Annotated in this window: 190 protein-coding genes, 5 pseudogenes and 2 riboswitches (1 of these 197 cut by a window edge); of the genes and pseudogenes, 143 read left to right on the top strand and 52 right to left on the bottom strand. The window is 72.6% G+C overall.

Features of this window, described 5'->3' with window-relative positions:
• Positions 1-427: hypothetical protein (locus ACYVOM_RS08135; RefSeq protein ID WP_460302613.1), on the top strand; the 427-nt coding region annotated here is incomplete at its 5' end.
• Here ACYVOM_RS08135 and ACYVOM_RS08130 read toward each other — a convergent pair.
• Complete coding sequence (locus ACYVOM_RS08130) at positions 408-2,831, bottom strand: AAA family ATPase (protein WP_460302612.1); 2,424 nt, start codon at positions 2,829-2,831, stop codon at positions 408-410. The two genes, ACYVOM_RS08135 and ACYVOM_RS08130, sit on opposite strands and share 20 nt — an antisense overlap.
• A 1-nt stretch (position 2,832) precedes the next feature.
• Entirely contained in the window at positions 2,833-3,495 is a 663-nt protein-coding gene (locus ACYVOM_RS08125; protein WP_460302611.1) for a hypothetical protein, read from the bottom strand.
• A gap of 128 nt (positions 3,496-3,623) precedes the next feature.
• On the opposite strand from ACYVOM_RS08125, the gene ACYVOM_RS08120 reads away from it, so the two are divergent.
• From ACYVOM_RS08120 to ACYVOM_RS08085, 8 genes are all read left to right on the top strand, one after another.
• The gene (locus ACYVOM_RS08120; RefSeq protein ID WP_460302629.1) at positions 3,624-4,256 is read left to right on the top strand and encodes a response regulator; all 633 of its coding nucleotides are present in this window, start codon (positions 3,624-3,626) and stop codon (positions 4,254-4,256) included.
• Positions 4,257-4,464: 208 nt separating this feature from the next.
• The gene (locus ACYVOM_RS08115; protein WP_460302610.1) at positions 4,465-5,418 is read left to right on the top strand and encodes a TIGR04222 domain-containing membrane protein; all 954 of its coding nucleotides are present in this window, start codon (positions 4,465-4,467) and stop codon (positions 5,416-5,418) included.
• 125 nt (positions 5,419-5,543) lie between these two features.
• Positions 5,544-6,467 carry a TIGR04222 domain-containing membrane protein gene (locus ACYVOM_RS08110; RefSeq protein ID WP_460302609.1) on the top strand — a complete coding sequence of 308 codons (924 nt, stop codon included), beginning with the start codon at positions 5,544-5,546 and terminating at the stop codon, positions 6,465-6,467.
• Positions 6,464-7,315 carry an MbnB/TglH/ChrH family RiPP precursor modification enzyme gene (locus ACYVOM_RS08105; RefSeq protein WP_460302608.1) on the top strand — a complete coding sequence of 284 codons (852 nt, stop codon included), beginning with the start codon at positions 6,464-6,466 and terminating at the stop codon, positions 7,313-7,315. Before ACYVOM_RS08110 ends, ACYVOM_RS08105 begins: the two co-directional genes overlap by 4 nt.
• Positions 7,316-7,324: 9 nt before the next feature.
• Positions 7,325-7,780 carry a hypothetical protein gene (locus tag ACYVOM_RS08100; protein WP_460302607.1) on the top strand — a complete coding sequence of 152 codons (456 nt, stop codon included), beginning with the start codon at positions 7,325-7,327 and terminating at the stop codon, positions 7,778-7,780.
• Positions 7,781-7,864: 84 nt separating this feature from the next.
• Positions 7,865-8,890 carry a 6-phosphofructokinase gene (locus ACYVOM_RS08095; protein WP_460302606.1) on the top strand — a complete coding sequence of 342 codons (1,026 nt, stop codon included), beginning with the start codon at positions 7,865-7,867 and terminating at the stop codon, positions 8,888-8,890.
• A 107-nt stretch (positions 8,891-8,997) separates the two neighbouring features.
• A complete protein-coding gene (gene thiI, locus ACYVOM_RS08090) occupies positions 8,998-10,209 on the top strand; it encodes a tRNA uracil 4-sulfurtransferase ThiI (RefSeq protein WP_460302605.1) in 1,212 nt (403 codons plus the stop codon).
• 182 nt (positions 10,210-10,391) lie between these two features.
• Complete coding sequence (locus ACYVOM_RS08085; RefSeq protein ID WP_460302604.1) at positions 10,392-11,348, top strand: DUF5954 family protein; 957 nt, start codon at positions 10,392-10,394, stop codon at positions 11,346-11,348.
• 39 nt (positions 11,349-11,387) lie between these two features.
• On the opposite strand, the gene ACYVOM_RS08080 is transcribed toward ACYVOM_RS08085, so the two are convergent.
• Both ACYVOM_RS08080 and aroF read right to left on the bottom strand, forming a co-directional pair.
• Positions 11,388-12,233, bottom strand: coding sequence for a DMT family transporter (locus ACYVOM_RS08080; protein WP_460302603.1), 846 nt, complete (start codon positions 12,231-12,233; stop codon positions 11,388-11,390).
• A 313-nt stretch (positions 12,234-12,546) separates the two neighbouring features.
• Complete coding sequence (gene aroF, locus ACYVOM_RS08075) at positions 12,547-13,590, bottom strand: 3-deoxy-7-phosphoheptulonate synthase (RefSeq protein ID WP_460302602.1); 1,044 nt, start codon at positions 13,588-13,590, stop codon at positions 12,547-12,549.
• Between the two features lie 289 nt (positions 13,591-13,879).
• Here aroF and ACYVOM_RS08070 point away from each other — a divergent pair, with 289 nt between their 5' ends.
• The gene (locus ACYVOM_RS08070; RefSeq protein WP_460302601.1) at positions 13,880-14,464 is read left to right on the top strand and encodes a molybdopterin-dependent oxidoreductase; all 585 of its coding nucleotides are present in this window, start codon (positions 13,880-13,882) and stop codon (positions 14,462-14,464) included.
• Between the two features lie 111 nt (positions 14,465-14,575).
• Positions 14,576-15,388: a LytR/AlgR family response regulator transcription factor gene (locus ACYVOM_RS08065; protein WP_460302600.1), complete on the top strand. Its 813-nt coding sequence runs from the start codon at positions 14,576-14,578 to the stop codon at positions 15,386-15,388.
• A 1,012-nt stretch (positions 15,389-16,400) separates the two neighbouring features.
• On the opposite strand, the gene ACYVOM_RS08060 is transcribed toward ACYVOM_RS08065, so the two are convergent.
• The 5 genes from ACYVOM_RS08060 to thiO form a co-directional block, all read right to left on the bottom strand.
• Positions 16,401-17,258 (bottom strand): deoxyribonuclease IV, encoded by an 858-nt coding sequence (locus tag ACYVOM_RS08060; protein WP_460302599.1) that lies wholly within the window; start codon positions 17,256-17,258, stop codon positions 16,401-16,403.
• Positions 17,259-17,313: 55 nt separating this feature from the next.
• On the bottom strand, positions 17,314-19,374 hold the full coding sequence (pknB, locus tag ACYVOM_RS08055; protein WP_460302598.1) for a Stk1 family PASTA domain-containing Ser/Thr kinase: 2,061 nt from the start codon (positions 19,372-19,374) through the stop codon (positions 17,314-17,316).
• A 253-nt stretch (positions 19,375-19,627) separates the two neighbouring features.
• Positions 19,628-20,356, bottom strand: coding sequence for a thiazole synthase (locus ACYVOM_RS08050; RefSeq protein ID WP_460302628.1), 729 nt, complete (start codon positions 20,354-20,356; stop codon positions 19,628-19,630).
• A gap of 61 nt (positions 20,357-20,417) precedes the next feature.
• Positions 20,418-20,633, bottom strand: coding sequence for a sulfur carrier protein ThiS (thiS, locus tag ACYVOM_RS08045; protein WP_460302597.1), 216 nt, complete (start codon positions 20,631-20,633; stop codon positions 20,418-20,420).
• The gene (gene thiO / locus ACYVOM_RS08040) at positions 20,630-21,724 is read right to left on the bottom strand and encodes a glycine oxidase ThiO (protein WP_460302627.1); all 1,095 of its coding nucleotides are present in this window, start codon (positions 21,722-21,724) and stop codon (positions 20,630-20,632) included. Before thiO ends, thiS begins: the two co-directional genes overlap by 4 nt.
• Positions 21,724-21,832: riboswitch (TPP riboswitch) on the bottom strand. (Overlaps the previous gene by 1 nt.)
• A gap of 127 nt (positions 21,833-21,959) precedes the next feature.
• Between thiO and ACYVOM_RS08035 the strand changes: the two genes are divergently transcribed.
• The 5 genes from ACYVOM_RS08035 to ACYVOM_RS08015 all read left to right on the top strand — a co-directional run bounded on the left by ACYVOM_RS08035 (position 21,960) and on the right by ACYVOM_RS08015 (position 25,400).
• A complete protein-coding gene (locus ACYVOM_RS08035; protein ID WP_460302596.1) occupies positions 21,960-23,153 on the top strand; it encodes an NAD(P)/FAD-dependent oxidoreductase in 1,194 nt (397 codons plus the stop codon).
• A 27-nt stretch (positions 23,154-23,180) separates the two neighbouring features.
• Positions 23,181-23,558: an Rv2175c family DNA-binding protein gene (locus ACYVOM_RS08030; RefSeq protein WP_460302595.1), complete on the top strand. Its 378-nt coding sequence runs from the start codon at positions 23,181-23,183 to the stop codon at positions 23,556-23,558.
• A gap of 28 nt (positions 23,559-23,586) precedes the next feature.
• Positions 23,587-24,216, top strand: coding sequence for a thiamine phosphate synthase (thiE, locus tag ACYVOM_RS08025; RefSeq protein WP_460302626.1), 630 nt, complete (start codon positions 23,587-23,589; stop codon positions 24,214-24,216).
• Positions 24,217-24,247: 31 nt separating this feature from the next.
• The gene (locus ACYVOM_RS08020; RefSeq protein ID WP_460302594.1) at positions 24,248-24,379 is read left to right on the top strand and encodes a hypothetical protein; all 132 of its coding nucleotides are present in this window, start codon (positions 24,248-24,250) and stop codon (positions 24,377-24,379) included.
• A gap of 100 nt (positions 24,380-24,479) precedes the next feature.
• The gene (locus ACYVOM_RS08015) at positions 24,480-25,400 is read left to right on the top strand and encodes a serine/threonine-protein kinase (protein WP_460302593.1); all 921 of its coding nucleotides are present in this window, start codon (positions 24,480-24,482) and stop codon (positions 25,398-25,400) included.
• Positions 25,401-25,436: 36 nt separating this feature from the next.
• Here ACYVOM_RS08015 and ACYVOM_RS08010 read toward each other — a convergent pair whose 3' ends face one another.
• The 3 genes from ACYVOM_RS08010 to ACYVOM_RS08000 all read right to left on the bottom strand — a co-directional run bounded on the left by ACYVOM_RS08010 (position 25,437) and on the right by ACYVOM_RS08000 (position 28,839).
• Positions 25,437-26,372 carry a HEAT repeat domain-containing protein gene (locus tag ACYVOM_RS08010; protein ID WP_460302592.1) on the bottom strand — a complete coding sequence of 312 codons (936 nt, stop codon included), beginning with the start codon at positions 26,370-26,372 and terminating at the stop codon, positions 25,437-25,439.
• Positions 26,373-26,464: 92 nt separating this feature from the next.
• Positions 26,465-27,655 (bottom strand): thiolase C-terminal domain-containing protein, encoded by a 1,191-nt coding sequence (locus ACYVOM_RS08005; RefSeq protein ID WP_460302591.1) that lies wholly within the window; start codon positions 27,653-27,655, stop codon positions 26,465-26,467.
• Between the two features lie 131 nt (positions 27,656-27,786).
• Positions 27,787-28,839, bottom strand: coding sequence for a polyprenyl synthetase family protein (locus ACYVOM_RS08000; protein ID WP_460302590.1), 1,053 nt, complete (start codon positions 28,837-28,839; stop codon positions 27,787-27,789).
• A 118-nt stretch (positions 28,840-28,957) separates the two neighbouring features.
• Between ACYVOM_RS08000 and metF the strand changes: the two genes are divergently transcribed.
• Complete coding sequence (gene metF, locus ACYVOM_RS07995) at positions 28,958-29,863, top strand: methylenetetrahydrofolate reductase [NAD(P)H] (protein WP_460302589.1); 906 nt, start codon at positions 28,958-28,960, stop codon at positions 29,861-29,863.
• 4 nt (positions 29,864-29,867) lie between these two features.
• Here metF and ACYVOM_RS07990 read toward each other — a convergent pair whose 3' ends face one another.
• The 5 genes from ACYVOM_RS07990 to ACYVOM_RS07970 form a co-directional block, all read right to left on the bottom strand.
• Positions 29,868-30,467, bottom strand: coding sequence for a GNAT family N-acetyltransferase (locus tag ACYVOM_RS07990; RefSeq protein ID WP_460302588.1), 600 nt, complete (start codon positions 30,465-30,467; stop codon positions 29,868-29,870).
• Positions 30,468-30,501: 34 nt separating this feature from the next.
• Positions 30,502-30,822, bottom strand: a complete 321-nt coding sequence (locus ACYVOM_RS07985) for a hypothetical protein (RefSeq protein ID WP_460302587.1) — start codon at positions 30,820-30,822, stop codon at positions 30,502-30,504.
• Between the two features lie 39 nt (positions 30,823-30,861).
• Entirely contained in the window at positions 30,862-32,100 is a 1,239-nt protein-coding gene (locus ACYVOM_RS07980; RefSeq protein WP_460302586.1) for a hypothetical protein, read from the bottom strand.
• A gap of 91 nt (positions 32,101-32,191) precedes the next feature.
• The gene (locus tag ACYVOM_RS07975) at positions 32,192-32,548 is read right to left on the bottom strand and encodes an arsenate reductase family protein (protein ID WP_460302585.1); all 357 of its coding nucleotides are present in this window, start codon (positions 32,546-32,548) and stop codon (positions 32,192-32,194) included.
• A 454-nt stretch (positions 32,549-33,002) separates the two neighbouring features.
• Positions 33,003-33,467, bottom strand: coding sequence for a YbaK/EbsC family protein (locus ACYVOM_RS07970; protein ID WP_460302584.1), 465 nt, complete (start codon positions 33,465-33,467; stop codon positions 33,003-33,005).
• Positions 33,468-33,894: 427 nt separating this feature from the next.
• Between ACYVOM_RS07970 and ACYVOM_RS07965 the strand changes: the two genes are divergently transcribed.
• Entirely contained in the window at positions 33,895-34,335 is a 441-nt protein-coding gene (locus tag ACYVOM_RS07965; protein ID WP_460302583.1) for an SAV_6107 family HEPN domain-containing protein, read from the top strand.
• A 760-nt stretch (positions 34,336-35,095) separates the two neighbouring features.
• On the opposite strand, the gene ACYVOM_RS07960 is transcribed toward ACYVOM_RS07965, so the two are convergent.
• The 3 genes and pseudogenes from ACYVOM_RS07960 to ACYVOM_RS07950 form a co-directional block, all read right to left on the bottom strand.
• Positions 35,096-35,788, bottom strand: a complete 693-nt coding sequence (locus ACYVOM_RS07960) for a CE1759 family FMN reductase (RefSeq protein ID WP_460302582.1) — start codon at positions 35,786-35,788, stop codon at positions 35,096-35,098.
• A 205-nt stretch (positions 35,789-35,993) separates the two neighbouring features.
• Positions 35,994-37,073 (bottom strand): annotated as a pseudogene (locus ACYVOM_RS07955) (LLM class flavin-dependent oxidoreductase); the annotation flags it as partial.
• 127 nt (positions 37,074-37,200) lie between these two features.
• Positions 37,201-37,623: a pyridoxamine 5'-phosphate oxidase family protein gene (locus ACYVOM_RS07950; protein WP_460302581.1), complete on the bottom strand. Its 423-nt coding sequence runs from the start codon at positions 37,621-37,623 to the stop codon at positions 37,201-37,203.
• Between the two features lie 138 nt (positions 37,624-37,761).
• Between ACYVOM_RS07950 and ACYVOM_RS07945 the strand changes: the two genes are divergently transcribed.
• Positions 37,762-39,162: an MFS transporter gene (locus ACYVOM_RS07945; RefSeq protein WP_460302580.1), complete on the top strand. Its 1,401-nt coding sequence runs from the start codon at positions 37,762-37,764 to the stop codon at positions 39,160-39,162.
• A gap of 101 nt (positions 39,163-39,263) precedes the next feature.
• Here ACYVOM_RS07945 and bldD read toward each other — a convergent pair whose 3' ends face one another.
• On the bottom strand, positions 39,264-39,758 hold the full coding sequence (gene bldD, locus ACYVOM_RS07940) for a transcriptional regulator BldD (protein WP_123663383.1): 495 nt from the start codon (positions 39,756-39,758) through the stop codon (positions 39,264-39,266).
• Positions 39,759-40,115: 357 nt separating this feature from the next.
• Here bldD and pyrR point away from each other — a divergent pair, with 357 nt between their 5' ends.
• From pyrR to metK, 13 genes are all read left to right on the top strand, one after another.
• The gene (gene pyrR / locus ACYVOM_RS07935; RefSeq protein WP_460302579.1) at positions 40,116-40,685 is read left to right on the top strand and encodes a bifunctional pyr operon transcriptional regulator/uracil phosphoribosyltransferase PyrR; all 570 of its coding nucleotides are present in this window, start codon (positions 40,116-40,118) and stop codon (positions 40,683-40,685) included.
• Positions 40,682-41,617 (top strand): aspartate carbamoyltransferase catalytic subunit, encoded by a 936-nt coding sequence (locus ACYVOM_RS07930; protein ID WP_460302578.1) that lies wholly within the window; start codon positions 40,682-40,684, stop codon positions 41,615-41,617. Before pyrR ends, ACYVOM_RS07930 begins: the two co-directional genes overlap by 4 nt.
• The gene (locus ACYVOM_RS07925; RefSeq protein ID WP_460302577.1) at positions 41,614-42,927 is read left to right on the top strand and encodes a dihydroorotase; all 1,314 of its coding nucleotides are present in this window, start codon (positions 41,614-41,616) and stop codon (positions 42,925-42,927) included. The genes ACYVOM_RS07930 and ACYVOM_RS07925 overlap by 4 nt, the downstream gene beginning before the upstream one ends.
• Positions 42,924-44,048, top strand: a complete 1,125-nt coding sequence (carA, locus tag ACYVOM_RS07920) for a glutamine-hydrolyzing carbamoyl-phosphate synthase small subunit (RefSeq protein WP_460302576.1) — start codon at positions 42,924-42,926, stop codon at positions 44,046-44,048. The genes ACYVOM_RS07925 and carA overlap by 4 nt, the downstream gene beginning before the upstream one ends.
• Complete coding sequence (gene carB, locus ACYVOM_RS07915; RefSeq protein WP_460302575.1) at positions 44,048-47,353, top strand: carbamoyl-phosphate synthase large subunit; 3,306 nt, start codon at positions 44,048-44,050, stop codon at positions 47,351-47,353. The genes carA and carB overlap by 1 nt, the downstream gene beginning before the upstream one ends.
• A gap of 148 nt (positions 47,354-47,501) precedes the next feature.
• Positions 47,502-48,317: an iron-sulfur cluster-binding protein gene (locus ACYVOM_RS07910; RefSeq protein ID WP_460302625.1), complete on the top strand. Its 816-nt coding sequence runs from the start codon at positions 47,502-47,504 to the stop codon at positions 48,315-48,317.
• Positions 48,318-48,357: 40 nt separating this feature from the next.
• Complete coding sequence (locus ACYVOM_RS07905) at positions 48,358-49,341, top strand: dihydroorotate dehydrogenase (protein WP_460302574.1); 984 nt, start codon at positions 48,358-48,360, stop codon at positions 49,339-49,341.
• Positions 49,338-50,021 carry an orotidine-5'-phosphate decarboxylase gene (pyrF, locus tag ACYVOM_RS07900; protein ID WP_460302573.1) on the top strand — a complete coding sequence of 228 codons (684 nt, stop codon included), beginning with the start codon at positions 49,338-49,340 and terminating at the stop codon, positions 50,019-50,021. Before ACYVOM_RS07905 ends, pyrF begins: the two co-directional genes overlap by 4 nt.
• A 194-nt stretch (positions 50,022-50,215) precedes the next feature.
• Positions 50,216-50,533: an integration host factor, actinobacterial type gene (gene mihF, locus ACYVOM_RS07895; protein ID WP_211359585.1), complete on the top strand. Its 318-nt coding sequence runs from the start codon at positions 50,216-50,218 to the stop codon at positions 50,531-50,533.
• 106 nt (positions 50,534-50,639) lie between these two features.
• Positions 50,640-51,218 carry a guanylate kinase gene (gene gmk, locus ACYVOM_RS07890; protein WP_460302572.1) on the top strand — a complete coding sequence of 193 codons (579 nt, stop codon included), beginning with the start codon at positions 50,640-50,642 and terminating at the stop codon, positions 51,216-51,218.
• 182 nt (positions 51,219-51,400) lie between these two features.
• Positions 51,401-51,655, top strand: coding sequence for a DNA-directed RNA polymerase subunit omega (gene rpoZ / locus ACYVOM_RS07885; protein ID WP_460302571.1), 255 nt, complete (start codon positions 51,401-51,403; stop codon positions 51,653-51,655).
• Entirely contained in the window at positions 51,652-52,845 is a 1,194-nt protein-coding gene (coaBC, locus tag ACYVOM_RS07880; RefSeq protein WP_460302570.1) for a bifunctional phosphopantothenoylcysteine decarboxylase/phosphopantothenate--cysteine ligase CoaBC, read from the top strand. The genes rpoZ and coaBC overlap by 4 nt, the downstream gene beginning before the upstream one ends.
• A gap of 151 nt (positions 52,846-52,996) precedes the next feature.
• Positions 52,997-54,190 carry a methionine adenosyltransferase gene (gene metK, locus ACYVOM_RS07875; protein WP_460302569.1) on the top strand — a complete coding sequence of 398 codons (1,194 nt, stop codon included), beginning with the start codon at positions 52,997-52,999 and terminating at the stop codon, positions 54,188-54,190.
• A gap of 243 nt (positions 54,191-54,433) precedes the next feature.
• Here the strand turns inward: metK and ACYVOM_RS07870 are convergent, their stop codons facing one another.
• On the bottom strand, positions 54,434-55,492 hold the full coding sequence (locus tag ACYVOM_RS07870) for a hypothetical protein (RefSeq protein WP_460302568.1): 1,059 nt from the start codon (positions 55,490-55,492) through the stop codon (positions 54,434-54,436).
• A gap of 83 nt (positions 55,493-55,575) precedes the next feature.
• Here ACYVOM_RS07870 and ACYVOM_RS07865 point away from each other — a divergent pair, with 83 nt between their 5' ends.
• The 13 genes from ACYVOM_RS07865 (at position 55,576) to ACYVOM_RS07805 (ending at position 70,700) form a co-directional block, all read left to right on the top strand.
• On the top strand, positions 55,576-58,275 hold the full coding sequence (locus tag ACYVOM_RS07865) for a primosomal protein N' (protein ID WP_460302567.1): 2,700 nt from the start codon (positions 55,576-55,578) through the stop codon (positions 58,273-58,275).
• A gap of 492 nt (positions 58,276-58,767) precedes the next feature.
• Positions 58,768-60,507 (top strand): hypothetical protein, encoded by a 1,740-nt coding sequence (locus ACYVOM_RS07860; protein ID WP_460302566.1) that lies wholly within the window; start codon positions 58,768-58,770, stop codon positions 60,505-60,507.
• Positions 60,508-60,613: 106 nt separating this feature from the next.
• Positions 60,614-61,159: a peptide deformylase gene (gene def / locus ACYVOM_RS07855; protein ID WP_460302565.1), complete on the top strand. Its 546-nt coding sequence runs from the start codon at positions 60,614-60,616 to the stop codon at positions 61,157-61,159.
• A gap of 8 nt (positions 61,160-61,167) precedes the next feature.
• Entirely contained in the window at positions 61,168-62,094 is a 927-nt protein-coding gene (gene fmt, locus ACYVOM_RS07850) for a methionyl-tRNA formyltransferase (protein ID WP_460302564.1), read from the top strand.
• Positions 62,095-62,145: 51 nt separating this feature from the next.
• The gene (locus tag ACYVOM_RS07845; RefSeq protein WP_460302563.1) at positions 62,146-63,561 is read left to right on the top strand and encodes an RsmB/NOP family class I SAM-dependent RNA methyltransferase; all 1,416 of its coding nucleotides are present in this window, start codon (positions 62,146-62,148) and stop codon (positions 63,559-63,561) included.
• A gap of 71 nt (positions 63,562-63,632) precedes the next feature.
• Positions 63,633-64,328, top strand: coding sequence for a ribulose-phosphate 3-epimerase (gene rpe, locus ACYVOM_RS07840; protein WP_460302562.1), 696 nt, complete (start codon positions 63,633-63,635; stop codon positions 64,326-64,328).
• A 193-nt stretch (positions 64,329-64,521) separates the two neighbouring features.
• A riboswitch (FMN riboswitch) is annotated at positions 64,522-64,651 on the top strand.
• Between the two features lie 80 nt (positions 64,652-64,731).
• Positions 64,732-65,331 (top strand): riboflavin synthase, encoded by a 600-nt coding sequence (locus ACYVOM_RS07835; protein ID WP_460302561.1) that lies wholly within the window; start codon positions 64,732-64,734, stop codon positions 65,329-65,331.
• Entirely contained in the window at positions 65,328-66,536 is a 1,209-nt protein-coding gene (locus ACYVOM_RS07830) for a bifunctional 3,4-dihydroxy-2-butanone-4-phosphate synthase/GTP cyclohydrolase II (RefSeq protein ID WP_460302560.1), read from the top strand. Before ACYVOM_RS07835 ends, ACYVOM_RS07830 begins: the two co-directional genes overlap by 4 nt.
• A gap of 1 nt (position 66,537) precedes the next feature.
• Entirely contained in the window at positions 66,538-67,023 is a 486-nt protein-coding gene (gene ribH, locus ACYVOM_RS07825) for a 6,7-dimethyl-8-ribityllumazine synthase (RefSeq protein WP_460302559.1), read from the top strand.
• 229 nt (positions 67,024-67,252) lie between these two features.
• Positions 67,253-68,128 carry an ATP phosphoribosyltransferase gene (gene hisG / locus ACYVOM_RS07820; protein ID WP_460302558.1) on the top strand — a complete coding sequence of 292 codons (876 nt, stop codon included), beginning with the start codon at positions 67,253-67,255 and terminating at the stop codon, positions 68,126-68,128.
• Between the two features lie 4 nt (positions 68,129-68,132).
• A complete protein-coding gene (locus tag ACYVOM_RS07815) occupies positions 68,133-68,567 on the top strand; it encodes a PH domain-containing protein (protein ID WP_460302557.1) in 435 nt (144 codons plus the stop codon).
• Positions 68,568-68,612: 45 nt separating this feature from the next.
• Complete coding sequence (locus ACYVOM_RS07810; RefSeq protein ID WP_460302556.1) at positions 68,613-70,331, top strand: sodium:solute symporter family protein; 1,719 nt, start codon at positions 68,613-68,615, stop codon at positions 70,329-70,331.
• A gap of 9 nt (positions 70,332-70,340) precedes the next feature.
• Positions 70,341-70,700 (top strand): hypothetical protein, encoded by a 360-nt coding sequence (locus ACYVOM_RS07805; RefSeq protein ID WP_460302555.1) that lies wholly within the window; start codon positions 70,341-70,343, stop codon positions 70,698-70,700.
• A gap of 6 nt (positions 70,701-70,706) precedes the next feature.
• On the opposite strand, the gene ACYVOM_RS07800 is transcribed toward ACYVOM_RS07805, so the two are convergent.
• Entirely contained in the window at positions 70,707-71,765 is a 1,059-nt protein-coding gene (locus tag ACYVOM_RS07800) for a sulfite oxidase (RefSeq protein WP_460302554.1), read from the bottom strand.
• A gap of 238 nt (positions 71,766-72,003) precedes the next feature.
• On the opposite strand from ACYVOM_RS07800, the gene ACYVOM_RS07795 reads away from it, so the two are divergent.
• Positions 72,004-72,810: a polysaccharide deacetylase family protein gene (locus ACYVOM_RS07795; RefSeq protein WP_460302553.1), complete on the top strand. Its 807-nt coding sequence runs from the start codon at positions 72,004-72,006 to the stop codon at positions 72,808-72,810.
• On the opposite strand, the gene ACYVOM_RS07790 is transcribed toward ACYVOM_RS07795, so the two are convergent.
• A complete protein-coding gene (locus ACYVOM_RS07790) occupies positions 72,807-74,471 on the bottom strand; it encodes a PucR family transcriptional regulator (protein WP_460302552.1) in 1,665 nt (554 codons plus the stop codon). The two genes, ACYVOM_RS07795 and ACYVOM_RS07790, sit on opposite strands and share 4 nt — an antisense overlap.
• Positions 74,472-74,597: 126 nt before the next feature.
• On the opposite strand from ACYVOM_RS07790, the gene ACYVOM_RS07785 reads away from it, so the two are divergent.
• The 4 genes from ACYVOM_RS07785 (at position 74,598) to ACYVOM_RS07770 (ending at position 78,164) form a co-directional block, all read left to right on the top strand.
• Positions 74,598-75,524, top strand: coding sequence for an oxamate carbamoyltransferase subunit AllH family protein (locus ACYVOM_RS07785; RefSeq protein WP_460302551.1), 927 nt, complete (start codon positions 74,598-74,600; stop codon positions 75,522-75,524).
• Entirely contained in the window at positions 75,521-76,027 is a 507-nt protein-coding gene (locus ACYVOM_RS07780) for a hypothetical protein (protein WP_460302550.1), read from the top strand. Before ACYVOM_RS07785 ends, ACYVOM_RS07780 begins: the two co-directional genes overlap by 4 nt.
• 80 nt (positions 76,028-76,107) lie before the next feature.
• On the top strand, positions 76,108-77,001 hold the full coding sequence (locus ACYVOM_RS07775; protein ID WP_460302549.1) for an aldose 1-epimerase family protein: 894 nt from the start codon (positions 76,108-76,110) through the stop codon (positions 76,999-77,001).
• Positions 76,998-78,164: a DUF6986 family protein gene (locus tag ACYVOM_RS07770; protein ID WP_460302548.1), complete on the top strand. Its 1,167-nt coding sequence runs from the start codon at positions 76,998-77,000 to the stop codon at positions 78,162-78,164. The genes ACYVOM_RS07775 and ACYVOM_RS07770 overlap by 4 nt, the downstream gene beginning before the upstream one ends.
• A gap of 125 nt (positions 78,165-78,289) precedes the next feature.
• Here ACYVOM_RS07770 and ACYVOM_RS07765 read toward each other — a convergent pair whose 3' ends face one another.
• Complete coding sequence (locus ACYVOM_RS07765; RefSeq protein ID WP_460302547.1) at positions 78,290-78,664, bottom strand: FKBP-type peptidyl-prolyl cis-trans isomerase; 375 nt, start codon at positions 78,662-78,664, stop codon at positions 78,290-78,292.
• 94 nt (positions 78,665-78,758) lie between these two features.
• Here ACYVOM_RS07765 and ACYVOM_RS07760 point away from each other — a divergent pair, with 94 nt between their 5' ends.
• The 3 genes from ACYVOM_RS07760 to ACYVOM_RS07750 all read left to right on the top strand — a co-directional run bounded on the left by ACYVOM_RS07760 (position 78,759) and on the right by ACYVOM_RS07750 (position 82,440).
• On the top strand, positions 78,759-79,388 hold the full coding sequence (locus tag ACYVOM_RS07760; protein WP_460302546.1) for a DsbA family oxidoreductase: 630 nt from the start codon (positions 78,759-78,761) through the stop codon (positions 79,386-79,388).
• Positions 79,389-79,508: 120 nt separating this feature from the next.
• Positions 79,509-80,876, top strand: a complete 1,368-nt coding sequence (locus tag ACYVOM_RS07755; protein WP_460302545.1) for an acyl-CoA synthetase — start codon at positions 79,509-79,511, stop codon at positions 80,874-80,876.
• 91 nt (positions 80,877-80,967) lie between these two features.
• Positions 80,968-82,440, top strand: coding sequence for a carboxyl transferase domain-containing protein (locus ACYVOM_RS07750; protein ID WP_460302544.1), 1,473 nt, complete (start codon positions 80,968-80,970; stop codon positions 82,438-82,440).
• A 1-nt stretch (position 82,441) separates the two neighbouring features.
• Here ACYVOM_RS07750 and ACYVOM_RS07745 read toward each other — a convergent pair whose 3' ends face one another.
• Positions 82,442-83,236 (bottom strand): carbon-nitrogen hydrolase family protein, encoded by a 795-nt coding sequence (locus ACYVOM_RS07745; protein WP_460302543.1) that lies wholly within the window; start codon positions 83,234-83,236, stop codon positions 82,442-82,444.
• Positions 83,237-83,283: 47 nt separating this feature from the next.
• On the opposite strand from ACYVOM_RS07745, the gene ACYVOM_RS07740 reads away from it, so the two are divergent.
• The 7 genes and pseudogenes from ACYVOM_RS07740 to aroQ all read left to right on the top strand — a co-directional run bounded on the left by ACYVOM_RS07740 (position 83,284) and on the right by aroQ (position 89,231).
• The gene (locus ACYVOM_RS07740) at positions 83,284-84,429 is read left to right on the top strand and encodes a pyridoxal phosphate-dependent aminotransferase (RefSeq protein ID WP_460302624.1); all 1,146 of its coding nucleotides are present in this window, start codon (positions 83,284-83,286) and stop codon (positions 84,427-84,429) included.
• Positions 84,430-84,495: 66 nt separating this feature from the next.
• Positions 84,496-85,185 carry an SseB family protein gene (locus ACYVOM_RS07735; protein ID WP_460302542.1) on the top strand — a complete coding sequence of 230 codons (690 nt, stop codon included), beginning with the start codon at positions 84,496-84,498 and terminating at the stop codon, positions 85,183-85,185.
• Between the two features lie 206 nt (positions 85,186-85,391).
• A pseudogene (locus ACYVOM_RS07730) lies at positions 85,392-85,832 on the top strand (prepilin peptidase); the annotation flags it as partial.
• A gap of 207 nt (positions 85,833-86,039) precedes the next feature.
• On the top strand, positions 86,040-87,221 hold the full coding sequence (gene aroC, locus ACYVOM_RS07725; RefSeq protein WP_460302623.1) for a chorismate synthase: 1,182 nt from the start codon (positions 86,040-86,042) through the stop codon (positions 87,219-87,221).
• Positions 87,218-87,727, top strand: a complete 510-nt coding sequence (locus tag ACYVOM_RS07720; RefSeq protein ID WP_460302541.1) for a shikimate kinase — start codon at positions 87,218-87,220, stop codon at positions 87,725-87,727. Before aroC ends, ACYVOM_RS07720 begins: the two co-directional genes overlap by 4 nt.
• Positions 87,724-88,803: a 3-dehydroquinate synthase gene (aroB, locus tag ACYVOM_RS07715; protein ID WP_460302540.1), complete on the top strand. Its 1,080-nt coding sequence runs from the start codon at positions 87,724-87,726 to the stop codon at positions 88,801-88,803. The genes ACYVOM_RS07720 and aroB overlap by 4 nt, the downstream gene beginning before the upstream one ends.
• A 2-nt stretch (positions 88,804-88,805) precedes the next feature.
• A complete protein-coding gene (gene aroQ, locus ACYVOM_RS07710; RefSeq protein WP_460302622.1) occupies positions 88,806-89,231 on the top strand; it encodes a type II 3-dehydroquinate dehydratase in 426 nt (141 codons plus the stop codon).
• Between the two features lie 308 nt (positions 89,232-89,539).
• On the opposite strand, the gene ACYVOM_RS07705 is transcribed toward aroQ, so the two are convergent.
• Positions 89,540-90,133, bottom strand: a complete 594-nt coding sequence (locus tag ACYVOM_RS07705) for a TetR/AcrR family transcriptional regulator (protein ID WP_460302539.1) — start codon at positions 90,131-90,133, stop codon at positions 89,540-89,542.
• 65 nt (positions 90,134-90,198) lie between these two features.
• On the opposite strand from ACYVOM_RS07705, the gene ACYVOM_RS07700 reads away from it, so the two are divergent.
• Together ACYVOM_RS07700 and ACYVOM_RS07695 are read left to right on the top strand one after the other, a co-directional pair.
• Positions 90,199-90,873, top strand: a complete 675-nt coding sequence (locus tag ACYVOM_RS07700) for an enoyl-CoA hydratase-related protein (protein WP_460302538.1) — start codon at positions 90,199-90,201, stop codon at positions 90,871-90,873.
• A gap of 86 nt (positions 90,874-90,959) precedes the next feature.
• Complete coding sequence (locus ACYVOM_RS07695) at positions 90,960-92,009, top strand: LLM class F420-dependent oxidoreductase (RefSeq protein ID WP_460302537.1); 1,050 nt, start codon at positions 90,960-90,962, stop codon at positions 92,007-92,009.
• Positions 92,010-92,245: 236 nt separating this feature from the next.
• Here ACYVOM_RS07695 and ACYVOM_RS07690 read toward each other — a convergent pair whose 3' ends face one another.
• Positions 92,246-93,733, bottom strand: a complete 1,488-nt coding sequence (locus ACYVOM_RS07690; RefSeq protein WP_460302536.1) for a flavin monoamine oxidase family protein — start codon at positions 93,731-93,733, stop codon at positions 92,246-92,248.
• 178 nt (positions 93,734-93,911) lie between these two features.
• Between ACYVOM_RS07690 and ACYVOM_RS07685 the strand changes: the two genes are divergently transcribed.
• The 6 genes from ACYVOM_RS07685 to ACYVOM_RS07660 all read left to right on the top strand — a co-directional run bounded on the left by ACYVOM_RS07685 (position 93,912) and on the right by ACYVOM_RS07660 (position 98,777).
• The gene (locus ACYVOM_RS07685) at positions 93,912-94,961 is read left to right on the top strand and encodes a M24 family metallopeptidase (RefSeq protein ID WP_460302535.1); all 1,050 of its coding nucleotides are present in this window, start codon (positions 93,912-93,914) and stop codon (positions 94,959-94,961) included.
• A 37-nt stretch (positions 94,962-94,998) separates the two neighbouring features.
• Positions 94,999-95,559: an elongation factor P gene (efp, locus tag ACYVOM_RS07680; RefSeq protein WP_460302534.1), complete on the top strand. Its 561-nt coding sequence runs from the start codon at positions 94,999-95,001 to the stop codon at positions 95,557-95,559.
• Complete coding sequence (nusB, locus tag ACYVOM_RS07675; RefSeq protein ID WP_460302533.1) at positions 95,559-95,975, top strand: transcription antitermination factor NusB; 417 nt, start codon at positions 95,559-95,561, stop codon at positions 95,973-95,975. Before efp ends, nusB begins: the two co-directional genes overlap by 1 nt.
• A gap of 135 nt (positions 95,976-96,110) precedes the next feature.
• Positions 96,111-96,950, top strand: coding sequence for a class I SAM-dependent methyltransferase (locus ACYVOM_RS07670; RefSeq protein WP_460302532.1), 840 nt, complete (start codon positions 96,111-96,113; stop codon positions 96,948-96,950).
• Positions 96,940-98,235, top strand: coding sequence for a DNA polymerase IV (locus ACYVOM_RS07665; protein ID WP_460302531.1), 1,296 nt, complete (start codon positions 96,940-96,942; stop codon positions 98,233-98,235). The genes ACYVOM_RS07670 and ACYVOM_RS07665 overlap by 11 nt, the downstream gene beginning before the upstream one ends.
• Before the next feature lie 137 nt (positions 98,236-98,372).
• The gene (locus ACYVOM_RS07660; protein WP_460302530.1) at positions 98,373-98,777 is read left to right on the top strand and encodes a DUF3040 domain-containing protein; all 405 of its coding nucleotides are present in this window, start codon (positions 98,373-98,375) and stop codon (positions 98,775-98,777) included.
• 92 nt (positions 98,778-98,869) lie between these two features.
• Here ACYVOM_RS07660 and ACYVOM_RS07655 read toward each other — a convergent pair whose 3' ends face one another.
• The 3 genes from ACYVOM_RS07655 to ACYVOM_RS07645 are packed head-to-tail and all read right to left on the bottom strand — an operon-like array spanning position 98,870 to position 103,375.
• A complete protein-coding gene (locus ACYVOM_RS07655; protein WP_460302529.1) occupies positions 98,870-101,179 on the bottom strand; it encodes a transglutaminase family protein in 2,310 nt (769 codons plus the stop codon).
• A 23-nt stretch (positions 101,180-101,202) separates the two neighbouring features.
• Positions 101,203-102,408: a DUF58 domain-containing protein gene (locus ACYVOM_RS07650; RefSeq protein WP_460302528.1), complete on the bottom strand. Its 1,206-nt coding sequence runs from the start codon at positions 102,406-102,408 to the stop codon at positions 101,203-101,205.
• Position 102,409: 1 nt separating this feature from the next.
• Positions 102,410-103,375 carry an AAA family ATPase gene (locus ACYVOM_RS07645; RefSeq protein ID WP_460302621.1) on the bottom strand — a complete coding sequence of 322 codons (966 nt, stop codon included), beginning with the start codon at positions 103,373-103,375 and terminating at the stop codon, positions 102,410-102,412.
• Positions 103,376-103,828: 453 nt separating this feature from the next.
• On the opposite strand from ACYVOM_RS07645, the gene mraZ reads away from it, so the two are divergent.
• The 18 genes from mraZ (at position 103,829) to ACYVOM_RS07555 (ending at position 124,149) form a co-directional block, all read left to right on the top strand.
• Entirely contained in the window at positions 103,829-104,260 is a 432-nt protein-coding gene (gene mraZ / locus ACYVOM_RS07640; RefSeq protein ID WP_460302527.1) for a division/cell wall cluster transcriptional repressor MraZ, read from the top strand.
• A 189-nt stretch (positions 104,261-104,449) separates the two neighbouring features.
• Positions 104,450-105,403, top strand: coding sequence for a 16S rRNA (cytosine(1402)-N(4))-methyltransferase RsmH (gene rsmH / locus ACYVOM_RS07635; RefSeq protein ID WP_460302526.1), 954 nt, complete (start codon positions 104,450-104,452; stop codon positions 105,401-105,403).
• Positions 105,400-106,347, top strand: coding sequence for a hypothetical protein (locus tag ACYVOM_RS07630; protein WP_460302525.1), 948 nt, complete (start codon positions 105,400-105,402; stop codon positions 106,345-106,347). Before rsmH ends, ACYVOM_RS07630 begins: the two co-directional genes overlap by 4 nt.
• Before the next feature lie 236 nt (positions 106,348-106,583).
• Positions 106,584-108,311 (top strand): peptidoglycan D,D-transpeptidase FtsI family protein, encoded by a 1,728-nt coding sequence (locus tag ACYVOM_RS07625; protein ID WP_460302620.1) that lies wholly within the window; start codon positions 106,584-106,586, stop codon positions 108,309-108,311.
• 63 nt (positions 108,312-108,374) lie between these two features.
• The gene (locus ACYVOM_RS07620) at positions 108,375-109,874 is read left to right on the top strand and encodes a UDP-N-acetylmuramoyl-L-alanyl-D-glutamate--2,6-diaminopimelate ligase (protein WP_460302524.1); all 1,500 of its coding nucleotides are present in this window, start codon (positions 108,375-108,377) and stop codon (positions 109,872-109,874) included.
• Entirely contained in the window at positions 109,871-111,265 is a 1,395-nt protein-coding gene (locus ACYVOM_RS07615) for a UDP-N-acetylmuramoyl-tripeptide--D-alanyl-D-alanine ligase (RefSeq protein WP_460302523.1), read from the top strand. The genes ACYVOM_RS07620 and ACYVOM_RS07615 overlap by 4 nt, the downstream gene beginning before the upstream one ends.
• On the top strand, positions 111,262-112,338 hold the full coding sequence (gene mraY, locus ACYVOM_RS07610; RefSeq protein ID WP_460302522.1) for a phospho-N-acetylmuramoyl-pentapeptide-transferase: 1,077 nt from the start codon (positions 111,262-111,264) through the stop codon (positions 112,336-112,338). Before ACYVOM_RS07615 ends, mraY begins: the two co-directional genes overlap by 4 nt.
• Positions 112,338-113,729 carry a UDP-N-acetylmuramoyl-L-alanine--D-glutamate ligase gene (gene murD, locus ACYVOM_RS07605; protein WP_460302619.1) on the top strand — a complete coding sequence of 464 codons (1,392 nt, stop codon included), beginning with the start codon at positions 112,338-112,340 and terminating at the stop codon, positions 113,727-113,729. The genes mraY and murD overlap by 1 nt, the downstream gene beginning before the upstream one ends.
• Positions 113,726-114,991, top strand: a complete 1,266-nt coding sequence (gene ftsW / locus ACYVOM_RS07600) for a putative lipid II flippase FtsW (RefSeq protein ID WP_460302521.1) — start codon at positions 113,726-113,728, stop codon at positions 114,989-114,991. The genes murD and ftsW overlap by 4 nt, the downstream gene beginning before the upstream one ends.
• A gap of 55 nt (positions 114,992-115,046) precedes the next feature.
• Positions 115,047-116,135 (top strand): undecaprenyldiphospho-muramoylpentapeptide beta-N-acetylglucosaminyltransferase, encoded by a 1,089-nt coding sequence (gene murG / locus ACYVOM_RS07595; protein ID WP_460302520.1) that lies wholly within the window; start codon positions 115,047-115,049, stop codon positions 116,133-116,135.
• 46 nt (positions 116,136-116,181) lie between these two features.
• Entirely contained in the window at positions 116,182-117,570 is a 1,389-nt protein-coding gene (gene murC, locus ACYVOM_RS07590) for a UDP-N-acetylmuramate--L-alanine ligase (protein ID WP_460302519.1), read from the top strand.
• 68 nt (positions 117,571-117,638) lie between these two features.
• The gene (locus ACYVOM_RS07585) at positions 117,639-118,388 is read left to right on the top strand and encodes a cell division protein FtsQ/DivIB (RefSeq protein ID WP_460302518.1); all 750 of its coding nucleotides are present in this window, start codon (positions 117,639-117,641) and stop codon (positions 118,386-118,388) included.
• A 190-nt stretch (positions 118,389-118,578) separates the two neighbouring features.
• Complete coding sequence (gene ftsZ, locus ACYVOM_RS07580) at positions 118,579-119,868, top strand: cell division protein FtsZ (protein WP_460302517.1); 1,290 nt, start codon at positions 118,579-118,581, stop codon at positions 119,866-119,868.
• A gap of 21 nt (positions 119,869-119,889) precedes the next feature.
• Positions 119,890-120,591, top strand: a complete 702-nt coding sequence (locus ACYVOM_RS07575) for a YggS family pyridoxal phosphate-dependent enzyme (RefSeq protein ID WP_460302516.1) — start codon at positions 119,890-119,892, stop codon at positions 120,589-120,591.
• 84 nt (positions 120,592-120,675) lie between these two features.
• Positions 120,676-121,170 (top strand): cell division protein SepF, encoded by a 495-nt coding sequence (locus tag ACYVOM_RS07570; RefSeq protein ID WP_460302515.1) that lies wholly within the window; start codon positions 120,676-120,678, stop codon positions 121,168-121,170.
• Positions 121,171-121,218: 48 nt separating this feature from the next.
• Positions 121,219-121,497 (top strand): YggT family protein, encoded by a 279-nt coding sequence (locus ACYVOM_RS07565; RefSeq protein ID WP_460302514.1) that lies wholly within the window; start codon positions 121,219-121,221, stop codon positions 121,495-121,497.
• Positions 121,498-121,568: 71 nt separating this feature from the next.
• Entirely contained in the window at positions 121,569-122,453 is an 885-nt protein-coding gene (locus ACYVOM_RS07560; RefSeq protein ID WP_460302513.1) for a DivIVA domain-containing protein, read from the top strand.
• A 250-nt stretch (positions 122,454-122,703) separates the two neighbouring features.
• Positions 122,704-124,149 carry a hypothetical protein gene (locus tag ACYVOM_RS07555; protein ID WP_460302512.1) on the top strand — a complete coding sequence of 482 codons (1,446 nt, stop codon included), beginning with the start codon at positions 122,704-122,706 and terminating at the stop codon, positions 124,147-124,149.
• 93 nt (positions 124,150-124,242) lie between these two features.
• Here the strand turns inward: ACYVOM_RS07555 and ACYVOM_RS07550 are convergent, their stop codons facing one another.
• Together ACYVOM_RS07550 and ileS are read right to left on the bottom strand one after the other, a co-directional pair.
• Positions 124,243-124,872 carry a DUF1707 SHOCT-like domain-containing protein gene (locus ACYVOM_RS07550; RefSeq protein ID WP_460302511.1) on the bottom strand — a complete coding sequence of 210 codons (630 nt, stop codon included), beginning with the start codon at positions 124,870-124,872 and terminating at the stop codon, positions 124,243-124,245.
• Positions 124,873-124,968: 96 nt separating this feature from the next.
• On the bottom strand, positions 124,969-128,115 hold the full coding sequence (ileS, locus tag ACYVOM_RS07545; RefSeq protein WP_460302510.1) for an isoleucine--tRNA ligase: 3,147 nt from the start codon (positions 128,113-128,115) through the stop codon (positions 124,969-124,971).
• A 603-nt stretch (positions 128,116-128,718) separates the two neighbouring features.
• On the opposite strand from ileS, the gene ACYVOM_RS07540 reads away from it, so the two are divergent.
• From ACYVOM_RS07540 to ACYVOM_RS07525, 4 genes are read left to right on the top strand one after another with little or no spacing between them, the layout of a single operon-like run.
• A complete protein-coding gene (locus ACYVOM_RS07540) occupies positions 128,719-129,102 on the top strand; it encodes a TraR/DksA family transcriptional regulator (protein WP_460302618.1) in 384 nt (127 codons plus the stop codon).
• A 32-nt stretch (positions 129,103-129,134) separates the two neighbouring features.
• Positions 129,135-129,824, top strand: coding sequence for a signal peptidase II (gene lspA / locus ACYVOM_RS07535; RefSeq protein ID WP_460302617.1), 690 nt, complete (start codon positions 129,135-129,137; stop codon positions 129,822-129,824).
• A complete protein-coding gene (locus tag ACYVOM_RS07530) occupies positions 129,821-130,750 on the top strand; it encodes an RluA family pseudouridine synthase (RefSeq protein WP_460302509.1) in 930 nt (309 codons plus the stop codon). Before lspA ends, ACYVOM_RS07530 begins: the two co-directional genes overlap by 4 nt.
• Complete coding sequence (locus ACYVOM_RS07525) at positions 130,750-131,262, top strand: GNAT family N-acetyltransferase (protein WP_460302508.1); 513 nt, start codon at positions 130,750-130,752, stop codon at positions 131,260-131,262. Before ACYVOM_RS07530 ends, ACYVOM_RS07525 begins: the two co-directional genes overlap by 1 nt.
• Here ACYVOM_RS07525 and ACYVOM_RS07520 read toward each other — a convergent pair.
• Entirely contained in the window at positions 131,259-131,780 is a 522-nt protein-coding gene (locus ACYVOM_RS07520; RefSeq protein WP_460302507.1) for a DUF1269 domain-containing protein, read from the bottom strand. The genes ACYVOM_RS07525 and ACYVOM_RS07520 overlap by 4 nt on opposite strands.
• An 83-nt stretch (positions 131,781-131,863) precedes the next feature.
• Between ACYVOM_RS07520 and ACYVOM_RS07515 the strand changes: the two genes are divergently transcribed.
• Both ACYVOM_RS07515 and ybaK read left to right on the top strand, forming a co-directional pair.
• Positions 131,864-132,112, top strand: a complete 249-nt coding sequence (locus tag ACYVOM_RS07515) for a chorismate mutase (RefSeq protein ID WP_460302506.1) — start codon at positions 131,864-131,866, stop codon at positions 132,110-132,112.
• A gap of 24 nt (positions 132,113-132,136) precedes the next feature.
• Complete coding sequence (ybaK, locus tag ACYVOM_RS07510) at positions 132,137-132,625, top strand: Cys-tRNA(Pro) deacylase (RefSeq protein WP_460302505.1); 489 nt, start codon at positions 132,137-132,139, stop codon at positions 132,623-132,625.
• Here the strand turns inward: ybaK and ACYVOM_RS07505 are convergent.
• On the bottom strand, positions 132,509-133,105 hold the full coding sequence (locus ACYVOM_RS07505; protein ID WP_460302504.1) for a hypothetical protein: 597 nt from the start codon (positions 133,103-133,105) through the stop codon (positions 132,509-132,511). The two genes, ybaK and ACYVOM_RS07505, sit on opposite strands and share 117 nt — an antisense overlap.
• Before the next feature lie 128 nt (positions 133,106-133,233).
• On the opposite strand from ACYVOM_RS07505, the gene ACYVOM_RS07500 reads away from it, so the two are divergent.
• The 8 genes from ACYVOM_RS07500 to ACYVOM_RS07465 all read left to right on the top strand — a co-directional run bounded on the left by ACYVOM_RS07500 (position 133,234) and on the right by ACYVOM_RS07465 (position 139,093).
• Complete coding sequence (locus ACYVOM_RS07500) at positions 133,234-133,917, top strand: DUF6882 domain-containing protein (RefSeq protein ID WP_460302503.1); 684 nt, start codon at positions 133,234-133,236, stop codon at positions 133,915-133,917.
• An 81-nt stretch (positions 133,918-133,998) separates the two neighbouring features.
• The gene (gene hisD / locus ACYVOM_RS07495; protein WP_460302502.1) at positions 133,999-135,306 is read left to right on the top strand and encodes a histidinol dehydrogenase; all 1,308 of its coding nucleotides are present in this window, start codon (positions 133,999-134,001) and stop codon (positions 135,304-135,306) included.
• Complete coding sequence (locus tag ACYVOM_RS07490) at positions 135,303-136,412, top strand: histidinol-phosphate transaminase (protein ID WP_460302501.1); 1,110 nt, start codon at positions 135,303-135,305, stop codon at positions 136,410-136,412. The genes hisD and ACYVOM_RS07490 overlap by 4 nt, the downstream gene beginning before the upstream one ends.
• On the top strand, positions 136,409-137,002 hold the full coding sequence (hisB, locus tag ACYVOM_RS07485; RefSeq protein ID WP_460302500.1) for an imidazoleglycerol-phosphate dehydratase HisB: 594 nt from the start codon (positions 136,409-136,411) through the stop codon (positions 137,000-137,002). The genes ACYVOM_RS07490 and hisB overlap by 4 nt, the downstream gene beginning before the upstream one ends.
• Positions 136,999-137,226, top strand: a complete 228-nt coding sequence (locus tag ACYVOM_RS07480) for a hypothetical protein (protein WP_460302499.1) — start codon at positions 136,999-137,001, stop codon at positions 137,224-137,226. The genes hisB and ACYVOM_RS07480 overlap by 4 nt, the downstream gene beginning before the upstream one ends.
• 13 nt (positions 137,227-137,239) lie before the next feature.
• Complete coding sequence (gene hisH, locus ACYVOM_RS07475) at positions 137,240-137,869, top strand: imidazole glycerol phosphate synthase subunit HisH (RefSeq protein ID WP_460302498.1); 630 nt, start codon at positions 137,240-137,242, stop codon at positions 137,867-137,869.
• Positions 137,870-138,059: 190 nt separating this feature from the next.
• The gene (locus ACYVOM_RS07470; RefSeq protein WP_460302497.1) at positions 138,060-138,263 is read left to right on the top strand and encodes a hypothetical protein; all 204 of its coding nucleotides are present in this window, start codon (positions 138,060-138,062) and stop codon (positions 138,261-138,263) included.
• Between the two features lie 71 nt (positions 138,264-138,334).
• Positions 138,335-139,093 (top strand): pirin family protein, encoded by a 759-nt coding sequence (locus ACYVOM_RS07465; RefSeq protein WP_460302496.1) that lies wholly within the window; start codon positions 138,335-138,337, stop codon positions 139,091-139,093.
• A gap of 54 nt (positions 139,094-139,147) precedes the next feature.
• On the opposite strand, the gene ACYVOM_RS07460 is transcribed toward ACYVOM_RS07465, so the two are convergent.
• Entirely contained in the window at positions 139,148-140,977 is a 1,830-nt protein-coding gene (locus ACYVOM_RS07460; RefSeq protein ID WP_460302495.1) for a glycoside hydrolase family 15 protein, read from the bottom strand.
• A gap of 131 nt (positions 140,978-141,108) precedes the next feature.
• On the bottom strand, positions 141,109-141,984 hold the full coding sequence (locus tag ACYVOM_RS07455) for a dienelactone hydrolase family protein (protein WP_460302494.1): 876 nt from the start codon (positions 141,982-141,984) through the stop codon (positions 141,109-141,111).
• Positions 141,985-142,148: 164 nt separating this feature from the next.
• Here ACYVOM_RS07455 and priA point away from each other — a divergent pair, with 164 nt between their 5' ends.
• The 4 genes from priA to ACYVOM_RS07435 all read left to right on the top strand — a co-directional run bounded on the left by priA (position 142,149) and on the right by ACYVOM_RS07435 (position 144,990).
• Entirely contained in the window at positions 142,149-142,868 is a 720-nt protein-coding gene (gene priA, locus ACYVOM_RS07450) for a bifunctional 1-(5-phosphoribosyl)-5-((5-phosphoribosylamino)methylideneamino)imidazole-4-carboxamide isomerase/phosphoribosylanthranilate isomerase PriA (RefSeq protein WP_460302493.1), read from the top strand.
• Entirely contained in the window at positions 142,865-143,254 is a 390-nt protein-coding gene (locus tag ACYVOM_RS07445; RefSeq protein ID WP_460302492.1) for a RidA family protein, read from the top strand. The genes priA and ACYVOM_RS07445 overlap by 4 nt, the downstream gene beginning before the upstream one ends.
• Positions 143,251-144,012, top strand: coding sequence for an imidazole glycerol phosphate synthase subunit HisF (hisF, locus tag ACYVOM_RS07440; RefSeq protein ID WP_460302491.1), 762 nt, complete (start codon positions 143,251-143,253; stop codon positions 144,010-144,012). The genes ACYVOM_RS07445 and hisF overlap by 4 nt, the downstream gene beginning before the upstream one ends.
• A gap of 123 nt (positions 144,013-144,135) precedes the next feature.
• Positions 144,136-144,990 (top strand): ATP-grasp domain-containing protein, encoded by an 855-nt coding sequence (locus tag ACYVOM_RS07435; RefSeq protein WP_460302490.1) that lies wholly within the window; start codon positions 144,136-144,138, stop codon positions 144,988-144,990.
• A gap of 539 nt (positions 144,991-145,529) precedes the next feature.
• Here the strand turns inward: ACYVOM_RS07435 and ACYVOM_RS07430 are convergent.
• Together ACYVOM_RS07430 and ACYVOM_RS07425 are read right to left on the bottom strand one after the other, a co-directional pair.
• Positions 145,530-145,874 (bottom strand): hypothetical protein, encoded by a 345-nt coding sequence (locus ACYVOM_RS07430; RefSeq protein ID WP_460302489.1) that lies wholly within the window; start codon positions 145,872-145,874, stop codon positions 145,530-145,532.
• Between the two features lie 160 nt (positions 145,875-146,034).
• Positions 146,035-147,282, bottom strand: a complete 1,248-nt coding sequence (locus tag ACYVOM_RS07425; protein WP_460302488.1) for a hypothetical protein — start codon at positions 147,280-147,282, stop codon at positions 146,035-146,037.
• 263 nt (positions 147,283-147,545) lie between these two features.
• Between ACYVOM_RS07425 and ACYVOM_RS07420 the strand changes: the two genes are divergently transcribed.
• The 21 genes and pseudogenes from ACYVOM_RS07420 to ACYVOM_RS07320 all read left to right on the top strand — a co-directional run bounded on the left by ACYVOM_RS07420 (position 147,546) and on the right by ACYVOM_RS07320 (position 170,372).
• Positions 147,546-149,312, top strand: coding sequence for an ABC transporter ATP-binding protein (locus tag ACYVOM_RS07420; protein WP_460302616.1), 1,767 nt, complete (start codon positions 147,546-147,548; stop codon positions 149,310-149,312).
• Positions 149,309-151,090, top strand: a complete 1,782-nt coding sequence (locus ACYVOM_RS07415) for an ABC transporter ATP-binding protein (RefSeq protein WP_460302487.1) — start codon at positions 149,309-149,311, stop codon at positions 151,088-151,090. The genes ACYVOM_RS07420 and ACYVOM_RS07415 overlap by 4 nt, the downstream gene beginning before the upstream one ends.
• Positions 151,091-151,581: 491 nt before the next feature.
• Positions 151,582-151,788 carry a cold-shock protein gene (locus ACYVOM_RS07410; protein ID WP_460302486.1) on the top strand — a complete coding sequence of 69 codons (207 nt, stop codon included), beginning with the start codon at positions 151,582-151,584 and terminating at the stop codon, positions 151,786-151,788.
• Between the two features lie 152 nt (positions 151,789-151,940).
• Entirely contained in the window at positions 151,941-152,333 is a 393-nt protein-coding gene (hisI, locus tag ACYVOM_RS07405; protein ID WP_460302485.1) for a phosphoribosyl-AMP cyclohydrolase, read from the top strand.
• Positions 152,330-152,980: a Trp biosynthesis-associated membrane protein gene (locus tag ACYVOM_RS07400; RefSeq protein WP_460302484.1), complete on the top strand. Its 651-nt coding sequence runs from the start codon at positions 152,330-152,332 to the stop codon at positions 152,978-152,980. The genes hisI and ACYVOM_RS07400 overlap by 4 nt, the downstream gene beginning before the upstream one ends.
• Positions 152,981-153,196: 216 nt before the next feature.
• Complete coding sequence (locus tag ACYVOM_RS07395) at positions 153,197-153,847, top strand: winged helix-turn-helix transcriptional regulator (RefSeq protein ID WP_460302483.1); 651 nt, start codon at positions 153,197-153,199, stop codon at positions 153,845-153,847.
• A gap of 90 nt (positions 153,848-153,937) precedes the next feature.
• Complete coding sequence (locus ACYVOM_RS07390) at positions 153,938-154,351, top strand: DUF2752 domain-containing protein (RefSeq protein WP_460302482.1); 414 nt, start codon at positions 153,938-153,940, stop codon at positions 154,349-154,351.
• A 78-nt stretch (positions 154,352-154,429) separates the two neighbouring features.
• Entirely contained in the window at positions 154,430-155,236 is an 807-nt protein-coding gene (gene trpC / locus ACYVOM_RS07385) for an indole-3-glycerol phosphate synthase TrpC (RefSeq protein ID WP_460302481.1), read from the top strand.
• 46 nt (positions 155,237-155,282) lie between these two features.
• The gene (gene trpB, locus ACYVOM_RS07380; protein WP_460302480.1) at positions 155,283-156,497 is read left to right on the top strand and encodes a tryptophan synthase subunit beta; all 1,215 of its coding nucleotides are present in this window, start codon (positions 155,283-155,285) and stop codon (positions 156,495-156,497) included.
• Entirely contained in the window at positions 156,494-157,291 is a 798-nt protein-coding gene (trpA, locus tag ACYVOM_RS07375; RefSeq protein WP_460302479.1) for a tryptophan synthase subunit alpha, read from the top strand. Before trpB ends, trpA begins: the two co-directional genes overlap by 4 nt.
• Before the next feature lie 181 nt (positions 157,292-157,472).
• On the top strand, positions 157,473-157,979 hold the full coding sequence (locus ACYVOM_RS07370; RefSeq protein ID WP_460302478.1) for a MauE/DoxX family redox-associated membrane protein: 507 nt from the start codon (positions 157,473-157,475) through the stop codon (positions 157,977-157,979).
• 39 nt (positions 157,980-158,018) lie between these two features.
• A complete protein-coding gene (locus tag ACYVOM_RS07365) occupies positions 158,019-158,765 on the top strand; it encodes a DsbA family protein (protein WP_460302477.1) in 747 nt (248 codons plus the stop codon).
• An 82-nt stretch (positions 158,766-158,847) separates the two neighbouring features.
• On the top strand, positions 158,848-160,206 hold the full coding sequence (lgt, locus tag ACYVOM_RS07360) for a prolipoprotein diacylglyceryl transferase (RefSeq protein WP_460302476.1): 1,359 nt from the start codon (positions 158,848-158,850) through the stop codon (positions 160,204-160,206).
• Between the two features lie 96 nt (positions 160,207-160,302).
• Positions 160,303-161,082 carry a hypothetical protein gene (locus tag ACYVOM_RS07355; protein ID WP_460302475.1) on the top strand — a complete coding sequence of 260 codons (780 nt, stop codon included), beginning with the start codon at positions 160,303-160,305 and terminating at the stop codon, positions 161,080-161,082.
• On the top strand, positions 161,079-162,020 hold the full coding sequence (locus ACYVOM_RS07350) for a hypothetical protein (protein ID WP_460302474.1): 942 nt from the start codon (positions 161,079-161,081) through the stop codon (positions 162,018-162,020). Before ACYVOM_RS07355 ends, ACYVOM_RS07350 begins: the two co-directional genes overlap by 4 nt.
• 318 nt (positions 162,021-162,338) lie before the next feature.
• The gene (gene gltB / locus ACYVOM_RS07345) at positions 162,339-166,892 is read left to right on the top strand and encodes a glutamate synthase large subunit (protein ID WP_460302473.1); all 4,554 of its coding nucleotides are present in this window, start codon (positions 162,339-162,341) and stop codon (positions 166,890-166,892) included.
• 9 nt (positions 166,893-166,901) lie between these two features.
• Positions 166,902-168,368, top strand: a complete 1,467-nt coding sequence (locus ACYVOM_RS07340; RefSeq protein WP_460302472.1) for a glutamate synthase subunit beta — start codon at positions 166,902-166,904, stop codon at positions 168,366-168,368.
• Between the two features lie 305 nt (positions 168,369-168,673).
• Entirely contained in the window at positions 168,674-169,396 is a 723-nt protein-coding gene (locus ACYVOM_RS07335; protein WP_460302471.1) for a DUF5753 domain-containing protein, read from the top strand.
• A complete protein-coding gene (locus ACYVOM_RS07330) occupies positions 169,380-169,568 on the top strand; it encodes a DUF397 domain-containing protein (RefSeq protein WP_460302470.1) in 189 nt (62 codons plus the stop codon). The genes ACYVOM_RS07335 and ACYVOM_RS07330 overlap by 17 nt, the downstream gene beginning before the upstream one ends.
• 134 nt (positions 169,569-169,702) lie before the next feature.
• A pseudogene (locus ACYVOM_RS07325) lies at positions 169,703-169,837 on the top strand (zinc finger domain-containing protein); the annotation flags it as partial.
• Between the two features lie 151 nt (positions 169,838-169,988).
• On the top strand, positions 169,989-170,372 hold the full coding sequence (locus ACYVOM_RS07320) for a hypothetical protein (RefSeq protein ID WP_460302469.1): 384 nt from the start codon (positions 169,989-169,991) through the stop codon (positions 170,370-170,372).
• Positions 170,373-170,521: 149 nt separating this feature from the next.
• Here ACYVOM_RS07320 and ACYVOM_RS07315 read toward each other — a convergent pair whose 3' ends face one another.
• Positions 170,522-172,651 (bottom strand): fatty acid desaturase, encoded by a 2,130-nt coding sequence (locus ACYVOM_RS07315; RefSeq protein ID WP_460302468.1) that lies wholly within the window; start codon positions 172,649-172,651, stop codon positions 170,522-170,524.
• Positions 172,652-172,811: 160 nt separating this feature from the next.
• Between ACYVOM_RS07315 and ACYVOM_RS07310 the strand changes: the two genes are divergently transcribed.
• Positions 172,812-173,405 carry a TetR family transcriptional regulator gene (locus tag ACYVOM_RS07310; RefSeq protein WP_460302467.1) on the top strand — a complete coding sequence of 198 codons (594 nt, stop codon included), beginning with the start codon at positions 172,812-172,814 and terminating at the stop codon, positions 173,403-173,405.
• Between the two features lie 105 nt (positions 173,406-173,510).
• Here the strand turns inward: ACYVOM_RS07310 and ACYVOM_RS07305 are convergent, their stop codons facing one another.
• Positions 173,511-174,128, bottom strand: coding sequence for a TetR/AcrR family transcriptional regulator (locus tag ACYVOM_RS07305; RefSeq protein WP_460302466.1), 618 nt, complete (start codon positions 174,126-174,128; stop codon positions 173,511-173,513).
• 112 nt (positions 174,129-174,240) lie between these two features.
• Here ACYVOM_RS07305 and ACYVOM_RS07300 point away from each other — a divergent pair, with 112 nt between their 5' ends.
• On the top strand, positions 174,241-174,729 hold the full coding sequence (locus tag ACYVOM_RS07300; protein WP_460302465.1) for a DUF4188 domain-containing protein: 489 nt from the start codon (positions 174,241-174,243) through the stop codon (positions 174,727-174,729).
• Positions 174,730-175,037: 308 nt separating this feature from the next.
• Here ACYVOM_RS07300 and ACYVOM_RS07295 read toward each other — a convergent pair whose 3' ends face one another.
• The 3 genes and pseudogenes from ACYVOM_RS07295 to ACYVOM_RS07285 all read right to left on the bottom strand — a co-directional run.
• Positions 175,038-175,253, bottom strand: a complete 216-nt coding sequence (locus tag ACYVOM_RS07295; RefSeq protein ID WP_460302464.1) for a hypothetical protein — start codon at positions 175,251-175,253, stop codon at positions 175,038-175,040.
• Positions 175,219-175,657, bottom strand: a pseudogene (locus ACYVOM_RS07290) (Tn3 family transposase). The gene ACYVOM_RS07295 and the pseudogene ACYVOM_RS07290 overlap by 35 nt, the downstream one beginning before the upstream one ends.
• A gap of 955 nt (positions 175,658-176,612) precedes the next feature.
• A pseudogene (locus ACYVOM_RS07285) lies at positions 176,613-176,909 on the bottom strand (DUF4158 domain-containing protein); the annotation flags it as partial.
• Positions 176,910-177,140: 231 nt separating this feature from the next.
• Between ACYVOM_RS07285 and ACYVOM_RS07280 the strand changes: the two are divergent.
• The 3 genes from ACYVOM_RS07280 (at position 177,141) to ACYVOM_RS07270 (ending at position 179,026) form a co-directional block, all read left to right on the top strand.
• Entirely contained in the window at positions 177,141-177,839 is a 699-nt protein-coding gene (locus ACYVOM_RS07280) for a siderophore-interacting protein (protein WP_460302463.1), read from the top strand.
• 41 nt (positions 177,840-177,880) lie between these two features.
• On the top strand, positions 177,881-178,108 hold the full coding sequence (locus ACYVOM_RS07275; protein ID WP_460302462.1) for a hypothetical protein: 228 nt from the start codon (positions 177,881-177,883) through the stop codon (positions 178,106-178,108).
• A 123-nt stretch (positions 178,109-178,231) separates the two neighbouring features.
• Complete coding sequence (locus ACYVOM_RS07270; protein WP_460302461.1) at positions 178,232-179,026, top strand: PhzF family phenazine biosynthesis protein; 795 nt, start codon at positions 178,232-178,234, stop codon at positions 179,024-179,026.
• Between the two features lie 18 nt (positions 179,027-179,044).
• Here the strand turns inward: ACYVOM_RS07270 and ACYVOM_RS07265 are convergent, their stop codons facing one another.
• Together ACYVOM_RS07265 and ACYVOM_RS07260 are read right to left on the bottom strand one after the other, a co-directional pair.
• The gene (locus ACYVOM_RS07265; RefSeq protein WP_460302460.1) at positions 179,045-180,508 is read right to left on the bottom strand and encodes an aminopeptidase P family protein; all 1,464 of its coding nucleotides are present in this window, start codon (positions 180,506-180,508) and stop codon (positions 179,045-179,047) included.
• A 196-nt stretch (positions 180,509-180,704) separates the two neighbouring features.
• Complete coding sequence (locus ACYVOM_RS07260; RefSeq protein WP_460302459.1) at positions 180,705-181,370, bottom strand: TetR/AcrR family transcriptional regulator; 666 nt, start codon at positions 181,368-181,370, stop codon at positions 180,705-180,707.
• A 91-nt stretch (positions 181,371-181,461) separates the two neighbouring features.
• On the opposite strand from ACYVOM_RS07260, the gene ACYVOM_RS07255 reads away from it, so the two are divergent.
• The 11 genes from ACYVOM_RS07255 to coaE all read left to right on the top strand — a co-directional run bounded on the left by ACYVOM_RS07255 (position 181,462) and on the right by coaE (position 194,734).
• Positions 181,462-182,031, top strand: a complete 570-nt coding sequence (locus ACYVOM_RS07255) for a GNAT family N-acetyltransferase (RefSeq protein ID WP_460302458.1) — start codon at positions 181,462-181,464, stop codon at positions 182,029-182,031.
• 104 nt (positions 182,032-182,135) lie between these two features.
• Positions 182,136-182,861 (top strand): response regulator transcription factor, encoded by a 726-nt coding sequence (locus ACYVOM_RS07250; protein WP_460302457.1) that lies wholly within the window; start codon positions 182,136-182,138, stop codon positions 182,859-182,861.
• Complete coding sequence (locus ACYVOM_RS07245; protein WP_460302456.1) at positions 182,858-184,294, top strand: sensor histidine kinase; 1,437 nt, start codon at positions 182,858-182,860, stop codon at positions 184,292-184,294. Before ACYVOM_RS07250 ends, ACYVOM_RS07245 begins: the two co-directional genes overlap by 4 nt.
• Before the next feature lie 46 nt (positions 184,295-184,340).
• On the top strand, positions 184,341-185,579 hold the full coding sequence (locus tag ACYVOM_RS07240; RefSeq protein WP_460302455.1) for a bifunctional glycosyltransferase family 2/GtrA family protein: 1,239 nt from the start codon (positions 184,341-184,343) through the stop codon (positions 185,577-185,579).
• Positions 185,576-187,669, top strand: a complete 2,094-nt coding sequence (locus ACYVOM_RS07235; RefSeq protein ID WP_460302454.1) for an ArnT family glycosyltransferase — start codon at positions 185,576-185,578, stop codon at positions 187,667-187,669. Before ACYVOM_RS07240 ends, ACYVOM_RS07235 begins: the two co-directional genes overlap by 4 nt.
• 64 nt (positions 187,670-187,733) lie before the next feature.
• On the top strand, positions 187,734-188,705 hold the full coding sequence (locus ACYVOM_RS07230; protein ID WP_460302453.1) for a hypothetical protein: 972 nt from the start codon (positions 187,734-187,736) through the stop codon (positions 188,703-188,705).
• Positions 188,706-188,795: 90 nt separating this feature from the next.
• Positions 188,796-189,899 carry a polysaccharide deacetylase family protein gene (locus ACYVOM_RS07225; protein WP_460302452.1) on the top strand — a complete coding sequence of 368 codons (1,104 nt, stop codon included), beginning with the start codon at positions 188,796-188,798 and terminating at the stop codon, positions 189,897-189,899.
• Positions 189,900-190,175: 276 nt separating this feature from the next.
• Positions 190,176-191,645 (top strand): 30S ribosomal protein S1, encoded by a 1,470-nt coding sequence (rpsA, locus tag ACYVOM_RS07220; RefSeq protein ID WP_460302451.1) that lies wholly within the window; start codon positions 190,176-190,178, stop codon positions 191,643-191,645.
• Positions 191,646-191,712: 67 nt separating this feature from the next.
• A complete protein-coding gene (locus ACYVOM_RS07215; protein WP_460302450.1) occupies positions 191,713-193,605 on the top strand; it encodes an endonuclease/exonuclease/phosphatase family protein in 1,893 nt (630 codons plus the stop codon).
• Positions 193,602-194,078 carry a GNAT family N-acetyltransferase gene (locus ACYVOM_RS07210; RefSeq protein WP_460302449.1) on the top strand — a complete coding sequence of 159 codons (477 nt, stop codon included), beginning with the start codon at positions 193,602-193,604 and terminating at the stop codon, positions 194,076-194,078. Before ACYVOM_RS07215 ends, ACYVOM_RS07210 begins: the two co-directional genes overlap by 4 nt.
• A 68-nt stretch (positions 194,079-194,146) precedes the next feature.
• Positions 194,147-194,734, top strand: a complete 588-nt coding sequence (gene coaE / locus ACYVOM_RS07205) for a dephospho-CoA kinase (protein WP_460302448.1) — start codon at positions 194,147-194,149, stop codon at positions 194,732-194,734.
• Positions 194,735-194,742: 8 nt separating this feature from the next.
• Here the strand turns inward: coaE and ACYVOM_RS07200 are convergent, their stop codons facing one another.
• Together ACYVOM_RS07200 and ACYVOM_RS07195 are read right to left on the bottom strand one after the other, a co-directional pair.
• The gene (locus ACYVOM_RS07200) at positions 194,743-195,597 is read right to left on the bottom strand and encodes a glycerophosphodiester phosphodiesterase (protein ID WP_460302447.1); all 855 of its coding nucleotides are present in this window, start codon (positions 195,595-195,597) and stop codon (positions 194,743-194,745) included.
• A gap of 133 nt (positions 195,598-195,730) precedes the next feature.
• A complete protein-coding gene (locus tag ACYVOM_RS07195) occupies positions 195,731-201,367 on the bottom strand; it encodes a WD40 domain-containing protein (RefSeq protein WP_460302446.1) in 5,637 nt (1,878 codons plus the stop codon).
• Positions 201,368-201,561: 194 nt separating this feature from the next.
• Here ACYVOM_RS07195 and ACYVOM_RS07190 point away from each other — a divergent pair, with 194 nt between their 5' ends.
• Positions 201,562-202,746: an ArsB/NhaD family transporter gene (locus tag ACYVOM_RS07190; protein WP_460302445.1), complete on the top strand. Its 1,185-nt coding sequence runs from the start codon at positions 201,562-201,564 to the stop codon at positions 202,744-202,746.
• 63 nt (positions 202,747-202,809) lie between these two features.
• On the opposite strand, the gene ACYVOM_RS07185 is transcribed toward ACYVOM_RS07190, so the two are convergent.
• On the bottom strand, positions 202,810-203,700 hold the full coding sequence (locus ACYVOM_RS07185) for a serine hydrolase (RefSeq protein ID WP_460302444.1): 891 nt from the start codon (positions 203,698-203,700) through the stop codon (positions 202,810-202,812).
• A complete protein-coding gene (locus ACYVOM_RS07180; protein WP_460302443.1) occupies positions 203,697-204,626 on the bottom strand; it encodes a LysR substrate-binding domain-containing protein in 930 nt (309 codons plus the stop codon). The genes ACYVOM_RS07185 and ACYVOM_RS07180 overlap by 4 nt, the downstream gene beginning before the upstream one ends.
• A 120-nt stretch (positions 204,627-204,746) precedes the next feature.
• On the opposite strand from ACYVOM_RS07180, the gene ACYVOM_RS07175 reads away from it, so the two are divergent.
• The gene (locus tag ACYVOM_RS07175; protein ID WP_460302442.1) at positions 204,747-206,399 is read left to right on the top strand and encodes a penicillin-binding transpeptidase domain-containing protein; all 1,653 of its coding nucleotides are present in this window, start codon (positions 204,747-204,749) and stop codon (positions 206,397-206,399) included.
• Between the two features lie 148 nt (positions 206,400-206,547).
• On the opposite strand, the gene ACYVOM_RS07170 is transcribed toward ACYVOM_RS07175, so the two are convergent.
• Together ACYVOM_RS07170 and ACYVOM_RS07165 are read right to left on the bottom strand one after the other, a co-directional pair.
• On the bottom strand, positions 206,548-207,366 hold the full coding sequence (locus ACYVOM_RS07170; protein WP_460302441.1) for an inositol monophosphatase family protein: 819 nt from the start codon (positions 207,364-207,366) through the stop codon (positions 206,548-206,550).
• On the bottom strand, positions 207,363-207,650 hold the 3' end of the coding sequence (locus ACYVOM_RS07165) for a hypothetical protein (protein WP_460302440.1). It continues 351 nt past the right edge of the window; 288 of the gene's 639 nt are visible here — the last part of the coding sequence; its start codon lies beyond the right edge, outside the window; the stop codon is at positions 207,363-207,365. Before ACYVOM_RS07165 ends, ACYVOM_RS07170 begins: the two co-directional genes overlap by 4 nt.

Genomic DNA, 207,650 nt, shown 5'->3' with positions numbered 1-207,650 from the left:
GCCCGCGCAGCCCGGCCAGCCGCCGTACCCGCCCGCGGGCCACCAGGCGCCGCCGCCCCCGCCGCCGTACCGGGCCGACGGGGCCGTGGCGGGCGGCCCGCCGCGGCCGCCGCTGACGGCGCGGGTGCGCGGGTTCCTCACGCCCGGCGTGCTGTCGCTGCTGGGCGCGGGCCTGCTCGGCGGCCTGGTCGGCGGCGGCGTCGTGGCCGTGGCCGTGGGCGGCGACGACGACCACGACGTCATCCGGGTCGAGTTCGACCGCGGCGACCGCGGCTGGAGCGGTCGCGGCGACCGGGGCGAGGGCGGCAGGGGCGACTGGTACGTGCCCGACCAGCGGCCCTTCCCGGTGCTGCCGCAGATGCCCGGCGAAGGCCCGGTGCCCGCGCCGACTCAGACGGCCCCGCAGGTCATCCCGTCCCCGTCCTGAGGTCGGGCACCGGCAGCGTCAGCGTGACCCCGGTGTGGCCCTCGTGGGCCGCCGCCGCGGCCTGGTGGTAGTGCTCCAGGCTGCGCTGGAACTCCGGCCTGGTGTAGACGGTGCCGTCGACCAGGGGCCCCTGCCGTCCGTCGATGACCGCCACGACGTCGTCGCCGGTGAGGGTCTTGTGCGCCTCCAGCGCGTGCGCGACGGCGAGGACCTCAAGGCGGCTCTCGGTCAAGATCTCCTCGGCCTTGGCGAGGAGGTCGGCGAGCATCTTCTCGATCCGCTCGCCGAGCCTTCCGGCCATCGCCTCCGCGCCGGGCTTCGGCGCGGCTCCCGCGACGCCCACGGGGCCACCTTTGGCGTCGGGCCTTCCGGGGCCGATGCCGAGCGCCTGGAGCGCGGTGAGCGAGGAGACCCCCGCGCCCATGCCCCAGTACGCCTCCATCAGCGCCGCGACCGTCGTGGCCGACTCCAGGTCGCCCGACACGCCTGAGGAGTTGTCCTCGCCGAAGAACATCCGCTCGCCCGCGAGCGAGGCCAGCGAGACGAGGATGTCGGCCTCGTACTCGCTGCGCCAGCGGGTGAACTGGTCTTCGGGCTTGATGCTGGCGACCATGCCGAGGTAGTCGCTGCCCTTCTCGATGGTGGCGACGTCGATCTCCAGATGGCGGCGCGCCCGGTAGGCCATGACGGCGTGGCAGGCCTCGTGCACGGCGACGGCGTGCCGCTCCCGCTCGATGTACTCCACGTCCTCGGGCGGGCCGAGCTGCTTGAGTCGTTTGGCCCGCATGACGTCGGACCAGGTGATGACCTCGCGGCCCTCGCGGATCGCGGCGATGAGCGACTCGTTGACCAGGTCCTTGATCGTCGCGCCCGTCGCGTACGGGGTGACGACGGCGAGCTTGTCGAGCTGCTCGTCGGTCAGCTCGTGCGCGACCTTGGCGAAGTAGCCCTTGTAGGTGCGCAGGCGGCCCGCCTTCGACGGGTAGCCGACCTTGTAGATGCGGTCGATGCGGCCGGGGCGCAGGAGCGCCTCGTCGAGGGCGGTCGGCAGGTTCGTGGCCATCATGATGAGGATGCGGTACTTGGGCGGCGGCTTCGGGCGCATGCCCAGCGCGCGGCGCACGTGCCTGTTGACGAACCCGCGCGGCTTCTTCAGGCCGGACATCTCGGTCAGCAGGGCCTGGAGGGTGCCCATGTCGCCGCCCCCTCCGCCCATGCCCATGCCGGTGACGACCCTGTTCTCCGTGGCCGGGGCTGCCGCGGCGGCTCCCGCCGCGCCCGTCAGCAGCACCTGGCGGGTGTGCTCGCTCAGGTAGTGGCCGCCGTGGCAGCCGCTCGCCGCGCCGAACCCGGGCTGGCCGAGCGGCCCGCCGCCGGCCGGCAGGGAGCGGCGGCCGAGCGAGTCGGCCTCGTCGAAGAAGACGATGACGCCGCCGTACCGCAGCGCGAGCTTGCGCAGTTTGCGGAACAGGCCCTTGACCTTCAGGACGCCGATGCCGAAGAACATGTTGATGAACGCGCCCGGGTCGACGAACACGTACGGCCGGCCCGTCTCGCCCGCGACGGCCTCGGCCATGAGGGTCTTGCCGGTGCCGGGCGGACCCCACAGCAGGATGCCGCCGGGCACGTACCCGCCGCGCTCCTCGATCCGGTCGGGGTCCTCCAGGTAGAGGATGTTCTCGCGGACCCGCTCCAGCACGTGGTCCTGGCCCCACACGTCGGTGAAGCGGGTCTTGATGTCGTCGGGGTAGTAGACCTCGACGCCGCCGCGCGACAGGAACCAGAAGATCGCGACGAACTGGCCGACGGCGATGAACATGATGAAGATGATCTGCACGACCATCGGCATCGCGTCCCAGATCAGCGCGGGCACCTCGAACAGGGCGAGGACCGGCGAGGTGTCGCGGAACGCGCCGATGACGACGGCGAGCATCGCGATCCAGAACAGCCAGGTGAGGACGCGGCCGACGCGGAAGCGCGTCCAGGGGCTGAGCCTGCGCTGCGACTGGCGCTCGAACCCGCCGAAGAAGCGGTCGGTCCAGAACCGGTGGTAGCCCGACCAGCGCTCGCTCAGCAGGTAGTGCGTCTGGCGGACGAGTTCGACCACCGCGATCGCGTACAGCCAGGCCGACGAGGCGTGCCGTTCGCGGGCGGCGTCGTCGAACGGCAGCAGCGGGTTGTCCGCCATCGCCGCCCAGACCAGGACGAACCAGATGACGGTGAGCAGGAGCAGGTACTTCACCCTGTCGAACAGCGCCATCCGCTTGCGGACGGGGCCGCGCTCGCGCTCCGGGGGAGCCGAGGCTTCTTGGGCGTCCGAGGCGTCAGAGGCGTCCTGGGCGTCCGGGTCGAGGTCCGGCGTCGCGGGGGCGGACCGGCCGCCCCCTCCGCGCGAGAAGATCATGTCAGTTCCTCACGGTGAAGGAGGTGGCGATGGAGTCGAGTTCGTCGGCGCGCTCGCTGAAGCACCGGGCCGAGCACCGGATGACGAGCCAGAACAGGCGGCCGTCGTCGCTGGTGTAGGCCGTCTGGTCGAAGGTCTGGCGCAGGCCGAGGGTGAAGTCGTAGCTGTAGACGACGCGGACGCCGCGCAGGCCCTCGCCCGGCGTCAGGATCTCGTCGCGCAGCAGCTCGAAGCCGGGCAGCCCGTTGCCGCCCTGCTCGGCGGCGGTCCGGGACGTCTCGGTGACGGGCAGGAAGAGGTCGCGCAGCATGTTGAGCGAGATGACGCCGCGCTGCTCCTCCGACAGCGGCCGGACGTTGGCGTAGACGAAGGGGGCGTCGCTGCCCGAGTCCACGAGGTGGCCCGCGCTGGGGTCGCCGTCGGCGTCGAACCCGACCGACCAGCTCGTCGCGTTGACGCGGGCGGCCGTGGCCGAGTCGGCGTCGGCGCCGCCGACGACGAGGTTGAGCGGCTGCTCCTCGATGCGGTGCCAGGTGGCGGGGACCTTGAAATAGGTCTTATCTTCTGAATTCTTTACATAGTGATACGAAGGGGCTCCGCACGCGGCGAGCAGCGGGGCCAGGCACGACAGGACGACGGGCAGTGCGAAGCGCGCGCGAAGCACCGGGGGGACCTCCGCGAATGGGGGGCTTATGCCTCGCGTTCTCATACCCGGATTCGCTGGCGGGTCACGCTGTTACCTCGGATTTACAACGATTTAAGATATGAGGCGATATGGGCGGCATCAGGGTGATGGTGGTGGACGATCACCCCATGTGGCGGGACGGCGTCGCACGTGACCTGGCCGAAGCCGGATACGACGTGGTGGCCGCGTGCGGCGAGGGCCGCCAGGCCGTGCGCGTCGCGGCGGCGGTGCGGCCGGAGGTGGCCGTCGTGGACCTGAGGCTCCCCGACATCTCCGGGGTCGAGGTGACCCGCGCCCTCACCGGCCTGGACGTCCCCGCCCGCGTCCTCGTCCTGTCGGCGAGCGGCGAGCAGGAGGACGTCCTGGAGGCGGTGAAGGCCGGCGCGACGGGCTACCTCGTGAAGTCCGCGGCCCGCGAGGAGTTCCTCGACGCCGTGGCCCGCACCGCCCAGGGCGACGCGGTCTTCACCCCCGGCCTGGCCGGCCTCGTCCTCGGCGAGTACCGCCGCCTGACGTCGGCCCCGGCCCCCACCCCCGACACCCCCCGCCTCACCGACCGCGAGACCGAGATCCTCCGCCTCGTCGCCAAGGGCCTCACCTACCGGCAGATCGCCGAACGGCTGGTCCTGTCGCACCGGACCGTGCAGAACCACGTCCAGAACACCCTGGGCAAACTCCACCTCCACAACCGCGTGGAACTGGTCCGCTACGCCATCGAGAAGGGCCTCGACACCCCCTGAACCCGGCCCCCTGAATCCGGTGCCCCCAGAGCGGGTCGTCCGACTCCGGTCGGCCCCGCGGTCCTGTTCGTCCTCGTGTTCCGGCTCCTCGTCGTTCCGCGGGAGCCGACCGGGGAACCGGTCGGAGAAACCGGGCGTCAAATCCAGCAGAACACCTGCGTGGCGCGCGATAATCCGCATATCGGGCGCACGGAAGAGGGAGGCCCCCATGCTCCTCGCCTTGACGGACTCCGGCGCGACGTGGGGGATCGAAGGCCCCGTGTTCCTCGCCGTCTTCGCGGTGTGCGGTGTGCTCGCCCTGGCCGTCGCCTTCTTCGCGCGCAGGGTGGGCGCGGCCGGCGCCGAAGCGGTCGGCGGGCTCTCCCACACCGAACTCGCCTACCTCGTCGGCGGGCCGTCCCGGGCCGTCGCGGCGAGCCTCGCGCTGCTGCGGCCGGCCGGGTCCGTCGACGGGGGACCGGGCGCGCGGGTCATCGCGACGGGGGCGGCGCCCGCGGGGGCGTCGGCGCTGGACGTCGCGGTGCTGGACGCGGCGCTGCCGGGGATCCGGGTCGCCGACCTGCCGCGCCGCACCTGGGTCGCGCGTGAACTCGCCGCGGTGCGGGCCTCGCTGGAAGGGCGCGGCCAGCTCCTCGACGACGCCGCGCGGCTCCGGATCCGGCTCGCCGCGGCGCCCGCGGCGCTGCTGTGGGCGGTCGGCGTGGTGCGGGCCTTCGCGGGCTCGGCCAACGGGCGGCCCTTCGGCTTCCTCGTCGCCGCGCTCGTCGTGCTCGGCCTCGGCACCCTCGGGCTCGCGCTCAGCGTCCCGGTGCGGACGAGGGCGGGAGACCGCTCGGTGACGGACGCCGCCGCCAGGCACCGGATGCTGCACCCCTCGCAGAAGCCCTCGTACGCCGACCACGGCACCGACTCGGCGGCGCTGGCCGTCGCGCTGTTCGGCGGCACGGCGCTGATGGTCCTCGACCCGGAGTTCGCGGCCGAGTCCGAGGTGCACCGCCACGCAGGGCAGGACACGGGCTCGTGGGGGGCGGCGTGGATCTCCTCGGGCGGCGGGTCCTCGTCCTCGTCGTCTTCCTCGTCCTCGTCGTGCTCGTCCTCCTCGTGCTCCGGCTCGTCGTCCTCCTCCTGCGGAGGCGGCGGGGGCGGGGGGTGCGGCGGCTGACCGGGAACCCGGGCACCGTCGTGAGCATCGAAGACAGCAGGACCCGCAGAGTCGGACAAAACCGACTCTTAGGGCCTACCTGACAGACCGCGACGCCGCGGGCACCGACACGGGAGGACCCCCCGATGATCCTCGCTGAGATCGCCTCCGAACCCACCTGGGGCATCGAAGGCAAAGCCTTCCTCGCCCTCTACACGGTGCTCGCCACCCTCGTCTTCGTCTTCGTGATCGGGTCCCGCCGCTGGCTCTCGGCGGGCGCCGACATGCCGGGCGAGTTGTCCGCGCCGGAGCTGGCGCACCTGGTCGAGGGCCCGCGCCGCGCCGTCGCGGCGAGCCTCGCCGCGCTGCGGCTGGCCGGGTCCGTGGCGTCCGCGCCCGGAGGCAGGGTCGTCGCGACGGGACCGGCGCCGGCCGGCGCGGCGCCGCTCGACCACGCGGTCCTGTACGCGGCGGGCGCCGGCGCCAAGGTCGGCGACCTGCCCCGGCACCCGGCCGTCGCGCAGGAGCTGTCCGCCGTGCACGCCTCCCTGGTGGCGCGCGGCCAGGTGCCCGGCCCCGCCGAGCGGCGCGCCGCCCGGCTGAGCGCGGTGCCCCTGCTCCTGCTGCTCGGACTCGGCGTCGCCCGGCTCGTGGCCGGCCTCGACGCCGGAAAGCCGGTCGGCTACCTCATGGTCGTCCTCCTCGTCGTCGCGGTGGCGACGTTCACCCTGCTGGTGAGCGTGCCCAAGCGAACCCGGGCGGGGGAGCGGACCGTGGCGTCCTCGGCACGGCGTCTGGACGCCCTGCACCCGTCGAAGTCCCCGTCTTACGCCTCCTACGGGCCTTACGGCGCGGCCCTCGCCGTCGCGGCGTTCGGCGCGGTGGCGCTCGTCGGCATGGATCCGGCGTTCGCGGCCGAGGCCGAACTGAACCGGCAGCTCGGAATGGCCTCGGGCGGCGGTTCGGGCGGTGGCGGGGACTCGTCCTCGTCCTCCTGCAGCAGCGGCTCCTCCTGTAGCAGCGGCTCGTCCTGCGGCGGAGGCGGCTGCGGGGGCGGATGCGGCGGATGAGCGGACCCGGAATCGGGATCGGATGGCGGCCGGAGATCGCGGAGTTCGTCGCGCAGCTCCCGGGCCTCGCCTTCACCGAGGTCATCGCCGAGTCACTGCACCACCCCGACCACCGGCTGCTGGAGCTGCGCGACCGGGGCGTCGCGGTCATCCCGCACGGGGTGCGGCTGTCGCTCGGCGGCGCGGAGCCCGTCGACCCGGCGCGGATCGAGCACCTCGCCCGCAGCGCCGAACTCGTCGGGGCCCCGCTCGTCAGCGAGCACGTCGCGTTCGTGCGGGCGGGCGGGCTGGAGGCCGGGCACCTGCTGCCGGTGCCGCGCAGCCGCGACTCCCTCGACGTGCTCGTCCGCAACACCGCCGCGACCATGGCGGGGCTCGGCGTGCCGTTCGCCGTCGAGCCGATCGCGGCGGTCTTCGACTGGCCCGACGACGACTACACCGAAGGCCGGTTCCTCACCGAACTCCTCGACAGGACGGGCGCGCTGCTGCTCCTGGACGTCGCCAACGTGTACGCCAACGCGCGCAACCGCGGCGAGGACCCGGTGAAGGTGCTGGAGTCGTTCCCGCTGGAAAGGGTCGTCTACTGCCACGTCGCCGGAGGCCGCGAAAGCGAAGGCCTCTACCACGACACGCACACCGACCCCGTCCCCGCCGAGGTGCTGGCCCTCGTCGCCGAGGCCGAGACGCGGTGCCCGCCGGAGAACCGGCTCGGCTACCTCCTGGAACGCGACGGAAGCTACCCGCCGACGCACGTCCTCGCCGCGGAGCTCGACGCGATCGCCGACGCGGCGAACCTGCCCAGGATCACGGGGTCCGCCCAGGCCACGGGCCTGCCCAGGATCACCTGAGGAGCCGCGATGGACGAGTCGTTCTCCGATCTCGCGGCCCGCCAGGAGGCGCTGGTCCGCGCGCTGGTCGCCGGCGCAGACCTGCCCGGCGGCTTCGACAAGGCCCGCGTCGGCGCCGCCGCGCGCGCCCTCCTGCGCAAGCGCTTCGGCGAGGTCCTGCACCCGTGGCCCGACCTCATCCTCCACCGCGACGCCTATCTGGGCTGGGCCGAGGGCCGCCCCACCCGCGGCTCCTGGCTCGACGGCTGGGACTTCGCCCGCGCCCACCGGGCCGACCTCGCCCCGGACGCGCGCGCCGCGCTCGCCGTCCGCGAAGCCCTCTGGCACTACGGCGCGGACGGCACCGCCGCCCGCCCCCGCAAGGCGCCCGCCCTCCGCGGGTTCCCGGGCGGTGTCGTGGTCGCCGTCTTCGGCAAGGCCAAGATCCTCAGGACCGGGGCCCTCGCCTTCCGCCCCGGCGGATAACCACTGATCCAAGACTTCGCCCGTTTTCTCCCGGAAGGGCGTTTCACCTGGTTCCTGCCGTCTCCCCGGGGGCACGGCCTCAGCATGCGCATCGGGGTGCTCACTGGAGGCGGGGACTGCCCCGGACTGAACGCGGTGATCCGGGCCATCGTGCGCAAGGGCGTCGGCGAGTACGGGCACACCGTCACGGGCTTCAAGGACGGGTGGCGGGGGCCGCTGGAAGGCGACGCGGTGGAACTGCCCGTATCGGCCGTGCGGGGAATCCTCGCGCAAGGCGGGACGATCCTCGGGTCGTCGCGGACGAACCCGCTGTCCGACCCGCACGGCGCGCGCAAGATCACCGAGAACCTCGCCGCCCTCGGCGTCGACGCGCTCATCGCGATGGGCGGCGAGGACACCCTCGGCGTCGCCGAAGCGCTCCACAGGCAGGGCGTGCCCGTCGTCGGAGTGCCCAAGACGATCGACAACGACCTCGGCGCGACCGACTACACCTTCGGCTTCGACACCGCGGTCGCCATCGCCACCGAGGCGCTCGACCGGCTCCGCACGACGGCCGAGAGCCACCACCGGGCCGTCGTCTGCGAAGTGATGGGCCGGCACGCCGGATGGATCGCCCTGCACTCCGGGCTCGCCGGCGGCGCCGACGTGATCCTCATCCCCGAACGGCCCTTCGACCCCGCCAGGGTCATCGGCTGGGTGGAGGCGCGGTTCCGGCGCGGACTCGCCGCCGTCGTCTGCGTCTCCGAGGGCGCCCGGCCGATCTCGGGCGACCTGACCCTCCAGGAAGGCGGCGAGGACGCCTTCGGGCACGTCAGGCTCGGCGGAGTGGGCACCTGGCTCGCCGAGCGGATCGAACAGGCCACCGGACGCGAATCCCGCGCCGTGGTCCTCGGGCACCTCCAGCGCGGAGGCGTCCCCACCGCCTTCGACAGGGTCCTCGCCACCCGCTTCGGCCTCCACGCCGTCGACGCCGTCCAGGCCGGAGCCTTCGGCGTCATGACGGCCCTGCGCGGCACCGACGTCATCCGCGTCCCGCTCCGCGACGCCGTCGCCACCCTGAAGACGGTCCCGCCCGACCGCTACAGCGAAGCCGAGGCCCTCTTCGGCTGAGCCCGCCGGCCCTCGTCCCGGGAGGCGGCGGAAAACACGTCGCGAGTGCTCTCCAGGATGGGCGACACTGAAAGGTGTCCCCGTAAGCCCTCCTGGAGGTTCTGATCATGCCCGCGGCGTCCGTCATCGGTGAGCCCTGCGTTCTGCTGAAGCTCGGCGAGATCGTGCTCAAGGGCAAGAACCGCCACCAGTTCGAACAGCGGCTCCAGAACAACATCCGCAAGGCGCTCGCCGCCACCGAGGTGGAGACGACCCTGTGGCAGCGCTCCGGCGTGATCGTCGTCCGCGCCAAGAGCGGAGCGGTCGACGACGTCGAGAAGGTCGCCAAGCGGCTGGAGGACGTCATGGGCATCGTGATCGTGCACCGGTGCTGGCGCGTCGACAAGACCGTCGAGGCGATGACGCAGGCCGCGCTCGACATGGTCGGCGAGCACCCGGCCGCGGCCCTCGGCGGCAGCTTCGCGGTCCGGCCGCGCCGCCGCGACAAGCGCTTCCCGATCACCTCCGCCGAGATCGGGATCTCCGTCGGCTCGGCCATCAACGTCAAGTTCGGGCTGCCGGTCAACCTGAAGCGCCCCGACCTCACCGTCTCCATCGAGGTCGACCGCGACGAGGTGTTCGTCTACACCGACGGCGCGCCCGGCCAGGGCGGCCTGCCCGTCGGATCGAGCGGGCGCGGCCTCGTCCTGATGTCCGGCGGCATCGACTCGCCCGTCGCCGCCTACCGGATGATGCGGCGCGGCCTGCGCGTCGACTACCTGCACTTCTCCGGCATGCCGTTCACCGGCCCGGAGTCGATCTACAAGGCTTACGCGCTCGTCCGCGAACTCGACAAGTTCCAGGGCGGCTCCCGCCTCTTCGTCGTGCCGTTCGGCAAGGCTCAGCAGCAGATCAAGGCCGCGGGCGAGGACCGCCTCGCGATCATCGCGCAGCGCCGCCTCATGCTGAAGACCGCCGAGGTCCTCGCCGAACGCCGCAAGGACGGCGCCCTCATCACCGGCGACTCCCTCGGCCAGGTCGCCAGCCAGACCCTCATCAACATGACCGCCCTCGACGACGCCGTCGACCTGCCGATCCTCCGCCCGCTCGTCGGCATGGACAAATCGGAGATCATGGACTCGGCCCGTCGCATCGGCACCCTCTCGATCTCCGAGCTCCCCGACGAGGACTGCTGCTCCATCCTCGCCCCCCGCCGTCCCGAGACCGCCGCCAAGATCGCCGACCTCCGCCAGATCGAGAAGCGCCTCGACGCCGAGGAGCTCGCCGAACAACTCGCCGACTCCCTCCAGGAGCACCACCCGGTCTACGGCGCCGAATAGCCCCGTGGGCCGCCCGTCCGGACGATCGCCGGGCGGCGGCGAGACGCGCGCACGGCGTGCGCCGTCCGGGCCGGGATGAGCGGGCGGTAGGCGAATCCGGCCGGTGGGGTGGCCGGGCCTGTCCGCCACCCAATTCGGCCAAGAGGCTGCGAAATGCCTTGCCTGGGCGAAACGATGGGGGCATGGCCTTTGAGGATGAGGCGGCTGAGCGCGGGCTGCGCGAGCTGATGTCGGGTGATCCGGTGCGGGCGCTGGCGGCGGCGGACGCCGCCCGCGCCAGAACCGTGTACCCGGTGCTCGTGCCGGCCGGTCCGATGTTCGGCGTAGCCGAGCGGGTGGCCGGAGGCTGGCGGGTGCGCAGCATGGGCGAGGCCACCCCGCAGTGCGCCCGCGACGATCTGGCCACGCAGCTCCGGCAGGAGGCCCAGCGCGCGTCCGACCCCGAGCCCTACCAGGCGGCCGCGCGTCGGCTGGACTGGCAGCGGCACGACCAGCTGACGGTCGCGGGCCGCCCCTTCCGCGTGATCCGGGTCGAGCAACTGCTGCGGATGAACGCGACGGCGCCGGAAGGACCGCGCCCCACCGACCCCGATCCCCGGTTCCGCCGCCCCCGCCCGCGCCCCCTGGAGCTGCTGACGACCGACGGCCCGCACACCCCCGACCGGCTCGCCCTCGCCGCGGAGTTCGCCGATCTGGCGGCCCGCCCCGGCCTGTTCGAGGGCGACGCGCTCGTCGACGCGCAGCGGGCGCTCGGCACCCATCCGGTGCCGGTCCCGATGGCCGCGGCGTTCTCCGTCGCGGAGTTCCTGCACGACGGATGGCGGTCGGCGACCGCGGCCTGCACGACGCCCCACCTGGCGCGCGAGGCCCTCGCGGAGTACCTCCAGCAGGTCATCCCGGCCGTGGAGCGCCCCGACGCGGGGACCCGCCGCGCCTACGAGGAGGCCGCCGCCCTGCTCACCGCGGCCCGCCTCGACGAGATCGCCGTCGCGGGCCGCCGCTTCCGCGTCGTCCGGCTGGAGAAGATCGCCCGCTTCGGCGAAGAGGGCCCGGAGATGCCGCGCCCGTCGGACTTCGACCCCGACCCCCCGATCGAGATCATGGCGATGCGCCTGCGCGCGGACGGCATCATCGAATAGCGGACGGCCCGCCGCCGTCTCCGGCGACGGGCCCGCCGGTCACCGCCGCAGGAGCAGGGCCAGCGAGGCGGCCACGAGGACCAGGCCCGCGCAGCCGGCCGGCGCGAGCGGCTCGTGCAGCACCGCCAGGCCCAGGAGGGCGGCGATGGTCGGCTCCAGCAGGGTGAGGGTGGTCGCGGTCGTCGCGTCGACGGCGCGGAGCGCGCGGAAATAGAGGACGTAGGCGAGCGCGGTGGTGACCGCCCCGAGGTAGCCCGCGACGGCGGCCCCCTGGAGCGAGCCGAGCCAGCCGGGCCCGCTCACGGCGAGGACCGGGAGCAGGACGGCCGCCGCCAGGCCGAACACGGCGCCCGCGACGGGTCGCGCGTCATGCCCCGCCCGGACGATCCGGGCGACCGCCACCGAGTGGATCGCGTAGAACGCCCCGGAGACCAGCGAGAGCACGATCCCGGCACCGTCGGCGGCGCCGCCGCCGATCAGCAGGGCGCTGCCGGCGACCGCCAGAACCCCCGCCCCGAGCTGCCGACGGCTGGGCGCTTCCCCTTCCAGGAGGCCGAGGAGCGCGGCGCACACGGGTGCCGAGCCGATCGTGACGACGGTCGCCACCGCGACGCCGGTGCGGTCGACCGCGACGAAGTAGGCGATCTGGGAGACCGCCGCCCCCGCCGCGCCGAGGAGCAGCGCAGTCCGCGTCCGGCGCGGGCCCGCGGTGAGGAGAGCGGGCAGCGAACGGCCCGCGAACAGCACGAGCAGGGCGCCGCCGAGCACGATCCGCGCGGCGCCGACCGAGACGGCGGAGGCGCCGTCCGGTGCGAGGACGGTCACCGCGCCGGTGGTGCCCCAGAGGGAGGCGGCCGCGGTGACGAGAAGATGACCGGCGCGCACGCCGAAAGAAGACGAAGAGGAGGAAAGCATGAGAAGCGCTCCTGAAGCGGAAGTCGAAGGAAACCGATTCCGTCTCCGGGGCGCGCACCGCCGACGTCCGTCATTCGATGAGGGACGCGGGCGCACGGACCTCGACGAGGCCGTGGTTCAGCGGGTGGGTGCCCCGGTCAGGGGGCGGTGGGCGGGCCCACGATGCGCGTCATGCGCCGAACCCTAACACCGAGGGCCGCACCCGGCGGGACACACCGGGCACGGCCCTCAGGGTCGAAGAGCACGGGAGGCGATCACACGACCGTCCCCGGCGCGGGGCGGATCAGCCCGCGACGACCTGCTCGGGGGCCGGGGTGAGCTGCCGGCCGACGATGGGCGGGAGCGCCTGCACCAGTGCGGCGAGCTCGGCCATGTCGTCGTGGACGAGGGCCTGCGGGCCGTCGCACAGCGCGGTCTCGGGGTGCGGGTGGACATCGATGATCACACCGTCGGCGCCGACCGCGATCGCGGCGCGGGTGAGCGGCAGGACCAGGTCGCGGCGCCCGCCGGAGTGCGACGGGTCGACGATCACCGGCAGGTGCGACAGCCGCTGCGCGACGGGCACGGCCGAGATGTCCAGGGTGTTGCGGGTGGCCTTCTCGTAGGTGCGGATGCCCCGCTCGCACAGGACCACGTCGAGGTTGCCGCGCTGCGCGACGTACTCGGCCGACATCAGCCACTCCTCGATCGTCCCGCTCATGCCGCGCTTGATCATGACGGGCTTGCCCGCGTCGCCGACGGCCTGCAGCAGCGCGAAGTTCTGAGTGTTGCGGGTGCCGATCTGCAGCATGTCGGCGTATTCGGCGACGAGCTCGACATCACGGGCGTCGACGACCTCGGTGACGATCGGCATGCCGGTCTCGGCGCGCACGTCGGCGAGGATCTTCAGGCCAGCCTCGCCGAGGCCCTGGAAGGCGTACGGGGACGTGCGGGGCTTGAACGCGCCGCCGCGCAACAGGGACGCGCCCGCGCGCCTGGCCATGAGCGCGCCCTGGAGGGTCTGCTCGGGGGTCTCGACGGCGCAGGGGCCGGCGATCAGGGTCATGTGGCCGGGGCCGATCGGCACGCCGCCGACGCGCACCGTGGAGCGCTCGGGGTGGTTCTCGCGGCTGACCAGCTTGTAGGGGGCGGAGATCCGCACGACGTCGCTGACGCCCCTCTGGCCGCGCAGGTTGAGGGTGCCGAAGCGCTCGACGTCGCCGACGAGGCCGACGATGGTCCGGTTGACGCCGCGGCTGACGAAGGCCTCGCCGCCCGCCGCGCCGACCAGCGCGACGACGTTGTCGATGTCGGACTCGGTGGCCTCAGGTGACATCACGACGACCATGGGTCTCTCCTCGAAGAAGGTCGGGAAACGAACGTCTGGAAGACGAAGGTGGGGAAAACGGTGTGCGGGCAAAGCAAAGAGCCCCGGGCCTTGTGGCGGCCCGGGGCTCTCGAAGTCTCTTGCGTCAGCGCAGCTTTCGGCTGACGAGGGACCCGGATCCGGGCTCGCCATACCAAAAGTAGAAGCTGCTGCTCTGCATGGGATCAGCGTAGACCATGATCGGGAGTGGTCCGAACTTCGGGGGCTGGGAGACGGGCGTCCGCGGGGGAGTGGCAGACTGGGCCGGAAGATGACCTCCCCAGAGAAATCACTGCCGCCGGGGCAGTACGTGCCCCGGGGATTTCCGGTGCTGCACTACGGTCCGGTGCCGAAATTCCGCCCGGAGCGCTGGGACTTCCGCGTCTACGGGCCCACCGCCGACGGCGCGGAGGCCCGCTGGGACTGGGAAGAGTTCCAGAAGCTTCCGCGCACCTCAGTCGTCGCCGACTTCCACTGCGTCACGAAGTTCACGATCCCCGACAACCTGTGGGAGGGCGTGACGGGCCGGACGCTCCTCGAACTGGTCCCGCCGCATCCCGACGTGACCCATGTGATGCTCTGGGCCGAGTACGGGTACGGCGCGAACATCCGCCTGGAGGACCTGCGGGCCGAGGGCACCGTGTTCGCCACCCACCACAACGGGGAGGAGATCACGCCCGATCACGGCTTCCCCGTCCGGGCGGTGGTGCCGCACCTGTACGCGTGGAAGAGCGTCAAGTGGTCGCGGGGGTTCGAGTACCTCGTCGGGGACCGGCGCGGGTTCTGGGAGGAGCGCGGCTACCACACCGTCGCCGATCCGTGGCGGGAGCAGCGGTACTCCTACCAGGAGGACTGACGCCCGTTTCGTTGGTGATCGTCATGGTTTGCGGGCCATGTCGGGACCCGGTCCGATAGTCACCTGGCGGAAGTGATTGCGCGCGCTCGGTGAGGGCGGCAAGGTCCTGCCATGTCCTCAGAGTCCTCCGCGTCCCCGTCGTCCGGCCCGTCCGCCTTTCCCGCCTCCGAACCCGCCCCGCTGCGCGTCCTCGCCGTCGACGACGAGCTGCCCGCCCTGGAGGAACTCGTCCACCTGCTGCGGGCCGACCCCCGGGTGGAGCGGGTCACCGGCGCGGGCGACCCCGCCGAGGCGCTGCGGGGGCTCGGCCGGATGATGGCCGCGGGGGAGCGGCTCGACGCGGTCTTCCTCGACGTGCGCATGCCCGGCCTCGACGGGCTCGACTTCACCCGGCTGCTCTCCGGCTTCGCCGAACCCCCCGCCGTGGTCTTCGTGACCGCGCACGACGACTGCGCCGTCGCGGCCTTCGAGCTCGGCGCCCTGGACTACCTGCTGAAACCCGTCCGCCAGAGGCGGCTGGCCGAGGCCGTCGGACGGGTCCAGCGCGCGGCGCGGCGGGAGCGGGCCGCCCCGGACGACGAGCTGATCCCCGTCGAACTGGGCGGGCGGACCCGGCTGGTGAGCCGCTCCGCGGTCACCCATGTGGAGGCCCACGGCGACTACGTCCGGCTGCACACCGAGGGCGGCGAACACCTCGTGCGGATCCCGCTGGCCGTCCTCGCCCGGCGCTGGGCCGACGCCGGCTTCGTGCGGATCCACCGCAGCACCCTCGTCGCCGCCGCCCACATCACCGAACTCTGCTTCGACGCGGGCCGGGCCGAGGTCCGGGTCGGCGCGACCACCCTGCCGGTGAGCCGCCGGCACACCCGAGAGGTCCGCGACCTGCTCGTCCGCGGCTTCCGCGGCGGCCCGGACCCCCGCTGACACCCCCGCCCACCGGGCGACGACGCAGGGAAGCGGCACCTGCCGACCGTTCGTCGCCCGAAACCGACCGCTCGACCTACAGCTACGCTACGTATATCGCCGACTACATACCGTTGGTCGCGCGACCCGGCCGCGCGCCCCCACAGCCCCTCCAGTCCCCGTAACGTTCTCTTCAGCAAGACGATTCTGGAGGTCCTTCCCGGGGCCGGTCTGACTCCGGGTAAGGACCATCAGCCGCCGCCTCCCGTACCGGGGGGGTGGGAGACGGCGGTGCAGGCTCAGGCGCTGAGCGGACAGTCGGGGGGTTGTCCGTCTCAGCGCCTGAGCGTATTTCTGGCCCTACCTCCGGCCCTGGGGGCCTCCGGTCCTCCGGTAGGGCTGTGATCGGGCGCTTTCGCGCCTTGGGCGTCCCTCCGGCCCCGGGGCCTACGGGACACCCAGGGGCGCCCGATCACGTGACCGCCCGCGCCTGGCGGCGCTCCTTGGAAACAACCGGCCCCGTGTCCGCCTCGGGAGACGCTCCCTGGAAACACCGTTCGTGCCCGCGCCTGGCGGCGCTCCCCGGAAGAACTGGGCCTGTGTCCGCCTGGCGGAACTCCCTCCCGGCGAACGATTCCTTGGAAGCGCGCGGCCCTGTTCGCGCTTCCTGGAGTCGCCCGGTTGATGGCGGCGCTTCGTGGGATCACTTCGCTGGCACTCGCGCCTGGGCGGCGCTCCCCGGAATCGCCCGGTTGCCGGCTGTGCCTGGCGGTGCCATCTGGAAGATCCGTCGCGGGGTGGGCGCGGCGGCGGGACGGCCGTGTGCGTCGCTTCGGCGTTGTGCGGGCGTTGGGGGCGTGTTCGGCCGTGCCTGGTGGCGTGCCTTGGAACGCCCGTGTGCGACCGTGCGTCTTGGGGCTTCCTGAGGATCTTTGACGTGTTGACGTCATCGGCTGGGCGGACCGTTGGCGCTTCCGGGTGGCTTTCGCGGGTGCGTTCGGGGTGTGCCGGGTTCCCGGGGGCCGGGGGTGGGTCAGGTGGGGGTGGTGGAGCGGAGACGTTTCAGGGTTTCGATGTCGGTTTTGTGGGGGGCGGGGGAGCGGCCGGGGGTTTCGATGATGAAGGGGATGCCGGCGACGGTGGGGTGGTGGAGGAGGGCGGCGAAAGGGGACTCCCCGATGTGGCCCTGGCCGATGTTCTCGTGGCGGTCCTTCTTGGAGCCGCACACGTCCTTGGAGTCGTTGGCGTGGATCAGCTTGAGGCGGTTCGGTCCGACGGTCGCGACGAGTTCGTCGAGGGTCTTGGCGACGCCGTCCGCGGCGGCCAGATCGTGGCCCGCGGCGAAGACATGGCAGGTGTCGAGGCAGATGCCCAGCTTGGGGTGGTGGTCGAGCGCCGCGAAGTACGGGCCGAGCTGGTCGACCGTGGCGCAGAGCATCGCGCCCTGACCCGCCATGGGCTCCAGCAGGAGGTCGGGCGCGTCGTCGGGCAGCGCGTCCAGCAGCGGCAGCACGTGCTCGCGGACCTGGGCGAGGGCCTCCTCGCGGGTCTGCGTGACGGCCGAGCCGGTGTGCACGACCACGCCGCGCGCCCCGATCTGCGCGCCGCGCGCCAGCGAGTGCGCCACCGAGGAGACCGACTTCTCCAGGGTGTCCTCGCTGGGCGTGCCGAAGTTCACCAGGTAGGGCGCGTGGACGAAGACCGGCAGCGGGCTCTCCCGCAGCTTGTCGTCCTCGGCGGGCCTGCCGGCGGCCTGCGCCCACCCGCGCGGGTTGCTCACGAAGACCTGGACGGCTTCCGCGCCGATCTCGGCGGCGTACTTCAGGGATCCGGTGCCGAGGCCCCCGGCCACCGGTACGTGCGCCCCGATGGGGCTCTGCGGTTCGCTCATGGTCGTCCCAGATTAGGGGACCGGTCTGACAGGACCGGCCCCCCGCGCGGGACGGCTAGTGCGTGATCGTGATCGTGGTGCCCTTGGGCACGCGGTTCCCGCCGCCCGGGTTCATGTTGATGACCCGCCCGGTGCCCACCGTCTGGTTGATGACGACGACGAAGCCGCGCCGCTCCAGCTCGGCCTTCGCCTCGTCGATCGACTTGCCCAGCAGGTGCGGGATCAGGATGTTGCCGTTGGCGTCGGGCTGGTCGTCGTCGCAGAACGGGTTGACCTGCTCCAGGAAGCAGTTGTCGCGCTTGTTGACGCCGATCGTGACGGTCGAGCCGGGGGCGAGGACGGTGCCCGCCTTCGGGTCCTGCCAGAGGATCGTGCCGTCGGGCTTGCTCGGGTCGTTCTGCTCGACCTCGTTGATGTGGAAGTCGCCGTTCAGCTTGGCCTTGATCGCGTCGAGCTGGCCGTAGGCGTCGTCCTTGGCCTTGCCGACGATGTCGGGCATCGCCAGGCCGCTGGAGACGTACAGCACGATCGGGTCGTCGGGGGAGTGCTTCGTGCCCGCCTTGGGGTTCGTGCCCGCGGCCATGCCCTCCGGCTGGCTGGAGGCCCGCTCCTCCTCGGTGAAGTCGAACGCCTTCAGCTGCTCGCGCGCCTCGTCCATGCTCTTGCCCGCGACGTCCGGGATCTCGATCGGGGTGAGCCCCTTGGACAGGGTGAGGACGATCCGCGTGCCGGGCTGGATCTTGGCGCCCTCGCCGGGCACGACCCCCGCGACGGTGCCCTTGGTCGCCTTGTCGGAGAAGACCTTCGTGTCGGCGATCTCGTACTGGATGCCGTCGGCGCCGAGCATCCGGACGGCCTCTTCCTGCGAGACGCCGATGAGCTCCGGCACGTGGTCGTACTTGCCGGACACCTGGTACCAGACGGCCCAGCCGAGCACCATCGAGGCGATCAGGCCGAGCGTCAGCAGCACGAACCTGCCGGTGACGAAGTGCATGATCTTGTCGATCAGCAGGACGTCGTCCTGGCGCGCGGGCTCCTCGCCGCGCGGAAGGACGGCGGTGTGGTTGGGGCCGCCGGGCAGGACGGAGGTCCGGTTGTCCGGGCCGGGCTGGCGCAGCACGGAGGTGGCGCCGTCGGGGCTGCCCTGCGGCGCGCTGTGCGGGCCGCTGTTGTACGGGCCGTGGGGGCCGCTGTGGTGGGGGCCCTGGGCCTGCGGCCGGGAGTGCTCGCCGGAGTTGCGCGTCATCGGCACGCCGGGCGCGCCCGGGGCGGGCAGCGGGAGGTTCGGGTCGGCGAGCAGCGCGTAGAAGTGGCCGGCGTCCATGGGCCGCCCGGCGGGGTCCTTGGCGGTGGCCGACGCGACCAGCGCGTCGATGCGCGGCGGGATGTCGGGGACGAGCTGGGACGGCAGCGGGATCGGGTCGTTGACGTGCGCGTAGGCCACCGCGAGGGGGGTGTCGCCCTGGTGCGGCTGGCGGCCGGTGAGCAGTTCGAACAGCAGGACGCCCGCGGCGTAGACGTCGGAGCGGGCGTCCGCGCGGCCGTCGATGACCTGCTCGGGGGCCATGTAGGCGACCGTGCCGATGATCATGCCCGTCTTGGTCTGCTTGCTGTCGGTCTCGGCGCGGGCGAGTCCGAAGTCCGCGACCTTGACCTGGCCGTCGCGGGTCAGCAGGACGTTCTCCGGCTTGACGTCGCGGTGGATCAGCCCGCCCCGGTGGGCCGCGCCGAGCGCGGACAGGACCGGCGCCATGATGCCGAGCGCGTCGCGGACGGGCAGGCGCCCGCGCTCGTCGAGGAGGTCGCGCAGAGTCCTGCCGGGCAGGTACTCCATGGTCAGGTAGGTGTGCGCGCCGTCGCTGCCCTGGTCGTACACGGCGACCACGTTAGGGTGCGAGAGGGCTGCCGCGGCCTTCGCCTCGCCCATGAAGCGCCGGACGAACTGCTCGTCCTGGGCGAGGTGCGGGTGCATCACCTTGACGGCGACGATCCGATCGAGCTTCAGGTCGCGGCCGACGTACACCGTGGCCATGCCACCCTTGGCCACCTTCGACTCGATGCGGTAACGCTCGTCGAGTACCTGCCCGACGAGAGGATCCACAGCTGTCGCGTCCATCCGGGCAGTCTAAGGGCGAACCGGACCCTGACTCATCGGTCTGCGGGACTACGTTTTGTCCGTTCTGGAACCGTGATCATGAGTTGTCCGCATCGACATCGGCGGCCTGCCCGGTTCGCGAGCGCCCACGGCGAAGCCGGGATCTTGAGGCGCTTGCGAACCGGGCCGGGTCAGTGCCGCCCGGTTCGCGGGCGCCCCGGCGGAGCCGGGATCATGAAGCGGCCGTGAACCGGGCCGGGTCGATGCAGCCGGGTCAGGGCTGCCCGCCCGTCGCGAGGCCGTCGAACGCCGACGACGCCTGGGCCAGGTGCCGCCGGGGGATGCGGCCGGCCAGGCGAGCGGCGCGGCCCGCCTCGACCGCGTGGCGCATCGCCGTCGCCATGAGCGCGGGCCTGCGCGCGCGGGTGACGGCCGTGGCCAGCAGGACCGCGTCGCAGCCCAGCTCCATCGCCAGGGCCGCGTCGCTGGCGGTGCCGATCCCGGCGTCCAGGACCACCGGGACGCCCGCGCGCTCCACGATCAGCTCGATGTTGTGCGGGTTGCGGATGCCGAGGCCCGAGCCGATCGGCGCGCCCAGCGGCATGACGGCCACGCAGCCCGCCTGCTCGAGGCGCTGCGCCAGGACGGGATCGTCGTTGGTGTAGGGCAGGACCTTGAACCCGTCGGCGACGAGGCGCTCGGCGGCGTCCAGCAGCTCGATCGGATCAGGGAGCAGGGTGTGCTCGTCGGCGATCACTTCGAGCTTCACCCAGTCGGTGCCGAGCGCCTCGCGGGCCAGGCGCGCGGTGAGCACGGCCTCGCCGGAGGTGAAGCAGCCCGCCGTGTTCGGCAGCACCTTGATGCCGTGCCTGTCGAGCAGCTCCAGCACCGAGCCCTTGGCCGCGGGGTCGACGCGGCGCATCGCCACCGTCGTCAGGGCGGTGCCCGACGCCAGCAGCGCCTCCTCCAGCGCGTGCATGCTCGGGGCGCCGCCCGTGCCCATGATGAGGCGCGAGCCGAGCTTCTCCCCGGCGATCTCCAGTGCGTCCGGCGTGTCCACGTTCTCAGCCTCCCTGGACCGCGGTGATGATCTCCACCCGGTCCCCGTCGTTCAGGGTCGTCGCGGGCCACTGCGCGCGCCGGACCACCTCGTCGTTCAGCGCCACCGCGATACCGCGGCCCCCTTCGGCCGCGATCGGCCCGGCCACGTGGACGACGACGTCGGCGACCGTCGTGCCGACGGCGAGATCGCAGGGGTCTCCGTTGACATGGGCTCTCATCGGGTCTCCACGGGGGCGAAGCGGGCGGCGGTGAAGGGGCGGGCCACCTCGGGCAGGTCCTCGCCCGCGAGCACCCCGGCGACGGCGTCGGCGGTGAGCGGGGCGAGCAGGATGCCGTTGCGGTAATGGCCCGTGGCATAGACCAGGCCGTCGGTCCCCGAAGGTCCGAGGATCGGGGCGTTGTCGGGGGAGCCGGGGCGGAAGGAGGCCGTGACCTCGGCGAACTCCAGCTCGGTGACGCCGGGGAACAGCGCGCGGGCGTCGCGCAGCAGCTCCCACAGACCGCCCGCGGTGACGCGGCCGTCGAACCCCAGCTCCTCCTGGGTGGCGCCGACGACCAGCTCCCCGTCGGGGCGGGGCACGAGGTACAGCGAGAAGCCCTGGACGAGCCCGCGGGTGGCGCGGGTCAAGAACGGCCGGGGCGAGCGCAGTCTGATGATCTGGCCCTTGACGGGCCGTACGGGCAGGTCGCTGAGGCCGCCCGACCAGCTTCCGGCGGCGAGGACCACCTGGTCGGCGGGCAGTACCGTGCCGTCCTCCAGCCGGACGCCCTTGGCCCGCCCGTCTTCGATGACGATCTCGTGCGCGCGCTTGCGGACGAGCGGCACATCGGCGCAGGCCTGGAGAAGGGCCGCGACCACCTTGCGGGGGTTCACGCTGCCGTCCTCGGGGGCGAGGATGCCGCCGCGCACGGAGGGGGCCAGCATCGGCTCCAGCTTGCGGCACTCGCGGCCGGTGAGCAGCTCGGTGCGCAGGCCGAGGGACGCCTGGAACTCGTGCTGCTCGCGCAGGAAGGCGAGGTCGTCGCCGTCGTAGGCGACCGAGAGGTTGCCCTCGCGCTGGTGGCCGACGTCGATCCCGGTCAGCTCGGCGAGCTCGGCGGCGAACGCCGGGTAGCGGTCGCGCGAGTCGATGCCGAGCATCAGGTGGTCTTCCTCGCCGTACTGGAGCTCGCCCACGGGCGTCAGCATCCCGGCCGCGACATGACTGGCGCCCGAGCCCGGCGAGGGGTCCACGAGGGTGACGGCCAGGCCCCGCTGGGCGGCCCGCCAGGCGACGCCGAGGCCGACGACCCCGGCTCCGATGATCACGATCAAGCGCGTCCGCTCCCTTCGCCGGCATGATCCGGATCAGGTTCGTACGGTCGGGAGCCGCGTGCTCCCCTCTCAGCCCCCGCGGGGGCTCCCGTGCTGTCGGAATCCAGCGTATGCCCTGAGCAGGAATCATGGGTTATCCGGCATCCCTGTGCAGAACGCCGTTCTCGCCGACGGTTAAGGTTGGCCTCACCTTGCCGGTCCGGTCTGTGGGTGTCGTGGAGGGCTTTGCATGGAACGGGTCATCGTCGTCGGCGGCGGTCTCGCCGGAGTGCGCGCCGTGGAGGCGCTGCGGGCCAGGGAGTACGCGGGCGCGCTCACCCTCGTGTGCGCCGAAGAGGTGCTGCCCTACGACCGGCCGCCCCTCTCGAAGGCGGTCCTGACCGGCGACAGCGACGACACGACCGTCGACGCCGCCTGGGACGCGCTCGACTGCGACGTCCGGTTCGGCGTCACCGCCACGGGCCTGCGCGCCGACGAACGCGTCCTGGAGACGACGGGCGGCGACCTGCCTTACGACGGTCTGGTGATCGCCACCGGCGCGGACCCGATCCGGCTGCCCGGACCCGGCCGCCAGCACGTCGTGCGGACCATGAAGGACGCTCTGGAACTGCGCCGGCTGCTCGTCTCCGGCGCCCGTGTGGTCGTCGTGGGGGCCGGGTGGATCGGCGCCGAGGTCGCGACCAGCGCGGCCAAACTCGGCTGCCGTGTGACGGTCCTGGAGGCCGCCGAGGCCCCCGTGGCGATCGCGCTCGGGCCGGAGCTGGGCGCGCTGACCGCGCCCTGGTACGCCGAGGCGGGCGTCGAGCTGCGCTGCGGCGTCAAGGTCGCCTCGATCGAGGACGGCGGGGTCGCCCTCGTCGGCGGGGAGTTCCTGGAGGCCGACGCGGTCGTCGTCGGCGTAGGGGTCCGGCCCGCCCTCGGCTGGGTGGGCGACGCGCTGGAGCTCGACCCGCGGCTCGGCGGGATCGTCGTGGACGGCGGGCTGCGCACGGCGCGCCCGGAGATCGTCGCGGTAGGGGACTGCGCCGCCTTCTGGTCGGCCAGGTACGGGCGGCGGATGCGGGTCGAGCACTGGGACGTCGCCCTGAACGCCCCCGAGGTCGCGGTCGCCGCGCTGCTCGGCGATGCCGACGCCGCCTACGACGAGGCGCCCTACTTCTGGTCCGAGCAGTTCGGGCGGATGGTCCAGTTCGCCGGGCACCGCGCGGGCGCCGAGAAGGCGGTCTTCCGCGGCGACCCCTCGGAGCGCAAGTGGGCCGTCTGCTTCGTGTCCGGCGACAGGCTGGAGGCGATCCTCACCGTCGACAAGCCGCGCGACCTCGTCCAGGCCCGGCGGATCATCGGCGATGGGACGCCGATCGACGTAGCAAAGCTCGCGGATCCTTCCGTAGCCATCCGAAACGCCGTCCTGACGGTTTCGTAGCGTCCGGCGGATGGTAGACACGGAACCGTGACGAAGACGCACGTTGACATCGACCCGGAACTCGACTCCCTCGTAGGGGAATGGCACACCCTGACCGGTGCCGCCGCCCTGTTCGGCCTCCCGGCCGGACGGGTGAAGCAGTGGGTCAAGGAGGGCAAGCTCCTCGCCGCCTACCGCTCCGTCGGAGGCGGCCCGCAGGTCCCCGCCGCCTTCTTCGAGGGCGCGGAGATCATCAAGGGCCTGCCCGGCACCCTGACCCTGCTGCGCGACGCCGGCTTCGACGACGTCGAAGCCCTGCGCTGGCTGTTCACCGAGGACGACACCCTGCCCGGCAGCCCCGTGCAGGCGCTCCGCGAGAACCGCGGCACCGAGGTGCGGCGCCGCGCCCAGGCCCTGGCGCTCTGAGGTGGTTCCGAGCGAGAAGGCGGTGGCCCTGCGCGCGCGGCTGGCCACCGCCCGGCTCTACCTGTGCGTGGACTCCCGCTCCCGGCAGGGCGACCTCGCGGAGTTCCTGGACGCGGTCCTGTCCGGCGGCGTGGACATCGTCCAGCTCCGCGAGAAGGGCATCGAGGCGAGGCAGGAGCTCGCCGCGCTGGAGGTCATGCGCGATTCCTGCGCGCGGCACGGCGCGCTCCTCGCGGTGAACGACAGGGCCGACGTGGCGTTCGCCGCGGGGGCCGACATCCTGCACCTCGGCCAGGACGACCTGCCGGTGCCCCTGGCCCGGCGGATCGTCGGCCCGGACATGCTCATCGGGCGCTCCACCCACGCGGTGGAGCAGGTCGCGGCGGCCGAGGCCGAGGAGAGCGTCGACTACTTCGCGGTGGGCCCCGTCTGGCCGACGGCCACCAAGCCGGGCCGCGAGGCCGCCGGATTCGCCCCGGTGCGCGCCGCGGCAGAGACGGCCCGGCGGCCGTGGTTCGCCATCGGCGGCATCGACTCGGGCACCCTGCCGGAGGTCAAGGCCCTCGGCGCGACCCGGATCGTCGTCGTCAGGGCCCTCACCGAGGCCGCCGACCCGCACAAGGCGGCCCTGGACCTCCGCGCCGCCCTGGACGGCTAGGGCTCGGCCGGGGAGGAGCGATAATGGGGGCATGAACCCCGACGACTCCTCCCCGCTCCTGCCCGACCTCACCAGCGACGAGCGCTCCGAGGGCTGGGGCGACTGGCGCGAGGACGAGGGCAACGACGCGCGCCTGCGCGAAGACGTCCCCCCGCACTGGTAGCGGGCCACAGGCGGGCCGGGAAAGGGATTCCACCTTCCCCGGCCCGCCGGTTTTGGTATAACTCGGCATCCCGGCCCCCCTCCCCGTAAGGTCGCCGCCTGTGCCGAGCCAGCATGACGTCCCGCTCCGTTCCGACGACCCCCGCAAGATCGGGCCCTACGTCCTGACGGCGAGGCTCGGCGAGGGAGGGCAGGGCGTCGTCTACCTCGCCGAAGACCGCGAGGGCAACGCAGTCGCCGTCAAGGTGCTCAAGGGCGGGCCCGTGGCTTCGGCGAAGGCGCGCGGCAGGTTCATCAAGGAGGCGGGCGCGGCGAGCCGGGTGGCGGCCCCGCAGGTCGCCCGGGTCCTCGACGCCAAGGTCACCGCGGAGCGGCCCTACATCGTCAGCGAGTACGTGCGCGGCCGGACCCTCCAGGAGGAGGTCGCGGACAGGGGACCGCTCAAGGGGCCGGAACTGCACAAGATCGCGCTGCGGACGGCCGTGGGGCTCGCCGCGATCCACAAGGCCCAGGTCGTGCACCGCGACCTCAAGCCCGGCAACGTGGTGCTCGGGCCGCGCGGCGCGAAGGTGATCGACTTCGGCGTGGCCCGCTTCCTGGACGGGCGGACCCCGCAGACCACCCACCCCGTGGGCACGCCCGCGTACATGTCCCCGGAGCAGGTCGAGGACCTCCACGTCGGCCCGGAGTCGGACGTCTTCTCCTGGGGCGCGACCGTCGTCTTCGCGGCCACCGGCAAGCCGCCGTTCGGCGCGGGCCCCTCGGCGGCCGTCATGCGCCGCATCACCGACCGCGAACCCGAGCTCGGCGCCCTGCGCGGCAACCTGCGCGGCCTCGTCGTCCGCTGCCTCGACAAGGAGCCCACGGCCCGCCCCAGCGCTCCCGAGATCGTCCGCTTCCTGCGCGCGGAGGCCCGTCCGCCGGCGGCCGCCCCCAAGCGCGTCCCCCGCTACCGCTCGCGCATGATCATCGCCCTGGTGATCGTCTCGGCGCTCGGCTTCACCTGCGGCGTGCTGTTCTAGGTCACCGGCTGTTCCGGATCAACCAGCTCTGCCGGGTCACCAGCGGCCCTGGGCGCGCAGAGCGATGCTGAGCCGGTGGGCGCGGCCGTCGCGGTCCGAGGGGTCGAGGGAGGGCCATGCGGCGTCCCTGAGCGCCTTGAGGGCCTTGCGGAGGTCCTTGCGCAGGTGGCGGGGCAGGTCGTCGGCGAGGAGCGCGGCGGACGTCACGAACACCGGGTGGACGCCCGGCGAGGCGAGCTCGTCGCACAGCAGCGCGAAGGCGGCGGGGTCGCCCGCGCGGATCAGCCGCTCGGCCGCGGCGGCGCGCAGCTCGGGGTCGGGGGAGCCGAGCAGGGGCGCGAGCGCCGCTTCGGCGCGCAGGCCGTCGTGGTCCCACCGGACGAGGGTCCGGGCCGCGTGCCTGCGGACGGCAGGGTCGGCGGCCCCCAGGAGCCCCGTGACCGCTTCGGTCAGCCGCGACAGGGGCACGGTGACGGGACCGCCCTCCCAGTCGGCCAGGTCGCCGACCAGGGTCGCGGCGGCCAGGCGGACCTCGGAGTCGGCGTGCCCGACCAGTGGGAGCACCGCATCGAGGGTCGCCGCGGCCAGCGCGTTCGCCCCGACCGCGTCCAGCACGTCCATGGCGAGCTGGACGACGAGCGGCTCCGGATGCCGCAGAAGGGCCAGGACGTCGGGGCCGCACGCGGGGGTCGCGATGTCCTGGTAGACCTCCAGGACGGCGAGCAGGAGCCCGGGATGCAGCCGGTCGCGCGCCGCGATCATGCCCCGCAGCACCGACTCCGCCCACGCCTGCTCATCGGCTCGCCAGGGGTGGACGTCGAGCAGCGCCGCGAGCGCCCGCCGCGCCGCCAGCGGATCGCCCGTCCTGGCCACCTCCAGCAGCCAGCCCGTCGCAGCGCCCTCGAACTCGCCGACGAACTTCTCCCACGCGTCCGTCCCCGCCGCCGGCAACAGCGAGATCTCCCAGACCACGTCCCCCCGCCCTCCTCCGGGAACCTCCCGGTCTCTGGACTAAGGGACGCGTCCCGGCCCCGCAAGGTTCGGGGCCGGGACGCGGGACGCTTCTAGCGCGCGGGGCGGTAGACGGCCACGGCGCAGGCACTGCCGAGGCCGATGTTGTGCTGGAGGGCGACCCGGGCGCCTTCGACCTGGCGGGCGCCGGCCTGGCCGCGGAGCTGCCAGGTGAGCTCGGCGCACTGGGCGAGGCCGGTGGCGCCGAGCGGGTGGCCCTTGGAGATGAGGCCGCCCGACGGGTTGACGACCCACTTGCCGCCGTAGGTGGTGGCCTCGGCCTCGACCAGCTTGTGGCCCTCGCCCACGGCGGCCATGCCGAGCGCCTCGTAGCTGATCAGCTCGTTGGCGCTGAAGCAGTCGTGCAGCTCGATCACGTCGACGTCGTCGATGGTGATCCCGGCCTCGGCCATGGCCTTGTCGGCCGCGCGCTTGGAGCAGCCGAAGCCGACGGCCTGGATGGAGGACTTCTCCGCGAAGCTGTCCACGGTGTCGGTGGCGATGTGCTGGCCGGCGATCTCGATCGCCTGGTCCCACAGCCCGTGCTCCTCGACGAACCGCTCGCCGGCGACGATCGCGGCGGCGGCCCCGTCGGAGGTGGGGGAGCACTGGAGCTTGGTGAGCGGATTGAAGATCATCGGCGCGTCCTTCACCTGGTCCAGGGTGTACTCGTCCTGGAACTGGGCGTAGGGGTTGTTCACCGAGTGCTTGTGGTTCTTCCACCCGATCCAGGCGAAGTGCTCGGGGGCGGAGCCGTACTTCTCCATGTGCTCGCGCCCGGCGTTGCCGAACATCTGCGGCATCGGCGCCGCGGCCTCCCAGCCGCCCCGGCCCTCGACCATCGCCTTGAGGTGGTGGTCGACGATGGTGACCTTGGACGCCGCCATGCCCGCGCCGAGCGAGCCCTTCTCCATCTTCTCCATGCCGAGCGCCAGGACGCAGTCGGCGAGGCCGCCGCGGATGGCGTTGCGGGCGAGGAAGAGCGCGGAGGAGCCCGTCGCGCAGGCGTTGGAGACGGTCATGATCGGGATCCCGGTCAGTCCGACCTCGTAGAGGGCGCGCTGGCCCATGGAGCCGTAGGCGGAGCCCGCATAGGCCTGCTCGACCTGCTCATAAGACAGGCCCGCGTCTTCCAGCGCCTTCCCGACGGCCTCCTTGGCCATGTCGGGGTACTCCCAGTCCTTCGACCCCGGCTTCTCGAACTTGGTCATCCCGACACCGACGACGTACACCCGACCGGCCATGCCGTGCCTCCTCAACGTGCGTATCCGGGGCGAGCATAGCTTGTCGGCTAGCGCTTACTTGGTTTCGGGGCGGCAGGGTCCGCAAACGCCGAAGGCCCCGCCGGAGCGGGGCCTTCGGATCGCGCGACGGGTCAGACGCGGCGCGCGGTGGCCGCGACGGCCAGGTCGGTGAGGGCGGCGCGGGCCTCCACGGTGAGGTCGATCTCGGCGAGCGCGCGGTGCGCGTCGGCCGCGAAGCCGTCGATCATCTTCTCGCAGCCTTCGAGGGCCCCGGTGCCGGTGAGGATCGCGCGCAGTTCCTCGACGCCGTCGAGGTCGAGGTCCGCGTCGCCGAGGCGGCGGTTCAGCGTCTCGCGCTGGGCCTCGGTGCCGTTCTGCATCGCCAGGGCGATCAGGACCGTCCGCTTGCCTTCGCGCAGGTCGTCGCCCGCGGGCTTGCCCGTCTCTGCCGGGTCGCCGAAGACGCCCAGGACGTCGTCGCGGAGCTGGAAGGCGGCGCCGAGGGGCAGGCCGTAGGCCGACAGGCTGTCCAGGTAGGCGGAGTCCGCGCCCGCCATGGCCGCGCCCAGGTGCAGCGGCCGCTCGATCGTGTACTTGGCGGACTTGTAACGCACGACCCTGAGCGCGCTCTCCACGTCGCCCGTACCGCGCGCCTGCTCCAGCATGTCCAGGTACTGGCCGCACATGACCTCGGTGCGCATGATGTCGTAGAACGGGCGGCCGGAGGCCAGCGCCGCCTCGGGCAGGCCGGACGCCTCGTACATCTCGGTGGACCACGCGAGGGTGACGTCGCCGAGGAGGATCGCCGCGCCCGTCCCGAAGGACTCCGGCGAGCCCGGCCATCCCTCGCGGGAGTGCATCGCCTCGAACCTGCGGTGCACCGAAGGCTGGCCGCGCCGCGTGTCGCTGCCGTCCATGACGTCGTCGTGGATCAGCGCGCTGGCCTGCAGGAGCTCCAGGGACGCCGCGGCCGTGAAGATCTCCGGGCGTTCCGCGCCGCCCGCGCCGCGCCAGCCCCAGTAGGCGAACGCCGGACGCAGCCGCTTGCCGCCCGACAGCAGGGTGTCCAAAGCCGAGATCATCGGCTCCAGGTCCTCGGTGATCGCCAGGAGGACGGGGCGCTGCCTGTCGACGAAGGCGTAAAGGGCCTCGTCGACCTCTTTGCGGACACGGCTGGAGGTCATGGCGTCAAGGGTAATGGCGGCAAGTTCGATTTATGTGCTTTTGTGGTATCTGCTGTATCTCTGTTCCCGAGAGGCTCGGGTCTGCCCGTCTCAGCATGTGGATCGGTACCCTGCTCACATGACGTCTGCGCGCCCCACCGTCCGCGAGCTCCTCAGCGCCGGAGAGAAGACCTTCTCCTTCGAGTTCTTCCCCCCGAAGACCGAGCAGGGACTGATCAACCTGTGGCGGGCCATCCGCGAGGTCGAGGCGCTGCACCCGTCGTTCGTGTCCGTCACCTACGGGGCAGGCGGCAGCACCCGCGACACCACCGTCGACATCGTCGAGCGGATCGCCACCGACACCACCCTGACGCCCGTCGCGCACTTCACCGCGGTCGACCACTCCACCGCCGAGCTGCGCCGGCTCGTCGGACGGTTCGCGTCCGTCGGCGTCAACAACATCCTCGCGCTGCGCGGCGACCCGCCCGGCGACCCCAACGGCGAGTGGATCAAGCACCCCGAGGGCGTCGAGTACGCGGGCGAACTCGTCGAGCTGATCCGCAGCCTCGGCGAGTTCAGCGTCGGCGTCGCCGCCTTCCCCTACAAGCACCCCCGGTCGCCCGACATCGAGACCGACACCCGCAGGTTCGTCGACAAGTGCCGCGCCGGCGCCGACTACGCGATCACCCAGATGTTCTTCCGCGCCGAGGACTACTTCCGGCTGCGCGACCGCGTCGCCGCCGAAGGGTGCGACATCCCGATCCTGCCCGGGATCATGCCCGTCACCCAGCTCAGCACGATCGAGCGCTCCGAGCACTTCTCCGGCGCGCCGTTCCCCGCCGACCTCGCCGAGCGCTTCCACGCCCTGGGCGACGACCCGGAGGCCGTCCGGAACCTCGGCGTCGAGCACTGCGCGGAACTGTGCGCCGAACTCCTCGAAGGCGGCGCGCCCGGCATCCACTTCATCACCATGAACCGCTCGACGGCCACCCGCGAGGTCTTCGGCCTCCTCGGCGCCGCAGCCCGGCCCCGCGCCGCCGTCTGACGGCTCAGCGGGGCACCTGCACGGCGGGAGCCTCCACCCGGGCCAGCGGCAGCCTGGCGCCCATCACGGCGTACGGCGGGCCGCCCCCGGGGAACTCGAACGCGCTCAGCAGATCGTGGAAACCGACCGAGCGGTACAGATGCTGGGCCGGGGTCAGCGGCCTGCGGTCCAGCGTCGACAGCACCGCCGTGCGCTCCCTGCGGCCCGCGCACAGCGTCTCCAGAAGGGTCCGTCCCAGCCCCCGGCCCTGGAACTCGGGGCGCACGTGCAGTTCGGCGACCTCCCAGGCGTCGCTCAGCCAACTCGCCGCGTGCGCCTGGCCGCTCCGCTCGCGCAATTCCCGGTCCACCACGTCATGCCACCACTGGCCCGCCGCGCCGTGGAACCCGTAGACGAACGCGACGGGGACCGCGCCGAACACCTTGCGCTGCTCCACCACGAGCGCGCGGAAGCCCGGATACGTGGCATGCCGCAACATGATCGACTCGCGGCCGGGAAGCTGGACGGACGGCGGATCCATCGCCGCCACATAGACCTCCAGCAGCCCGCCGAGCATGCGGCGGAACGTCTTCGCGTCGATCTCACGCAGGGTCGGCTCTTTCACCCGCCCGAGCCTACGACCGGAGCGGGCCCCGCGGTCAACCCGCGGTGATCACCCGGGGCGTCTGGCTCAGCCTCAGATGGAGCGCCCACAGGATCGTGTCCGCCGCCGACGTCAGGCCGCGGCGGTTCGAACCGAGGTCCTCACCCCACGCGCGGGCCTCGGGGCCCAGCCAGGCGTCGGTCGCCTCGAACGTCTTGAACGGGGCGTTCAGCGCCTCGGTCAGGGCGTCGATGCTGCCGAAGACCGCGGAGTACGTCTGGTAAAGCTCGCGGTACGCGGGGTTCGGCTGGACGCCCGGAGGCAGCTCGCCCGGCGCGTACGGAGGCTGGACGAACTTCGGGGAAGGGGGCGGCATGCTGCTTACCTCGCCTTTCGTCGGGCGCGTCCGGCGCGCCTACTCCGTCTGCGCGCCCGTGCCGGCGCCGGTCAGCCTGGTCGTCGCGCCCGCAGCGGCGGTGCCGCCCATGGGGGTCGCGCCGAGCACCTCCGCCGCGTCGTCCCCCGCGCCCAGGTCCGCGGCCTCGGCGCGGACGTCGGCCGTCCACTGGGCGTCGAGGTCGAGCTGGGCGTCGGCGCTGGACAGGGACTCGGCTATCGCTTCGAGCTTGGCCGGGTCGCCGTCCGCGGCGGCGATGAGCTGCGCGGTGCCCTCGGCGCCCAGTCTGTCGTAGAACGCCGCGGTGTAGTCGGCGTCCTGGGCGTGGGTGCCCAGGTTCGTCCAGACCTGGGCGTCCACGCCTTGGCCGTTCGCCAGCGCGTCGGTGGCCGCGTACGCGTCGACGACTCCGCCCGCGACCCCTCCGGCGCCCTCCCCGGCCCCAGGGCCTTCCGTCCCGCCTTGGGGAGTCCCGTCGCCTTGACCGCCGTCCGTGCCGGGATCCGCTGTGCCGGGCGTCTCCGTGCCGGGCGTCCCTGTGTCGGGATCCGCTGTGCCCGGAGTCTCTGTGCCGGTTCCGGAGCCGTGGGTGCCGTCCGTACCGCTGGGCGGGGTGTTCTCGGGGTCCGGGGTGCCGGTACCCGCACCGGTGCCCGCGCCGACACCCGCGCCCGCGCCCGCTCCCGTGCCGGATCCGCCGCCTGTGCCGGTACCCGTACCGGACCCGCTGCCCGTGCCCGTTCCAGCGCCCGTGCCCGTGCCGGTCCCGGATCCATTGCCCGAGCCCGAGCCGGTTCCGCTGCCTGCGCCTGCGCCCGCGCCGATTCCCGCGCCGGATCCGGCGTTCATGTCGTCGTCATCGCCGGAGCCGCTGCCGGAGCCCGCGCCGCCGTCGGTGTCGGGCACGTCGGGGGAGGGCGTCGGGCCGGTGCCCGGGCCCGGGCCCGAGCCGGAGCCCGGTGCGTCGGGGGTGTCCGTGTTCGGCGGGGCGCCCGCGTTGATGTCCGGGTCGTCGAGGGCGGCCTGGGCGGCGGCGAGGCGGATCTTCAGCGCGCCGGCCTGGGCGGTGGCCCACTTCTGGATGACGCGGGCCTCGCGGTAGCCGTCGGCGGCGACGCCAGGCGGCGGGGGATGGGCGGCGAGCCAGCCCTCGATCGCCTCGGCCGCGGTGCTCAACTGCCGGATCAACTGGGCGAGGGCCGCGGGGTCAACGCCCCGGAAGCTCGGATCCCGGCTGGCCACACTCCGCATGCTCATCGGCGCTCCCCACCACAGGACACCTTCCGTGACCTGTGTACCACAGGAAACCCCGCCGCGTCTGCCGGGAACGCCCGTCTTGCCGTCGTGCTCAGCGCCCCAGCGCCGCGTCCACCGACGCCTCGTCCCGCGCGACGAACGCCCGCCCGTCGTCGGTCAGGATGATCGGCCGCTGGATCAGCGACGGATGCGCCACGAGGGTTTCGATCCACCGCGCGCGGTCCCGCTCCGCCGACCTCAGCCCCAGCTCCTTGGCGACCGGCTCGCCCATCCGCGTGATCTCCCACGGCTCCATCCCCAACCGGTGCAGCACGTCCTCCAGTTCGGCCGCGGTGGGCACCTCCTCCAGATACCGCCGCTCCGTGAACTCCACCCCGCTCTCGCCCAGCGCCGCCAACGCGGCCCGGCTCTTGGAGCACCGCGGGTTGTGCCAGATCTCCGTGCTCATTGCTCGCTCCTCCGTCGCTCCCGATCGCGCCCCCGCGGCTTGCGGGCGGCGGGACACCCGATCGCCTTCGATGTGGTCCGCGGGTCCTCGGCGTGCCCGGAACCGGCGGGCTCGCCCACGGGTCCCGGGCCGGTGCAGAGGACCCGTGCTCACTCTAGGGAATCCGGTCCGCGGGACCGCCCGCCCGGTCGGGGGAGCCGAGCGAAGTCAGCCGCGGTCCGCTTACGGGGCGGGGACGGACGGGTCTGCCGGCAGGTCTCAGCGGGCGCGGAGCCCCGCGCAGACGACGCCCATCATCCGGCGGTGGGGTCGCGGGGTCGTCGGCGACCGCTGCCCGACCGCTCGGCCGGACCTCCCGGCCGGACCGCGCCGTCTCATGCCCGAGATCGCCTGACGACCGGGAGCGCTCGACGACGGGAACCCTTCGGGCTCGTCCCGAAGGGTTCCCTGGGCGTCAGACGACTTCGGCGGGGGTGCCGGCGGTGAGGGCGAGGAGTTCGGCGTAGGTGGTGGGGAAGACGGTGTGGGGGTGCCCGGCGGCGGCCCAGACCTTGTCGTGGCGGTCGAGCCAGACGTCGACGAGGGTGCGGATCGGGGCCGGGTGGCCGACGGGGGAGACGCCGCCGATCGGCTGACCGGTGGCCTCGCGCACGAACTCGGGAGTGGCGCGCTTGACCTTCGCGGCGCCGACGAGCTGCGCCACGCGCTCGACGTCCACCCGGTGCGCGCCGCTGGTGAGCACGAGGAGGGGCGCGCCGTCGGCGTCGAAGACGAGGCTGTTGGCGATGGCGCCGACCGGGCATCCGAGCAGGTCGGCGGCGGCCTGGGCGGTGGGGGCCGCCTCGTCCAGCTCGACGACCTGGCCGCTGGCCCCGGACGCGGCGAGAACGGCGACGACATGCGCGGTGTTCGGGTGCATGGGTCGAAGCCTAGCGACGCGGGGGAGGGTCGGCGCAGCGGTTCTCCGGGGCGGCCCGAGGTCGCGCCCTGAAGAGTTATCCACAGGCGTCTGAGCGTTCTGTCAGTGGCTTGTGTTCTCATTCGGGTACCCGGTCGACCTGGGGTTCCGTGGATCACGGGACGCGCCACTCGAACGTATTGACGAACGATGGTGCGTGGGGTTTACTGGGGGCATGTCGAACCGGTGTTCGACATGGTGCGGGACTCGCGGCCCGCATCCGAGGCACAGGCGAGCCGGCGGCAGCGCAAACCGGCCGACTCGCTCCGGTCGGGCTGGAGGAGGGGAAGCCTCCGGTCCGGCCGGGCCGCCGAAAGGAGAGGGGCGCGAGGAGTTCGTCCCGGAAGGGGCCGTCCGGCTCCCTCCGGCCGAGAAGGAGGCGAATGCCATGTCCGTGCATCCGATTCCTCCGGGTCCGCCGATCCGGAAGGCAGCCCCTACCCACGCCCAGCACCTCTTGCGGGACGCCCGCAGGCTCCTCGCGGAAGCCGCCGAGTCCTCGCACCCGAACGTCCGCTACGCCACGGCCCATCTCGCCGCCCTGCGCGCCGCCGCCGCGGTCCTCGCGCTGCGCGGCCCCGTCGCCCCCACCCGAGGCCGTCCCCGCACGGCCTGGGTCCTCCTGGAGCAGGCCGAACCCCTCTTCGCCGAGTGGGCCGCCTTCTTCGCCGCGGGCGCCCCCACCCGCGCCGCCGCCGAGGCCGGCCTCCCAGGCGCCACGACCCCCGCCGAAGCCGAGGACCTCCTCCACACCACCGAGACCTTCCTCGCCCTCGTCGAAGACACCCTGCACATCCCCACCCAGCAGTCCCTCCCTCTGACCGGCTGATCCCCCTGCGGCCAGAGGGAGGGACTCCCCTCCCCCCACCGACCCCTACGCCCCGCAACCCGAAAGAGGCTCCCCACCCAAGACCCCACCCTCGAGCGGTTTCCCGGCATCGAGCCCCCAGCGAACGAGCCCCCCAGCGACGCCGAAACCGCAAAAGTCGGCCCTCACCCCCGCCTCACCGACCGAAGATCCGCCGCCGACCCTGACCCGAGACGCCGATCCTGGTGATCCCGCCGATCCAACGCGACAGGGCCATGACACTGATCCCGCCCGCGGACGAGAGGGTCACCCTGCCCTCGAACGATTCCCGGGATCGAGGCCGTGTCGAACGGTTCTCGCGGCGTCGGCGAGCGGGCGAGGCCACGTCCCGCCCCTGGGCCCTGCCCTCGGAAGATGGTCGGGCGCCCGCCTCGGGGACGCGTCCCTGACGGCCGCGCCGCGAGCGCGCGTCGACGAGGGTGGTTCCCGGGATCGAGGACGTGGCGAACGGGTCCTGCGGCGGTGTCGACGCCGAGCCGTCGGGGCTCGGTCCGCCCGGAGGTCTGCCGCAGGCCCTGACCCGAGGCGCTGATCCGCGAGCCGAGCCCTGGCCGGCCGGCGACACCGATGCGGTCAGCGACTGGGAGGGCGGGCCTTGCCTCGGGGTTTCGGGATCGAGGCGGGGTGAGCGGGGTCGCGGCGGTGGGAGGTCGAAGGCGGTGCTCGGGGCTCCGCGAGTGTGGGGCTAGGCCGGCGGGAGCGCGAGTGATGTGGGAGGGGTTCAGGAGGGGGTGCGGGGGGTGAGGAGGTCGGCCATGGGGGTGAAGTCGGCGAACTCGTCGAGGGGGGTGGGGCGGGCGGTCTGGTTGATGGGGGAGGCGGTGGATGAGGTGGTGGGGGTGGGGGCCGCGGAGCGGAGCATGTGTTGGGAGAGTTCCGTGCCCGCGCGGACGGCTCGGGTGGTGAGGGAGTCGGAGGACCGGGCGGTGGAGGGGGCGCCGAAGTCTTCGGAGGCGGCGAAGACGCTGGTGGGGGTGAGGTCGGCCTTGAGGTAGGTGAAGAGGGGGCGCAGGGCGTAGTCGATCGCCAGGGAGTGGCGGGCGGTGCCGCCGGTCGCGCCCAGCAGGACGGGGACGCCGGTGAAGGTGCCGGGGTCGATGACGTCGATGAAGGACTTGAAGAGGCCCGCGTAGGACAGGTTGAAGGTCGGCGTCACGGCGATGACGCCGTCGGCGCCGCGGATCAGGTCGATGGCCTTCTGGAGGCGTTCGCCCGCGAAGTGGGTGAGGGTGGCGTCGACGATGTCGTGCCCGAGGTCCTTCACCTCGATGACGTCCGTCGTCACGAGGTGCCCGTCGCTCTCCAGGACGTCGCGGGTGGCCGCGGCGAGGCGGTCGGCGAGCATCCGGGTGGAGGAGGGCACGCTCAGCCCCGCGGAGACCACCACGAGGTTGAGCGGGCGGATGTCACTCATCGTCGGTTCCCTTCTCGGTCGGGGCGTCCTCGGCGGCGGCGGCTTCGCGTCCGGCGGCGGAGCCGGCGAGGCGGGTGCTCTCGCGGTTCTCCTTCGCGAGCGCCTCGCGCTGGGCCTGCTGACCGCCTTCGGCGGTGAGGCCGGTCCAGTTGTCGCCGGTGCCGAAGCGGTAGGCGTCGGAGTACGGGGTCTCGCCTTCGGTGGCGAGGGCGGCGTCGCGGGCGGCGACCCGGGCGGCGTGCGTGGGTCCGTCCGGGACGTGCGCGGGCCGCAGCGCGTCGAGTTCCTTGCGCAGCACGGGGACGATCTGGGTGCCGAGGAGCTCGATCTGCTCCAGCACGGTCTTGTGCGGCAGCCCGGCGTGGTCGACGAGGAAGAGCTGGCGCTGGTAGTCGCCGACGTTCTCGCGCATCGACAGGTACCGCTCGACGACCTGCTCGGGCGATCCGACGGTCAGCGGCGTCTCGCGCGTGAAGTCCTCCAGCGACGGCCCGTGCCCGTAGACGGGCGCGTTGTCGAAGTAGGGCCGGAACTCGTTGACGGCGTCCTGGCTGTTGGGGCGGGCGAAGAACTGCCCGCCGAGCCCGACGATCGCCTGGTCGGCCGCGCCGTGCCCGTAGTGCTCGAACCGCTGCCGGTAGAAGTCGACCATCTGCTTGGTGTGCCGCAGCGGCCAGAAGATGTTGTTGTGGAAGAAGCCGTCGCCGTAGAAGGCGGCCTGTTCGGCGATCTGCGGCGAGCGGATCGAGCCGTGCCAGACGAAGGGCGCGACGCCGTCGAGGGGGCGCGGGGTCGAGGTGAACTGCTGGAGCGGCGTGCGGAACTTGCCCTCCCAGTCGACGACGTCCTCGGTCCACAGGCGGCGCAGCAGGTGGTAGTTCTCGACGGCGAGGTTGATGCCCTCGCGGATGTCCTGGCCGAACCACGGGTAGACGGGGCCGGTGTTGCCGCGTCCCATGACGAGGTCGACGCGTCCGCCCGACAGGTGCTGGAGCATCGCGTAGTCCTCGGCGATCTTGACCGGGTCGTTGGTCGTGATCAGCGTGGTCGCGGTCGACAGCAGGATCTTCGAGGTCCGCCCGGCGATGTAGCCGAGCGTCGTCGTGGGGGACGAGGTGACGAACGGCGGGTTGTGGTGCTCGCCGAGGGCGAAGACGTCGAGGCCGACCTCTTCGGAGAGCTTCGCCATCTCCACGATGTTCCGCAGGCGCTCCTGCTCCGTCGGGATCTTCCCGGTGGTGGGGTCCGGCGTGATGTCGGCGATGCTGAAGATGCCGAACTGCATGGTGACGGCTCCCTTCGAGCTCAGAGGGCCGGCTTCCGCCGTCCCGGACTGGTTGAAGGTTTAACTATCCCATGCGCCCGGCTATTCCCCGCCCGGATCCTCCCGACCCAGGCGGGTCGGCGACCCCTCAGAGGCTGCCCAGATCCGAGGAGACCCAGTGCTCAGGCCGCATGCGGATGACGACGGACGGGCCGTGCTCGCGCAGCGCGCTCTCGACGTAGCCGTCGACCTGCTCGGGCGGGAGGTAGCGGGCCGAGATCTCGCGGAGCTGGTCGAGGGTGGCGTCCTCGGTGGACGTGACGGGCCCTTCGACGCCCACGTAGCGGATGGTCGGGTCGAGCCGGTCGATCATGAGTGTGAAGCGGCCGGACTCGGAGATGCGGCGGGCCTTGCGGGAGTCGCGGCCGGTGAGGATCCAGACCTCGCCGCCCGGTTTGTACTGGTACCACACGGGCACCGTGAGGGGCCCGCGGCCGGGCTCGGTCACCGACAGGGCGGCGACGTGGGGTTCGGCGAAGAAGGACTGGCGTTCGTCGAGGGACAGCGGCATCGCGGGCGTCTCCTAGCGTTGAGTGGGAGGACGGGCAGGTCGGAGCCCGCCTCCCTGGCTCCCCTTCCCTGATCGTCGGCGAATCCACTTCCCACCAGGTACGGACATAAGGCGACAAAGGTGAGAATCTGTCGCTTTGTGAAGAGACTGTGGGGCGGGCGGGGGCTGGTCGGGGTGCTGGCGTTCCTGGGGGTGGTGGCCTACGCGATGCCGGTGGCGGTGATCACGCCGGCGCTGCCCGTCATCCAGGACGAACTGGGCGGGAGCGCCGCGGGCGTGGCCTGGAGCGTCACCGGGATCACCCTGAGCGCCGCGGTGGCGACGCCCGTGATCGGCAGGCTCGGCGACCTGTTCGGGGCCCGCCGCGTCCTGCGGTGGGTGCTGCCGCTCGGCCTGCTCGGCCAGGTCGCGACGGCGCTCGCCCCGACCCTGCCCGCGCTGCTCGCCGGACGGGTGCTCGCGGGCGTCGGCAGCGGTGTCTTCCCCCTCGCGTACACGCTCATCCGGGCGCACGCGCGGGACCGGGCGGTGTCCGGCATCGGGGTGATGTCGTCGATGCTGGCGTTCGGCGGCGCGGCGGCCTGGGTCCTGGCCGGTCCGGTGATCGACGGGCCGGGCTGGCGGTGGCTGGTCGCGGTGCCCGCCACGCTGCTGCTGGCCGGAACGTTCCTCGCCGCGCGGCTCCCCGAGACCGACGGCAGCCCTGGGCAGCGGGTCGACTGGTGGGGCGCGGTCCTGTTCGCGGGCTGGATGGGCGCGGGCCTCGCGGGCCTCACCCAGGGCCTGTCGTGGGGCTGGACGTCCCCGGGCGTCCTCGGGCTCGCCGGGGCCGCGGCGGTGCTGTGCGCGGTCTGGGTGCGGGTGGAGGCGCGGGTGCGCCAGCCGCTCATGGACCCGCGGATGCTGCGGCTGCGCGGGGTCTGGACGGCCAACCTCGGCTCGGTCCTCGCGGGCTTCTGCCTGATGGCCGCGGGCATCCTGATGCCGCTGCTCGTGCAGACCCCCGAGCGCGACGGGTTCGGCTTCGGCGGCACCGCCACCGACACCGCGCTGGTGGCGCTCCCGGCGAGCCTCTCGATGACCGTCGCCGGGATGCTCGCGGGCCTGGCGGCGCGGCGGGCGGGCGCCCGCGCGGTGCTGGCGGCGGGCGGCGCCCTCACCGCGGTGTCCTACGCGGCGATGCTCGCGCTGCACGAGGAGATGTGGCATCTCATGGTCACCAACGCGGTGCGCGGCGTTGGCATCGGGCTCGCCTACGCGGCGGTGGCGGCCCTGGTCGTCTCGGCGGTCCCGATGGCGCAGACGGGCGTGGCGACGGGCGTCAACACCCTCCTGCGGACGGTCGGGGCAGGCCTGGGGACGCAGGCGGCGGCCGTCATGGTCGCGGCGTTCGCCGGCGGCAGGGAAGGGTTCCTGCTCGCCTTCGGGACCTGCGCGGTGCTGGCGCTCGGCGTGGTCGCCGCGGCGCTCGCGGCCCCCCGCCCCGGCCGGCCCGCCGAGGTCCCGGCCGCCGACCGGCTCCCGGAGCCCGCCTCATAGCGAAGTTCGCACAGGGAGATCCACGCCGGAGAAGCGCACAGAAAGAAGTGCACAGAAAATGGCCCGGTCCAAGACGAAGGACCGGGCCGACACGGGAGGTGTCAGAAGCCCTCGACGGCGCGGCGCGCCTCGGCGTCGAGCACGCCCCAGCTGATCAGTTCCTCGGTCAGTTCGGCCGGGGACTTGTCGTAGATGACGGCCAGGGAACGGAGGTCCTCCTGCCGGATCGACAGGACCTTTCCGTTGTAGTCGCCGCGCTGGGACTGGATGGTCGCGGCATAACGGGCGAGGGGCCCTGCCTTGTCCTTCGGAAGCTGGCTGAGCCGCTCAAGATCGATCACCAGCTTGGGCGTCGGGCCGAGCGGGCTCGGCGCGGCGCCGCCGGGGAGCAGTTCGTTGACGGGCACGCCGTAGAACTCGGCGAGCTCGTTCAGCTTCTGAACGGTGACGGCGCGGTCGCCCCGCTCGTACGAACCGACGACGACGGCCTTCCAACGGCCGCGCGACTTCTCCTCAACTCCGTGCAGGGACAGGCCCTGCTGGGTCCGGATGGCACGAAGTCGTGCGCCCAGAGCCTTTGCGTATTCAGACGGCATCTTTGCGGCCCCCAGGCTCACTCTCATAGTCGTGGTTCTCCCAGGGCGTCCGGCACGGGGTCGGATGACCACCCTGAGTACGGTTACGGACAGTGACGGTAAAACGGAGACGGCCAAAGGTCAAGCTGTTCGGAAAAATCCGGTCGAATCTGTCACGGCAGTCTGACCCTGCGCGAGTCGTTCCGGCCTGTCGGGCGAAGGGTACCGCCCGACACCCCGTAACCCCGTGTGAGCCCTCTCACCTGGTGTTATGGAGATAGCACCGGGGACGACGCAAGGCGACGGTACTGCTACCGTGAAGAGGACATGGCGTCCTTTAAGCCCCGTCCCGTGAGGCGGGAAAGGAGGTTGGTGCAGATGACCGCTGCCCAAAGCCAGGACGCGCCCTACAAGGCCGTTCTGGAAGCCCCGGAGATCCGCCGGGCGCTCACCCGTATCGCGCACGAGATCCTCGAGCGCACCAAAGGCGGCACGGACGTCGTCCTGCTGGGCATCCAGCGGCGGGGAGTGAACCTCGCCCAGATGCTCGCCGCGCGCCTCAGCGAGGTAGAAGGACTCGATCTCCCCTGTGGATCGCTCGATGTGACGATGTACCGCGACGACCTGCGCATGAAGCCCGCGAGGGCGCTGCACAAGACCGAGCTTCCCGCCGACGGCATCGACGACAAGATCGTCGTCCTCGTCGACGACGTGCTCTACTCCGGCCGCACGATCCGCGCGGCCCTCGACGCCCTGAACGACCTCGGCCGGCCGCGCGCAGTCCAGCTCGCCGTGCTGGTGGACCGCGGCCACCGGGAGCTGCCGATCCGGGCCGACTACGTGGGCAAGAACCTGCCGACGTCCAGCCAGGAGACCGTCCGCGTCCTCCTGCACGACGTCGACGGGCGCGACGCGGTCCTGCTCGGGCCGAAGGGGGACGGCAAGTGAAACGGCATCTCATCTCCGCCAAGGACCTGAGCCGCGACGACGCGCTGCTGGTGCTCGACACGGCCGAGGAGCTGGCCCGGGTCTCCGGCCGCTCGGTGAAGAAGCTGCCGACGCTGCGCGGCCTCACGGTGGTGAACCTGTTCTTCGAGGACTCCACCCGTACCCGCATCTCCTTCGAGGCGGCCGCCAAGCGGCTGTCCGCGGACGTCATCAACTTCTCCGCCAAGGGCTCCAGCGTCTCCAAGGGCGAGTCCCTGAAGGACACCGCGCTGACCCTTGAGGCGATGGGCGCCGACGCCGTCGTCATCCGGCACGGGGCCTCCGGCGCGCCGTACCGCCTCGCCGATTGGATCAACGGCAACGTCATCAACGCCGGCGACGGCACCCACGAGCACCCCACGCAGGCGCTCCTCGACGCCTTCACCATGCGCCGCCACCTCGGCTCGCTGGACGGCCGCAAGATCACGCTGGTGGGCGACGTCCTGCACAGCCGGGTCGCCCGCTCCAACGTGCTGCTGCTGTCCACGCTGGGCGCCGAGGTCACCCTGGTGGCCCCGCCGACCCTCCTGCCGGTCTCGGTCGGCACCTGGCCGTGCAAGGTCTCCTACGACCTCGACGCGGTGCTGCCCAAGAGCGACGCGGTGATGATGCTGCGCGTCCAGCGCGAGCGCATGAACGCCGCCTACTTCCCGACGGTCCGCGAGTACAGCCGCCGATACGGCCTGTCCGCCGAGCGCTTCTCGCACCTCCCCGAGCACGCCATCGTCATGCACCCCGGCCCGATGAACCGCGGTGTGGAGATCGCCGCCGAGGTCGCCGACTCGGCCCGCTCGACCATCGTCGAGCAGGTCGGCAACGGCGTCAGCGTGCGCATGGCCGTCCTGTACCTCCTGCTGGGCGGCGCCCAGCCCGCGATCGGAGCCGAGAAGTGAGCCTGTACCTCATCCGGAACGCCGCAGTCCTCGGCGGTGACATCCGGGACATCCTGATCCGGGACGGCGAGATCGCCGAGATCGGAACGGGACTGGAGGCCCCCGCCGCCGAGATCGTCGACGCCTCCGGCCTCATCGCGCTCCCCGGCCTGGTGGACCTGCACACCCACCTGCGCGAGCCGGGCCGCGAGGACAACGAGACCGTCCAGTCCGGCACCCGCGCCGCCGCCATGGGCGGCTTCACCGCGGTGCACGCGATGGCCAACACCACCCCCGTGGCCGACACCGCGGGCGTCGTCGAGCAGGTCTGGCACCTGGGCCGCGAGTACGGCCACTGCGACGTGCACCCGGTCGGCGCGGTCACCGAGGGACTGGAGGGCAAGAAGCTCGCCGAGCTCGGCGCGATGGCCGAGTCCGCGGCGAACGTCCGGGTGTTCTCCGACGACGGCCACTGCGTCCACGACGCGGTCATCATGCGCCGCGCGCTGGAGTACGTGAAGGCGTTCGACGGCGTCGTCGCCCAGCACGCCCAGGAGCCCCGGCTCACCGAGGGCGCCCAGATGAACGAGGGCGAGGTCTCCGACCGGCTCGGCCTGCGCGGCTGGCCCGCGGTCGCCGAGGAGTCGATCATCGCCCGCGACTGCCTGCTCACCGCGCACGTCGGATCGCGCCTGCACGTGTGCCACGTCTCGACGGCCGGATCGGTCGAGATCGTGCGCTGGGCCAAGTCCAAGGGCTGGAACGTCACCGCCGAGGTGACCCCGCACCACCTGTTCCTCACCGACGCCGCCTGCGAGCACTCGCCGCTCGGCCGCTCCTACGACCCGATCTACAAGGTCAACCCGCCGCTGCGCACGCAGGCCGACGTCGACGCGCTGCGCGCCGGCCTGGCAGACGGCACGATCGACTGCGTCGCGACGGACCACGCCCCCCACGCCGTGGAGGACAAGGAGACCGAGTGGGCCGACGCCGCCATGGGAATGATCGGCCTGGAGACCGCGCTGAGCGTGGTGCAGGCGGCCATGGTGGACACCGGCCTGCTCGACTGGGCGGGCGTCGCCGACCGCATGTCGGTCAAGCCTGCCGAGATCGGGCGCCTGAGCGGGCACGGCCGCCCGTTGGAGCCCGGTTCCCCGGCCAACATCACCTTGTACGACCCGGCTTACCGCGCTCAGGTGGACGCCACGGTGATCAACTCGTTCGCCTCCAAGAGCCGCAACACCCCGTACGCCGGTCTCGAACTGCCCGGACGGGTCGTCGCCACGTTCCTGCGCGGCCGCCCCACGGTGCTGGAAGGAAAATTGGTATGACGCAGGCCATGCTCGTCCTCGAAGACGGACGGGTGTTCTACGGTGAGGCGTTCGGCGCCGAGGGGGAGACCTTCGGCGAGGTCGTCTTCAACACCGGGATGACCGGTTACCAGGAGACCCTGACCGACCCCTCGTACCACCGGCAGATCGTCGCGATGACGGCGCCGCACATCGGCAACACCGGCGTGAACGACCTCGACCCGGAGTCCCGCCGGATCCAGGTCGCCGGGTACGTCGTGCGCGAGCCCGCCCGGGTCGCCTCCAACTGGCGCGCCCAGCGCTCCCTCGACGCGGAGCTGAAGGCCTACGGCGTCGTCGGCATCGCGATGCCCGGCACCCGCGCCCTCACCCGCCACCTGCGCGACCGCGGCGCGATGCGCGCCGGGATCTCCTCGGTGGAGAAGGACCCGCGCGCCCTGCACGCCCGTGTGCTCGCCAGCCCGCAGATGGCCGGCGCCGACCTCGCCGCCGACGTCGCCACCACCGAGCCCTACGTGGTGCCCGCCCGCGGCGAGGCCCGCTTCCGCGTCGCCGCCGTCGACCTCGGCATCAAGGCGATGACGCCGTACCGGATGGCCGAGCGCGGCTGCGAGGTGACGGTCCTGCCCGCGACCGCCACCGCCGAGCAGATCCTGTCGCTGAGCCCCGACGGCGTCTTCTTCTCCAACGGGCCCGGCGACCCGTCCACCGCCGACCGCCAGGTCGAGGCGCTGCGCGGCGTGCTCGCCTCCGGCACCCCGTTCTTCGGCATCTGCTTCGGCAACCAGATCTTCGGCCGCGCGCTCGGCCTCGGCACCTACAAGCTGCGCTTCGGCCACCGCGGGGTGAACCAGCCCGTCCAGGACCGCCGCACCGGCCGGGTCGAGATCTCCGCGCACAACCACGGCTTCGCCGTCGACGCGCCGCTGGACGGCCCGTTCGAGACGCCCTTCGGCCGCGCCGAGGTCTCCCACGTGAACCTCAACGACGGCTGCGTCGAAGGCCTGCGCCTGCTCGACCGCCCCGGCTTCTCGGTGCAGTACCACCCCGAGGCCGCGGCCGGCCCGCACGACTCGACGGTCCTGTTCGACCAGTTCTGCGCCCTGATGCAGCACGCCCGCAACCTCAAGGAAGGTGTCTGATGCCTCGGCGCGAGGATCTGAAGTCCGTCCTCATCATCGGCTCCGGCCCGATCGTCATCGGCCAGGCCTGCGAGTTCGACTACTCGGGCACCCAGGCGTGCCGCGTGCTGAAGGCCGAGGGCCTGCGGGTCATCCTGGTCAACAGCAACCCCGCGACGATCATGACCGACCCGGAGTTCGCCGACGCCACGTACGTCGAGCCGATCACGCCCGAGGTCGTCGAGAAGATCATCGCCAAGGAGCGCCCCGACGCGCTGCTGCCGACCCTCGGCGGCCAGACCGCCCTCAACTGCGCGGTCGCGCTGCACGAGGCGGGCGTCCTGGAGCGCTACGGGGTCGAGCTGATCGGCGCGGACTTCGACGCCATCCAGCGCGGCGAGAACCGCGAGATCTTCAAGGGCATCGTGGAGGAGCTGGGCGCGGAGGTCGCGCGCAGCATCATCTGCCACACCATGGACGACGTCCTGGCCGCCGCCGGCCAACTGGGCTACCCGCTGGTCGTGCGCCCGTCGTTCACCATGGGCGGCCTGGGCTCCGGCTTCGCCTACGACGAGCACGACCTGCGCCAGATCGCCGGCGCGGGCCTCGCGGCGTCCCCGACCAGCGAGGTGCTCCTCGAGGAGTCGATCCTCGGCTGGAAGGAGTACGAGCTGGAGCTGATGCGCGACCGCAACGACAACGTCGTGGTCGTCTGCTCCATCGAGAACCTCGACCCGATGGGCGTCCACACCGGCGACTCCATCACCGTCGCCCCGGCGCTCACCCTCACCGACCGCGAGTACCAGCACATGCGGGACGTCGCGATCGCCGTCATCCGCAAGGTCGGCGTCGACACCGGCGGCTGCAACATCCAGTTCGCGGTGCACCCCTCGACCGGGCGCATGATCGTCATCGAGATGAACCCGCGCGTGTCGCGCTCGTCGGCGCTGGCGTCCAAGGCCACCGGCTTCCCGATCGCCAAGATCGCCGCGCGCCTCGCCGTCGGCTACACGCTCGACGAGATCCCGAACGACATCACCAAGGTCACCCCGGCCTCCTTCGAGCCGGTCCTCGACTACATCGTCGTCAAGGTCCCGCGGTTCGCGTTCGAGAAGTTCCCGGGCGCCGACCCCACGCTGACCACGCACATGAAGTCCGTCGGCGAGGCCATGGCCATCGGCCGCAGCTTCCCCGAGGCCCTGCAGAAGGCGCTGCGCTCCCTGGAGCAGAAGGGCGCCTCCTTCTCCTGGGGCGAGGACGTGCCGCCGCTCGAAGAGCTGCTGGCGTCGATCAAGGTCCCGCACGACGGCCGGATCCGCGAGGTCCAGCAGGCGCTGATGGCGGGCGCGACCATCGAGCAGGTCTACGGCATCACCGGCATCGACCCGTGGTTCCTCGACCAGATCGCCGGGATCAACGAGATCGCCGCCGACATCAAGGACGCCGACGACGCCCTCACCGCGCCGAAGCTGGTCCGCGCCAAGCGCGCGGGCTTCTCCGACGCCCAGATCGCGCAGCTGCGCGGCCTGAACGAGGAGGTCATCCGGGAGGTCCGCTACGCGCTGGGCGTCCGGCCGGTCTACCTGACCGTCGATACCTGCGCCGCGGAGTTCGCCGCCCAGACCCCGTACCTGTACTCCTCCTACGACGAGGAGACCGAGGTCCCGCCGGGCACCAAGCCCAAGGTGCTCATCCTGGGCTCCGGCCCGAACCGGATCGGCCAGGGCGTCGAGTTCGACTACTCCTGCGTCCACGCGTCCTTCACGCTGGCCGAGGCGGGCTACGAGACCGTCATGGTCAACTGCAACCCTGAGACGGTCTCCACCGACTACGACACCTCCGACCGGCTGTACTTCGAGCCGCTCACCCTGGAGGACGTCCTGGAGGTCGTCCACGCCGAGCAGCAGACCGGCACCGTCGCGGGCGTCATCGTCCAGCTCGGCGGGCAGACCCCGCTCGGCCTCGCGCAGCGGCTGAAGGACGCGGGCGTGCCGATCGTCGGCACCAGCCCCGAGTCCATCCACCTCGCCGAGGACCGCGGCGCGTTCGGCCGGGTCCTGGCCGACGCCGACCTCCCCGCGCCCAAACACGGCACCGCCGTCGCCGTCGACGAGGCGGTCGCGATCGCGAACGAGATCGGCTACCCCGTCCTCGTCCGGCCGTCCTACGTGCTCGGCGGGCGCGGCATGGAGATCGTCTACGACGACGCCGCCCTCATCGCCTACATGGCCACCGCCACCGAGGTCAGCGCCGACCGGCCCGTCCTGGTCGACCGCTTCCTCGACGACGCCATCGAGATCGACGTCGACGCCCTGTTCGACGGCGAGGAGCTGTACCTCGGCGGCGTCATGGAGCACATCGAGGAGGCCGGCATCCACTCCGGCGACTCCGCGTGCGCGCTCCCGCCGATCACCCTCGGGCACCAGGACATCGAGCGGATCCGCGAGTCCACGCTGCGCCTCGCGCGCGGCATCGGCGTGCGCGGCCTCATGAACGTCCAGTACGCGCTGTCCGCGGGCGTCCTGTACGTCCTGGAAGCCAACCCGCGCGCCTCCCGGACGGTGCCGTTCGTCTCCAAGGCGACGGCCGTCCAGCTCGCCAAGGCCGCCGCGCGCGTCATGCTCGGCGCCTCGATCGCGCAGCTGCGCGCCGAGGGCGTCCTGCCCGCGAACGGCGACGGGGGAGACCTGCCCCTCGACGCGCCCATCGCGGTCAAGGAAGCGGTGCTGCCGTTCAACCGGTTCCGCAACGCCCAAGGCCAGGGCGTCGACACCGTGCTCGGCCCGGAGATGCGCTCGACCGGCGAGGTCATGGGCATCGACGAGGTCTTCGGCACCGCCTACGCCAAGTCCCAGGCCGCCGCCTACGGCTCGCTGCCGACGAAGGGACGCGCGTTCGTTTCGGTCGCCAACCGGGACAAGCGGCACATGATCTTCCCGGTCAAGCGGCTCGCGGACCTCGGTTTTGAGATTCTTGCCACCGAGGGCACCGCGGAGGTGCTGCGGCGGAACGGCGTCCGTGCCAAGATCGTCCGTAAGCACAGCGAGGGCCCCGGGCCGGACGGCGAACCCACCGTCGTGCGGCGCGTCCTGGACGGCGAAGTCGATCTCATCGTCAATACTCCGTTCGGCGACGGCCAGTCCGGGCCGCGGCTCGACGGCTACGAGATCCGCAGCGCCGCCGTCATCCGCGGCATCCCCTGCGTGACCACCGTGCAGGGGCTCGCCGCCGCGGTCCAGGGCATCGAGGCGGTCACGCGCGGCGACGTGGGCGTCCGCTCCCTCCAGGAGCACGCCGGACGCCTGCGCGGCGCCCGCAACGCCTAGGGGCCACCACAACCGGTGTGGCCGTCGCGAACGACCAGTCGATAGGGAGGCCGCCATCTCCACCGAGGCATCCGGCCAGGCAGGGACCGGACCCGTCCAGTCCCCCGGGACCGTCCTCACGGTCCGGCAGGTGGCGGCCTACCACGCGATGACCGTCGTGGCCCCGGCGGTGGCCGAGCGGTTCCGGCCCGGCCAGTTCGTCGCGGTCGCCGTCGGCGGTGAGCACACCTCGCTGCTGGCGCGGCGCTGCCTGCCCGTCTACGAGGTGAAGTCCGACTACGGCGGCACCGTCGAGTTCGTCTTCCCCGCCGACGACCCGGGCAGCAGGTGGTTGGCCTCCCGCCGCTCCCGCGACGCCCTCGACCTCATCGGGCCGCTCGGCAGGCCCTTCCCGCTGCCGCGCGACCCCGCCTCGTGCCTGCTCGTCGGCGGCGCGCACGGCTCGTCCGGGCTGTTCGCGCTCGCCGACGCGCTGCGCAAGCGCGACTGCAAGGTGCACTTCGTGCTGGCCGCCCCGCACGCCCACCAGGTGTACGGGGCGCTCAGCGCCCAGCGGATCGGCGACAGCTCCACCGTCGTCACCCGCGACGGCTCCCTCGGCACCGCCGGGATGCTCCCCGACCTCCTGCCCGCGATCATCGACCGGACCGAGGCCGACGTCATCTACGCCGCGGGTCCGACGGGCCTGCTCAGCGCGGTCAGCGGCATCGCCGCGGCCCTCGCCATCCCGTGCCAGGTGAGCCTCGGCGAGTTGCTCGGCGAGACCGGCGCGTGCGGCATCGGCGTGTGCGCGTCCTGCGTCCTGCCCGTCATCGGCGACGACGGCCACACCCGCATGGTCCGCGCCTGCGCCGAGGGCCCCGTCATGCGCGGCGAGCGCGTCCGCTGGAACGACCTCGGCACCATCCCCTTGGACGCCCTGGGCGGGCCGAGGGCCCCGCAGAGCCTCGAAGCAGCCCCTTGAGCATGAGGGCGACCCGTCCCTCGACAGCAGGAGGACACCCGTGGACCTGAGCACCCGGATCGGGGCGGTCACGCTCGCCAACCCGCTGGTCACGGCGTCGGGCTGCGGGGGGACGGGGCGGGAGCTGTCCCCCTACACCGATCTCGCGCGGCTCGGCGCGTTCACGACCGCGACGGTCATGGCGCGGCCCCGGGCGGGGCGGCCGACCCCGCGGATCGCCGAGACGCCCAGCGGGCTGCTCAACGCGATGGGGCTGCCCGGCCCCGGGCTCGAGGTGTTCCTCGCCAAGGACCTGCCGTGGCTCACCGGCCAGGACGCGCGGGTGATCGTCTCGGTCGGCGGCGGCAGCGTGCAGGAGTTCGGCGAGGTCGCCGGCCGGCTCGCCGGCTCGCCCGCCGCCCGCTCCATCGCCGGGGTCGAGGTCAACGTCTCGTGCCCCAACGCCGAAGACCGGGGCCGCATGTTCGCGGCCTCGCCCGCCGCCGCCGCGGACGTCGTCCGCGCGGTGCGCGGCGCAATTCATCGGGACGTCCCGGTATTGGCCAAGCTTTCGCCTGATGTGACAGATATCGCGACCATTGCACTGGCCTGTGCCGACGCCGGGGCGACCGGTTTGTCACTCATCAACACGGTTTCCGGCCTCGCCATTGATCCGGCCACATTGCGCCCGGCACTCAGCGGCGTCGCCGGCGGCCTTTCCGGGCCCGCCCTGCGGCCCGTCGCGCTCCGCTGCGTCTACCAGGTCCACGCCGCGATCCCGGAGCTGCCGATCATCGGCGGCGGCGGCGTCGCCACCGGATCCGACGCCCTGGAGTTCCTCGTGGCGGGTGCGACGGCCGTCTCCGTCGGCACCACCCTCCTGCACGACCCGTCGGCCCCCCAGCGCATCCTCAGGGAGCTGGAGGAGGCCCTGGCGGCGCGGGGGATGGCCAGGCCGTCGGACGCCGTCGGGCTGGCCCACCGGCCCGCCTCCGCGGCGCCGCAGATCGCACGCCCGCGCACCCGTATCGAGGAGTTCTCATGAAGCCCGCGCCGATCGCGGTCGCCCTGGACACCGACGACATCGCGACCGCGGTGCGCTGGACCGGGCAGGTCACCCCCTACGTCAGCACCGTGAAGGTCGGCCTGGAGCTGTACCTGCGCTACGGCCGCGAGGTCGTCACCAAGGTGCGGGAGGCCGGCGGGGAGCGCCTGTTCCTCGACCTGAAGCTGCACGACATCCCCGCGACCGTCGAGAAGGCCGTGCGCGCCGTCGCCGACCTCGCGCCCTCCTACCTGACGGTGCACGCCTCGGGCGGCACCGCGATGATCAAGGCGGCGGCCGCGGCCGCGCCCGAGACGAAGATCACAGCCGTCACCGTCCTGACCTCGATGGGGGAGGGCGATCTGGCCGAGATCGGCCTCGCCGGGCCCGCCGATGACGCCGTCCGGCGGCTCGCCGCGCTCGCCGTCGGAGCGGGCGCCCGCGCGCTGGTGTGCTCGCCGCGCGAAGTGGCGCTCGTTCGCGCCGAAGTGGGCGACGGAATCGATCTGATCACGCCCGGAGTGCGTCCCGCGGGGTCCGCCGCCGACGACCAGACGCGTATCGCCACCCCCGAGTCCGCACTCGCCGCGGGAGCCGATTTGCTGGTTATCGGGCGTCCTATTACCCGCGATTCGGACCCCGGAAGAGCCGCCGCCGAGATTGCCGCGACACTGCGTTGAGTCGGGTGGGCGAAAGCCCAGGCAGCCGGGGTGTGCGGCGATTTTCCTGACGCAGGGTGATGCGTTGATTACGGATAGAGAATTTCGTGGATATCTCACCGGAATAACCGCGCATCACGTTGCTTTATGGGGGGGAAAGTCGCTAGTTTCCGGGGCGTCCGACTCCGTCGAGTGGAAAACACGAGGTGACCGGCGTGGCTCTTCCGCCCCTTACCCCCGAACAGCGTGCCGCGGCCCTGGAAAAGGCCGCATTGGCCCGCAGGGAGCGCGCAGAGGTCAAGGTCAAGCTCAAGAACCAGGAGATCTCCCTCTCCGACGTGCTTCAGCAGGGCCTTGCCGACGACATCGTCGGCAAGATGAAGGTCTCGGCTCTCCTGGAGTCGCTGCCCGGCGTCGGCAAGGTCCGCGCCAAGCAGATCATGGAGCGGCACGGCATCGCCGAGTCCCGCCGCGTGCGGGGCCTGGGCGCCAACCAGCGCGCTTCGCTGGAGCGCGAGCTCGGCAACAAGTAGCCTCCGCGCGTCCCGCCGGGTCGGTCGGCCGTCGCCACCCATGACGGCCCTGACCCGGCAGGACACCCCGCGTACCACCGCGGGGTCGTGATAAACCTTGCGTGAGATGGAAACCTCCGATTCACCCAACCGTTCCCTGAAGCGCCTCACGGTCCTGTCCGGGCCGTCCGGTGTGGGCAAGAGCACGGTCGTCGCCCAACTGCGCGCCGACCACCCCGGCGTCTGGCTGTCGGTGTCGGTGACGACCCGCAAGCCGCGCCCCGGCGAGACCGACGGCGTCGAGTACCACTTCACCGACGACGCGGGATTCGACCGGATGGTCGCCGAAGGCACCCTCCTGGAGTGGGCCGAGTTCGCGGGCAACCGCTACGGCACCCCGCGCGCCCCCGTCGAGGAGCGGCTCGCCCAGGGCGTCCCCACACTGCTGGAGATCGACCTCCAGGGCGCGCGCCAGGTGCGCGAGACCATGCCCGACGCGCGGCTGGTCTTCCTCGCCCCGCCCTCCTGGGAAGAGCTCGTCCGGCGGCTGGTCGGCCGCGGCACCGAGTCCGACGAGGTGATCGAACGGCGCCTCGCCGCCGCCCGCGTCGAGCTGGCCGCGGAGAAGGAGTTCGACACCACCCTGGTCAACCACTCGGTCCCGGGTGTATGCGAAGAGCTGCTAGCCTTGATGGCTGGCCACTGATCACTTCTCCGGTGAGGCCGGTCGGCGTCGCCAGGACGCCTCCCGGGATCGCCGATCAGGCCCCCGGATCACTGACTTCTGATCACTGATCTCCGCTCCACCGATCTCCGCTCCACAGGTCTTCCGCTCCACTTGACTTCCTGCTCCATCGCTTCTGATCACTGACTCCCGAAAGGCGCATTGTGGCTGCCAACAACGAGGGCATCACCAACCCGTCGATCGACGACCTGCTCCAGGTCGTCGACACCAAGTACGGACTGGTGTCCATCGCGGCCAAGCGGGCCCGTCAGATCAACGCCTACTACGCGCAGCTCGGCGAGGGCCTGCTGGAGTACGTGGGTCCGCTGGTCGAGACCCAGGTCCAGGAGAAGCCGCTGTCCATCGCCCTGCGCGAGGTCCGCGAGGGCCTGCTGCACACCGAGCCCACCGAGGGGTGACCGGCGCCAGGGTCGTTCTCGGCGTCGGCGCCGGGATCGCCGCGTACAAGGTGTGCGAGCTGCTCCGCCGCCTCAAGGAGTCGGGGCACAGCGTCAAGGTCGTGCCGACCGCCGACGCGCTGCGGTTCGTCGGCGAGCCCACCTGGGCCGCCCTGTCCGGCCAGCCCGTGCAGACGGGCGTGTGGGAGGACATCGCGGACGTGCCGCATGTCCGGATCGGGCAGACGGCCGATCTCGTCTTCGTCGCCCCGGCCACGGCCAACCTCCTGGCCAAGGCCGCGCACGGTATCGCCGACGACCTCCTCACCAACACGCTGCTCACCGCCCGGTGCCCCGTGGTGTTCGCGCCCGCGATGCACACCGAGATGTGGGAGCACCCGGCGACCCGGGCCAACGTCGCGCTGCTGCGCGAGCGCGGCAACATCGTCGTCGAGCCCGCCTCCGGGAGGCTCACGGGCAAGGACACCGGTCCCGGGCGGCTGCCCGATCCGGCCGAGCTGTTCGAGGTGGCCCGGCGCGTCCTGGCCGGCGATCCGCGCGACCTCGCCGGGCGGCACGTCGTCGTCTCCGCCGGCGGCACGCGCGAGCCGATCGACCCCGTGCGCTTCATCGGGAACCGCTCCTCGGGCTTGCAGGGCTACGCCCTCGCCCGGGTCGCCGCGGCCCGCGGCGCGAAGGTCACCCTCGTCGCCGCCAACACCTCGCTGCCGGATCCGGCAGGGGTCTCGGTCGTGCGGACGGGCTCGGCGCTGGAGATGCGCGAGGCGGTCCACGCCGCGGCGGGCGGCGCCGACGTGGTGGTGATGGCCGCGGCCGTCGCCGACTTCCGGCCGTCGTCGTTCCAGGGCTCGAAGATCAAGAAGACCGAGGATTCCAATACTTTGCCTATCGAATTGGTGAAGAATCCGGATATCCTGGCCGAGCTCGTCACCCGGCGGACCCCCGGGCAGGTCATCGTCGGTTTCGCCGCCGAGACCGACGACGTTCTCGACAACGGCAGGGCCAAACTGGCCCGCAAGGGCTGCGACCTGCTCGTGGTCAACCAGGTCGGCGAGCATCTGACGTTCGGCGCACCCGACAACGCCGGGGTGATCCTCGCGGCGACCGGAGCCGAGCGCGAGATCCCGCGTGGAAGCAAGGACCAGCTCGCCTCCGCGGTCTGGGACGAGGTCGCCGCACTGCTGGGCTGAGTCGCGCCGCCGGGCTGAGCTGCTCCTCCCGTGCGAGGACCGGTAGGGCTAGACTTCGCCTGATCCACACTCGGGGCCGGTTCGCAACCGGTCCCGGCCCCGATACCCTGCTACTGGTTCAAGTCAGCAGCCGCTGCAAGGAGTTCACGTAGTGTCCCGTCGCCTCTTCACCTCTGAATCGGTCACCGAGGGCCACCCGGACAAGATCGCCGACCAGATCAGTGACGCGATCCTCGATTCCATGCTCAAGGACGACCCGAAGAGCCGGGTCGCCGTCGAGACGATGATCACCACAGGTCAGGTGCACGTGGCCGGTGAGGTCACCACCGAGACCTACGTGGACATCCCCGGCGTCATCCGGGAGAAGATCCTCGAAATCGGCTACGACTCCTCGGCCAAGGGTTTCGACGGCCACTCCTGCGGCGTCTCGGTCTCCATCGGCGCCCAGTCGCCCGACATCGCCCAGGGCGTCGACGACGCCTACGAGAACCGCGAGGGCGAGGCCGGCGACGACCTCGACCGCCAGGGCGCGGGCGACCAGGGCCTCATGTTCGGCTACGCCACCAACGAGACCGCCACCCTCATGCCGCTGCCGATCACCATCGCGCACCGGCTCGCCCAGCGGCTGTCCGAGGTGCGCAAGAACGGCGATGTCGCCTACCTGCGCCCCGACGGCAAGACCCAGGTCACCATCGAGTACGACGGCCACCGGGCCGTCCGCCTCGACACCGTCGTCGTCTCCTCCCAGCACGCCCCTGACATCTCGCTCAAGGAACTGCTGACCCCGGACATCAAGGACCTCGTCGTCGACCCGGTCCTCGCCGAGTTCGACATCGACACCTCCGGCTACCGCCTGCTGGTGAACCCGACCGGCCGCTTCGAGATCGGCGGCCCGATGGGCGACGCGGGCCTCACCGGCCGCAAGATCATCGTCGACACCTACGGCGGCTACGCCCGCCACGGCGGCGGCGCCTTCTCCGGCAAGGACCCGTCCAAGGTCGACCGCTCCGCCGCCTACGCGATGCGCTGGGTCGCCAAGAACATCGTCGCCGCCGGCCTCGCCGACCGCGCCGAGGTCCAGGTCGCCTACGCGATCGGCAAGGCCCAGCCCGTCGGCGTCTTCGTCGAGGGCTTCGGCACCGAGAAGGTCGACATCACCAAGCTCCAGGCCGCCGTCCTGGAGGTCTTCGACCTGCGTCCGGCCGCGATCGTCCGCGACCTCGACCTGCTCCGCCCGATCTACTCCCAGACCGCCGCCTACGGCCACTTCGGCCGCGAGCTGCCGGACTTCTCCTGGGAGCGCGCCGACCGCGCCGAGGCGCTCCGCGCCGCCGTCGGCCTGTAAGCACCGTCCGCAGAGGCCCGCGCCCTTTCGGGGCGCGGGCCTCTGCGCGTTCAGGCAGGGAGCGCGTCGCCTGGTGGGCTCGCGCCTCCGCTCTGCGGGGGCGCCGCCCGCACGCGTCGCGGATCAGCGCATCCGGGGGCCACCGTGTCCTGGCACGGCGGTGAGCAGCGCGCGGCCGTCACGCTTGGCCGTCACGCCGAGCGGTGCGCCCTCGTCCCTCGCCGTCGGAGAGAACCGACGGCTTCAGGGGAAGCGCGGCAGGCCCCGCTCGGTCAGGTGGGAGGCGAGGGCGGGGAAGGAGTCCGGGAGGTCCAGGGAGAAGAGGGCGTGGGGGATGAGGCCCGGGTAGAGGTGGCTGGAGTGCCTGGGCAGGGAGGCGAGGAGGGCCCGCTCGGCGGCGGACAGATGGTCTCCCGGCGCGGCGGACGCCTCCTCCAGCAGCAGGTGGACCAGCGCGGCGTCGATCGGGAACGAGGGATCGGTGCGGTGGCCGAGCCGGATGAGAGCGCGGGCGGCCTCGCGGCGGCGCGCGTCGGGGACGCACCGCAGGGCGGCGGCGAGCAGCCCCGCGACGTCGCCGTAGAGGTAGGGGAGATCTTCTTCCCAGAAGACGCGCAGGGTGCGGGCGGAGTCGAGGACCGCGTCGACGGCGGAGGCCGGAGGGTCGTCGCGCAGCGCGATCAGCGCGGCGGCGGCGAGGACGGGATCGGCGGGCGGGTCGTCGAAGAGGGTCCGGTCGCCGAGCAGGGCCGCCGCGACGAGGCAGGTGGCGCGGGTGGCCGGGGCCGGGGAGTCCGCCAGCACGGCGTGCAGCGCGGGCAGGACGGCGGGGGCCGCCTCCGGGAACCAGGACAGGGTCCAAGCGGCGGCGCGCACGACGTACGGGTCTGCGCCTGCGAGGAGAGGGACGAGACCGGGGACCTCCGCGCGCACGGCCGCGTAGGCGGCGACGCCGTCGGGGTCGAGGCCGGGGGCGCCGGACAGTTCCGCGGGACGCGGCAACGACCACTGGTCGTCGTCGCCGGTGGCCAGGCGGCCGAGCAGGACGACCACGGGAACCGCGGTCACCGCGAGCGGCCGGGTGAGCAGCCCGGCGAGGAACGGTACGGCGGCGGCGCTCGCCGGGAAGCGGTCGCCCTGGTGGCAGAGGGACGCGAAGAGGACGCCGAAGGCCTCCTCGGTCTCCTCGGCGTCGGATCCGGCGAGCGTCCGGAGCAGGGCGGGCACGTCGGAGGCGTCGCCGTAGGCGTGGTGCAGCGCGGACCAGTCGACCGCGGGGAGCTCTGTCAGCGGGCGGGGCACGCGAGGCACCCTAGCCTGTGCGCCCCGCGGGGTTTTCCACAAGGGCGAACGGGGCGGTGCCGTGGGGGTGATAGGTGTGGGGGGTGGGTGAGGACGGGCTGATTCCGGGGACGGAGGGGCTGGCGGCGGAGGCCGAGGCCGCGGCGGTGACGGAGAAGAAGGCGGGCAGATCGGCAGAGAAGAAGACGGCGGCAGAGAAGAAGCCGGCGGGGGTGCCGGAGGCGGCGGAGGAGTTGCCCGTGGCGCGGGTGGCGGTGGACGTGCCGCTGCCGCACCTGGACCGGGTGTTCGACTACCTCGTGCCCGCCCGGCTCGACGCGCAGGCGGTGCCGGGGTGCCGGGTGCGGGTGCGCTTCCACGGCAAGCTCGTGGACGGCTTCCTGCTGGAGCGGGTGGCCGAGAGCGCGCACGAGGGCAAGTTCGTGTTCCTGGAGCGGGTGGTCTCCGCGGAGCCGGTCCTCGGTCCTGAGATCGCGGCGCTCGCCCGCGAGGTGGCCGACCGCTATGCCGGCACGTTCGCCGACGTGGTCCGGCTGGCCGTCCCGCCCCGCCACGCCCGCGCCGAGAAGCGCGCCCCGGCCGAGCCCGCGCCGCGCCCCGCGCCGCCCGCCGACCCGGGTCCCTGGGCCGCCTACCCGGCGGGCCCCTCCTACCTGTCGGCCCTCGCCGACGGCCGCTCCCCGCGCGCCGTCTGGACCGCCCTGCCCGGCCCCGACTGGCCCGCCGCCCTCGCCCGCGCCGCCCGCGCCACCGCCGCGTCCGGCCGCGGAGTCCTCATCGTCGTCGCCGACGGCCGCCACGCCGCCCGCGTCGCCGCCGCCCTCACCACCGAACTCGCCGACCTCCCCGCCACGCCACACCCCACCTCCGCCACGCCGGAACCGGCCTCCGCGACGGCGGAGCCCGCCTCCGCGACGCCCGAGCCCGCCTCCGCGACGCCGGAGTCCGGCTCTAAGGCGGTGGAGCCCGGCCCTGAGGTGGTGCAGCCCGCGTCTGTGACGGCGGAGTCCGGCTCTGAGGTGGTGGAGCCCGCGTCCGCGAAGGAGGAGTCCGGCTCTGTGATGGCGGAGTCCGGCTCTGAGGCGGGGGAACCCGGGTCCGAGGCGGTGCAGCCCTGGTCCGCCAAGGAGGAGTCCGGCTCGGAGACGGCGGAGCCTGCGTCCGCGACGGTGCGGCCTGCGTCCGCGGCGGTGGAGTCGGGGGCTGCGACGGTGCAGCCGGGGTCCGCCGGGTCGCGGGCCGCGTCCGAGACGGCGCGGCCCGGCTTCAGCGCGGAGGGCGTCCCTGGGTCGGGGGAGGCCGTCTCCGCGTCGGAGGTTGTTCCGGCATCGCGGAACGACATGCCTGGGGTGGGGGACGCGCTTGGGACGGAGATCGTGCTCGGGGGGGCGGGGTCCGGGGTGGCGGAGGGGTTCTCGGTGGGTGAAGGGGAGTTGGGAGGGGGTGGGCGGAAGGCCGCGCGGGGGAGGCGGACCGAGGGGTTCGTGGTGCTGCGGGCCGAGGACGGGCCGGAGAAGCGGTACGGGGAGTGGCTGCGGATCCTGCGGGGGGAGGCGCGGATCGTGGTGGGCACCCGCGCGGCGATGTTCGCGCCGGTGCGCGACCTCGGGCTCGTCGCGCTGTGGGACGACGGCGACGACGTGCACGCCGAGCCGCACGCGCCCTATCCGCACGCGCGGGAGGTGCTCGTCCTGCGGGCGCACAGGGCAGGTGCGGCGGCGCTCTTCGGCGGGGCGACCCGTACGGCGGACGCGACGAGGCTCGTGGAGACCGGGTGGGCTCATCCCCTGACGGCGGCGCGGGAGACGGTCCGCGAGGCGATGCCGCGGGTCCGGCCGATCGGGGAGGACGCCGAACTGGCCCGCGACGAGGCGGCCCGCATAGCCCGGCTGCCCGCGCTGGCCTTCCGGGCCGCCCGCGCCGCGCTCGCCGAAGGGCCGGTGCTCGTGCAGGTGCCCCGGCGCGGCTACCTGCCCGCGATCGCCTGTGCGCAGTGCCGCGAACCCGCGCGCTGCCCCGCCTGCGCGGGCCCGCTGGAACTCGGTTCGGCGGGCGGGGCGCCGGCCTGCCGCTGGTGCGGCGCCATCGCCACCGCCTGGCGCTGCCCGGAGTGCGGCGGCACGCGGATCCGCGCGGTGGTCGTCGGCGCGGGGCGGACCGCCGAAGAGCTCGGCCGGGCCTTTCCCGGGGTGACGGTCCGCACTTCGGGACGTGACGCGATCCTCGCCGAGGTGTCGGGGCGGCCGGAGCTCGTCGTCGCGACGCCCGGCGCCGAACCCGTCGCCGAGGGCGGGTACGCCGCGGCCCTGCTCCTCGACGGCTGGGCCATGCTCGGCAGGCCCGACCTGCGCGTCGCCGAGGAGGCGCTGCGCCGCTGGCTGAACGCCGCCGCACTGGTCCGCCCGCACGGGCCCGTCGTGCTCGCCGCCGACGCGGGGCTGCCCGCCGTCCAGGCCGTGGTCCGCTGGGACCCGGTCACCTTCGCCGAGCGAGAGCTGGCCGAACGCCGCGAACTGCGCTTTCCGCCCGCCGCCCGGATGGCGTCCCTCACCGGCGCGCCCGCCGCCATCCGCGACCTCCTCGACCACGCCCGGCTGCCCGCCGACGCCGAACTCCTCGGCCCCGTCCCGCTCGCCGAAGGCCGCGAACGCGCCCTCCTGCGCGTCCCGCGCACCGGCTCCACCGACCTGGCCCGCGCCCTCAAGGAGGCCCAGGCGATCCGCAGCGCCCGCCGCGCCCCCGACCCCGTCCGCGTGGAACTCGACCCGCTCGAACTCCTCTGACACCACCTGAGCGGACGCGTCCCGGCCCGCCCGCCGGGGCCTCGGGCAAGGGCAGGGCCGCCGCGCGCCCCCTGCCTCGGTCGCGCGCCCGCTGCCACGGTCGGGGGTCGAGACGGCCAGCCCGTGGAGCCTCGGCGCGCGACCCGGGGCTTCCGGGTTCTGGTCCGCCGGAATCCCCCGAATCACCCCGTCGCGCCGGCCGCCTCGATCTCCGCGACCGACGCGCAGGCGCGCGGCGTCGGCCGGGGTGCGGCCGGTGATGACCACGTCGAACGGCCCGTCGGCGCCTCCCGCGTACGGGATCGCGGTCGGGGTCGTGCCGCCGCGCCGCAGAGCCCGCGCCGCCGGGGCCCGCGCCGTTGCCGCGGCTGCCGGGCGGGCCCACGGTCTCCGCCTCATGGGTGCGGCTCGCGATCGATCGGGTCCGTATGCGGGGGAGGCGTGGGGGTGGGTTTGGGAGCGGGGGTGCGGGATCTCCTTTAGGGTTGTCGGGTGGCTGAGAAGTGGGTGGAGAAGACCGTCGCCGGGTTCGAGAAGTGGGCCGGTGAGCGCGGCGGCGTGGATCCGCACGGGGCACGGATCATCGTGTCCCTGCTGGATCTGAACGAGACCGCGGAACTGACCGCGGAACTGCTGGAGGAGACCCTCCTCGAGGACTTCCCCGAGAACGTCGTGGCAGGGCCCGACGACGCCCCCGCCGTGCTCGGCGCGGCCCGGGCCCTCGTGGAGTACCTCGCCGGGGGCGGCCTCGCCGAGTCCGTCGCGGACCAGTGCCGCGCGCTGCTCGACGGCCTCGCCCCGCGCCTGGCCGAAGCGCTCGCCGACGCGGGCGAGGGCGACGGCGAGGCGATGGAGTTCCTCGGCCGGATGATGGCCGCCGAAGGCGTCGACCTGGACGACGAGGACGCCGTCGAGGCGTGGATCGCGGCGTTCGAGGCGCTCCCCGAAGAGGAGCGGATGCAGCTCACCATGCGCCAGTTCGCGGCCGAGAACGTGGTGCCGCCGGTGCGGCTGGCGGCCGTGTCCGAACTCGCCGAGACCGCCCGCGAGTCGGGCCTGCTGCGCGAGGCGCTCGGCCTCGCCGACTGGATCGGCGAGCGCGCCGCCGCCGACGGCCGCCTCACCGCGGCCGACGCCGAGGCCGCCGCGACCGCGCTCGGCCTGGCGGTGCCCCGGGCCGGCGGCGGGGTGTACCCCGAGGTCGAGCGGATGTACGACGCGATCGGCGAGATCGGCCTCATCGAGACCGACGGGACGACGATCCGCCAGGGCACCCGCCCGGACACCGGCTCGGAGGAGGAGATCCTCAGCCTGTGGATCGCCCTCCTGGACGGCCTCGTCGGCCAGGAGTACCCCGAAGGCTCCGCGCTGAGCCCCGTCGAGGTCGTCTGGAGCGAACTGCCCGGCGTCCTGCTGCGGCTGTACGAGAGCGGCGAGCCCGTCGCGATCGGCCGGATCGTCGTCGACCTCCTGGAGCACATCCAGGCCGGCTACGACGTCGCCGACGGGGAGGTCTTCGCCGAAGGCGTCCCGCAGGCGCTGCGGCTCGACCTGGAGGACCTCGCGCGCTGGGGCGCGGTGACCTTCGCCACCGCCGACGAAGCCGCGCTCACCCCCCTCGGCGTTTTCGCCGTGCGGGAACTGCTCCTCGCCGAGGGTTACACCGCGCCCCTCATCGGCGACCTCGCCGAATCGTCGGCCGAAGACCTCGTCAAGGGCCTCGGCTTCCACCGCGAGGACACCGCCGAAGAAGAGATCGGGCTCTGGCTCGCCAAGCGCTCGGCCGAAGAGGCCGCGCAGGGCCTGCTCGACCTCATGCGCGAAGGCCGGCCCGCGCAGCGCAACATCGCCGCGGTCGTCCTCGGCCAGGTCGAGCGGCCCGCGGAACAGCTCATCCGCGGCGCGCTCGCCTTCCCCGAGACCCGCCCGTACGCGCTGATGTGGCTGAGCGGCAACGGCGACGAGACCGCGGTCCCGACCGAGGCCGACATGCAGTGGATGTTCGTCGACACCGTCGCCGGCATGACCGAGGCGCTCGGCCCGCACGAAGCCGTCCAGCTCGCCCTGTCCGACACTCCGGAAGAGGCCGACCTCACCGGCCTGATCTCCGACATCTGGCGCATCCCCCACCCGGACGTCGCCGACGTCCTGGAAGCCATCGGCGACCACCACCACGACCGTGAACTCGCCAAGGCCGCGCGCAAGGCGGTGTTCAAGGCCCGCTCGAAGTAGGCGCCGTCGGGCGCCCGGGTCCCGGGCGCCCGATCGCGGGCGGACCGCATTCCCGGCGGACATAGACTGGCGGTGATCCGTCAGAACCTTCGAGTGAGGAGTCGTCTTGTCCGTCAAGCCGATCCGTCTCTTCGGCGATCCCGTGCTGCGCACTCCCGCCGAGCCCGTCGTGGACTTCGACAAGGAGCTGCGCACCCTGGTCAAGGACCTCACCGACACGATGGTGGAGGCGCCCGGGGCCGGGCTGGCCGCGCCGCAGCTCGGGGTGGGGCTGCGGGTGTTCACCTACTTCGTCGACGACGTGCTGGGGCACCTGGTGAACCCGTCGCTGGACCTCAGCGAGGAGATCCAGGACGGGGACGAGGGATGCCTCTCCCTGCCGGGGCTGTCGTTCCCGACCAAGCGCGCCTACGGCGTCGTCGCCAAGGGCTTCAACATGCACGGCGAGCCGATCACCGTCGAAGGCACCGAGCTGCTCGCGCGCTGCGTGCAGCACGAGACCGACCACCTCGACGGCATCCTGTTCATCGACCGGATGGACACCGAGCAGCGCAAGCTCGCGATGAAGGCGATCCGCGAGGCCGAGTGGTTCGGCGAGCCGGCCCCGGTGATCCGGAACTCCCCGCACAGCACCTTCGGCCGGGCGATCTGAGGCCGCCGATGAGACTCGTCTTCGCCGGTACGCCGGAGACCGCGGTACCGCCGCTCAAGGCCCTGCTGGAGTCCTCGCACGAGGTCGTCGCGGTCGTCACCCGGCCCGACGCCCCCGCCGGACGCGGCCGCAAGCTCGCCGCGAGCCCCGTCGGCGAGGTCGCCGAGGCGGCGGGGATCGAGGTGCTGAAGCCCGCCAAGGCGAGCGACCCCGAGTTCCTGGCGCGCCTCGCCGAGCTGGCGCCCGACTGCTGCCCCGTCGTCGCCTACGGCGCGATCCTCCGCAAGGAGGCCCTGGCGATCCCGCGGCTCGGCTGGGTGAACCTGCACTTCTCGCTGCTGCCCGCGTGGCGCGGCGCGGCCCCCGTCCAGCACGCGATCCTCGCGGGCGACGAGATCACCGGCGCGATGACGTTCCAGATCGAGGAGGGGCTCGACACCGGCCCCGTCTTCGGCCACCTCACCGAGCCGATCCGCGCCGACGACACCAGCGGCACCCTCCTGGAGCGGCTGTCCGTGGCGGGCGCCCGCCTCCTCGCCGACACGATGGACGGCCTGGAGATCGGCGGGCTGCGGGCCGTCCCGCAGCCGGAGGAAGGCGTGTCGTACGCGGCGAAGCTGACGCCGGAGACCGCGCGCGTCGACTGGACCGCGCCCGCGATGCGCGTCGACAGGCTCTGCCGGGCCTGCACGCCCGCGCCGGGTCCGTGGACGACGCTGCGCGAGGACAGGATCAAGCTCGGCCCGGTCCGGCCGGCCGCGGGCGGGGGCCCGCTGGAACCCGGCCAGATCAAGGTCAACCGGGGCGAGGTCCTCGTCGGCACGGCCACCCATCCCGTGGCGCTCACCGAGGTCCAGGCGCCGGGCAAGAAGCGCATGCGGGCCGTCGACTGGGCGCGTGGCCTGCGCCTGACCGACGCCGACCGCTTCCTGTGATCCGCCTGATCGGCCTGAACCGCGCCGCCCAAGACGTCCGGGGGAGAACCCATGCCTGAACAGCGCCGCAGAAGCGCCCACCGCGCCCGGCCGCAGGACAACCGGCGGCCCGCCCGCCAGGCCAAGCGCCGCGCGCCCGGCGACGCCGTACGCCGCGCCGCCTATGACGTCCTGCGCGCGGTCGACGCGCGCGACGCCTACGCCAACCTGCTCCTGCCGCGCGTCCTGCGCGAGCGCGAGCTGAGCGGCCGCGACGCCGCCCTGGCCACCGAGCTGACGTACGGGACGCTCCGGGGCCGCGGCACCTACGACGCGATCCTCGACCTGTGCAGCGACCGCCCCGTCGCCAAGATCGACCCGCCCCTGCGCGACATGCTGCGCCTGGGCGTCCACCAGTTGCTGCGCACCCGCATCCCGGCGCACGCCGCGGTCTCCACGACCGTGGACCTCGTCCGCTCGGTGGCCGGGCCGGGGCAGGCGAAGTTCGCCAACGCGGTGCTGCGCCGCGTCACCGACCGCGACCTGCCCGGCTGGCTCGTCGTCATCGCGCCCGAGGACGAGCTGGGCCGCCTGTCGGTGACCTACAGCCATCCGAAGTGGGTGGTCTCGGCGCTGCGCGACGCGGTCGGCCCCGACGAGATCGAGGACCTCCTCGCCGCCGACAACGAGCGGCCGGGCGTCACGCTGGTGGCGCGGCCGGGCCGGATCGCCGTCGAGGAGCTGTACGACCTGGGCGCGGGCCCAGCCGCCTACTCGCCTTACGCGGCCTACCTTCCCGAGGGCGATCCCGGCGAGATCGCCGCGGTGCGCGAGGGCCGCGCGGGCGTCCAGGACGAGGGAAGCCAGCTCGTGGCGCTCGCGCTGGCGGCCGCCGAGGTCGACGGCAAGGACGACGCGTGGCTCGACCTGTGCGCGGGCCCCGGCGGCAAGGCCGCGCTGCTGTCCGCGCTGGGCGCCCAGCGCGGCGCGCAGCTGCTGGCCTGCGACGTGCAGCCGCACCGGGCCGAGCTGATCACCCGCGTGGTCGGCGACAACACGACGGTGCTGGTCGCCGACGGCACCGAGCCCGCGTGGGAGCCCGCCTCCTTCGACCGGGTGCTCGTCGACGTCCCGTGCTCGGGCCTGGGCGCGCTGCGCCGCCGCCCTGAGGCGCGCTGGCGCCGCACCCCGCAGGACCTCGGCTCCCTCGGACCGCTTCAGCGCAGGCTGCTCGCCACGGCGCTGGACTCGGTCCGGCCGGGCGGCGTCGTGGCGTACGTCACGTGCTCCCCGCACCTTGCCGAGACCCGCGTCGTCGTCGACGACGTCCTGCGCGGCCGAGAGGACGTCAAGCGCCTCGACGCGGTCGACGTGCTCGCGGAGGTGGCTCCGGGCCTCTCCGGCCTCGGCACGGGCCCCTACGCCCAGTTCTGGCCGCACCGGCACGGCACCGACGCCATGTTCCTGGCGCTGCTGCGGAAGGTCTGATCGCCTCTCACCTGGGGGTTCACCCGGGCGGGTGAGGGACGGCGGACGGGAAACCCTAGACTCGGGGGACCATGGGCATTCAGATCTCTCCGAGCATCCTTTCCGCCGACTTCGCGCGCCTGGCCGAGGAGGTGGCCGTCATCTCCGACGCCGCCGACTGGGTGCACGTCGACGTGATGGACAACCACTTCGTTCCGAACCTCACCCTCGGGCTGCCGATCGTGGAGGCGCTGCTCAAGCACAGCGCGCTCCCGCTCGACTGCCATCTGATGATCGAGGACCCCGACCGCTGGGCACCCGCCTACGCCGAGGCCGGGGCCAAGAGCGTCACGATCCACGCCGAGGCGGCCAAGGCCCCCGTGCGGACGTTGCGCATGATCCGCGCGGCCGGCGCGCGCGCGTCGCTGGCGCTGAACCCTGCGACGCCCGTCGAGCACTACGAGGACCTGCTCGGCGAGCTGGACATGCTGCTGCTCATGACGGTCGAGCCGGGTTTCGGCGGCCAGAAGTTCCTCGACATCATGCTGCCGAAGATCCGCCGCGCCCGCGAGCTGGTGAAGGGCCGTGACCTCGACCTGTGGATCCAGGTCGACGGCGGCGTCTCCGCCGAGACGATCGAGCGCTGCGCCGAGGCGGGCGCCGACGTCTTCGTCGCGGGCAACGCCGTCTACGGGGCCGAGGACCCGGCCGAGGCGATCCGCGATCTGCGCGCCCTCGCCGAGTCGAAGACCGCCCACCCCCGCCCGATCGGCTTCGGGCGCACCTGAGGATTGGGACGACCAAGCGAGCGCTTGGTTGGCCCGATTCGGCCATCGAGGGGGGTCGGTATGGCGAGGGGAACATCTGCCATGGCAGACTTGTTACCGAGTCATAAGGCTGATGAGAGATGAACCCCTCATGCGGTCGAGAACTCGACAGTAGGCAGTACCCAGCAAGAGCGGCGCAGAGCGCGCCGCGAACAAGCGTGCTCCGGGGTCGGTGCAATTCCGAACCGGCGGTAAAGTCCGCGACCCGGCCGAAGCCATCGGCCGGCTGATCCGGTGAGATTCCGGTACCGACGGTCATAGTCCGGATGGGAGGCAGCGCGCGCGCCGAATCATGCCCTGACCAGGGCTTGTTCGGCTATTCCTAGACCCCCGGAGCTCCCCGCCAGACAGGGAGGACAGGGGAGTGTTCACCGGAATCGTCGAAGAACTCGGCGAGATCATCAGTAAGACCGACGGCCCGGAATCGGCCGTCCTGGCCATCAAGGGCCCCATCGTCACCTCCGACGCCGTCCACGGCGCGTCGATCGCGGTCAACGGCGTCTGCCTGACCGTCGTCGACCTCAAGGAAGACGTCTTCACCGCCGATGTGATGCACGAGACACTGGCACGCTCCAGCCTCGGCGCCCTCACGCCCGGCGCGCGCGTCAACCTGGAGCGGCCCGTCCGCCTGGCCGACCGTCTCGGCGGCCACCTCGTCCAGGGCCACGTCGACGGAGTCGGCACCATCGCGGAGCGAGCCCCCTCGCCGGACGGCAAGTGGGAGATCGTCCGGGTGTCCTTGCCCGGGAAGCTGTCCCGCTACGTCGTGGAGAAGGGCTCCATCACCGTCGACGGCATCAGCCTCACCGTGGTCGAAGCCGCCGCCGACTCCTTCACCGTCAGCCTCATCCCCACCACGCTGGAGCTGACGACCCTGGGCCGCAAGGCCGTCGGGGACCCCGTCAACCTGGAAGTCGACGTCGTCGCCAAGTACGTCGAGCGCATGATCGGAGACCGGAAGTGACGACGTTCAGCACCATCGAAGAGGCCCTGGCCGACATCGCCCTGGGACGTCCGGTCGTCGTCGTCGACGACGAGGACCGCGAGAACGAGGGCGACCTCATCTTCGCCGCCGAGAAGGCGACGCCGGAGCTCATGGCCTTCATGATCCGGTACACCTCCGGCTACGTGTGCATCGCGCTGCCCGACAGCGACTGCAAGCGCCTCGACCTCCCGCCGATGTACCACTCCAACCAGGACGTGCGCGGAACCGCCTACACCGTCTCGGTGGACGCCGCCGAGGGCGTCTCGACCGGCATCTCCGCCGCCGACCGCGCCCGCACCACCCGGCTGCTGGCCTCGGCCGACACCGTCCCGTCGGACCTGCGCCGCCCCGGCCACGTCGTCCCGCTGCGGGCGCGCGAGCACGGCGTGCTGGTCCGCCGCGGCCACACCGAGGCGACCGTCGACCTCGCCCGCCTCGCCGGCCTGCGCCCCGCCGGCGCCCTGTGCGAGATCGTCAACGACGACGGCACCATGGCCCGGCTGCCCCAGCTCGAGGTCTTCGCCAAGGAGCACGACCTCAAGCTGATCTCCATCGAGCAGCTCGTCGAGTACCGCAAGCGCCACGAGAGCCTCGTCGCGCGCGCCGCCGAGACCGTCATCCCCAACCGGTTCGGCGCCTGGCGCGCCGTCGGCTACACCTCGGCGATCGACGGCGGCGAGCACATCGCCCTCGTCCTCGGCGACCTCGGCGACGGCTCCGACGTGCTCACCCGCGTCCACTCCGAATGCCTCACCGGCGACGTGCTGCACTCCGACCGCTGCGACTGCGGCACCCAGCTCGACGGCGCCATGGCGGAGATCGCCCGCGCCGGCCGCGGCGTCGTCGTCTACCTGCGCGGCCAGGAGGGGCGCGGCATCGGCCTCATCGCCAAGCTGCGCGCCTACGGCCTGCAGGACGCGGGCGCCGACACCGTCGATGCCAACCTGGAGCTCGGCCACCCGATCGACGCCCGGGAGTACACCAACGCCGCGCACATCCTCGCCGACCTCGGCGTGAAGTCGGTGCGGCTGCTGACGAACAACCCGGAGAAGATCTCCGCGCTGTCGTCGTTCGGCCTGGAGGTCTCCGGCCGGGAGGCCCTGCCGGTGCACGTCACCGAGCACAACCGGCGCTACCTGACGGTCAAGCGCGACCGTCTCGGCCACCAGATCGAAGGACTGTGACATGAGCGGAGCGGGACGTCCGGAGGACACCGTCGTCGAGGCCTCCGGCCTCACCATCGGGATCGTGGCCGCGCGCTGGCACGGCGAGATCACCGACCAGTTGCTCGCCCGTGCCGTCGAGGCGGCCAAGGCGTGCGGCGCCGAGCCCGTCGTCGCCCGGGTCGCCGGGACGCTGGAGCTGTCGGTGATCGCCCAGCAGTTCGCCCGCGACCACGACGCCGCGGTCGCGCTCGGCTGCGTCGTGCGGGGTGAGACGGCTCACTTCGACTACGTCTGCGACTCGGTCACCGCGGGCCTGACCAGGATCTCCCTGGACGAGGCCACGCCCGTCGGCAACGGCGTCCTCACCTGCGAGAACCTGGACCAGGCGCGCGCCCGCGCGGGCCTGCCCGGCAGCACCGAGGACAAGGGCTGGGAGTCGGTCGTCGCGGCGCTGGACGCCGCGCTGACCCTGCGCGACCTGCGGGCCCGCGACGGCGGTCGCTGAGCACTGCGGTAAAGTTCACGTGCCCGCAACACGCGGGCACGTGAACCCGACCCGGTTCCGCGAACCCCGAGTCTTTCCGGTGGAGGAGGCGAAGTGACCGCGCGCGGCATGGCATTCGACCTGCGAGGCACGCGTCACGTCGGGCACGCCGGGCATGCCGGGGAGCATCGCAGCTCCTGACCTGCCCGAACCCGTCCCCAGTTCCACAAGACCACCGAAAGGCTCCACCATGCTCTCCCTCGTTCTGCCCAAGGGCTCCCTGGAAAAGGCGACCTTCGAGCTGTTCGCCGCCGCCGACCTCACCGTCCGCCGCGCCAGCGAACGCGACTACCGCGCCTCCATCGACGACCCGCGCATCGACAAGGTCCGCGTCCTGCGCCCGCAGGAGATCCCGACCTACCTCGAACAGGGCCTGTTCGACCTCGGCATCACCGGCCGCGACTGGATCACCGAGACCGACGCCGACGTGGTGTCCCTCGGCGAGCTGAAGTACTCCAAGGCCACCTCCAACCCCGTCCGCGTCATCATGGCGGTCCCGCAGGACGCGCCCTGGCAGACGGTCTCCGACCTGCCCGACGGCGTCCGGATCTCCACCGAGTTCCCGGCGCTGACCGACCGGTTCCTGGACAAGCACGGCGTCAAGGCCAAGGTCTTCCCGTCCTACGGCGCGACCGAGGCGAAGGTCCCCGACATCGTCGACGTCATCGTCGACCTCACCGAGACCGGCTCGTCGCTGCGCAAGAACGGGCTGCGCATCCTCGACACGCTGCTCACCAGCTACACCGAGCTGGTCGCCAACCGCGAGGCGTACGAGAACCCCGAGAAGCGCGCCGCGATGGAGGACATCGCGCTGCTGCTCCAGGGCGTCATCCGGGCCCGCGGCCAGGTGCTGATCAAGCTGAACGTGCCCGCCGGGCAGCTCCAGGACGTGCTGAACGTCGTCCCGGCCATGGCCTCCCCGACCGTCACGCCGCTGGCGGGCGGCGAGATGTACGCGGTCGAGAGCGTCGTGGCCAAGGCCGGCATCAACGAGCTCATCCCGAACGTCAAGGCCGCGGGCGGCCGCGACATCCTGGAGATCCCGATCTCCAAGATCGTCGACTGACGGGATGTCCGGCACCACCACCTGGCGGCCGCGCAAGACGCGGGCCACCGCCGTCGCGATGGCGGTCCTGATCATGGCCACCATGATCTGGCTCGCCATCGCGATCTCCGACACCTTCAAGACCGGTGACAGGATCGGCATCCTGCTGTTCGGCCTGTTCGTGGTGGGGGTGCTGTCCCTGCTGGCCCGGGTGAAGGTCGTCGCCGACGACGACGGCCTCACCGTGGTCAACCCGCTGCGCACCCACCGGTACGCGTGGGCCGAGATCGTCGGGGTCAGCCTCGGCGTCGGCGCGCCCTGGCCCTATCTCGACCTCGCCGACGGCACCACCAAGGGCCTCGTCGGCATCCAGGGCTCCGAGGGCGAGTCCGCGCGCACCGCGGTCGCCGAACTGAAGGCCCTCATCGCCGAACGCGGCGAGGCCCCCGAACCCTCCTGACCCGCCGGTTCCATGCCCTGATCCTGTAAAACCTCATGCGTTCGCGTGAGCTTGCCCGAAGAGGCCCTGGGAAAAATCCCCGAGGTGATCTTCCTCGCGCAGCCCAACGACGAGCTCCGGCTGGACGTCAACGGCATCGACTGGCTGATGCTCGCGATCTACTTCGCGACGGTCCTCGGCATCGGGTTCGCGGCCCGGCTCACGGTCCGCTCGAGTGTCGACTTCTTCCTGTCGGGCCGGTCGATGCCCGCGTGGATCACCGGCCTCGCCTTCCTGTCGGCGAACCTGGGCGCCACCGAGATCCTCGGGATGGCCGCCAACGGTGCCCAGTACGGCCTGATGACCACGCACTACTACTGGATCGGCGCCGTCCCGGCGATGGTGTTCCTCGGCATCGTGATGATGCCGTTCTACTACAAGTCCGGTGTGCACTCGGTGCCGGAGTTCCTGCGGCGCCGCTTCAACTCCGCGACCCAGCTGCTCAACGCGGTCTCGTTCGCGATCGCGCAGGTGCTCATCGCGGGCATCAACCTGTACGCGCTGGCGCTGGTGATGCGGGCGCTGGTCGGCTGGCCGCTGCCGGTCTCGGTGGTGGTCGCCGCGATCTTCGTCCTCATCTACATCACCCTCGGCGGTCTGTCCTCGGCGATCTACAACGAGGTGCTGCAGTTCTTCGTGATCGTCGCGGGCCTGATCCCCGTGGTCTACCTGGGGTTGCGCAAGGTCGGCGGGATCTCGGGGCTCAAGGAGAAGATCATCGGCAGCCCGCTCGGCGACCCCGGCCTGCACACCTGGGCCGACACCGGGTTCGGCACGCCGAACCCGATGAACGCCAGCTGGCTCGGCATCGTCCTCGGCCTCGGCTTCGTGCTCTCCTTCGGCTACTGGACGACGAACTTCGCGGAGGTCCAGCGGGGCCTGTCGGCCAAGAACACCGCGGCGGCCCGGATGACGCCGATCGTCGCGGCGTTCCCGAAGATCTTCATCCCGATCCTCACGGTCGTGCCCGGCATGGTCGCCCTCGTGGTCTTCCCGCAACTCAGCCAGCCCGGCGCCGACTACAACAACGCGATCCCGCTGCTCATGGGCGACGTGCTGCCCAACGGCGTCCTCGGCGTCGCGCTCACCGGCCTTCTCGCGTCGTTCATGGCCGGCATGGCGGCCAACGTCTCCGGTTTCAACACGGTGTTCACCTACGACATCTGGAAGCCGTACCTGATGAAGGGGCGGAGCGACCACTACTACCTGAACACCGGCCGCTGGGTCACGGTGATCGGCGTGGTCTGCGGCATCTTCACCGCCTTCATCGCGGCCCAGTACAGCAACATCATGGCCTACATGCAGCAGCTGTTCTCGTTCTTCAACGCGCCGCTGTTCGCCACCTTCATCGTCGGCCTCCTGTGGCGCAGGATGACGCCCTGGGCCGGTTTCTGGGGCCTGCTCATCGGCACGCTGAGCGCCGTCGTCTCCTACACGCTGTACGAGACGGGCGTGCTGCGCGACTTCTACGGCACCGACCTGAACGCGAGCTTCTGGGGCGCGGGGATCGCGTTCGTCGTGGACGTCGTGGTGTCGCTCGTCGTCAGCAAGATGACGGCGCGCACCGCCAAGTCGACCGAGGAACTGCGCGGCCTCGTCCGGGGCATCCCGTCGGACCGCCCGGACGACTTCCAGACCGGTGACGACAAGTGGTACCGCTCGCCGGTCAAGCTCGGCCTCGGCGCCCTGGCGCTGTCCCTCGCCTGCTACATCCCCTTCTGGTAGGAGCCTGCCATGCGCACCAACCCGCTCGCCGTCCTCCTCGACATCCGGACCGTCATCGGCGGCATCTTCACCATCTACGGGATCATCCTGACGATCCTCGGGATCATCGACGAGGCCGCGGCCAAGGCCAAGGCCCAGGGCGTCGACATCAACCTGTGGGTCGGCCTGGTGATGCTGGTGTTCGGCCTGTGCTTCCTCGGCTGGACCATCTACCGGCCGCGGCGGGGCGGCCCGACGATGAAGGAGGGCCCGGACCCGCTCGACCAGCCGGGCGGTCCGGGCGAGCCCGGCGGCCTCACCAGCGGCCCGGGCGACACCTTCCGGGGCGACGAGCCCTACGGCGGGTCGGGCAGCACCGCGCGGGAGTGACGCGCCTCAGACGACGGTGACCTCGTGCCGGACGACCCCGGACCACAGGTAGCCCTTGGCGTTGTAGGGGGAGCCGAGGGCCTCGGTGACGCCCAGCTCGTCGGTGGCCCGGGCCATGAGGACCGCGGGGCCGCGCACGGCCGGGCACCAGGGCAGCTCCCACTGCGACCAGGTGTGCGGCCGCCGGGGCCCGACCATCCGCGCCGGAGTCCAGCTCCGGCCGCCGTCGGTGCTGACCTCGACCGAGCGGATCGCGCCGTTGCCCGACCAGGACCGGCCCGTCAGCAGGACCTCCTCACCGCGGCCGAGCCGGGCGCCGGGCGCCAGTTCGAAGGCGCTCTTCACGGGCATCGTGGTGAGCGGGGCGCTGCCTTCCTCGGGGTAGCCGAGGCCGAAGAGCCGGTAGAAGTCGGTGCTCCAGGGCGAGTGCAGGGGCTCGGTGGACACCTCGATGTCGCCGAGCCACTTGATCGAGGCGACGCCCACCCAGTCGGGCACGATGAGGCGGATCGGGAAGCCGTGCTCGCGGGTGAGCGGCGCGCCGTTCATCTCCCAGACGACGAGGACGTCCTTCATCGCCTTGGCGACCGGGATCGGCCTGCGGAACCTGCCGTGGTCGACGCCGTCCTCGACGTAGGACGGGTCGAGGCCGCGGGGCATGAGGTCGACGGCCTCGGCGCGGACGCCGGCGTGCTCCAGGACGTGGCGGAGCGGCACCCCGGTCCACTCGGCCACACCGATGGCGCCGAGCCCCCACGGGGTCCCGGTGACGCGCTGGTTCTGCTGCGAGGTGTAGAACGTCCGGCCGTTGCCCGCGCACTCCAGGAAGGCGCTCATCGTCACCGACGGCATGGCCCGCAGGTCGTGGTAGTCGAACGTGACGGGGCCGCCGCGCAGGCCGTCGCCGTGCAGGGTGAGGGTCCAGGCCGCGACGTCGATGACGGGGACCTCGGTGTGGTGGTGCACGAAGAAGCGGTCGGTGGGGGTGTGGTGGCCGACTCCGCGCATCTCCTCCCAGTTCATCTCCCGGTCGCCGTCGCCCTTGCGAAGATCTTCCCGCAGCATCGTCTCAGCATGGCCCCTCATTCCCTACAAAGTCAATCGGCATTCGGGACATCCGGCTCGGGCGGCGTCCCGGGCCGTTTCCGGCCCCGTGATCCGTTCGGGACCGAACATAGCGGCGCTTTCCGGCGTCAGGGTCAGAGGCGGGAGAGTGACGCACCCGCCGACGGCGCGCGAATGAGTTCGCCAGTGATCGCGGAGGTGTGCAAGATTGGTCGGCATGCGCGGCGGATTCCCCCTGTTGTCCAGTGCTGTCGCGGCGGCCCTCGCGGTCGCCGCCGGAGTGTGGCCCTCGGTCCGCTCGGCGGCCTACGGCGGCCCTGAGGCCGCCGAGGTGCGCGCCGCGGCGACGATCGCCGACCAGGGGTGGCCCGTCCCCAAGAAGGGCTCCTACACGCCCCCCGCCCCCGCGGCGGACGGGCTCCCGCCCGTCATCACCAGCATAGAGACGCAGGAGAAGGTCGTCTTCCTGACCATCGACGACGGCTACGAGTACGACGCGGAGTTCGTCAAGATCATCAGGGATCAGAAGGTCCCGATCCTCACGTTCCTGACGAGCAGCTACATCCCGATGCACGGCCCCTACTTCTGGGCGCTGAAGAACGCGGGCTCCCAGATGGAGAACCACACCACCACCCACGCCAACCTGCCCGGCCTGGGCCCGGAGGGCCAGAAGGAGCAGATCTGCGGCGCGTCCGAGGCGATCGAGCAGCAGTACGCGCGCCGCCCCACGATCTTCCGCCCGCCCTTCGGCGCCTACAACGACATCACCAAGCAGGTCGCCAAGGACTGCGGCCTGAAGTCGATCATCCTGTGGTCGGCGGAGTTCTACAACGGCACCACCTCCCCCCAGGGCGTCGCCGACGCCTTCGTTCGCGGCGACGGCGGCGAGGGCTTCAAACCGGGTGACATCATCCTCATGCACTACCGCAAGGGCCTCGCCGGCCAGATGGCCACCATGCTCGGCTGGATCAAGGAGCAGGGCTTCAAGCCCGCCGCCCTGGAGAACTACCTCCCCGTCTCCCTCGGCGGCAACGCCCCCGGCTAGATCCCGCGCATGCGCAGGACGCGCAGGGCGAGGTTGACGTTGAGCTGGAGGTGCGGGTCCTCGGTGAAGGGGCCGAGCAGACGCTCCAGTTTGCCGATGCGGTAGCGCAGGGTGTTGTAGTGGAAGTGGAGGCGGCGGGCCGTCTCGGCGACGTTGAGGTTGGTCTCCAGGAGGACCTGAAGGGTGCGGCGCAGGTCGGCGGCCTCGGGATCGGCGTCGCCGGCCAGGTCGCCCAGCGTCTCGGCGACGAACGCGTGCAGTTCCGCGGTGTCGTCGACGAGGCTGAGCAGGCGGTAGACGCCCAGGGCGTCGAAGTGGGCGGTCTCGCCGGGCCCGTGCAACTGCCTGCCCACCCGCACCGCCTTCACGGCCTGGTCGTAGGCCTCGGGAAGGACGGCGGGGCCGGGCGCCGCGCGGCTCACCCCCGTCGTGAACTCCACGCCCTCGACCGTGGACACCTCCCGGACGAGCCCTGCGACGAGGTCGGCGAGGGTGCCCTCGGCGGGCAGCCCTATGACCGCGACGACCTCGTGCGCGAACGCGGCCACGGCGGCGTCCCTGTCGCGGCGGCGCACGGCCGCGGCCCAGGCGGCGGCCAGTCTTTCCTGGGCGTGCTTGGCGCCGTCGGGCTGGCGTGTCCCGTCGCCGTCCAGGTCGAGTGAGGCGACGACGACCGCGACGGGCCGGGCGAGGTCCCAGCCGAACCCGGCGCAGTGCGCGACGACCCGGTCGGGGTCGCCCGCCCGTCCGGCCAGCACGTCGCGCAGGAAGTCGGCGCGGTACTTGCTCTCCACCGCCGCGACGGCCTGCTGCTTGGTGACGACGAGCGCGGCGACGGTCGCGGCCCGCTCCAGGATGCCGACCTCGGTGTCCGACAGCTCCCGGCCCGGGAAGTACGCGGCGATCATCCCGTGGTCGAGCCCGCCCGCGGCCACGGGCACCACCACCCGGTCGCCGTGCAGGCCGAGGCCGTGGTGGCGCTCCAGCCACCGCTCCAGGGTCTCCAGGTCCCCGGGGTCGCCGGCCCCGGCCAGGATCCGCTCGTCGCCGTCGAGGGTGAGGACGGCGCCGTCGAGGAGTTCGGCGAGCTCCGCCGTCACCTCCGGCAGCCCGCCCCCGCACAGCACGATCTGGACGAGCGCGCGGTGCACCTCCTCGGTGCGGGCGAGGATCGCGGCCTGCCGGTTGAGGATGTCGGTGAGGACCTGGTTGAGGATGTCGTCGAAGCCGACGTGCTCGGGCAGCTGGATGAGCGGGAAACCGAGCCGGTCGGCGCGCGCCAGCATCTCCTTCGGCAGCGCGTCCAGATAGGCGCCGGGCTTGACGGCCAGGGCCGCGACGCCGCGCTCGTTGAGCCCGGTGACGAGGTGGCCGAGCGCCTCGGGCCGGTTGCGCAGCGGGTAGCCGGTGGTGAGCAGCAGCTCGTTCGGCTTCACCCACGCCAGGACGTCGGGGACCTCCATGACGTTGAGGCGCTGCACGATCCGGTCGAGCCCGGCGGCGCCCGCGACGAGTTCGGCGTCGGCGAGGGTCGACACGCCGAGCACCTCGCGGACGGGCAGGCCGTACTTGAGCGTGCCCGTGCTGGCGAGGCGCAGGCGGGGCGGGACGGTGTGGGTCTCGCCGGTCCTGCGGGTCCAGAGATCGGTGCGTGTTTCCATCGGCGGAGTAACCATCACAAGAAAGACGAAGGATGACAAGCATCCTTGGCAACTTTCTCCATACGGCGATCCTGTGAACGAGCGTTAACGTCCGTTCAACGCGCCGACCACTGGAGGAAAAAGCCCGTGACGGACCGCCCGGCCCCCCGGCTGCTCGTGACCGAACCGGCCGACGGCGACCGGCTGCCCCCTGTGCCGGGGGCGGCGAGCGTGGCCCTGCGCGAGGTCGTCGAGCGGCCCCGCACCCCGGCCCGCGTCGTCGCGGTGTTCCCCACGGCGGTGTACCTGCTCCTGAAGTCCGGCGCGGGCCCCCGCGTCGTGGTCCTCACCGGCTCCGACGAGACGCGCCCCGCCAACTCCGTGATCGTGCCCTCCGTCACGCGCCACCTGCCCTTCACCGGGATCCGCGAAGGCGACGAGGCATGGGCGGGCGATGGCCTCATCGAGGCGGGCGGCCTCACCGTGCGCGTCAAACGCTGGTGGGATCCCCGGCCCGTGCTCGGGCCGCTCACCTCGGCGGGGCTGCACCACGCGGTGATGACCCTGGAGAACACGCTGGACCCCGCGGACTGCGGCCTCGCCGGGCATCCCGGCCCCGCGGCGCTCGCCGAGTCCTGCGCGGCGGGCGACCTCGTCCGCGCCGTCCCGGCCGCCGAGCGGATCGTCGGGCTCGGGCCCGGCCTGACCCCCAGCGGCGACGACGTCCTCGCCGGGCTCCTGCTCTCGCTCCGCCTCCTCGGCTCCGTCCTCGACGGAGGCGGCCGGGCCGTCTGGCTCGCGGGATGGCTCGCCGCCGCCGTCACCGCCGACGCCGAGACCCGCACCACGCCGATCGGCGCCGCGGTCCTGCACTGCGCCGCCGCGGGGCGGCCCGCGGCCGAGGCCGCCGCGGTGCTGCGCGGCCTCGCCGGGCGCGAACAGCTCGTCCCCGCGGTGCGACGGCTGGCCAGGCCCGGCCGCGCCGGAGGCCAGGACCTCGCCTGGGGACTGCTCGCGGGGGCGCGGGCCACCCTGGCGCTGCGCGGCGAGGCCGTGCGCAGGGCGACCGCGTGACACCACCCCTGACGGTCGAGGGACCCGGCGCGTACCGCACGGCGCTGGAGGCCCTCCGCGGGGGACGGGACGTGCTGCTCCCGGGGGAGGAGCTCTCGGTCGCACAGGAGATCGCGCTCAAGGACGAGGCGGCGATGCTCGGCAGGCTCGTCCTGGGCCCGGGAGCCTGCGCCCACACCCTTGCGCCCGGACCCTACGGGGTCGTGGGCGTCTCGTCGCGGGCCACCGAGGAGGTCGTCGAGGTGCTCGTCGGCAAGGGCGGGCGTGTCCTCGCCGTCGGCTCCCGCGACCTGTCCGCGGCGGTCTGCGGACGGGCCACCCTCCAGGCCCTCGCGGCGTTCGACGCCGACCCCGCCATCGAGGCCGTGGTGCTGGCCGCCGAACGCCCGGCGGGAGAGGTCGCCGCCCTGCTGCGCGAGGCGGCCCGTCGTCTCGGCAAGCCCGTGGTCTCCGCGGCCCCGGGCGAAGCGCGCTCGGTCCTGGCCCGCCTCGACGCCTTCTAGGGCCCGCCCTCACGGCGAGGTCAGGGAAATGTGGCAGCCGAAGGGATCTTGCCGGGCTCCGGTTCCGCGAGAATGCTGCCATGAGTCTTTCGGGGAACCAGTACGAGATCGCCGCGGGCGGCTACCGCGCCGTGGTCACCGAGCAGGGCGCGAGCCTGCGGGAGCTGACGCACGAGGGCACCCCCCTCGTCCTCGGCTTCGCCCCGGACGAGGTCGTCGACGGCGCCCGCGGGCAGATCCTCGCCCCCTGGCCCAACCGCGTCGCGCACGGCACCTACGTGTTCGAGGGCGTCGAGCAGCGCACCCCCATCACCGAGCCCGAGCGCGACTGCGCCATCCACGGCCTGGTGCGGTGGGAGCCGTGGACCGCCGTCGAGCACGAGGCCGACCGCGTCACCCTCGTGCACCGGCTGCTGGGCCGCCCCGGCTACCCCTACCGGCTCGACCTGTCCGTCACCTACACGCTGGACGCGCGCACCGGCCTCACCGTCCGGCTCGGCGCGGCCAACACCGGCACCCGCAACGCGCCCTACGGCCAGAGCGCCCACCCGTACCTGACCGTCGGCCTTCCGCTCGACGAGTGCACGGTGACGTTCGGGGCCACCCACTACCAACCCGTCAACGAGCGGCTCATCCCGTCGGGCGCGCCCGTGCCCGTCGCCGGCACCCAGTACGACCTGAGCTCCGGCGGCGTCTTCGGCGACCGGCGCATCGACACCGCCTACACCGGCCTGGAGTTCGCCGACGGACGCGCCTGGGTGGGCCTGTCCGGCGGCGGCCGCACCGTCGGGCTGTGGGCCGATGACGGCCACCCGTGGCTCCAGCTCTACACCGCCGACCACATGGAAGGCCGCCCCGGCCTGGCCGCCGAGCCGATGACGTGCCCGCCGAACGCCTTCAACACCGGAGTGGACCTCATCACCCTCAAACCGGGTGACGCGTTCACCAGTTCTTGGGGGATCATCTCCTTGTGAACCTCAGCGTCTCCAAGACCGACGATCTGGCGGAGCGGGTCCGCGCACTGGCCGGTGCATCGGCGGGCCGTCCCGCAGCCGAGGGCCGCCAGCCCGTCCACACGGTGTTCGTCCCGGCCGACCGCTTCTCGCGCACCACGACCGCCGACTGGGGCGCGCAGGCGCTGCGGCTGCTGAACAAGCACACCCCGGGGGACGGCTCGTTCGGCGCCTCGTTCATGCTCGACCCGACGCTCGCCGGGCAGATCCGGGCGCGGGTCGCGGCCAAGCTCTCCCGCGAGCCGATCGAGGACCTGCGGGTCGACTTCGCCTCCTCCTACGGCGACCGGCCGGACGCCGAGGAGGACGAGCACGTCGAGCAGGTCGTCGAGGCCGTCGCGACCTCCTACAACGCCCAGCAGCTCCCGCACTTCTGGGGCGTGCGCGTCAAGTCGTTCTCCGGCGGCGGGCACGTGCGGGCGATGCGGACGCTCGACGGCTTCCTCACCTCGCTGCGCGACAGGCTCGGAAGGCTCCCCGGCGGCTTCACCATCACGCTGCCGGGCGTCACGGCGGCCGAGCAGGTCGCGGTCTTCACCGACTTCCTCGACCGGCTGGAGGCCGCCCTCGGCCTGCCCAACGGCACTCTGCGCTTCGAGGTGCAGATCGACGCGCCCGAGGGCATCGCCGACCAGCGCGGCGGCCTCGGCGTCCGGCGCGTCCTCGTGTCGGGGCAGGGCAGGATCCAGACCGTCCACTTCGGCGGGCTCGACTACGCGGCGGCCCTCGGCCTGCCCGAGGAGCAGCGGCGGCTCGACCACCCCGTCTGCGACTTCGCCCGGCACGTCCTCCAGACGACGACGGCGGGCTGGGGCGTCCGGCTGTCCGACGGGCCCCCGCACCTGACGCCCAGGGACGACACGGCCGACGAGGTGGTCCCGGCCTGGCAGGCGCACGCCACCGAGGTCAGGCACTCGCTCGCGCACGGCTTCTACCAGGGCTGGGACACCGACCCGGCGCACCTGCCCGCCCGCTACGCCGCGCTGTTCGACTTCCACCTGAGCGGGGTCGAGGCGGCGATCGGGCGGCTCAACGCCGCCCCGGAGAAGTCGCCCGCGCTGCTGGACAGGCTCCAGCGGGGCGTCGCCTGCGGGGCCCTCGACCCCGAGATCCTGCAGGGCTGACGCACCCGGCCGGCGCCGGACCGGCCGACGTCGACCCTTCGGGCGTCGACCCTTCGGGCGTCGGTCCTTCGAACGTCGAAAGGGGACCCGCCGTTCGGTGGGTCCCCTTTGCGTCGTTCCTCGGGTCAGCCGACGCCGAGCAGGTCGACCACGAAGATCAGCGTCTCGTTCGGCTTGATCGCGCCGCCCGCGCCGCGCGCGCCGTAGCCCAGGTGGGACGGGATGACCAGCTTGCGGCGGCCGCCGACCTTCATGCCGGCGACGCCCATGTCCCAGCCCTTGATGACGCGGCCGGCGCCGAGCGGGAAGACGAACTCCTGGTTCCGGCTCCAGGAGGAGTCGAACTCCTCGCCGGAGGAGAAGGCGACGCCGACGTAGTGGACGTGGACGTCTTGGCCCTTCTTGGCCTCCTCGCCGTCGCCGACGACGATGTCGGTGATCTCCAGGTTGGCGGGCGGGGCGCCCTCGGGGAAGTCGATCTCGGGCTTGGTCAGCGCCATCGCTTGTGTGCTCCTCGGTGGTGAATCTCGGACCGCACGAGGCTACCGGTCCCGGCCCGGGAATGCGGGCCGAGGGAGCGGTGTTGGTTCGGGGGTGAAAATCGAGATCTACTCCGATGTGGTGTGCCCCTGGTGCTATCTCGGACAGGCCCGCTTCCGCAAGGCCGTCGAGGAGTTCCCGGGCGAGGTCGAGATCGTGTGGCGGCCGTTCCAGCTCGACCCGTCGTCCCCGGCGGAGCCCGGCGCGGGACTCGCGAGCACCGCCCTGGCCGAGAAGTTCGGCGGCGCCGACAAGGTCGACGCGGCGCACTCGCGCCTGCGCGCCCTCACCGCCGCCGAGGGGCTGCCGTTCGAGCCCGAGCAGGCCCGGCAGATCAACAGCCACCAGGCCCACCGCGTCATCTGGCTCGCGGGCGAGGAGGGCGTCCAGGACGCCGTCGTCGCGCGCTTCTTCCGCGCCCACCACGCCGAAGGCCGCGACCTCAACGACCCCGCGACCCTGGCCGACCTCGCCGCCGAGGCGGGCCTCGACGCCGAGCGCGTCCGCGCCCTCCTCGCCTCCGCCGAAGGCGCCTCCGAGGTCGACGCCCAGATCGACGAGGCCCGCCACCTGGGCGTCAGCGGCGTCCCCTTCTTCCTCTTCGAAGGCAAGTGGGCCGTCTCCGGCGGCCAGCCGACCGAGGTCTTCGCCCAGGCCCTCGCCGAGGTCGCGTCGAAGCTGTGACGTCGGGGCTCTGACATCGGAGCTCCGCCGAAGTCGCATCCGAGCCCTGACCCGGAACCCGCCCCGCGCGCTCGCGGGGGCGCGTGCGGGGCGGTTCCGGCGGGGCTGGAAGATGTCGGCATGGGATTGCTGGGTGTGGAGCGTGACGGAGTCCTGAGCGTCGCCGGCGAGCGGGTGACGCGAGAGGAGCTGGCCGGGCGGGCGCGGGCCGTCGCGGGGCGGATCGCGGGGGCGCGGGCCGTGGCGGTGAACGCGACCGCGAGCGTGGACACGGTGGCCGCGGTGGTGGGCGGGCTGGTCGCGGGCGTGCCCGTGGTGCCGGTGCCGCCGGACTCCGGGCCCGCCGAGCGCGGGCACATCCTCGGGGATTCCGGGGCCGAACTCCTCGTGGGGGAGGAGGCGGACGGGGAGGTCTTCGGCCTTCCCGCGGTGCCTTCGACGGGCTCCGGAGCGGGCTCCTTCCCCGAGCCGTCCGACGACGCCACCGGGCTGATCCTCTACACGTCGGGCACCACGGGCGCGCCCAAGGGCGTCATGGTGTCCCGGTCCGCTGTGGCCGCCGACCTCGACGCCCTCGCCGAAGCCTGGGCCTGGACGCCCGACGACGTCCTCGTCCACGGGCTCCCGCTGTTCCACGTGCACGGGCTCGTGCTGGGCGTGCTGGGGGCGCTGCGCGTGGGCTCCGGGCTGGTGCACACCGGAAGGCCGACACCCGAGGCCTACGCGAAGGCGGGCGGCAGCCTTTACTTCGGCGTGCCGACGGTGTGGTCGCGCGTCGTGGAGTCCGGCGCGGCGGAGGCGCTGCGCAGGGCGCGGCTGCTGGTCTCCGGCAGCGCGGCCCTGCCCGCCCCGGTCTTCGACGCGCTCGCCGCCGGCAGCGGGCACCGGGCCGTCGAGCGGTACGGGATGACCGAGACGCTGATCACCGTCAGCGCGCGGCACGACGGCGAGCGCCGTCCCGGCCAGGTGGGGCTGCCGCTGCGCGGCGTCGAGACCCGCCTGGTGGGCGAGCACGGCGAGGACGTGCCCCACGACGGCACGACCCCCGGCGAACTCCTCGTCCGCAGCCCCACGGTCTTCCAGGGCTACCTGAACCGGCCCGAAGCCACCGCCGAGGCCTACCCCGATGGCTGGTTCCGCACCGGCGACATCGCCGCGATCGCCCCCGACGGCTGGCACCGGATCGTCGGCCGCGCCTCCACCGACCTCATCAAGAGCGGCGGCTACCGCATCGGCGCGGGCGAGATCGAGTCGGCGCTCCTCGCCCACCCGGCCGTCCGGGAGGCCGCCGTCATCGGCACCCCCCACCCCGACCTCGGCGAGCAGGTCACCGCGTTCGTCATCGCCGACGGCGTCGGCGAAGCCGACCTCATCGACTTCGTCGCCCGCGACCTCTCCGCCCACAAGCGCCCCAGGACCGTGCACTTCGTCGACTCCCTGCCCCGCAACGCGCTCGGCAAGGTCCAGAAGAAGCTCCTGGAGCCCTGATCGCCCGATCCGTGATGCCCGGCGCGTGATGCCGGGCCCGCACGCACGTCCCGGTCGGAGCCGGGACGGGGCGCTTTGGTCTAATCGGGGGATGGCGGGCGGGAAGCGGGCGGCGCGGAACCTGATCGGGCTGACCCTCGACGAGGGGTCCTGGGCGTCATGGGACACGGCGCCGGACGAGCCGGAAGGCTACGAGGCGGAGCTGGCGGCGGCGCGCGAGCGGTCGGGGGCCGACGAGGCGGTGCTGACCGGGGAGGGGCTCGTCGGTGGGCGGCGGGTGGCGCTGATCGTCAGCGAGTTCGGTTTCCTCGCCGGCTCCATCGGCGTGGCCACGGCCGATCGGATCGTCGCGGCAGTAGAACGCGCCACCCTTGAGGGGCTGCCTCTGCTCGCCGCCCCCGCCTCAGGCGGGACCCGCATGCAGGAGGGCACCTTCGCATTCGTCCAGATGGCCCGGATCACGGCTTCCGTCATGGCGCACAAAGCGGCTCACCTGCCTTACCTGGTCTACCTTCGGCACCCGACCACCGGCGGCGTCCTCGCCTCCTGGGGGTCGCTCGGCCATGTGACGGCCGCGGAACCGGAGGCCCTCATCGGCTTCCTGGGCCCGCGCGTCTACGCCGGCCTGTACGGGGAGGAGTTCCCCGGGGGCGTCCAGATCGCGGAGAACCTCGCGGCGCGCGGCCTCGTCGACGCGGTCATCACGGCCGAGGACCTCCGCCCGGCCGTCTTGCGGATCCTGTCGGTCCTGGAAGCGAAGGCCGGGCCTTCGGACCCGTCCGGCGGGCCCGCCCTGGTCACGCCTATCACTGCCGCGCCGCCCTCTGTCACCCCCGTCAGGCGGAAGGCGTGGGACTCGGTACTGGCGACCAGGGAGCCGGACCGCCCGGGGGTGCGGGAGCTGCTTCGCGAGGCCGCGGACGTGACGCCGCTGTCGGGGACGGGGGCGGGGGAGAACGACCCGGGGCTGCGCCTCGCCCTGGCGCGGTTCGGGGACGCCGGCTGCGTCGTCGTCGGTCAAGACCGGGTCAGCCAGCGGTCCGGCCATCCGCTCGGCCCGGCGGGGCTGCGGGTCGCCCGGCGCGGCATGCGCCTGGCCGCCGAACTGCGGCTGCCGCTGCTCACCGTCGTGGACACCCCGGGCGCCGTCCTGTCGGCCGACGCCGAGAACGGGGGCCTGGCCGGGGAGATCGCCCGCTGCCTGGCCGACCTCGTCACCCTCGACGCGCCCACCGTCTGCCTTCTGCTCGGCGAGGGCACCGGCGGCGCGGCCCTGGCGCTCCTGCCCGCCGACCGCGTCCTGGTCGCCGAGACCGGCTGGCTGACGCCGCTGCCGCCCGAGGGCGCCTCGATCATCGTGCACCGCACCCCCGACCGCGCCCCCGAACTCGCCGAGACCCAGGGCATCACCGCCCCCGACCTCCTCGCCCGCGGCATAGCCGACGCGATCGTCCCCGACGCCCCGGCCGCCCTCGTCCCCCACCTGGAACAGGCCCTCGGCGCCGCCGCGTCCCTCCCCGCCGAAGCCCGCCCCGAGACCAGAGCCGCCCGCTTCGCCCGCTGAGTCAGCCGGTCGGGAAGGGTCGCCGGTGCTCCAGGGACGGGATGGCGGCTCGGACGCGGGCGGTGAGGGCGAGGTCGACGGGGACGGTGCGGACGGCCGGGAAAGGGCCCAGGTCGGCGGTGACGGCGCCCATGGGGTCCACGGCGAGGGAGCGGCCGACGCCCATGCGGGAGCCGCGCGGGGGGTCGGTGAGGTCGGGGGCCTTGTCGACGGCGAGGGTCCAGATCGTGTTCTCGATGGCCCGCGCGCGCACGAGGGTCGTCCAGTGCTCCTCCTTGAAGGTGCCCTGGGCCCAGGCGGCGGCCACCACGAGCAGGTCGGCGCCCTTGTCCACCAGCGCGCGCGCCAGCTCGGGGAAGCGGATGTCGTAGCAGGTGATCAGCCCTACGCGGACTCCGGCGAGCTCCACCACGACGGGTTCCTCGCCGGGCGCGACGGACGCGGACTCCTTGTAGGCGAAGGCGTCGAACATGTGGATCTTCCGGTACGTCCCGGCCAGGGCCCCGTCGGCGTCGATCGCGACGAGCGTGTTGTGGACGCGCCCGTCCTCGGCGGGCTCGAAGGTGCCGGCGATCAGGGCGGTGCCCCGGACGGCGGCCTCGGCGCGCAGCGCGGAGACGAAGGGGCCGTCCAGAGGCTCGGCGAAGTCCTGCAGCCGGTTGCCGAACCGCACGAGGGACGCCTCGGGGAAGATCGCGAGGTCGGCCCCGGCCGCCTCGTCGAGGGCGGCGCGGACCGCCGCGAGGTTGGCGGCCGGGTCGTCGGTCACGTCGATCTGGCAGAGTGCGGCGCGCATGAGCGCCAGTCTAAGGTGGCGCCGTGAGGGAACCACTGGTCGGGCGCATGCGGGGCTTCGGAACGACGATCTTCGCGGAGATGTCCGCGCTGGCCGCGGCGACCGGAGCGATCAACCTCGGCCAGGGCTTCCCGGACGAGGACGGCCCGCGGGGCGTCCTGCGCCGGGCCGTCGAGGCGATCGAGGGCGGCCGCAACCAGTACCCGCCGGGGCAGGGCCTGCCCGTGCTGCGTGAGGCGGTGGCGGCGCAGCGGCTGGCCAGGTACGGGCAGTCCTACGATCCGGAGACGGAGGTCCTCGTCACCGTCGGAGCCACCGAGGCCGTCGCGGCGGCCGTCATGGCGCTCGCGGGGCCGGGCGACGAGGTGATCGCCTTCGAGCCGTTCTATGACTCCTACGCCGCTTCCGTCGCCCTCTCCGGGGCCTCCTTGCGCCCGGTCACCTTGCGGCCCGAAGGCGGCAGGTTCACGTTCGATCCCGACGAGCTGCGCAGGGCGGTGACCCCGCGGACCCGGGCCGTTCTCGTGAACTCCCCGCACAACCCCTGCGGGACGGTCTTCACCCGGCAGGAACTGGCCGCGATAGCGGAGCTCTGCGTGGAGCACGACCTCCTCGCGATCACCGACGAGGTTTACGAGTTCCTCGTGTACGACGGCGCGGAGCACCTGCCGCTGGCGTCCTTCCCCGGCATGCGGGAGCGGACGGTGACGATCTCCTCGGCGGGCAAGACCTTCTCCGTCACCGGCTGGAAGACCGGGTGGGTCTGCGCGCCGGCCCCGCTGCTGGACGCCGTCCGGACGGTGAAGCAGTTCCTGACCTATGTGGGCTCCGGGCCGTGGCAGGAGGCCGTCGCCTACGGGCTCGCCCACGAGACGGCCTGGGTGGAGGGGCTGCGCAGGTCCCTCCAGACGAAGCGGGACCGCCTCATGGAAGGGCTGGAATCCGCGGGATTTCAGGTCTTTCGTCCTGAAGGCACCTATTTCGTGCAGGCGGATCTCCGTCCGCTCGGCCACGCGGACGGCCTGGCCTTCGCCCGCGCGCTGCCCGGGCGGGCAGGCGTCGTGTGCGTCCCGACCCAGGTCTTCTACGCCGATCCCGCCCACGGAAGGCACTATGTGCGCTTCGCGTTCTGCAAACGCGCCGACGTGATCGACGACGCCGTCGCCCGGCTCAAGGGGAGCGCATCCGGCTGAGCCGGCCTCGGTCGTGTGACGGAAACGGCACCCTCGGTGAGCGCCGATGGCTATACCCTTCCGTGCGTGTCCCTGCCGAATCTCATCCAGCCGCAGTTCCCCGACGACGACGGGAGCGCCGACCCCCGCCTCCAGGCCGCGCTGACCGCTTACGCGGGCGGACGGGCCGCGGAGTACACGGTGCTGGAGGCGCTGGCCGCCTCGCGGCTGCTCATCCCGATCGTCGCCATGGTCACCTCCGAAGAGGAGGTCGACGGCCTGCGCCGCGAGAAGGAGAGCGAGGTCGCCATGCCGATGCTCACCGGCCAGGACGGCCGCAAGGGCGTGCTCGGGTTCACCTCGCTGAAGACGCTCCAGCTCTGGCGGGCCGACGCCCGCCCGGTCCCCGCGCACGCCCGCGACGCCTGCCGGACCGCCCTGGACGAAGGGGCCGACGCCCTGGTCGTGGACGTGGCCGGCCCCGTCCCGTTCGCGGTCGACGGGGTCAGGCTGCACCTGCTGGCCGAGGGCGCGCCCGTCCCGCCGCCGCACCGCGACCCCGACGTGCTCGCCGCGATCGAGGCGGCCTTCCGGCCCGAGACGGGCGTCACCGGCGTCCGGGTCGGCCCCGGCGACGCCACCGAGCTGTCGGTCCGCTTCCACGTCGACCCGGGCGTCGACGAGCAGGCCGCGGTCCGCCGCGTCGGCGACCGCCTCGCCGACGTGCTGCGCGGCAGGATCGTCGGCGGCGTCGAACTGGGCGTGGCCCGCCGCTGAGCCCGCCCCGCGCCCGCCGCCCGGCCCCTGCTCGGGGCCGCCCGTCGCGGCCGCGGCGCGCCTCGGCGGCCTGAAGGCCCCCGGCCTCGCGTACGCCCACGCGCGCGGCGCGTGCCCGGCCTTGCGGACGGCGCCGGAAAGCCGGGAGAAAAGTTGTCCACAGGGGCCCGGGCGGGGTGGCGGCGGTTGGCGTTAGTGTGCGGCGCATGAGCGAGACGGCGTCGTGGACCGAGCCCGTCCGCGCCCGCCCGGCGGCGGTCGCGGCGGTGGCCGCGGGCGTGCTCGCGCTGCTGGCCTGGCGGATCGGGCCGCGGCCCGAGCTCGCCGCCTTCGCCCTGCTCGGCGTGGTCGGCACGGTCCTGGCCTTCGTCGACGCGGCCACCAAGACCCTTCCCGAGCCGCTCACCCTCCCGCTGCCGGTCGGCCTGGCCGTCCTGCTGTGGATCGCCTCCCCGCAGGAGGGCCGCAGCCTGGCGGGCGCCCTGCTCGGCGCGGTCGCCCTCTTCGCGCTCTACGGTGTGCTGTGGTGGTTCTCGCCGGATCGCGGCATCGGCTTCGGGGACGTGGTCCTGTCGGTCTCCCTCGGCCTCGCCCTCGGCTGGATGGGCGTCTCCGCGGTCGTCACCGGCCTCCTGGTCATCCATCTTTCGGGCGCGCTGTGGGCGCTGGGCCTGCTCGCCCTGGGCCGCGCCACGCGCGGTTCGGAACTGCCCTACGGGCCGTTCCTGCTGGCCGGAACCCTCGCCGCGGTCCTGCTGCACGCCTTATCCGGGGCGGCGCGCTCCGGGGCCGCAGCATCTCAGCAGGTGGACGCCGGTCCCGGCCGGTCGCCGGAAGGTGGAAGAATTGCCGTCATGTTGCGCTGGTTGACCGCTGGGGAGTCCCACGGGCCCGCTCTCGTCGCGATCGTCGAGGGCATGCCCGCCGGAGTGCGGGTGACGTCCGCCGACGTCGCCGAGGGCCTGCGCCGCCGCAGGCTCGGCCACGGCCGGGGCGCCCGGATGAAGTTCGAGCAGGACAAGGTGACGATCCTCGGGGGGGTCCGGCACGGCACCACCCTCGGCGGTCCCATCGCGATCGAGGTCGGCAACACCGAGTGGCCCAAATGGGAGACGGTGATGTCGGCCGATCCGGTCGACCCCGAGGTGCTGGCCGCCCAGGCGCGCAACGCCCCGCTGTCGCGGCCGCGCCCCGGCCACGCGGACCTGTCGGGCATCCAGAAGTACGCCTTCGACGACGCCCGGCCGGTCCTGGAGCGCGCCAGCGCCCGGGAGACCGCCGCGCGCGTCGCCCTCGGCGAGGTCGCCAAGGCGTTCCTGCGCCAGGCCGTCGGCGTCGAGGTGCTGAGCCACGTGGTCTCGCTCGGCGAGATCGCGGTGCCCGCGGACGCCCCGCTGCCCGGCCCGCAGGACCTTGAGGCGATCGACGCCACTCCGGCGCGCTGCTTCCACGCCGAGACCGACGCGGCGATGGTCGAGCACGTGGACGAGTTGAAGAAGGCGGGCGACACCCTCGGCGGCGTCGTCGAGGTCCTCGCCTACAACCTGCCCCCGGGCCTCGGCAGCTTCGTGCACTGGGACCGCCGCCTGGACGCGCGCCTCGCCGGCATCCTCATGGGCATCCAGGCGATCAAGGGCGTCGAGGTCGGCGACGGCTTCGAGACGGCCCGCCGCCCCGGCACGCGCGCCCACGACGAGATCGAGAACACCCCCGGCGGCGTCCACCGGCGCACCAACCGCGCCGGCGGCATCGAGGGCGGCATGACCAACGGCGAGGTGCTGCGGGTCCGCGCCGCGATGAAGCCGATCTCCACGGTGCCCCGCCAGCTCGACACGATCGACGTGATCACCGGTGAGCCCGCCAAGGCCATCAACCAGCGCAGCGACGTCACGGCGGTGCCCGCCGCGGGCGTCGTGGCCGAGGCGATGGTCGCGCTGTGCCTGGCGGACGCGGTGCTGGAGAAGTTCGGCGGCGACCACGTCGAGGAGACCGCCCGCAACGCCCGCGCCTACCTCGAGTCCCTGGTGGTCAAGTGACGCCCCGCGCGGTGCTCATCGGCCCGCCCGGCAGCGGCAAGACCACCATCGGGCTGGCGCTCGCCGCCGTCCTCGGCGTGGAGTTCCGCGACACCGACGCCGACATCGTGCTCAAGGCGGGCAAGCCCGTCAGCGACATCTTCGTCGACGACGGCGAGGACGCCTTCCGCGCGCTGGAGCGGGACGCGGTCCGCGACGCGCTCGCCGAGCACGACGGCGTGCTGGCCCTGGGCGGCGGTGCGATCCTCGCGCCCGAGACCCAGGAGCTGCTCGCCGGGCACCGCGTGGTGTACCTCGACGTCTCCCTGGAGGAGGCGGTCAAGCGCGTCGGCCTGAACTCCGTGCGCCCGCTGCTGGTGTTCAACCCGCGCTCGCAGCTGCGCAAGCTCATGGCCGAGCGGCTGCCGATCTACCAGCGGCTCGCCGAGATCACCGCGGCCACCACCGGCCGCGCCGAGGACGAGGTCGTCGCCGAGATCGCCGCGGCCCTGGAGGCCGTGCGATGAGCGACGCGAGCAGGATCACCGTCCACGGCGACCAGCCTTACGATGTCGTGATCGGCACCGGGGTGCTGGGCGAGCTGCCCTCCCTCGTCGGAGAGAAGGCCCGGACGGTGGCGGTGGTGCACTCCACCGCCCTGCCCGAGTCGGCCCGCCCCGTCCTGGACGTCCTGCGCGAGGCCGGGTACGCGGTGCACGCGCTGCCCGTGCCCGATGGAGAGGCCGCCAAGAACGTCGAGGTGCTCGCCGGGCTCTGGTCGCAGTTCGCCCGCCTCGGCGTCACCCGCTCCGACGCGATCGTGGGCGTCGGCGGGGGAGCGGTCACCGACCTCGCCGGCTTCGCCGCGGCGTCCTGGCTGCGCGGCGTGCGCTGCGTCCTGGTCCCGACGACCCTGCTCGCCATGGTCGACGCCGCCGTCGGCGGCAAGACCGGCATCAACATCGCCGAGGGCAAGAACCTCGTGGGCGCGTTCGCGCCGCCCGCCGGGGTGCTGTGCGAACTCGGCACGCTCGCCACGGTCCCGCACGAGGACTACATCTCCGGCCTCGCCGAGACGATCAAGGCGGGCTTCATCCGGGACCCGCGCATCCTGGACCTCATCGAGGAGGACCCTGCGGGGGCCGCGTCCCCGTCCGGTCCGCACACCCGCGAACTCGTCGAACGGGCCGTGCAGGTGAAGGCCGACGTCGTGGGGGCCGACCTCAAGGAGTCGGGCCTGCGCGAGATCCTCAACTACGGGCACACCCTCGCCCACGCGATCGAGAAGGTCGAGAACTACGGCTTCCGGCACGGCCACGCCGTCGCGATCGGCTGCGTGTACGCGGCCGAGCTGGGCCGTCTCGCGGGCCGGATCGACGCCGACCTCGCCGAGCGGCACCGTGCGGTGTTCGCCTCGGTGGGTCTTCCGACCTCCTACCGGGCCGACGCGTGGCCGGCGCTGCGCGAGGTCATGAACGTCGACAAGAAGACCCGCGGCTCGACCCTGCGCTTCGTCGTGCTGGACTCCCTGGGCGAGTGCGGCCGCCTCGCGGGCCCGTCGGAGGAACTGCTCCAGGCGGCCTACCTGGAGGTGGCGCGGTGACGATGGTCCTGGTCCTGAACGGTCCCAACCTGCGCCGTCTCGGCACCCGCGAGCCGGAGATCTACGGCTCCGACACCTTCGACGACCTCGTCGACCTCTGCCGCCGCACCGGCGCGGAGCTCGGTCTGAAGGTCGAGGTCAGGCAGACCGACGACGAGGCCGAGATGATCGGCTGGGTCCACGCCGCCGCCGACGCCCGCACCCCGGTCGTCATCAACCCAGCGGCGTTCACCCACTACTCCTACGCCCTGCACGACGCCTTGGCCCAGCGCACGGCCCCGCTCATCGAAGTGCACATCTCCAACCCGCACACCCGCGAGGAGTACCGCCACACCTCGGTCGTCTCCTCCGTCGCCACCGGCACCATCGCCGGCTTCGGCCTGGACTCCTACGCCCTGGCCCTCCACGCCCTCAAGCACCTCCTGTAGCCCGCCGCAGCGCCGCCCCGGGACACGTCCTCCCCGTCGGCGTCGGCCCTCCACACCTTCAAGAACCTCCTGTGGCCCCGCTGCGGACGGGGTCGGAGCTCCGGCCATCCCCAGACCCCTGTCGCGGCACGGCGCTTCGAGTCTCCGCGGGCCTCGCGCGTTTCGGGTACGGCTGCGGCTCCCTTCCCGAGAGGGGGCGTCACGTGCGCACGGCCTGCGGCACACCGGGCCGGGACCGGAGGCCGCTTCGCGGAGCACGGCACGTGCCTGCGGCGCCTGCCGAAGAGGCCGGTCCGGCCATGGGGCGGTCAGGTCGCGTCCTCGTCCGGCTCTGGGTCGGCGGGGCTGAGCGCCGCCGCCACCAGGTCCTCCAGTTCGTCGGCTACGGCGTCGAGGGCGTCGGTGTTCTTGGCGGCTCGGGAGAGGATGGTGGCGCCCTCTACGGCCGAGACGATGAGGGTGGCGAGGGTGGCGGCCCGGGCGGGCGGGCAGCCGCCGGAGACGAGGCCTGCGGCGAGGGTCTCGCGCCAGCGGCGGAAGGCCGCGGCGGCGGCCTCGGCGAGCTGGGGGGCCTCCTCGTGGGACTCGATGGTGACGGCCGCGATGGGGCAGCCCGCCTGGAAGCCGCTGCGCAGCAGGACCTGGCGCCACCAGCCGATGAAGGCGTGCATGGCGGCGCGCGGGTCCTCGCTGATCGCCGATTCGGTGCCCGCCGCGATGAAGTCGCCCGCGTAGCGCATCGCCTCGACGGCGAGTTCCACCTTGCCGCCGGGGAAATGGTGGTAGATCGAGCCGCGGGGCGCGCCGCTGTGCGCGATGACGTCCCGGAACCCCGTCCCGCTGTAGCCCCGTTCCCGGAACAGGTACGCGGCACTGCGGACCATGCGCTGCTTGGCACTCATTGTCCCATTATGCCAGTATCCCTATGACGGTCATCATAATCAGCCGAGAACAGCCCGGAGGACACATGATCGAGATCGGCGAAGCAGGGTCCGGCGTCTTCGTCCTGCGCCTGACGCAGGGGGAGAACCGGTTCAGTCCCGACTTCCTCGACGCCTTCGGCAAGGCCCTCGACGAGGTGGAGGGCTCCGCCAAGGCCCTGGTGACCACGGGTGAAGGCAAGTTCTACTCCAATGGCCTCGACCTGGACTGGCTGTCGGCCAACGGGGAGAAGTTCGAGTGGTACCTGGGCCGCGTCCACGCCCTGTACGCCAGGCTGCTCGGGCTGAACCTGCCGACGGTCGCCGCCGTCAACGGGCACGCCTTCGCGGGCGGCGGAATGCTGGCGCTGTCCCACGACTACACGGTCATGCGGGCCGACCGCGGCTGGTTCTGCCTGCCCGAGGTCGACCTCCAGATACCGTTCTCGCCCGCGATGGTCGCGCTGATCCAGGCGAAGCTGCCCAAGGAGACCGTGCACGACGCCGCGCTGACCGGCCGCCGGTACACCGGTGCGGAGTCGGTCGCGGCGGGCATCGCCCACCACGCCGTGGCCGAGGACGAGGTGCTGGCCAAGGCCGTCGAACTCGCCTCCGGGCTGGGCGCCAAGCACGGCAAGACCTTCGGGGCGATCCGCCGCACGATCTACCGGCCGGCGCTCACCGCGCTCACCGAGGCGGCCGAGGCCGCCCCCTCGGCCTGACCCACCCCACTCGTACCGACCGGATATGACGACCGGCATACTGAACCTGATTCGGTAGGTCGGCACTGACTTCGAGGAGAGCACCAATGCGCATCGGCATGCCCCTGGGCTACGCGGGCGGTTTCAAGGAAGCCGTCACCGAGCTCGTCGACTTCGAGAAGGCCGGGCTCGACATCGTCTATGTCCCCGAGGCCTACAGCTTCGACGCCGTCAGCCAGCTCGGCTACATCGCGGCCAAGACCGAGCGGCTCCAGATCGCCTCCGGCATCCTCAACATCTACTCCCGCACCCCCGCCCTCATGGCGATGACGGCCGCGGGCATCGACTACGTCTCCGACGGCCGCTTCACCCTGGGCCTCGGCGCGTCCGGCCCGCAGGTCATCGAAGGCTTCCACGGCCTGCCGTACCACGCGCCGCTCGGCCGCACCCGCGAGGTCATCGAGATCTGCCGCAAGGTGTGGAAGCGCGAGGAGCCGCTGAACTACGACGGCAAGTACTACACGCTGCCGCTGCCCGCCGAGAAGGGCACCGGCCTCGGCAAGGCGCTGAAGATCATCAACCACCCGGTCCGCAAGTCGATCCCGGTCGAGATCGCCGCCATCGGCGAGAAGAACGTGGAACTCGCCGCGGAGATCGCCGACGGCTGGCAGCCGATCTTCTTCCTGCCGGAGAAGGCCGCCGACGTGTGGGGCGACTCCCTCGCCAAGGGCAAGGCCAAGCGCTCCGCGGACCTCGGCGACCTCGGCGTCTCCGTCGCCGCGTCCCTCGCGATCGGCGACGACGTCGAGGGCTACCTCGACTTCGGCCGCCCCCACCTCGCCCTCTACATCGGCGGCATGGGCGCCAAGGGCAAGAACTTCTACAACTCCCTGTGCCGCCGCTACGGCTGGGAGAAGGAGGCCGAGGAGATCCAGGACCTCTACCTCTCCGGCAAGAAGGCCGAAGCCGCCGAGAAGGTCCCCGCCGAACTCCTCAAGAACATGTCCCTCATCGGCCCCGAGTCCTGGGTCAAGGAGCGCATCGCCGCCTTCAAGGCCGCCGGCGTCACCACCTTCAACATCACCCCCGTCGCCGCCGACCACAAGAGCAAGCTCGCCCTCATCGAGCGCTTCAAGGGCCTCGTCGAGGACGCATGATCTTGGCCGCGGCTCCGCCGCGGCGGTGATCGGGCGCTTGAGATCCCGGCGCTGCCCCTCCGGCCCTGGGGGGCCTACGGGGCAGCGCCGGGGCGCCCGATCACAGGACTCAGGGGTCCCTCGACCTGAGGCCTACGGCCTACGGGCGTGATCGGGACTGCTCCCGAACCCCGCGTCTCGCACGCGCTGCGATGGGCGAGGAGCCTTCTACGGGCGGAATGCTGCGATAGAGAGCCCTAGAGCAGGGGGAGGACTTCGGAGGCGGCTCTTTCGCCTGAGCTGACGGCGCCGTCCATGTAGCCGGTCCAGTAGGTGGCGGTTTCGGTGCCGGCCCAGTGGATGAGGGCGTGGGGGGTGCGGAGGGCTTCGCCGAATTCGGTGAGGACGCCGGGGGCGGCGATGCCGGTGGGGCCGCCGCCGCTGAGGGGGTCGGCGTCCCAGAGGTGGTAGGCGTAGTAGGTGGGGGCGGCGGCTTGGGCGCCGAAGAGTTTGACGAAGGAGTCGAGGCAGGCGGTGGCGATCTCGGCGTCGCTCTTGCCGTGGAGTCGGCGCATGTTCGTCTGGTTGACGAAGCCCATGAGGAGGCCGCGGGAGCCGTCCTGGGGGCTGTTGTCGAAGGTGGCGTCGATGGCGCCGGCGTCGGCGACGGCTTGGCCGGTGAGGCCGTCGGCGCGCCAGAACGGGGTCGGGTAGACCGCGACGAACTTGGCGACGGATCCCATCGGGTAGCGCTGGATGAGCTGGGCGCGGGAGGCGGGCAGGCCGGGCCGGAACTCGATGCTCGCGGTCTGCTGCGGGGACATCGCGACGATGACGCGTCTGGCCGAGACCTGGAGGGCGTCGCTTTCGATGAGGGCGCGCGGACCTCCGTCCACGGTGATCCGCCGGACGCGCGTGTTGAGCCGCACCCGGTCGCCGAGTTGGGCGGCGAGGCGGAGGGGGATCTCCTGGGAGCCGCCGGTGACGCGCAGTTCCTGGCCGCCGCCCGCGGTGTTGATGAGCCGGTCGATGTTCCCGGCGTTCGCGGCGTTCCCGGCGGACGCGATGTAGTTGAGCACGTAGAGGAGGGAGACCTCCTTGGAGCGCACCGAGAGCGTCGAGGAGATGAAGGCGTCGAACAGGAACCGGGCGCCGGAGCTGACGGTGTTGAGGCGCGACCAGGTGTGGAAGGTCTGGGAGTCCCATTCCTCGGCCTTGGCGGCGGTCCACGGCTTGCCGGGGGTGATGGTCGCGGCCATGTTCCCGAGGGTCGTCATCGCCAGTTCGAGGTCGACGACGCCCCAGTCGGGCGGGACGGCGCCGAGGAGGCCGTCGGTGGCGTAGGTGGAGCGCTTGCCGTTGCGGTGGTAGACGTTCTTGCCGGTGTTGTAGGTCGGGAACGTCGCGACGCCGAGGCTCTGCGCGAGGGCGGCGATCCGGTCCTGGGTCGGCCCGATGAACTCCGCGCCGCCTTCGGTGAGGGTGCCGTCGCCGAGCGTCATGCCGTAGACGCGCCCGCCGGCCCGTTCGCGGCCTTCGAGGACGACGACGGACTTGCCCGCGGCGACGAGGTCGCGGGCGGCGGCAAGACCGGACAGCCCGCCGCCGACCACGCACACGTCGACCTGGAGGGGCTCTCCCGGGTCGCCGGGGGCCGCCGAGGCGCTCGCGGTGGGGAGGGCGGCCAGGGAGGCGGCGGAGAGCGCGGCGCCTCCGATCATCCTTCTGCGGCTTACTGACGTCATATGCCGTTCCTTCGGGGTGAGGGGGACGAGCGAGACGGATATGAACAAGGCTCACGTTGACCCGGGACAAGCTATGGGGACCCGCCGCCGGTGATCAAGGGAACCGATCAATAAAGCCCGGCCGGAGGGGAGCGCGCCGCCCGCGCCCCCCGCGCCCGCGCGGCTTAGGGTCGAAGGCATGCCGCAGATCCACCAGCAGCGCCGCGCCGCGCTCGCCGCGAGGCTCCAGACCCCGGCCGCGCTGATCACCCGCCTCGTGAACGTCCGCTACCTGACCGGCCTGGAGTCCTCGAACGCCGCGGTCCTGGTCTTCGCCGACGGACGCGCCGTACTGGCCACTGACGGCCGTTACGCGGGCACCGCCGCCGTCGTCGCGCCCGACCTGGAGACCGTCGTCACCCCGCACATCGCCGAGGCGCTCATCGAACGGGCGGGGCCCGAACTGGCCTTCGAGGCCCACGACGTCACCGTCGAGGAGCACGCGCGGCTGTTCTCCGAGGTGCGCGCCACCCCGCTCGGCCGGCTCGTGGAGGAACTGCGCAGCGTCAAGGACGAGTCGGAGATCGATCTTCTGCGCCGCGCCTGCGCGCTCACCGACCGGGCGTTCGCCCTGGTCCTGCCGATGCTCGCGCCGGGTGTCACCGAGCGGCGCGTCGCGATCGCCCTGGAGCGGCACATGATCGACCTCGGCGCCGACGGGATCGCGTTCCCCTCGATCGTCGCGAGCGGCCCCAACGGGGCGGTGCCCCACCACGTCCCGGGCGACCGGCCGCTGGCCGACGGCGACCTCGTGACGATGGACTTCGGCGCCCAGGTCGGCGGCTACCACGCCGACATGACGAGGACCGTGGCCGTCGGGTCCGTCGCGGCCTGGCAGCGGGAGGTCTACGGGCTCGTCGCCGAGGCCCAGCGCGCTGCCGTCGCGGCCGCCGCGCCGGGTGCCGACGTCGCCGCCGTGGACGCCGCAGCGCGCACGGTGATCTCGGCCGGAGGGCACGGCGCGGACTTCACGCACGGCCTCGGCCACGGCGTCGGGCTGGAGATCCACGAGGCGCCGATGCTCGGCCCCTCCAGGACCGGTAAACTGGGAGATCGAGTTCCCGTCACCGCCGAACCGGGCGTCTATCTCGCCGGCCGAGGCGGTGTCCGGATCGAGGACACGCTCGTGGTCCGCGCGGACGGCCCGGAGTTCCTCACCCAGACCACCAAGGAGCTGCTGGTCCTGTGACGCACAGGGCGGCGGCCGATACGGAAAGACGATTCGAGTGGCGACGACGAACGACCTCAAGAACGGCCTGGTACTGAAGCTCGAAGGCGGCGAGCTGTGGTCGGTGGTGGAGTTCCAGCACGTCAAGCCGGGCAAGGGCCCCGCCTTCGTCCGTACCAAGATCAAGAATGTCCGCTCGGGCAAGCTGATCGACAAGACCTTCAACGCCGGCCTGAAGATCGAGACCGCCACCGTCGACAAGCGCGACATGCAGTTCTCGTACAAGGACGGCGACGACTACGTCTTCATGGACAACGAGACGTTCGAGATGCTGCACGTCTCGCCCGCCGCGCTCGGTGACGCGACCAAGTTCCTGCTCGACAACGGCCAGGCGATGCTGGCGCTGCACGAGGGCGAGGTGCTCTACGTGGAGCTGCCCGTCACCGTCGAGATCGTCGTCCAGCACACCGACCCGGGCCTGCAGGGCGACCGCTCCACCGGCGGCAACAAGCCCGCCACCCTGGAGACCGGCGCGGAGATCAAGGTCCCGCTGTTCATCACGACCGGCGAGAAGATCAAGGTCGACACCCGGACCGGCGACTACCTCGGCCGCGCCTGATGGCGGCTAGGTCCAAGGCCCGCCGCTACGCCTTCGAGATCCTCTTCGAGGCGCAGCAGCGGGACATCTCCCCGGGCGAGGTGGCGCTGCGGCGCGACAAGCCCAAGGGCGAGCAGTTGGCCGAGCAGGCGCACGCCGTGCGGATCATCGAGGGGGTGAACCGGCACCGCGAGCGGATCGACGAGCTGCTCGCGACCTACGCCGTCGGCTGGACCCTCGACCGGATGCCCGCCGTCGACCTGACGGTCCTGCGCATCGGCGCGTTCGAGCTGCTGTGGGCCGAGGACGTGCCCGACGGCGTGGCGCTGTCGGAGGCCGTCGCGCTGGCGACGGACTTCTCGACCGAGGAGTCGCCGAAGTTCGTCAACGGCCTGCTTTCGCGCCTGCAGGAGCTGAAGCCGAGCCTGGCTCTGTAACGGACCGGCTCTGGACCGGCTCTGTAAGGGCACGCCTTGCCCGAGGCCCGGCCCCTCGCGGGGGTCCGGGCCTTGCGTGTTCCGGTCGGCGCGACCCTGCGGCGGAATGTCACAGCCTGTGGTTAGGGTGGTGGCATGACCGTGGAGGAAGGCCTGCCGGCGCGTACACCAGCGGGGACGCCGCCGAGTGCGCAGTCGAGCACACCGGCGAATTCACCGGAGAAGACCCCGGCGGGCGCGCAGCCTGAGCGCGCCGCGCGGGTGTCCGCCGATCCGGTGTCGGTGGTGCGCGAGGCGCTGCGCACGGTGCTGTCGGCGGGTCCGCTGGACGTCCTGGACGTCGGCGGGGGCACCGGCCACTACGCGGTTCCGCTGGCCGCCCTCGGCCACCGGGTCACCGTCGTCGATCCCAACGCCGACGCGCTGGCGATCCTGGAGCGGCGCGCCGCCGAGGCGGGCGTGGCGGTCCACGGCGTGCAGGGCGAGGCGTCCGACGTGGCCGCGCTGGTCGGCCGGTCCAGGGCGGATCTCGTGCTGTGCCACAGCGTCCTGGAGTACCTGGAGGACGTCCCGCGCGGCCTCGCCGCCCTGGTGGAGGTCACCCGGCCCGGCGGGACCGTCAGCCTGCTCGTGCCGGGCGCGCTGGCCGCGGTGGTGCACCGGGCCGCGGCCGGGCAGTTCGCGGAGGCCCACAGGGCTCTGACGGCCCCGGACGGCCGCTGGGGCGACCGGGACCCCGTCCCGCGCAGGTTCACCCGCGCCTCCCTGCTGGCGCTCGTCCAGGAGGCGGGCCTCGCCGAACCGCGCGTTCAGGGCGTCCGGGTCTTCGGCGACCTGGTGCCGGGCGCCGCGGCCGAGGATCCACGGGCCGCCGAGGCGCTCGCCGTGCTGGAGACCGCGGCCAGCACCCATCCCGTCCTGGCCGATCTCGCGGCCGGGCTCCATCTCACCGCGATCCGGCCCCGTGTCCCGTAAGCAGCAGCTGCACCGGCCCGGCCCGAGCCGGGGCCCGCTCGCCGACGACACGGGCTGCCCGATCCTGCACGTCGACATGGACGCCTTTTTCGTCTCCGTCGAACTGCTGGAGCGGCCCGAGCTGCGCGGCCGTCCCGTCCTGGTGGGCGGGAAGGGGGCCCGCGCCGTGGTGTCGGCGGCCTCCTACGAGGCGCGGCGCTTCGGCGTCCACTCGGCCATGCCGATGACCCGGGCGCTGCGGCTGTGCCCGCAGGCCGTCGTCCTGACGCCCCGGCACGGCCGCTACGGCGAGGCGTCCCGGCGCGTGATGGAGATCCTCCGCTCGGTGACCCCGCTGGTGGAGCCCCTGTCGGTGGACGAGGCGTTCCTGGACGTCGCGGGCGCGGCCAAGCTGTTCGGCAGGCCCGCGGAGATCGCCGCGCTGATCCGCCGCAGGATCCAGACGGAGCTCGGCCTGACCTGCTCGGTGGGGGTGGCGCCCACCAAGTTCCTCGCCAAGCTCGCCTCGACCCGCTGCAAGCCGGACGGTCTGCTCGTCGTCCCGGCCGACGGCGTGCTGGAGTTCCTGCATCCGCTGCCGATCGCGTCCCTGTGGGGGGTGGGGGAGCGCACCGAGGCCCGGCTGCGGTCGCTCGGGCTGGCCACGGTCGGCCAACTCGCCGCGGTCCCCGTCGGCACGCTGCGGGCGGAGCTGGGCAACGCCCTCGGCGCCCATCTGCACGAGCTCGCCTGGGGGCGCGATCCCCGGGGCGTCACCCCCGAGACCCCTGATCGCAGCATCGGCGCCGAGGAGACGTATCAGATCGACGTCGCCGATCCGGCCGAGGTCCGGCGGGAGCTGCTGAGGCTCGCCGAGCGGACGGGGTCCCGGCTGCGCGCGGCCGGGCTGCGCGGCAGGACGGTGAGCGTCAAGCTGCGCGAACCCGATTTCGCGACGATCACCAGGTCACGCACCCTGCCCGAACCCACCGATCTTTCTCGTGTGATCTATCTCACAGCATGCGAGCTGTTCGAGGCATCCGGCCGGGAACGGGTACCACTCCGATTGATCGGTGTCCGCCTGGAGAATCTGTCCGAGGCGGGCGAGGCACCCCGCCAGATGGCCCTGGACGAGCCGGAGACGGGCTGGCGTGAGGCGGAGCAGGCCATGGACGAAGCCGCGCGGCGGTTCGGCAGCGGGGCGATCAGGCCCGCGGCGCTGCTTCCGCCGGGTCCGCGCAAGGCCCGGCGGGGCGCGAGTGACGCACGGGAAGCCGGTAACGCAAGGGGAGGCGCCGATGCATAGTTTGTCGCCCGACCGTTCGGGTTTTCTTCACTCAGGTCGTCTCGACTCGTATTCTGGGCATATCACCGTTAGCCAGGTCCCCGTCCGGCCAAGGAGCGCCAGGCACCGGAACCACGGGGCAGTCGTTGGGAGGCACCGTGCCGCTCTCTGAGCACGAGCAACGTCTGCTCGATCAGATCGAGCATGCGCTTTATGAGGAATCCCCCAAGCTCGCGCATGCCGTCCGAACCATCAACCCGCAGAGCCACTACAAGCGTCAGATCATCAAAGCGGGGCTCGGGCTGGTGGTGGGCATCATCGTGCTCATGGCCGGCCTGGTCGTCGCGAAGGGCGGGATCACCGTCGCGATCAGCGTCGCGGGCTTCCTGCTCATGCTCGCCAGCAGCGTCTGGGCGCTGTCGAGCTGGAAGCGCATGACGGGGATCGGCGCGGCCGACTTCGAGTCCGGCGGCACCTCGGTCCCGCGCGGCGGAGGCCGGCAGTCCGGCGGTTTCATGAACAAGCTGGAGGAGCGCTGGCGACGCCGCTCCGAGGACCAGTAGCGCCTGCGACAGCGAGTACTGCGAAAAGGCCGTGCCCCTCAGGGGCACGGCCTTTTCGCATCTCCGCACGGAGGTCCGGCGGGAGGCCCGGGTCAGGAGCCCTTACGGGTCCAGCGGCGGGTCAAAGCGGCGCGTAGAGACGTCCACCCGTGGCGCAGGGAGTCCAATGCCGAGGCGGGGAGGAAGCGGGCCTTCAGGGAGGCCGACCGGGGTACCGCGGCGGCCATGGTGGAGCGGACGGCCTCGGCGTCCGCGCGGAGCCCTTGGCCGCCCTGCGGGGGCAGCGCCTCGGGCGGCGCGTACCTGGCCAGCTCCTGTGCGAGGGCGATCCGGGACAGCGGCTGGGCGGCCGAGGGCCCGAGCCGCGGCCCGAGCCGGGCGACGACGGCGCGCGGCGACTCCGACGGCTGCCAGCCGAGGGAGTGGTCGAGGGTGTCGGCCCGCAACTGAGCCCAGGCCGCGGCGGCCGGATCGGCGGCCCTGCGCCAGCGCAGCCTCGACGCGGCCTCCCGCACCAGCCAGGGCAGCGCGAGGAGCAGCAGCAGCGGCAGCAGCGCCAGGGCCCGCATCAGCACCCAGAGGAAGAACGGGACGGAGCCCACGGAGACTTTCGCCTCGGGCGTCTCGGTGGCGCCGGGGGCGGCGGAGGGGGAGGCCGCGTCCGTCGGCGCGGCCGACTCGGTCGGGACCGGGGTCTCCGGGCCGGTCTGCTCCTGGCCCGTCGTGCCGTTGTCGCGGCGCGGCTCGGTGTAGGAGGGGGTGCCGACGGACGTCGGGGCGCCCGTCCCGCCCGGGGTCGGCTCGAACCGCACCCACCCGGTGCCCTCGAAGTACAGCTCGGGCCAGGCGTGCGCGTCGCGCTCCTTGACCACGTAGCTCCCGTCGGCCTGCCGGGTCCCCGGCGCGTAGCCGCTGACGACCCGGGTCGGGATGCCCAGCGAGCGCGTCATCAGCGCCATGGTCGCCGCGAACTGCTCGCAGTAGCCGCGGCGGTCGTTCAGGAAGGCCATCAGGTCCGACAGCTGCGTCGGCGGGGCCGGCTCCAAGGAGTAGGTGAACTCCTTGTTGAACCACCGCTGGATCGCCAGGGCCTGGTCGAACGGGGTGGCGGCCTTCCGGGTGACCTGGTGGGTCAGCGTGACCAGGTCGGCGGGCAGGCCGGGGAGCCTGGTGTACTGCGCCGGGCCTCCACCGGTCACCCGCCGGAGCTGCGCCGCGGTGGGGGTCGCGCGGCGGCTCTGCACGGTGTAGGTCAGGCCGTCGGCGTCCGAGCTGGGGGAGTAGACCATGAGGGAGTTCCGGTCGGCCCGCCAGTCGTCCCCCTCGATGCGCACGGACCGGGGCGCGTAGGGCAGCGGCAGGAACTTCATGTCCCGGACTTGGGGTCCGACCGTGATCTCGGTCCTGGTGTCCAGATGGGCCGAGGCGCTGAGGCCGGGCACCGGCGGCATGGCGGTGCCGTCGCCGACGATCGGGGCGGACCCGGTGGAGAGCGGGTAGTAGCTCCAGTGCTCTTCCTCGAACTTGTCGAGCGCGAAGATCCGCAGGTAGTCGGGGCTGGGGTCGTCGGTGGTGTAGCGCAGGACCTCGGTGTCGCCGAGGTCGGTGAGCTTGCGCTTGAGGTCGACCAGCGGGTCGGCGGTGGTGATGGTGGCCGAGCCGCCCTTGCGCCGCTCGTCGAGGTCGAGGATGCCGTGCGCGCCCAGGCCGGGCAGCAGCGCGGGGATGCCCACGGCCACCGCGATCGCGGCGAAACCGGCCCGTTTGCCCGACGGGAGCCGGGGCGCCGGAGCCGTGCCGTCCGCCCGGGACGGGACCGTCCGCCCCCACGTGCCGACCCTCTCGCGGGCCTCCAGCGCCAGCAGCACGAGGTAGCCGCCCGCGCCGAGCGCGAAGGCGATCCAGCTCACGCTCTCGGACGGGACCGCGACCGGGACGCTGTACATCGCCAGCAGGGGGAGGCCCGCCGGGGCCGCCCGGCGCAGCCGGACCGCGAGGAGGTCCACCGTCGCCGCGATGAGCCCGACGCCGAAGGCCGCGATGATCCGCACCCCGTCGCCGACGGGCAGGGGGGCCGCGTAGGTCTGGGCGGTCTGCCTGCCGTCGCGCAGGAGGTCGAGCATCGCCGAGATCGAGTCGGTGGTCGGGATCACCCACAGCAGGGCGTGGCCGCCGGTGAACACCACGGTGAGGTACAGGTGCAGCGCGGCGAACGCGCCGACGAGCGTGAAGACCGGGGGCAGCCGGAACCGCCGCACGACGGCGCCCGCCACCGAGACGACGGCGATCGCGCCCAGCACGGGCACGATCCACGACCGGTCCTGGAACAGCGGCGCCAGGCTCGTCGCGGCGAGCGCGGTCGCGGCCGAGGCGGCGACGGCCAGCGCGGGCCGGGGCTTCATGTCCGGGTCCTCTCCGGGGAAGGTCACTGGCCGGCCCCCGCCCAGACCGACGGGAGGACCTCCAGCGAGGTCGGCGCGAGCACCCGCCATCCGGCGGCGCGCAGCACGGCCGCGGCCTCGGCGTCCTCACCCGCGGTGAGCAGCGCGATCGGCGCGGCCCGGCCGGCCGCGGGCGCCAGCATCCGCGCCTCCGCCGGAGTGATCGTCCCGAGGACGGCGACGATGAGGCCCGCCGCTCCGCCGGGGCCGGATCCCGTCAGCGCGGCGGCGCCCGGCACGAGGCTCTGCTCCTCCGACAGCGGCACGACGGCCAGGGCGTCGAGCAGTTCGCCGCCGGACTCCACCCCCGCCGGGAAGCTCACCGCCGCCTCGCGCCCCGCGTCGGTGGCCAGGCGCAGCGCCAGGCCCTCCTCGGCCAGGTGCACCCCCACCGAGGCGGCGGCGGACACGGCGAACTCGAAGGACTCCTCCGAGGGGTGGGCGGCGCGGCGCGTGTCGAGCAGCAGCGTGGCGCGGCGCTGCCACTGCTGTTCCTCGCGCCGCACCATCAGCTCCCCGTAGCGCGCGGTGGACCGCCAGTGGACGCGGCGCAGGTCGTCGCCGCGCCGGTACTCGCGCGGCGCGAGGTCGTCCTCGCCGCCGACGGCGATCGCCCGCGGACGGCTCTCCCCGTCGCCGTCCCACGACGACGTCATCCGCTGCGCGGGCAGATCGACGATCCGGGGCGTGATGGTGAGGGTGTCGGTCAGGCTGAAGGAGCGGGCGAGTTCGACGAGGCCGAACGGGTCGGCGAGCCGGACGGTCAGCGGCCCGACCCGGAACCTGCCCCGGACGTCCGAGCGCAGCCGGTAGCCGAGTTCGCGGAAGCCGTGCGGCTCGACCCGGTCGAGGACGAACCGGGCGCGCCCGCCGAGGGTGAACGGCACCCGGTCCTCGACGAGCAGGAGGCCCGAGGGGAGCTTGGAGACGTTCTCCAGCCGGAGGTCGGCCCGCGCCTCGTGCCCGGCCGGGAGCCGCGACGGCCACAGCCGGCGCGCGCAGGCCAGCCGGTAGCGGGTGCGGGAGACCGCGAGCGCGGAGATCAGCGGGAGCAGCAGGATGAGCAGGCCGGCCCGCAGGAGGTCGCGCTCGCCCAGCAGGAACGAGCACACGACCGCGGTGAACCCCGCGGCGACGAACGACCTGCCGCGCGTGGTGAGCGCCTCGAGCGCGGCGGTGACGATGCCCACCTCAGCCGCGCAGGGGCAGCCGAGCGACGATCTCCGCGACGATCTGCTCGGGCTTGCGCCGCTCGACCCGCGCTTCGGCGGTCGGCAGCAGCCGGTGCGCCAGGACCGGCGCGGCCAGCGCCTGGAGGTCGTCGGGCAGCACGTACTCGCGGCCGTCGAGGGCGGCGCGGGCGCGGGAGGCGCGGATCAGCTGGAGGGTGGCCCGGGGAGAGGCGCCCAGCCGGAGGTCGGGGTGCTCGCGGGTGGCGGTGACGAGGTCGACCGCGTACTGCTTGATCGCGGGAGCGGTGTGCACGCGCCGGACGATCGCGACGAGGCCGCGCACCTCCTCCACCGTGGCGACGGGCTGCAGGAGGTCCAGCGGGCTGGCGGCGCCGTGCGCGTCGAGCATGGCGAGCTCCGCGGAGAAGCTCGGGTAGCCCATCGAGATCCGGGCGGTGAACCTGTCGCGCTGCGCCTCGGGCAGCGAGTAGGTGCCCTCCATCTCCACGGGGTTCTGCGTGGCGATCACCATGAACGGCCGCTCCAGCGGGTGGGTGACGCCGTCGACGGTGACCTGCCGCTCCTCCATGCACTCCAGCAGGGCGGACTGGGTCTTCGGCGAGGCCCGGTTGATCTCGTCGCCGACGACGACGGTGGCGAAGATCGGCCCGGGGACGAACTCGAAGACCCGGCGGTCCTGCTGGAAGACGCTCACGCCGGTGATGTCGCTGGGCAGCAGGTCCGGGGTGAACTGGATCCGGCGGACCGTGCCGTCCACCGCGCGGGCGAGGGTCTTGGCCAGCATCGTCTTGCCGACGCCGGGGACGTCCTCGATGAGCAGGTGGCCTTCGGCGAGCATGACCGTCAAGGCGAGGTTGACGGCTTCGCTCTTGCCCTCGATGACGGACTCGACCGCGGCCCTGATCTTCCCGGCGACACCGGCCACGTCACCGAACCCGGTTCCGGCGCCGCTTCGCACACCCACTGTCACGAACTCTCCGCCCACTCGGTGATTTCCCCGCGGTCCAATGTAGGGCTTCTGACGCCCATGGCCCGGTCGCTGCATTATCCGTCTTTTGCCGGTGTTACCGACAGTACGGCCTTCGCCGCCCGTCCGTCGCGCCGACCGCCGAAGAGAGCCCCGAAGATCGCCGCGGGAGCCCCTTTCCCAAGTGCGGCGAAGATCACCGAAGATCGCCGCGCGGTCGGCTCCCGGGCCCCTCTCCGGGCCCCGCGGCACACCGTGGAGGAGGCGCCCGCCCCCACTTCGCCCCACCGTCCCTGAGCAGCGCGTTTCGGGCGCGGGCGGGGTGCGAAACGCCCGTTTTCCTAGTTGACGGTGGGGAGGAGTGGAGTACAGTGGGGCGCTGTGGGGCAAGGGTCCCGCGAATGTTGGCTTTCCCGAGCTGTAGGACATACGGCGCCAGGGGGTGGGGCCTTGTTCCTCGGCACCCATCCGCTGCGCCTGGACGACAAGGGGCGGCTGTTCCTGCCGGCCAAGTACCGCGAGGAGCTGTCAGGGGGACTGGTGATCACGAAAGGCCAGGAACGCTGCCTGTACGTCTTCCCCATGGCGGAGTTCGAGCGGATCACCCACGCCCTTTCGACGGCCCCGGTCACCGCCAAGGCGGTGCGCTCCTACAGCCGCGTCTTCTTCGCCGGCGCCTCCGACGAGGTCCCCGACAAGAGCGGCAGGATCACGGTTCCGCCCGCGCTGCGCGCTTATGCCGCCCTCGATCGCGACTGCGTCGTGATCGGCGCGAACACCCGGCTGGAGATCTGGGACGCCCCTTCCTGGGAGTCTTATCTGTCGGCCGAAGAAGAGTCCTTCTCCGACCTCTCGGAGGAGGTGCTGCCGGGAATTCTTTAGTACGACCCGGGATGGGTAATTCCGTCCGGCCAGGTCTCCACCCGCTCTCCCCGCCAGCTGGCGCAGCTTCCCCGGCGCCAGGTGGCCCTTCCTCAGGGCAAGCGGTTGGGGACCTGGCCGGGCGAAACCCCGCCCCGGGCGCATGTCCGATCGACCGCGAGCGGTCGGCTGCCGTGGGGGAGTACCACCATGATCGATCCCGGACACGTTCCGGTACTGCTTGACCGCGTCCTGCGGACGCTTGAGCCAGCGGTGGGGGCACCGGGCTCGCTCTATGTCGACGGGACGCTCGGCATGGGCGGGCACGCGGAGGCGATGCTGACCGCCTTCCCCTCCCTGCGGCTGCTCGGGCTGGACCGCGACACCGTCGCGCTGGAGCGGGCGGGCAAGCGGCTCGCCCGGTTCGGCGACCGCGTGACGCTGGTCCACGCCGTCTACGACGAGCTGCCTTCGGTGCTGGCGCGGCTCGGCGAGCCGAACATCCAGGCCGTCCTGTTCGACCTGGGGGTGTCCTCGCCACAGCTCGACGAACCCGACCGCGGCTTCGCCTACTCCTATGACGCGCCGCTCGACATGCGGATGGACCAGACGCGCGGCGTCACGGCGGCGGAGGTGCTCAACACCTATCCGCCGGGCGACCTCGTCCGGATCCTGCGCGTGTACGGCGAGGAGAAGTTCGCCCAGCGGATCGTCTCGTCGATCGTGCGCGAGCGTGAGAAGGAGCCGTTCTCCGGCAGCATGCGGCTCACCGAGCTGGTGCGCGCCGCGATCCCGGCCGCCGCCCGGCGCACCGGCGGCAACCCCGCCAAGCGCACCTTCCAGGCGCTGCGCATCGAGGTCAACAGCGAGCTCGCGGTGTGGGAGCGGGCGCTGCCCGCCGCGCTCGACGCGCTGTCGGTCGGCGGCAGGATCGCCGTCCTGTCCTACCACTCGCTGGAGGACAAGATCACCAAGCGGGTCATAGCCGACCGCGTGACCGACCACACCCCGCCCGGGCTGCCCGTGCCGCTGCCCGGGATGGAACCGACGTACCGCCTGCTGACCAGGGGCGGAGAGCAGGCCACCGAGGCGGAGATCGCCGGGAATCCGCGGGCCGCCTCGGTCCGCTTCCGCGCCGCCGAGCGGATCCGGGAGGACTCATGACGACGATCGAGCGGGGCGGCCCGCGCGGCCGTCGCGGGACCGGTCCCGCCCGGCGGGAGGAGGCCCCCGCCGCCGCACGCCCCGAGACGGGCAAGGCGCCGGCCGAGGACGCCGCGTCCCGGCCCGTCCCGGCGCGCAAGGCGGCCGAGGCCGCGGGCGCCGCCGGGAGGACCACCCGGAAGGCGACGCGCAAGGCCGACAAGACGTCCGTCGAGACCGCCGACCAGACGGTCAAGACAGGCACGGCGGACAAGGCAGGCAAGACGGGCAGGGTGAGCAGGGCCGAGCGGAAGGGCGCCGCGAAGGGCGCCACCACGACCGTCGCCGACCCCGCGCCCGGCCGCGCCGCGCCGCGTCGCCGTGCGCCCGTCCGCGATCCGCGCCCCGCGCGGCCGGGTCCGGGTCCGGACAAGCCTGGCGAGCCGGATAGACCTTCCAAGCCGAGCAAGGCGCCCGAGAAAGCCCCGCGTCCCAGGTCCACGAGGCCGAAGGCACCCGCGCGCGACGGACGGCCCCGGGCCCCGTTCGTGCTGCTGGTGCTCTGCCTCATGGGCGGGGCGCTGGTCGGCCTGCTCGTGCTCAACACCGTGCTGGCCCGCGACTCGTTCACCCTCAGCGCCCTCCAGAAGAGCGAGCGGCAGCTGATCCAGGACAAGCAGCAGCTCGTCGAGGACATCGCCCGCGAGGAGGCGCCCGAGCGGCTGGCGGCCAAGGCGGAGAACGAGGGCATGGTCCAGCCGGAGCAGCTCGCGTTCGTCGACCCGGTCGACGGCACCGTCACGGGCGGCAAGAAGCGGCCCGTCCCGTCGGCGGCCGCCGCTGCCGCCGCGGCGGCAGGCGTCATCGGGGTGCCCGGCGCGATCGTCCCCGGCGACGGCATCCCCGGCTACACCGGCACCCAGCAGGGCGTCCCGACCGATCCCGCGGCCGCGGGGGAGCGGTGACGGACCGCCCGCGCACCCCCGGCGGGGCGGTCCCGCCGGGGCGCAGACCCCGTCCGGCCGCACCGCGCCGCCGCCCCGGCGGCGGCGCGGGCACCCTGCCCGATCCCCGCGGGACGCGTCGGCCCGCACGGACCCAGGACCGGGCCCAGCAGGGGGACCGGGAGCAGGCCCGGCCGCGCACCCAGCAGCCCCGGCCGCGCCCGCCGCGGCGCCCCCCGCCCCGCCGCCGCCAGACGATGCGGCTCAAGGAGCCGATGAAGCGGCTGAACGCGGGGCTGCTCATCATCGCGTTCGTGCTGTCGCTGTTCGCCGGACGGCTCGTGCAGCTCCAGGGCATCGACTCCGGGAAGTACGAGGAGCTGGCGATCAGCCAGCGGCTGCGCAAGATCGACCTGCCCGCCACCCGCGGCACGATCACCGACGCCGCGGGCCGCCCCCTCGCGCTCACCCAGGAGGCCAGGGGCGTCTTCGCCGACCCGTCGCTCATCGAGCCCGCCAGGCGCACCGAGGTCGCCGCGCGCCTGTCGTCCATGCTCGGCCTCGACGTGCAGGACGTGCTCGACGCCGTCAGCACGCCGAACTCCCGGTACGTCGTGCTGGCCCACTCGGTCACCCCCGAGAAGGGGCGGCTCGTGCTGTCGCTCGGCTACAAGGGCATCGGCGTGGTGCCGGAGTCCCGCCGGTCCTACCCGTCGGACGCGGTCGCCGCGAACGTCATCGGGTTCGTCAACCAGGCGGGAGACGGCGGCGCGGGGCTGGAGTACGCGCAGAACAAGCTGCTCAAGGGCGTGGCCGGCTGGCAGCGGGTGGAGATCAGCGCGGGCGACGGCCAGCACATCCCGATGGGCGAGGGCCAGACGCAGGACCCGGTCCCCGGCCGGGGGCTGCGGCTGTACCTGGACCAGGACATCCAGTGGGAGGCGCAGACCGCCCTCGCCGAGGCCGTCAAGGAGTACAAGGCCGAGTCGGGGACCGTCGTGGTGATGACCCCGGACGGCAAGATCCTGGCGATGGCCTCGATGCCGACGTTCGACCCGAACGAGTTCGCGAAGGCGAGCTCCGGCGAGCTGCAGAACCGGGTCGTCCAAGAGGCGTTCGAGCCGGGCAGCACCGGCAAGATCATCACGGCCGCCGGGCTGCTGGAAGAGGGCCTGGTCACGCCGGAGACCCCCTTTGACGTCCCGGACCACATCTGGGAGTACGACAAGAAGTTCAAGGACTCCCACGAGCACGAGACCTACAAGAACATCACGTTCGGCGGCATTCTCGCCAAGTCCAGCAACGTCGGGACGATCCTGGCGGCGCAGAACCTCTCGGACGAGAAGCTGTACGGCTACCTGACCGCGTTCGGGTTCGGCACGGAGACGGGCGTCGGCCTGCCGGGGGAGACCCCGGGCCTGCTGCACCCGCCGTCGAGCTGGAGCGGCACCGACAGGTACCCGATCTCCTTCGGCCAGACGGTGTCGGTCAACTCGCTCCAGATGGCCAGCGTCTACGCCACGATCGCCAACGGCGGGGTGCGGGTCACCCCGACCCTCATCGCCGGGACCCTCGACGAGGAGGGCGAGTTCACCGCGGCGGCCGCGCCCCGCAGCCGCCGGGTGGTCAGCGAGGAGACCGCCCACCAGCTCATCCGGATGCTGGAGGGCGCGGTGGGCCGGGAGGGCACCGCACCCGCCGCGCGGATCCCGGGATACCGGGTAGCGGGCAAGACCGGGACCGCCGAGCGCTACGTGGAGAAGGCGGGCGGCTACAAGGGGTACACGGCGTCGTTCGCGGGCATGGCTCCGGCCGATGATCCGCAGCTCGTCGTCCAGGTCGTGCTGCAAGATCCCAAGAAGAAGTACTACGGTGGCGATACGGCCGCCCCGGTCTTCCAGAAGGTCATGTCCTTCGCCCTGAAGTCCCGCAAGGTGCCGCCGACCGGTACGGTCGCGCCGTCGCTGAAGATGTTCGCCGACTGACCGCCAACCGGGGGGATGCCTCCGGCGTCCCACAGAGCAATGTCCGCACGAGAGAGTTACCAGATGCGTCCTTCGAGCAATCCGGCGCGGTCTCTGACCGGCCTCGCCGAGCGGCTGGGGGTGCAGTGGCCGGGTGAGGGCGAGGTCTCCGGGATCACGCACGACTCCCGCCAGGTCCAGCCGGGAGACCTGTACGCCGCACTCCCCGGGGCGCGGTTCCACGGGGCCCGGTTCGCCGCGCAGGCCGCCGACGCCGGCGCCGCCGCGATCCTCACCGACGCCGAGGGCGCCGCGGAGGCCCACGAGACGGGCCTGCCCGTCCTGGTCGTCCGCGCGGTCCGGCCGGTGCTCGGCGAAGCCGCCGCCTACGTCTACGGGGATCCGGCGAAGAGCCTCCTGCTGATCGGGGTCACCGGGACCAGCGGGAAGACCACCACCGCCTACATCCTTGAGGCCGGCCTGGAGGGCTCGGGGCTGCCCGCGGGCGTCATCGGCACCGTGGAGACCCGCATGGCGGGCGAGCGGATGCCGTCGTCGCTCACCACCCCCGAGGCCACCGACCTGCACGCGATCCTCGCCACCGCGCGCGAGCGCGGCATCGGCGCGATCGCGATGGAGGTCTCCAGCCACGCCCTCGACCAGGCCAGGGTCGGCGGCGCCGTCTTCGACGTGGCGCTGTTCACCAACCTGTCGCAGGACCACCTCGACTACCACCCGACGATGCGCGACTACTTCAACGCCAAGGCCGCGCTGTTCACGCCGCAGCGCAGCCGCGTCGGCGTCGTCAACACCGACGACCCGTGGGGGCGCGAGCTGGTCGCCCGCGCGGGCGTGCCCATCACCACCTACTCGCCGTCGGGCGACAGGTCGGCCGACTGGCGGGCCGAGGACGTCCGGATGGGCGCCGACGGCAGCGTCTTCCGGATCGTCGGGCCGCTCGGCATCGAGGCCGACGCCCAGGTGAGCCTGGCCGGGCCGTTCAACATCGCCAACACCCTCGGCGCGATCGTCGCCCTGGTCGAGGCGGGGCTGCCGCTCCAGCGCGCGGTCGCGGGCGTGGCGCTGATGCCCGGCGTGCCGGGCCGGATGGAGCGGGTCGACGAGGGCCAGGAATTCGCGGCGCTGGTCGACTACGCGCACAAGCCCGGCGCGGTCGAGGCGGTCCTGACGACCCTGCGCCCGGTCACCGCCGAGCGGCTGGTCATCGTGCTGGGCTGCGGCGGCGACCGCGACAAGGGCAAGCGGCCGCTCATGGGCGAGGCCGCCGTGCGCCTGGCCGACCTCGCCGTCTTCACCGACGACAACCCGCGCTCGGAGGACTCCCTGGAGATCCTCGCGGCGATGGTCGAGGGGGCCCTGAAGGTCCCCGAGAAGGAGCGCGCCCACCTCGTCATCGAGCCCGACAGGGCCGCGGCGATCGCGCTGGCGGTCTCCCGGGCCGGGCGCGGCGACGTCCTGGTCGTCGCGGGCAAGGGCCACGAGAGCGGCCAGTACGTGGCAGGGCGCGTCATCCCGTTCGACGACCGCGAGGTCCTCGCCAAGGCGATCAGGGAGCGGCAGTGATCACACTCTCCCTGGAGCGGATCGCGGAGCTGGCCGGGGGTGCGCCGCACGGCGGCCCGGCCGAGGTCACCGGACCCGTAGTCATCGACTCGCGGCTCGCCGAGCCCGGCGCGCTGTTCGTCGCGCTGCCCGGCGAGCGGGCCGACGGCCACGACTTCGCGCCCGCCGCCGTCGAGCGGGGCGCCGTCGCGGTGCTCGGCGCGAGGCCGCTGCCCGGCATCCCGACCGTGGTCGTCCCCGACGTCGTCGAGGCGCTCGGCCGCCTCGCCCGGGGCGTCCTGGCGGAGCTGCCCGGGCTGACCGTCGTCGGCGTCACCGGCTCGTCCGGCAAGACCTCCACCAAGGACCTCATGGCCCAGGTGCTCGCCGCCGCCGGGCCGACCATCGCGCCGCCCGGGTCGCTGAACAACGAGATCGGCCACCCCCTGACGGTCCTGCGCGCCGACGAGAAGACCCGCTACCTGGTCCTGGAGAAGGCCGCGCGCGGCGTCGGCCACATCCGGTACCTGACGGAGATCGCCAGGCCGGGCATCGGCGTCGTCCTCAACGTCGGGACCGCCCACCTGGGCGAGTTCGGCGGGCGGGAGGCCGTCGCGCGGGCCAAGGGCGAGCTCGTCGAGGCGCTCGACGCCTCGGGCACCGCGGTGCTCAACGCCGACGACCCCCTCGTCGCGGCGATGGCCTCGCGGACCGCCGCCCAGGTCGTCACCTACGGCCGGGACCCCGCGGCCGAGGTGCGCGCGGAAGCGGAGACCTACGACGGCGAGGGCAGGGCGTCCTTCACCCTCGTCACCCCCGAAGGCTCCGCCCCCGTGACCCTGCGGCTGCACGGCGCGCACGCCGTCTCCAACGCGCTGGCCGCCGCGGCGGCGGCGCGGGCGGCGGGCCTCGCCGTGACGGATGTCGCACAGGCGCTGTCGCAGGCGGAGCAGGTGAGCCGCTGGCGCATGGAGGTCACCCACCGGCCCGACGGCCTGACCGTGGTCAACGACGCCTACAACGCCAATCCCGAGTCGGTGCGCGCCGCCCTCGACGCGCTCGCCAGAATGGCGGACGGGCGGCGGACTTACGCGGTACTCGGCCATATGGCCGAATTGGGCGCCGACTCCGTTGCGGAACACGAGAAGATCGGACAACATGCCGCGCGGACCGGAGTGGCCGGTCTCATCGCGGTGGGCCCGGACGCGGCTCCCCTCCTGGAGGGCGCGAAGCGGATCGGGACATGGAACGGAGAGTGCGTACAGGTGGATGACGTCGGTACGGCCGTGGCCGTGCTGGGCGAACGGCTCGGGCCGCGCGACGTGGTGCTCGTCAAGGGCTCCCGGGTCGCCGGCCTGGAACGCGTGGCCCAGGCACTGCTCGCGGACGCCCCCCCGGAGGCTTCGGCGTGAACAACGTAATCCTGGCGAGCGGGATCGCCCTCTTCATCGGCCTGCTCGGCACCCCCCTGTGGATCCGCCTGGTCGTGCGCCTCGGCTACGGCCAGATGATCCGCGAAGACGGTGTGGCGACGCACCTCAGCAAGCGCGGCACCCCCACGATGGGCGGCACCGTCATCGTCGTCGGGTCCCTGCTCGGGTACGCCGCGGCGCACCTGATCACGTGGACCCGGCCGACGATCTCGGCGGGCCTCGTGCTCTTCCTGATGACGGGCCTGGGCGTCGTCGGGTTCATCGACGACTACATCAAGGTGTTCAAGCAGCGCAGCCTCGGCCTGCGCAGCCGCGCCAAGGCGGCGGGCATCGTCATCGTCGGCGTCATCTTCGCGGTGGGGTGCCTCCAGTTCCCCAACGCGCTGACCATCACGCCGGCCGACACCTACCTTTCGTTCCTGCGCGACTTCGGGCCGAACATCGGCCCGTACCTGTTCGTGCTCTGGGCGCTGATCCTGATCCAGGGCGTGTCCAACGGCGTGAACCTCACCGACGGCCTCGACGGCCTCGCCTCGGGCACCGTCGGCCTGATCCTCGCCGCGTACGTGATCATCGGGAACTGGCAGTTCCGCCAGAGCTGCACGCAGAGCTTCCTGGAGCCGCACTGCTACTGGGTCCGCGACCCCCTCGACCTCGCGGTCGTCGCCGCGGCCGTGCTCGGCGCCTGCTTCGGCTTCCTGTGGTGGAACGCGCCCCCCGCCAAGATCTTCATGGGCGACACCGGCTCGCTGGCCCTCGGCGGCGTCCTGGTCGGCCTGGCCATCACCACCCGCACCCAGATCCTGCTGGCGATCCTCGGCGGCCTGATCGTGCTGATCACGATGTCGGTGATCCTGCAGGTAGGCTGGTTCAAGCTGAGCGGCAGGCTGCTCGGGCAGAACAAGCGGCTGTTCAAGATGGCGCCGCTCCAGCACCACTTCGAGATGTCCGGCTGGGCCGAGACCACGATCGTCGTCCGGTTCTGGCTGATCTGCGGGCTGTGCGTGGCCGCCGGCGTCGGACTGTTCTACCTGGAGTGGGTGCCGAAGTAATGGACTTCAAGGACGTTCCCGTCGTCGTCGCGGGCCTGGGCGTCTCCGGCAGGGCCGCGGCCCGCGTGCTGGCCGGACGCGGGGCCGTCGTCACCGGCGTGGACGCCCGAACCGAGGTCGACGGGGCCGCGGAGCTGGAGGCCGTCGGCGTCCGGCTCCGCCTCGGGGACGGCGACACCCTCCCCGAGGGCACCGGCCTCGTCGTCACCTCGCCAGGCTGGAAGCCGACCGCGCCCCTGCTCGCCGCCGCGGCGGCGGCGGGGGTCGAGGTCATCGGCGAGGTGGAGCTCGCCTGGCGGCTGCGCCCCGAAGAGGGCGCGGCCCCCTGGCTGGCGATCACCGGCACGAACGGCAAGACCACCGCGGTGCGGATGCTCACCTCGATCCTGCGCGCCGCGGGACTGGACGCCGCGGCCGTCGGCAACGTCGGCGAGCCGATCGTCGAGGCGGTCACCGCCGGGCACGACGTGCTCGCGGTCGAGCTGTCCAGCTACCAGCTGCACTGGTCGTCCAGCATCGCCCCGGCCGCCTCGGTGATCCTCAACATCGCGCCCGACCACCTGGACTGGCACGGTTCCCTGGACGCCTACGGCGCGGCCAAGGCCAAGATCTACGGCCCCGGCACCGTCCGGGTCTGCAACGCCGACGATCCCGTGACGGTCGCGCTCGCCGGACCGGACGCCCAGGCGTTCACCCTCGGCACCCCCGCGCCCGGAGAGTTCGGCGTCGTCGAGGACCTCCTGGTCGACCGGGCCACCACCGACGACCCGGTCCGCTCGGCCGAGGAGCTCGCCTCCCTGTCCGACGTGGCCCCCTTCGCCCCGCACAACGTGGCCAACGCCCTCGCCGCGGCCGCCCTGGCCAGAGCCCTGGGCGTGCCCTGCGGAGCCGTCCGGGAGGGCCTGCGCGCCTTCCGGCCCGACCCGCACCGCATCGCCCTCGTCACCGAGGTCGACGGGGTCGCCTACGTCGACGACTCCAAGGCCACCAACCCGCACGCCGCGGCGGCGTCCCTGGCCGCCTACGAGCACATCGTGTGGATCGCGGGCGGCCTCCTCAAGGGCGCCGACGTCGAGGATCTCGTCCGCGAGGCCGCGCCGCGGCTGCGCGGCGCGGTCCTGCTCGGCGCCGACCGCGCCCAGATCGCCGACGCGCTGGCGCGACACGCCCCGGATGTCCCGGTCTCAGACGTCGCCGCGACCGACACTGGTGCGATGGATCTCGTGGTGACCGAAGCCGCCCGGCTCGCCCGTCCGGGCGACACCGTGCTGCTCGCCCCGGCGGGGGCGTCGATGGACATGTTCGCGAACTACGGGGCGCGCGGTGACGCGTTCGCCGCGGCCGTGCACCGGCTCGCGGGCCCCGGGGACGGCGGAAGCCCGGACGCGTGAGCACCGCGACCGGCCCGGAGCCGGAGACCGGGGCCCGCCGCGGGCCCCGCGCCCACGTCGCGCACGCGCTCGGCCTGCTGGACCGGCCGCTCACCTCCTACTACCTGGTGATCGGCTGCACCCTGCTGCTCCTGGCGCTCGGCCTGACGATGGTGCTGTCGGCGTCGTCGGTGAACCAGCTGAAGTCGACGGGCTCGGCCTTCACGCTGCTGCAGAAGCAGGCCACCTGGGTGGCGATCGGCCTTCCCCTCATGGCCGTCACCGCGATGCTGCCGCCCCGGTTCTTCCGGGTGGCCGCCTACCCGATCCTGCTGCTGTCGGTCCTCGCGCTCGCGCTGGTCCTGGTGCCGGGCCTCGGCCAGAACGTCAACGGCGCGACCCGCTGGCTCAGCTTCGGCGGCGGCCTGCAGCTCCAGCCGTCCGAGCCGGCCAAGCTCGGCCTGGTGCTGTGGGGCGCCGACCTCCTGGCCCGCAAGGACAAGCTGCGGATGCTCAACGACTGGCGGCAGCTCCTCATCCCGCTGCTGCCCGGCTCGGGCATCCTCGTCCTGCTGGTGATGCTCGGCAACGACCTCGGCACCACCCTCGTCGTCTTCACGATCTTTCTCGCGCTGCTGTGGGTGATCGGCGCCCCCAGCCGGCTGTTCGTCGGGATGATGGGCCTGGTCGTCCTGCTCACCTGCATCCTGATCGTGGTCGAGCCCTACCGCATGCAGCGCCTCACCGGCTTCCTCGACCCCACCGGCGACCCCCTCGGCAGCAACTACCAGAGCAACCAGGGCCTCTACATGCTCGGCTCCGGCGGCGTCTTCGGCACCGGCCTCGGCGAGGGCCGCGCCAAATGGGAGTACCTGCCGCACGGCGACACCGACTTCATCTTCGCCGTCCTCGGCGAGGAACTCGGCCTGGTCGGGACGCTCACCGTCCTCGCCCTGTTCGGCCTGCTGGCCTACGCGGGGCTGCGCGTCGCCCGGCGGGTGCGCGACCCGTTCATGCGCCTGGCCGCGACCGGCGTCACCGCCTGGGTCGTCGTGCAGGCCATCGTGAACATCGGGGCGGTGATCAACGTCCTACCCATTACCGGAATCCCGCTGCCGTTGGTCTCCTACGGCGGTTCCGCGTTGATCCCGACGCTCATCGGGCTGGGCGTCCTGCTGTCCTTCGCCAAACGAGAGCCGGGTGCCCGGCAGGCTCTCGCCGCACGTGGCCCCGGACCGGCCGCCCGCGCTCTAAGCTGGCTGGGTCTGGGCCGGTCCAGATGAACCCCAACCCCCCGTCCGAGATCCCGGGATCTCCCGCCAGAAAGGTCGTCGCGTCATGAGGGTTGTTCTCGCCGGTGGCGGCACCGCCGGTCACATCGAGCCTGCGCTCGCCCTCGCCGACGCGCTCCGGAGGATGGACCCGTCCACCCGGATCACCTGTCTCGGCACCGAGCGCGGCCTGGAGACGACCCTGGTCCCGCAGCGCGGCTACGAGCTGGCGCTGATCCCGCCCGTCCCGCTGCCCCGCACGCTCACCCCGAAGCTGCTGGCCGTGCCCGGCCGCCTCAACAGCGCGATCAACGCGGCCGCGGGGGTCCTGGACCGCACCGGCGCCGACGTCCTGGTCGGGTTCGGCGGCTACGTCGCCAGCCCCGCCTACCTGGCGGCCCGGCGCAGGCACGTCCCGATCGTCGTGCACGAGGCCAACCCCAAGCCGGGCATCGCCAACAAGCTCGGCGCCCGCTTCACCGACCACGTCGCGGTCTCCCACCCCGACACCCCGCTGCCGAACGCCCAGTTCGTCGGCATCCCGATCCGCCGCCAGATCGCCGAACTCGACAGGCTCGCCATCGGCGACAAGGCCCGCAGCTACTTCGGCCTCGACGCCGACCTGCCGACCCTGCTGGTCTTCGGCGGCTCCCAGGGGGCCCGCTCCCTCAACCGGGCCGCGGTCGCCGCCGCGCCCGCGTTCCGCGCCGCAGGGGTCCAGGTGCTGCACATCGTCGGCAAGAAGAACACCGAGGAGGCCGAGCCCGGCCGGCCCGGCGAGCCCCAGTACGTCACCATCCCGTACTGCGACCGGATGGACCTCGCCTACGCCGCCGCCGACCTCGCCATGTGCCGCTCCGGCGCGATGACGTGCGCGGAGCTGTCGGCGGTCGGACTGCCCGCCGCCTACGTCCCGCTGCCCATCGGCAACGGCGAGCAGGCCCTTAACGCCGCGCCCATCGTGAACGCCGGGGGCGGGATCATGGTCGAGGACGGCGCGCTGTCCCCGCAGTGGATCGTCGACCACGTGCTGCCGATCCTGAAGAACGCCGACCTGGTCGTCCAGATGTCGGAGGCCGCGGCGTCCATGGGCCGCCGCGACGCCGACGCGACCCTCGCGCGTATGGTCTACGAGGTCGTCCGCGCGGGCAGATAGCCCGGCGCGCCGACAGGTCCGAAGAGATGCAGAAGGTAGAAAGCCGTTGAGCCTGGTCAGCCCCGTCGACGCAGTCCCCGCCGATCGGCTGGGCCGCGTCCACTTCATCGCGATCGGCGGCGCCGGCATGTCCGGCATCGCCAGGATCATGCTGGCCCGCGGCATGGCCGTCTCCGGCAGCGACGCCAAGGACTCCGAGATCCTGCGCGAACTCGGCGACCTGGGCGCCCGCGTCCACGTCGGCCATGACGCCGCCCACCTGGGCGACGCCGACACCGTGGTCGTCTCCACCGCGATCCGCGAGACCAACCCCGAGCTGGTCGAGGCCCGCGCGCGGGGCCTGCGCGTCCTGCACCGCGCCGCCGCCCTCGCCTCGCTCATGGCCGGGCGGCGGGCCGTGGCCGTCGCCGGGACCCACGGCAAGACGACCACCACGTCCATGCTCACCGTCGCGCTCCAGGCCGCCGGGCTCGACCCGTCGTACTGCATCGGCGGCCAGCTCGTCACCACGGGCCTGGGCGCCGACGAGGGCAGCGGCGACGTGTTCGCCGCCGAGGCCGACGAGAGCGACGGCTCCTTCCTCATGTACACCCCGCGCGTCGCGGTGATCACCAACGTCGAGGCCGACCACCTCGACAACTACGGCGGCTTCGCCGAGGTCAAGGCCAACTTCGCCAGGTTCGTCGAGCGGATCGAGCCGGGCGGCGTCCTCGTCGCCGGGATCGACGACCCCGTCGTGCGCGAGCTCGCCGCGGCGGCCCCCCGGGTGATCACCTACGGCGAGGCCGAGGACGCCGACCTGCGCGTCACCGGCTTCACCCCGCGCGGTCTCGGCTCGACCTTCCAGGTGCCGGGCGTCGGCGAGGTGGCGCTGTCCGTCCCGGGCCGCCACAACGCGCTCAACGCCGCGGCGGTCATCGCGGTCGCGACCGCGCTCGGCGCCGATACCGGCGCCGTCGTGAAGGGCCTCGCGGAGTTCGGGGGAGCGCGCCGGAGGCTGGAGCTGAAGGGCGAGGCGGGCGGCGTCCAGGTCTTCGACAGCTACGCCCACCACCCGACCGAGCTCACCGCCGACCTGTCGGCCACCCGCGACTACGTGCGCGAGACCGGCCGGGGCCGGATCGTCACCGTCTTCCAGCCGCATCTCTACAGCCGCACCCGCTTCTTCGCCGCCGAGTTCGGGCAGTCGCTCGGCGCCACCGACGTGGCCGTGGTGCTCGACGTCTACGGCGCCCGCGAGGACCCTGAGCCCGGCGTGACGGGGCGGCTCATCGCCGACGCAGTCCCGGCCGGCCCCGAGGTGCACTACCTGCCCGACTTCGCCACCGCCGCCGCCGAGGTCGTCGCGCTGACCCGGCCCGGCGACGTCGTCATCACCGCGGGCGCGGGCGACGTCACCACGCTCGGCCCGGCCATCCTCGGCCTGCTGTCCTGACCCCGCGCGGGCCCGATCCGGGCGTGTCGGGCACCGACCCGGCACGTCGGGCGGGCCATCATCGTCAGATGCCGCAGACGCCCCCGCCCGCCCGGACCCGTCCCGTGCCCCCCGCCGAGCCGCCCGCGCACCCGCAGCGCCGCGACCGGTGGAAGACGCTGTTCGTGGTCCTGCTGCTCGCCGGGCTGATCGGCGCGGCGGTGTGGGTGGTCCTCGGCTCGCGGCTGCTGGTCGTGCGCGACGTGGAGGTGCGAGGCCTTTCGCTGCTCACCCGCAAGCAGGTGCTGGACGCGGCGCTGGTGCCCATCGGCACCCCGATGGCGCGCCTCGACGCGGGCGCGGTGGAACGGCGGATCGCCGCGGTGCGCGAGGTGGAGTCGGTGAAGGCCGAGCGGTCCTGGCCGACGACCCTCGTCCTGCGCGTCGTCGAACGGGTCCCGGTCGCGGTCGTAGCGGGGGAGGGCGGCTACGCGCAGCTCGACCGGTTCGGTGTGACAGTTCTCACCGGCCCGCGCAAACCGGGCCATCTGCCGGAACTCGTGGTGGCCGCGCCCGGCGCGGGCGACCCGGCGACCCGGTCGGGCCTCGCGGTGCTGCGCGAGCTGCCCGACGCGTGGCGGGCCCGGCTCACCGAGGTCGAGGTGCCCGGCGCCGAGCACGTCGTGCTGCGCCTGGACGGGGGCCTGGTCGTGGTCTGGGGTGCGGCGGAGCGCGGTTCGGAGAAGATCGGACTGCTGGAGGCCGTGCTTTCCTCGAAAGCGGGAAAGGCGGCCGGGACGATAGATGTGAGCGTCCCGGGAGTGGTCACTACCAGATGATCGGTAATTCTCGCGAATCGGGGCGAGCGTCGCGCACTACGACACGCCGAATTCCTCGGCACGCCGTTAGTTGACCCTGATGGGGGGCGGCCCTACTGTCCCTAGCAGCTCTCAGGTTTACATAACTGTAAGCCTCAAGTAGAGGGTAAAGGTTAGTCCGAACAACAAGCTAGCGGAAAGGCCCCTCACCGTGGCAGCACCGCAGAACTACCTCGCGGTCATCAAAGTCGTCGGCATCGGCGGCGGCGGTGTCAATGCCGTCAACCGGATGATCGAAGAGGGGCTCAAGGGCGTCGAGTTCATCGCGATCAACACCGACGCGCAGGCGCTGCTCATGAGCGACGCCGACGTCAAGCTCGACGTCGGCCGCGAGCTGACCCGCGGCCTCGGCGCGGGCGCCAACCCCGACGTCGGCCGCAAGGCCGCCGAAGACCACCGCGAGGAGATCGAGGAGGTCCTCAAGGGGGCCGACATGGTCTTCGTCACCGCGGGTGAGGGCGGCGGCACCGGCACCGGCGGCGCGCCCGTCGTCGCGAACATCGCCCGCTCCCTCGGCGCGCTGACCATCGGTGTGGTCACCCGGCCGTTCAGCTTCGAGGGCAAGCGCCGCGCGATGCAGGCCGAGGCGGGGATAGAGACCCTGCGCGACGAGGTCGACACGCTCATCGTCATCCCCAACGACCGGCTGCTGTCGATCTCCGACAGGCAGGTCAGCGTCCTGGACGCCTTCAAGGCGGCCGACCAGGTGCTCCTGTCCGGTGTCCAGGGCATCACCGACCTCATCACCACCCCGGGTCTGATCAACCTCGACTTCGCCGACGTCAAGTCCGTCATGTCCGGCGCGGGCTCGGCCCTGATGGGCATCGGCTCCGCCCGCGGCGACGACCGCTCGGTGGCCGCGGCCGAGATGGCGATCTCCAGCCCGCTGCTGGAGGCCAGCATCGACGGCGCCCACGGCGTCCTGCTGTCCATCTCCGGCGGGTCCGACCTCGGCCTGTTCGAGATCAACGAGGCCGCGCAGCTGGTGTCCAACGCCGCGGCCATCGACGCCAACATCATCTTCGGCGCCGTCATCGACGACGCGCTCGGCGACGAGGTGCGCGTCACCGTGATCGCGGCGGGCTTCGACGAGCTCCAGCAGCCGGCGCCGGAGCCGGAGGCCAAGAAACTGCCGCCGCCCCCGCCACGGCCGACCGTCGCCGTCGAGGCGACCAACCCGGTCGCGGTTCCCGACCCCGCCCCCGCCCCCGCGGCGGAGAAGGCGCCGGAGCCCGTCGCGGAGAAGGCGTCCGAGCCTGTCGCCGAATCCCCCGAGGACGACGAGTCGGAGGCGGCGCACCCTAAGGTGCCGCGGCCGGCGCAGGAGCCGCCCGCGGTGACCCGGGTGGATCGCTTCCTCGGCGGCGAGCCGGTGCGGCGCGGGCGCATGCAGCCCGTCGAGTTCGAAGAGGACATCGACGTGCCGGACTTCCTGAAGTAAGCCCCTCCCCGAAACAGGACGATGACTCGTGCACAGGAACTCGCGGACGCCTTGGCCGGTGTTCGGGAGCGCATCGCGTCCGCGTGCGGCAAGGCCGGGCGCGACCCGTCCGAGATCACGCTGGTCGCGGTGACCAAGACCCGCCCCGCCTCCGACGTCCGGCTGCTGGCCGGGCTCGGCGTGCTGGACGTCGCGGAGAATCGCGACCAGGAGGCCGCCCCCAAGGCCGCCGAGTGCGGTGATCTTCCGCTCACCTGGCACTTCGTCGGCAGGCTGCAGACCAACAAGGTGAAGTCGGTGCTGCGCTACGCCTCGATCGTCCACTCGGTGGACCGGCCGAGGCTGGTCGCGGCCCTCTCCGCCGAGGCGGCGCAGCGTCCCGAGCCGGTGCGCTGCCTCGTCCAGGTCTCGCTGGACCCGCCGGACGCCGACGGGCGCGGCGGGGCCAGGGCCGTGGAGGTCCCGGCGCTTGCCGAGGCGATCGCCGCGGCTCCGGGGCTGGAGCTCGGCGGCGTCATGGCGGTCGCGCCGCTGGGGGAGGACCCGGCGCCGGGCTTCGCCCGGCTCGCCGAGATCGCCGCCGCGGTGCGCGCGGATCACCCCGGGGCGCGGATCGTCTCGGCGGGCATGAGCGGGGACCTCGACGAGGCGATCGCCTGTGGTGCGACACACGTCCGCATCGGTACGGCGTTGCTCGGCGGCAGACGGGCAATCGTCGGGTAATGTCCGCCCTGTAGGTAGCGGACGCCGTCCGACAAGAGGGTTGAAACCAGACACTCTGGACGGGATTTCGGATCGGAGGGGTCCATGGCCAGCGCGATGCGCAAGATGGCGGTCTATCTCGGCCTCGTCGAGGACGACCGCTACGACTACGACGACTATGAGGACTACGAGGAGTCGGAGGCCCCCGAGGCCGCCGCCGTCCCGCGCCGCCGGCTGCCCGTCGAGGACGACGCCACCGCGCAGCTCGCCTCCGAACCCCCCGCTCCGACGCAGGAGCGCACCCGGGCCCCCGAGCCCGATTTGACGCGTATCACTACGCTTCATCCAAGGACGTACAACGAGGCACGGTTGATCGGTGAGCACTTCCGTGAAGGCACTCCGGTGATCATGAATCTCACCGAGATGGTCGACAGCGACGCGAAGCGTCTCGTCGACTTCGCGGCCGGCCTCATCTTCGGGCTCCACGGGAGCATCGAACGCGTCACTAACAAGGTGTTCCTGCTGTCCCCCGCCAATGTCGAGGTCACCGCCGAAGACAAGGCGAGGATGGCAGAACGCGGATTCTTCAACCAAAGCTGACAGCCACATGCGAGAGTGTCCGTGACAGTCGTTGGAGCCGTTCTCACGGTGATCTTGTATCTGTTCCTGCTGGTCTTGATCGGCAGGTTGATCCTCGATTACCTCAAGTTGTATGCGGAGAGCACGTCGAGGCAGCCTTGGCGGCCCCAGGGAGTCGTCCTCCTGTTCGCCGAACCGATCTGGACGATCACCGAGCCGATCCTCGTGCGGCTGAGGCGTATCTTCAAACCGTTGCGATTGGGTAACGTGAGTCTCGACCTGAGTTTCATGGTGCTGTTCCTGATCGTCTTGATCCTCATCAGGGTGGTCAGCGTACTGACGAGGTGATCGTCTTCGCCGTGGGACTTTGATCGGATACCGTCCTGTGGACAGACTCCAAGCGCGCCAAGGAGACCAACATGCCGCTGACACCCGCGGATGTGCGGAACAAGCAGTTCAGTACGACCAGGCTGCGGCCCGGTTATGACGAGGAAGAGGTCGACGCCTTCCTTGATGAGGTCGAGGCCGAGCTCGACCGTCTGATCCAGGAGAACGAAGAGCTGCGGGCCAAGCTGGCCGAGTGCCTGCGCGGCAAGGTCCCCGCGATGGCCGCGCCGATCGTGGAGCCCAAGCCCGACCTCGCGCCGCCGATGCCCGAACCGATGCTCCAGCAGCAGCCGCCGATGCAGCCGCAGCAGGTCGAGCCGATGATGGGCCTCACGCAGCACGCCGCCGAGCAGATCAACCCGCGGCCGTCCACCGAGGACAACATGGACACCGCGGCCCGCGTCCTCGCGCTGGCCCAGCAGACCGCCGACCAGGCGATCGCCGACGCGCGCCGCGAGGCCGACGAGCACCTCGGCCGCGCCCGCCGCGAGGCCGAGGACATCCTCGGCAAGGCGCGCCGCCAGGCCGACCAGATCGTCTCCGAGGCCCGCTCGCGCGCCGAGCAGCTCGACCGCGACGCCCAGGAGCGGCACCGCCAGGTCATGGGCTCGCTCGTGCAGCAGCGCGAGGAGCTCGAGCGCCGTGTCGACGACCTGCGCGCGTTCGAGCGCGAGTACCGCAGCCGCCTCAAGGCCTACCTTGAGGGCCAGCTGCGCGAGCTGGAGGCCGACGCCCAGACGTTCCAGCCGTCGCTGACCGGACCCCAGCAGCCCGTGGCCGTGCCCGCGCACGCCGGGGCCACGCAGTCCGCGCCCGTCGTGACCGGCCCGACCCCGTTCCCGCCCCCGTCCGAGCCCGCCCAGCACGGCGGCACGGGTGCGTTCCACGTGGGCGAGCCGCCGCAGGACCGGCGCTGACGCGTCTCCGGCGAGATGACCCTCGTCGACGGGTTGAGCATGTTTCACTCGCAGAGGACGGACGTGTCCGTCGGTGGGCGATGTGGCCTTCCGCGGACACGGCATTCTTCTGCCTGACGTGTGACAGGGCCGTCCCGCGATAGGGTGCTGCGCACGGCGGTGGTCCCGCCCGATGAGGGGTCCGTCCGCGTTCGGTGCGAGGCACGAGGCGCCGCCGCGAGACCGGGGACCGGGGAGTTAGGGAGACCTAGTGATCATCCTGAGTGGCCTGCTCGTGATCGGTGCGATCGCGCTGCTGGTGGCGGGGATAGTCGTGCAGGACGAGGCGGTCCTGGGACTGCACGGGCTGCAGCTGATGTACATCTCGATAGCCGTCAGCATCGTGTCGTTCCTCTGCCTGGCCATAGGGGTCTTCCTCCGCCGCAAGGAGCTGTTCGGCACTGCGCCCGCCCGCGCCGCGGCGCCCAAGTCCCGCCAGCCGGGCAGGGCCGCACGGCGGGCCGCGGCCAGGACCGTCGAGGAGGAGCCGGAGGAGCGCGAGGAGGCGACCCCGTTCGCCTTCCCGATGCCTTCGGGCCAGGTCCCCGAGGACGCGATCGTGCACGTGGTGCCCGGCCGCAAGCGCTACCACCTCGACAGCTGCCGGCAGCTCGCCGGCCGCCAGACCGAGGAGCTCACCTACGTCGAGGCGCAGGAGGAGGGGTTCAGCCCCTGCACCGCCTGTCTGCCGGACACCGCACTGGCGGCGCGCGCCACCGCGGGTCCGGCGGACTCCGGCGATGCACCCTCCGGCCTCGAAGGCGAGCAGGACGCGCGGCGCGCCGAGCCCTTCGCGGCGGCCGAGACCCGGCGCGGCGAGTTCACCCGCACCGAGTTCTCGTCCACCGAGTTCTCTCCTTCGGAGTTCTCTCCTTCGGAGTTCTCCTCTCCGGACTTCTCCCGCGGTGACTTCTCCCGCAGCGATCGCACCCGCGCCGAGTTCCCCGCGCCTTACGCGGACTCGCCGTTCGGCGGCGACGCCACGCCTCGCGCGGCCGACAGGGCCGAGCGGACCGAGCCCGTCGACAGGTGGAGCACCCCGGCGGATCCGGCGCCCGCGCCGCTGCCCGCCCCGTCGCCGGTCGAGGACACCGTGACGGACTGGGTGCCCGCCAAGTTCCCGCCGAGCCCGCTCGACAAGGACTACCCGGTGGCCGACGAGCCCGCCGCCGGCGAGCAGGTGCCCGAGCAGAGCGACGGCCACTGGCAGCGGGTCGTCGAGCCCGTCGCGGCCGAGCCGGTCAACCGGACCGTCCGGGTCCTGGACACCGAGCCGGAGCCCGAGGCGGAGCCCGATCCGGAGGGGCCCGTCGCGGTCGTGCCGGTCGTGCCCGCTCCCGCCGAGGAGATCGTCGCCGAGCCCGTCGCGATCAGCGTTCCGGAGTCGCGGGAGTCCGACGACGCGCCCGCCGAGGCGGAGCCCGCCGCGGATGCCGAGGACTCGGCCACGTACACGGACTCGGCCGAGTCCGCGGCCGAGGGCCCGCTGGTGCGGATCCTGTCCGGCACCAAGCGCTACCACCGGCCCGACTGCGCCCTGATCGAGGACATCGGCGAGGACGACGAGGACCTGGAGTCCCTGCCCCGCGATGAGGCCAAGGACCGTGGCTGCACCCCGTGCCTGGTGTGCCAGCCCGACAAGGAGCCCGCGGTCTGACCCGCCCCGAACACGCGAAGAGCCCCGTGCCGAACAGGCATGGGGCTCTTCACGTTCCACGGCGCGGGGCCGGGGGCCGCTCGTGTCCCCTTTTCAGAAGCCGTACTTCTTCTTGCCGCTCTTGTCCCCCTTGAGCGCCTTGCGCTTGAAGCTGAGGCCGCCGAGGAGGATGAATCCGGTGAAGCGGATCAACGGGGCGTCCGGGTCGACGGTGTCGTTCTCGGGGTATTCGGCGCCGCCCAGGACCGCCGTCGTGTCGACCTCGACGCGGACGCCGGGCGGCACGGTGACGTCGACGCCGCCGAGGATGCAGTTGACGTTCACGACGACCTCGCGCTGCGTCAGGACCGCGTTGCGGAAGTCGAGTTCCACGCCGCCCAGGACGCAGGTGACCGTGGTGACGGGATCGACGAGCCAACGGCCCTTGCGCTCGACCCCGGACAGGATGCAGGTGATCGTCGAGGACGGGCGCGCCAGCGGCGCGGACGGAGCGGCCGGCTCCTCCTTGCGCAGGGAGACGCGGGCGGCCGACCGGTCGCGGGGGAGGTCGGCGGTGAGGGGCGCGAGTTCGGCGTAGGTCTTGGCCGCGTACAGCAGTTCCAGCCGCTCGGTGTGCTCCTCGGGACTGAGGCGGCCTTCGGCCATGGCCGCACCCAGGAGTTCCGCCACCTCGTCCCGGTCGGCGTCGGAGGCGCGCAGGTCCGGCTTCTTGTCGAGTTCCACGCCTCCACTATGACCCAGCCCCGCGGCGCCCCCAAGCCCTTCGGGGCCGGATGGGGGAAATGCCGGGGTGGACCCCTAGGGGCCCACCCCGAGTGATCACGCCCGGGTGAGGCTGAACGCCAGGCCCAGGTCGGCGTCGGTGTGGGTCGGCTCGGCCGCGCCCTCGTCGAGGGCGTCGGCGAGGACCTCGCCGGAGATCTCGCCGCCGTGCGCGCGCAGGGCGGCGGCCATGTCGGCGTCGGACGCGGTCCAGACGAGCCGGATCCGGTCGGTGACCTCCAGGCCGGACTGCTTGCGGGCGTCCTGGATCATCCGGATCGCCTCACGGGCGAGGCCCGCCAGGCGCAGCTCCGGCGTGATCTCCAGGTCGAGGGCGAGGGTCTCGCCGCCCGCCGACTCCACGGCCCAGCCCGAGCGGGGCCGCTCGGTGACGATGACGTCGCCCGCGCCCAGCTCGACCGCGCCGACCTCGGCCACCTCGAAGGCGTACCCGCCCGCCCGCACGCCCGCGACGAGCGCGGCGGGGTCGGCGGCGGTGACGGCCTTGGCGACGAGCGGGGTCTGCTTGCCGTACCGCTTGCCGAGCTCACGGAAGTTCGGCTTGACCTCGTACTCGACGAGGTCGCCGCCGATCGACGACAGGTCCTCGAACGCGCCGACGTTCAGCTCCTCGGCGATCTGCGCGCGCAGCGCCTCCGGCAGCGCCGCCCAGCCCGGGGCGCCGACGAGGGCGCGGCCGAGCGGCTGGCGGATCCGCACCGCCGACGACGTGCGCGCGGCCCGGCCGAGGTCGACCAGGCGGCGCACCAGCGCCATCTGGGCGGTGAGGTCGGCGTCGAGGAGCGCGGGGTCGGCCTTCGGCCATGCGGCCAGGTGGACGGACTCCGGCGCGCCCTCGGGCTTGATCACGTCCCAGACGTGGTCGGTGACGAACGGCACGAGCGGCGCCATGAGCCGGGTGAGGGTCTCCAGGCACTCGTACAGGGTCGCGAACGCCGAGCTGTTCTCCGGCGTCGTGGGGCCCTCCCAGAAGCGGCGGCGGGAGCGGCGGACGTACCAGTTCGACAGGTCGTCGACGAACTCGGTGAGGCGGCGTCCGGCGGACTGGGTGTCGAAGACCTCGAGGGCCGCGGTGACCTCGGCGGTCGTGCGGTGCAGCTCGGCCAGCGCCCAGCGGTCCAGCAGCGGGCGGTCGGCCGGGGCGGGCGCCTCGGCGAGCCGCGCCGGGGTCCACGCGCCGTCCTGCGCCGCGGCGGCGTTGGCGTACAGCACGAAGAAGGACGCGGTGTTCCAGTAGGTCAGCAGGACCTTCCGGACGATCTCCTCAAGGGCGGCGTGGCCGACGCGGCGGGCCGCCCAGGGGGAGCCGGAGCAGGCCATGAACCAGCGCAGCGCGTCGGCGCCGTGGCGGTCCATGAGGGGCATCGGCTGCAGGACGTTGCCGAGGTGCTTGGACATCTTGCGGCCGTCCTCGGCGAGGATCAGGCCGAGGCACAGCACGTTCTCGTAGGAGGACTTGTCGAACACCAGCGTGCCGACGGCCATCAGCGAGTAGAACCAGCCGCGGGTCTGGTCGGTGGCCTCGCAGATGAACTGGGCCGGGTAGTTGGCCTCGAACTCGGGCAGGTTCGTGTAGGGCGCGCCGTGCTGGGCGAACGGCATGGAGCCCGAGTCGTACCAGGCGTCGATGACGTCCGGCACCCGCGTCGCGGTCTGCGCGCACACCGGGCACGGGAAGGTGACGTCGTCGACGAACGGGCGGTGCGGGTCCAGCTCGGAGTGGTCCTCGCCGGCCAGCTCCGACAGCTCCTTCAGCGAGCCGACGCAGGTGACGTGCTCGTCCGGGCACAGCCACAGCGGGAGCGGGGTGCCCCAGTACCGCGAGCGTGACAGCGACCAGTCGACGTTGTTGCGCAGCCACTCGCCGAACCGGCCCTCCTTGATCGTCTCGGGGAACCAGTTCGTGCCCGCGTTCTCGCGGAGCAGCTTCTCCTTGATCTCGGTGGTGCGGATGTACCAGGCGGGCAGCGCGTAGTACAGCAGCGCCGAGTGGCAGCGCCAGCAGTGCGGGTAGCTGTGCTCGAAGTGGGTGCCGCGGAACAGCAGCCCGCGCTCGCGCAGGTCCTCGGTGAGCCGCTCGTCGGCCTCCTTGAACAGGACGCCGCCGACCATCGGGACGTCCTCGGTGAAGCGTCCGTCCGGGCCGATCGGGTTGACGACGGGCAGGCCGTAGCGCTTGCAGGTCTGGAGGTCGTCGGCGCCGAAGGCGGGGGCCTGGTGGACGAGGCCGGTGCCGTCCTCGACGGTGACGTAGTCGGCGAGCAGGACGAAGTGCGCGCCCGGGATCTCGACCAGCTCGAACGGCCGGGAGTAGGGGGTGCGCTCCAGCTCGGTGCCGGGGAAGGACTCGCGGGCGGTCCAGCCCTCGCCGAGCGCGCTCTCCAGCAGGGGCTCGGCGACGATCACCGGCTTCTCGCCGTCCTTGACCGCTACCACGTAGGTGACGTCCGGGTGGACGGCGACCGCGGTGTTGGACACGAGGGTCCACGGGGTGGTGGTCCAGATGAGCAGGTCGCTGCCCTCGAAGCGGCCGGACGTGACGGGCATCCGCACGTAGACCGAGGGGGAGGAGACCGTCTCGTAGCCGCCGGGCTGGCCCAGCTCGTGGTCGGAGAGGCCGGTGCCGCAGCGGGGGCAGTACGGGGTGATCCGGTGGTCCTGGAAGAGCAGGCCCTTGTCCCAGATGACCTTGAGCGACCACCAGACGGACTCCACGTAGGACGGGTCCATGGTCCGGTAGGCGTTCGCGAGGTCCGTCCAGTACCCCATGCGCTCGGTCATCTCTTCGAACGCGTCGGTGTGCCGCATGACCGAGGCGCGGCAGCGCTCGTTGAACTCGGCGATGCCGTAGGCCTCGATCTGGGGCTTGCCGGACAGGCCGAGCTCCTTCTCGACGGCCACCTCGACGGGCAGGCCGTGGCAGTCCCAGCCGGCCTTGCGGGGCACGTTGAAGCCCTGCATGGTCTTGAAGCGCGGGAAGACGTCCTTGAAGACGCGGGCCTCGACGTGGTGCACGCCGGGCATGCCGTTGGCGGTGGGCGGGCCCTCGTAGAAGACCCACTGGGGGCCGTCGGCGTTACGGTCGAGGGAGCGCTGGAAGATCTTCTCGTCCTGCCAGCGGCTCAGCAGGTCGCGTTCGAGGGCGGGCAGATCCACCTGGGCGGGCAGAGGACGGAAGGACACGGTGGTCGCACCTTTCAGAACTGGGCTGATCACGAGTTCTGAAGGGACGACCCGAAGGCCGCGGTACCACCCCTCTTGACCACGCCCGGCGCCCGGGCATGATCCACTTCGTTCAGTCCGGCTGCCGGTTCTACTGGGCCCGGGAGGCGATCCGCGGTGCTGTTCTTCCGGCGGCTCCGGGGTGATGGCCCCATCACTGCCTTGCCGACGACTGCAACGATTGTAGGGGTAGCGGTGCCGTACGTCTGCTCACCGGACGCCGCGGGGGCACGGGGATGTGATCCAGCTCACCGAAAAGATCGACCAATTGCGCGGTTCCTGACACCGCGTCGTGGGGCATATGCGGGTGGTGACCGATCGGCAGCGCCCCCGGGTGTTTGCCGTCCCGCCGAATGGAGACCTATGCTTCCCGCACTGCCCGTCGAAGAGAAGCTCGACGCGAGGGGGCCCGCGATGGCCGGAACCGCGAGCGTGAAGAACAAGTCGGCGCAATCGAAGTCGGCACCGACGAAATCCGCGCCGAAATCGGCGCCGTCGAAGTCCGCGCCGTCCGACGCGGCAGCGGAGAAGGCCGCCGAGAAGGCCGCGGCCAAGGCCGACGCGCTGCCGGTGCGCGAGGGCGAAGAGCACTGGACGGTCAAGGAGCTCGCCGAGGTCAGGACCAGGCTGAGCGCGGAGATCGAGGAGTTCGCCGCGGAGATCAGGGCCGCGCTCAACCAGGCCGCCGAGCACGGCGACTCCGGCGAGGGCGCGGGCGACGACCAGGCCGACGCGGGCGCCAAGACCTACGAGCGGGAACACGAGCTGGCGCTCACCAACAACTGCCGGGACCTGCTCGAGCAGAACGAGCGCGCGATCGCGCGCATCGACGCGGGCACCTATGGTGTATGTGACAACTGCGGGCAGGCGATCGGCAAAGCGCGCCTCCAGGCCTTCCCGCGCGCGACTCTATGTGTGCCATGCAAACAACGCGAGGAGCGTCGCTGAGCGACGCCTACGACTCTCAGGGAGCCGGGACCATTACCGCAGAAGAGACGGGGTCCCGGCCCCGTCGTCGTATCGTCCTGTTCGGATGCGTGGCGCTGCTCGCCGTGCTGATCGACCAGGTGTCCAAGCTCGTGGTCGTGGCCGTGCTCGAAGGCCAGCGCCCGATCGAGCTGCCGCTGGGCCTCAGCAGGCTGAACGTCGTCCGCAACGCGGGCGCGGCCTTCTCCATCGGCAGCGGCATGACCTGGGTGTTCACGATCATCGCCCTCGGCGTGACGATCGCGATCATCCGCTACGCCAAGGACCTGCGCAGCGTCCCTTGGGCGATCACGCTCGGCCTGCTGCTGGGCGGCGCCTTCGGCAACCTGATCGACCGGCTGGTCCGCGCGCCCGGGGTCTTCCACGGCCATGTCGTGGACTGGATCGAGTGGCCCACCTGGCCGTTCTTCGAAGGGTGGCCGGTCTACAACCTCGCCGACACCTGCATCGTCTTCGGCGGCATCCTGGCCGTCCTGCTCGCCGGGCTGGGCTACCAGCCGGACGGCACCCGGGAGACCAAGGAGTCCGCGGACGAGGCGGAGTCCGGTGAGGCTGAGCCCGGAGCCGAGACCGGGTCCGTCGGCGAGGGGGAGGCCGGAGAAGGCGCCCCCGAAGCCGCTGAGACGGCCCCTGAGCGCTCGGACAAGGCCCCGGCCGACAGTGCGCCGGAGGCGAAGGAATGAGCGACCAGCGTTCGCTGTACGTGCCCGAGGGGCTGGAGGGCGAGCGGGTCGACACCGCGCTGGCCAGGCTTTTCGGCCTGTCGCGCGGCAGGGCCGCCGAGGTGATCGCCGCCGGCGACGTCCAGGTCGACGGCCGCGAGGTCGCCAAGTCCGACCGGGTGACCGCCGGAGCCTGGCTCGAAGTGCTGCTCCCGCCCCCGCCGAGCGCCCCCGTGCCGGTCGCCGAGCCCGTCCCCGGCATGACGATCCTCTACGAGGACGACGACATCGTCGTGGTCAACAAGCCCGTCGGCGTCGCGGCCCACCCGACCACCGGCTGGACCGGCCCGACCGTGATCGGCGGCCTCCTGGGCGCGGGCCACACCGTCGCCACCGGCGGCGCGGCCGAGCGGCAGGGCATCGTCCACCGGCTGGACGCCAACACCACGGGCTGCATGGTCGTGGCCAAGAGCGAGCGGGCCTACTCCCACCTCAAGCGCGCCTTCCACGACCGCGAGGTGACCAAGCGCTACCACGCCCTCGTCCAGGGCCACCCGGACCCGTTCCGGGGCACCGTGGACGCGCCGATCGACCGGCACCCGTCCGGGAACGGGCGGTTCGCGGTGGTCGCGGGCGGACGGAACTCGGTCACCCACTACGACACGATCGAGGCGTTCCGGGCGGCGTCCCTGCTGGACATCACCCTGGAGACCGGCCGCACCCACCAGATCCGGGTGCACATGTCGGCGCTGCGCCACCCGTGCGTCGGCGACATGCTCTACGGCGCGGACCCGACCCTGGCCGCGCGCCTGGGCGTCGAGCGGCAGTGGCTGCACGCGGTCCGGCTGGGCTTCCTGCACCCGGCGACCGACGAGTACGTCGAGTTCACCAGCCCGTACCCGGCCGATCTCCAGAGGGCGCTGGACATCGTCGCGGAGGAGTCCTGATGGAGCCGCAGGCGCCCTCGATCGCCCTGGTCGAGGGCGCCGAAGGGCTGGGTGACGCCTTCGAGATCCGCTTCGAGGTCTTCGTCGGCGAGCAGGGCGTGCCCGAGGAGATCGAGATCGACGACCTCGACGACGTGGCCGACCACTTCGTGGCCCGCTCCGGCGACGTCGCGCTCGGCACCGTCCGGCTGCTCACCCGCACCCGCGAGGGCGTCGGGGTGCTCGGCCGCCTCGCGGTGCGCGGGCCCGCCCGGGGCACGGGCCTGGGGGCGGCGCTGGTGCGCGCCGTGGAGGACCACGCGCGCCGCGCGGGTCTGACCGCGATCGAACTGCACGCCCAGACCCACGCCGCCGGGTTCTACGCCCGCCTCGGCTACTCCACGTTCTGCGCGGTGCACGGGCGCCCCGGCGAAGCCGGTTTCGCAGAGTGCTCTTGCGCCGGGCCCGGTGAGTACGGTCCGGAGGAGATGGAGGCGGGCATTCCGCACGTCTGGATGCGGCGCGAGCTCTAGTCCTCGATCTCGCCGAGGCTGACGCGGACGGCGTGGATGGCCGCGTCGTAGAGGTCGGACTCCACGAGCGAGGCGCCGGGGAAGCGGGTCAGCTCCCTCTGGAGGTCGGCCAGCGACAAGTGGCTGATCAGCAGCGCGAGCGCGGTGCTGCCCGGCGGGACCGCCTCGCGCAGTTCCGCGATCTTCTCGTCCTTGATCCCGGTGTCGATCAGCTTGGACAGCAGCGCGCCGCCGCCCGCGCTGGCCGCGCCCGCCACGAGGCCGCCGACGGGACCGCCGAGCAGGGTGCCCAGCAGCAGGCCCCACATCCCCGCGCCGAGCGCGCCGCGGCCCGGGGTGACGTCGCGGGTCTCGCGTACGACGGACTTGCCTTCGAGGTCGCGTTCGATGAAGACCGCGTCGTGCACCTGGAGCTGGTCGTGCTTCTGCATCCGGGCGGCGGTGAGCATGAACTCGCTCGCCTTGAGCGGGTCGTCGAACCCGATCACGAGGAGTTTCTGCTGCGGTTGGTCTGCCATGATCCCTGCCTTTCCCGTCCGGGCCGCTCCCGGAACTTCACTACGATGGGATCATGCGCCCGGATGATTCAGAAACCGCCACTTTGGCGCAGGTTCGTTCCGCCATCGACCAGGTGGACGCCGAACTCGCCGCCCTCCTGGAGCGCCGCGCCGCCCTCGCGGCCTCCGTGCAGCGGATCAAGCCCGTCGGCGGGCACCGGGGACGCGACCTGGAGCGGGAGGCCGCGATCGTCGAGGCGATGCTGCCGCTCGCGCCCAGCCTCACCCGCGAGCACCTCGCCCGGATCATGAACGCGGTCATCGAGGCGGGCCTCGACGCCTCCGGCGCCTAGCGCGGGACGGTTAAGCTCTGGATCATGGCGAAAGGCGCATCCAAGGGGACCCCGGCCACCGTCGCTGCGACGAAGGCGGGGATCCAGTACAGCCTGCACCCCTACGAGGTCGACGAGAACGCCGCCTCCTACGGAGAGGCCGCGGCCGAGGCCCTCGGGGTCGCGCCCGAGCGGCTGTTCAAGACCCTCCTGGCCGAGGTGGACGGCAGGCTCACGGTCGGGGTCGTGCCCGTGGCGGGCCAGCTCGACCTGAAGGCGCTGGCCTCGGCCGTCGGCGGCAAGAAGGCGCAGATGGCCGACCCCGCCGACGCCGAGCGGGCCACCGGCTACGTGGTCGGCGGGATCAGCCCGCTCGGGCAGCGCAAGCGGCTCCCCACCGTGGTCGACGACAGCGCGTCAGCGTTCCCGACCGTCTACGTCTCCGCCGGGCGGCGCGGCCTCCAGATCGAACTGGCCCCCGCCGATCTGGTCCGCATCACCGGGGCCGGGCTCGCCGCCATCGGCCGCAGGTAGCCGCCGGGCCGCGTCCAGGGCCTCCAGGACACCGAAGACGACCACCGAGACGAGCGGCCAGAGCGTCAGGACGCCCGTGGCGTGGAGGCCGAGCGGGCCGCGGACGCGGGTGCCGTCGGCGCCGGAGGCGACCGCCTCGGTGAACGCGGCGAGCCCGAACCTGTGGCCGAGCCACCAGGCGACGAGCGAGCCGAGCAGGCCGCCCGCGGTCAGGCCGAGGACCAGGGCCACGTCGCGGCCCCTGCCGCCCCGCCAGTAGGCGAGGAGCCCGGCCGCCAGGCCGAAGGCCGCGCAGACGGCGGCGAGCCTGCCGTCGGCGCCGATGAGGTCCTGCGTCTCGGGGTCGAGGAGGAGCGCCTGCCCGGAGACGACCACGTACTCCGGCCGGACGGCCAGCCAGACCCACAGCAGCCCGGCGGGGACGCCGGCCAGGGCCAGTGTTCCCGTCAGGATCGCCCAGGCACGCAGTTGCCGGGCCACGTCTCGCCGGGCCACAATAGTCACGCTCCAGACGTCCCCGGAAAGTTGATCTCTCGCAGCGTAACGTCACCGAGGGGTCCCTCCGCGAAGAGAACACAAACCAGGCCGCCGCAGGTAGTGTTCCGAACATGTCAGGATTCAGCTCGGCGTTCGAACGCCTGGGTGCCGCGCTGTCCGCCATCGTCCTCGCCCAGCAGGAGACCCTGGCCGCCCGGCTGCCCCGCGCCGACTGGAGCGCCGACCTCAACGGCCGGAGCTACACCAGCGGGGGGACCACCGTCACGGTGGGCCTTCTCGGCAGCTACGCCTCCGCAGAGCGTACCTGGTTGTGGGGGTGGGCCAACGCCCAGTTCGGCCCCGCCCACCCCGCCGTCAAACCCACCCTGGGCGTCCGGGAGATGGGGGTGCGCCTCGGCGTCCCGGAGTTCACCGCGCCGGAAGTGGACCTCTCCTGGTTCGAGGGGGGCCACGCGGGCCACCTGATCGCCGTCGCCGCCGCCGGGGTGCTCGGCGGGTCCGGCTACATAGGCGCCGGCTACGACGGGGGATCGGCCTACCTGCTCGTCGACGACCCCGCGATCCCGCTCGCGCCCTTCGACGCCGCCGCCGTCCCCGCGCTGATCGGCAAGGCCGTCTCGCTCTTCCCCGCCGACCCCCAGCTGACCCTCACCCGGTTCCTCGCCCACCACCGCGTGCCCTACCGCCGCTCCGGCGCCCGCACCGAGGCCCGGCTGCCCGGCGGGGCCACCGCCACCGCCGACTTCTCCGGCGACCCCCGCTTCGCCGACTGGGCCGCCCCCGCCCGCGTCTGACGTGCTTCCCGGCCCCTCCCGGCGTCTCAGCACCTGAAACCGATTCCCGCCCCCGGCGTCGCTGTCCGTAGACTTGGGCTCGTGATTTCCCGAATCGACCTGCGCGGCGCCCTTCCCGGCGACCTGCGCGACGTGCTGCCCCGCGCCGACTTCGACGTCGAGGCCGCCCTGGAGAAGGTGCGGCCGATCTGTGAGGACGTGCGGCATCACGGGGTCGAGGCGGTCCTGCGCTACACCGCGCAGTTCGACGGGGTCGAGCTGACCACCACGCGGGTCCCGGCCGAGGCGATCACCGCCGCGCTGGAGAACCTGGACCCGGCAGTCCGCGACGCGCTGGAGGAGGCCATCCGGCGCACCCGGATCGTGCACCGCGAGCAGCGCCGCAAGGACGTCACCACCACCGTGGTGCCCGGCGGCACCGTCACCGAGCGCTGGGTCCCGGTCGACCGGGTCGGCCTGTACGTGCCGGGCGGCAAGGCCGTCTACCCGTCCAGCGTGGTCATGAACGTGGTGCCCGCCCAGGAGGCCGGGGTCGGCTCCCTGGCCGTCACCTCGCCCGCCCAGAAGGACCACGGCGGCCTCCCGCACCCGACCATCCTGGCCGCCTGCGCGCTGCTGGGCGTCGAGGAGGTCTACGCGGTCGGCGGCGCGCAGAGCCTCGCCATGTTCGCCTACGGCACCGAGGAGTGCCGCCGGACCGACCTGATCACCGGCCCCGGCTCGATCTGGGTCGCCGCCGCCAAGCGCTACCTGCGCGGCGTCGTCGGCATCGACGCCGAGGCGGGCCCGACCGAGATCGCGGTCCTCGCCGACGCGACCGCCGACGCCGCCTACGTCGCCGCCGACCTGATCAGCCAGGCCGAGCACGACACCATCGCCGCCTCGGTCCTCGTCACCGACTCGGTGGAGCTCGCCGACGCCGTCGAGGCCGAACTCGCCGTGCAGGTCGCCCGCACCAAGCACCGCGAGCGGGTCGCCGAGGCGCTGTCCGGCCGCCAGTCCGCGATCGTGCTGGTCTCCGACACCGAGGCCGGGCTCGACGTCGTCAACGCCTACGCCGCCGAGCACCTGGAGATCCACACCGCCGATGCCGCGGCCGTCGCCGCCCGCGTCCGCAACGCCGGGGCCGTCTTCGTCGGGCCGTACGCGCCGGTGTCCCTGGGCGACTACCTCGCCGGGTCCAACCACGTGCTGCCCACCGGCGGCTGCGCCTGCCACTCCTCCGGCCTGTCCGTCCAGTCGTTCCTGCGCGGCATCCACGTCGTCGAGTACGACCGCGCCGCGCTCGCCGAGGCCACGGCCCGCGTCGTCACGCTGGCCGAGTCCGAGGACCTGCCCGCGCACGGCGCCGCGCTCAAGGCCCGCTTCGACTGGGAGATCCCTTCATGACGTCCTCGTCCGTATCGCTGGCGGACCTGCCCCTGCGCGACGACCTGCGCTCGGAGAAGGCCTACGGCGCGCCGCAACTCGACGTGCCCGTGCAGCTCAACACCAACGAGAACCCGTACGGGCCGTCCGACGCGCTCGTCAAGGCGCTCGGCGAGTCCGTCGCCGAGGCCGCCGGGAGCCTCAACCGCTACCCCGACCGCGACGCCCTCGCGCTGCGCGCCGACCTCGCCGCCTACCTGACGGCCGAGTCCGGCGTCGCCCTCGACGCCTCCCGGGTGTGGGCCGCCAACGGCTCCAACGAGATCATCCAGCAGATCGTCCAGGCCTTCGGCGGCCCCGGCCGCTCCGCGATGGGCTTCGAGCCGTCCTACGCGATGCACCCGACGATCTCCAAGGTGTCCAATACCAGGTGGATCGACGCCTACCGGGCCGAGGACTTCGGGTTGGAGGCCGACCGGGCGATCGCCGCGGTCACCGAGCACCGGCCCGACATCGTGTTCCTCACCTCGCCGAACAACCCGACGGGCACGTCGCTCGACCTCGCGGCCATCGAGGCCGTCCTGAAGGTCGCGCCCGGCATGGTCGTCGTCGACGAGGCCTACGGGGAGTTCCGCCGCGAAGGCACCCCGTCGGCGCTGGAGCTGCTGGAAGGCCACCCGCGGCTGATCGTCACCCGGACCATGTCCAAGGCGTTCGCCCTGGCCGGGGCCCGCCTCGGCTACCTCGCCGCCGACCCGGCGGTGCTGGAGGCGCTGCTGCTGGTCCGGCTGCCCTACCACCTGTCGTCGGTCACCCAGGCCGTCGCGCGGACCGCGCTGTCGTTCCGCGAAGAGCTGCTCGGCTACGTCGAGCAGCTGCGCGGCGAACGCGACGCGGCGGTCGAGTGGCTGCGCGGCGCAGGACTCAAGGTCGCCGACTCCGACGCCAACTTCGTCCTGTTCGGCGAGTTCGCCGACCGGGACGCGCTCTGGCGGCGGATGCTCGATCGCGGCGTCCTCATCCGGGCCGTCGGCCCCCCGAACTGGCTGCGGGTGTCCGTCGGGACGCCCGAGGAGATGGCGGCCTTCCGCGCCGCCCTGCAGGAATCCCTCAAGGAGACACAGTGAGCAGGATCGGCCGCGTCGAGCGGGCCACCAAGGAGACCAAGGTCCTCGTCGAGATCGACCTCGACGGCACCGGGAAGGTCGACGTCTCGACCGGTGTGGGCTTCTACGACCACATGCTCGCCCAGCTCGGCAAGCACGGCTCGTTCGACCTGACCGTGCGGACCGAGGGCGACCTGCACATCGACAGCCACCACACCGTCGAGGACACCGCGATCGCCCTCGGCGAGGCCTTCCGCCAGGCCCTGGGCGACAAGAGCGGCATCCGCCGGTTCGCCGACGCCTCCATCCCGCTGGACGAGGCCCTCGCCCAGGTCACCGTCGACCTCTCCGGCCGCCCGTACCTGGTGCACTCCGAGCCCGCCGGCATGGCGCCGATGATCGGGCCCGACTACGACACCACGCTCACCCGGCACATCCTCGAGTCGTTCGTGGCCAACGCCCAGGTCGCCCTGCACGTCCACGTGCCGTACGGCCGCAACGCCCACCACATCGTCGAGGCCCAGTTCAAGGCGCTGGCGCGGGCGCTGCGCTACGCGAGCGAACTCGACCCGCGCGTGCACGGCATCCCGTCGACCAAGGGCGCCCTGTGACGGCGCTCGAGACGGGTCTGGCCGCGGCCGGGGTGCTCGCCGACGAGGGGACCGTCAACCTCTTCGGCCTCTCCGTCCCGTGGACGGCCATGCTGCTGTTCGCGGTCGCGCTGTTCCTCGCCACCGGCGTGTACAGCTTCATCAGGCAGGGACTGAAAGTGGCGGCGGTGATCGTCGCGGTGCTGGCCGTGCTGTCGGCCCTCGCCGCCATGGGCAGGCTGTGAGGGAGGGCCGGAAATGAAGAACGTCGTCATCCTCGACTACGGGTCGGGCAACCTGCGCTCGGCCGAGCGCGCGGTCGCGCGCGTCGGCGCGGACGTCACCGTCACGTCGGACTTCGAGGCGGCGGTCGAGGCCGAGGGCCTCATCGTCCCGGGCGTCGGCGCGTTCGCCGCCTGCATGCAGGGCCTGAAGGCGGTGCGCGGCGACCAGATCATCGGCCGCCGGCTGGCCGGCGGCCGCCCCGTCCTCGGCATCTGCGTCGGCATGCAGATCCTCTTCGCCCAAGGCGTCGAGCACGGCATCACCACCGAGGGCTGCGCCGAATGGCCGGGCACGGTCGAGCGCCTGCACGCGCCGGTGATCCCGCACATGGGCTGGAACACCGTGCAGGCCCCGCCGGACTCCGTCCTCTTCCAGGGCATGGACGCCGACACCCGCTTCTACTTCGTCCACTCCTACGCCGTCCGCAAGTGGGAGCTTCCCGAGCCCGAACGCCTGAAGCCCCCCGTCGTCACCTGGGCCGAACACGGCGAGCCCTTCGTCGCCGCCGCCGAGAACGGCCCCCTGTCCGCCGCCCAGTTCCACCCGGAGAAGTCCGGCGACGCCGGCGCCACCCTCCTCACCAACTGGCTCACCACCCTGTAGCCGCGCCGCGGAACGCCCCGGTCGCCCTGACCGGGGCGTTCCGGCGTGTCCGGGCTGCGGTGATACTGGGGGGATGAGCAAGGAGAGGGCTCGGCGGAGGGCTGAGCGGGAGGCTGCGGCGGCGCGGGCGGCTGAGGAGAACCGGGCGCGGCAGGCGCGGAAGGCGAAGTGGAGGCGGTTGGGGAGGGCCGTGGGGAAGGTGCTGCCTTCGGGGGCGGCGGGGTCGGCCGCGCGGGCGCGCAGGATGCGGTTCGGGAGCATGGTGGTGTTCCTGGTGGTCGTGCAGAGCTTCGCCGCCGGGTTCGGGCTGAGCGGGATGGAGCGGTTCGCGGTGCTGGTGGGGTCGTTGCTGATCGTGCCGGTGGCGGCGTTCCTGGCGTTCGACAAGAGGTGACCCGGAGGGCGGGGGAATGCGCGGGGTGGGAGGATGGTTTAAGTTTCAACGAAAGCAGGGAGGTGCGTCCGATGGCGCAGGCTGCGGTGGACATCCGGCGGGCGGATGAGCGGGACAAGACGAAGATCGACTGGCTCGACTCCAAGCACTCGTTCTCGTTCGGGGGGCACTACGACCCGGACAACACGCACCACGGGGTGCTGCTGGTCAACAACGACGACACCGTGAAGCCCGGGGCCGGGTTCGAGACGCATCCGCACAAGGACATGGAGATCGTCACGTGGGTGCTGCGGGGGTCGCTGGTGCACCAGGACTCCGAGGGGCACAACGGGGTGATCTACCCGGGGCTCGCCCAGCGGATGAGCGCGGGGACGGGGATCCTGCACTCGGAGAAGAACGACGCGTGGCGGCTCCAGGGCGGCGATGAGCACGCCGATCCCGTCCACTTCATCCAGATGTGGGTGGTGCCGGACGAGGCGCGGATCAAGCCCGGCTACGAGCAGTTGGAGATCGGCGACGAGTTGCTGCGCGGCGGCCTCAAGACCGTCGCGTCCGGGATGGCGAAGCACGAGTTCGACACCGCGATCCGGATCAAGAACAAGTACGCGGCGCTGCACGTCGCGAGGTTGCGGCCCGGTGGCACCGTGAACCTGCCGGACGCGCCCTACCTGCACCTGTTCGTCGCGCGCGGCGGGGTCGAGCTGGAAGGGGCGGGAGCGCTGCACGAGGGAGACGCGGTGCGGCTCACCGCCACCGGCGGGCAGCGCGTGACGGCCTCGGCCGACTCCGAGGTCCTCGTCTGGGAGATGCACGCCAAGGTCGCGGCCTGACGGACGCGAAGACCGCCCGTCCCCGAGGAAGGGGACCGGGCGGTCTCGGTGTGCCTACGGGCGGACCAGGGCGCCGTTGTTGTCCAGGGCGCGGTCGAGGTTGACCGCGGCGCTGATCAGGGCCAGGTGGGTGAAGGCCTGGGGGAAGTTGCCCAGGGCCTCGCCCGACGGGCCGATCTCCTCGGCGTAGAGGCCCACGTGGTTGGCGTAGGTGAGCATCTTCTCGAAGACCATCCGGGACTCCTTGACGCGTCCGGCGGCCGTGAGGGCGTCGACGTACCAGAAGGAGCAGAGGTTGAAGGTGCCCTCCTCGCCTTCGAGGCCGTCGTGGCCGGTGGCGGCGTACCGGTGGACCAGGCTGTCGGAGACGAGTTCCTTGCCCAAGCGGTCGAGCGTCATGAGGAAGCGCGGGTCGGTCGGGCCGGAGAACTTCACCATCGGCATGCACAGGACGGCGGCGTCCAGGAGCTTGCTGCCGGGGTGCATGACGTAGGCGCCGATCGCGGGGTCCCAGCACTCCTGCTGGACGAACCGGTAGGCCTTGGCGGCCAGGCGCTGCCACTTGTTGGACCGTGCCGGAAGGCCGCGGTCGCGGGCCAGGCGCAGCGCCCGGTCGAAGGCCGTCCAGGTCTGCAGGCCGGAGTAGGTGAAGCGCTGGCGTCCGCCGCGGACCTCCCAGATGCCCTCGTCCGGCTCCTCCCAGTGGTCGGCGAGCCAGTCGAGGCGCTTGGAGAGGGTCTGCCACAGGTCGTAGGAGATCGGGACCTCGCGGTTGTACATGTACACCGCTTCCATGATCTCGCCGTAGACGTCGAGCTGGCGCTGTCCCGCCGCCCCGTTGCCGATCCGGACGGGACGCGACCCCCGGTACCCCTCGAGGTGGTCGAGCGTGTGCTCGGGGATCTTGTCGGACCCGTCGACCGAGTACATGATCATGACGTCGCGCTCCAGCGTGGCCTCCTCGCACCGCAGCTGGAGCCACTCCATGAACGCCGCGGCCTCCTCGAGGAAGCCGAGCTGCATGAGCGAGTAGATGGTGAAGGCCGAGTCGCGCAGCCACGCGTAGCGGTAGTCCCAGTTGCGCACGCCGCCGATGCCCTCGGGCAGCGACGTGGTGGGCGCGGCGACCAGGGCGCCGGTGGGGTGGTAGACGAGCAGTTTCAGCGCCAGCGCGGAGCGGTGGACCATCTCGCGCCAGCGGCCCCGGTAGCGGGACTGCCCGATCCACTTCTGCCAGAACTCCTGGGTGCGCAGGAACATCTCGTCGGCCTCGCCGGGCACCAGCGGGTGCACCTGGCCCTGCCACTCCAGGACGACGTCGACGGTCTCGCCCTCGTCGAGCGTGAACGTCGCCTTCACCCCGTCGCCGTCGTGGATCAGCGGCACGTTCGAGCGCAGCACGAAGCGGCCGGCCGAGGAGGTGAACACCGCGCCCACCCCGTCGACGATCTCGATCTCGTGCGAGGCGCGCCCGTAGTCGAACGCGGGGTAGCAGCCCAGCTCGAAGGTGGCCCTGCCGCGCACCGCGCGCGCCTGGCGCACGATGAGGTCGCGGGGCGGGGCCGACCCGCTGGTCTCCGGCACCATGAAGTCGATGACCTCGCCGACTGCCTCCGCGGTGAGGAAGCGCGTCATGAGGATGTTGGTGTCGGGCAGGTACAGCTGCTTGGGGCGGTTGGCCGAGCGGCAGGACAGCGAGAAGAACCCGCCCTTGCGCGCGTCGAGCAGGGAGGCGAAGAGGGAGGGGGCGTCGAAGCGCCCCGGACAGAACCAGTCGATGGTCCCGTCGGTGCCGACGAGTGCGACGGTGCGCAGGTCGCCGACGATCGCGTGTTCTTCGATGGGCAGGTAACGGCCGTACTGGACCGATCCATTTCGAGGCACTCTTCTGATGGTCCTCGGTTGTGTGATGGGCGGATTGCGGACGTGTTAACAGCGTGATCCGTTCTACGGACCAGTGGGTAACCCCGGGTGCCAGGATAGGTCGACCTCGGGGGCGGATGTGCCGTCTTGGGTCATGAGGGGCACGTGCCACGGTATTCGTTGATCTCCCGAGTCGGAAAAGCCGGACCCGGGCATAGGAACTGGTCGTATCTGGTGTCTTCATCGACATATCGCTTCAACCAGGACACCGTGTACCTGGTGATCACGGGATGGGCGACGATGAAGCTCAGGTGGCCGCGCTTGCGCAATTCGACATAGGCCTTCTCCGGGGCGCGCGTCATGCTCTTGTAGAACGGCTCGGCGTGGGCGCGCACCGGCGCCACCCGGTCGTCGTCGGAGCCGAAGATGAGGGTGGGCACCCGGATCGAGCGCCAGTCCCGCTCCAGGTGCCAGGGCGCGAGCGGCACCGCGGCCTTGATGGCGGGCCGCTGGGCCGCCGCCCGCAGCACCGCGCCGCCGCCCATCGAATGGCCCATGACGGCGAGGCGCGCCGGGTCGATCCGGTCGCGGACGGGCCCGGCGGCGAGCCGGTCCAGCGCGGCGAGGAGCTGGGTGGCGCGGGCGTCCGGCCGGTCGGTGCGGTGCCGGGCGTTCAGGGTGAACACCACGAACCCGTGCGAGGCCAGGAGCGGCCCGTAGACCGCGATCGACTTCTCCGTGCCGAGGAAGCCCGGCATCACGGCCACCGCCCCGAACGTCCCCTGGGAGATGTCGACGGGGTAGTGCACGGTGCCCGCCGCGGTGCCCTGCCCGGCCACCATCCGCAGCCGCGCGACCCCGAACGGCCCCGTCGAGGCGACGGACTCCGCGGAGGGCGCGGGACCGCGCTGGTACGGCCCGGCGGCGGCCCGCGGGGCCGCGTGCGCCGCACCGGGAGCCTGGACGGGCAGCAGGGCGACGAGGGCCGCGAACGGGACCGACAGGGCCCGGGAGACGGTCGAGAGCAAAGGGGAGTGCCCCCTCTCACTGAGGTGGTGGTGATCCGACGCTCACGCAGTGTGATAGCCGCCACCCCGCCCTGTCCCCGCGGCGCGCGCGACCGGATGGAAGATCATTTCCGGACGGGGAGCGGAAAGCGCCGGTCAAGACCGTTCCCGGTAGGCTTTCCGGCATGACCCTGACGCTTCTTCCCGCCGTTGACGTCGCCGATGGCCAGGCCGTGCGCCTGGTGCAGGGCGAGGCCGGCACCGAGACCGGATACGGCAACCCCCTCGACGCGGCCCTCGCCTGGCAGAGCGCGGGCGCCGAGTGGATCCATCTCGTCGACCTGGACGCCGCCTTCGGCCGCGGCTCCAACCGCGAACTGCTGCGCGAGGTCACCGGAAGGCTGGACGTCAAGGTCGAGCTCTCCGGCGGCATCCGCGACGACGCCTCGCTGCGCGCCGCCCTCGACACCGGCTGCCAGCGGGTGAACCTCGGCACCGCCGCGCTGGAGGACCCCGAGTGGACCCGGCGCGCCATCGCCGAGTTCGGCGACCGCGTCGCCGTCGGCCTCGACGTGCGCGGCACCACGCTGGCCGCCCGCGGCTGGACCCGTGAGGGCGGTGACCTGTGGGAGGTGCTGGCCCGCCTGGAGGAGGACGGCTGCTCCCGCTACGTCCTCACCGACGTCACCAAGGACGGCACGCTCAAGGGCCCGAACGTCGATCTGCTGCGCGAGTTCTGCGGGCGCACCGACAAGCCCGTGATCGCCTCCGGCGGCGTGTCCTCGCTGGAGGACCTGAAGGTGCTGAAGGACCTCGTGCCGCTCGGCGTCGAGGGCGCGATCGTCGGCAAGGCCCTGTACGCGCAGGCGTTCACCCTAGAGGAAGCGCTGGAGCTCACTCGATGATCGAGCGGATCTCCTCGGGCGGACCCTGGGAGGAAGTGATCGGGTACTCGCGGGCGGTGCTCGCGGGCGACATGGCGTTCGTCTCCGGCTGCACCGCGACGGTGGACGGCGAGGTCGTCCACGTCGGCGACGCCTACGAGCAGACCCGCACCGCCTTCCAGGTCGCCCTCTGGTCGCTGGAGCGGCTCGGGCTGTCGATCCGGGACGTCGTGCGGACCAGGATGTACGTCACGTCGGCCGAGCACACCGAGCCGGTGGGCCGCGCCCACGGCTCGCTGTTCGGCGACGTGCGGCCCGCGGCGTCGATGCTGATCGTCGCGGGCCTGCTCGACCCGCGGATGCTCGTGGAAGTCGAAGTGGACGCCTACCGGGGAGCAGTGGCATGACCGTGGCCGTACGGGTGATCCCGTGCCTGGACGTCGACGCCGGGCGCGTGGTCAAGGGCGTCAACTTCCAGAACCTGCGCGACGCGGGCGACCCGGTGGAACTCGCGCGCCGGTACGACGCCGAAGGCGCGGACGAGCTGACGTTCCTGGACATCACCGCCTCCTCCGGCGACCGCTCGACCACCTACGACGTCGTCAGCCGCACCGCCGAGCAGGTGTTCATCCCCCTGACGGTGGGCGGCGGCATCCGCACCGTCGAGGACGTCGACAGGCTGCTGCGCGCGGGCGCCGACAAGGTGTCGGTGAACACCGCGGCGATCGCCCGGCCGGAGTTCCTGCGCGAGGCCGCGCACCGCTTCGGCAGCCAGTGCATCGTGCTGTCGGCCGACGCCCGGCGCTGCGCCGACACCCCTTCGGGCTTCGAGGTGACGACCCACGGCGGCCGCAAGGGCACCGGCATCGACGCGATCGAGTGGTGCCGCCAGGCCGAGGAGTTGGGCGTCGGCGAGATCCTGCTCAACTCGATGGACGCCGACGGCACCAAGGCGGGCTTCGACCTGGAGATGCTGCGCCGGGTCCGCGAGGTCGTCGGGGTGCCCGTCATCGCCTCCGGCGGTGCGGGCGCCCTGGAGCACTTCCCTCCGGCCGTAGAGGCCGGTGCCGACGCCGTTCTTGCGGCCTCGGTCTTCCACTTCGGCGATCTGCTGATCTCCGAGGTGAAGGGCGCGATCGCGGCGGCGGGCCACGTCGTCAGGTGAGGCGGGGCGGTGCGCGTGCGGGCGGTGTCCTTCGGGACGCCGCCCGTTCATGTTCTTCCGGTAAGTGGTGAGATATCCGGTTTTTGCGGGCTGAAGGTCACGTTATACGCATAACCTGTCGGGATGAAGTTCGCCATCGCCACTTTCGCCGACCTGCCCGACGGGGACGAGGACACGCCCGCGCTCATCGAGGAGCTCGCCGCGCTGGGGCACGGTGCCGAGGCCGTCGTCTGGGACGGGCCCGCCGACTGGGCGCGGTACGACCTCGTGCTCGTGCGCAGCACCTGGGACTACTCGACCCGGCGCGAGGAGTTCCTCGCCTGGGCCGAGGAGGTGGAGCGCGCCGGCGCCCGGTTGGAGAACTCGGCCGCGGTGCTGCGCTGGAACACCGACAAGCGCTATCTGCGCGAGCTCGGCGCGGCGGGCATCCCCGTCGTCCCGACGCTGTGGGACCCGGTCGAGCTGCCCGAGTGGCCCGATTACGTGATCAAGCCGGCGGTCTCGGCGGGGGCCCGCGACACCGCGCGCTGGTCGGCGCAGGAGGCCGGTCCGGCCGCCGAGCACCTCGCGCGGCTGCGCGCCGAAGGCGCCACCGTCATGGTCCAGCCGTACCTGGACGCGGTCGACACGGCGGGGGAGACCGCCCTGATCTTCTTCGACGGCGCGTTCAGCCACGCCGTCCGCAAGGCCCCCATCCTCGCTCCGGGCTCCGGGGTCCAGGAGATCATCGCCGACACCAAGGACGAGCGGGAGCAGATCACCGCTCGCGAGGCCTCAAGGGCCGAACTGTCCCTCGCCGCGGAGGTCCTCGCCGCGGCCCCGAAGAACCTCCTCTACGCCCGGATCGACCTGATCCCGGGCCCCGACGGGGCCCCCGTCCTCCTCGAACTGGAACTCGCCGAACCCTCCCTCTTCCTCACCCACGCCCCCGGCTCCCCCACCCGCCTAGCCACCGCCATGACCCAAAGACTCCACTGACCCTTCCCCCCCCCCCCCCCCCCCCCCCCCCCCCCCCCCCCCCCCCCNNNNCGCCCCCACCACCGTTTCCCACGAAGCACCGCCGGACATGCCCAAGCCGCAGACCTTCAGAAACCACCCCCAGCCGCACCCATGCCACGAACCGCTCCCAGAATGCGCCCCCAGCCGCGGCCACACGGCGTTCGAGGGAGCGCCGCAAGGCACGCCACGCGCGGGCTGGTCCCAGGGAGCGCGAAGGCCGGCCGCACAGGGGTCGTTCCAAGCACCGAAGGTGCGGCTGAGCGCGGATCGCTCTCAGGGAGCGCCGCCAGGCGCGGCCCTGCACGGGGTCGCTTCCAGGGAGCGCCGCCAGGCGCGGTCTCTCACGTGATCGGGCGCCCCTGGGCTGCCCCGTAGGCCCCCAGGGCCGGAGGGGCAGCCCAGGGCGCGAAAGCGCCCGATCACAGCCGTCCCGCAGGCCCCCAGGGCCGGAGGGACGGCCAAGGACACAGCCCGATCACAGCCGTCCCGCAGGCCCCCAGGGCCGGAGGTAGGGCCAGCTACTCAGTGACGGTGACGCCGGTGGAGATCTCCAGGATGACGTTGTCCTGGGTGATGGACTTGACGCGGACGTTGAAGTCGCCGGACTGCTGTTCGCCGTCGAGGGGGACGGTGACGTTCTGGCCGCCGATGTTCACGGTGACCTGGGTGTCGGTGGCTTCGACGAGCTGGGCGTCGACGCCGAGGACGCTGGCCTTGGCGTCGACGCCGCGGTCGAAGGTGACGGTGCAGGTGCCGGAGGTCAGGGAGCAGTCCGTGTTCTCGCTCGAGCAGGCCGACGCCGTGCCGAGGGCGAGGGCGAGCAGGGGGGCGGCCAGGAGGAGGCGCGTCTTAGCGGAGATCATGCGAGCGAGTGTAGGCGGCGCGCGGGGGCGGGCACATCGCGCTGGGGGACCACTTCCTCGTGCTTCGGGAGGAGGACGAGGGGGGTCCGGCCGATACCGGGTGATGATCCGCGGCGGGTTTTTCGGGGCGGCACAGTCCGGGGCGCCAGAGTTCGGGGCGTCACAGTTCGGGGGCGGCCCGGTCGACGGCGGCGGAGACGACTCCGGGTTCTTCGGCGGCGCAGGTGGCGAGGCGGCGCAGCCGCAGGCTGTTGTCCTCGGTGAGGGGGGCTCTGTGCGCGCCGATGCGGCGGGCCTCCTCCTCGCAGTCCCAGAGCGCTTCGGCGGCGTGCGCTTCGGCGGTGTGGGGGGCGGTGCGCAGGAGCGCGGTGAGCAGTCTGGGCCGCAGGTAGGCGTACTCGGTGGCGGTCCAGGCTTCCTTGAGCAGCGGTACGGCGGCGCCGGCGCGGAGTCTTCCGAGTCCTTCGACGGGGTGCGCGGCCCGGCCCCAGGCGCGTGCCTTGAGGGCGGCTTCGAGGTCGTCGACGAGCACGGGGACGTCCTGGGCGGTGCCGTGGCCGGCGAGGATCGCGATCGCGACCTTGCGGCATCCGGGGGTGCCGTGGGCCCAGCGGCGGGCGCTCGGGAGGGCGGCGGGGCCGCATTCGCGCAGGGCGCGGCAGATCACGCCGCGCCAGCGTCCCGCGCCTTCGGGCAGGAATTCCTCGGCGAGGTCGAACAGGGCGGGGCTGCGGCGTCTGCCGAGTTCCAGGATGGCTTCGACGGAGGCGTCGGAGCGCTGGTGGGCGAGGGCCACGAGTTCGCCGTCGGAGCCGGTGGGCCGGTGGTGCTCGCGGGTGCGCGGGGTGGGGCCGGTGCCGCGCCGGGCGACGGCGTCGGCGATCACCGGGTGTTCGGCGGCCCACTGCCGGATGACGGGGTTGCCTGGGTCGTCGACGAGCCAGTGCAGGTCGTCCTCGTCGCAGCGGGCTGCGGCGACGGCGCCGAGCCCGGGGACGAGGGCGGGGTCGCCGAGGGAGACGAGGGCGTCGAGGGCTTCGAACCAGTGGGCCCCGTCGGCGGCGTAGCGGCGCAGGGGGGCGGCGGCCTCCCGGCGGCTGAGCCGGACGAGGTCGGTGAGCGTGTCGATGGCGAGGGAGGCCCGCCATTCGTCGCCGTCGTCGGAGTCGGCGGGGTCGAAGAGGTGGTCCGACAGCGGGTGGACGGGCAGTTCGAGATCGACGATCAGGCGCGCGTAGTAGAGGCTGCGCGATTCGACCTGCCGGTCCCACCTGGGGTCCCTGCGGACGCAGTCGTACACGAACTCCCCTGCGCCGCGCGTGCGCGCCGCGCGCCTTGCGGCGCGGCCGAGACCGCGCTGGAGCTGGCCGTGCAGGGTGTCGACGGGCTGAGTCACATGTGCGTCCACCACGCCAGCATGCGCAGGTGAGGACACGGGGGGCAAGTGCCTTTTCCCTGACGGGTCTGGATGATCACCGCTCATCGCCGGTTCATCGGCTTTTGTCACCTCCGAGTGATCTTCCGGGAATAACCGTCGGTCGGCGATGGTAGGCATGGGTGCCGAAATAGTCGGGTAACGCTGGGAGATCTTTCGTGACAGATCGGGTCAACCCCCGGGTGCTGCGCGCCGGGCTGCGGGTGCTGGGGGTGGCGATCCGCACCGAACCGCTCATGTTCGCGCTGTCCGTCGTGGCCAGCGCGCTGTACGGCGGGATGACGGTGGCGAGCGCCTGGGTGCTCGGCGAGGTCACCGAGCGGGTGATCCTCCCGGCCTTCGCCGCGGGCGAGGCAGGGAAGGGCGCGCTCGCCGCGGGCGCCACAGCCATCGTGGCCGTCGCGCTGCTCAAGGCGGTCGGGGTGGCCGGGCGGCGCTTCTGGGCCGGCCTCATGCAGTACAACCTCCAGGCCCGCTACCGCCGCTCGGTGACCCGCCAGTACCTGCGGCTTCCCTTGGCGTGGCACCAGCGGCACCCCACAGGGCAGCTGCTGTCCAACGCCAGCAGCGACATCGAGGCCCTGTGGGCGCCGATCGCGCCGCTGCCGATGGCCGTCGGCGTGGTGTTCATGCTGGTCTTCGCCGCGGTCTCGATCCTGGCCGTGGACCTGCCTCTGGCGGTCGTCGGGTTCCTGCTCTTCCCGCTGATCGCGCTGCTCAACCTGGTCTACCAGCGCGTCCTGTCGCCGCGGGTGGCGCGGGCGCAGCAGTTGCGCGCCGAGCTCAGCGAGGTCGCGCACGAGAGCTTCGAGGGCGGCCTGGTGGTCAAGACCCTCGGCCGGGAGGCCGCCGAGACCGAGCGGTTCCGGACGGCCGCCGAGCGGCTGCGCGACGCCAACGTCGACGTCGGGCGGGTGCGCGGGCTGTTCGACCCGGTCCTTGAGTCCCTGCCCCGTTTCGGGGTGCTCGCGGTGCTGCTGTTCGGCTCCGCCCGCCTCGACGCGGGCGCGATCGACACCGGCGACCTCGTCCAGGTCTGCTACCTGTTCACGCTGCTGTCCTGGCCCGTCCGGTCCCTCGGCTGGGTGCTGGCCGAGCTGCCCCGCAGCGTCGTCGGCTGGGAGCGGGTCCGGGCCGTCCTGGACGCCGAAGGCGCGATGCCGTACGGGGAGGGCGCCTTGGACTCCGCGTCCGCCGCCCGCCTTGAAGCCGAGTCCCTGACCTTCGGGTACGGCGACGAGGGCACGGTGCTGTCCGGGGCGAGCCTCAGCGTCGAGCCGGGCCGGACCGTCGCGATCGTCGGGCCCACCGGCTCGGGCAAGTCGACGCTGGCGTCCCTGCTCGTGCGCCTGGTCGACCCCCGCGAGGGCGCCGTGCGCATCGACGGCGCGGACGTGCGGGACCTCGCCGCCGGCGAGGTGGCCCGCGCCGCCGCGCTCGTCCCCCAGGACACCTTCCTGTTCGACGACACGGTCCGCGGCAACGTCGACCTCGAAGGCCGCCTGCCCGACGCCGACGTGTGGGCCGCGCTCCGCCTCGCCCAGGCCGACGGGTTCGTGGCAGGGCTGCCCGACGGTCTCGACACACGCCTCGGCGAGCGCGGCGCCACCCTTTCCGGCGGCCAGCGCCAACGCCTCGCCCTGGCCCGCGCCCTGGTCCGCGGGCCCCGCCTGCTGGTCCTCGACGACGCGACCTCCAGCGTCGACCCGCAGGTCGAGGCACGCATCCTCGGCGGACTGCGGGAGAGCGCGGCGAGCGTCGTGGTCGTCGCCTACCGCAAGGCCACCATCGCGCTGGCCGACGAGGTCGTGCACCTCGAACGCGGCAGGGTCGCCGACCGGGGCACCCACACGGAGCTGCTCGCCCGCTCGGCCGCCTACCGCGACCTCGTCAACGCCTACGAGGACGCCGAGGCCGAACGCGTCGAGAGCGACCCGCCGGAAGACGCGACGGCACTGGACGGCCTCGACGGGGCCGACGCGGGAGAGGACGTGAGGGCATGACCGCACTGAACGAGACGGCCCTCAAGGAAGGGGCCTTCGCCACCCTGCGCCGCGGCCTCGCGATCACCCCCGAGTTCCGGCGCGGGCTCTCCCTGACCCTGCTCCTCGCCCTGGTCGCCACGGCGGGCCGCGTCGTGATCCCGATCGCCGTCCAGCAGACCATCGACCACGGCCTGCCCGACGCGGGCGGGGCCGACCTCGGCTACGTCAGGAACGCCGTGCTGCTGTGCGCGGCGGCGACCGTCGTCACCGCGCTGAGCGCCTACCTCATGAACGTGCGGCTCTACCGGCGCACCGAGGGGTCCCTGGCGACGCTGCGCGTCAAGGCGTTCCGGCACGTGCACGACCTGTCGATGCTCACCCAGAGCACCGAGCGGCGCGGCGGCCTCGTCTCGCGCGTCACCGGCGACGTCGACCAGATCAGCCAGTTCATGCAGTGGGGCGGGCTGATGTTCCTCATCTCGGCGGGCGAGGTCGTCGTCGTCACGGTCCTGATGGCGATCTACTCCTGGCAGCTCACCCTCGTCGTCTGGGTGGCGTTCCTGCCGCTGGCGGTCGCACTGCGCTTCTTCCAGAAGCTGATCTCCCGCGCCTACCTCGCGGTCCGCGAACGGATGGGCGACCTGCTGGCCGCGGTCAGCGAGTCGGTCGTCGGCGCGCCGGTGATCAAGGCGTACGCGGCCGAGAACCGCACCGCCGAGCGGGTGGACCAGGCCGTCGAGCTGGGCCGCAGCGCGCAGAAGCGCGCCCAGGGCCTGGTGGCCATGACGTTCCCGACGAGCGAGATCGTCGCGGCGATCGCCACCGGGGCCGTCGTCATCGGCGGCGTGCTGCTGGGGATCGGCGGCGGGATCAGCGCCGGCGAACTCGTCGCGTTCCTGTTCCTGGTGACCCTGTTCGTCAGCCCGATGCAGCAGGCCACGGAGATCCTCAACGACGCGCAGAACGCGATCGCGGGCTGGCGGCGGGTCCTCGGCGTCCTCGACACCGAGCCGGACGTCGCCGACCCCGGCGAGGACGGGCAGGTCCTCGCGCGCGGCCCCGTCGAGGTCAGGTTCGAGGACGTGGCGTTCGCCTACCCGTCGGGGCCGCGGGTGCTCGACGGGGTCGACGTGCGGATCCCGCCGCAGGCGCGGATCGCGGTCGTCGGCGAGACCGGATCGGGCAAGACGACCTTCGCGAAGCTGCTGACGCGGCTGATGGACCCCGCCGAAGGGGCGGTCCTCGTCGACGGCGTGCCGCTGGACCGGGTGCGGTTCTCCTCACTGCGCGAACGGATCGTCATCGTCCCGCAGGACGGGTTCCTCTTCGACACCACGCTGGGGGAGAACATCCGCTACGGGCGGCCCACCGCCACCGACGAGGAGATCATCGCGGCACTGGCCGAACTCGGGCTCGCCGACTGGCTCGCGGGCCTGCCGCGCGGCCTCGACACCCCCGTCGGGCAGCGCGGCGAATCCCTGTCGGCCGGCGAGAGGCAGCTCGCAGCCCTCGCCCGCGCCTACCTCGCCGACCCCGACCTCCTCGTCCTCGACGAGGCCACCTCGGCCGTCGACCCCGCCACGGAGGTCCGCATCCAGCGCGCCCTCGACGGCATCACTCGCGGCCGCACCTCGGTCGCCATCGCCCACCGCCTCTCCACCGCCGAAGCCGCCGACGAGGTCCTCGTCTTCGACAAGGGCCGCATAGTCCAACAAGGCCACCACACCACCCTCGTCGCCACCCCGGGCATCTACGCAGACCTCCACGCCTCCTGGAAAGCGCACAGCGCGCTGTGACCCGACGGAAAAGCCGTGCTCCCCGTTGGCCGGGGAGCACGGCTTTTCTAAGATTACGGAAAGTTTCTGGATACGGATGTATCTGACAACGGGTGTGGGTTTGAATTCGAGACGTAGCCGTCGCCGGGCCGTGAGCTTTGCGTGATCAAGCCTGTGTCCTGCGGGTGCGGGCGCGAGGGATGCGGAAGGTGTGCGGGGGGATACGGAACGGATCTGTGGAATCGGTCGGGTAGAGGCCAGGAACAGGTGAATTCCCTTACTGGGCAGGGTTTTCTCCTCTCGCGGGCCGTCACCCAACGGTGATACTCTCACTCCAGCGGTAGCAGTCTTGGTTCGTTACGTGTTCTGCCAGTGGTATAACGCCCGCGCGAACGATGGACAGCGGGCGTTTTGGCTTTCCCGGGGACGGTACCCGGGGGCGAGGACTCCCCGTGCGGACCGCGGTGGGGCCACGAGGTGTGGACCCGTGTTTTGCCGCAAGGAGAAAGACCATGGCCCAGCAGGGCACCGTGAAGTGGTTCAACGCCGAGAAGGGCTACGGCTTCATCGCCGTGGACGGCGGCGGACCCGACGTCTTCGTTCACTACTCGGCCATCCAGTCCTCCGGTTACCGGAGCCTTGAAGAGGCCCAGCGCGTCGAGTTCGAGGTGACCCAGGGCAACCGGGGCCCGCAGGCCGACCAGGTCCGCCCCCTGTAAGCACCCGCAGTACCGCAGACTCAGACCTCTGCGAGCCCGCCCGGGCGCAGGCCCGGGCGGGCTCCGTCGTCTCTGCACTCCGTCATCTCCGGCCCGCTGCCGCCTCCGGCCCCGCAACCGGGGCGCGGGCGGATGCGGATAAGGTGCTGAGCATGTCAGCGCAAGCGCCCGCGGCCCCGAACAGCACCGCACTCGACCCGAAGATCGCCTCCCGTCTCAAGCGCACCGAGGACGGCCTCGTCCCGGCCATCGCGCAGCAGTACGACACCCACGAGGTGCTCATGATGGGCTGGATGGACGACGAGGCGCTGCACCGCACCCTCACCACGGGCCGCTGCACGTTCTGGTCGCGCAGCCGCAAGGAGTACTGGGTCAAGGGCGAGACGTCCGGACACGCCCAGTGGGTGAAGTCCGCGGCCCTGGACTGCGACGGCGACGTGATCCTCGTCAAGGTCGACCAGGTCGGCGCGGCCTGCCACACCGGCGACCGCACCTGCTGGGACGCCGACGACCTCGGCGCGGTCGTCGGCCAGCCGGGCCAGTGACCGCCGCCCCGCACGCCCCGGAGGCCGCCGGTCCGCAGGAGGGCCCTGCCGCGGCCCCCGCGCCGTCGCGCCGCGAGATGGGCGCGGTGGCCCTCGTCTGCGCGGCCGGCGCAGCCCTCGTGGTCTTCGCCACCGGGCGCGTGTGGGCGTACGCCTCCCTCTCCGGCGGCGGGCACGCCTCGGGCGGCCTGTCCGACCTCACCGGCGCGGACCTCACCGCCACCGGCGCGCTCGGCTGGGCGGCGCTCGCCGCGATGGCCGCGGTCTTCGCGGTCCGCGGCGCGGCCCGGATCGCGGTCGGGGCGCTGCTCGCCCTGCTCGGCGCGGGCTCCGTGCTGCTCGCCCTCACGGCGACCGACGCCTCCTCGGTGCGGTCGGCGCTGGTCGGCGACGCCAAGATGATCGTCGTGGGCTCCGGCGACGCCGTCTCCTTCGACGCCACGCACTGGCCGTGGCTCGCCGCGGCGGGCGGCGTCGTGATCGCCCTCGCGGGCCTGTGGACCGCCGTGCGCGGCCGCGCCTGGCCGGGCATGTCCGCGCGCTACGAGCGCGGCTCCCGCCCCGTCAAGGCCGCCCCCGCCGACGACCCCTCGGCCCTGTGGAAGTCCCTCGACCGGGGTGAGGACCCCACCGCCGACCCGAGCTGACCGCGGGGCGCCGCGCCCGGCTGACCGGGGGACGGAGCGCCGCGGCCCCTTGCGGGCGGAAAGTGCTCGTCAGGCCCCGTGGTCGGGCAAAATGGGCGGGTTGCTCTCGGGGGAGCCGCACTCAGGGACACGGTGCCGGCGCGCACGCGTGTCCGGACGCCCGCCCGAGTGCCCGGATCCTGCCGCGACGGAGCGGCGAAGCAGCGAGGAGCGACCGTGGAGACCGTGCTGGTGTTCGAGCATGATCCGGATGTCGCGGAGCTGGAGCGGCTCTACCTGGCCAGAGAGGGCTACCGGGTCGTCGTGGAGCCCGACCGGGCGCGGGCGGGGGCGGCCGTGGCGCGGGTGGAGCCCGACGCGGTGGTGGTGGACCTTTCCGAACTGCCGGCGGCGCTCACCGCCGCGGAGCTGTACCGGCGGGTCGCCGAGGCGGCCCGGCCCGCGCCCGTCGTCCGGGTGCTGCCGCCCGGCCGGGCGGTCGAGCCGGGCGAGCACGCGGTGGTCCGGCCGTTCAGCCCGCGCGCCCTGGTCGCGGCCGTGGCCGCGGCGTTGCGCGCGCACGCCGAGGACACCGCGGCCGACGTGCTGCGGGCGGGTGACCTCGTGCTCGATCCGCGGACCCGCGCGGTGCGCGCCGGAGACCGGCCCGCCAGCCTCACCGCCACCGAGTTCGACCTCCTCGCCCACCTGCTGCGCCACCCGGGCCGGGTCTTCACCCGCGAGCAGCTCCTCGCGGCCGCGTGGAGCCCCGGAGGCGGCGCCGGCGTGCGGACGGTCGACGTGCACGTCGCCCAGCTCAGGGCCAAGCTCGGCCCGGCCAGCCCCATCCGGACGGTCCGGGGCGTCGGATACGCGGCGGATGTCTGACCCGGGCCCCGGCTCCCGAGCGACCGGCCCGGGGGCCTTACCGGGCCGCGCTCGATCCCGGGGGCCGGGGGCGCTACCGTGGATCGGGTGATGGGGGCTCAGGGGGTCCGGGGCAAGGCGGTGCTCGCTCCGCTGGCGATGCTGGCGGCGGGAGCCGTCGCGATCGCCTACGTGGGGGCGGTCGATCCGAACGAGGCGGGGCACTACCCGACCTGCCCGTTCCTGGCGATGACGGGCCTGGCCTGTCCCGGCTGCGGCGGCCTGCGCATGACGCACGCGCTCGCCCACGGCAGGATCGCCGAGGCCGCCGGGCTGAACGCGCTGGCGTTCGCGCTGATCCCCGTCGCCGCCTATCTGTGGGTCCTGTGGACCGTCGCCTCGGTGCGCGGCGCCCCGGTGCGGACGAGGCTCTCCAGCCGCTGGGCGATCTTCGCGCTGACCGGTGCGATCCTCCTCTTCTGGGTGGTCCGCAATCTGCCGTTCGGGCAGGCACTGGCCCCGTGAGAGCGGGGGCGTGTGCGAGGAAGAGCCCGTGAGGCGGCTAACATCGGCAGGTACAGCAACCGTGACGAGGGGACAACCGTGAGCGTTCTCGACGAGATCATCGACGGAGTGCGCGCGGACATGGCGGACCGGCAGCGCACCGTCGCGCTGGAGGAGCTGAAGGAGCGGGCCGCCGCCGCGGCGCCGCCCCGCGACGCGCTCGCCGCGCTCGGCGGCGACGGGGTCGCGGTGATCGCGGAGGTCAAGCGCAGCAGCCCGTCCAAGGGCGCGCTCGCGGCCATCGCCGATCCGGCCGCGCTCGCCCGCGACTACGAGTCGGGCGGGGCCAAGGTCATCAGCGTGCTCACCGAGCGCCGCCGCTTCGGCGGCAGTCTCGACGACCTGGCCGAGGTCCGGGCCAACGTCGACATCTGCGTCCTGCGCAAGGACTTCATCGTCACCTCCTACCAGCTGTGGGAGGCCCGCGCCTACGGGGCCGATCTGGCGCTGCTCATCGTGGCCGCGCTGGAGCAGGAGGCGCTGGTGTCCCTCATCGAGCGGGCCGAGTCGATCGGGCTCACCCCGCTGGTGGAGGTGCACACCGAGGAGGAAGTGGAGCGCGCCGTCACCGCCGGGGCCAAGGTCATCGGCGTCAACGCCCGCGACCTCAAGACCCTGGAGGTCGAGCGCGGCACCTTCGCCCGCCTGGCCCCGCTCATCCCCGCCGACCGCATCAAGATCGCCGAGTCCGGCGTCCGCGGCCCGCACGACCTGCTGTCCTACGCGTCCTCGGGCGCGGACGCCGTCCTGGTCGGCGAGAGCCTGGTGACGGGCAAGGACCCGCGCGCGGCCGTCGCCGACCTCGTCGCGGCAGGCGCGCACCCGGCCCTGCGCCAGGGCAAGTAGTCGGCGAGGGCGTCCAGACAACCCGCTGCCCAACAGGAAAGTCCTCATGACCATCGAAAACGCCGTGCCGGACGCCGCCGGGCGCTTCGGCCGGTTCGGCGGGCGCTTCGCGCCCGAGGCGCTCATGGCCGCGCTCGACCAGTTGGAGACCGAGTACCTCAAGGCCAAGGACGATCCGGCCTTCCAGGCCGAGTTCCAGGACCTGCTGACCAACTACGCGGGTCGGCCGAGCCTGCTCACCGAGGCGCCGCGCTTCGCCGAGCACGCGGGCGGCGCCCGCGTCCTGCTCAAGCGCGAGGACCTCAACCACACCGGCTCGCACAAGATCAACAACGTGCTGGGCCAGGCACTGATGACCAAGCGCATGGGCAAGACCCGGGTGATCGCCGAGACCGGCGCGGGCCAGCACGGCGTGGCGACGGCCACCGCGGCGGCCCTGCTCGGCCTGGAGTGCACCGTCTACATGGGCGAGGTCGACACCCAGCGCCAGGCGCTGAACGTCGCGCGCATGCGGATGCTGGGCGCCGAGGTCATCCCGGTCAAGAACGGCAGCCGCACCCTCAAGGACGCGGTCAACGAGGCGTTCCGCGACTGGGTCGCCTCCGTCGACGACACGCACTACGTGATCGGCACCGTGATGGGCCCGCACCCGTTCCCGATGATGGTCCGCGACTTCGTCCGGATCGTCGGCGTCGAGGCGCGCGAGCAGTGCCTGGAGCGGTGGGGCGGCCTGCCCGACGCGGTCGTCGCCTGCGTCGGCGGCGGCTCCAACGCGATCGGCATCTTCCACGCGTTCATCCCCGACGAGGGCGTCAGGCTCTACGGCTTCGAGGCCGCGGGCGAGGGCGTGGAGACCGGCAGGCACGCCGCCACGATGACCGCGGGCTCCGTCGGCGTCATCCACGGCATGCGCACCTACCTCCTGCAGGACGACGAGGGCCAGACGATCGAGTCGCACTCGATCTCCGCCGGCCTGGACTATCCGGGCGTCGGCCCCGAGCACTCGTGGCTGAAGGACACCGGCCGCGCCACCTACGCCGCGATCACCGACGCCGAGGCGATGGACGCGTTCGCGCTGCTGTGCCGCACCGAGGGCATCATCCCGGCGATCGAGTCCTCGCACGCGCTGGCCGGCGCCATCAAGGTCGGCAAGGAGCTGGGTCCGGAGGCGACCATCGTCGTGTGCCTGTCGGGCCGCGGAGACAAGGACATGCATACCGCGGCCGCCTACTTCGGCCTGATGCCGGAGGATGGACAGTGAGCGTTTCCGTCGCGTTCGACAAGGCCAAGGCCGAGAACCGCGCGGCTCTGGTCGGCTACCTGCCCGCCGGGTTCCCCAGCGTCGAGGGCGGCATCGAGGTCGCCAAGGCGATGGTCGCGGGCGGCTGCGACATCATCGAGATCGGCCTGCCCTACACCGACCCGCTGATGGACGGCCCGACCATCCAGGACGCCGTGCACCGCGCCCTCACCGCGGGCACGCACCTGACCGACGTGTTCCGCACCGTCGAGGCGGTGGCCGCCACCGGCGCGTCCACCCTGGTCATGACGTACTGGAACCCGGTCGACCGGTACGGCGTCGAGAAGTTCTCCCGCGAGCTGAAGGACGCGGGCGGCTCCGGCCTCATCACGCCCGACCTCACGCCCGAAGAGGGCGGGGAGTGGCTGGAGACCGCCGACGCGCTCGGCCTCGACAAGGTCTTCCTGGTCGCGCTCAGCTCCACCGAGGAGCGCATCAAGAAGATCACCGATGTCTGCCGGGGCTTCGTCTACGCGGCGTCCCTCATGGGCGTCACCGGCGCCCGCACCGCGATCAACACCGGCGCGGCCGGCCTCGTCGCCCGCACGAAGGCGCAGACCGGCCTCCCGGTCGGCCTCGGCCTCGGGGTCGGCACCGGCGCGCAGGCCGCGGAGGTCGCCGGGTTCGCCGACGGCGTCATCGTCGGCTCGGCGTTCATCCGCCGGGTCCTCGACGCGCCGACCCTCGCCGACGGCGTCCGGGAGGCCCGCGCGCTCGCCGAGGAACTCGCCGAAGGCGTCCGCGCCCGAAGCTGAGGGACGAAAGCCCTGAGAGCCGGTGCCCCTTGGTCTGGGGTACCGGCTCTTTTCGGCCGGTAGGCTTTGCTGACGGTGACGCGAGTATCACGCTGTGTCGGCGATTCGCGCTCACCGAGGTCTTACGGGGGTCCGGCTAGCCTGCCGGTGAGGCGACCGGTGTGAAAGGTGAGGTGGGCGTGTGACCGAGACCCGGGAGGAAGCCGTGCACTTCGTGCCGCGCGGCCGTGCTGGGTGGACGCAGTGGGCGACCTTCGCCGCGCGGCTCGTGCTCGCGGGCGTGCTGTTCTGGGCGGGGTGGACCAAGTTCACCGAGCCCGCGCAGCTCCAGCGGCAGGCGGTCGAGGCCTACGATCTGCTGCCGGACGCGCTCATCGGCCCGGTCGGGCACGGGCTGCCCGTCCTGGAGATGGTCCTGGCGCTGCTGCTGGTCGCCGGTTTCGCGACGAGGCTGAGCGCGGTGCTCGCGGCCGTGCTGATGGTCGTGTTCATCGGCGGGATCGCCTCGGCCTGGGCGCGCGGCCTGAGCATCGACTGCGGCTGCTTCGGCGGCGGCGGCACGGTGGCCGCCGGGGAGACGAAGTACCTGCAGGAGATCCTGCGGGACGTCGGATATCTGGCCCTGGCGGTGTGGATCACCGTCTTCGCGCCGGGCCGCCTGGCGGTGGACCGCCGGCTCGGCCTCTAGGCGGGGCCGGCGCAAGAGTCAACGATCGAGGGGGATCGGATGGGCAAGGCCTCGCGGGACCGTTCCGCGCGGGAGCGGATCGCCGAGGAGCGCAAGCTCCAGGCCAGGCGGGACCGGCAGGTCAAGACGCTCGCGGTGGCCGGGGGAGCGCTCGCGCTCATCGCGGTCGCCGTCGGCATCGTCGTGCTGGCCAACTCCGGGGGAGGGGACAAGACCGAGTACACCGGCGCCCTCGCCCCCACGAGCAGGCAGGACGACGGTTCCATCGTCATGGCCAAGGAGGGGGTGACCGCCCCCGTCGTGGAGATCTACGAGGACTTCCAGTGCCCGGCCTGCAAGAGCCTGGAGGAGACCAACGGCGCGGCGTTCAAGGAGCTCGCGGCGCAGGGCAAGGCCAAGGTCGTCTACCGGCCGTTCCGGCTGTTCAGCCAGGAACCGCTGAAGTCCAACTCCGAGCGCGCCGCCAACGCCGCACTCTGCGCGCCAGGCGACAATTGGGTCAAATTCCATGACCGGATCTACGCCGAGCAGCCCGCGGAGGGCAAGACCGGCTTCCAGAACGCCGACCTGATCTCCTGGGCGGCCGAGTACGGGATCAGCGGCTCGGCGTTCGAGGCGTGCGTGAACAACGGCGAGAAGTCCGCGCAGGTCCAGGCCATGACCGACCACGCGTTCAACATCGGCAAGGTCGAGTCGACCCCGACCGTCCTGCTCGACGGCAAGAACATCACCGATCAGGCGTGGAGCCCCGAGGACCTCACCAAGGCCGTCACCGGCGCGTCCTAGGCCCTGCGGCGAAGGCGGCGGGCGCCGGTCCGCCGCCTTTCGCGTGCACGACAACGCCCGCGGACGCGGTAACGTCACGGGCATGCTGCTCGCCTCGATCCCGAGCCCGTCCCAGGGCGTCTGGGAGCTCGGACCGTTCCCCCTCCGGGCTTACGCGCTGATGATCATCATCGGTGTCATCGTCGCCGTCTGGCTCGGCGACAGGCGCTGGGTCGCCAAGGGCGGGGAACCCGGCACCGTCATCGACGTCGCCGTCTGGGCCGTGCCGTTCGGCCTCGTCGGCGGACGGCTCTACCACGTCGTCACCGACTACCAGATGTACTTCGGCGAGGGCCGCGACCCGATCGACGCGCTGAAGATCTGGCACGGCGGCCTCGGCATCTGGGGCGCGATCGCCCTGGGCGCACTCGGCGCCTGGCTCGGCTGCCGCCAGAAGGGCGTGCGGCTGGCCCCGCTCGCCGACGCGGTGGCGCCCGGGATCGCGCTGGCCCAGGCCATCGGCCGCTGGGGCAACTGGTGGAACCAGGAGCTGTACGGCCGCCCGACGGACCTGCCGTGGGGCCTGGTGATCGACCCGGCCCACCGCCCGAAGGACGAGTTCGGCGTTGTTCGGGCCGAGTACGCCGACGTCTCCACCTACCACCCGACGTTCCTCTACGAGTCGCTGTGGTGCGTCGGCCTGGCCATCGTGCTGATCTGGGCCGGCAAGAAGTGGAACCTCAACCACGGGCGGACCTTCGCGCTCTACGTGGCGGGCTACACCCTCGGCCGCGGCTGGATCGAGCTGCTGCGCATCGACAACGCCCACGAGTTCCTGGGCCTGCGCCTCAACACCTACACCTCGCTGCTGGTGTTCCTGGCCGCGGTCGCCTACCTCGTCCTGAACCGCGGCAAGGGCTCGGTCCCCGAGCGGCTCGACGACGGCCACGACTACTTCGCCGACGCGGCGCCCGACCCCGACGGCGACAAGCCGCTCGACCCGGCCGACACCGAGCCGACCGAGGACCTGTCGGCCGTCCCGCCGGAAGAGCGCGCCAAGGCCGCCGAGGAGGCCGCGGCGAAGGCCGAGGCCGCCCGTAAGTCCGACATCGACGGCGAGACCGACGAGGCCGCCGAGACCGACGAGGCCGCCCACGACGACGACGCAGACGCCGCGGACGACGCGGAGGAGCCGAAGGCCGAGGTGCCCGCCCCCGCCGCGGAGGCCGCCGACACGTCCGTCGCACAGGACGAAGAGGACGCGCAGGACGAAGCGGACTCTGTAGACGAGCCGTCCGAGCCCGTCGCCGCCGAAGAGGCCGAGGAGCCCGCCGCCAAGGCCGACGAGCCCGCGAAGGCCGCCGAAGCCGATGAGTCCGCCGAGTCCGCCGAGGACGCCGACGCCGACGCCGACGCCGAGCGGCCGGTGGACGACGGCGCGGCGGTCAAGGACCGCGCCTGAGCGGATCCGGGAGCGCCGGGGGTCGCAAGACCGCACCCCCGGCGCGCCGATGCTCGATAAGCTCTCGACGCGATGTCTGAAATGCCTGGAGGACCGGTGGGCGGAACGAGCGCGCGGACCAAGCCCGCCGAGGATGAGATCTGGCCGGAGGCCGACAAGGGCGGCGGAGGCGGCAGGACGAAGATCCTGGTCGCGGTCGGCGTGGTCGTGGTGCTGATCGCGGCCGCGGTGGGCGCCTGGCTGCTGCTGCCGTCCGACGACGCGGAGGGCGGCGCCTCCTCCGGTGGCGGCGCCCAGTACACGCCCGACGTGTACGTCCCGCAGACGCCCGGGCAGAACGCCGGGAAGGTCGCCTCGCGCAAGACCGACACCCGCCCCTTCACCGAGGGCGAGGTGTTCGACGAGATGAAGCAGGCCACCTACCGGTCGTTCACGTTCCGGCTGACGGACTCCGACGTCACCGAGGACTGCGCGTCGGTCGTGTGGGGCGAGCTGCTCACCAAGACCCTCGAGCGCGGCGAGTGCACCCAGGTCGCCCGCGGCGCGTACGTGTCGAAGGACGGCAAGGGCGCGGGGAACTTCGTGGCGATCAACATGGTCGACCAGGCCGCGGCCCAGCAGGTGCTGAACAGCCTCGACCCCGACCTGAAGGGCGGGTTCGTCCGCCCCCTCGCGGTCGAGGGCGCCGCCGACTTCGGTTCGGGCTTCACCGCCGCCTACAGCCAGGCCATCGGCCACTACGTGATCATGAGCTGGGTCGGCAGGGCCGACGGCGGCACCCCCGAGGCCATGAACGAGCTGATCGACACCAGCCTGGCCGTGCAGAAGCCCGAGGAGTTCGCCTGGGGCCGGATCGTGCTGCTCGATCCCCGATGAGCGATCCCCGCCGTCCCCGTCCCGCGGGTCCCCTCGCGCACGGCCGTCCTGGCCCGTCCGCGTACGAGGCGGCTCCCACGGGCCCGAATCCGGTGCATCCGGAGCTGGCGGAGAAGGACGAGCGGGAGGCCGGGAGCGGCGGCTCCAGGGGCGGGAAGCCCGGGGCGGGCGAGTCCCAGCGGCGGCCGGGCGGGAAGAACGGCAAGAACGGCAAGAACAAGAAGCAGTCCCGGCTGTTCTTCGGCGCCGCGGCTGCCCTGCTCGTGCTGGTGTGCGCCGCGGCCGCGGTCGCCGTGGTGGTGCTGAGGCAGGGCGGCGAGGCCGAGGGAGGGTCGGCGCGGCCCGGCGCGGTGCGCCTCGGCGTGCCCGAGCTGACCGGTTACACCCCCGAGTCCTACTCGTCGTCGCCGTCCACCGAGGTGTTCGAGCTGATCGAGACCCGCGCGCTGGATCCCGAGCCGCTGACCGCCGACGAGATGTTCCCCAAGGGCTCCCTGGAGGACGACACCACGGGCGCGAAGATCGTCCGGAGGTCCGCCGTGGAGGACGCGGACTGCGCCGACGCGATCTGGGGCGAGGGCCTGGCCGAGCGGCTCGGCGAGGCCGGATGCAGTCAAGCGGTCCGCGGACTTTACACCGACACGAAGAAGGGTTTCGCGGCCGTCGTCGCGGTCTATAACCTCACCGACGCGGAAGCCGCCAATGACGCGGTCGAGGCCTTCGGCGCGGGTACCGCGGGATTCGTCCGGGTGCCCGACGACGCTCCGGAGTTCTTCGGCCAGGGCTTCGGCATGGCGCGTGGAATAGCGATGGGGCATTACGCGTTGATCACGTGGGTGCAGCGGACGGACGGCACCGGTGACGAGCGCAGCGCGGCGCTCCTGTCGGTGCTGGTGACGGCCGCCGAAGCCGATGCCATCTATGGCCGCGCGGCCTGATGACCTGCGTGTTTCCGTGAGGTTGATCACGGATGAACGGACAGGTCTAGACCTGGTGGGTCTGGTTTGTCCGGCTATGATGGGGTAGGCATACAGGACGGCCTCGGCCCGCAAGGCCCGGATCCGTCCGACGGCGTGCCCTGGAGCTGATCGACGAAGACAGCTACCGGTGAAACGAAGCAGTTTTGAAAGTTTCGCCAACCCACCCAGTCGGGCATGATCTGGGCATTGATGTAACCTTTAGGTAATACTCGCAGCAGGGCCAACGCCGTCCCGAACTGCACTTGTCAGTTGACAGTGAACTTTACGGGAGGGTTGATGGCGGCTGCTGCCCTCACACCTGGTCAGCCTGAAGCGCAGGGGCTCTACGACCCGGCCAACGAGCATGACGCCTGCGGCGTCGGCCTCGTGGCCGACCTTCACGGGCGCAAGACTCACGAGACCGTCGAGAACGGACTGACGGTCCTGCGCAACCTCGACCACCGCGGCGCCGTCGGCGCCGAGCCGGACGACGGCGACGGTGTCGGCATCCTGACCCAGATCCCTGACGCCTTCTTCCGCGAGGTCGTGGACTTCGCGCTTCCCGAGGCCGGCTCGTACGCCGCCGGCATCGCGTTCCTGCCCGCCGACGGCGAGGAGCGCGCCGCAGCCGTCGCGCACATCCACGCGGTCGCGGCGGAAGAGGGCCTGGAGGTCCTCGGCTGGCGCGAGCTGCCGGTCGACGCGACGTTCTGCGGCCCCGCCGCGCGCCGCGTGATGCCCCACTTCAGCCAGCTCTTCCTCACCGCGGCCGCCGACGGCCCGTACGCCGGCCGCACGGGCATCGAGCTGGACCGCGTCGTGTTCTGCGCCCGCGAGCGCATCGAGCAGGACGTGCAGGTCTACTTCCCGAGCCTGTCCAGCCGCACCATCGTGTACAAGGGCATGCTCACGGTCTCCCAGCTGGAGCCGTTCTTCCCCGACCTGTCCGACCGCAGGTACACGACCGCGATCTCGCTGGTCCACTCGCGCTTCTCCACGAACACCTTCCCGGCGTGGGAGCTGGCGCACCCGTACCGCTACCTCGCGCACAACGGCGAGATCAACACCGTCAAGGGCAACCGGAACTGGATGCGGGCGCGCGAGGCGCTGCTCGCCTCCGACGTGCTGCCCGGCGACATCTCCCGGATCTTCCCCGTCATCGACATCGAGGCATCCGACACCGCGTCCTTCGACGAGGCGCTGGAGCTGCTGCACCTGGGCGGCCGGTCGCTGCCCCACGCGGTGCTGATGATGATCCCCGAGGCGTGGGAGAACCACACCGAGATGGACCCCGCCCGGCGGGCGTTCTACGAGTTCCACTCGACGCTGATGGAGGCCTGGGACGGTCCCGCCTCCGTCTCGTTCACCGACGGCACCGTCGTCGGCGCGGTCCTGGACCGCAACGGCCTGCGCCCCGGCCGCTTCTGGGTGACCGAGGACGGCCTGGTCGTGCTGTCGTCGGAGTCCGGCGTCCTGGACATCGACCCGGCCAAGGTCGTCCGCAAGGGCCGCCTGCAGCCCGGCAAGATCTTCGTGGTCGACACCGAGGCCGGCCGGATCGTCGAGGACGACGAGGTCAAGGCGTCCCTCGCCGCCGAGCACCCCTACCAGCAGTGGCTGGACGAGGGCCTCGTGCGCTTCGAGGAGCTGCCCCCGCGCGAGCGCGAGGTGCCGACCCACGACACCCTCGTCAAGCGCCAGCAGACCTTCGGCTACACCGAGGAAGAGCTCCGCGTCATCCTCGCGCCGATGGCCTCGACCGGCGCCGAGCCGATCGGCTCGATGGGCACCGACACGCCCGTCGCCGCGCTCTCGGAGAAGCCGCGCCTGCTGTTCGAGTACTTCAAGCAGCTGTTCGCGCAGGTCACCAACCCGCCGCTGGACGCCATCCGCGAAGAGATGATCACTTCGCTGCATTCCACGCTGGGTCCCGAGGGCAACCTGCTCGACCCCGGACCGGACTCCTGCAAGCGCCTGGTGCTGCAGACCCCGATCCTGGACAACGACGAGCTGGCCAAGATCATCCACATCAACGACGAGGGCGCCCTGCCGCATCTGCAGGCCCACGTCGTGCACGGCACCTACCCGGTCGCCGGCGGCGGCGAGGCGCTGGTCAAGCGTCTCGCGGAGATCTGCTCGGAGGTGTCCCGCGAGATCGCCGCGGGCGCCCGCATGATCGTCCTGTCCGACCGCGGCGCCGACTCCGCGCGCGCCGCGATCCCGTCGCTGCTGCTCACCGGCACGGTGCACCACCACCTCATCGCCGAGAAGACCCGAACCAGGGTCGGCCTCGTCGTGGAGACCGGCGACGCCCGCGAGTGCCACCACATGGCGCTGCTCATCGGCTACGGCGCCTCCGCGGTGAACCCGTACCTGGCCATCGAGACCGTCCAGGACCTGGTCCGCGCGGGCGAGCTCAAGGGCGTCGACGAGACCAAGGCCGCGCGCAACCTGGTGAAGGCGTACGGCAAGGGCGTCCTCAAGGTCATGTCCAAGATCGGCGTCTCGACCGTCGCGTCCTACACCGGCGCGCAGATCTTCCAGGCCATCGGCCTGGGCGCCGAGGTCATCGACCGCGCCTTCAAGGGCACCTCCTCGCAGATGGGCGGCATCGGCTTCGCCGACCTCGCCCGCGAGGTGACCGCGCGGCACACCCGCGCCTACCCGGCGAGCGGCAACGAGACCGCGCACCGGACCCTGGAGGTCGGCGGCGAGTACCAGTGGCGCCGCGAGGGCGAGCCGCACCTGTTCAACCCGCAGACGGTGTTCAAGCTCCAGCACGCCACCCGCAACCGCCAGTACGACATCTTCAAGGAGTACACGCGGCTCGTCGACGACCAGTCGGCCGAGCTGATGACGCTCCGCGGACTGTTCTCCTTCAAGTCCGACCGCCCGTCGATCCCCGTCGACGAGGTCGAGCCGGTCTCGGAGATCGTCAAGCGGTTCTCCACGGGCGCGATGTCCTACGGCTCGATCTCGGCCGAGGCGCACGAGACCCTCGCGATCGCCATGAACCGGCTGGGCGCCAAGTCCAACACCGGTGAGGGCGGCGAGGACCCGCGCCGGTTCACGCCGGACGCCAACGGCGACTCCCGCCGCTCGGCGATCAAGCAGGTCGCCTCGGGCCGCTTCGGCGTCACCTCGGAGTACCTGACCAACGCCGACGACATCCAGATCAAGATGGCCCAGGGCGCCAAGCCCGGCGAGGGCGGCCAGCTGCCCGGCCACAAGGTCTACCCGTGGGTCGCCAAGACCCGGCACTCGACGCCCGGCGTCGGCCTCATCTCGCCGCCGCCGCACCACGACATCTACTCGATCGAGGACCTCGCCCAGCTCATCCACGACCTGAAGAACGCCAACCCGGCGGCGCGGGTCCACGTGAAGCTGGTCTCCGAGGTCGGCGTCGGCACCGTCGCGGCGGGCGTGTCGAAGGCGCACGCGGACGTCGTGCTGATCTCCGGCCACGACGGCGGCACCGGCGCGTCCCCGCTCACCTCGCTCAAGCACGCGGGCGCCCCCTGGGAGCTCGGCCTCGCCGAGACCCAGCAGACGCTCCTGCTGAACGGGCTGCGCGACCGGATCGTGGTGCAGACCGACGGCCAGATGAAGACGGGCCGCGACGTCGTCATCGCCGCCCTGCTGGGCGCCGAGGAGTACGGCTTCGCGACGGCCCCGCTGGTGGTCTCCGGCTGCGTCATGATGCGCGTCTGCCACCTGGACACCTGCCCGGTCGGCGTCGCCACCCAGAACCCGGTCCTGCGCGAGCGCTTCTCCGGCCGACCTGAGTTCGTCGTCACCTTCTTCGAGTACATCGCCGAAGAGGTCCGCGAACTGCTCGCCGAGCTGGGCTTCCGCAGCCTGGAGGAGGCGATCGGCCAGGTCGGCGTCCTGGAGACCCGCGAGGCGATCGACCACTGGAAGGCGGCGGGGCTCGACCTCTCGCCGATCTTCCACATGCCCGAGCTGCCCGAGGGCGCGGCGCTCCAGTGCGTCACGACCCAGGACCACGGGCTGGAGAAGGCGCTCGACAACACGCTGATCCAGCTCGCCGAAGGCGCCGTCGCGTTCGGCGACCGGGTCAAGCTGGAGCTGCCGATCCGGAACGTCAACCGGACCGTCGGCACCATGCTCGGCCACGAGGTGACGAAGAAGTGGGGCGGCGAGGGACTGCCCGCCGACACCATCGACGTCACCTTCACCGGCTCGGCCGGCAACTCGTTCGGCGCGTTCGTCCCCGCGGGCATCACCCTGCGGCTGGTCGGCGACTCCAACGACTACCTCGGCAAGGGCCTGTCCGGCGGACGCATCACGGTGCAGCCCGACCCGTCGGCGCAGTTCAACGCCGAGGACCAGATCATCGCCGGCAACGTGCTGCTGTACGGCGCGACCTCCGGCGAGGCGTTCCTGCGCGGCCTGGTAGGCGAGCGGTTCTGCGTCCGCAACTCCGGCGCGACCGCGGTCGTCGAGGGCGTGGGCGACCACGGCCTCGAGTACATGACCGGCGGACGCGCGGTGATCCTCGGCCCGACCGGCCGCAACCTCGCGGCGGGCATGTCCGGCGGCGTCGCCTACGTGCTGGACCTCCAGCCGCAGCGCGTCAACCCGGAGATGGTCGAGGTGGAGGCGCTCACCGGCGAGGACCGCGACGTGCTGCACGGGCTCGTCGGCAAGCACGCCGAGGAGACCGGCTCGACCGTCGCGGCGAAGCTGCTCGCCGAGTGGGAGAGCGCGGTGACGCGGTTCAGCAAGATCATGCCGCGGGACTACAAGCGGGTGCTGGAGGCCAAGGCCGCCGCCGAAGCCGAGGGCCGCGACGTCGACGAGGCCATCATGGCCGCTGCTCAGGGATAGGGGGCGAATATGGCAGACCCGAAGGGGTTCTTGAAGGTCACGCAGCGGGAGCTGCCGGCCCGCCGGCCGGTGGACGTGCGCATCCGTGACTGGAAGGAGGTCTACGAGGACCTCCAGCGCCCGACCCTGGAGCGCCAGGCCAGCCGGTGCATGGACTGCGGCATCCCGTTCTGCCACCAGGGCTGCCCGCTCGGGAACCTCATCCCCGAGTGGAACGACCTGGTCTACAAGCAGAACTGGCAGGCCGGCATCGAGCGGCTGCACGCGACGAACAACTTCCCGGAGTTCACCGGGCGGCTGTGCCCCGCGCCGTGCGAGACCGCCTGCGTCCTCGGCATCAACCAGGACCCGGTGACGATCAAGCGCGTCGAGGTCGAGCTGATCGACCGGGCGTTCGCCGAGGGCTGGGTCAAGCCGCAGCCCCCGGCCGTCAAGACCGGCAAGAAGGTCGCGGTCGTCGGCTCGGGCCCCGCGGGCCTGGCCGCCGCCCAGCAGCTCACCAGGGCAGGGCACGACGTCGTGGTCTACGAGCGCTCCGACGCGCTCGGCGGACTGCTGCGCCGCGGCATCCCCGAGTTCAAGATGGAGAAGCGCCACGTCGAGCGGCGCCTCGACCAGATGCGCGCCGAGGGCACGGTCTTCAAGACCGGCGTCAACGTCGGCGTCGACATCACCGCCGAGGAGCTGCGCGCCGAGTACGACGCCGTCGTCCTGGCGGGCGGCGCGACGGCCTGGCGCGACCTGAACGTCCCGGGCCGCGAGGCCAAGGGCATCTACCAGGCGATGGAGTACCTGCCCATCGCCAACAAGGTCGCCGAAGGCGTCCTCGCGGAGCCGACCATCTCCGCCGAGGGCAAGCACGTCGTCGTCATCGGCGGCGGCGACACCGGAGCCGACTGCATCGGCACCGCGCTGCGCCAGGGCGCCGCGTCGGTGACGCAGCTGGAGATCATGCCGAAGCCGCCGGAGCTGCGTCCGGGCCACCAGCCCTGGCCGACGTTCCCCATCCTGTTCAAGATGGAGAGCGCGCACGAGGAGCTGGAGGCCTCCGGCGGCCCCCGCGTCTACGCGGCCAACACGCTCGGCTTCACCGCCGACGAGGACGGCAACGTCAAGTCGCTGCGCCTCGTCGACGTCGAGGGCCCCTCCACCGGCTTCAAGCCGATCGAGGGCACCGAGCGGGAGATCCCGGCCGAGCTCGTCACGCTGTCGATGGGCTTCCTCGGCCCGCAGCGCGAGGGCCTGCTGGAGCAGCTCGGCGTCGAGCTGGACCAGCGCGGCAACGTGGTGCGGAACCTGGACTACCGGACCTCCGTCGACGGCGTCTACGTCGCCGGCGACATGGGCCGCGGCCAGTCCCTGATCGTCTGGGCGATCGCCGAGGGCCGCTCCGCCGCGTCCCGCGTCGACCAGGACCTCCAGGGCTCCACCGCGCTGCCGTACCCGATCCCGCCGAACGCCCGCCCGATCGCGTAAGGCACGAAAGAGCACCCGCAAGGGCGCGCCCCCATCTTGGGGACGCGCCCTTCGGCGTTCCCGGGCCGGAGTCGCGTGGCGATTCGGATTTCCGGCCCCAAAACCCGGGGGCGGGCCCTACGCTCGGGACCGGACGGACCGTCACCGTCCGACTACCGCACAAAGGTGGTGACATGTCCCAGATTTATGAGTTTCCGGGGGAGCAGGAAAGCCCGGAAGTGCCTGAGGCTCCCCGGAATCTGCACTCCCATTTCGCCGACACCCTTCGCGTCCTGCGGCGCTTCAAGGGCGTCACCCAGCTGGAAGTGGCCAGGGCGATCTTCATCGCCCGGGAGACCTACACCGGCTGGGAGAACCAGCGCGTGCTCCCCGACGACGAGAACTGCGTCGCCCTCGACGGGTTCTTCGACACCGGCGTGTACCTCCAGAACCTCCGCGAACAGTGCCGCAGGGAACACGTCGCGAGCTGGTTCAAGGTGTTCTCCGGATATGAGAACGGGTGCCGAGAACTCCGCGGCTACGAGCCCTCCTATATCCCGGGGGTCCTGCAAACGGAGGGCTATATCCGCGCGATCGCGGGGGCCAAGCCGGTGGACGAGGCTCTCTTGGCCAAAAGGCTCTCCAGAAAGGAGAAGCTGATAAGGCCAGAGAACCCGGCCCATCTCTTCGCGGTCATCGACGAGGCGGCCCTGGTCCGCACGTGGCGGCGGCCGGACGCCATCGGCGAACAGCTCGCTCACCTTCTGGAGATGGGCGCCCGCCCGAACATCCACATCCAGGTGACGCGCCTGAACGTCCCCGCGCACGACGGTGCGCGCGGTGCGCTGGCCATCGCCACGATGCCGGACCGCAGGCGCGTCGGCTGGGTGGAGGCGCAGTTCGGCGGACGGCTCATCCAGGACGAGGGTGAGATCTTCGACCTGGCCCTACTGTTTGATGAGATCAGGGGTGTCGCCCTCTCCGAGGAAGCGTCCCTGGCGTACATCGAACAGATCATGGAGATGATGCACGATGATCGAGTGGCGTAAGAGCAGCCGCAGTAATAGCGACCTGACCAGCAGCTGCGTCGAGCTCTCCACGAACACCCTCGACGCCACCCTGGTCCAGGACTCCAAGAATCCCGGTGCGTGGCTGACGCTGTCGGCGGGTGAGCTCGCGTCGTTCGTGGCGCGCGTCAAGTCCGGTCGCCTCGACGGCTGATCTCGGCCCGCGTCGGCGGTGTTCCCCTTCGTGTGGTGGGCGTGTCTCCTCTGGGAGGCCCTCCGCTCCCGAACGTGGCCCCAGCCGCCATGTAGCTGTGGGTGACGGCGGTTACGGTGTGCGGTCTCGCAGAAATGACCGGTTCTGCGAGACTCGGGTGGGTGGAGATGGCGCCGGAGGAGGCCGCCGCGGCGGTCGAGCGCTACGACTGCCCGAACTGCGAGGCGATGGCGCCGTCGCCGTGCCGGACCCGCGGCGGGAAGGTCGCCTCGAAGTACCACACCGCCCGGTTCATCCTCGTGCCCGCGCTCCGTGACCTCCTCGACGTCCCGGTCCCCGCGGGGCGCAGGCCCGGCGCACCCTGGCAGGCCCTGCCGCCCGTCGCACCGGCCGAGGTCGCGCCCACCGCGCCGCCGAACCATGGCCTTCGCCGCGGGCCTGCAAGCCGCCGGGATCCAGCTAGAGCTCCTCACCGGGCCGCTCACCGGGATCTACGACCCCGCCGGGCTCGGTGCCGTGCTCTTCGCCGTCCTGGCCGTCGCCGCCCAGCTCGACCGCGACTACATCCGCGACAAGACCCTGGAGGGCCAGCAGACCGCCGCCGCCCGAGGCCGCCACGGCGGACGCCCCAAAGTCATCGACGACGACATGATCACCTTCGCCCTCGCCCTGCGCGACAAAGGCATCCCCGTTCCCGACATCGCCGCCAAGCTCACCATCAAGACCGGCAAGAACACCGGCCGGCACCCCTCCGTCGCCTCGGTCTACCGCGCCCTCGCCGACGCCGACGAACAGACCGCCTAGGCCTGCGCTCCGACCGTCATCGAACCGACGCCGAAGCCCGCCCGCTACCGCTACTTCCTGTACCAATCCTCCTCGCGGGCCGAACGGGCCTCGGAGCTGGAGCGGCTGCGGGTGCGTTCGGGAGTGGCGGGCCGATTCGAGGTGATCTTTCACTTCGGGTCGTCGTAGTCGATGTGGAGGGTGTGGGTGGTGGGGCGGGATTGGCAGGTCAGGATCTGGCCTTGGGTGATGTCGTCGTCGGTGAGTGCGTAGTTCTGTTCCATGTGGACCGTCCCGGTGCGCAGTCGGGCCATGCAGGTTCCGCAGGCTCCGCCGGTGCAGGAGTAGGGGACGTCCAGGCCGTTGCGCAGGGCGGCTTCGAGCAGGGATTCATCGCCGGTGGTGGACAGGTGGTGGGTGTGGCCGTCCAGGGTGAGTCGCAGGCTGGCGGGCACCACGCTGATGTTCGCGGAGATGATCGGCTCGTCGGTGGTGAACAGTTCGCGGTGGACGTGCTGGCGCGGGACGCCGTGTTCGGTGAGCGCGTCGGTGATGGTGTCGGTGAGCTGCTGCGGGCCGCACAGGTACCAGGCGTCGGCGTCGGCGAGCCGGTGGCCGCGGTGGGCCGTGTCGGTGAGCAGCCGGCCCAGCACCTCGGCGGTGAGCCGTCCGGGCAGGGTCCGTTCGTAGTCGGGCTGGTCGTCGTCGCGGGGGCGTGTTTCGGAGCGGGTGTCGCGGGAGTGCAGGTGCACGATGCGCAGCCGTCCTTCGAACTGGCGGGCCAGCAGGGACAGTTCGTCGGCGAACATCGTCGAGTCGGCGCTGCGGTTGGCGTACAGCAGTGTGGCGCGGGTGTGCGGTTCTCCGGCCAGCGTGCTGGCCACGATCGAGATGATGGGGGTGATGCCGCTTCCGGCGGCCACGGCGGCCAGGTGCCGGCTGGCGGTGGGCTCGGGTGTGAGAGTGAAGCTGCCCGCGGGCGGCATCACCTCCAGCACGTCCCCGGCGCGTAGCCGGGTCGTGGCGAAGGTGGAGAACAGACCTCCGTCGATGTGCTGCACCGCTATGCGCAGCACGCCCGAGCCGGCCATGGCGCAGATCGAGTAGGTGCGCCGCACCGGTGTGCCGTTGATGGTCGCGCGGACCGTGAGGTGCTGGCCCGGGCGGAACGTGAAGGTGTCCCGCAGGTCGTCGGGGACCTCGAAGGTGATCGAGACGGCCCGGTCGGTGAGCCGCCGCACGTCACTGACCGCCAGCGGGTGGAACCCGGTCCGCGTCCGCGCGCTGACGGTGTCCTGCTCGTGATCCTGCTGGTAGTTCTCGGCGATCTGCCGCCACGCCCGGTATTCCGTCGGCGTCAGCTCCCGTCCCCAAGCGGTGGCGATGGGCACGTGGCGGTCGAGGTAGTCGGCTTCGGTGTTCCGCCAGGCGTCCACGTAGCGGTAGAAGGGGATGGTGGGGTGGATGTGATGGACGAGATGGTAGTTCTGGTAGAACATCAGCGGTGTCATCACCCGTTCCCAGCCGACCCTTACGCGGGTGGCGTGGAACCGGTTGACCCGGGCCGAGACCCCGAGGTCGTGGTGCGGGAGCCAGTCGAACCACCAGGCCAGCACTCCGAGCGCGATGCGCTGCGGGATCAGGCAGATCACCAGCAGTTCCCAGCCGTGTCCGGTCGCCACCAGCGCGGCCAGTACCCCGAGGACGACGAGCAGGTGGGTCACGAACCCCAGTACTTCGCGGCGCGGGCGGCGCGGCAGGCGCGGTAGGTAGAAGCGCAGGTACCAGATGTCCATGGTCAGCCAGCGGAACGGCAGCTGCCAGGCCGGCCCCTGCTCGGTCCACGCGTCCGGATCGGTGTGGATGTCCTCGTTGGTGTTGCGGTGGTGCTCGATGTGGACGTACTTGAACATGGGGAAGGTCCCCAATACGGTCACGAACGGCATCGCCAGCCGTCCGAGCCATGGGTTGACCCAGCTCGCGCGTCCCGCGGCGTGATGCACCGACTCGTGCAGCACCGTGAACATCGCGAACGACGCGGCCGCGTGCACCGGCACGGTCAGCCACAGCCAGCCGGCGGGCAGGGCGCCGTTGCACGCGAGCACGGCCAGGGCCGTCGCCGCACCCCAGGCCAGCAGCGCTGTCGACCAGACCAGCATGGTCGGGATCGCGATGTAGGGGAGCCGGATGCCCGGGTCCGGCACTCCCCGGCGTACCGCGGCCGCCTCGCTCTCGGAAAGTACCTGCTCAGCGGTGCCCCGGTCGCGTTCGCGGTGGGGTTCGGTCGTGCCCGTCGTCATCGCTGATCTCCTCAACGTCCGGCCGGTCGCCTCGGCGGGACGCGACCCGCAGAGCGCCCAACCGGGTTTACATGTCTTGCTGATATGCCCCGACGGTACACAAATGAAGTTTGAGTGTGAAGTAGGGGGGCAAATCGTTCGCTGTCGTATAGTTGGGTGCGTGGGCAACCAGGGATTTCATGCCGAGGTGCGGGACCTCCTGCGCGATCGGCTGCTCGATGCGGCCTTCGACCTGACCTGCGCCAGCGGCTGGCAGGCCGTGACCATGGGCCGCGTCGCCGAGCGGGTCGGCGTCAGCCGCAAGACCGTCTACAACGAGATGGGTGCCAAGACCGCACTCGGCGAGGCCCTCATCGCCCGCGAGACCGAACGGTTCCTCGCCGGAGTCTCCGCTCAACTGCGCGCCCACCCGGGCGACCTCGGTCGCGGCCTGCCCGCCGCCGCCGAGTACGTGCTCCGCACGGCTGCCGACAACCCGCTCGTCAAAGCCGTCATGCTCGGCGCGGACGGCGGAAGCAACGACCTGCTGCCCCTGCTGACCGTCCGTCCCGAGCCCGTCCTCCGACGCGCACTGGACCACATCCGAATCGAAGCCGCCCAGCTCAACCCGCAGACGGACCCTGACAAGCTCGCATGGCTGATCGAAGTGGCCGTCCGACTCACCCTCAGCCACCTGACACAGCCCACCGGGCCGATCGAAGCCGCGACCGCCCAGATCCGGACCCTCGTCCAGTACACGACGAGGGCCGCCTGATGCCGCCCCGCTGGCGCGGACTCATCGCCGACTGACGACGGCCGCCTGCGTGTCACACGCCCCCCGTTTGGTGCGACGGCACCCGAAGAGGGCGAGGGGCGGGCCTCAGCTCGGGCGGGTCGCGGCGCTGATGGTGTTCCACCACACGTCGCTGATGGCGGCGACGATGTGCTGGTCGTCGTGGCCGGTGTCATCTCGCACGGCCTGCTGGTAGCAGGTGCGTTCGGTCATCCAGACCAGTGCCGTCGCGGTCGCGGCCGCACGGTCGGGCGCCAGGCCGGCGGTCCGGAGCCGCAGAGCGGCTCCGTCGATGATCCGTCGAACGATCGACGACCACTGGGCGGCGATCTGCTCGTCGTAGCCGGCCGCTTCGACGACGGCCCGAACGAGCGTGGCGTGCTCCCGGAAGCCTTCGAGCAGCGCCCGCGTCGACGCGGTCACTTCGGCGCGGCTGATCGGCCCCTCGCCGACGAGGAACGGGTCGAGCGCGGTGATCGCGGCACCGCCGGCGTCCTGCAGCAGGGCCAGGAGCAGCAGGCGCCGGTCTTCGAAGTGCGCGTAGAAGGCGGTGCGTGTGCGGCCCGCGCGCTCGGCGATGCGGCTGACGCTCAGGTCGGCAAACGATGCTCCTTCGTCGAGCAGTGCCTTGGTCGCCGCGAGGAGAGCCTGTTCGGTCGCTCGGCCTCGCGGGTCGTTTCTGGTGCGTTTGTCGAGAACCGACACAGCTCAACGGTAGCGCAAGGCATGTAAGACCGACATCTTGTAATGACACACTGTCTGTTTTAGCCTTCAGGGGCGCGGCGCTCGTGCCGCGTGACCTCTATCTGGAGACTCCATGGACGTCAAGGCAGGCCGGTACACCGCGAACTACCCGGACGACTTCGTCGTCTTCTTCATCGGGATGCGCATCAACGAGCTGTGGCGCGCGAACGAATGGGTGCCCGTGATGCGGGCGGCGTTCGCAATGAACAAGGAGCTCAAGGAGCTCCCCGACACGCCGCTGCTGGAGTCGCGGACGCTGCTGACCCTCACGGACTGGCGCGTGCCGATGTTCATCCAGTACTGGCGCTCGATGGACGAGCTCGAAGCGTGGGCGAGCAACAAAGACCTCAAGCACCGCCCCGCGCAGCGCGAGTTCTTTCGCCGCACCGCCTACAACGGCCACGTCGGCGTCTGGCATGAGACCTACCGCGTGAAGGCCGGCGAGTTCGAGGCGATCTACGCGAACATGCCCCGAATGGGCCTGGCCGCCGCCGGCGAATACCGGAACCTGCGCGAGAAATCCACCATGCGCGACCGCGTGGGCAACACCGACGCTCACTGACCCCCAGCCCCATCAAGGCACCCCGCCGAACCGCGCGCTCCCGGCACCGTTCACTCACTCGCCGAGCCCCGAAAGGCATCTCCAGGCGATGCTGGACACCCTCGTGCGCGGCCCCATCCTCCACCGACGACGGCCGCCGGCGGGTCACACGACCCTGGCCGGACAACCGGCCCATGAGCAGACCGTCGCTGGGCCGACCTACTGTCCGATCAGCCGGGCTGAACGGCCGTCACCAGACCAACGCCCGCATCACCGCCCCAGCGGGCGGAACCCGGCATCGCCACGCCCCCAGCGACCACGAACAGTGATCAGGACCCGACGGACGCCGGGAACACAGATCGCACGATCAACGGCTCCTGCCAGTCTCGCAGGCCGATCTGGGTGAGGTGGTCCAGGACGAGCTCGCGCGCCCGCGCCTGGGTTCGGCGCTCGGCCGGGGTGAGGGTGAGCAGCAGCTCCCGGTCGCGGTCGTTGAGGTCGTCGCGGGCATCAAGCGCGGCGGACGCGGCGGCCGAGGGCTCCAAGGGTCCTCCATGAGGCGAGGTCAGGCGGCGAGGCCGAGGTCGAAGCGGCGGCGTGGGAGAACGCGAACCCGACCAGGGACTGGCCGTGGGTGTCGGTGTACTGGCGGTCGATGGTCGCGTCGGTGCAGTGCCGCAGCACTCCCTCCATCATCGCCGCGACCTCGGAGGCGTTGCAGGAGCGCGCACGCGGTGCCGTTGCCCCACCACAGCGGGTCCCGCATCTTCAACGTCGCGTTCACCAGGGTCGCGACCGCCGCGCGCAGGTTGTCGCGGTTCACGAACAGGTGCCGGGTGGCGCGCAGTGCGGCTTCGGTCTCGCCGTGGCGGCCGCCGTCGGCGACCCGCTTGATCCCGACGTTCGTGCCCAGCGCGTACAGGACCAGCAGCAGCCGCTTGCGGATCACCTCCCGCGGCGTGACCCGCCTGCATCGACGCCCGCATCGCCTCCTTCAGCGTCTCGATGAACACCGAGGGGTCCAGCGGCCGGCGCAGATTCTCGTAGTGGACGTCCCGCATGTCCTCGAAGTCCGCCAGCAGGTCCTCCTCGGGGTCGCGCCAGCGGCGGGCGCCGGAGACCGGCCGGTAGGCGGTGTTGTTGCACTTGAACTCGATCGCCTCCAGCAGCTTGGGCAGCATCTGCCGGTAGTAGTTCGAATACGAGCTGCTCAGCACTGTCCGCACCCGCGCCTTGTAGGCCTTCGCATCGGCCTTCGCCTCCGCGACCAGCGCCTTCAGCGTCGCCTCCCCGCCCGCCACCGCCGGGAACACCACCTGGCGGACCGAGCCGTCCGGCTCCCGCAGGGACGCCTCGGCGATCGAGAACAGCTTCTCGGTCTTGCGGTGCACCTTGCGGGCCTCGGCCTCGATCACGTTGTCGACCTTCCGCTCCGCCCGCGTGTTCACCTTCGACACCAGGCCGATGAACAGATCGACCAGCGCGTCCGTGATCTCCGTCGTCCGCGACCACGCCAGCGCCGCCATCAACGTGAGGCGGACCGGCGGCTGCATCGCCGCGAAATCCGACGGATGCGACGCCATCGCCCGCGCCCGCCAGGAGGCCACCAGCCGGTCCGACACCCCGCCGAACAGATCCGCCGGCAACCCCAGCGCCCGAGCGCGCCGGAGCTTCACGATCTCCTCCAGCAGCGTCTCCAACCCCAGACGGCCCGGATCGGACTTCAACTCCAGCAGGAACCCGTCATCGCCCGTGGCCAGCTCCCACAACGACCGCGCCGCATCCGCCGACAACCCGTTCAGCACCTGCGTGCAGAACTCCCGCTCGAATCGCGCCCGCCCCGCCCCCACGATCCGCTCCACCCGGCCCGGAGGCTCGATCCTCAACCTCCGGCACCGCCCCAGCACCTCAGCCCGCAGCCGGCCCGACCAGTCGTACTCCGCCAGCAGCGCCGGATCGACCTTCACCTGCCCCGCCACATAGTCGACCGCGGCCTTCGGCACCTCACCCGCATGCCGAGGAAAACGGCCCTCCAACTCGAAGAACTTCAACAGCAACCCGAAACCCAGACGAGTCGCCCCACTCTTGTTCCCCACCAGATCCCAGTCACCGTCCAGCAGCGTCCACGCCCCGACCAAGCTCCTCCGGCTCCCACTCCCGACGCACCCGAACCCACCCCTCCACCCGACCGTCTCCGACACGAACACGATCAAGCACCACCCACACCCAACCAGCCCGGTTTCACCCCTCCGAGACGATCACGAGCCGCAATCATGATCACTCACCCAGCTACACGGCGGCTGGGGCCACGTTCGGGAGCGGAGGGCCTGGGAGGCGCGCCCGTCGGCGTTCGGTGACGTGGGTCACATTGTTCTGCGATATGTCGCGTTCTATTCTACTGATAGTCAACGATATATCGAGAAGGGGTCGTCATGGCGCGAGGCGGATGGGTGCTGGACAGGCTGCTGGTGCGCGGGACGGTCGCGGCGGCCGAGGACGCGGGCGGGCGGTGGCGGCGGGTGCGGATCGAAGGGGTGCCGGGGCTGGACTGGAAGCCGGGGCAGCAGATCCGGGTGCAGGTGGGGGAGCTGTCGCTGCGCGGCGCGTTCGACCTGCTGCGGACGTACTCGGTGTGGGACTACGACGGCGACGCGATCGAGCTGCGCGTCTTCGGCCACGGCGACGGCCCGGGGGCCGCCTGGGGCCGCGCGGTGAAGGCGGGCGACGAGGTCATGTTCAAGGCCCCCGAAGGCGGCTTCACGCTGCGTGAGGGCGCGCCGGGCCACCTGTTCGTCGGCGAGGAGACGGCCTCGGTCGCCTTCGGCGCCCTGACCCGCGGCCTCGAAGGCGCGCGCGCCATCGTGGAGACCGCCGACGCGGCCGACCGCCTCCCGCTCGCCGCCGACACCACCTGGCTCGACCGCGGCCCCGACTCCGCCCACGACTCCCGCCGCGTGGTCGAAGCCGTCGCCGCCCTGGAGAGTCTCAAGCCCGGCACCATCGCCTACCTCGCCGGCGAGGCCAAGACCTGCCAGTCCGTCAAGAAGCACCTCCTGCACGACCGCTCCTGGCCCCGCCGCGACATCATCGTCAAACCCTTCTGGACCCCGGGCCGCAAAGGCATGGACTGATCCGCCCCCGAGAGGCCGCGCATGGGCCTAGCGTTCGGTGCATGAGCGGCACCTGGTCGATCGACATGCTGCGCCGACCGGCGCGGAGGGCCTCCGCGCTCCGGGAGCGGATCTTCTTGACCGGGCGCGGCGAACACGTCGGGGCGGGCGAACTGGAGGACCTGGAGGACGCCCTCGCCCTGGCCCGGCACGAGCTGCGCGCGGCCTCGGGCACCGAGGCGTACGTCCGCCACGAGGAGGCGATGCGGCTCGCCGGGTTTGACGTGTGACCGCGACCGCCGTCGCGACGGCCATCGCCGTCCGGTGCGCTGCGGGGAGCGAGCGGGTGCTGCCCGGGGGAGTTTTCCACAGGCGTTAGTGCAGGTCAGAGTGGGGGCGCTTAGGGTGGGGGCATGCGGATCTTTGTGGTGGACGCGTTCACGGACGAGGCGTTCGGCGGGAATCCGGCGGGGGTGTGCCTGCTGGAGAAGCCCGCGGAGCCGAAGTGGATGCAGGCGGTGGCGGCCGAGATGCGGCACTCCGAGACGGCGTTCGTGCGGGCGCTGGACGAGGGGTTCGAGCTGCGGTGGTTCACGCCCGCGACCGAGGTCAGGCTGTGCGGGCACGCGACCCTCGCGGCGGCTCGGGCGATCTACGCCGAAGGGCTCGCCGAGCCATGGCAGACCGTGGAGTTCTCCACGCTGAGCGGGCTGCTCACCGTCAAGCAGGAGGAGGAGGGGCTGCGGCTGGACTTCCCCGCGGTGCCCGCCGAACGCGTCGAGCCACCGGCCGGGCTGGCCGCGGCACTCGGCGCGGAGCCGGTGTTCACCGCGCGCAACGCCCAGAACGACATCCTCGCCGTCATGCCCGACGCCTCCGTCGTGCGGGGCCTGCGCCCGGACTTCGCGCTGCTGGAGACCGTCGAGGCACGCGGCGTCTGCGTCACCGCGCCCGCCGACGCCGAGGCGGGCGGCGCCGACTTCGTCTCCCGGTTCTTCGCCCCGTCCGTGGGCGTCCCGGAAGACCCGGTCACCGGCTCCGCCCACTGCATGCTCGCCCCCTACTGGGCCGAGCGCCTCGGCCGCGACACCCTCACCGGCCTCCAGGTCTCGGCCCGCTCCGGCAAGGTGGGCGTCCGCCTCGAAGGCGGCCGCGTCCACCTCACCGGCCAGGCCGTCATCGTCCTGATAGGGGAACTCATGGTGTGAAGCGGAGCGGGCCGCGCGTCAGGAACGCGCAGCCTCCAACCACGCCTCGATCTCGTCGGCCCGGCGGGGCAGGCCTGCGGAGAGGTTGACGGCGCCGTTCTCGGTGACGACGAGGTCGTCTTCGATGCGGACGCCGATGCCGCGGAGTTCCTCGGGGAGGGTGAGGTCGTCGGGCTGGAGGTAGAGGCCGGGCTCGACCGTGAGGACATGGCCGGGCTCAAGGACGCCGTCGAGGTAGGTCTCGGCGCGGGCCTTGGCGCAGTCGTGGACGTCCATGCCGAGCATGTGGCCGGAGCTGCACAGGGTGTAGCGGCGGTACAGGCCCGATTCGGGGTCGAGGGCGGCTTCGGCGCCGCCGGGCAGCAGGCCCCAGTCGTCGAGGCCCTCGGCGAGCACGCGGGTGGCGGCGTTGTGGAAGTCGCGGAAGCGGGCGCCGGGCTTGACGGCGGCGATCGCGGCCTCCTGGGCGGCGTAGACGAGGTCGTAGACGCGGCGCTGGGCGTCGGTGAAGCGGCCGCCTCCGGGAAGGGTGCGGGTGATGTCGGCGGTGTAGAAGGAGTCGGTCTCGACGCCCGCGTCGAGCAGCAGGAGCTTGCCGTCGGGCACCGGGCCGTCGTTGCGGATCCAGTGCAGCACGCAGGCGTGCGCGCCGGCGGCGGCGATGGTCTCGTAGCCGGTGCCGTTGCCGTCGAGGCGGGCGCGCCGGTTGAAGGTCGCCTCGACCCAGCGCTCGCCGCGCGGGTGGCGCAGCGCGAACGGCAGTTCGGCGGCGACGTCGCCGAATCCGGCGGCGGTGAAGTCGACGGCGGCTTTGAGCTGGGACACCTCGTACTCGTCCTTGACCAGGCGCAGTTCGGCGAGGACGGCGTGCAGTTCGTGGTCGGCGGTGGGTCCGGCGTGCGGCGGGACCAGCGTGTCGATCGTGGCGTCGACGCCGCGGATCACGCGGACGGGCGCGGCACCGGAGGTGATCCGGCCGGGCAGCCCCTCAAGGTCGGCGGCCTCCAAACCGAGGGCGGCTTCGGTCTCGGCGAGGGTGCGGCGGCGGCCGACCCACAGCTCGCCGTGCCTGCGGTCGCGGTAGAACTGCGCGCCCATCGGGGAGTCGTCGCGCGGGGAGCGCGGGTGCGTGTAGAGCACCGCCTCGTGGCCCGACGGGGTCGGCTCCAGCACCAGCACCGCGTCGGGCACCGCCTCGGTGGCGATCTCGGCGGTGAGGTGCGCGAACGCCGTGTGCGGCCGGAACGCGAAGTCGCAGTCGTTGCTGCGCACCTTCAGCCCGCCCGCGGGGATCACCAGCCGCTCGCCCGGGAACCGCGCCGACACCGCGGCCCGCCGCTTCGCCGCGTACACCGCCGCGGGAACGGCCTCCACCGGCACGTCGGTCGCCGCCCACCCGTGCCGGAAGAACTCCGCAAGAGCATCGCTGACCGGCAGATCATGGCTTCCGGTGGCGAACCGGGCATCGCTGGAGTTGTTCATCGGCGCGCTTTCCATAACGTCGTAGCAGGTGAAGACCGGCCCACTTTACGACCGCGCCGCCCCTCCTGCCCCCACCAGCCCCACAAAACCACCCACCTCGACCACCGCCGGACCCCTCCACCCGGCCCGGACCCATAACCTCCGCCCCTTGACCTCCGCCCCTGCCCCGGTTCGCAGAGGCCCCCGATCACCAGCCCTACCGCAGGCCCCCGGGGCCGGAGGTGGGGCGAGTGAGCCAAGCTCTGACGGCGGTGTCGACGTCGGGGATGGTGAGGGGGGTGAGGGGGAGGGTCGTGGGGGTGGGGCGGAGGCCTTCGAGGACGAGGGTGTGGTAGCGGAGCCAGGGGCGGCCCGGGGCGTGGCGGGTGTGTTCGGCGATGGTGGCGACGGCCATGAGGAGGAGGGCGAGGTCGCCGGTGCCGAGGTCGGCGCGGACGGCGCCGGCCTGCTTGGCGCGCTCCAGGAGGAGTTCGACGGGCGGGGTGAGGTCGCCGAGGACGCGGGTGAGGCGGTCGTCGTCGCCGGGGGCGAGGAGGAGTTCGCGCAGGCCCCGGTCGGTGAGGTGCTCGTCGGAGAAGCGCTGGAGGAACAACTCCAGCGCGGTCCACGGGTCGGGTTCGGCGAGGGCCTCTGCGGCGAGGCGGCGCAGTTCCTCGTGGCGCAGCGCGAAGACCGCGTCGACGAGGTCCTCGCGGGTGGGAAAGCGCCGGTAGACGGTGCCGATGCCGACCCCGGCGGTCCGGGCGACCTCTTCGAGGGTGGTGTCCATGCCCCGTTCGGCGAACAGCGTGCGGGCCGCGGCGAGGACGCGGGCGCGGTTCCGCGCGGCGTCCTTGCGCAGCGGCCTGATCGGAGTGGTCATGATGCGTGGATCTTACAGAAAAGTCTGTTTCGTCACATGACGCGGGATGAACCCCGGCCCGGCCGCTGACCTGGCCCTATCATCGACTCCCATGGAGACCGTCGAGACCGAGATCACCACCTGGTATCTGGAGCAGACCTCCCCGGACGATCTCGCCCCGGCCCGTCCCGCGCCGATCGAGGTGATCCGGGCCGAGGTGCCGAGCCCCGAGCTCAGCCGGTACCTGTACCTCGGCGTGGGCGGCGACTTCTTCTGGACCGACCGCCTGCCCTGGTCCCACGCCGACTGGGCCGAGTGGCTCGCCCGCCCCGGCGTCGAGACCTGGGTGGCGCACGACCGCGGCACCCCCGCCGGATACGCCGAGCTCAACCCGGGCGAGGGCGGCGACGTCGAGATCATCTGCTTCGGCCTGCTGCCCGCCTTCACCGGCAAGGGCTTCGGCGGCCACCTCCTCACCGAGGCGGTCCGCCGCGCCTGGACCCTGGGCGAGCGCCACGACCGCCCGGCCACCTCCCGCGTCTGGCTGCACACCTGCTCCCTGGACGGCTCCGCCGCCCTCCCGAACTACACCAAGCGCGGATTCCGGGTCTACGACACGAAGACCGCCGTCGAGCCCGTCTGGGAGCGCCCCCTCGGCCCCTGGCCGGGCGCCCGTCCCTGAAGCGGGGCGGCGCGTCGGGGCGGCACACTGAGAAATCGGTGAGAGTGCGCTGAGAAAGCCCGGCGGTCCACGGAGCACGGGCGCGCGGTGGCTACGTTTGGGGCATGACTACTCCGGACGAGCCCCGTGCCCACATCCTCGTCGTGGACGACGAGCCGGCCGTCCGCGAGTCCCTCACCAGCAGCCTGATCTTCGAGGGCTACCAGGTCAGCGAGGCGGGCGACGGCGTCGAGGCACTGGAGCAGGCCGAGAAGATCCACCCCGACCTCCTCATCCTCGACGTCCTCATGCCCCGCATGGACGGCCTGACGGCCTGCCGCCGCCTGCGCACCGGCGGCGACGCCACCCCCGTGCTGATGCTGACGGCCCGCGACATGGTCGGCGACCGCGTCACCGGCCTGGACGCCGGCGCCGACGACTACCTCGTCAAGCCGTTCGAGCTCGACGAGCTGCTCGCCCGCGTCCGCGCCCTGCTGCGCCGCAGCGCCATGACGGGCGGGCCGCGCCCCGCCGAGAGCGACGCCGACGAGGTCCTGGAGTTCGCCGGCCTGCGCATGAACACCCTCACCCGCGAGGTCACCCGCGACGGCCGCGCCCTGGAGCTGACCCGCACCGAGTACATGCTGCTGGAGATGTTCATGGCGCATCCCCGCCAGGTGCTCACCCGCGAGCAGATCCTGGAGACCGTGTGGGGCTTCGACTTCGAACCCGCCTCCAACTCCCTCGACGTCTACGTGATGTACCTGCGCCGCAAGACCGAGATCGACGGCATGCCGCGGCTCGTGCACACCGTCCGGGGCGTCGGTTACGTCCTGCGTCCGGGATCATGAGCCGGCTCCCGCTGCGCGGGCGGATCGCGCTGCTCGCCGCCGCGGCCGTCGCCGTCGCCGTCGCCGCCTGCGCGGTCGCGAGCTGGTTCCTCGTCCGCGACGCGCTCTACGGGCAGCTCGACGGCCAGCTCAGGGTGATTGCCGAGGGCCGGCCGAACCTCGACCGCGCGGAGTGGACCCCCAACGAGATCGAACGCGCGATCGACACGTGCAGCTCCGAGCCGATCGCCGAGGAGGACGGCTGGTTCGGGCCCCTGCGCGCGCCCGGGGACCGGCTCCAGCAGGCCGTGCTGCCCGACGGCAAGGTCTGCACGATGCCGGGCGGCGGCAAGATGCCGGTCAGCGAGGCCGACCTCGCGGTGGCGCGCGGGGACACCGACCGCGCCCTGCACAACGGGACCGGCGAGACCTCCAGCGGGGAGGCGATCGACGTCCGCGTCCTCACCTCCGCCCAGTACCTGACCGCCGACGGCTACCGGATCACGGTCATGACGGCGCTGCCCCTGGAGCGGGTCACCGTGCCGCTCAACGAACTCGCCCTCACCCTCCTGCTCGTCTCGGCCTGCGGGATCGTCGGATCGGCCATCGCCGGCCTGGTGATCGCCCGCGCGTCGCTGAAGCCGGTCGACAAGCTGACCGACGCCGTCGAGGAGGTCGCGCGGACCGAGGACCTGTCGGTGCGCATCCCCGAGGAGGGGACCGACGAGATCGCGAGGCTCGGCCGCTCCTTCAACACGATGACCGCGGCGCTCGCCGCCTCCCAGGAGCGCCAGCGCAACCTGATCGCCGACGCCGGGCACGAACTGCGCACCCCGCTGACGAGCATGCGCACCAACATCGACCTGCTGATCCGCAGCCAGGAGACCGGCCGGGAGCTGCCGCCGGAGACCAAGACGCGGCTGCTGGCCAGCGTCCGCGCCCAGATGCGCGAGCTGACCACCCTCATCGGCGACCTCCTCCAGCTCGGCAGCCCGGCCGCCAAGCCCCGCGAGAACACCGAGGTCGCCTTCCACGAGGTGGTCGAGCGCGCGGTGGAGCGGGCGCGGCTGCGGGGGCCGAGCCTGACCGTCACGTCGAGCCTCCAGCCGTGGTGGGTCGAGGGCGACCCCGACAGCCTGGAGCGCGCGGTGGTGAACCTCTGCGACAACGCGGTGAAGTTCAGCCCGTCCGGCGGGACCGTCGAGGTCACCCTCGACCACGGCGTCCTGCTCGTGCGCGACGAGGGCCCGGGCGTCTCGGAGGAGGACCTCCCGTACGTCTTCGAGCGGTTCTGGCGCTCGCCTTCGGCGCGCAGCCTGCCCGGCTCCGGGCTCGGCCTGTCGATCGTGGCGCAGATCGCCCGCGAGGCGGGCGGGGACGTCTCCCTCGCGCCCGCGACGGGCGGGGGAACCGTGGCGCGGCTGGCCCTCCCGGGGACTCTCATCCGTCGTTAAGCCGCGCATCAGGGCCCTCCCAGGGCCGGTCGGCATCTTGAACGCCATGAGCGCAACCATCGACCTCCCCGGAGGGAGTCAAGCGCAGGCCACGGCTCCGCCGCCCCGGCGTCCGGAGAAGCTGGTCGAGGTCGTCATCCCCGTCCACAACGAGGAGCACGTCCTGGAGGCCAGCGTCCGCCGACTCCACTCCTACCTGTCCGACACGTTCCCGTACGGCTTCCGGATCACCGTCGCCGACAACGCCAGCACCGACCGCACCTCCGAGGTCGCCGCGCGGATCGCCGCCGACCTGCCGAGGGTGCGCGCGGTGCGGCTCGACCGCAAGGGCCGCGGCCTCGCGCTGCGGCACGTGTGGAGCGCCAGCGACGCCGACGTGGTCGCCTACATGGACGTCGACCTGTCGACCGATCTCGACGGCTTCCTCCCGCTGGTCGCGCCGCTCCTGTCGGGCCACTCCGACCTCGCGATCGGCAGCCGCCTCGACCACGGCTCGACCGTGGTGCGCGGGATGAAACGGGAGCTCATCTCACGCTGCTACAACCTGCTCTTGCGCACCACCCTCGCGGCCCGCTTCTCCGACGCCCAGTGCGGCTTCAAGGCGGCCCGCACCCAGGTCGTGCAGGCGCTGCTGCCCGACGTCGAGGACGACGCCTGGTTCTTCGACACCGAACTGCTGCTCCTGGCCGAGCGCACGGGGCTGCGCATCCACGAGGTGCCCGTCGACTGGATCGACGACCCCGACAGCCGCGTCGACGTCAGGCAGACCGCCCTCGACGACCTGCGGGGCATGGCCCGGGTCGCCCGCCGGATCGCGCGCGGCGAGTTCGGGGCCAAGGCGGCCCGGCCCCTCGCGCGGGACCTGCCGCGCGGGATGGGCCGCCAGATCCCGCGCTTCGCCCTCGTCGGCCTCGTGTCCACGATCGCGCAGCTCGTCCTGTACGTCCTGCTGCGCGGGATCATGTCGCCGCTCGCGGCCAACGCACTCAGCCTGCTGATCACGACCGTCGGCAACACCGCGGCGAACCGGCGCTTCACCTTCGGCGTCACCGGCCGGGCCGACGCGCTGCGCCACCAGGTGCAGGGCGGCATCGCGTTCCTCATCGGCCTCGGCCTCTCCACCGGCGCGCTCGCCCTGCTGCACGCGCTGGCCGACCAGCCGTCGCGGGGCGTCGAGGTCGCCGTCGTCCTCGTGGCGAACGCCCTCGCGACCCTTCTCCGGTTCCTTCTCATGCGCGTCTGGGTGTTCGGCCCCCGCGCCGCCACGGAGGCCCCCGCATCATGACCGCAGTCCTCGACGCGCCCGACCGGGCGCTGCCCCCCAAGGAGCGCCCCCTGATCGCGCGAGTGCTCCTCGGCAGGGCCGACGCGCCCCGCTGGGCCCGTCCCGTCCTGTGGGCGCTGCTGGTGCTCTCCGGAGCCCTGTACGCCTGGAACCTCTCGGCGTCCGGCGACGCCAACACCTACTACGCAGCGGCCGTCTACTCCGGCTCGGAGAGCTGGAAGGCCTGGTTCTTCGGCGCTCTCGACGCCGGCTCGTTCATCACCGTCGACAAGCCGCCGTTCGCCCTGTGGGTGATGGGGCTGTCGGCACGGATCTTCGGCTACTCCAGCTGGAGCATGCTGCTGCCGCAGGCGCTCATGGGCGTCGCGGCCGTCGGCGTCCTGTACTCCTCGGTGCGCCGCGGCCTGGTCGAACGGCTCGGCGCGGCCGGGGCCGCGGGGGGTGCGAGCGTCGCCGCGCTGGTGCTCGCGCTCACCCCGATCACCGTGGCGATCAACCGGGACAACAACCCCGACACGCTGCTGGTGCTGCTGCTCGTCGGGGCCGCCTGGTGCTGCCAGCGGGCCATCGCGAACGGGCGGCTGCTGCCGCTGCTGGCGTGCGCGGCGCTCATCGGCTGCGCCTTCAACACCAAGATGCTCCAGGGCTACCTTCCGCTGCCCGCCTTCGCGCTCGCCTACGTCGTGCTGGCCGACGCCGCGCTCGGCCGCCGGATCAGGAACCTGCTCCTCGCGGGCGTCGCGCTGGTCGTCTCCAGCGGCTGGTGGATGGGCGTCGTGGCGCTCTTCCCGGCCGACGGCCGCCCCTACATCGGCGGCAGCACCGACAACACGGTGTGGGACCTGGTGATCGGCTACAACGGGCTCGGCCGGATCTTCGGCAACGAGGGGTCCGGCGGCATGGGCGGCGGCGCGAGCTTCGGCGGCGAGGCAGGGGCCGGACGCCTGTTCAACGACATCGTGGGCGGCCAGATCTCCTGGCTGCTGCCCGCGGCCGTCCTGCTCGGACTGGCGGCCCTGGCGCTCGTGGGACGCGCCCGGCGCACCGACCCGGCCCGGGTGCTGCTGGTGCTGTGGGGCGGCTGGCTGGTGCTGCACTACGCGGTCTTCAGCTTCGCCGAGGGCACCTTCCACCCGTACTACACCACGGCCATGGGCCCGGCCATCGCCGCGCTCGTCGGGGCCGGCGGCGCGCTGCTGTGGCGGGCGCCGCGCCTCCTCGGCTGGGCGCTGCCGCTGGCCGTCGCGATCACCGGGGTGTGGGCGTTCGCGCTGCTGCGCCGCACGCCGGACTGGAACCCCTGGGTCGCCTGGACCGTCGCGGGCGCGGCCTTCGCCGCGGTGCTCGCGCTGCTGATCACTGCCTACGGACCGCGCGCGGGCCGGGTGCTCACGGCCTGCGCGCTCGCCCTCGCGCTCGTCGCGGGACTCGGCGGCCCGGCCGCCTACGCCACCGCGACCGCGGGCTCACCCGTCAACGGCACCAACCCCACCGCGGGCCCGGAGACCGGCATGGGCGGGTTCGGCGGCGGCCCCGGCGGGATGCGCGGGGGCGGCTTCCCCGGGGGCGGCCAGGCCCCGTCCGGCATGCCGGACGGCCAGGGCCTCCCCGGCGGTGAGGGCTTCCCGGGCGGAGGTGAAGGCTTCCCCGGGGGCTTCCCGGGCGGGGGAGAGGGCTTCCCCGGCCAGGACGGCCAGTCCGGTCAGGACGGGCGCGGCGGGTTCGGCGGCGGCGGGCCCGGCGGCCGGAGCAGCCTCGACGACGAGACCGTGGCCTACCTGGAGGAGCACCAGGGCTCGGCGAAGTGGCTCGTGGCCGTCTCGGACGCGCAGTCCGCCGGGTCGCTGATCCTCGGCACGGGACGCCCGGTGATCGCGATGGGCGGGTTCACCGGCTCGGACGCCGCGATGACGGTCGAGCGCCTGAAGCGGCTCGTCGCCGACGGCAGCCTCAAGTACATCGTCGTCGGGGGAGGCCGGGGCTTCGGCCGGCAGAGCGGCGGCGACGACGTCGACACCTGGGTCCAGGAGAACGGGACCGCGGTGGAAGAGGTCGGCGACGGTTCGCTCTACGAGCTTTCGGCCGGTTGAAATCCCCGATAACGCCCTCCGCCCGCAGTGGCGGAGGGCGTTATCGCGTGCGAATCTCGCATTTATGCGCATCATCCGGAGCATTCTGCTCGGAGGGGACGAAGGCCCCCGCTGGACTCGTCCGGTCCTCTGGGCGCTCGCCGCGCTCGCCGCCCTCCTGCACTTCCTGGGCATGGGTGCCGACCCGCACCCGTACCACCTCGTCGGCACGGCCTGCGCCGCCGCCGCGGTCCTGGTGCCGGCCGCCTCGGTTCGAGAGCGTTTCGGACACGGCGCGGGCGCCCTCGCCGCCCTCGTCCTCGCGCTGAGCCCCGTCGGCATCGGCCGCACCGCCTCCTCCGACGCCCTCGCGCTGCTCCTGCTTCTGCTCGCCGCCTACGCCGTCACCACTTCCGGGAAGATCCTTGTGCGGGCCTCCTGCGCGCTCGTCCTCGCCGCGGCGGGCGTCGCCGTCATGAACGCCGAGTCCTGGGGGGTGCCCGAGGGCGACACGGCAGCGCACGGCCTGGGGTCCCTCGGCCGCGCGGACATGCTCGAAGGCGCACCGGGCGGGCCGTTCCTCTGGCTACTGCCCTTCGCCGCCGCCTCGTTCGCCGCGGCCCTGGTGATCGCGCGCCGCGACCGGGCCCGCGTCGGCACGGTGCTGCTGTGGGGCGCGTGGACCGCGGTGACCTTCACCGCGTACTCCATCGACTCCTCCGCCGGGTCCGCGCCCGCCGTCCTCGTCCCTCCGGGCATCGCCGCGCTCGCCGCGATCGGCGCCGCGCTCATGGGCCGCGCAGGACGCCCGTGGCCCGCGATCCTGGCCGGCTGCGCGATAGGCACCGGGCTCGTCGCGTTCTTCGCCTTCGGCACCGCTCCGGACTTTCAACCCTGGCTGCGCTACGTCTTGCTCGCCCTCGCCTGCGCCTCGGCCGCGCTGACGGTCTGGCAGCGCCGGGCCTGCGGATCGGCCACCCTGTCCGGTCTGCTCGCCGGACTCGCCGGGCCCGCCGTCCTCGCGCTCGCCGCGGCGAGGGTCATCGGACCCGTCTGAACCAGGACACGTTCGCGCCGCGCGGCCGGATACGGGACGCCAAGGTCCACTCCGCTCTAATCTGGTGCCTCCCGTTCTCCCGGAGATCCCGTGCCCACCCTTCACAAGTTCGCGGCGCTCGTGCTCGGCGCCGCGCTGCTGTTCGGCCTCCTGCTCGCGCCCCAGGCCGAGGAGGAGCCAGGCGAGGTCGTCGCCAAGCCCTCGGGGGCCGCCACTGCGGCGCCCGCGGCGAATGCCGCGACTCCCACGGCCAAGCCGACGCCCACGAAGACGACCCCGCCGCCTCCGCAGCCCGCCTCGGCCGCCGCCATCGCGGCCAAGGCCAACGAGCTCGGCCAGGTCCCGGTGATCATGTACCACCGGATCATCGCCAAGCCGTTCTCCTCGATCGACCGCACGCCCGAGGAGCTGCGCAAGGAGCTGGAGACGCTGGCCAAGGCGAACTACGTGCCGATCACCGCCGCCGATTTCGTGCGCGGGACCATCGACATCCCGGCCGGGGCCCACCCCGTCGTGCTGACCTTCGACGACGGCAACCCCACCCAGTTCGCGCTCGACCCGAGCGGCAACCCGGTGGCCGACACCGCGGTGGGCGTCCTGTTCGAGGTGGCCTCGCGGTACCCGGCCTTCCGGCCGATCGCGACGTTCTACATCAACAAGGACCCGTTCCAGCTCGGCGAGGAGGCCAACCCAGGCGCCACGTGGCTGGTCCAGCACGGGTTCGAGATCGGCAACCACACCCAGACACACCCGAACCTCGCGGGCATGTCGCGCAAGGGCGTCGAGGCGGAGATCGCGAAGAACGAGGCGGTCGTCGAGAAGATCTCCGGCGCCCGGTCCGTCACGTTCGCCTATCCGTTCGGCAACGCGCCGCGGTCGAAGGCCAAGGACAACGAGTTCGTCGCCAAAGGCCCGACCTGGGACTTCAAGGGGATCTTCCTGGCCGGATGGCGCCCCTCGGTCTCGGTCTTCGACAAGGACTTCGACCCGTGGGCGATCGCCCGCATCCGGTCAGAGGACAAGGTCAAGGAGGACGGATGCGACAAGTTCTGCTCGACCGCGTGGCTGGAATGGCTGGACAAGAACCCGGATCAGCGGTTCACTTCCGACGGTGACAAGGGCACGGTGACCGCTCCGTCGTCCGTGATCGGCGGTCTCGACCCCGACTGGGCGGCCCAGGGGCGCTTCTACTGAGTGGCTTACGGGCGGCTTCCGGGGCGCGTCCGCGCCCCGGGTAGCGCCCTCCGGCAGATCCCCCGGGATGCTCGGATTGACCTCGTGGCCTGTCATCTCATATGCTGATCGCTGCGCTGTGGGCCTGCGGTGCTTCAGACAGAGCAGGCGCACGCTCGATCTGGTCGACATCGGTCAACTCGGGAGCCTCGGCTCCTCATCTCCGGTCTTGGCAGGGACGAAATGGGCCCTCGCGCTTCATATCGACTCATGTCCGTACCCGGAGCCAGTCCACACATGACGAGCAGCACCGAAGCCACCTCGACCACCCCGCAGGTTGCGGTCAACGACATCGGTTCCGCCGAGGATTTCCTCGCCGCGATCGACCTGACCATCAAGTACTTCAATGACGGCGACATCGTCGAAGGCACCGTCGTCAAGGTCGATCGAGACGAGGTCTTGCTCGACATCGGCTACAAGACCGAGGGCGTGATCCCGTCCCGCGAGCTTTCGATCAAGCACGACGTCGACCCCAATGAGGTCGTCTCCGTCGGCGACGAGGTCGAGGCCCTGGTCCTCCAGAAGGAGGACAAGGAAGGTCGCCTGATCCTGTCCAAGAAGCGCGCCCAGTACGAGCGCGCCTGGGGCACGATCGAGAAGATCAAGGACGAGGACGGCATCGTCACCGGTACGGTCATCGAGGTCGTCAAGGGTGGTCTCATCCTCGACATCGGCCTCCGCGGCTTCCTCCCGGCGTCCCTGGTCGAGATGCGCCGTGTCCGCGACCTCCAGCCGTACGTCGGCAAGGAGCTCGAGGCCAAGATCATCGAGCTGGACAAGAACCGCAACAACGTGGTCCTGTCCCGCCGCGCCTGGCTGGAGCAGACCCAGTCCGAGGTTCGCCAGACCTTCCTCAACACCCTCCAGAAGGGCCAGGTCCGCAAGGGCGTCGTGTCCTCGATCGTCAACTTCGGTGCGTTCGTGGACCTCGGCGGCGTCGACGGCCTGGTGCACGTCTCGGAGCTGTCCTGGAAGCACATCGACCACCCGTCCGAGGTCGTCGAGGTCGGCCAGGAGGTCACGGTCGAGGTCCTGGACGTCGACATGGAGCGCGAGCGCGTCTCCCTGTCGCTCAAGGCGACCCAGGAAGACCCGTGGCAGCAGTTCGCCCGCACCCACCAGATCGGCCAGGTCGTCCCCGGCCGGGTCACCAAGCTGGTGCCGTTCGGTGCGTTCGTCCGGGTCGAGGAGGGCATCGAGGGCCTGGTCCACATCTCCGAGCTGGCCGAGCGCCACGTGGAGATCCCGGAGCAGGTCGTCCAGGTCGGCGACGAGATCTTCGTCAAGATCATCGACATCGACCTCGACCGCCGTCGCATCAGCCTCTCGCTGAAGCAGGCCAACGAGGGCGCCGCCGAGGTCACCGACGAGGACTTCGACCCGACCCTGTACGGCATGCCGGCCGAGTACGACGCCGAGGGCAACTACAAGTACCCCGAGGGCTTCGACGCCGACACCGGTGAGTGGCTCGAGGGCTACGACGCCCAGCGCGAGACCTGGGAGCGGCAGTACGCCGAGGCCCGGACCCGCTTCGACGCCCACCGCAAGCAGATCGACGAGGCCCGCAAGGCCGACGCCGAGGCTGCCGGCGGCGAGGGCGGCGCGGCCACCTCTTACAGCGGTGGCGCCGAGGAGACCACGGGCGGCGCCCTGGCGACCGACGAGGCGCTGGCGGCCCTGCGCGAGAAGCTCTCGGGCAACCAGTAAGTTGCGATAAGGGGCGGTTCACTCCTCATCGGATGAGCCGTCCCGATCAGCCGCTACCATCTTCAGGGTGGTCACGACTGACAAAGGCACTCAGATGGAGGGCCCTGCCGGACCACCGGCAGGGCCCTCCATCGTTCCCCGGGGCGTCGCCCGGCTGACGCTCATCGCCGTGACGGTGGCGGTGTTCGCCGAGACGCTCCGGTACAGCCTCCCCGCGTTCTCGAACACCTCCGTCGGCGCAGCCCTCGGGCTGGGCCTGGTCGCCGCCGCCGCGGCGTTCCTCGCCCCGGCCATCAGAGCGCTGCGCGGCCCCCGCTGGCTGGTGGTCATCGGCGTCGGCGGCCTCCTGCTCACCCGCGTGGTGGCGCAGGGGACGGGCCCGGTGCTCAACCTGGCCGTCGTCGGCACCGCGTTCGGCCTGTTGGCGCTGCCCGCGCTGTACGAGAGCTCCAGAGGCCTGTCGGGCGTCGGCTTCTCCATCGCCGCGACGGCGGGCCTCGCGTTCGACACCAGCGTCCGGATGCTCTTCGGCACCTGGGACGCGGTGTGGCGCGAAGGCGTCGGCGCGTGGGCAGTCTGCCTGGTGGTGGTGGCCGCCGGCATCGCGGCGCTCGCCCGGGAGATGTCCTCGCCCGCGGTGCCGTTCCCCGGCATCAGCTGGCGCGACGCGCTCGGCGCGGCGGCCCTCGGGCCGTTCCTCGCCCTCCAGGTGCTCGTGCTGTCCAATCCGGCCTTCGTGGCGTCGTCCGGCTGGCTCTCGCTGACGACGGCCTGCTACGTCGTCTGGGCGGGCCAGGCGCTCGCCCTGGCGTTCCTGGCCTCGGGCCTGGCGGTGCGGGCCGTGCCCGGCGGCGTCGGCGTCCTCGGCGGCACCCTGCTGGGCGTCTGCGCGGGCGCGGTCGCGGGAACCTACGCGCTCGACGGCAAGCTCGTCGTGATCGCGGTCGTGCCCGCCCAGCTCCTCGCCGCCTGGCTGCTGGCGGTCGCCTGCCGCGCGCCGCTGCGCCTGGCCGGGACCGGCGGCCCCATCTGGCGGGTCGATCTCGGCGCGGCCCTCGGCGGCCTCGCGCTGGCGGCGATCCTGGTGCCGTACACGCTGAACCCCGAGCACCCCCTGCCGTTCCCCAACAACGCGCTCTCCGGCCTCGCGGGCATCCTGCTCGGCCTGCTCGCCGCGATCGCCGCGGCGCGCGGCGGCCCGCTGCCCGCGCGCGCGCCCCAGCGGGCCCTGGCCGCTTTCGGCGCCTGCCTCCTGCTGCTGGTCCCGCCGTTCGTGTTCGGCAGGTCCGCCGAGGCGCCCGCGCCCACCGGCGACGCCGCCGAACTGCGCGTGGTGTCGCTCAACATCGACCAGGCCATGCACGACGGCAGGCTCGACCCCGAGCGGATCGCCCTGCTCGTCGAGGCGCAGAAGGCCGACGTGGTGGCGCTCCAGGACGTCGGCAGGGGCGCGACCGCGTCCGGCACCGCCGACCTCGGCGTCTGGTTGTCGCGCCGGCTGGAGATGACGCTCGTGTGGGGCCCCGCGGCCGACTCCCAGTACGGCAACGCGATCCTCAGCTCCGTCCCGGTGCAGTCGACGGGCAGCGCGCGGGTGTTCAGCGGCGACCAGGTCCGCGGCTACGTGTGGGCGCGGCTCGGCGAGGGTGACGCGACCGTCGACGTCTGGACGACCCGCCTCGCCCCCGGCGAGGACCGCGACGACGTCCGCGCGGTCGAGATGGCCGCGCTGGTGAAGGCGTGGAGCGGCGCGCCGCGCACGATCGTCACCGGCGACCTCAGCACCGAGGCAGACGCCGAGGAGATCAGCGTGCTGACCTCCGCCGGCCTGCGCCGCGCCCCGGGCACCCTCGCCGAGGGCGTCACCCAGAACATCTTCGGCACCGACGACATGGTGTTCGGCCAGACGTCGGTGGTGGAAGGCGGGCTCGTCGCCGTCACCGCCGAGGCGGGCCGGTGATCGAGATCGGCACGGCCGGCGTCGCGGACGCGGGGGAGATCATCACCCTTCAGCGGGCCGCCTACGTCACCGAGGCGCAGCTGTACGGGGACCCGTTCCTGCCTCCGCTGGTGGAGCCGTACGAGCGGATGGTCGCGCTGCTGGACGGCGCCGCGGTCGTCCTGAAGGCCGTGGAGGACGGCAGGCTCGTCGGGTCCGTCCGCACCGCGGTCGAGGGCGGCACGTGCCTCGTCGGCCGGCTCGTCGTCGCCCCGGACCGGCAGGGGCGGGGCATCGGCTCCGCCCTGCTGCGCGCCGTCGAGGACGAGATGCGCGGCCTGGCGAAGTCCCTCGTGCTGTTCACCGGCCACCTGTCGGAGCAGAACCTGCGGCTGTACCGGCGGCACGGCTACGCCGAGTTCCGCAGGGAGCGGATCTCCGACCACCTGGTGCACGTCCACCTGCGCAAGGAACTGCCGGGCACCGCGGACTGAGGCGGCGGCGCCGCCCTGAAGGGGCGGCCCGTGCGAGACACCCCACCCCGGGGAGAAACGAGGAGAGCATGCCGAGAGTGCGCGTCGGGCTGACCGGCGGCATCGGAATGGGCAAGAGCGAGGTGTCGCGCCGTCTCGTCGCGCACGGCGCGGTGCTCATCGACTCCGACGCGATCGCCCGCGAGGTCGTCGAGCCGGGCACGCCGGGCCTGGCCGCGATCGCCGCGGAGTTCGGCGAGGGCGTGCTGCGCCCGGACGGCGCGCTCGACCGGGAGGCGCTCGGCGCGATCGTGTTCGCCGACGCCGAAAAGCTGAAGGCGCTGAACGCCATCACCCACCCGCTGATCGGCGCGCGCGGCCAAGAACTGCTGGAGGCCGCGCCGGACGACGCCGTCGTCGTCTACGACGTGCCGCTGCTCGCCGAGAACGGGCTGAAGCCGCTGTACGACCTCGTCGTCGTGGTGGACGCGCCGCTGGAGGTCCAGATCGAGCGGCTCACCTCCCAGCGGGGGATGACCGAGGAGGCGGCCCGCGCCCGGATCGCCGCGCAGGCGACCCGCGAGCAGCGCCTGGCCATCGCCGACTGGGTCATCGACAACTCCGGCACCCTGGAGGAGCTGCACGCCCGCGTCGACGAGCTGTGGGCGTCGCTGTAGGCGGGGCCTTAAGAGTCGAGGGCGGTCCGCAGGACGTCGGGGCGGTCGGTGGTGATGCCGTCGACGCCGGAGTCCGCCAGGCGGCGGGCTGAGGAGGCGTCGTTGGCGGTGTAGGCGTACACCTTGTACAGCGCGTTGTGCGCCTGCGCGACGTAGGCCGCCCCCGCCGACCCCTTCGGGACGTGCAGGACGTCGGCGTAGAAGCGGGCACGGAGCATGTCGGCGAAGCTCGGGCTGCCGAGCACGCCCGTGCGCACCCCGTCCGGCAGCCTGCCGTTGGCCTCGCGGACGGCGTCGAAGTCGAAGCTCTGGACGAGGGCGCGGCCTCCGGTGCTCCAGTAGGGGTCGGCCTTGAGCATCTGGGCCACGCGGGTCGTCATACCCGGGTACGCCGAGGGGTCCTTCAGCTCCAGGATGATGCCGAGCCGTGCGGATCTGGCGGCCTTGAGCGCTTCGGCGAGGGTGGGCACCTTCTGGCCGCGGAAGACGGTGCCGAACCACCGGCCCGCGTCCAGCGTGCGGACCTGGGCGAACGTCAGGTCGCGGACCTTCCAGGACTTGCGCTTGGGGAACTTGCGGCGCGCGTCGGTGGTGCGGGTGAGCCCGGCGTCGTGCAGGACGACGAGCCTGCCGTCCTTGGTCTGGCGGACGTCGACCTCGACCAGGTCGGCGCCGCGCAGGCCCGCCTCCTGGATCGCCGCGACGGTGTTCTCCGGCGCGTAGGCCGCGGCGCCCCGGTGCGCGATGACGGCGACGTCTCCGTCGGCGGCCCGGTCGGCGGGTTCGGCGGCGGACGCGGGCGCGGCGGGGAACGCGAGGGGCAGGGAGACGGCCGTCACCAGCAGGACGCCGAGGCGGGGCATGCGCGAATCCTCCAGGAGAGACGGACCGCCGCGGGACGGCGGGCGACGACCACCGTAGGCCACCGCGCAAGCGCCCGCCACACCTTCTCGGCGACCGTGCGTGGTGAGGTTCGGGCGCGGTGGGCGAAGCCGGTCAGAGCGGCTCCTCGACGGGAAGGCGGCGCACCGACGGGAGGTGCTCGTCCATCTCGCCGGGCTCGAACCGGCAGAGCCCGGCAGCCCACCAGAACTGGCCGGCGACCGCGCCACGGTGCTTGTAGCGGCCGTCGGGCGTGACCACCGCCCAGCCTTCGGCGAGGCCGAGGAGGGTGCAGCGCAGGTGCGCGCGGGCCGGGTCGGCGGGCACCGTCCACAGCAGGACGGTGCCGTCGTCGCCGCCGCTGGCCAGCAGGCCGCCGTCCGGGGAGAACGCCACCGACCACACGCGGCGGGTGTGCCCGGCGAGGACGGCGAGCGGCTCGCCGGTCGCGGCGTCCCACAGCCGGATCACCTGGTCGTCGCCCGCGGTCGCGAGGGCGCCGCCGTCGGGGGAGAAGGCGACGGTCCACAGCCGCCCGGAGTGGCCCTCGAAGCTGCGCAGGGTCGCCCCGGTCGCGGTGTTCCACAGCCGGGCCGTGCCGTCGTTGCTCACGCTGGCGAGCAGCGCGCCGGACGGGTCGAACGCCACCTGGTAGACGCGGTCGCCGTGGCCTTCGAGGGTGTGCAGGAGCGCGCCGGTCGCGGTGTCCCAGATCCGGACCGTCCGGTCGTCGCATCCGGTGGCGACGCGGGCGCCGTCGGGGGAGAAGTCGATGCACCGGACGCGGCCGCGGTGGGCGGAGAGGTTGCCCACCTCCCTGCCGGTGGTGTGGTACCAGAGCCGGACGGTGTCGTCGTCGTTGGCGGTGGCGAGGATGTCGCCGTTCGGGCTGAACGCCTGCGCCCACACGTGGTCGGTGCCGACCGACAGCTCGCGCTCGAACGCGCCGGTCGAGGCCTGGCGGAGCTGGACGCCGCCGTCGTTGGTGGCGGTGCCGATCCGCTGCCCGTCGGGGCTGAACACCACGGAGGTGAGACGGTCGGCCTCACCGGTGAGCGGTGCGCCCGCGGGGGCGCCCGTCGCGGGGTCCCACAGGCGCACGACGCCGTCGTTGCCGGCGGTGGCCAGGAGGGACCCGTCCGGGCTGAACGCGACCGTGGTGATCCGCCTGCCGTGGCCGCGCAGGGTGTGCCGGCAGGCGCCCGTCGCGGTGTCCCACAGCCGGGCGGTGCCGTCGCCCGAGACCGTCGCGAGCTGGCCGCCCCCGGGCCGGAAGACGGGCGGCCACACGGCGCCGCGGTGCCCGCTGAGGACCCGCGTGCGGTGGCCGAACGAGGCGGGCCAGAGGCCCTCGGCGCCCGAGACGTCCCAGAGGTGGACGGCCCCGTCGCTGTCGGAGGTGGCGAGGACCTCCCCCGACGGGTCGAGCAGGGCGTTGTAGATCGCGCCCGTGTGTCCGGGCAGGGAGCGGGAGGGGTTGCGGCCGGAGAGGTCCCACAGGCGCACGCCGCCATCGGTGTCGCCGGAGACGAGCAGGGAGCCTCGGGCGCACAGGGCGTAGACGCGGCCGGTGTGCCCGGTGAATTCGCGCAGGACGGCTCCGGAAGGCAGGTCCCACAGGCTGACCTTGCCGAGGGAGTCACAGGTGGCGAGGAGGCCTTCGTCGGTGAACAGCACCCGGTAGACGGGTCCGTCCCCTTCGATCCGGTGCGCGGGCATGCCTTCGGCCGTCCAGACCCGGACCGTCCCCCGGCTGTCCCCGGTGACGATCCACCGCCCGTCGGGGCTGAACGCGCACGTGTAGATGGGCGCGTCGTGTCCGGGAAGGGTGAGGTACGGCTCGTCGTCGACCGTCAGATCCCACAGGCGGACGGCCCCGTCGGCGGCGCCCGCGGCGAGGCGGACGCCGTCGGTGACGACCGGCCACACCCCTTCGGGATGGACGTCGATGACCCGCCTCTCCCGGCCGGTCGCGGCCTCCCACAGCCGCAGGGTGCCGTCGGCGGCCCCGGTGACGAGGAGGTCGTCCCCGGCGTAGGCGACGGCGTAGGCCCGGTCGCGGTGGCCGCGCAGGGTGCGCAGGGGCAGGCCGGTGCGCGAGTCGCAGAGCAGCACCGAGCCGTCCTCGACGCCGAACGCGACGGTGGCGCCGTCGGGGCTGTAGGAGACGGGCGCGGGGATGCGGCTGTTCTGGAAGTGGAACCCGAACGGGATGCCCATGGCCGCGGGCGCGAACTGGGCCTCGACCGGGTCGCCCGGCACGACCGCGGCGCCGCGCGGCCCGACCCGGGCGGCGGCCGCGCCGCGGGTGGCGATGAGCGCGGCGCGCGTCCAGGTGCCGCCGGTGACGACGGCGTCGCGCAGGTCGGTGCCGAGGAGGCGGGCCCGGCTGAGGTCGGCCCCGGTGAGGTCGGCGCCGGTCAGCCGCGCCTCGTCCAGCCGCGCCCCGGCGAGGGTCGCGCCGCGCAGGACGGCCCGCGTGAGGTCGGCGCCGACGAGGTGGGCGTCGGTGAGGTCGGCCCCGGTGAGGTCGACCTCGGCCAGGTTCCGGTAGGACAGGTCCTCGCCCTGGAGGTTGGCGCCGCGCAGGTCGGTGCGCGGCGGCGTGCGCAGCCGGGTGGAGATCTTGACGGCGTTCGCGCGCCGCACGTCGCCGGATCCGGGGTCGGCGAGGACGCGGGCCGTCCAGCGGCGGCAGGCCTCGGGATCGGCGAGGTCGCACAGGAAGTCGACGGACAGCTGGGAGAGCGGGCGGCGGCCGAGGGGGGCGGAGTCGCCGCCCGCGGCGAGGTCGTCGGCGATCCTGCGGGCGACCAGCCACTCGGGGACCGAGCCGTGGATGAAGCCGAACAGGCCGTCGTCGGTGCGCACCAGCAGCCCGCCCGCGCCGACCGCGTGCGTGGTCTGGCCGGGCGACATGTCGGTCTCGGCGAGGCCGGACAGCGTCTCGGCGACCTCGCTCAGCTCGTCCAGGCGCAGATGCGACTCGCCGGTCTCCCACAGCCGCAGCGCCAGTGTGCCCGCCGCGAGCCACAGGTCGGCCGTCGACAGCCCGTCGGGGGAACCGGGGATGCCGCGCATCCGCCGCTCCTCGTGCGCCAGCCAGGCGGTGAGGATCTCCTGGTAGAGGTGGGCGGCGCTGACGGTGCGCCGCGCCTGGGCGACGAGGCGGAGCCGCTCCTCGGGCAGGTCGGCGATGAAGCCGAGCATGCGCGGGTTCTGGGCGAGGCCGAGCAGCTCCTCCACGCCGCGCAGCAGCGCCATCCGGCGGTCGGCGGCGGCCTCGTCGCGGTACCGGTTGCCGAGGTAGGCGCGGATCTGCGCGGGCGTGAACGGCTCGACGCCCCACACCCGGCGGTTCGGCACGGTCCCGACCCGCTCGCCGAGCGCGGTGAACACCTGGGCGTGCGACTTGAAGTGCTGGGTCCGCGAGGCCACGACGATCTTCGCGTCGCCCTCGGCGGCGGCCAGCAGGGTCTCCAGATGATCGGCCGCCCGGTCATAGGTCACGCGCGTGACGAGCTCGTCGAACCCGTCGAAGAGCAGCACGATCCTGCCCTGCCGCAGCATGTAGCGGAACGCGCGCAGGTCGATCAGCTCCTCGCCGTGCGCGGCGAGGTGGGCGGCGACGAGCGCCTCGACGGACTGCGCCTTGTCGAGCGCGCGCAGCTCGATGAGGATCGGGATGAGCGAGGGCAGCTCCGCGGGGATGCGCCGCGCGACCTCGCGCAGCGAGAACGTCTTGCCGCGCCCGAAGTCGCCGAGCAGCAGCAGGAACCTGCCGTGGTCGCCGCCGAGCGCGCGGAGCATCTCGTCGGCGAGTCCTTCGCGGACCGCCGTGGAGTCGCCGCCGTCGAGCTCCCGGAACCGCTGCGGGACGTACATGCCGGGCGGGTAGAGCGGATCGGCCTCCAGGCGCGCGGTCTGGCCCGCGACGTATCCGGAGAGGTCGAGGAGGCCCTGGAACTCCGTCAGGCTGCGCAGGCGCACGCCCCGCCGCAGGGCGTCGGCGCGGAGCTCCCGGGAAGGCGGGTCGCCGAGGTGGACCAGCTCCGAGCCGTGCGCGTCGCCGCCCGCGTGCACGTGCCGCAGGAACGCGGCGACCTCCTCCTCGCCGACGGTGCCGGGATGGGCGCCGATCCGGAACTGGCGGACGAACCCGTCCTCCATCCGGGTCACCAGCAGGTGCGGGGGGTCGGCCGCGACCCGGCGGACGCGGGCGCCGGGGAAGCGGGTCTCGCACGCCTCGACGATCTGGTCGAGCAGCACCTCGGCGGGGCCGGGCGGGTCGTCGGCGGCGCTGCTCGGCGCGGGCACGCCGGGCGGCGGCGGCGTGCGGCGCACGAGGCCGGGCCGCGCGACGCGCACGGGCTCCGCGCCGAGCCGGGACACGGTGACGCCGGTGTGGTCGAGGGTGAGCACCTGGAGGCGGCCGGGCGCGGGGGAGGCGAACACCGCGGCGCCGGACGGCAGCTCGTCGTCCGCCGCCCCCGCGCCGCCGTGCAGCACGAGGTCGAGGGACGGCGCGACGATCCGGCCGAGGAGGTCGGCGTCGCGCATCCGGCCCGCGGCGGCCGGGTCGGGGCTGTGCGCGACGGCGCCGAGGCGCAGCCAGCCCTCGCCGAGCCCGCGCAGCCTTCCGGCGAACCAGGCGGCCTGCGCGTGGCCGACCTGGCCGTGGTCCTCGCCCGCCCGGTGGCTGACCGCCATCGTGGAGTTCAGCCCGGCGACGGCCAGGCGCAGCTCGGGCACGGTGAACAGGGTCCACGGCTGGGCGCTGTCGAACACCGTGCCGTCCAGGCCGCGGTACAGCTCGGCGAACAGCCCCGCGAAGTGCCGCCACTTCGGCCAGTACGGAGGCTGGGGCTCGACGTCGTCGGCGTCGCACAGCTCGAAGTACGACCGCGAGGCGGCCTTGGTGACGTCCCGGACGCCCGGCACGACGATGATCCGGTGCGGCTCCAGGCCGAGCTGGGCGCGCAGCCCGGTGAGGAACGCGGCGGCCTCGGCGCACTCGCGGCGGCTGCCGGACTCGGTGAGGTCGCCGGTGACGACCACGAGATCGGGTTCGGCGCGCAGTTCGGCGAGGTCGGCCGCGACCCGCTCCTGGAGTTCGGCGGCGTCGAGCGGCTCGTCGGCGAGCGTCCGGCCGAACCGGGGCCCGGCGAGGTGCAGGATCGTGACCGATTCCGGCCCCGCCGCGGCGTCGGGCGTTCCCGAGGGGAACGCGGGCTGCGCGGACGGGGCGCGGCGGGCGGGCCGGCCGCCGCCCGCGGGCAGCGGCTCGGCGGGCGTGAACGGGCCGGGCGGCCGCTCGGCGGGCTTGGCGCGGCCCTCGACGGCCTGGCGGACCCGGGTGAGCAGGAGGTCCCTGGCCGTCTCCTCGTCGGGGACGCCCACGAGGTCGACGTAGGTGATCGTGGAGAGCAGCCCCTCCAGCTCGCAGTCCTCCAGCCGGACGGTGATGAGCTTGGCCGACGGGTCGTCGGGGGAGGCCCGGATGGCGGCCTGCCACTCCATCCGGCCGTAGCGTGAGCGCAGGTAGTGGCGTGACAGCACCGCGACGACGACCTGCGCCTCGCTCACCCCGCGGTCCATGAAGTCGATGAAGTTGGTCCCTGGCACGAAGTCCCAGGCCTGCATCATCGTCCGGTACCCGGCGTCCTCCAGCTCCCAGGCGATCCACGCGGCCCAGCGCTCGTCCGCGGGATTGTAGGAAACGAAGACGTCAGTCCGCTGCCCCGTCGTCATGCCGCCAGTATCACGGGATCTTCCGCCGGTGAGAATGGCCCGCGACCCGCTTCCGGATTTCCCCGGAAACGCGAAGAGTCCTTTTCTGGTATGTCGGATACCGCGTGCCGCAGGTGATGAATCCCCCGTTGAAGTCGCGCCGTCCGTCGGAGATCATGACTCCGGATCCGCACGCGTTGAGGAGGCCGTCGCCGGTGACCTGGGTGAGCCGCGTCCCCGCGCTGGACTGGATCCGCTTCGCCCTGCTCGCGGCCGGCGCGGTCTTCGTGCTCACCGGGCTGCTGCCCGCCGCGGAGGCCGAGGCGAACCTGCGCCGGATCGCGCCCCTGCTGGTGTTCCTCGTCGCCGTCATCGTGCTGGTCGAGCTGACCAAGACCGCGCAGCTCTTCGACGTCGTCGCCGCCCGGATCGCCATCGCGGGCAAGGGCCGGTACGGCAGGCTCTTCCTGCTGTGCACGGCCTTCGCCTCGCTCACGACGGTCTTCCTGAACCTCGACACCACGGCCGTCCTGCTCACCCCCGTCATGCTGGCGCTCGCCGCCCGCTCGGGGATCGCCGCGCTCCCGCTGGCGATGACGACGGTCTGGCTCGCCAACACCGCGAGCCTGCTCCTGCCCGTGTCCAACCTGACGAACCTGCTCGCCGCCGACCGGGTCGCGCTGGCGCCCTGGGACTTCGCGGCCCGCATGTGGGCGCCCCAGCTCGTCGCGATCGCGGTCACGATGCTCGCGCTCTGGGTGCTGTACTGGCGGCGCGGCGCGCGCGGGGCCGAGGCCTACGAGCCGCCCGCGCCCGAACGCGTCCGGGACGGGTTCCTGTGCGGGGCGGCCGCCGCGGCCTGCCTCGGCTTCGTCGCCGGGGTCCTCGCGGGCGTCCCCGTCGAGTACGCGGCGGGCGCGGCGGCGCTGGCGCTGGCGCTGGTGTTCGGCGCGCGGCGGCCCACGGCGCTGCGGCCGGCGCTGGTGCCCTGGCGGCTGCTCGTGTTCGTCACCGGGCTGTTCCTCGTGGTGCCCGTGCTCGTCAGGTTCGGCCTCGACGCCGTCATGACCGCGCTCGTCGGCGCGGACGGCGGGTTCGGGGGCGCGCTGCGCGCGTCCGCGGTGGGCGCGGGACTGTCCAACCTCATCAACAACCTGCCCGCCTACACCGCGGGCGAGGCCGCCGTGCCCCCGGGCAACGACGACCAGCTCCTCGCCCTGCTCATCGGCACCAACGTGGGCCCGCTCATCACGCCCTGGGCGTCCCTGGCGACCCTGCTGTGGTTCGAGTGGTGCCGCCGCTTCGAACTCGCCGTCCCCATCGGCCGCTTCGCCGCCCACGGCGCCCTCCTCGCCGCCGTCGCCCTCCCCGCCTCGGTCACCGCCCTCGTCCTGCTCTAGCCGCCCGCGCAGGTCTCTCGGCCTGCCCCGGCCGGTCTGGGAGGGTGTTCCTAGGCCTGCTCTCTAGTCGGCTGAGCGCAGGGTCTGGACGGCGAGGCGCGCGGCGGTGCCGATGACGGCGTCGGCGCGGGGCTGGGCGGAGGTCGCGCGCGGCGAGCGGGTGAAGACGGCGACGGCGTAGCGGCCTCCGTCGGGGTACTCCACGACGCCGATCTCGTTGCGCAGCGTGGGCAGGGTGCCGGTCTTTCCGCTCACCACGACGTCGTCGTACGGGAAGCCGGACGCCAGCCGGTGCGGCCAGACCTGGAGGCCGAGCATCCGGCGCATCAGCGCGCACGCGTCGGGCGGCGCGGCCTCGTCGCGCCAGATCGCCGCGAGCAGGCGGGTCATCTCGCGGGCGGTGCCGCGGGTGGCGCGGGCGGGGTCGAGCGCGGACAGCCGCGCGAGCATGCCGGGCTCGCCGATCCGCGCCCACAGCTCGGTCGGCTCGGTGACGCCCGCGTCGGCGAGCATCGAGGCGTGCAGGTCGCCCGCGCCGCCGACGACCCGGGTGCCGGAGAGGCCCAGCTCGTCGAGCGCGCGGTTGACGTGGGCGAGCCCGACCCGTTCCAGCACCGCGTCGGCCGCGGTGTTGTCGCTCACGGTGATCATCAGGCAGGCGAGGTCGCGCAGCGACATCCGCACCTCGTCCAGCAGCACCGAGGTGCCGGTGGGCCCGGCGACCCGGGTCTCGGGCGGCAGGACGACGCTCTCGCGCGGGTCGAGCGCCCCGGCGGCGGCCCGCCGGAGGAACGCGACGAGCAGCGGCACCTTGAACACCGACGCGAGCACGGCAGGCTCGTCGGCCCCGACCGCGACCTCCGCGCCGGAGTCCAGGTCGAGCGCGTGCAGCAGGCCGCGCACGCCCGCGTCGCGGAACTCGGCCTCGATGCGGCCCGCGGCCCCGGCGATCACGCGAGGAACCCGGAGGACGGGCGCGGCGCGAGCCGGGGCGCGACGGACGTCATGGCGGCCTCGGCGCGCAGCACGCGGGTCGCGACCTCGACGAGGTCGGTGAGCGCGCCGTCGGGGGAGTGGCCGGCCCGCCAGGCGCAGGACGTCCGCCACAGCAGCGGGTCGCCTTCCAGGGGCCGCCACACGGTGCCCGGCACCGTCCGGGCGCGCGGGACGAGCGCCACGGCGGTCCCGGCGAGGACGAGGCCGAGCGTGAACTGGGGGTGCGGGGACTCGTGCACGGCCTCGGGCGCGAACCCGTGCGGCGCGCACGCGGCGAGCAGGTCCGCGGGCGGCACGGCGCCCAGGTCGACGACGAGGTCGTGGCCGCGCAACTCGGCGAGCGGGAGGACGGGGGAGGCGGCGAGGGCCGACCCCTCGGGTAGCAGGACGCCGAGCGGCTGCCCGAGCATCGGCCCGAGGGCCAGGCCGGAGACATCGCAAGGGTGGCGCACCACGGCGACGTCGAGGAGGCCTTCGGCAAGCGCGCGCAGGTGCTCGGCAGTGCTCGCGGGCCGCAGGTCGAGCGGGAGGTCGGGGCGCACGTCGCGGTAGGCGCCGATGAGGGCGGCCACGACGCGCCCGTCGAGGTCCTCGGGGATGCCCGCGCGCAGCACGGCGCGCTCGCCCGCGCGGAAGGCGATGCCGCGGATACGCTCGACATGGGACAGGAGCTCCCGGGCGTCGTCCAGGAGCAGCCTTCCGGTCTCGGTGAGCGCGACGCGGCGGCTGGAGCGGTCGAACAGCCGGGTGCCGAGCTCGCCCTCCAGGCGCTGGATGCGCTGGCTGAGGGGTGGCTGGGCCATGCCGAGCCGCGCGGCGGCCCGGCCGAAGTGGAGTTCTTCGGCGACCACCACGAAGCACTCCAGGTGCCCCACGAGGTTCATGACTAGGAACTATAGGGCTTTGCATATCAATGTGTAATCAATACCCATCTTGGACATATTCGTGATCTTCTGCTGTCCTGGTTTGTCTTGGGGATCCAACCGGGGGAAGGCGGAAGGCTCATGCGGCGCAGGACAGCGGTGATCGCGGCCGGGGCGACGGTCCTCGTGGCGGCCGGAGCGGGCACGCTCTGGGCGCTGACGAGCGGAGACGGGCCCGAGGACGTCGCGGCGCGGTTCGCCGCCGCCTGGCAGGACCGGGACGCCGCGCAGATGGCGGCCCTCACCGAAGGGGACCCGGCCGACCTCCCCGACCGGCTCGCCAGGACGTGGACCGACCTCGGCGTGACCGCCCAGACGATCCGGCTCGTGTCCGTCGCGGACGGCGACACGGCCACCGCCCACTACCAGGCCGGGCTGACCCTCGGCGGGTCGGGCGTATGGAAGTACGACGGCACCTTCGCGCTGCGCGAGAAGGACGGCGAGTGGCGGGTGGACTGGGCGCCGTCCGTCCTGCATCCGGAGCTCGCCGACGGGCAGCGGCTCACCGCGGTCCGCGTCGCGGCCGAGCGCGGGGCGATCACCGGAGCCGACGGCTCGGACCTGCGGGGCAGCCCCTCCGGATCGGTGCAGCAGCTCCTCGGCCCCGTCGGCGCGGCCACCGAGGAGCAGGCGAAAGAGCTCGGCGCCCCCTACCGCAAGGGCGACCCGGTCGGCCAGGACGGCCTCAACCGGCAGTACGACAAGCGGCTCGCCGGGTCTGCGAAGCTGGAGGTCCGCATCGTCGAGGGAGACGGAGACGGCGACGCCAAGACCGTCGCGAAGCTCGCCGCGTTCGACGGCGCCGCGGGCGAGCCGCTGGAGACGACGATCGACCCGCGCGTCCAGCGCGCGGCGGGCGACGCGCTGTCCCCGGTGAAGAAGAACGCCTCGATGGTGGTCGTGCGGCCCTCGACCGGCGAGATCCTCGCCGTCGCCAACAAGCCCGGCGGCTACAACCGCGCGCTGATGGGCCAGTACCCTCCCGGCTCCACCTTCAAGATCGTGACGGCCGCGGCGCTCGTCTCGGGCGGCCTCAAGGCCACCGACACCGTGCAGTGCCCGGCCACGACCGAGATCGGCGGCCGGACCTTCAAGAACGCCGGATTCGAGAAGTTCGGCGCCATCCCCTTCCGGGACGCCTTCGCGCACTCCTGCAACACCACCTTCGCCGACCTGGCCGTCGCCGACCTCGGCGAGGACCGGCTCGCGAAGGTCGCCGCCCAGTTCGGCTTCAACGCGCCCGTGCTCACCGGCCTGCCCGCCGTCCGCGCCGCGTTCCCCGCGGTCTCCGACGACACCGCGCTCGCCGCCGCCGCGTTCGGCCAGGGCGAGGTGCTGACCAGCCCGCTCAACATGGCGTCCGTCGCCGCCGCGGCCGCCGACGGCACCTGGCGCTCGCCCCGGCTCGTGCCCGCCGATCTCGTCGGCGCGGCCCTCGACGCGGGCGGCAAGAAGGCAGAACCCGACCACCCGCTCGACCCCGGCGTCCGCAAGGCCCTGCGCGTCCTGATGCCCGCCGTCGTCACCGAGGGCACCGCCCACGCCGTCGACTTCCCGCCCGGCACCGCCGGCAAGACCGGCACCGCCGAATACGGCTCCGGCAAGAACCCCCCGAGCCACGCCTGGTTCGTCGGCTACAAGGGCGACCTGGCCTTCGCCGTCATCGTCGAAGGAGGCGGCGCCGGCGCCGAAGCCGCCGCCCCCGTGGCCGCCCGCTTCCTGAACGCCCTGTAGCTCCGGCGACCGGCCGATCGCCGAGGACTCGGCGGGCCAGACGCTTTACCTGCCGGGCCAGGAGGCGCGGAGACGGCCGGCCCGCGGCGCACCGGCGAGATCACCGTCGACGGCGTCGGCGGGCGGTGCCGGCCGCGCGGCGGTCGGGTCAGGCCGGTTCGGGCATGCGGAGGCCCGACGCGGAGGCGAGCATCGGCAGGAGCGTCTCGGCCGCCTCCGGGCGGGCCGCGACGAAGGTGTGCTCGGGGGCGTCCACGCAGATCGGGAACGGGGCGCCGTCCAGGGCGGTGAGGCGGGCGCCGGCCTCGGTGGCGATGAGGGCGCCGGCCGGGAGGTCGACCGGGCCGGTGCGGTAGCCGATGACGGCGTCGATGAGGCCGCGGGCGAGCATGATCCAGGTGAGCTGCGGCGACCAGAGCGCGAGGACCCGGCTGCACCCGCGGTTGAGGACGTACAGGTGCGCCATCGCCGTCGGATCGTCCCGGCTCACCGGGTATCCGACGACGTAGGACACGATGAGGCCTTTGCGGGGGGAGAGTTCCGGCGGCGGCAGCGGCGCCCCGTCCGGGCCGAGCGGGCCGCGGCCCCGCACCGCCGACCACGTCTGGCCCGTGACGGGATCGTGTACCACCCCGACGGCGGGGGCGCCGTCCAGGCAGAGCGCGATCCCCACCGAGTAGGCGGGCAGCCCGATCGTCATGTTGTGGGTCCCGTCGAGGGGGTCGATCACCCACAGCGCCCCGTTCCCGTCGGTCCTGCCGGACTCCTCGGCGAGGACCGAGTGGCCGGGGAAGGCGGTCAGCAGCCGGTCGATGATGATCTGCTCGGACCGCAGGTCGAGGTCGGTGACCAGGTCGCCGGCGGCGCCCTTGGCCCGCACGTCGAACCGGGCGCCGGGCGCCAGGACCGCGCCCGCCGCCTCGGCCGCCTCGACCGCCACCGCGTGCGCTCGCACCAGGTCGATCATGGGTGTGCTCCGTTCGCCAGGAGGAGTTCGGCGGCCCGCCGCGCGAGCCGGGCCGTCTGCCGGGGATCGCCGCGGCGGCGGCGCACGCGGTGCGAGCGCAGGTCCGGCGCGCCGAGCGTGAGGTCGTGCCCGCCGGGCCGGTCGGCCCCGAGCGCGACGGTCGCCGCCTCGCCCGCGACCTCGGTCCGGTGGAACGCGCCCGCGGGCAGCCGGTAGACGTCGCCGCGGGTGAAGGTACCGCCGTCGGAGGGCTCGGCCCGCACGGTCCGCGCCGTCGCCTCCAG

This window comes from Actinocorallia aurea, assembly GCF_054783995.1.
Note: the sequence above shows the minus strand (reverse complement) of the source record. Positions and strands in the feature narration are given on the sequence as shown.

What these genes read in the sequence shown, in the direction of transcription:
- ACYVOM_RS08130 (WP_460302612.1), bottom strand. Translation starts at nt 2,831, where the DNA reads ATGATCTTCTCGCGCGGAGGGGGCGGCCGGTCCGCCCCCGCGACGCCG.
- ACYVOM_RS08120 (WP_460302629.1), top strand. Translation starts at nt 3,624, where the DNA reads ATGGTGGTGGACGATCACCCCATGTGGCGGGACGGCGTCGCACGTGAC.
- ACYVOM_RS08115 (WP_460302610.1), top strand. Translation starts at nt 4,465, where the DNA reads ATGCTCCTCGCCTTGACGGACTCCGGCGCGACGTGGGGGATCGAAGGC.
- ACYVOM_RS08110 (WP_460302609.1), top strand. Translation starts at nt 5,544, where the DNA reads ATGATCCTCGCTGAGATCGCCTCCGAACCCACCTGGGGCATCGAAGGC.
- ACYVOM_RS08105 (WP_460302608.1), top strand. Translation starts at nt 6,464, where the DNA reads ATGAGCGGACCCGGAATCGGGATCGGATGGCGGCCGGAGATCGCGGAG.
- ACYVOM_RS08100 (WP_460302607.1), top strand. Translation starts at nt 7,325, where the DNA reads ATGGACGAGTCGTTCTCCGATCTCGCGGCCCGCCAGGAGGCGCTGGTC.
- ACYVOM_RS08095 (WP_460302606.1), top strand. Translation starts at nt 7,865, where the DNA reads ATGCGCATCGGGGTGCTCACTGGAGGCGGGGACTGCCCCGGACTGAAC.
- thiI (WP_460302605.1), top strand. Translation starts at nt 8,998, where the DNA reads ATGCCCGCGGCGTCCGTCATCGGTGAGCCCTGCGTTCTGCTGAAGCTC.
- ACYVOM_RS08085 (WP_460302604.1), top strand. Translation starts at nt 10,392, where the DNA reads ATGGCCTTTGAGGATGAGGCGGCTGAGCGCGGGCTGCGCGAGCTGATG.
- aroF (WP_460302602.1), bottom strand. Translation starts at nt 13,590, where the DNA reads ATGGTCGTCGTGATGTCACCTGAGGCCACCGAGTCCGACATCGACAAC.
- ACYVOM_RS08070 (WP_460302601.1), top strand. Translation starts at nt 13,880, where the DNA reads ATGACCTCCCCAGAGAAATCACTGCCGCCGGGGCAGTACGTGCCCCGG.
- ACYVOM_RS08065 (WP_460302600.1), top strand. Translation starts at nt 14,576, where the DNA reads ATGTCCTCAGAGTCCTCCGCGTCCCCGTCGTCCGGCCCGTCCGCCTTT.
- ACYVOM_RS08060 (WP_460302599.1), bottom strand. Translation starts at nt 17,258, where the DNA reads ATGAGCGAACCGCAGAGCCCCATCGGGGCGCACGTACCGGTGGCCGGG.
- pknB (WP_460302598.1), bottom strand. Translation starts at nt 19,374, where the DNA reads ATGGACGCGACAGCTGTGGATCCTCTCGTCGGGCAGGTACTCGACGAG.
- ACYVOM_RS08050 (WP_460302628.1), bottom strand. Translation starts at nt 20,356, where the DNA reads ATGGGCACGGGCGGCGCCCCGAGCATGCACGCGCTGGAGGAGGCGCTG.
- thiS (WP_460302597.1), bottom strand. Translation starts at nt 20,633, where the DNA reads ATGAGAGCCCATGTCAACGGAGACCCCTGCGATCTCGCCGTCGGCACG.
- ACYVOM_RS08035 (WP_460302596.1), top strand. Translation starts at nt 21,960, where the DNA reads ATGGAACGGGTCATCGTCGTCGGCGGCGGTCTCGCCGGAGTGCGCGCC.
- ACYVOM_RS08020 (WP_460302594.1), top strand. Translation starts at nt 24,248, where the DNA reads ATGAACCCCGACGACTCCTCCCCGCTCCTGCCCGACCTCACCAGCGAC.
- ACYVOM_RS08005 (WP_460302591.1), bottom strand. Translation starts at nt 27,655, where the DNA reads ATGGCCGGTCGGGTGTACGTCGTCGGTGTCGGGATGACCAAGTTCGAG.
- ACYVOM_RS08000 (WP_460302590.1), bottom strand. Translation starts at nt 28,839, where the DNA reads ATGACCTCCAGCCGTGTCCGCAAAGAGGTCGACGAGGCCCTTTACGCC.
- metF (WP_460302589.1), top strand. Translation starts at nt 28,958, where the DNA reads ATGACGTCTGCGCGCCCCACCGTCCGCGAGCTCCTCAGCGCCGGAGAG.
- ACYVOM_RS07985 (WP_460302587.1), bottom strand. Translation starts at nt 30,822, where the DNA reads ATGCCGCCCCCTTCCCCGAAGTTCGTCCAGCCTCCGTACGCGCCGGGC.
- ACYVOM_RS07980 (WP_460302586.1), bottom strand. Translation starts at nt 32,100, where the DNA reads ATGAGCATGCGGAGTGTGGCCAGCCGGGATCCGAGCTTCCGGGGCGTT.
- ACYVOM_RS07975 (WP_460302585.1), bottom strand. Translation starts at nt 32,548, where the DNA reads ATGAGCACGGAGATCTGGCACAACCCGCGGTGCTCCAAGAGCCGGGCC.
- ACYVOM_RS07970 (WP_460302584.1), bottom strand. Translation starts at nt 33,467, where the DNA reads ATGCACCCGAACACCGCGCATGTCGTCGCCGTTCTCGCCGCGTCCGGG.
- ACYVOM_RS07965 (WP_460302583.1), top strand. Translation starts at nt 33,895, where the DNA reads ATGTCCGTGCATCCGATTCCTCCGGGTCCGCCGATCCGGAAGGCAGCC.
- ACYVOM_RS07960 (WP_460302582.1), bottom strand. Translation starts at nt 35,788, where the DNA reads ATGAGTGACATCCGCCCGCTCAACCTCGTGGTGGTCTCCGCGGGGCTG.
- ACYVOM_RS07950 (WP_460302581.1), bottom strand. Translation starts at nt 37,623, where the DNA reads ATGCCGCTGTCCCTCGACGAACGCCAGTCCTTCTTCGCCGAACCCCAC.
- bldD (WP_123663383.1), bottom strand. Translation starts at nt 39,758, where the DNA reads ATGCCGTCTGAATACGCAAAGGCTCTGGGCGCACGACTTCGTGCCATC.
- pyrR (WP_460302579.1), top strand. Translation starts at nt 40,116, where the DNA reads ATGACCGCTGCCCAAAGCCAGGACGCGCCCTACAAGGCCGTTCTGGAA.
- carA (WP_460302576.1), top strand. Translation starts at nt 42,924, where the DNA reads ATGACGCAGGCCATGCTCGTCCTCGAAGACGGACGGGTGTTCTACGGT.
- carB (WP_460302575.1), top strand. Translation starts at nt 44,048, where the DNA reads ATGCCTCGGCGCGAGGATCTGAAGTCCGTCCTCATCATCGGCTCCGGC.
- ACYVOM_RS07910 (WP_460302625.1), top strand. Translation starts at nt 47,502, where the DNA reads ATGACCGTCGTGGCCCCGGCGGTGGCCGAGCGGTTCCGGCCCGGCCAG.
- pyrF (WP_460302573.1), top strand. Translation starts at nt 49,338, where the DNA reads ATGAAGCCCGCGCCGATCGCGGTCGCCCTGGACACCGACGACATCGCG.
- gmk (WP_460302572.1), top strand. Translation starts at nt 50,640, where the DNA reads ATGGAAACCTCCGATTCACCCAACCGTTCCCTGAAGCGCCTCACGGTC.
- fmt (WP_460302564.1), top strand. Translation starts at nt 61,168, where the DNA reads ATGAGACTCGTCTTCGCCGGTACGCCGGAGACCGCGGTACCGCCGCTC.
- ACYVOM_RS07845 (WP_460302563.1), top strand. Translation starts at nt 62,146, where the DNA reads ATGCCTGAACAGCGCCGCAGAAGCGCCCACCGCGCCCGGCCGCAGGAC.
- rpe (WP_460302562.1), top strand. Translation starts at nt 63,633, where the DNA reads ATGGGCATTCAGATCTCTCCGAGCATCCTTTCCGCCGACTTCGCGCGC.
- ribH (WP_460302559.1), top strand. Translation starts at nt 66,538, where the DNA reads ATGAGCGGAGCGGGACGTCCGGAGGACACCGTCGTCGAGGCCTCCGGC.
- hisG (WP_460302558.1), top strand. Translation starts at nt 67,253, where the DNA reads ATGCTCTCCCTCGTTCTGCCCAAGGGCTCCCTGGAAAAGGCGACCTTC.
- ACYVOM_RS07815 (WP_460302557.1), top strand. Translation starts at nt 68,133, where the DNA reads ATGTCCGGCACCACCACCTGGCGGCCGCGCAAGACGCGGGCCACCGCC.
- ACYVOM_RS07805 (WP_460302555.1), top strand. Translation starts at nt 70,341, where the DNA reads ATGCGCACCAACCCGCTCGCCGTCCTCCTCGACATCCGGACCGTCATC.
- ACYVOM_RS07800 (WP_460302554.1), bottom strand. Translation starts at nt 71,765, where the DNA reads ATGCTGCGGGAAGATCTTCGCAAGGGCGACGGCGACCGGGAGATGAAC.
- ACYVOM_RS07790 (WP_460302552.1), bottom strand. Translation starts at nt 74,471, where the DNA reads ATGGAAACACGCACCGATCTCTGGACCCGCAGGACCGGCGAGACCCAC.
- ACYVOM_RS07775 (WP_460302549.1), top strand. Translation starts at nt 76,108, where the DNA reads ATGAGTCTTTCGGGGAACCAGTACGAGATCGCCGCGGGCGGCTACCGC.
- ACYVOM_RS07765 (WP_460302547.1), bottom strand. Translation starts at nt 78,664, where the DNA reads ATGGCGCTGACCAAGCCCGAGATCGACTTCCCCGAGGGCGCCCCGCCC.
- ACYVOM_RS07755 (WP_460302545.1), top strand. Translation starts at nt 79,509, where the DNA reads ATGGGATTGCTGGGTGTGGAGCGTGACGGAGTCCTGAGCGTCGCCGGC.
- ACYVOM_RS07750 (WP_460302544.1), top strand. Translation starts at nt 80,968, where the DNA reads ATGGCGGGCGGGAAGCGGGCGGCGCGGAACCTGATCGGGCTGACCCTC.
- ACYVOM_RS07745 (WP_460302543.1), bottom strand. Translation starts at nt 83,236, where the DNA reads ATGCGCGCCGCACTCTGCCAGATCGACGTGACCGACGACCCGGCCGCC.
- ACYVOM_RS07740 (WP_460302624.1), top strand. Translation starts at nt 83,284, where the DNA reads ATGCGGGGCTTCGGAACGACGATCTTCGCGGAGATGTCCGCGCTGGCC.
- aroC (WP_460302623.1), top strand. Translation starts at nt 86,040, where the DNA reads ATGTTGCGCTGGTTGACCGCTGGGGAGTCCCACGGGCCCGCTCTCGTC.
- aroB (WP_460302540.1), top strand. Translation starts at nt 87,724, where the DNA reads ATGAGCGACGCGAGCAGGATCACCGTCCACGGCGACCAGCCTTACGAT.
- aroQ (WP_460302622.1), top strand. Translation starts at nt 88,806, where the DNA reads ATGGTCCTGGTCCTGAACGGTCCCAACCTGCGCCGTCTCGGCACCCGC.
- ACYVOM_RS07705 (WP_460302539.1), bottom strand. Translation starts at nt 90,133, where the DNA reads ATGAGTGCCAAGCAGCGCATGGTCCGCAGTGCCGCGTACCTGTTCCGG.
- ACYVOM_RS07700 (WP_460302538.1), top strand. Translation starts at nt 90,199, where the DNA reads ATGATCGAGATCGGCGAAGCAGGGTCCGGCGTCTTCGTCCTGCGCCTG.
- ACYVOM_RS07695 (WP_460302537.1), top strand. Translation starts at nt 90,960, where the DNA reads ATGCGCATCGGCATGCCCCTGGGCTACGCGGGCGGTTTCAAGGAAGCC.
- ACYVOM_RS07690 (WP_460302536.1), bottom strand. Translation starts at nt 93,733, where the DNA reads ATGACGTCAGTAAGCCGCAGAAGGATGATCGGAGGCGCCGCGCTCTCC.
- ACYVOM_RS07685 (WP_460302535.1), top strand. Translation starts at nt 93,912, where the DNA reads ATGCCGCAGATCCACCAGCAGCGCCGCGCCGCGCTCGCCGCGAGGCTC.
- nusB (WP_460302533.1), top strand. Translation starts at nt 95,559, where the DNA reads ATGGCGGCTAGGTCCAAGGCCCGCCGCTACGCCTTCGAGATCCTCTTC.
- ACYVOM_RS07670 (WP_460302532.1), top strand. Translation starts at nt 96,111, where the DNA reads ATGACCGTGGAGGAAGGCCTGCCGGCGCGTACACCAGCGGGGACGCCG.
- ACYVOM_RS07655 (WP_460302529.1), bottom strand. Translation starts at nt 101,179, where the DNA reads ATGAAGCCCCGGCCCGCGCTGGCCGTCGCCGCCTCGGCCGCGACCGCG.
- rsmH (WP_460302526.1), top strand. Translation starts at nt 104,450, where the DNA reads ATGATCGATCCCGGACACGTTCCGGTACTGCTTGACCGCGTCCTGCGG.
- ACYVOM_RS07630 (WP_460302525.1), top strand. Translation starts at nt 105,400, where the DNA reads ATGACGACGATCGAGCGGGGCGGCCCGCGCGGCCGTCGCGGGACCGGT.
- ACYVOM_RS07625 (WP_460302620.1), top strand. Translation starts at nt 106,584, where the DNA reads ATGCGGCTCAAGGAGCCGATGAAGCGGCTGAACGCGGGGCTGCTCATC.
- ACYVOM_RS07620 (WP_460302524.1), top strand. Translation starts at nt 108,375, where the DNA reads ATGCGTCCTTCGAGCAATCCGGCGCGGTCTCTGACCGGCCTCGCCGAG.
- murD (WP_460302619.1), top strand. Translation starts at nt 112,338, where the DNA reads ATGGACTTCAAGGACGTTCCCGTCGTCGTCGCGGGCCTGGGCGTCTCC.
- murG (WP_460302520.1), top strand. Translation starts at nt 115,047, where the DNA reads ATGAGGGTTGTTCTCGCCGGTGGCGGCACCGCCGGTCACATCGAGCCT.
- ACYVOM_RS07585 (WP_460302518.1), top strand. Translation starts at nt 117,639, where the DNA reads ATGCCGCAGACGCCCCCGCCCGCCCGGACCCGTCCCGTGCCCCCCGCC.
- ACYVOM_RS07575 (WP_460302516.1), top strand. Translation starts at nt 119,890, where the DNA reads ATGACTCGTGCACAGGAACTCGCGGACGCCTTGGCCGGTGTTCGGGAG.
- ACYVOM_RS07570 (WP_460302515.1), top strand. Translation starts at nt 120,676, where the DNA reads ATGGCCAGCGCGATGCGCAAGATGGCGGTCTATCTCGGCCTCGTCGAG.
- ACYVOM_RS07560 (WP_460302513.1), top strand. Translation starts at nt 121,569, where the DNA reads ATGCCGCTGACACCCGCGGATGTGCGGAACAAGCAGTTCAGTACGACC.
- ACYVOM_RS07530 (WP_460302509.1), top strand. Translation starts at nt 129,821, where the DNA reads ATGAGCGACCAGCGTTCGCTGTACGTGCCCGAGGGGCTGGAGGGCGAG.
- ACYVOM_RS07525 (WP_460302508.1), top strand. Translation starts at nt 130,750, where the DNA reads ATGGAGCCGCAGGCGCCCTCGATCGCCCTGGTCGAGGGCGCCGAAGGG.
- ACYVOM_RS07520 (WP_460302507.1), bottom strand. Translation starts at nt 131,780, where the DNA reads ATGGCAGACCAACCGCAGCAGAAACTCCTCGTGATCGGGTTCGACGAC.
- ybaK (WP_460302505.1), top strand. Translation starts at nt 132,137, where the DNA reads ATGGCGAAAGGCGCATCCAAGGGGACCCCGGCCACCGTCGCTGCGACG.
- ACYVOM_RS07500 (WP_460302503.1), top strand. Translation starts at nt 133,234, where the DNA reads ATGTCAGGATTCAGCTCGGCGTTCGAACGCCTGGGTGCCGCGCTGTCC.
- ACYVOM_RS07490 (WP_460302501.1), top strand. Translation starts at nt 135,303, where the DNA reads ATGACGTCCTCGTCCGTATCGCTGGCGGACCTGCCCCTGCGCGACGAC.
- hisH (WP_460302498.1), top strand. Translation starts at nt 137,240, where the DNA reads ATGAAGAACGTCGTCATCCTCGACTACGGGTCGGGCAACCTGCGCTCG.
- ACYVOM_RS07465 (WP_460302496.1), top strand. Translation starts at nt 138,335, where the DNA reads ATGGCGCAGGCTGCGGTGGACATCCGGCGGGCGGATGAGCGGGACAAG.
- priA (WP_460302493.1), top strand. Translation starts at nt 142,149, where the DNA reads ATGACCCTGACGCTTCTTCCCGCCGTTGACGTCGCCGATGGCCAGGCC.
- ACYVOM_RS07445 (WP_460302492.1), top strand. Translation starts at nt 142,865, where the DNA reads ATGATCGAGCGGATCTCCTCGGGCGGACCCTGGGAGGAAGTGATCGGG.
- hisF (WP_460302491.1), top strand. Translation starts at nt 143,251, where the DNA reads ATGACCGTGGCCGTACGGGTGATCCCGTGCCTGGACGTCGACGCCGGG.
- ACYVOM_RS07435 (WP_460302490.1), top strand. Translation starts at nt 144,136, where the DNA reads ATGAAGTTCGCCATCGCCACTTTCGCCGACCTGCCCGACGGGGACGAG.
- ACYVOM_RS07430 (WP_460302489.1), bottom strand. Translation starts at nt 145,874, where the DNA reads ATGATCTCCGCTAAGACGCGCCTCCTCCTGGCCGCCCCCCTGCTCGCC.
- ACYVOM_RS07420 (WP_460302616.1), top strand. Translation starts at nt 147,546, where the DNA reads ATGTTCGCGCTGTCCGTCGTGGCCAGCGCGCTGTACGGCGGGATGACG.
- ACYVOM_RS07415 (WP_460302487.1), top strand. Translation starts at nt 149,309, where the DNA reads ATGACCGCACTGAACGAGACGGCCCTCAAGGAAGGGGCCTTCGCCACC.
- ACYVOM_RS07410 (WP_460302486.1), top strand. Translation starts at nt 151,582, where the DNA reads ATGGCCCAGCAGGGCACCGTGAAGTGGTTCAACGCCGAGAAGGGCTAC.
- hisI (WP_460302485.1), top strand. Translation starts at nt 151,941, where the DNA reads ATGTCAGCGCAAGCGCCCGCGGCCCCGAACAGCACCGCACTCGACCCG.
- ACYVOM_RS07390 (WP_460302482.1), top strand. Translation starts at nt 153,938, where the DNA reads ATGGGGGCTCAGGGGGTCCGGGGCAAGGCGGTGCTCGCTCCGCTGGCG.
- trpB (WP_460302480.1), top strand. Translation starts at nt 155,283, where the DNA reads ATGACCATCGAAAACGCCGTGCCGGACGCCGCCGGGCGCTTCGGCCGG.
- ACYVOM_RS07365 (WP_460302477.1), top strand. Translation starts at nt 158,019, where the DNA reads ATGGGCAAGGCCTCGCGGGACCGTTCCGCGCGGGAGCGGATCGCCGAG.
- lgt (WP_460302476.1), top strand. Translation starts at nt 158,848, where the DNA reads ATGCTGCTCGCCTCGATCCCGAGCCCGTCCCAGGGCGTCTGGGAGCTC.
- ACYVOM_RS07350 (WP_460302474.1), top strand. Translation starts at nt 161,079, where the DNA reads ATGAGCGATCCCCGCCGTCCCCGTCCCGCGGGTCCCCTCGCGCACGGC.
- gltB (WP_460302473.1), top strand. Translation starts at nt 162,339, where the DNA reads ATGGCGGCTGCTGCCCTCACACCTGGTCAGCCTGAAGCGCAGGGGCTC.
- ACYVOM_RS07340 (WP_460302472.1), top strand. Translation starts at nt 166,902, where the DNA reads ATGGCAGACCCGAAGGGGTTCTTGAAGGTCACGCAGCGGGAGCTGCCG.
- ACYVOM_RS07330 (WP_460302470.1), top strand. Translation starts at nt 169,380, where the DNA reads ATGATCGAGTGGCGTAAGAGCAGCCGCAGTAATAGCGACCTGACCAGC.
- ACYVOM_RS07320 (WP_460302469.1), top strand. Translation starts at nt 169,989, where the DNA reads ATGGCCTTCGCCGCGGGCCTGCAAGCCGCCGGGATCCAGCTAGAGCTC.
- ACYVOM_RS07315 (WP_460302468.1), bottom strand. Translation starts at nt 172,651, where the DNA reads ATGACGACGGGCACGACCGAACCCCACCGCGAACGCGACCGGGGCACC.
- ACYVOM_RS07300 (WP_460302465.1), top strand. Translation starts at nt 174,241, where the DNA reads ATGGACGTCAAGGCAGGCCGGTACACCGCGAACTACCCGGACGACTTC.
- ACYVOM_RS07280 (WP_460302463.1), top strand. Translation starts at nt 177,141, where the DNA reads ATGGCGCGAGGCGGATGGGTGCTGGACAGGCTGCTGGTGCGCGGGACG.
- ACYVOM_RS07275 (WP_460302462.1), top strand. Translation starts at nt 177,881, where the DNA reads ATGAGCGGCACCTGGTCGATCGACATGCTGCGCCGACCGGCGCGGAGG.
- ACYVOM_RS07270 (WP_460302461.1), top strand. Translation starts at nt 178,232, where the DNA reads ATGCGGATCTTTGTGGTGGACGCGTTCACGGACGAGGCGTTCGGCGGG.
- ACYVOM_RS07265 (WP_460302460.1), bottom strand. Translation starts at nt 180,508, where the DNA reads ATGAACAACTCCAGCGATGCCCGGTTCGCCACCGGAAGCCATGATCTG.
- ACYVOM_RS07260 (WP_460302459.1), bottom strand. Translation starts at nt 181,370, where the DNA reads ATGACCACTCCGATCAGGCCGCTGCGCAAGGACGCCGCGCGGAACCGC.
- ACYVOM_RS07255 (WP_460302458.1), top strand. Translation starts at nt 181,462, where the DNA reads ATGGAGACCGTCGAGACCGAGATCACCACCTGGTATCTGGAGCAGACC.
- ACYVOM_RS07250 (WP_460302457.1), top strand. Translation starts at nt 182,136, where the DNA reads ATGACTACTCCGGACGAGCCCCGTGCCCACATCCTCGTCGTGGACGAC.
- ACYVOM_RS07245 (WP_460302456.1), top strand. Translation starts at nt 182,858, where the DNA reads ATGAGCCGGCTCCCGCTGCGCGGGCGGATCGCGCTGCTCGCCGCCGCG.
- ACYVOM_RS07240 (WP_460302455.1), top strand. Translation starts at nt 184,341, where the DNA reads ATGAGCGCAACCATCGACCTCCCCGGAGGGAGTCAAGCGCAGGCCACG.
- ACYVOM_RS07235 (WP_460302454.1), top strand. Translation starts at nt 185,576, where the DNA reads ATGACCGCAGTCCTCGACGCGCCCGACCGGGCGCTGCCCCCCAAGGAG.
- ACYVOM_RS07230 (WP_460302453.1), top strand. Translation starts at nt 187,734, where the DNA reads ATGCGCATCATCCGGAGCATTCTGCTCGGAGGGGACGAAGGCCCCCGC.
- rpsA (WP_460302451.1), top strand. Translation starts at nt 190,176, where the DNA reads ATGACGAGCAGCACCGAAGCCACCTCGACCACCCCGCAGGTTGCGGTC.
- coaE (WP_460302448.1), top strand. Translation starts at nt 194,147, where the DNA reads ATGCCGAGAGTGCGCGTCGGGCTGACCGGCGGCATCGGAATGGGCAAG.
- ACYVOM_RS07200 (WP_460302447.1), bottom strand. Translation starts at nt 195,597, where the DNA reads ATGCCCCGCCTCGGCGTCCTGCTGGTGACGGCCGTCTCCCTGCCCCTC.
- ACYVOM_RS07195 (WP_460302446.1), bottom strand. Translation starts at nt 201,367, where the DNA reads ATGACGACGGGGCAGCGGACTGACGTCTTCGTTTCCTACAATCCCGCG.
- ACYVOM_RS07180 (WP_460302443.1), bottom strand. Translation starts at nt 204,626, where the DNA reads ATGAACCTCGTGGGGCACCTGGAGTGCTTCGTGGTGGTCGCCGAAGAA.
- ACYVOM_RS07175 (WP_460302442.1), top strand. Translation starts at nt 204,747, where the DNA reads ATGCGGCGCAGGACAGCGGTGATCGCGGCCGGGGCGACGGTCCTCGTG.
- ACYVOM_RS07170 (WP_460302441.1), bottom strand. Translation starts at nt 207,366, where the DNA reads ATGATCGACCTGGTGCGAGCGCACGCGGTGGCGGTCGAGGCGGCCGAG.